Origin of the sequence: Paenibacillus sp. KACC 21273 (genome assembly GCF_028736095.1) — a bacterium.
In the GTDB taxonomy this organism is placed as follows: domain Bacteria; phylum Bacillota; class Bacilli; order Paenibacillales; family Paenibacillaceae; genus Saccharibacillus; species Saccharibacillus kyungheensis.
Window position 1 is genome coordinate 1,471,371 of record NZ_CP117876.1, and the last position, 230,686, is coordinate 1,702,056.

Genomic DNA, 230,686 nt, shown 5'->3' on the forward strand with positions numbered 1-230,686 from the left:
TGAACGGATAGGGACAATAATATCACGTAATCCTGTCGATACGATCTGTACAGGTGCTTCTGCATGCAATTCGTCTACAGCGATTCCTAACGAATCTGCTATCTCTTGCCGATTGATTTCGATATCAAATTGAGGCGGTGTCTGTGTCAAAAAGACATGGTGATCATCTTCAATATGAACATCCAGTATGCCTGCTAGCGTTTCTATGCGATAATGACCTGCAACGATATGATTTTGCGTTACCATTAAGTAAAAGCTAGCAATCGTAGCATGTCCGCACAAATCGACTTCATGATTAGGTGTAAAATAACGAATCCGATAATCAGCGACAGTAGAAGGTAGAAGAAAAGCAGTCTCAGAAAATCCTAATTGCTTGGCAATATATTGCATTTGTACAGTCGATAAATGACTTGCTTCTAACACCACACCTGCCGGGTTACCGCCTTGATTTTGATACGAAAAAGCATCTAATGTATACACTTGAATGTCCATTTGTAATCTCCTTTCTTAACTATACGAAAGTATATCATGATCAAAAAGTGATTCAAGGAGCAAATTTGACTGTAATAAGGTAATAGCAGAAGTTCACAATAACGCATTTTATATTGTTTACAGTCATCTTTTTGGCAACTAAATTGCTATTCACAGAAATATATGCTAGAATCCTACCGATGCTTTAATACAGCTTAGTCCCACTCCTTTAGTGCGTTACATTCTCCGTTTGGAGCGTGTATATTCGATTCAGGCGGATCAACGTCTCTCGGATGGACAGCCCGGCATATAGGACCGGTCAGAAAATCAAAGTGGAGGTTATCTCAAAAGATGAAAAAATTACCCGCTCTTCTTATATCTTGTGCATGTTTGTTCGGTACAGCTACGGTGGCTACGCCAGCCCATGCATTAATGCTGACACAAGGTATGCAAAATGAACATGTAAGTCAGGTACAGGAGCAACTGGCTTCACGCGGATATTTTCATGTTGGCGTTACCGGTTATTACGGTCAAATTACCAGCAAAGCCGTTAAAAATTTCCAAAGAGACCATGGTCTAATTGCAGATGGAGTCGCTGGCCCTGCTACATTAGCCAAGCTCAATCCATCGGGCAAAGTGAGCAATCATTCACTCAATATGCTAGCTAAAATTATTTATGCTGAAGCTCGTGGTGAATCATTCCGCGGACAAGTAGCCGTAGGCGCAGTCGTGCTAAATCGTGTACAATCCAATCAATTCCCTAATTCGATCTCTGCTGTCATTCTACAACCAGGGCAATTTACAGCTGTTCAAGATGGACAGTATGGCATGAAGCCGAATCAGATGGCTTATGATGCAGCAAGACAAGCATTAAATGGGGTTGATCCGACTAACGGTTCACTGTACTATTACAATCCTAAGATTGCGACATCCAGCTGGAGTATTGCACGTCCTAAAGTGATTTCTTTAGGTCAACATACATTTACGAACTAATCCAATATACATGAATACTATGATCATATAGCCGTTTTGCTTATTCTGTCAGTACAGGAAAGCAAAACGGCTTTTTGTTTACACCAAAGAAGTCGATCCAGATAATACTATTTTATTGGCTATATCTATGATTTCCTTACCCAATTGACTGATCATTTGGCACACTTTGGGTAATAGATACCATAAGCTTGTATGATATTGATAAGGAGGGCTGACATGAATCAAATTGCGGTACAACCTTATTACAAAGTAGAGCGCAAAATCGATGGACAAGAACAACAGCATTGGATCGATGAACGGATGCTTATTTTATATCATGATCGAGTAACGACCCACCGAAGAGAATTTGCTATTTTGGATGTATTTGATATGTCGTATCGCACATTTAGCGATGGCGAAGGGTTCTTTTATTTGCATACACGCAAGGGCGTATTTTCATATATGATTCGTGATGATCCTTCTTTGTTTATTCAAGCATTCAAAGAATCTTCTTCGTCTTCCAAACTGTATTTTAAGTGACATAGCAAAGTGTCTCCAGGCGAATATAGTAGACAGTTCAGATATGCATTTTGATAGTCAAGCCCTAATAATAGTTAGGGCTATTTTTATTTTGTGAAAAACTTTGAGATAATAATAAGATTATGAATAGAAAGAGAGATGAGTAGTATGGATTGGTTACAACCAGAAGTAGCATCAGAGTGGCGACAAGAAGGCAAAACATATGCACATGCTATTAATGAATTTGTACGTATAGGTATAGCAAGCGATTGGCAACAAGCCCAAGCAGAACCGGAGGAAGACAATCGTCCTGTGTTAGCACCAGATATTATGCAAATGATTATAGCAGCGAATCAAGCTGATGATATAGAGCGTCTACATGAACAGGTGCCTCCAGCATCTTCACCTTTGACCCCACAATTTGAAGAATCTTTACAACCGGTATGCCCGGTAGGATATATTCAAGATTATGTTGTAGTCGAAGCAGGCAATACGCGTGAACATCGCCGATTGTATTTAGCCAATACAGAGCAACTGATCGAAATTAAAAATGTATTGCGTATCGGCATGTCTCCAGACCAGCAGTATATAGCCAAAGTCACGACAGCAGGGATTAGTGTTGTACATAACCCCGATCTTGCTTTACATGGAGATCATACCGCTTATTTTAGTTGGGAACATATTCAGCAGACACTTAAAAAGAAATTAGCACGCTGGGAATCGCTAGCTGATTGTATATCCCCTGTAGATATTTTGATCGATATTATTCCGTTTGCATCAGGAACCAAAGTATTGTTGATCAGTGCATATGGTATTTATATGATTGAAGGCGAACAAGTACACCTGTTATATCCTGAAATCGAAGAGATAGAGTCGTACGGAGAGGACTATACGACGATATCGGTTGATATGGCGCATGGAGCGGTCTCTTCAGACAGTCGCTGGATTGCTTACGGTAGCCAGATGAGTGAACATTACTTGTTAGATACGTATACGCAGAAAATACACAAATTTGAGCCAGCTTCCAGTTATCCGCATTACAGTCTATTTACGCAGGATAATCAAAGTGTATGGTACAATGCTTGTCATTTTTACAATGGAGCAACGATCAAAGTAGATCTTAATGATATTCAAAAAGATGTGCTCGACGAAGAAGATGAATTACCACTTATGGATCAAGAAATGCGTGTCTATGCAGGGGCTTCATTACAATCAGGTAATATTGTAGGCGATGCTTATGGATATCTGCGCTTGATCGATCATGATGGACAAGAAATATGGCGTTATTTTGTAGGCAGTACGATAGTAGGTATTGTTGTATCACCTGATGAAAAGTGGCTGGTCGTAGGCACACATGGTGGAATGGCACACTGGATTGATTTACAAAGTGGCTCTAGAGATGAGTATACGATCGGAACAGCCCCGATTCGTGAACAGAGCCGCTGGATTCTCTGGAAAGATCAACAACCGTTACGCTGGTAATCAAAGTGAACATGTACAGTATAGAGAAAGGAGTCTATTCATGAGCAATTGGATTGCAGGCGAATTAGAGGTGAATCAAGAACGAGCAATATATCCAGCACTGACGTTAGCACAAGTATTACAATCTCAATGGTATAACGATTATTTTACAGAAATTCGAGATATGAATAATGGTTATGTATGGTACTCTTTTCAAGACGTGCCGATTAGTTCTCATGTATTCTCAGTGTCTTTGTTATTCCAAAATTCAGTATTTCGCATGACGATGATGAGCATTTCTGATCCAAAGTATGGTCAATCCTGGGACGATTGGACAGAAGCGAAAGAGTTGCAACGCAAGCAAGAACATGATGCTTTGCTCCGCCAAGAACTAGAACGTAAACCAGATGTTCGGCGCTCCAAGCCCTATCCTTATATCGAATATAAAGTAGCCTATGGCAGCATTAGTTCATCGTATGATCCTCGTTCTGCTAGTTCTTCGATAAGTATTACCTACACGTAACAGAATCCTATATGTATACAACGCAAAAAACTCTCATAAGAGTAAGAGAGCAGGGGGAAGTGCTGGGTTATAGTGCCAGTGCTTCTTCTGTAATGCGTTTGATATCAATCGGAGATAATGATTCTTCGTTAACCATATCCGGCAAAATCTCATTGAGAAAATAATCAACACAATGTAATTCAATATGCTTGATTTTGACGAGTGCATTGCGATACATGACGATAAATTCTTTTTCGGTATTTCCACGTTGCAATTCTGCAAAAGCTTCATAGACCTGATCCATTTTGTCCGCCACTTCCAAAATCAAACCTTCGACCGATTCGTCTTTACCTTCACGTAATTGCTGACGGAATATCGCTTTGAAATCTTCAGGAATATGTTCCTCGATAAAATGCTGTACCATACCTTCTTCCACCTGTTGGATCAATTTACGCAGTTCCATCGAAGAGTGCTTGACCGGTGTTTTGATATCTCCAATAAAAATTTCACCATAATCATGACTACTGGTAATCTCGTATAACTTTTTCCAATCGACAGTAACACCATGTTTTTCTTCGATATCAGCCAGCGTTTTGGCATATTGTACTACTTTCCACGAATGAGCAGATACACTGTGTTCTTCAAATTTAAATTTACCCGGGCAACGAATAATACGTTCTAATTCATTGAGTGATCGAAAATACGCATGAATTCCCATAACATAAGCCATCCTTTAGCTACATCAAAGTAGTAGATTTTGTTGAACACTTACATAGTCATAACAAAAAAATGTAAATATTCAGCAAGAGTATTGATAAGCTAAATTATAGACTTCATATGTTAGTAGGGTATTAACGCTGTATAAAATAATGTTTCTTTTACTTCTCTTTATATACAGAAATAAGCACGATAGCAGTATCTTCGCCGATATTTTTCACCCGATGCGGTACAGAAGCGTTCCAACTAAATGAATCGCCTTCATGTAGCTCGAATTGATCTTCGCCTTGCTCTGCATAAATCGTTCCTTTAACGACCAGATGCACTTCTTCTCCTTGATGCGCTATCGGCACTTCTCCTGTAGACGTTCCTGGAGGCACTTCGACTAACATCATTTGCATATTCGAGGTATGACCCAAATGAGAGACTTTGAGTTGGTCAGGGCCGCTTGAAGTTAATTCTCGTTCTTCTTTACGAACGACAGTCATCCGTTCTTCTTGCTGTAATAACAGATAGCTTAAAGGCACTTGTAGCGTCTGCGCAATATGTTCCAATGTATTGATCGAAGGGGATGTTTTGTTGGTTTCTACCTGGCTCATAAATCCTTGAGACAATCCTGTTTCTTTGCATATTTCAGCAATCGTTATATTTTTACGCTTACGAATCGAACGAATCATAGCCCCTATATTCATACCAATTCCTCACATTTCTTCACAGTATATTACGCATTATTGTAACAACAAGTAATAAACCGTAGCAACTAAAAACGAAATATTTTTATTAGTTATAGAAATATTTTATTTATAATAATAATATTTTTGTTGACAGTTATGTTTATATTGCTTTATAGTTACAAAATAAAAGTTACAGTATAAAAGTAACTATTAGAAAATAAAAAGGAGCTGTTAATGATGAAAATTAACGTCGTTACAACAATTATGAGAGTCGTACTAGGAATTTTGTTCCTAGCACATGGGATTAGCAAAGTACAAATGGGATTTGGCAATGTAGCTGGATTTTTTGAAAGTCTAGGCATTCCAGGATTTATGGCTTATGTTGTAGGTACGATCGAAGTTGTAGGTGGTATTATGTTGATTATTGGTCTATTGACACGTTATATCTCTATCGTATTTATTGTTATTTTGTTGGGTGCTATTTTTACAGCGAAGTTATCCGCAGGTCTGATGGGCAATGGTCAAATGGCAGGATACGAATTAGATATCACTTATATCGTAATTGCTCTTTACTTGGCTGTAGCGAATACAAGAAGCTGGTCTGTTGATGGATTATTATTTAAAAAATCAGCAACTAATCGTTAATCGATCTCCAGCATTATTATAGTCTGTATCTTCTAACCTCTATGTTTATACATCTGTATAGGCATAGAGGTTTTATCATGTGTTTTAGCTGATATCTACCTGCATGACATTCGAAAAAAAGGATATAGATTCTTTTTGAAATAAAAAAGAAACCATTTGCCTTCTCCAACGTATTATTCAAAAAGTTGCATTTCTTATATGTAAAAAGAATCAGATCCATATAACGTAAGTTCAAATGATATTTTATTTGCTTCAGACTATAGCATAATATATTCATTTTTTTGTACTTGGATAACACGATTTGGATAATATGTCTGTTCATATTGACAGATTGACAACAAGGAAATATGTAGTATATTTATGAGTTTATAGGAGTAGCAAATACAATATAGTGTGCGTGATAGAAGAAAATTATTTTTCTTCATCTGATTTTTTGAAAACATTTAGAAAAGAGAGAGGGTTGTGCGGTAATGACGTATAGTCATTTGTTTGAAATGAGTACATTTTTAGAAGCATTCGCAACACCTGTAGGCTGGGGATTTATTCTATCCCTTGTGATTATCGAAGGTCTGCTATCTGCGGATAACGCATTGGTATTAGCAGCTATCGTTAACAAACTACCTGCTCACCAGCGTAAAAAAGCGCTATTGTATGGTTTGTGGGGAGCTTACATTTTCCGTATTATCGCTATTGGAGTCGGTATTTATCTTGTGCAGATCGCATGGGTTAAATATATCGGTGCAGCGTATCTTCTCTGGATCGCATTCAAACACTTTTGGGATAAATTCAAAAGTAAAGACGGCGATGATGAAAGTGAAGAAGAAGGCGGTCTACAGAAATTACTTGCTAAGACCGGTATGAGTCTTTTTGTTCGTACGATTATTACTGTAGAGATGATGGATATCGCATTCTCTATCGATTCAATTCTAGCAGCGTTTGCTGTATCTCCTAACCCGTGGATTCTAATTGCGGGTGGATTATTGGGTATCTTGATGATGCGTCTAGTCGCTGGATTTATTCTGAAGTTGATGGATAAAATTCCTGAACTTGAGAATGCAGCATTTGTACTTATCGCGATTATCGGACTTAAAATGATTCTAGACACAGCAGGCATTTATCATATGGGACATGCTACATTCTTTGTTCTGTTGGTTGTAGTATTCGCCATTACATTTGTAATCAACCGTATCAAAGTAAGCAAAGCAAAAGCATAATAAGCAAGCTCCTTTGTCTTGATAGCAAAGGAGCTTTTTTTATTATCTGGATAATAAACCGTTTACATTTAGAAATGAACATGATATTGTACGGATACGGATTGTGACTGATGATGCAGGCAAAACCTAAGTATATGTACCGCCCATACGTATGGGGGGATACATGTATTTAGGTTTTTTTTCGTTCTCAGGCAACTGATTCGATCAGCAATTAGAAAAGGGGATTTACGATGAAAAAAGCAAACTGGCTCAAAGTAGGAATAGTAGGTCTACTATGTGTATGGACATTAACTGCTTGTAATCAAGCAACACCTCAAGCAAGCACCAATCAGCAGACCACATCAGAGACAAAGACTACAGTAACTACACCTGCTGCAAATAAAGCCACTAAAGCTCGAACAGTGATCACTACAGATGGTGAAGTGGATGATATGAACTCGGTTATTCGCTTTTTATTATATGCCAATGAAATGGATCTTGAAGGTATCGTATTGACCAGTTCTGTGTATCATTATGCAGGAGATAAGCAAGCAGGAATTAAGCCTTTTCGCTGGACAGGTACACAATGGGTATTTGATATGATAGATGCTTATGAAGAGATTTATCCTAACTTGAGCAAACAAGCACAAGGTTATCCTACGCCTGACTATATTCGCAGTGTCACCAAGATTGGTAATATTTCAGATAAAGGCGAAATGAAAAAAGTAACCGAAGGTTCTGAATTTCTTGAACAGTTATTTTTAGATGATGATGAACGTGATCTATATGTACAGACATGGGGTGGAACGAATACAACAGCAAGAGCACTTCAATCGATTGAAGAGAAATACAAAGATACGGCTGAATGGGCAGATATTCAGAAAAAAGTAAGCGATAAATTAGTGCTCTATATCATTCTTGATCAAGATGATAGCTATACCGATTATATTGCCAAAAACTGGCCCAATATTCGTATTATCAATGACCAATCGAATTTCTGGCATTTCGCTTATGCATGGAAAATGCATACCGATAAAGTAAATGACAAATTGCAAGGATCATGGAATGTGGAAAATATTCAGAAGGATCATGGCAAATTGCTTGATATGTATGCACTGATGGGCGATGGCAAAATGATCGACGGAGAACTTGCAGAAGAACAACGTGGTAGTGCAGATTATTTAGCTAACAATCCACAGTACAAAAAGTATGATTTTATATCAGAAGGTGATTCACCTTCATTCTTTTATCTAATCGATAATGGTCTACGCAGTATGGAAGACCCTAGCTATGGTGGATGGGGCGGTCGCTTTGGACAAGTCAGTGATACATTGTACCGTAATACGGTTCTTGATTATGATATCTATACCAAGCAATATGAAGCTGAATATTCATTAATTCGTTGGTTTGATGATATTCAAAATGATTTTGCAGCTCGTGCAGACTGGGCGGTAGCGGATCAATATGCAGATGCGAATCATAATCCTACATTAACGATTAAAGAAGGGTTAGATCTTACGGCTATGCCGGGTCAACATATGACTTTGCATGCTGAAGGAACAGACCCTGACGGTGATCAATTGACCTACAAGTGGTGGAGATATTTTGAAGCCGATACGTATCAAGACTTTACAGGAACACCTGAAAAAGTAGAACCGACTATGGCGGGCGATCTACAGCTTGGTCTACATCAAAAGGTAGCTAAAGGTGAACAAGTAGATACGATTGCTTTGACAGGTAAAAATACGAATACAGTAGGTTTCACTGTTCCTACAGATGCTCAAGCAGGCGATACGATTCATATGATTGCTGAAGTACAAGATCATGGCAAACATCAACTTAAACACTATCAACGTGTGATCATTACCGTTCAATAACTTGATTTGATAAGAGTCACCTAGCCCACGTTTATCGTGGGCTTATTTTGTGCGATAATATACCTTTGAAATAGAAACAAATCAATAACTGCTTGCTTGTGACTGTTGGATGATCAAACACTAAAGGAGATTGGATATGAACGGTGAAGTTCATCAACAATTATTGATTACAGCATTAGGGAATGCTTATCTAATACGGGGTATAGATGCTTCTCATCCCGAGCTGATCTATCAAGAAAGTATGCATGTTCAATTTAAATATCAGGAGCACAGCTTGTCATGGATCAAATGGTTAGATTATTTACGAGAATCAGGATATCAGCGCTTAATGCTAGTCAGTAGTCAGGCACCCTCTTCATCTTGGCAAAGTAGTGGATTAGTAGGCGGAGGTAAGCCGATAGGTGTAAGAACGATCGGAACTGCGCTTGATATCGTATGGAGACCGAACTGGCAGGTGCATCGTCTACCTTCTAAAGTCACTTGGGACGTATCGTATACAGCAGAACCTTATGAAGCCATCAGGCAAGAACAACATGCATTTAAGCCGCTGAGCGAATATAAAGCTCATTTACACCATGTATTGCAACAAATCTCTATCTTTGCAGAGCAGATTGATCAGACATTCTGGCAACAGCAATTTTTTAATCCTGCGATAGAAATATTGCAAGGGTCTCAGACTGCTCCTAAGCTTGCTTTTGAATTGCCAGAAGTATATGCCGAAGAAGCATATCGTCTACTGAATGCTGTATACAAAGCATGGGTATTTGGAGGAATGGGATCTTGGAATGACGATCCAGCGAATAGCGCGCATAGTCATCAGTTAGAACAACAATATCGTGACCTTTCAGAACAGTTATATACAGCACTACTCCAATGCGCTCAAGCTGCTGTCAATTCTGTTGTGTTATAGGTGTATACTTTATTTCATGTATATCTCACCAACATAGTTTATTACATCAAGGGAGGCATATGATATTGAACTGGCAAGACATAATAAAACGTCAAGATATAGAACAGCTTCGTCAAGCAGTACAGACGTTAGATGTGAATCAAAAAGATGAGCGTGGTCGAACTCCGCTGATGTTATTGATTACCAATCGTTCGTCTTTGGAAGCGATTCAGCTTTTGTTAGAAAAGCAACCTGATTTGGAAATAGAAGATAAACTAGGACATACCGCTCTAAAAAAAGCGATTAAATTCAAACAAACGGCTGTCATAATTGCTCTGATTCAAGCAGGAGCACGATTAGATTCAGAGCAAGGTATTTTAGCGACACCATGGAATTTTGCACGTCAACATCATCCCGGTATTGCAGATATGTTGCTAGATACAGTGGGCTCAGTACGCTCTATTTTGCTAGCACAAGAAGAACAACAGCTTGATACTATTTTGTATGAAGAAGATATGGCGATAGCATGTAGAAAAATAGAACAACTCGATTCTTCGGTTATATTGCATGCGGTAGTTCATCAATATAATTGGGATGATGGTCCAGAACCGATGTTGACAGTTGCTAGGCATCCGTTATGTCTGTCTATTACCAAGTTAGATATGTACGAATTACTAGAAGCAGACTACTGGCTTGCAAAAGATGAGCAGGAATTAGCTGAACATGAAGAATATCCGCGCTGGAAAGAACTGGCTCTATTATTAGATCATGAATGCAAAGGAGAACATCATGGATAAAAAAGCGAAAAAGATTTTGGTAAACACATACTGGTCAGCACAAGGATGGAAATCAGCACCTACGTCTTTTGCAGGTGAAGAATTTGACTATGCTAAAAGTAAAGGCATGATGTTTGATCCGCTCTCTATCACTCATGATGCTATTATTCAAGACATCTATCGCTTGCATCAAGAAGTGATTACCAAAGAACAGGTAGTGCAAGCTTTTTTACATAGTCTTTCGACACGTCAAACTCATTTGCGTAGTATATTATCTAGCTGGGCATTAACCGTTCATCTACCGCTACATACTTATGAAGAAAGACGTGCTGTACATGCAAATACGAGCAGTTGTGGAGATTGTAACTTTAACCGATTGATGTCCGATGATCAGTATACTAATGTTGATATCAATGTATTGAATTTTGAACGGATCAAGTGGGGTGGTATCCGTCTGAATCATTTACTATATTGCTGGCTAGATTTGAAATTATTTGTAGAACACTATCATTCAGCAATCACAGTCACACCGGAAGATGTACATATTCTAAAGCAGATGATCCAGGCTATAGAAGAATGTAATGAAGATGAAGGCGCACGCAAATTAGAAAAGCGCTGGAAAGATCTTTTTCCAGCTAATAAACATGAACGTGATGTGATAATGGAAATATGGGGATATGCTGGCTTGCTGGTTCCTTTGGATACACCACGCAAATTACGCGGAGGTTCTGGTGACTTCAATGCAGTAGCCATGTGGCAAGGTGAAGATCGGTACTCATCGTCTGCATTAACATATTATTTTGGTGAATATTTATAAGAAATAGATAGTGATAATATAAGCAATAATCTCTACACAACGAGGAGGAATCTCTAGATGAGAGACAATCCACAACAACTGCATAAGCAAAAAGTGATAGCAGAAGTAGAACAGCGCTCACTAACTTCGGTGATGAATAATACGAAATGGAACAGTTTAACAGAAGCTATTTATTGTGAGCTTGCGTTTGCACCTGCATTTCAGAGTAAATATATACTGGAAGCTGAACCTTATCCGTTAGAGTTTGAACAAGATGTATTTTATTTAGGAGATTGGGAAAGCTTGAGTACCGCTTGGTACAATGTCGAATGGGTAAGAGTGAAGCCTCGCTTACTTGAACATACAGGAAAGTACACACCACCGAATACGTTAACTATTGAAGCGGAATGGGTCAATTTATTGCAAAGGCTACGTATTCCATATGTGAAAAAAGAGCAAGATTACTGGATATATGGCTATGCAACAGCAACAGAGTATGAACAACTTGAATACTAAGCTGAGGTGATGATCGGTGTATAGCACAATTCGAGAAGGTGTTATTGAAGTAGAAAAAGAATTAACCGCCGCAGATTTAAAACAACTTCAACGTATGCCTGAACTGCGAATCATTCAATATAATCATTCGTTAGTGGCAGATACGTATACCGGGTTAAATGATCTAATATTTGCCGATCGCTCTGATATTACATTGCGAGTATATGGATTTTATGATGAGGTATGCGATCTTGAATTTCTTGAACAAATACCAGCTTTACGTAATTTATCGATTGATTGTACAGGGGAAATGGCTCATATTGAGTCGATAACAACACTTCAACAATTGAAGCAACTCCATATAAATATATACCAGCTAGATCAATTTCATTTTTTAAAAGAAATCCCTGAAGATTTGGAACAGTTAACACTAGGCAAAACATCTTCTCGTAAGCCCGATCTACAAGTGTTAGAACGCTTTACCCATCTAACCGAATTAGTTATCAATGGTCATCACAAAAATATTGAAGTGATCGGGCAATTAACCACATTAGAACGATTAGGATTACATTCTATTTCAGTGCCACAATTAGATTTTGTAACTAATCTCTATCGGTTGTTGTCTCTTAGCATCATATGGGGTGGCACAAGAAATCTGAAAGCATTGCAGAAGATGAACGGTATACAATATTTGCGTTTGTCCCAAATTAAAGGGTTAGATGATATTCAACCGATCTCTGCTATGTATGGATTACAATATTTATATCTAGAAGGGTTACCTCATATTACTGAACTCCCTACATTCACAGAGTTGAACAAATTAAGAAAAATCGAATTAGTCAGTATGAAAAAGTTGAAAAATCTGGAGACACTTGAATATGCTCCGGCACTGGTTGAATGGGTTCATCGCGAAGCATGGGAAATGGAAGTATCATCCTATAAACCACTTATGCGTAATTCATCGTTACAAAGAGCATATGCCCATTTGAAAAATCCTAAAAAAATGGCTGCATTTGATCAATTGTTACATCAATACGGTAAAAAAAATACATTCCAAGAATATACCAACCAAAACGAAAGTTGGTGGTCTGATTTCCCGTATGCATCTGAATAGTCTGGATCACATGATAAATAGTAAAGAAATAGTAAGATGTACCGAGTAAATAAGCCAAGTGTATCCTAATCTTATTCTTGTACCGCTTGCATGAATTCTAGTATTTTGCGGGTGGTATTCACATTGCGAATCGTCATTAACGGATATAATTTGGAGCTTACCAATTTGTTCATCTGACTTCGGGCAGCGTCTTCACGACGGACTGCGAATAAAATAGCGCCCGGTATGTATATCAATGTGCCTACACCAGCTTGGAGAGGAAGCTTCTCTACAATAGACTCATCATCGATCTCGTCCCAGAGAAAAAAGACATCACTTTTCATCTGATCATCATTACTCCACCATTCAGGTAGGTGCTCTATGACGATTTGTATTTGCAGGATATCTCGAATCATGACTTTAATCTGTAGACCAAAATCTGTCGCTATCGCTTGTTGCAAAAGCTCTGACAATTCATGATGAGTCAGCGTAGCGTGGGAGAATATAATATTGCCAGAGTTGATATAAGTAGTCACATGGTTCATTCCTGCGTTTTCAAATGTGACTTTGAGTGCTTTCATATTGATTTTGTTATTCCCACCGACATTAATGCCCCGTAGCAATGCAATATAGATCATCAAGTCTGCTCCTTTTTATTCAAATAGTTATCGCATATAGATATAGTCTACATCGTTATTGCAAGGTTACAAGAGAACAGCCGCAATCGTTAGATATAAAGATTTTTCTATGTATCAAGCTATCAAGACTATCTATCAAGACCATGTACCGAGAACGATAGTATCGAAAAAAAAACCTGTGCTTCTTTAGATCAAAGAAAGTACAGGCTTATGCTCGAAGCTACTATATATTAAGTAATTATAGAGAAGAGGATTGCGGAACCGCTACAGAAGCTAGAATAGGTATAGATGCTACCTCTTGATCACTGTCGGCTAGTGATTGCCAAATAACTTAACTTTTAGATGAACGAAGTTTTTCTGCTTTTTGTATAAATGACTTCTGCTTGGCAGCACTACCACATAAACGATATAACACTTGATCACGCTGGTAATCTTCTATCGTTTGAAGCTGTTGATCCCATGCTAGAATGATCTCAGGACGCTCTATATATGCTGTCCAAGCTTTAATTGGTTTAGCAGATTGACCGCTTGCTACTAAAATAGACATAAGCACAGGTACAAGTGATACATCCATTCCATGTGTCTCTACCAACGCTTCCGCATAATGATCTTGTGCAGATTGATGTTCTGTATCGACCATTTGCATATATTGGATCAATAAAGGGAAGTAGTTAGTACTATACAATCCCAGACCTAATATAGCATATGTTCCAGGCATAACTGACTTCTCACCGGGTTCTACATCGCTATACCATGCAAATTCCTGCATAGCCAGTTCTCCATACTCTGCAATTAACGGATGTAGTGCTGGATACTGCAACGCATTAGCAAAAAAACGATGTAAAGGAGATTTAGCTAATCCTTTTACAGGCAACAAACTTTTGGATTTACTGCTATATTTTAATTGATATTCATGCGGGAACCCTGTACGCAACAGATCACAAATATAAGTTAATGCTTCCCGATAATTGGATTTCTCTTCTGTAGTCAACTTGATCTGGATCGTCTGTAAAATATCATTGGCTTTACCATGAAAAAGATCGGTTTTTCGTTCACTTTCGATCGTTCCACTACCTTGAAGAAGATAAATCTCTGCTTGGTCTGAATGTAACTGAACTGCATATTCTAGATACGTTTGGCGTTGATCTGCATCACTTTTACCTATACGTAGTGCCGTATAAATCAATAACTCCAATTCTTTTGCATCGATAGCAGGAAGCATATCTGCTGATTTGAGATGTAATGTCGTATTATATTCACTTTCCATATCGAAATAACGCGGTAAAAAGATTTCATTCGCCCAGTGAAGTAATGCCAGTCTAGAAGTGGATTGCCAATCACTATATAATTCTCGGAAAGTAATTAATTTTGTATCTGTATGCTCAAATAGCGATGAAACATTCTGTACATCAAGCGTCACTACATCTTGATTTAACATCAGATTAGCGAAAAAGAATAAATCTTCTTTTTGAGGCAATATCGGTAGATCAGACTTGATTTTACGATCTATAAAATCATTCAGAGCTTGTTGAAGCGATTGTAATTTGTCTGGATTGATCCATTGTTCAGTATGTACATACAGCGGTTCGCCTTGTTCATTTTCAAATGCAAACGAGACTGTAAAACGATAATCAAAAAAGTGACTACCATATTCATCGGACATAAATAAAGTATGCAGACGTTGTTGGAGTGCAGGTGCATATTCTTCTTGTAAAAGTGTAGGAGAAAGATCATCAATAAAAACTTCACTTTCCCATGTATAGGCTGAGTCACTCCATGAAAAAGGTTCTTCCACTTCGATAAAAAATGACCCTTGCTTATAACTGGATTTGCCTTTGCGGTAACCGACTTTGAAATAATCGCGCAGTCCTGCTTGTAATGGGCTGTATCTTGGAAATTCCTCAATACGCTTTTTTTCAGCTAGATATAATGGTTCAAGCTGTGACCATGTTTCTGATAACAAAAGTTCAATATGTGGATGCAAAGTAAAACCTCCTTGATCGGTCGCTAGTGATTATTGCCTATTATATCATCTTGTACTCACAGTCAAAAATATCGAACTGACTGTCTATGTATGTATATGATCTTGATTATAATTTAATTGAACACTCTAATGTCTATCATAAATAAACAAAGAAAAAGGTCTCTATACGAGCTAGAGACCTTTTTTTGTATGAGTATTACAATCACGATTGGATCGATTTGGGTTCAAATACAAGATCACTTGTATCTGCTTCATCTCGAATAGCACCAACAATTTTTTCTAAAATGTCTTCCATCGTCACTAGACCAACCGTTTGACCGGATGCATCAATCGCAATTGCCATATGCACACGGCTTTGTTGCATTTTAATCAATACATCTTTAACAGAAGAAGTGGATGGGAAATGAGGCATCGTATGAATAAAATCAGCTACTTTGTAATCACGACCTGCGGCTACTGCTGTTAATAATTCTTTGGTATTGATAAATCCGATAAAATGATCCGGGTTATCCAAGTCTATAACAGGGTAGCGAGTATATTCATATTCGTCCAATATCTCGATAATCCCGGCAAGAGGCATTTCTTTAGCAAGTGTAGCAATTTGAGACTTGGGAATCATAATTTCTTCTAATGTGCGCTCATCAAAAGTGAATATATTTTGTAAATAACTTAATTCGGTTTTGTTAATCTCGCCACTTTCGTAACTTTGATCTACAATCCAGCGTAATTCTTCTTCAGAATAGACCGAGTCATGACCTGCCGGCTTGATTCCGAAGATACGCAGTAGAAGGGTAGCCGAAGTATTTAGAATATAAATAAACGGATACATGACTTTACCGAACCAGTACAGTGGAGGAGCTAACAATAACGTCATTTTTTCAGCAAATTGAATCGCCAACGTTTTGGGTGCTAATTCACCGATAACCACATGTAAGAAAGTAATAATAGCTAAAGCAATCGCATATGACAGAACAGTCGATAGCGCCGCAGGAACTTGTAATTGATCAAATAACGGGTGCAGTATTTTTTCTACTGTCGGCTCACCGAGAGCACCTAATACTAGCGCTGTAATCGTTATACCTAACTGACACGCCGATAAATAATAATCAAGATCATGAGCTACTTTTTTAGCGAGTACTGCTTTTTTGTTACCATCTTCAATCAACTGATCGATTCGAGACATCCTGACTTTCAATATAGCAAATTCTGCTCCTACAAAAAAAGCAGTTAAGCCGATAAATACAGCTACTAAAAATAAATTTAAACCAATTGTTCCGTCCAATGATTTCCCTCAGAAAGAGGGATTCACCTCCGTATAATTATAATTTGGCGAACCATACATATAAAATAGGTAAAGATTATGCTCGATAAAGTCGTACTTGTTTGATCTGTAAATGATCTTTCTCCGTTACCGTCCATACATAATCATCTTGTTCTAATACTTCACCGACTTGCACATCGGTTCCTTTGTAATGTTGAATCCAACCACCGATCGTATCAATCTCTTCATCATTTTCAAAAGTCATACCGAACTGCTTCTCAAGTTCATCTAATAAAGTACGTCCATTGATTAAATACGTAGTATCGTCGATAGGTTGAATATCAGCCACTTCATCAGCATCAAATTCATCTCGAATCTCACCAACTAGCTCTTCCAACACATCTTCCATTGTAATTACACCTGAAGTACCGCCATATTCATCAATCACAAGCGCCATATGCACACGTTCTTTTTGCATGCGAATCATAGCATCTTGAATAGGGGTTGCTTCTTGTACCGAAGGAAGAGTGCGCACAAATTGTTGTAATTGATGTTCTCGACCAGCAACAATATGAGGCAACATTTTTTTGACATTGACTACACCAAGAATCAAGTCTTTATCACCCGCTTGAGTAACCGGATAGCGAGTATAATAATTTTCATCCAGCGTAGCAATAATCTGTTGTTCGGTCATATTCAGATCAAGAGTCACCAGTGCCGTACGTGGCACCATAATATCGCGTGTTACTCGTTCGTCAAAGGAAAACACATTTTCCATATAATCCAGCTTGGTCTGATTGATCTCGCCACCCTGAAAACTTTGAGTCATAATAATCTTCAATTCACTTTCAGAATAAATGTCTTCATGACCTGCTGGCTTTACACCAAAAGAGCGTAGCAACACGCGTGAAGTACCGTTCAAAGCCCAGATAAACGGGTTCATAATTTTACCGAACCAGTATAAATAAGGAGCAAGCATTAACGTCAATTTTTCCGAAAATTGAATCGCCAACGTTTTGGGAGCCATTTCTCCGATAACGACGTGCAAAAAGGTGACTAAAGCAAAAGCAATCGCATACGAAGCTATCGAAGCTGTAGCTGCTGAAACATTCAATAGATCAAATACAGGATACATTAATCGTTCTACAGCAGGTTTACCGATAGCTCCAAGTCCAAGTGCTGTTACTGTAATTCCTAACTGACATGCAGAAAGGTAATAGTCTAGATCGCTTGCTACTTTTTTAGCCAAATGAGCTTTTTTGTTACCTTCTGCAATCAATTGATCGATCCGGGACATCCGAATCTTTACAACAGCAAATTCAGAAGCAACAAAAAACGCAGTTAACACAATTAAAACAGCAAGTATGAGTAAATTAATGATCGTAATAATGTCCAATTATTTCCCTTGAAAAAGGGATTCACCTCCAGAAGTGTAAAAAGCCTTGTTCATTTTTTGTGTGATACATCCGTATAGAAAAGGTAGCCTACAAAGAACTTTGATTACAGTATGATATGTTGTTAATTGAGCAACTTGATCCATTTGCAATATCGCCTTCCCAATTGGACTACCCCCTCTCTTATAGTATTTCTATGATTATATCATGTTCTTACCCCAAGCATACAGTAGTAGGTGATGGTTCTTAGTTTGTCCACATTTCTAGAAATAATTACAAAAAGACCTCTTTTCGTAAAAAGAGGTCTTTCACTACATTATATATAGAAGGTATATACACCTATATTAAGCAATCCAAAAAAGAAAGATATACACGTATCTATTAAGATTGGTTAGGAGAAACCATGATTTTGACTTGATTTTTTTCTTTTAACAATGCTTCAAATCCTTGTTCTACAATATCATTCAAAGCAATACGTTTGGTGACTAATTTCTCGGATGAGAAGTATCCTTGACTCATAAGGCTAATAACCGCAGGGAATACATCACGATATCCAATAATGCCTGTAATATTACGTTCTTGCATAACGATCTGATTAGGATGAATAGGTGCTTCTTTTTCAAAAATACTAACGATCATAATCTGTCCGCTAAGCTTGGTAGATTGAATCGCTTGAGTTAAGACTACTGGCACACCTGTTACTTCATAAGCGACATCTGCACCGCCATTAGTAAGACGATGAATCTCTTTAACTACATCGACTTCAGCGGGATTAAGTCCGATAGCACCTAATGATTCAGCAGTGCTTCGACGTTCTTCTGATAATTCAACAGCATAGATTTCTGCTGCTCCTGATGCTTTGAGCGCTTCAATCACAAGTAGACCGATTGGACCTGCACCGAATACCACAGCACGATCGCCGACTTTTAATTGACTTTGACGGACAGCATACAAAGCCACCGCAGAAGGTTCAACAAGTGCACCTTGCTCATATGACACGCTATCTGGAATTTTGTGCACCATATGTTCATCAGCAGCTACATACTCAGAGAAGCCACCGCCACCACCGGCAAGCCCTAAAAATCCCATATGTTCACAAAGGTTATATTTACCTTGCTTACAAGCTGTACATTTTCCACATGCAAAAATAGGCTCTACCACTACGCGGTCGCCAGCTTGAACTTTGGTAACACCTTCGCCAACTTCAACTACCTGTCCGGAAAATTCATGACCCATCACTACAGGCGCTTGTTCATTTGTTAACGGATGATTTGTACCTTGCGAAATAAAGATAGGTCCTGCCGCATATTCATGTAGATCGCTACCGCAGATACCGCACCATTCTATTTTAATTTTTACTTTACCTGCTGTTACTTGTGGTTCTTCGATTGTTTCTACTCTTAAATCTTTAACACCATGCCATCTTAATGCTTGCATTCCTGTCATCTCCCTAGTCTAAAATGTATCATTTCAAAGTTAAGTATAAAATAATTTAGGAAACGTTTCCGAAAAATATGATGTCACATTATTGACATAAAGTCAAATGATTTTACTAAAAAAAGTGATCATCATCATTGAAAAAATATGATCTTTTTACATTGACATGTCATCGCTATCAAACATATAGAAACAATAATAGTAAAAATGATGAATCCAGATGGTCTCCCAAAGCCTGATCAAGCTTGTATAGCATCGCTCATGATATAATGGATGTAAATCATGAAATATTTCATAGTATTATGGAAACGATTCCGATTAGGAAGGACTATTAATATATGCGTTCAAAAAAAGTAACGATTGAAGATGTAGCCAAGCAAGCAGGGGTAGGTATTGCTACCGTATCTCGAGCTTTGAATAATAGTACAGGAATTAGCCAGGCCACCAGAGCACGAATACTACAAATTATTGATGAAATGGGCTTTACACCAAATACATCTGCTCAAAGTCTCAAAATCCGTCAGACCCGTCAGATTGCTCTTGCTGTTCCTGATATTCGTAACGCTATTATTCCTGATATTGCTTGGGCAGTAGAGCAAGCCGCCAAGCAACATGGATATCGAGTTGTACAGATTAATACACTGGGTAATGCAAGATTAGAGTTGGAAACGTTACGTGAAATCAAAAAACTTCATGTAGATGGATTAGTGATGATGCCACTTGCTTATCCCAAGTCACTTGAAAGTATGATCAATCAAGCTGGCATCCCTATCTCGGTTATAAATTATAGTAAAACGCTAAGCCCTGATCTCAAAGCTGATATTGTCGGTCTTGCCAGACAAGAAGGTAAGCTGGTTATGGAACATCTTATTCAGATTGGACGTACCCGTATTGCTTATGCTGGTGCACCGAAAGATAAAATTGAAGAGCGTTATCTAGCATATGAACAATCGGTTAGACAGGTAGACGCTTCACTGGTATATTTTGGGGAAGATTTTACATTTGAGACCGGACGACAAGCGGCTAATTACTTCTACCATTTGAAGCATATGCCTGATGCAATCTATGCGGTGAACGATATGGTCGCGATTGGAATTGTGAATCGTTTCAAAGAGTTAGGGGTTCGTGTGCCGCAAGATATCGCTGTAGTAGGGATTGATAACAATTTGTGGACAACGATCACAACGCCGCAAATTAGTTCGGTATCCATCATGGGGAATGAAGTAGGCAGATTAGCAGCAGAATTACTACTCAAACGCATTCAGTCACCGAATGTATCGGCGTATGAACGGGTAGAATTTGAGCCTAGATTAATCGTACGAGAATCCAGTGTAGCCACTCATCAGTATTCGCATATCGATATACAAGACGACAAATAATTGCTTTTTATTTAGTTACTTGACGAAACTTTATATTTTAAATATACTAACTTACATAAAGTAAATAAAATGAGTTTTGAAGATCATTGGATCAAAACTATTTTATTTCACTGAATGTCATGTTATTTATACGGATTATTGATTATGATGAATAGGCAAGTTGATAACAAAGCAGATTACGATTCTAAATTTGATGGAGGTTACACTTATGAAAATTCTAGTTACTGGAGCTACAGGTCAATTGGGTTCACTTGTTGTTGAGCAATTATTACAATCGGTTCCTGCTAGTGATATCGTGGCAAGTGTACGTGATCCGAAAAAAGCAGAGCATTTGAGCGCCAAAGGTGTAGAAGTTAGAGAAGGTGATTTTGCCCGTCCTGAAACGTTAGCTTCCGCTTTTGCAGGTGTTGATAAATTGCTTATGATCTCTACATCTCCGGGAAATCGTGTTGCTGAACATCAAGCTGCTATCGATGCCGCCAAAGCCGCAGGCGTTAGCTTTATCGCTTATACCAGTGCACCGAATGCACAGGAAAGTACATTCTTTTTAACCGAAGATCATCGTCAAACCGAAGATGCTTTGGTCGCTTCAGGAATCACATATGCTATTCTACGTAACAACTGGTATTTGGAAAATGAAATGGGTACGATTCAAGCTGCATTACAAGGTGCTCCTTGGTTAACATCTGCTGGAAATGGTAAAGTAGGCTGGGCGATTCGTCGTGATTATGCAGAAGCAGCAGCAAATGTGTTAACTCATGAAGGTCATAATAATAAAGTCTATGAATTATCAGGTCCATTATTAACACAAGAAGAACTAGCAGCCATTTTGGCGGAAGTGAGTGGAAAAGATATTCCTGTTCAACAAGTAGATGATGCTACGTATGAACAAGTCATGAAAGAAGCAGGCGTACCTGCTGATGCGCTTCCTTTTGTAGTGGGTATCCAAACAGCGATCCGCGAAGGTTCACTCGCTGTAGAAAGTCAAGATTTCGAAAAAGTATTAGGTCATCCGAATACACCACTTCAAGAAGGATTCCGCGAGATTTTAAATCAAGGATAATATAACCACCATATAGATACACCTATAAGTCTGCTTGTACAGTGAACGATGCTGTAGAGGTAGGCTTATTTTTTTATAGCATATGATACAATACACAAAAAAGTAAGTTGAGCTTCAAATCAATTAGTCATAACAGTAAGCTTATACGAATGATCGTGAGGGAAGTTAGAATGTCAGTTGAAAATCAGTGGATTGTACAATGGAAATCGACTCAATCGTTAACACATCAATGGATGTCTGTAGGAGCATTCCATTCTTTTATATATCCAGCATTGATTCTTATTATAGATGGACAAGCGATCTGGAAAATAAACGGTGAACGTATTCAAGTATCATTTGGTCAATTGATTGCAGTAGAAGCATATTCGCTAATTGAAGTGTTAGAAGGTGGTCAACTTGATCTATCCGGTTGGTACATTGAATTTAATACATATGTGCTGACCGAAAATACGTCAACATGGAGCCCTCATCTATGGTCTATTCCAGCAGAAGGAACCTATCAGAAAGTGCAATTAACAGGTGGGGTTGTTGCGAATATCAGTCAACATTTGAGTAAAGAAAGTTCAGATCTACAATATGAATTATCGGTAAAATATCCATCTGTCATCTATGAATTGCTCAACTATATATATCAAGCTCAACATCATATAACTGATGATCAGCAAACGCTAACGCAAGGTATTATCCGTTCTGCTGAATATATGCATATTCATTATGATCAAGTGATCACCCGTAAGCAGTTAGCAGAAATTGCCGGAGTAAGCCCCTGGTATTACTCGCGTAAATTTAGTGAGCGATATGGCAAGCCACCGCTTGATTATCTGGCTTCGTTCCGTATGTATCGTGCGCAAGAACAATTGATCTTTACCCAGACCAATTCGCAAGACATTGCCAAACAGTCTGGTTTTGAAGATACGCATTATTTTAGCCGGCGATTCAAGCAGGTTGTCGGTGTATCGCCAAGTCTGTATGCAGGAAGTCTATCGTCTCGCAAAATAGTATGCCTTTCTGCAACGTGCGCCGATATGATGATCAATCTCGGTATTATCCCTTATGCAGTGATAGTGACACCGCTTCTATTAGCACCTCATCAATTGCAACAATTTGAAGCACATGGTGTAAAGATCGTAGAGATGGCACAGTATGAACAAGATATTGGGCAGATTCAGCAACTAAATCCAGAATTGCTGATCGGTAATGTCTGGTCTGAAGAAGTGAGACAACAGTTACGTGCGATAGCCCCTTTTATTACGAACTTGAGTATTGATGTGCTAACGTTACTGCAACAATTGTCTTCTATATTTCACAAGCAAGCAGAAGCAGAGCAGATTCAAGTCCATTTAGAACAAGAGATCGATATCGCCAGACAAAAGCTTCAACCGATCATTGATGCGCAAGCGACGATTATGGTTTTGCGAATAGAGCCTTACGGTTATCGTTATCTAGGTGTAGATGCTGTTGGTGTAGCAAAGTTACTATATAGTCAATTGGAATTGAGTGCACCCGAAGTATTACAAGAAGGCAAATCATGGTTCAATCCTTGTACATTAGAGCTGTTATTGTCAGCCAATCCTGATTATCTCTTTATAGAGAAAAGGATGATAGAGCAGTTCAGTACCGATGAGAGTATGCAAAAATTGCTAGAAAGTGATGTATGGCAACAGTTAAAGGCTGTTCAACAACATCAAGTGTTCGATATGGATACACGTCTCTGGGTAGAAGGACGCGGTATCACAGGATATAAGATGATATTAAATGAAATTGTGACTAATCTGACAGGTGAGTTGTAAAAGAGTGCACAATAATTCAAATCAATACGCACGATTCCCCATGTAAGGAAGAGTTGTTGTCTGATACTATATGATAATAATAATCATTATCATATAAGGAGAGATACAGATATGTCGCGTCGGTTGTTAAGTTGGGGAATGATAGTCATGATATGCAGCTTGTTGTTATCCGCTTGTGCTAGCGGTTCGAATACAGAAGCTAATACAGCAGCAGCTACTGAGCAAGATACAGGTACCAAAGTAGTCAAAGATTATTTCGGGGAAGTTACGATTCCACAGCACCCCAAAAATGTACTGGTGCTTAGTTCGATCTATGCAGAGTATTTGATTGAGATGGGTGTTCCGCCACAGATGGTTATTTTTGTACCTGAGGTAGAGCCGGATTATCGTGCACCTTATTTTGAGAAGAATGGCGTGCAAATGATTCAAGCAGAGCAATATCAATACAACTATGAGCAATTATTATCATTATCTCCTGATCTAATTGTAGGCATTGGTGTTGGTATGGAGCCGGGTACGTACGAAGAATTATCCAAAATTGCACCAACTGTAGCGATTAATGCAGATAGTGAAATGAAAACAGCGATGCCTGATCTGGCAGCTATTTTCGATAAAACAGAAGTGTCTCAACAGGTATTAGCCACATTCGATGCTAAAGCCAAACAAGCTAGAGAACAAATTCAACAAGCGATTGGTGATAAAACGGTATTGATCTTGCGTGTTGAATCCGAACGTTATCGTGTAATGGGGCCCAAAGCTGCGAACAGTAGTGCATTCTTTTATCAAACGCTAGGTCTACATAGCCCTGAAGCGATCAAAGACTCGACCGATTGGTTTTCTCCAATATCACTCGAAGCTTTACCTGATATGAATCCTGATTATATTTTTGTCGAAGATCGGATTTTGAAAGATCACGATAATACCGAATCGATGAAAAGGTTAAAAGAAAACAAAGTATGGGCAAGTCTAACTGCTGTCAAAAACGATCATGTTTTCCCATTGAAAACAAGTGATTTTGTCCATGGAGTAGGCCCTGTTGGTTCAGTATTGTTAATGAATAATGTTGTCGAAAAGTTGGTGAAATAAGATGAATACTCAACCGCTCGATATTTACGATATTACGATTATTGGTGGCGGCCCGGCGGGAATGTATGCTGCTTTTTACAGTGGTATGCGGGCGATGCGTACTAAGATTATTGAAGCTAAGCATGAACTCGGTGGATTTATGCGTACGTATCCTGAAAAGTTGGTCTGGGATGTAGGCGGAATTGAGCCTACCCGTTGTGAGCAGATTATACAATCTTTGGAGAAACAAGCGCAAACATTTGAACCTACAATTGTCTTTGGTCAGGAAATTGCTCATCTGGAACGTCTTGAAGATGGTGTGTTAATGCTGACATCTAGAACCGGTGAACGTCATTATACACGCACGATTGTATTATGTATCGGTAGAGGAATGACTCAGATCCAGAAGCTAGATATTCAAGGCGCGAATCAGTATGAGCTTACTAATCTACACTATACAGTAACCGATCTTTCTCGCTTTGCCGGTAAACGGGTATTGATTTCTGGTGGTGGAGACTCGGCAGTAGATTGGGCAAATGAATTGGCTGGATTAGCGAAGGAGGTGACTGTTGTTCATCGACGGGATGAATTTGGAGGGCATGAACACCCTGTTGCTCAGATGAAATCTTTTGCCAATGTACACACCCCTTATCGCATTGCTCATCTACATGGTGCACAAGATAAGATCGAATATGTTGAAATTGCACATATGCATACGGACGAACTACAACACATTGAAGTAGATGAAGTTATCGTCAATCATGGATACGATCGTAATTTCGGTAATCTGATGGAATGGGGCCTAGAACGGGAAGATTACGGAGTATCTGTAGACGCACGTATGCGTACAAATATTCAAGGCGTATTTGGTGCAGGAGATTGTATCACATATGGAAGCAAAGTCAGACTGATCGCTGGAGCATTTAATGATGCTGTACTTGCGGTCAATGCAGCCAAATTGTATCTAGAACCGGATGCTTCTCATATGGCAGGCGTGTCTTCTCATAATGCGCGTTTTTATGAGAAAAATAAAAGTATTCATTCATAAGTTAGCGTAGCAAGTATAGCATGATGATTGATTAAGAAATGATTATACCCAATAACGATACATCCAAAATATCATACAAGTAATGATTGAAATAAGCATAAATTATTATAATTAAATAAGAACTACTGCAAGTAAAACAAAATAAAAAGAGTCCCTTTGTATAAACTACAGAGGGACTCTTTTTTTGAGTACTACACAGAACAAAATATGATTGGATTTAATAGTATAAGCTTCACTTGGAATAATTATTGTGTAATTGTACTACGTTTAGGACTGTAAAAATTTTATGATTTCAAAAAGCCTTTAGTCATCTCGTACATTTGCTTGGTGTATTTATCGATATCATTGCGTGACATTCGTAGGCGATCTACCGAAGAACCGTAACCAATTTCTTGTTTACCTGCCGCTAATCCTTCAAATATACCATCTGCAAAAGCATCTAACGGCTCGCCTTGAGTATGTTGTCCGGCTCCACCTAAATCTGTATTTACAGCAGGAGGTGCAATTTCGATCACTTCAATCGATGTATCTTCTAACTGGTATCGAAGACTCATCGTAAATGAATGGAGTGCTGCTTTGGTTGCTGAATAGATAGGAGCAATCACAAATGGTGTAAAAGCTAATCCCGAAGTAACATTAACAATAGCAGCATTTTGTTGAGTCACAAAATAAGGAGCAAACAACATCGAAAGGTGAATAGGTGCTTCAATATTGATCGTGATTTCTTTGCTAAAATCACTCCAATGGTTCTTAGCATCTGCTGTTAATACATTTAAGCGTTGCTGAATACCTGCGTTATTAACGAGCACATTTACTTCTGGATAGTGAGTTGTGACCCAATCCAATAGTTCAATCCGTTCGGCTTCATTTTCTACATCGCATACACGTGTGATCAATGCTGGATATTGTTGCTGTGCTTGTTGCAGAACTTCTTCACGTCGTCCACAGATAATCACTTTATTGCCTGCTTTCAAAAAACGTTCTGCAAAAGCAAGTCCAATTCCCGCACTTCCACCGGTGATCAATATCGTATTCCCTGTAAGCTGCATAATGATTCTCCTTTAGTTCATTGATTTGGTTAAGATTAGAGATCGAATAAATAGATAGAAAAGTGTCTTATATCTTATTTGTACAAAAAAGAGCATGTTGAACTGGTAAAAGGGCTGATATACTAAATAAAGAAATACATAACAAGGAGAATATATGCATAACATCAATCATTTACAGCTACAAAGTACACAACGATACGATGAGTTTGATCCTCAGCAAGAGGGAAATAAAAATGTGACTTTTATTGATTTTGTCATCGATGGCCAATCTCTTTATATCATGCTAAAACAATATGATAGAATTCCCGCATTAGGATAGGGAGGTGAAGAGTATCAAAAGCAAATCTTAGATTATTTGTTATTAGAACAGATGCATCCTGATCTATATTATAGATATCCACTATTGGTCTGTCCTTGGTGCGGGGATGAAGAATGCGGATTTATCTCCGTTTTGATAGAAAAAGAAGCAGATTTAATCGTATGGAGAGATTTTAAGCTAGAGCCAGATAATAAAACTATACCTATCGGCCCTTTTTATTTTGAGTGGGAACAGTATAACAAGTTAATAAGTAAGAGTAGATAGAAAAACAATAAAAGAGGTGTAAGATGAATGTTCTAAAGGTTGCTGTTCTGCTTATCATATTACTTTTGTTATGTTCCTGTAGTGTAGATGCTCAATCAGTAGTGAAAATCGAGGGTCGGAATCAAAGTGCTACTATTCCAGGATTAGACTATACGATTGCTAATTATTTTCACGATTTTAATGATATACATAAATGGAGTAATGTTGCGACAAATGATTTTATTAAGCAAGCGTATTCGTTATGTTCGGGAGATACGAGCGATAGCAAAACAATCGAAGAAATGAAGAATAGTTACTTTGAAATTAATCAGAACAAGTTAGATTTGGCGGAATGCAATATCGATAAAATAGATCAAATCGATAAGGGTCTTGTCAATATACGTGTTACAAGAACATGGGAAAATGGAGATACAGATCAAGTAAGCTATGAAATTATTAAAGTAAATGATAAATGGTTGATTGATCAGCGCTTTTAATCATTCATTTATTGGTTATATTATAATGGCTTGAAGGAGAAAAAAATATGTCCAACTCTATACTATATTAGACAGGGAAAATCTAAGTTGTATACTTGATCAAAAGTACATTATACGTTGCACTGTTATTTTCTTTTGATTTAGATCAAGCCGAATATATTCTCAACAATATTAAATATTATTATATATATTGTTAAGGAGGTGAACAAATGGGAATGAATAGAAAGAGTAAAAGAAAAATTACTTGCTTAAATCGCGTTTTCTATTGGTATGTAAAGCCAGATTGGGAGGATGCAGGTAAGGTTAATGTACATATTATTTCAGAAGATAAAAAGTTTATCGTTGTATATGAAGTAGGTCAGACTAAAATACAAAAAACAAAACCTTTTATTGTTATACAAGGATTAGAATTTGCAGGAATTGCGCAGAGTCGTACTGGTTATCAGAGAGTGCTTACACCGGTTTGGAAAGATGATATCATTACACCTTCTTTTATTGAAAAAATAATTAAATGGAGCGTTTCTCCAAAAGAAAATTTAATATTTGTAAACTATCTAGGTGAAATTGTAATATAAAAGGTTGACTAATCCCACAAGGGGATATGAATAACATTTTCTAAATCAGATTAACTAAAAGACTACATCATAAAATTGGAGAATACTAATGAAAAAATTAAAACCATTATGGTATTTTTTATTATTACTGTTGCCCACTGTTATTTGGACTATGCTCTTAATTAAATGGTTTCCATATACAGGTCTGGGAAGAATTTTAACTGTTCCTGCAACTTTTATTGTGAATATTATAATAGTTGTCGCTTCCATGTTCATCGTGCACAAAAAAATATGGAAGAATATCGTTAAAATTATAATAGTGGTATGTGTTACGAGTTGTATAACAATAGCTTTTTATCCACAAGAGTCTGGTCCTCATGTCACTACTCAAGTTAAAAATACAATAAGATCGATAACTCATATAGAAGAAATAACTAGAAATGATTTGGCGAATGACGATAGTAATGATGATTCAAAATATGTAGTTGCTTTATACAAATATAGAAATGAAATACCTTTAGATGGAACGTATTACATTTATGATCGTGATTATGAATATTTGAATAAATATAGTATTCACAGCTTAGAAGAAATCCCTTCTAAGTTAATGGGCTATCACAAAGTAGTATGGTGGTATTTAACACATTTTATCTCATAATTAAATGATATGAACATTATGTGCGAATCAATAACAGTAATCTATCCGCAGATACGGTGGCACAACTGATTATAGAAACATTTGAATTGTAACAAAGTGATATAAGTGCTATAGATATCATTAATTTTCCAACATAAAATCAATATCTGGAAAAAGGAGGAGATATCATGGATCGCGTGATAGTGATCGGTTGTTCAGGTTCGGGAAAGTCGACTCTTTCACAAAAGTTACATAAAATATTACAATTACCTATTATTCATCTAGACCGTTATTACTGGCAAGCGAACTGGCAAGCAACCGAGCAGGAAGCATGGGATCAGAAAGTCACAGAATTTGCGCTGACAGATCGGTGGATTATAGATGGAAATTACTCTAGAACATTAGATATACGGATTGAGCGAGCCGATGTTATTGTCTTTTTGGATATGCCTAGATGGTTATGTATGTATCGAATTGTGAAGCGAAGAATACAGTATCATGGCAGAACAAGACCTGATCTTAATAAAGATTGCCCCGAAAAGCTTGATATCGGTTTTTTGAAATGGGTATGGAATTATAGGAAAAGAAATCGAGTTAAAACACTAGAAAAATTGGAGCAAGTCAAAGAACATCAAAACGTTGTGATTATACGAAATAAGAAGCAATTAGAAGAGTTGGTAGAGCAATTATCAAGTTATTAAAAACGAAGGTAAATTGAAAAAAATGCTAGACGATAACTTGTCAATAAATTCAAATTACTGCTATACTTTTCATATACTATTGAATTGGGGGTCATACCGTGGCAATGTTGGTAGCAGTGCTAGATTGCTCGTTCACTACAAAGGCCTTACGCAAAGCCTAAACGGGGCGCATATCTTTGTGTAGGGCGCGATAAATGTAATGATATCGCCCGGTTTTTAACGTATGTGGGTATACGTAGGCTTTGCACCTTATGAATGATTTAATAAATATAAGGGGCTGAAAGCAATGCAAACACCATTTATTCAGAATGATCAATTAAATTTTATTAAAAAACAGGCAGACTTTCTGTTGAAAACGATGCGTAGCGTTGGCGATCGCAAAGTGTTAGAAACGGTTAGAGAAACTGCTGTTATGAACGTTATACAAGCTTTTGAACATTTAACTCCAGAACAAAAAAGTCTGTTAGAACAGTTGTCTACTTATGAAGCAACTCATGATCTGGAAAATTATCTGGATGAACTGGATGCTTATGTGATTCCATTTCCAGAAGTATCATTAAAGCAGATTCAGAAGCTATTTCCCAAAGCCAAAAAGCTGAAAACACCTAATCTAGAAATGATCGATTATACACATACTACGTATTTAAGATGGACAGATATTGCTACAAATCGTCTGTATATCGTATATCCGTATCAAGATCAGATGGTGGGGATTGAAGGCCAGATGACTTCGATGAACAAAAAAGGATTTTGTATGTTTTGTAATCGACATCGTGAGTTGGGATTTTTTAATGTGAAAATCAAAGCAAGTGGATCACCAGATAATATTGCTTCTGTAGGTCAGTATATTTGCATAGATCACGAAGAGTGTAATCATAATATTGCTGATACTACGGCATTGGAGAAGTTTATTGCTTCAGTGGGGAAATAATACAAAAGGGTCGCTCTATGAGCGATCTTTTTTTCGTGATGTGCTGTGAATCTCAGTCAGAAATAAATAACCTTTATTTCTTTATTTTTTATATCCATTTATTTCTAAATATGATATATTTCAAATGGAATAAATTAACTAAATAGGTTAATTATATTCAAATAAAACAAGGAGGATGATCAGCAATATAGAAGAAAATAGATGCACAGTAAGCCAATAATAATAACGAGAGGAAGATATGATGAAAAATTCTAATCATTTCTTAAAAAATCTTTTAGTTATTCCTTTAACATTAAGTCTCGCATCTGTAGGGGCTTTGGCAGGTCAATCGTCTACTGCTTTTGCAGAAACGCCTTCTAGTAGTGCCCAAGCAGCACCGATCATTATACCAGAACCACCACAACCAGGAGATCCGGTACCTGATCTGGATTATTATATTATTTATACATTCGTGGCTAGTTCTACACCACGTATTTTAGATAATATCAATGCGGAAGGAATCACAGATGTACAATTCACTATTTTTCCTTTCGAAGGTCAAAACAAAGAAGTTGTTATTTTTAGTCTAGAAGCTCAGACAGACAAAGGATGGGAACCTGTATTTGTAACACCATTCCAACCCTATTCCAAAACCCAGAAAAAACATTTGAAATTACCTAAAAACGATTATAAAAATTTTCGCATTATTGTGAATAGCACAAATAACCATTTTTCAGTTATGGGATATAAGCAGTGGACGAGCTGATTAGAAGGTCAATCAGGAAGTATCGGCTTGCTATCATCAATAGAGAAGGAAAGATAGCGATATAGTTATACGATGTATATGTTGCATACAAAAGAATTGATCTTCAATGATCAGTTCTTTTTTGTACTTATCTTGTAGAATGAATATCAAGCTATATATGATTGTATTACAGTTTATTATGATTTTATTGCATCCAAAAAATTTAGAAAATGAAAGAAAGGATAGGTTATGACGATTATAAGTATTGAAGGCGCAAGTGCCGTAGGGAAAACGGCAACTTCGATTGCACTTGCTAGGGAAAACCAAGCGTTTCACATTCCCGAAGTTGCGGCTTGGTGGGAAAAGCCAGAACGAGCATATCCTGAATGGTTTTTTGAGCGACAATTGGATCGATGGAATATTGCGCTGGAGAAGGAATTACATACACAAGTTATTATTGATATCGATCTATTTCAACCATTCTGGTATAACTGGTCTTTTGATTTTACTTTATTTGATGGGCAAAGTTTGGCATTTGTCGAACGTTTCTATCGTCCTTTGATAGAGCAACAGAAGTTAGGGTTTCCAGATACCTATTTTGTTCTTTATACCGATGAAGCTAATCTCAGACAACGCAAAGCAGGTGATTCTACTCGGTTAAGAAGAGGGTTTGAATTAAATGTACAATTTATTGAACCGCACAAACGATATTTTAAAGCATTGAATGACTTTTGTCCGGGGCTGGTACATTTTATCGAATCGGTTGATATTGAGAGTAATATAGAAAAGATTAGAAATGAATTGCCATATTGTACTCGTAAACATAGATACTCTATAGAACTTTTTGATTTTATGATCAACTGGCTAAGTACACATCAGGCAAATGAAGGAGAACAATATGAAAAAGATATGTACAGATTTTAATAACCCTAATCCTAATAGAATAAGAATCCCTGCTTTTGATATGAACTATTTTGAACTTATCGATGGAGAAAAAATCATTTTATATGCTGAGGATATTCAGGTAGAAGCGAAAATTATGTATGATCAAGAGCAATCTTCGTGGTGCGGTGAATTAACTAGTGAGTATATGGATGTTTCAAAAGATATTGAAGAAGCCAGAGACGATGGATTCGAAAATGGGAAAGCATTTGGAATATGGACTGAAAGAGATAATTTGATGAGGAAAATGATAGAATTAAAATTAGATCCTCAAATAATCGAAAAAATAACCGGAGTACCTCAAGAAAAATTCTAAACTTTGATTATATACAACATTATTCTCCTATAAGAGATTGGACAGAAAGCAAAGTTCTGTATCTTTTATAGGAGATAACCTGTACATGAAGAAGGCTAAACATCAGGTCAATACAATTATAATATCCATTTTATGTGTGCAGAGAATTTTATAAATAAAATACTTATATTGTTGTCTGTACAAGTCTGATATCAGGTAGTTGTTGGTCAGTACGGGCTACATGACCGATACGGGAAGCAAGTTTGCGAATAGGACCCATACTAGCGATTCGTACAAGGGTCTGCATTGTGCCGACTCCAAGTTTGGTTTTAGGATAAAATAGATCGGGAGCTCCAGGCGGCAAATGCTGTGCTTTATCTACAATAGGGCGCATCCATTGTTCATACTTGTTTAGACAAATAGCTATTCCGTCTGCTTCATTGGATTCAGGTTGTGATAGGAATGCCGCAAGAACATATCCGCCGATCAATGCGAGCGATGATCCGCCACCACCGATAGGAGTCACACACCAAGCCGCATCACCGGTAACACATACTCTGCCTTCTGACCATGTGGACATCATAATTTGCGTAAGGTAATCAAAGTAAACATCTTTTGATGTAGCAAATCCATCAATCACACGCTGATCTTCCCAGCCAGCTCCTGCAAAAATAGTACGCAATTCTGTACGAGCCTGTTCTGAAGGAATAGATGCAAGATTACGATCGCGATCTTTAAATGCGAGCATCGCACGTATCGTTCCTTGATTATCAGGACGAAGTGAAATTTGGCGACTACCTGTAGCTGTATACCAACGCCACCATCGATCATCTCCAGTTTGTCGCTCAATCGTACCATATGCGATATTCAGACCCAGTTCACGTCTGGATACACGATCTCCAAACACTTTATCCCGTGTTCTAGAGCGCACACCTTCTGCGATAATAAGCAAATCGTATATTTCAGTTTTGCCAGAATGCAGGTCGATCTCAACATGTTCTTTGTGATTTACAATGTTTTCGATCCAGTCACCATAACGAACCTGAACTTGCTCTGGTAACGTATCTAAAATAATACGTGCCAAGTCTCCACGCAGAATTTCCAGTTCAGCCGTCAGTCCATCCGAATCCTCTACCGGAAATGCACCGACGATTTGTCCTTTTTCATTTACAAATGCAGTTCCTTCTTCTGTTGTCGTCTGGTTGCGAACTTGATCTTCCAAGCCCATCATTTGAAGAACTTCACGCGCAATGCCACGCACATCGACATTTTGTCCACCATCACGAAAAGCACTTGCACGTTCGATAACCGTAACTTCCCAACCTGCTTTGCTCAACCAGAATGCCGTACTAAGCCCGGCAATACTTGCACCTGAAATCAGCGCTTTTTGAACCGTCATGATGTTGCTCCTCTCGACGTGTAGATACGCCATTATGAATACGTTAGCATAATTAAAGTCAATCATAAAAAAACCACAACTCACCCTTAGTGAAAAGTGGAGAGATGCAGTTAGATGTTCCTTACCCGCTGTGATTAGAAATTGAAACTGTGGGGCAGATATTTCGGTTGTTTTATTGTCAAATGATTAGCAAATATTCTTGAATTTATCGAAGTATACCGTTCTCTTATCAATTAAACAAATGGTTGTATAATGTACTAAAGTATCGATATACATCAAAAATACTGAATTAAAGATAGGAGTAAATCTATTTATGGATCAACAGATTGTGACTTGCTGTAGTGTAGGTGTATATGAGCATGCGCTTAAAAGAGGCAATCAATATATCGTAAAAAACGAGCATGACGATAAGTATAGAATATCTGGTAACCATGGCAGATTAGTTTGGATATCTAAAGCCCACTTTATTGATGGGAATATCACATTACCGTATTTGAAAGAATGGAAGTCAGAAGATGATCCAATAGACTATGATTTGCTGGAGGTTGATCTTATTTTTTCAGATGGAAGTAAGCGATGGTGTCTAATCACAACTCCTTCTAAACTGATACATTATTTTGAAAAGCAAGCGGATCTTTCAGGTTTTAATATTAGGCATTTACTTATATTGAAAGAAATAAATCATGAAGTTATTGAACAAACGTTACGATATTTAGAAGCTCAAGATCGATTAACAGAAGCCAGTATAGCTTTAGGATAATAGTATACATAAGGAGATACGTTTAGAAATGCAAGTCAAGTATGAATCTTAATTTTGCGGTTTTGGGATACAAGCAGTGGAGTAACTAAATAGCTCTTAGCTTGGTATCTATACTCAACTACATCGATAACAACAATAATAGAAAAGTAAATATATAAAGGATTGGTCGTGGTATAGGATCAATCCTTTTTTGCTATTTCACGAGACTTTTTGTGGTTTTAATGACTTATTCAATACTAGGCTCCTAAGAAATGGATACAAAACAAAGCGAAAGTCTGTCTTTTATACAGAGTATTGAACAATTTCTTTCCAAAGGAGCTAACAATGTTAACAAGACGCAAACTTATTCTCACTACAACACTGCTATATACGCTCTTCATTCTTTATTTTATGTTTTTTGCTTTTGGTAGAGGTGATTCTGAAGTTGACAGTTACACGTTTATCTTTGTACCCGATAATTTTTTAAAATTGCCCAATCCGTTAGAATTTTTACACCCAACGATAATGGATATTGTGAGTCTAGGAAATACGGCGGCTTTTATTCCTTTTGGCATTTTAATTCCACTGTTGTATCCTATGAAATTTATTCGATTCATTATCTTGTTTATGTTGTCTATCCTTGTGCTTGAAACTATACAGGCTTTAACCTTACGTGGAAGCTTTGACATAGGTGATGTGTTGAAAAATTCATCCGGCGCAGTGATCGGGTTCGTAGCTTATACCGTTGGCATTCGTGTGAAAGGTACTTGGCGAAGTGCTATCTCTATGGGAATTTGTATTATTTTACTATTATTCGTCTCATGGGGAATCGGTGCTGGAATCGATAAAGCTGTTGCTAAAAATCCGGGATCGTTTGTTGCTTTAAACGAGTGGGAAAATAGCAGTGGAGTCACATCGAAAAAATCTGCATTGCTTCCTTTCAAAATAGAGGGTCAAAAAATCACTCCTCAATTTAATGTATATGATGCAAACAATAAGAAATCCGAAACGTATACTTACAAGTTTGGTGGCAAAGATTTTTATTTTTATTTAAATTATGGAATTCCAGACCAAAAAGATTTGAAAGGAAGTGTAAGTGTTTTTGTGGACGGGCGACAAATCTTTTTATCCAATTTCGAAAAAGATGATCCATTGCGTACGCCACAAGTATTTGATTGGTATTTCGAACAAGCCGACGAAATTACTATTACGATAGAAGGAAATGAAAAGGTGTGGGATGTGGGATATCGAGAGATGAAGCATTTCTGGGAATAAAAGAGAGAACAGCAAAAAAGCGAATTCAGGTCTTAATCACGACTTCGATTCGCTTTTTTGTTAACTATCTTAGAATGCTATAGTTTTTCGCCAGTCGCAATCGTATGCTACTCATAACTAATCCAGTCACTCCAGCTACCACTGTACAACTTCAAATTCGTATATCTAGCTCCTTTCAAAGCCAAAATATTCGGATAAGTAGAGACTCAAAAACCTAAAGACTGTCAGTAAAAAATAGATATCGGATTTATCAAATGGGTATGGAATTATCAAAAAAGAATAAAGTAAGAATATTAGAAAATTGAAACAAGTAAGAACATAAAGAAGTTGTGATTATTCGAAACAAAGAAACAACTCTATACATTTATGAGTTGATTAGTCAAAGTGTAAAACGAATAAGCTTTAGCTAAATAAGGAGCCTATATTCAATACAAAGTGAGTTTTTAAAGAAAAGTGAATTGACCTCTAACCATATTATGTAGCGAAAATCTGATATTTAATTAATATATAATATAGAAAATACTACATATAACCAAAAGAACCGTCCAAGCAAATAGGACAGTTCTTTTGGTTATATTAAAGTGCACCTGCATCTTTTGCTGTATAAAAAGAGGGATAGATCGGGCGATAGTGTAGTTCTTTTCTAATTCGGGTAGTGTCCATAATCATATCCCATGGATCAAACTCCTGTTGCGATGCTTCTTTAGGAATTACGGTATTATAAAGTTCAAGCAACTCCGCAACAGAAATAGGTGCATCATCAGCAACATTATAAATTCGTCCATCTATACCTGATAAGGTTGCAGCTAGCATTAAGCCTTGAGCGACATCTACATGATGACCCATATGCATTCGTTTGGCTGGATGCCAATCACGCAAAAAGGGAATGATTTCTTCGATATGTGGATCGTTATCACCATACACGAAAGGCAGCCTTACAATACGAAGTCCTAATCCTTGTTCATGATGAAGGGTGAGTAGTTCTTTTTCAGCCTCTATTTTGGATACTGGATAAGCAGCTGTAGCTCGTAACTCATCGTCTTCACGGTTAGGTCGCGTGTGCCCATGACCATATACATTACTGGTGCTAGCAAATACAAATCGGGGGACGCCGATTTGAAGTACCGTCTGAGCTAATGCTAGACTACCATCCAAGTTAGTGATTTTGGTTGTATGTTCATCCACCCCACGGAATTGGGCGGCTAAATGAATAACAACATCTGTACCTCGAAGAGCATCTTTATAAGATTCAGGGTATAAAAGATCACCTTCTACGATTTCTGCTCCTTGCTGTTGCAACTTTTTAACTTTAGTCGCATCCCGAACCAGTATTTTGACATCATGACCTTGCTGTAAAATACGTGGAATCAATCGACTGCCTACTTTACCGGTAGAGCCTGTTACAAACATCTTCATTTCTCAAACCTCCTCTGGTTTTCTTGCTACATCCCTATTATCATTGAAGAGCAGTATAGTTTCCTTCCTGTGTTTATCGTATGATAAAGAGTGTCAGCATAAGGAGGTAGGATCGATGCAAAAGATGTCTTCAGATATGTCATTAGGCGAATTTCTACGCTCACGTCGGGAAAGGCTTACTCCAGAAGAAGCAGGAATCGTATCTTACGGAAGACGACGAACTCCCGGTCTTCGGAGAGAAGAAGTCGCACAAATTGCTCATATCGGTGTATCCTGGTATAGCTCTTTGGAACAAGGAAGAGATGTACAGCCATCAGAAGATGTGCTTAACCATATCGCTAGAGCACTGCAATTGACTGAGAGCGAGTGTCGCCATCTTCATTTGCTGGCCAAGCCTATTCCATTTGAAAAGACAGAAGAAGAGCAGATAGAGATAGGTCTGGTACGAATGATTCAATCCCTTGAACCGAATCCAGCAGTTATCCTTGGAAGAAGTTGGGATATATTATTGTGGAACAAAGCCGCGGAGTTGGTTTTTGAATTACCTTCATATACCAATCCTCGAAACGAGAAGATAAATTGGATCAAGCATTTGCTAATAGATAGTAAGTTAAAGTTGAATACAACCGATTGGGATGAAAAAATGCAAGTTCTGATTGCACGATTTCGCGCAGATTATGGCTATTTTCCTAATGATTATAAGTTCAAAGAGCTGATTGAAGAATTGATGCGAAAGAACTTATTATTTCGTGAAACATGGCCTAAACATGATGTAGAGGTGATGACCAATTGTCATAAAGAATGGTATACACCAGTAATCGGACACATGGATTTTGAACATGTTACATTACAACCACCAAATCATCCAGATTGGAAAATTATGATCTACACAGCTTCAGCAGATACAGCTATACGTTTGCAACAGATGATGAGTGCGCAGCAATATGGATAAGCTAATTGGAGTCGACATTTTCCTTATGATGACCCTAATATAATGCCTAATATCAAACAGACCTTTACAGATCACATAAGATCATAAAGGTCTGTTTTATTCATTGTCGTCTATCTTTTTACTCTTTCCCAATTGCTATCGGATTCTCTTCATAACTAATCCAGTCGCTCCAACTTCCACTATACAACTTCACATTTTTATACCCAGCTTCGTTCAGCGCCAACACATTCGGACAAGCTGACACCCCAGAACCACAATATACAATAATCTCAGCATTCTTATCCAGCTCAGCAAAATGCTTTTCCAACTGCTCTACATTGTCATACCGATCTTGCTCATCATGATGGGTATCTAACCAGAAATAATTCACCGAACCTGGAATATGTCCGGCTTTGGGATCGATAGGTTCTTGTAATCCCAAGTAGCGTTTATGTTCACGAGAATCGATCAGTATCGGTACAGACGTTTTATTTTCAGCATACGCAGAATCAGTAGTATTAAATGAACGATAAGCTTGAGACACCTGACGAACGTCTTCTACGTTGGCTAGCATATTAGGCTGTACATTTGCGACAAAAGTTGTTGGAATCACAACAGGCTGATCGCTAGTCACAGGGAAGTTCGCATTTTTCCAAGTGGTAAATCCTTCGTTCAATATATACACTTGCTCATGTCCTACATAATGAAGCATCCACCACAATCTAGCAGCATTCATTCCTTTGTTATCGTCATAGACTACGACACGACTATTTGAATTAATTCCAGCTTTGCCAAGAGTGAGTGCCAGTTGATCTACATCAGGTAACGGATGGCGACCACCATGTGCTGTAACAGGAGCCGACAAATCTGTTTCCAAATCAAGATAGACGGCACCCGGAATATGTTCTGCCTGATAAGCGATAGCCCCAGCAGGTTTGTCATTGAGCCAGAACCGACAATCTACAATAACCATATCCGGTTCATATAAGCGAGCAAGTAGCCATTTCATTGATACTATATTTTGCATAATATGTAGCTCCTTCTATACTGTAATGTCTTTTTGTATAGTGTACATGATATTTCAACAGGTATCTATTTAGAATAAGTAAAGACGTTTAACAAACTTCATATAAATAGCAGATATAGCGTTAACAAAAGTACCGTAAGATGTGGAAAGTACATAGATACGCAATGTTGAGGAGGATTTACATTATTATGAAATTATCCAAGTTCAAAATGCTAGGGCTATCCCTGACGTTATCTGTATTTGCAGGTACAGTCGGTGGACATTATTCGCATGCGGCAGAAGCCAAAGATGCTTTGACTCCTGTTAAGCCAGCATGGGGTTATTTTGTGGAAAATTATAAAAAAAATACGAAAGACCATCTGTCTGTGTCGTCGAATCCTGTGATCGGGGTATTATCTGGATTTGAAAAGTTATGGACACCGGGTACGACATGGGATTCTGGGACAGCAGTGAATCATAAAATTTTAGACCAGAATATTCAAATGGTTATAGATATCGCCAAAAAGCGTACAGCCAGTCAAGCTCAAGCGGCTTATTTGGATGATCGCCGTAACCAGAGTTACAGTGTCATGGACGGTCTGGGTTCACTGACAGATGTGTATCGCAAAGATGCAGGAGCAACGACAACGATTACAGACGTTCCGGCAGATGCAACAACGAAGAAGTATGATGATGAAGGGAATAATGCAGGTGATCCTAACTCCAGTCTGGGAAGTGTTGTCAGTCTGGTGAACAAGTTACGTGGGGATTATTCATCGAGTAATCCAGCCAAAAGCTTTTTCAATTACAAACGTCCTTTCCGTTGGGATTCGCCAGCACTGGTTATTCCAACATTAGTTCCACAGATTAAGTCTGATCCTACATCTGATGGTGGATTCCCAAGTGGTCATACGAATGCGGCATATTTAAGTGCTTTTGCAATGGCTTATGCTGTTCCAGAACGTTATCAGGAGTTATTAACACGTGCTTCTGAACTTGGAAATAATCGAATAGTTGCAGGCATGCATTCTCCATTTGATGTGATGGGTGGACGTGTGATGGCGACCGCTCTATCTGCGGCGATTTTGAATGATCCAGCGAACAAAGAATTGAAAAAGCAAGCATACCAACAAGCTCAAAAAATATTAATGACGCAAACAGGAACAGCGCCAGATCGCTTTAGCGATTACCAAGCAAATAAAAAAATGTATACCGAACGCTTAACATACCATTTCCCGCAAATATCTGCTAAAGACCAACCTGTAGCTGTACCTAAAGGGGCAGAAGTATTGTTAGAAACCCGTCAGCCATACTTGAACGACCAACAGCGTCGTGCTGTGTTGGCAACAACAGGAATTCCTTCCGGTTATCCCGTATTGGATGATGCCGAAGGGTGGGGACGTTTGAATTTATTTGCCGCAGCCGATGGATATGGTGCATTTATGAGTAATGTTACAGTGACGATGGATGCTTACAAAGGTGGATTCAATCAGGAAGATCACTGGCGTAATGTTATCGCCGGCAAAGGCGGTCTGATTAAAAAGGGAACAGGAACGCTTTATCTAGAAGGTAAAAACACATTTAGCGGAAATACAACGGTGATGCAAGGTACACTCGAAGGAACCACAGCGACAGCCTTTGGACGTGGAAATGTCACAAACCAGGGCGGTACACTTGCAGAGCAGACTGCTGGCATGTGGATGATTGATGGTGATTTCAAACAAAATGCTAAAGGTACATTGGAACTGAATATCGGGAGCAAAGCAGACCTTTTGAAAATCAAAGGAAAAGCTAGTTATAACGGTAAGTTACAATTAAACTTTACTAATAACTATGTGCCAGCAAGTGGTATGAAAATTGTGATCAGCAAGAAATCTGTGCAACATGGACAATTCTCTTCCATCACAACGACAGGATTACCTAAAGGTTATAGTGTCAAAGCGATCTATACTAATACTAGTGTGAAATTAAAAGTGAGCAAAAAATAATTGAGTATTGCGTAGTGATTGATATCGCTAAAGCCATCTTATAGATGGCTTTTTTGTCTTTTTTGTCTTATATAGCAAGCCATCGTTATATAGTGTATTTAAAATCCTGCGTTAATTCGTTGTCTAATAGTTCAATGTCTTCCCCTTGTTGCTGGCGGATATGAATATTTTCTGTGCCCCAAGCACACATCATTTCTATAATAGTATTGGCAGTTCTGCCGTATTCGGTTAAAGAATATTCGACTTTGGGAGGCATTTGCTGATAGACATAACGACTGACTAGCCCATCTTGTTCAAGCTCACGTAATTGTTGAATGAGTACTTTTTGCGAAATACCTTGAATATTTCGTTGTAATTCACTGGTACGCATCTTATCAGATAACATTAATAAACAGATGATCAAAGCTTTCCATTTCCCACCGATTATTTCAAGGGTAGCTTCTATACCTAAATGATATTGCTTCATTCTATATCCCTCCGTTTAAGCTATTTTGCTATCCAGATTGAGCTGGGATCACCGTTGATCACAAGCTTGATTCTTTATTGTTACACCATATCGAAGGTAAAGTCTATACACACTTTAAAGTAAGTACATGACTTTATTGTGTGTATTTTCTTTTCCGTCAAGCTATATCATAATGGCAATATTCTCCCATAACGAAAGGAAATCAGATCTGATGAAAACTTTGATTATATTAGCACATCCTAATCTTGCAACGTCCAAAGTCAATAAACGCTGGCACCAGGAGTTACTTCAGTACCCGGATCAAGTCACTATTCATGAGTTATATCAAGTGTATCCTGATTGGAATATTAATGTGGCTCAAGAACAACAATTACTGGAAGCCCATGACCATATTATTTTACAATTTCCATTTTACTGGTATAGTTATCCACCGTTACTCAAAAAGTGGTTAGATGATGTATTTTTATATGGATGGGCTTATGGATCGTCTGGTAATAAGCTGAACGGGAAAAAGATAGGATTAGCGATAGCGATTGGAAACAAGCAGGAAAATTATCGTCCAGAAGGTTCGGTCACGTTTACAGTAGAACAGTTACTCAGCCCATTTCAAGCAAGTATGCAACATATAGGAGCTATAGCGTTGCCACACTTCGCTATGTTTGGCGCATCTTTTCAAGCAACAGAACAACAAATTGATCAAAGTGCAAAAGACTATATCCACTATATTATAGAGCATCAGAGTGAACCTGCTCGCAAATAATATAGTGGATAAAAGATAGCTTTATGCCAGTAGAGATGGTTTATCGTAAGAAATATAATAGATCTGATCTACATTACACCGGAAATAAGCTTAATGAAAAGCGAGTTCACTATACGATATATTTCCTTTTTTAATTCCTCTTAGTAATTCTTTTAGTACTCTTTTTCTCTATTGCTTGTACTTATCCATCTCTCTTTTAGAAAAAGGCTTGAGCCAGTAGCGTTCCAGTATAACGTTTGTATTTCGGTTCAAGTCTTTTTTTGTTACACTCAGGGTAACGATAAATTAGAGGAGAACATCATCATGAATATCAACGACATGCTTGCGCAGTATTCGTTATGGATTTATGCGGGAATAGCGATAATTGCGCTATTGATCATTATACTTGTAATCAAAAGTATATCGCGCCGAAGAGCCAGAATACGCCGACAACAGCTTGATCCTTACCGTATTACGATGCAGGATATCGATCAGATGGAAGGATCAGAATTTGAACGCTATTTATACCACTTTTTTACCGAATTAGGATATGAAGATACATACAAAACGCAGGGGAGTGGAGACTTCGGAGCAGATCTGGTATTTACCGATCGAGAAGGAATACGCAACGTACTGCAAGCCAAATGCTATGCTGAACATAACAAAATCGGACTGAGTGCTGTACAAGAAATTTATTCGTCGATGCGTTATTATGAAGCTGACAAATGTATCGTACTCACATCATCTTATTTTACCAAAGCTTGTGAGACACTTGCCGGAGTCAATGCTGTAAAGTTACTGGATCGCAACGATCTTATTCAATTGATCGAAGATTTTAAGTCCAACGATCATGAAGAAGCGATGGACATCATTGAAAGTGAACCTGTTATTCTTTCTTCCCCCTGGCAACAACAAACAAATCGAAGATCAACTTATCGTACACGTAAAAGTAGATAAAAAGGCTATCTTCCCTAATCCGGAAGTAGCCTTTTTTTATAGATTGTTTTATTTCTCTCGCTCTACCATTTCTTCTTCTGTCGCCATCAGATCAGGAGGTACTAACGCTTCAGTTTTGTCTTTACCGAATCGAATAAATACCCATACCCCGAGTAAAATCAATACACCAGCACCTAATTGAATACCTGTTAACGATTCGCCCAGTAACCAGAAAGCAAGCAGTGAAGCAAAAACAGGTTCACCCAATACCGCCATAGATACAGCACCAGCATTCATATATTTCAACAGCCAGTTAAACAAATAATGTCCAAATAGAGTAGGCACAATAGCGAGTAACCAGAATACGCCCCAATCTTTAGCAGCATAACCGGTAAACGGAATATCATTGAACAGATTGTAAAGTGCCATTACACTACCTGCAATAAAGAATACCCAGAAATTATAAATTAAAGCTTCCATATGAGAACGAATATGTTTGCTGATCAGCATATGTATAGCTACTGCAATCGTACCAAGAAACGATAAAATATCGCCTTGTAATGCTGTTCCTGAAAGGGCAAAATCTCCCCAACCGATCGCTACCGATCCGATAACAGCCATACCCATACCGATAATCATAAATCGATTTGTGTGGGTACGGAATAGAAAATAGGAGCCAATAACGACCATAATCGGTTCCAGTGTCAAAATCACAGTGGAGCTAGCTACAGTAGTTAAGCGTAGCGAACCCATCCAGAGCAGGAAATGCAGAGCAAGCATCAAGCCTGAAATTCCTAACATCAACCATGTTTTGGGCTGAATCCGAAATAGTTCTTTGCGATAACGAATTGCAAGCGGTAATAATAGTAAATTGGTGAAATATAATCGGTACATACCGATCACCGATACTTCTGCATCTGACCAGCGAATAAAAATAGAAGAAAACGAAATAGCCAGAATACCAATCACATAAAGAATTTCTAAAGGAATAGCAGGACTCTTAGAGGGTGCATGTGGATTCATAGGTGTGCTCCTAAATATAAGTATAATATTGTTTTATTTTTGAAGAATTATGCCTTTATGATTATACTCTATCCCTTACAAGCTGGAAACGATTACTCGAAAATCTTCCTATTGACATAATAAAAATCTTTAGTACTAGTAAAAAAGAACCATTTATTTCTATTTTTTAAGAAAAATAGGTCTAAAGATAAAATTCTTAACATCTTGATTTTTAGTTTTTATTTATAAAAAATGCTTTTATATCAATGATTATATGTTATTTTGTTAATAAAGTATTAAAAATAGAAGTAGTACTTTTATACTAAAGTAAAAACATTTTTAATCCTTTTTAGACAAAATAAGGTATCCGCACTAAACGGAGGGTACTTTCATGCATGGACATATAACCATTTTTACGGATCATATCCGAAATATTGACTACGAAAATGTTATTTATTTTTACGAAACATCGTTTTGTGATCAACCGGATGAACTGGAAATGTATGAGACTGCACGTTGTTGCATTATCGCGTATACAGATCCTGAACGAACTGTACAAACGGCTAATCAGATCAGACTGTATTTTCCACAAATGGCACTATTGTTAATTACTGATGTTGCTCAGCCTGTTAGTGATCAACATCTCGTGCGCATTACAGGAGTAGGTCGATTGCGATTATTGTACTGGAAAGATAATCATAGCGAAGAAATGCTCTCTGAAATTCAAAGTTTATTGTACCCCGAATATCCAGCTAAAAGCCCGCATATTGCTTTTATTTTGTCGGTGTACAACGAAGAAGAGCGGTTTATTCATGTGAAAAAATTTGCAGAACGGTTGCAAACGTTTATTCGCAGTCATCTGGTAGAAGGTTCTATCTATGTCATAGACGATGGAAGCTTGGATAGAACGCAGCATCTTTTAGAATCGTTAGAACATTCAACAAGTATGGTGATCAATCGAATTAATCGTAATGCTAGCCCGCTTTTCAAAGCCCAGCAATTAGAGCGTAATACACGCAAAGCAGGCACATACTTGGAAGGAATGCGTACGATAGAAGCTGATTATTATGTATTTGTCGATGCAGATGATTCCTTTTTTATCGAGGATATTGCCAAAATGATCAATGTGGTCAGGCAAGGATATTACGATGTAGTGATTGGCACCAAAGACATGACTGCCGAAAATCGGTCACTGGTACGTTCAATAGTCAGCTTTTGCAAACGACAGATTTGTAGGCCATTTTTGCCAACAGGTGTGATTGATTCGCAGACCGGTCTCAAAATTATGAGTTCTGTAGCCGTAAAGCGAATGTTTCCTCATCTAAAACAAGAGCTTGGACTGGCAGTTGATTTGGAAATGATGTTTATCGCCAAACGATTGCAATTACGTGTGTTACAGATTCCTGTCAAATGTATTGACCGCGAAGGTTCGCATATTGAAGTGTGGAAAGATTCAGCTCGCTTTTTGCGATCTTTAATCGATATCTGGCGACTGGATCGGCGGGTGCGTTAAAATGATCAGTCGGGTACGTGCTATCTTTTTTCCTTTTTTTAATGTGTTGCTAAATGGGTTTAATTTTTTCTTTCATATTGCGGCTAGTTGGTATTTAACAGGGGCTGCGTATGGACAAGCAAATGCGTTACTGGCTTTGTTCGCTTTATTGTCAGTCCTGGGCTTATCGGTTCAACTGTTAACAGCCAAAGTGGTCTCAAAAGAAGATCGAACATTAGCGCTCAAGCAATTGCCTTTAGGTGCATTGTTGATCAAAACACCCATAATATTGAGTCTGGCTTCATGTATTATCCTATTGATGCTTTTACCTGTATTACGTTCGATGCTTGGCGTTGATGCTAGTTCATTACTACTCCTTTACATACTTGTTTTCCTGCATACGATTGTGAGTATGACCCGTGGTGATATGCAAGGCAAAGAACGTATGTTAGCGCTCAACATTAATTATTATATCGAAGTACTTGGTAAATTGACGGTCTTTTTTATACTGGCAGCTTCAGGATTTACATTAAAAGCTGTATTGATTGGCAGTTGCGCAGGAATGTTATTGTCATTGATACATGGATGGATATTCAGTATTCGTCAACATACAGTATCTTCTACAACTGTACAGACCCATCAGTTATCAGGTATTTGGAAGTCACTTGGTCAGGATTTTACAGATAGTCTGATTACCAATCTGTTTGTATTGTTTTTTATTTCTATCGACATGATTGTAGTACAGCATTATTTCCCTGTACAAAGCAGTGGGTATGCTATTGCACTGAAATATAGTCAACTTGTCTATTATGTCTCGTATAGTCTGATCGCAGCTTTTATCCCCAAGTTGGGAGCTAACGGTGACAATAAAAAAGGATTACGTCAATTGATCGGTATTTACAGTGGATTGATGTTTTGCGCGGCGATCTGTGTCTATATCGGAACTACATTTATTTTTCCGATGTCGATTCCATTACTATTTGGTACCGCTTATCAATCCGCAGAACAATATTTAATATTAGGCGGTTGGGTATACTGGTTATTTTCGATTGTGCTCTTTTTCGTACATGTTCACGTACTGATGGGACGGCGTACATTTATGTGGGGAATGCTTGCTGGAGCTATATTGTTGTTGATTTCATTTGGCTCATGGCATACAAGCCCGCAAAGCTTTTTGTATGCTGAACTTTGCTTATATAGCGTGTTAGCTATTTACTTTATTATCGATGCGTGGAGGTATTTATATCCACGTCAGACGATCCAATCCAATTCTGTTCAGCCGCATGACCCTACTATTTTGAATTGAAGGAGCAAGATTATGGATTCTATCAATGTAAAAAAAGATCAAATCACTATTCTACTATTATCATGGCGTGATATTCGTTCTCCCAAAAGTGGAGGCGCGGAAATTTTTACTCATGAAATGTTAAAACGTTCCCAGCAAAATCGCTATCGTTTTATCCATTTTGCTCCTCAATTTGCAGGATTACCGGCTGAAGAAGAGATCGATGGAGTGACCTATATTCGTCAAGGTAATATCTATAGTGTGATCGGTCATGCGATTCGGTATTATCGTCAGCATCGTAACGAAATTGATTATGTGGTTAATCAATCCAATACACATCAATTCTTCACTTCATTCTGGGTAGAACCAGCCAAACGCATCTTTTTTATCCATCAATTAACTCGTGAGATTTGGTATGAAAATGCTAGCTTTCCACTGAATCATATCGGTCATGCATTAGAGCCATGGATGCTGAAGTTAGCGCAAAAAGATCAGACGATCACTGTATCACCATCGACTCGTTATGATTTGTTGCAACTGGGATTTGATGCCAAGCGTGTTCATTTATTGCCGGAAGGAATTGAATTTGAGCACTGGCAGCCAGAGCAATTTTTACCGAAAGAAGAGCAACCTACTTTTATGTATGTCGGTCGATTTGTTAAATACAAAGGAATTGATCTGGTATTTCAAGCTTTTGGCGAATTGAAAAAGAAATTCCCGCAGGCTAAATTATGGATTGCTGGTCGCACAAATGAAGAGTATGTACAGTGTGCATTGTTGCCGATTATGAATCAATATGGATTAACGTATGGCAAAGAAAATGATCCAGAAGTAGATGTGATTTTTCATGGATTTGTTTCTGAAGAACGCAAGCTTGAATTGATGAGCCGGGCGCAAGCATTGGTATTTCCATCCTTGCGTGAAGGATGGGGATTGACGGTAACCGAAGCGGCGGCTGTAGGCACACCAAGTATTGTTAGTAATTCTCCAGGGCTTGTCGATGCGACTGATTTTGGCAAAGCAGGCTATCTCTGCTTTCATGGTGATGTAAAAGGATTATCCGAGCAAATGGAACGTGCCGCAATGGGTGGAGAAGATTATGCAGGTATGCGTAAGCGTGCATATGAATATGCGCTTAAATTCCATTTTAATCATACCGGAGCAGCATTCGATACATTTGTTGATCATCTGGTAAAGGAGGCACAAGAGCATGGACAAAGTCGTCATCCTCTTCTCCACGTACAATAATGAACAAACGGTAGTGGATTGTCTACGTAGCTGTATGAATCAGCATGATTATCAATCTCTTCATATCGTTGTTGCAGACGATGGTTCTAGCGATCATACAGTTCAGACGATTCAGCAGTTGTCCGAAGAGAGTATTGTTCCGATCACCGTATTGGCATTGCCTCATGGAGAACGTGGGGTAGCGCGAGTTACAGCGATTGAGGAAGCACAGCGATTGAATGCAAAGTATATATTTGTGATTGATTCTGATATGATTTTGGCGAATCAGCTAGTTAGTCAGTGTACTTCATTTTTGAATGAACATCCTGAAGTGGGGGCACTGGTTATACCGGAAGAAGCCTATTCAACAGCAACTAACTTCTTCTCTAAAGTGAAAGTGTTTGAGCGTAACGTAATTAATAATGCAGGAGAGAAACTAGGTAAGCGTTCGATAGAAGCAGCAAGATTCTGGCGTATAGATGCTTATGAATCAACAGGTGGATTTAATGCCGATCAAATCGCATTTGAAGAAATTCAACCGACATTACGTTATGTAGAAGAAGGCGGAGAGATTCGACGTGCTACTTTTACGCGTATTTACCATGATGAAAAGCAAGTATATCTGAATGATGTGTTACGTAAAAAAGCGTATTATTTCTCCGTAATGGATCGTACTCTTTCTACAGAAGAAGGAGGATTACGCAAAGCGTTAGAGCGATGGTACTTTTTCCGTCCGGTATTGTACTCACGTGATAATCTGATTTGTTATCTAAGGCATCCGTTGTTAACAGTCGGAATGGTATGGATGTATATCTGCCTTAGTGTGCTCGGGGTAACTGCACTTTTGCAAAGCAGTTCCCGTTCTGCCCAATCGTTACCTATTAATGAAAATAAATAAATCGCAATAAAGTATCTCCAAATGTTAACTGGCGGATATTGCAAATCGATGATTGATAATTTTCAAGTTCGTGACGAGGAATATACAACGAATGTGAATCTAACTGAATACCGTCATAGCTGGGATGAAGCAGAGATTGTCCAACTGCATACAGGTGAGCGAACGAGTGATGATGAGCAATAACCAGATGATCATGATTGAGCAATACATACGGTTGATCGGTGACCTTCATCATATCGATAATAAATGCCGATAAATGATTGGCGAACTGTTGCTCAGCATGGTGAGCCAATTGATTTCGTTCGGCTTGTTGTAATGCTTCATAAAATATCTGCTTCAACGAGTCAGTGAGTTCTAACGGTTTGGTAAGAAATTTGAAAATTCCCACTTGATTAATCGCAGCTAGCATCGATTGTGTATGTAAATGACCGGATAAAATAATGCGGACGACATGAGGATAATCTGCTTTCATCATTGTTAAAAAAGCAAGCCCATCGATACCTGGCATTAGCAAATCAGATACAACAACATCGATGTGGTGTTGCTCAATAATCCGTAAAGCTTCTTTGGGATTATTAGCCATATGAATGTGAAAATTTTCCTCTTCTAACCAGCGTTCAAGAATCGTTAATACCATCTTATTATCATCAACAAACAGAATACTTTGGGTTTTCATAAGCTCTGGATAACTCCAATCATAGGTTCAGAAATGAGGAACTACATGTATAATATCAATATTTTGGCATTTTTAAAAGATACGAGTGTAGCTTGCGAACTGCGCTTATTTTGCGAACGATTCAGTTCAGCCGAGCATGCACTATGGGAAAAAGGAATGCGTTTATTTCACCAATATCAAGGAAATCAGCATGCCAATCTGACATTAACTGTATCTCATGGACTCAAACATATGGATGAAACTTACGACATTTATATCGTGAATCTTCGCGAGTATACGGAAGAAGAATTAGACCTTCTGTATATCGCGAAGCATTGCGAACTGTTGCTCCTTAGCTACGGAGAACCCGAAGATGCTGTGCGATTTGCAGCACTGCAACGCCGAACACCGCACTTATGGTGTGCACGATTGCCATTGGTTACATTTGAACTGGAATGTCTTATGCAAGCGATACTGTATCGTTTGGAGCAACGCAAAGGAGAGAAATCGTCATGAAAGGTTGGGCTTTTATTAGACCCATATGGCAACGGCTGATTTTGTATGCAGTTGTTATGGGCATTTCAGCGGTGTTGCTATTTGCAATCCAATGGTTTGCTGTTCGTGAATATCAGACACAGATTACCGAGATTAGTGAAACACGTCTGCAAGATATTGTGCAAGCTACTTCTACCAATATCAATAGCCAGTATCAGACGTGGCAAGTAGAACTTAATGAATTGGCAGCGACGATTGGCAAAAATATATTGGATAATGCCAAACGATCTTATACCAATGGAATAACACGCAATCCAGGTGAATTCTATGTGCTGAACAATCAATATGAACTGATCGGCGGACATGATAACCCGGTAATGCAAGCCGCTGTCAAACAGATCCAAACGTTACAAAATGGCTGTGGGATTACAGGATTTACGACAGAAAATAATCAACCTGTACAATATATGATTTGTCGGATCAAAGGTACAAGCCAAAATGGATTTGCAGTGCGTACGATTGATACCGCTATGTTAACCCAACGCATTATAGCTGATCCTACCCATTATGAGACATTAATCTATAATGAAGAATTCAAAGTAGTAGGATCACGGACATCAACAGATATCGGTAGAGTCGATATTACAACAGTTACTAAGAAATTACTAGACGGTAACACAGGAATAGTCGAAGACAATCATCTCAAATACGGCATTGGATTCAGTCGTATTGATGATGATCATGCGCTGTATATCGCTGTTCATGAAATGGATAACGATACTGTCAAAAATGTGAATCAGTTCCGAAATCGGATGTTGTTAATCTATATACCGATTTTGTTTATAGCGGCTATTGTAATGGTCTTTTATCGTAGACGGGTGATCAAAGACAATACCATCAATACTCAAGTACGGGATCAACGTCGTGAAGAAGATTTAAAACAGCAACAAGATACGTACTATTTGCCGATGTTGCAATCAATGGAAGAACAGTTACAACAACTACAGAATCGAACAACACGCTTAACAGGTGGAGATGACCTGAAGTTGCTTGGTTTTTATAATAATTTAGCAGACAATTTAGAAGCTTCTGCCAGTCGAGGAGATTCTGCATCACGCGCTGAACTTGAATTTTTCCGCGAGCTGAATCAGAATTTCACACAAGGACGATTGAAGCAGGAGTCTTATATTGCTGAACTGGCTCTATCTGTACAAGAATTGCGTGAAGAATTAGAGCAGAAGATGCATGGTGCAGCAGGTATTCATTTTGCCGATATGAATGAAGTGATTACAGAGTCATTGAAATGGGCGAATCGTGCGCTGGATATGAAAGGGATTGAAGTGATCGTGAAGCAGGAGCCTGTATCTCCGATCGCTGCTCAATCTGCTATGTTGTATCGCACAATTCAAGGATTAGTCGAAAATGCAGTAACAGCGATGGCACATCATTATGAAGCACCAGCAGATATGAATGAACAAGGTGCATTTGCACCCAGATCCAAGCGAGCGAACAAAACACTTAAAATCAGTTCACGTATGGAAGAAGAAGAGATTGTAATTACGATAGAAGATACAGGTGGAGGCATTGATGATAAGATGCGCTGGAATTATTTTCAGTCGGATTATTCTCAAAACAACAATGCAGATACGATCAGTCTGTATCATATGGATGCTTTTCTCAAAACGATTGGCGGACGACTCAAATTGCGTAATACTGATCGCGGATTACAAGCGATTATTCAATTACGACGTTAATTACGATGTAGTCTGAAGTGATGATATTAAGTATTCTCTAGCTAACACGCTCAACAAGTAGATAAGACATAGGAGTAGAAAGGAGGCTGTCGTATGAAAAAATGGATCGAAATGTATCGCTATGATCTGGTAGCTGTCATGATTATGCTGGCAGCCATCCTGTTGTTTTTACTCCCTATTTATAGCCCTGGACAAATTGTTTTTAGCGATATCGCTTTTGGAGCAACTTCTCATCGCTATTTAGAAGAAATTGCAGGGGTATGGAATGAGCGCTGGTCGACGTCTACTTTATTTAATGCACCACGTATTTTGTATATTCTGCCTTTCTATTTATTATCATTAGCATTCGGAGAAAGTGGCCCTGTGTTGCTCAAATCATTTATTACAGGGTTATTATTTATTTCTGCTTTTTCGATGTATGCTTTTGCTAAGCGGTTAGTTAGTGTGTATTACTCGCCTAGTTTTACCAAAACACGTATTTTTGCGATAGTGATCGGAGCCTTATTTTATGCGCTGAATCCATGGGTTGTTTTTCGTATTCAGCATATTTATTTATTATGCGGGTACAGTCTGTTTCCGTTAGTGTTGCGATTTTTCTTTAGTAGCTTTGATCCGAAGTTTCAGAAGCAACAGATTCATCATTATCATCTACATAAATTATATCAGCGGAATTGGATCGATCTTTTTATGTTGGCAGCGGTATTTACTATTAGCGCAGCCGCGATTCACTATTTCTTTTTTGGCATGATCTATTTAGCATTTTTTACAGCTCTTTTATTAATCAAATTAACATGGACGTATAGACAAAATGGTTGGGCTTTTTTAAAACCTTTATATATTAATTTTGCTCATAAATGGCTCATTTTTGGCTGTTTTTTCGGCTTATTAAGTTTTTACTGGTTGTCTTTGTATATGGGAAGTATCCTTATGGATGCACAGGCGTCCCAGCACAATATCAATGTGGTTGATACGTTATCGTTATTTAGCCGTAACAGTACACTGAAAAATGTCGCTTATTTGCTAAGTTACTGGTGGCCTATGTTTCCATTATCCAGTCTACCGAGCGTATTTTATATCGGTGGTGGGGTGTTATTACTGCTTATCGGGTATGCGATGGTCACTCGTTCACACAAAAATCCAATTATTTTGATTTTCACTTTATTAACATTATTCTTTTTGATTGCTGCTACTGGAACTACTTTTCCTTCGATTGCTGGATTTTTTGTGATTTTGGTAACCAAGACACCTGTGATCGGTTCTGTTTTTCGTGATCCAAATAAATTTATTGGGTTGATAGCTTTGAATTTTGGAGTGCTGTTGACGTTTGGGATTATACAGTTACTTGAATGGTTCGGAAGTTCCAGAATACAGCGAATAATCAAACATACTGCTTTTGTAGCGGTGATTGCGTGTCTGATTATTTATGTAACACCTTTACGTACGCAATTTGTAGCAGGGTACTATAAGCCCGTGACAGTGCCTAAAGAATATACCGAAATGGCAAATAAATTAACAGATCCTGATCGTTATGATAGCAAAGCGTTATATTTCCCGATAGCAGATAATATGATTCAGAGTTTTAACGGCGTAGCTACACCTTACTGGAATAAAGGCGAGACATCGATGCAAAAAGCGACCGGTGATTTTCAAGTCTATTCTTCGCCTAAAAACACGATTTTTCACCATGAAGGTAACGATCCAAGTATTACGTATTATATGAATTTTTTAGAGTATATGTTGGACAACGGGTTGAGCTCAAAAATGGGTTCATTGTTCTCTACGTTTGGCATTAATCAACTTGTCTATCATAACGAATATGAAGGACAGGAAAAGCGGCAACAATTTCAATTATCGATGCTAGAAGATCAGGCGGGATTGAAGCGAACGTATCAAAATTCGATCTTTTCAATCTTTCAATTGGATCAGGCGCCTGATTATATGAATATTTTACCTGCCAAAGTGGTCACACCATACGGATATAGCCGCTTGGAAAGTTATAGCCATCAACCTGGTTTTAATTTCAATCAATTCGGTGTGTTGTTCAGCACGCTGAATCCGAAGCTGAATACGATCCAGACTGTGCGTAAAGGCGATTATGTTGAAGCTTCTTCGTATAATGATTTATTTTTATCGCAATTGCCAGAAGCAGATTATTTACGTCCATTTGATGCGATCGAAGATGGAAATGCGTTTTTAAAATGGTCTAAAACATTTGCTTCTACCAACGATTGGCTCTGGTATCTCTCTTCACAAAATATTAAAAATTTCTCATTCGATATGGAGATGGATGCAGGAATTGCAGTCACTTTTGCCAGTGAAAAATTAGACGTACAGCCTTATCAGATGAGCAAGCTTGAAGGACGAACTGTTGTCGATTTTGATTCATTATTACGAACTGAAAAGTTCTTTACACCTGATAATCCGCAAATGTTCAGTGTACAGGCGAACCCTCTGGAGGGATTGAATGATGTTCCTACGTTGCATGGAGAAATTATTAAAGGCGATGCCAACAATATCTGGCAAGTTGCCAAATCAGGCATGATCGAAGCCAAAGAAAATAATCCGTATCAATTCAATATTACTGCTTCAGGTAGAGGTACCAATAAAATGCATGTCAAAATGAGATTTTATGATGAGCATATGGATGAACTTGGAGTGAGTTATGTTGTGGCTCCTTCAGAAGAAAATAACTTCAACGGGGTAAATTTCTACGGGGAATATGTATCCCCACCAGGCAGTAAATGGATGCGAATTGATCTGTTAACCCAGCAACGTCCTGAACAAAAAAATTACTGGTGGATTCATGATATTCAGTTGTTAGATCTGGGGAAATATCGTAAGCCGAATACATTTACAATGCATAAAAAAATGGAGCAAGAGCAGACATCCCATGTGTATGCGAGAGTATTTATGAACAAGCAAGGTGGAGAACTGGTATTTGGATTGCCTGACAAACAGGTGAAGATCACTACTCAACACGAAGGAAGCAATCAGTTTGAATGGATTGATCTGGGAGAACATCATTTTCCCGCAGGAGATTCAGCGATTACAGTCAATAATGTAAAAGGATTTAATGCGATCAACTTACTCGCGATTGTACCTACCGATCAAGCAGAGAAGTTATCATTTCCGGTAGAGCAAGCAGTGAAGCGAGGCAAATTATTTTTTACATTAGAAGCTGAAAATGATTTCTCCGGACAAGGGAATATGCAGACAGAACGTGCTTTTCCTTTGTTAAGTATGGGACGAGGAATCAGTTATCAACAAGGAACATTGCAGAAAAAAGTAGATATTCTCAAAACAGCCAACTATTCTGCCTCGATTTTGGCAAATATTCCTTCTGGATATCAAGGTAACTTAACGATGAAATGGATCAATCAAAAAACAGGCGAAGTCATTTCCCGCCAGATAACAAGTGATCAAGCGTATACCCGATCGACAGAAAATACTACGACCAAAAATACAGTTATCGAGACATTGCCTGATCAAGATGGATTCGCCAAGCAAAAATTAAGTATTCCAGGATTACTGCGTAATTACGGGCGGATAGAGTTCAAGGATTTATTGCTAACGAAAGGCACATATCAATTGAAATTGGTATTGGATAGTCAGGTGCCTTCTCTAACGACCGATCAAGATATTCATTTGATGAAAGCGAATGAAGTGAATGTACTGCCAAGTGAAGAGACGAGCGAAAGCTTGCTTCAAAACAGTTCAGCCGAATGTATGACAGATATTCAGCCCAGTCATACACGCAAAGTAATATCTTCTCAAGGCATGTCGATCGAATATGCACCTAGTTATTCTTGTGATTGGAATATCTATGCTTCTCAAAAAATGAAAGCTAGTCCGTTAGAAGAATATTCAGTCACTCTGGATGCGATCTCACAACATGTCAAACAGCGTCATATGAAATTAGTATTTTTGAATGCTGATTCTCAGATATTGCAGACTTCTTATATTAATGAAGTAGAAGAAGAGGATAAAACGAAGTGGAACCATTACGATCAAATTATAAAAGCGCCAGCCGGAACCGCGATGATGCAGTTCCAAATGCTAGCGCATGCAGATCAGAAAGTAAAAGGTTCTTTTCAAATTAAAAATTACTCTATTATTCCGTATAAAGCGATGATCATGGTCGATCAATTCATGTTATTTGAAGGTCAAGATATCGATCAGTTTTTTACAGTTCCTTCACATAAAGCTACAATCAAAGCCAATCGTGAAAATTCGATGGAACGAAGTTTTATACTCAGCAATCCGAATCATGAGCAAGTGCTGATTCGTGAAACAGAATCGCCGAATCCGCTCTGGGAATTCCGCCTGAATGGAGAAACTCAGCGAGCAAGATTGGCTGTGAATGGCGTGACCACTGGTTTTATGACCGAAGACAGTGGAAGTGGCACTGTTGTTATTATTCTAGCTTCTGCTTATCGTATAGGCTGGATACTGTTCGGTATAGGGATATTAGCTGGTATCGCTTGTATTCTTCCTTATAAACGCTGGAAAAAGCGAAGGCGAATGTAAAACAATCCAATGATGAGCTGATATTACATCACATATTTATATCCTGTACCCCAGACTGTACGAATATGCTGAGGATTTTTGGGATCGCGCTCTATCTTTTTACGCAAGCTGGAAATATGTACATCGATGGTACGATCCAGATAAGCGCGATCTCCTCCTTTAATACGATCCATCAGTTCATTGCGAGTAAAGACTTTGCCAGGGTAATTATACAGTTCTTTCATAATCGCAAATTCGATATGAGTGACTTCAACTTCTTGTTCTTCGACAAACAGACTATGACGATAATCATTCACAGAAATTCGTCCTTTTTTGTCTTTAGATACATTGACTTTGGGCTCGGTAATAATAGTCGGGCCACTACGACGTAGTAATGCTTTGATGCGAGCATCCAATTCTTTGAGACTAAATGGTTTACACAAAAAGTCATCAGCACCGTTATCCAGTGCCTTGATCCGCTCATTCAGCATCGTATTGGCAGATATCATCAATACAGGTACGGTAGATTGTTTGCGGATCTGACTGACTAATTCACTTCCATCCATATCAGGAAGCATAAGATCGGTTACGATAATATCCGGTTTGAAATGAAACAGTTTTTGAATAGCGTCTTTGGAATCATGAATCATTTCGGTAAGGTAACCTTCTTCTTGAAGAAAAAATGCAATCATATCTGCCAGACTTTTCTCATCTTCAATAAGAAGAACTTTGATAGACATCGCTGTCACTCTCCTGTATGAAAAATAATAGGCTTGTTGAATATCTCCCTTTACTATTCTATAACATGCTTAATACAACGATATTTAAGCGAAATATATAGAAAGATCAAGAATAGAATTTCAAGTAAACATAGCAATTTCAGCTTTAAAACAATGAAAGTAATCCAAATGTTAAAAAAATGCGAATCAATTAGCATGAAATTTTATACGGAAAAGAGAACTTTCTTAAAATATACATGAGAAAATGGAATAGGACTATAGTATCATTCGACTCCCTATATTTATTTTCGGCAGAAACAGCTAAAATGAACAGTTTTTTTAAGTTCTTACTACATTTTTCGGAAGAGGGTTTCATATATGCGCATGATATTGTTGTCCGGTGGGTCAGGTAAACGTTTATGGCCTTTATCGAACGTTAATCGTCCCAAACAATTTCTTCCTGTTCTTCGTCATCAAGGTCAGCCTGAAAGTATGCTACAGCGAATCTGGAGACAATTGCAAGATGCAGGTTTGTCAGAGCAAGCTTATTTTTCAGCTAGCGGGTATCAAGCTGATCTGATTCGTGGGCAAATTGGTATCGATGCTACGATTATTGAAGAACCTGCGCAAAGAGACACGTTTCCGGCAATCGCTTTAGCAGCTTCATATTTATATCATCATGCTGGTGCTACACGTGATGAAATGATAGGAGTCATGCCGGTAGACGGTTATGCCGGTGACGAGTTTTTTGAGCATTTGCGTAAGCTTCCATCTATATTGGAGAAGTCTGGTGATGAGATGGTCTTAATGGGTGCTTCTCCAACGGAGCCTTCAGACAAATACGGATATATTGTACCATTGATGTCTGAACTGGTGGATAAGGAATATTTTGGGGTTTGCTCCTTTTTAGAAAAACCAGATATAATCACTGCCCAATCGTTAATACATAAAGGGGCATTGTGGAATTGCGGTGTATTTGCATTCCGCTTAGGATTTTTGCTAGACCATATTGAAAATCAAGGTTGGAACTCTAACTATAATGAATTGTTAAAGCACTATTTAGCATTACCCAAAACAAGTTTTGATCTAGCGGTTGTAGAAAAAACAAAGCATATATCTGTATTACCGTTTCATGGAGAATGGAGAGATTTGGGAACATGGGATTCATTAATTCGTGAAATGGATTTTGATGTGACCGGTTCAGGATATATCTCTCCTTTATCTCAAGATACTCGTATTATTAACGAACTAGATATACCGGTAAGTGTATGGAATGTTCCTAATGTGATTGTAGTGGCAGGGCCTGACGGTATTTTAGTGACCAATCGTGAAGATGCTACAGGCATTAAAGAGATGGTGGGACAGATAGAAATTGCTCCGCGGTTTGAAGAACGTTTCTGGGGCAAACAAACGATTATTTCTCATCGGCAAGATGAAGGCGGGCTGGAGACAGTGACCAAACGAGTCGTGATTACATCAGGTCGCTTTATCAGTTATCATGAACATAAATTACGTAAAGAAGTATGGACGATTATATCAGGTATAGGATATATCTGCCTTGATGGAGTTATCACGATGATCTCTCCAGGTGATGTTATCGTTGTAGAACCGGGGATGAAGCATTGTATCGGTGCTTCTGAAGGTGAACTGGAATTTATTGAGTCACAGATAGGCAAAGCTGTATCGGAGACTGACATTATAAGATACGAATATCCTGGAGTGACTCCAGATGGTTTGTTATCAGAAGGTCTTTCGGGTTAACCTGCTGTCCGTGGTAGAAAGGACCGTTAGTCATGAAATACAGAATACTTCTTTGGTTCCGATCTCCTTTGATAGGAACAATCATCTTAACGATCTTTGGCATAGCAGGCAATTATTTTAAATTGGACTTATCTTTAAATTTACGGTTTGCACTGGGCAGCGCAGCACTTCTGATTATTTTCCGGTTATATGGATTACGATTTGCTGTGCCTGCTTTACTCGCTATAAATATACCTTTTGGATTTGGCGGGTCTTATCTTTTTATGACCGGCTTGTTTGGTTTGGAGATTTTATTTTTGCATTTGTACTTCAAGCGATTTAGCAGAGGAGTTTTATTCAAAGCAGATCTGATCTTTTGGTTATGTATAGGTCTACCTCTGATATATGGTATGTATGAATATCGTCTTCATCCTATTGATATTCAAATGATCGCATTGATTCTTCTTGAGCAAAGTTTTAATAGCATTATTAATTTATTGATTGCTTCGATTTTGTTAGAAAGTATTATGAGTCGTGTAGCGATAGGTAATCAGCCGATCTATTCGATTTCGCTGGGACGTATTATTTTTAAATATTTAATTGCCTTCGTTATCTTTACAGCGTTGTTATTATTAGTGGTTATCAGTCATCAACAATTTTATGATATTCAAGGGTTGTATTCTTCATATATGGAACGTTCTTCACAAGTGTATAAGCAAGATATACAGATTAGTTTGTCAGATATGCGCAAAACCAAACCGTTAATGAACATATATAAAAAGAACTTTTATATCGATTCAGTTGTCGTAAGCCCGTTAGGTACATCTATGTATAGCACGCTCAATAGCGAGACGACACAACAACTTGTAGAGTCTAGAAATGATGAATCTTTGATTATTTCTACTACCAAAGATGGAGCTACTATTTTTCATCATTTCCCTATAAATCGGTTAACCCTGATCGAGCGATGGCAGGAGTCGTACTTTGTTATGGATATTCCACTAGATCATAATTATCGATTAATTTTAAAATTGACAGCGGCGTTTTATTTAGAACGTATTTATATATTTTATATTCAAAGTATTACAACGATTTTGATTGTTATCGGGATAGCGATTTTGTTGGCAGATCCGATTAGCCGTAAAATTACTAAGTCTTTACTGGAGTTAGCCAAAGCGTCTAACAATATTCCTGATAAATTGAGTAAAAATAAGCCGATAGATTGGCCGGATAGTAATATTGTTGAATTTCATGCATTAATTGATAATTTCAAATTAGTATCACTGGTATTAGAAGAGCAGTTTTTGCAAATTCAACATGATAAAGAAAATTTAGAAATTCGTGTAGTTGAACGTACATTTGATCTGGCAGAAAGTGAAGCTCAAAAAAGTGCTATTCTCAAATACGCTATCGATGGCATCATTTCAACAGATCATCAGAAAAAAATAACAGAGTTTAATCCTGCCGCTGAAAAGATGTTTGGCTATACACGTGAACAAGTGATGGGTAGACCATTATCGGAATTGTTGCTACTAGATACGATTCCAGCAGGAGACAACAACTGCCCGGTCACAGCTATTCATGCAGACCGTACAGCTTTTCAAGTGGGATTAACACGCAGTGAGATTCTAGCCGAAGAATCTTCGTTCCAGACATTTTTTGTACATGACTTGACGCAACAAGAAAGAGCGCAAGCCGAGCGTTATGAACATGAACGTCAATTGGAAGTGCTGACAGACCGATTACGAGAAGAACAAGGCGCAGCAGAAAAGCAAAAAAGTATTACCGGCAATTTACTGGAATCGGTACAAGAAGGCATTGTAATGTGTGACTCTCAAGGGATTATTTCATTTATTAATCCGACGATGTTATCGCTATTTTCAATCAAAGATTATACCGGTTATCCTATTCAGCAATTGTTACGTGATATAGAAAGTCAACTGGTTACCGAAACGTCTTTATGGATCGAAAAGTTAGAGCGATTTCTGCAAGGAGAACACACATGGAATCAAGGCGAGATGGTATTGTTACAAAATGAAAAGATTCTATCGCTCTATGTCACTCCAGTAACAGATACAGTACAACAGATTGAACATGGTGTGATTCTTGTTTTTCGAGATCGCACTGAAGAAGAGCATATGAAGCAGATGCAAAATGAATTGATGAGCGTGGTCTCTCATGAATTGCGCACACCATTATCTGCAATGATGGGTTATATCGAAATGTTAATGATCTATGAAGACATGTCGATTGAAAAAAGGCATGCTTTTATAGAAACGATTCATCAAGAAGGACAGCGGTTGTCTCATTTAATAGATGATTTTCTAGATATTCAGCGAATCGAAGCCGATTATGCCGAGTATCATATGACCTATATTCCGCTATATGAAATGTTGCAAGGTATTTGTGATCAATGGAATCCAGAATCAAGAGACCGTATCATGCTTCATCACGAAGGATTGCATGAAGTATTTATTAACGGCGATCAGCAACGCTTGATTCAAGTTTTTCGAAATTTGATTAGTAATGCTCTTAAATACTCTTCAGATGATTCGATGGTTCATATTGTTATCAACGAATTACAGGATCATATTTCGGTGTCGATCAAAGATTCAGGGATCGGGATTCCACCGGAAGATCATGGTCGCATATTCCAAAAATTTTTCCGGGCAAGTTCTGCTTCCAAGCACAATATCAGAGGAACAGGGCTTGGATTATATATTACAGAGCGGATTGTCAAAGATCATCAGGGTGAATTGAATTTTGTATCTAGACCCAATAAAGGTTCTACCTTTTCTGTGATTCTACCCAAACCGAAAAAGAACGATTCTATTCAGCACACTGAATAATATGCAATCATCTGATTCACTGCTCTGTCTGCTAGGGTACTTACAATAGGAAACGAGATAACGTTATCATAGAGCTACAACGTTTATCTTTAAAAGACAAATTCTGAAATATGGAGGCTTATCCCCATGGCAGAAACAAAATTAACCGGTAAAGTAGCAGCAGTAACAGGTGGCGGATCAGGAATAGGTAAAGCATCAGCGATACGATTTGCAGCAGAAGGTGCTGTTGTATATATGTTAGATCGTACCCCTGAAAATGCAGAAAAAACCAAAGCTGAAATTGAACAAGCTGGCGGTAAAGCATATGTAATCGAATGCGATATTTCCAAGCCAGAAATGATTGAAAGTGCAATGAAACAAGTAGCGTCTGAAGCAGGTCAATTGGATATTGTATTTGCTAATGCAGGAATCAACGGTAGCAAAGCTCCTATTGAAACTTTGGAAATAGATGATTGGAATCAAACGGTGGAGATCAATTTGCGCGGTACATTTGCAACTGTAAAATATGCTATCCCTCATTTGAAAGAAAATGGTGGTAGTATTATTATTACAAGTTCTATCAATGGTAATCGTGTGTTCTCTAATGTAGGATTCTCTGCATATGCCTCTACCAAAGCAGCGCAAGTTGCTTTTATGAAAATGGCGGCATTGGAACTGGCTCGTTACAAAATTCGAGTCAATGCTATCTGTCCGGGAGCGATCGATACTGAAATCGATGATAATACGTATCCAAGTGATGATCTAAAAGAAGTAGAGATTCCTATGGAATTCCCTGAAGGTGATCATCCGCTTAAAGGTGAACCAGGCAAAATCGAAGAAGTAGCTAACCTTGTGCTATTTTTAGCATCTAGTGAAGCTTCTCATGTAACAGGTACAGAGATATTTGTAGATGGCGCTGAATCGTTATTAAGAGGATAGTTGTATCTACAAGTATATAAGATAAAATGTTCTATAGATTCACTAGCCAAATCCTTTTTCGAGCATATCGGGAAAGGATTTTGTTATGTCTACCACTTATTAGTTCTTTTTCAAATCAATCAATTGACAGTGTCAGGTGTGCTGAATTAAGCTAAAGATATTGAACGTATTCACGTTAATAAGATCAGGTCAATCACGTAAATAAATAACTGCACATGAAGATAGAGGGAGAGTCTGTGGATGTATGTGATCCACCACCGAAGGAGCAAGCTAACCATTTGGCGATGGTTAATTAATCTCTCAGGTACCCGAACCGCTATTGGATGCAACTCTGGAGAGAGCATATGAGCCACCCAAGGAGTACCACCGACAGTTGTGTTCGGTCTAAACTCTCAGGTAACGAGGACAGAGGAATAGGCCACGCGCAGGCTATTCACTGTCTTTTTTTGTGCGCGCATATTTTGGTGATAAGGGAGAAGAAAAATGATGCGATTTAAAAATGTATTTAATATTATTGGACCTGCAATGGTAGGACCGTCTAGTTCACATACAGCAGGAGCAGCACGTCTGGGTAGAGCAGCGCGACACTTTTTGGGCAAATGTCCTGAGCATGTACAGATTATTTTGTATGGTTCTTTTGCAGAGACGTATTGGGGACATGGAACAGACCTTGCTCTAGTAGGTGGTTTGCTTGATTATGATACCGATGATGATCGCTTACCGGATGCAGCTGAAGAAGCGGATCGTCAAGGCATTACGATTTCTTTTGATAAAGGAACAGGCAATTATCCTCATCCTAACTTTGTGCGTATTATTGTACAGCATGGAGAAGAACGTGCCGAAGTCGCAGGTGCTTCGATTGGTGGAGGTAATATTGAGATTCATGAGTTAAATGGATTCGATGTGCGCGGGTCGGGTCAATATCCGATGTTAGCAGTTGAGCATATGGATAGTAAAGGAGTACTTGCTGATATTACACGTACACTGAGCGATGCTGAACTGAATATCGGATTTATGGATGTTGATCGCAAAGCACGTAGCGGAGAAGCGATGACTGTGATAGAACTTGATACTGTACCTGACCAGTCTGTGCTTAACCAGATTTTGCAATTGCCTTATGTTACCCGGGCAGCTGTGATTGATTTGAAGTAAACGAAGTTCAAAGGAGAGTGTGATATGCAATTTCGCACATTAAAAGATATTGTTCGGTTATGTGAAGAACGTTCACTAACGATAGCGGAACTGATGATTGAAGAGCAAGTGAAAGAAACAGGAGTAAGCGAGCAAGACGTTATTCAACAAATGACCGATTATTATCAGGTGATGAAAGAAGCGGTCGAGCGCGGAATCACAGAAGATACCGTTTCACGAAGTGGACTTACTGGTGGAGATGCACGTCGTGTACATGACTATATGTTAAGCGGAGATACATCGTCAGGCAGTGATGCGACGCGTGCGATGGCTTATGCATTAGCCGTATCAGAAGTGAATGCTTCAATGGGACGGATTATCGCTACGCCTACCGCAGGCTCATGTGGTATTATTCCGGGAGTATTTGTCAGTTCGCAAGAGCGTTTTGGTTGGGATGATACACAGATGGTACAAGGATTGTTCGCAGCCGGTGCTATCGGTTATGTGATTGCTAACAACTCTTCGATCTCAGGCGCAGAAGGTGGATGTCAGGCAGAAGTCGGTTCAGCAATAGGTATGGCCGCTGGAGCAGTGGTTGAGATGCGTGGTGGTACACCGGAACAAGCGATGCATGCTGTAGGGCTGGCTCTAAAAAATACACTTGGATTAATCTGTGATCCGGTAGCAGGGTTAGTCGAGATTCCTTGTATTGTTCGTAATGGATTAGGTGCAGTAAATGCGTTAGCAGCGGCAGATATGGGGCTGGCTGGAGTACGTAGTGCTATTCCTTCAGATGAAGTGGTTGATGTCATGTTACAAGTCGGACGTTCGATGCCAAGTGAACATCGCGAAACAGCTCGGGGCGGACTCGCTCAAACGCCAACAGGACGTAAAATTACGGAAGAATTAAGACGCCGTAGACAAGAGAATAAGAATTAACTAACAAAATATCCATTTATATGCATAATACCGAAAAGCCGTTTATAATAAAGCGGCTTTTTTCGATTTTTCTTCAAACCTTTCCTTAATATTCCGATAAATTGTTGTATAATTCGATATATACGCAAATAAATTAGTAGTATAGTTATTCAACTTTTACCCTACTTCAAAGAGTACATACTAGTATGTATGGGTCTAAAGTATTGTATTTATTTTGAAATAAAGGTTCATACGATGTGTTTGGAGGTGAATACAACGTTATAGCTTGTTCGTTATGTCAACAAGCTTTAAATAATCTTATGATATTCAAAGTGGGGTCAACACACATGAGGCAGTATGTAGCTTGCTTGCTGATGATATTACTATTATGTACGAATGCGACAAGCGTTTCAGCCACTAGCACAGAAGCATTTACCGATATCAAACAATCGTATGCTTTTGATGCAATTACGTCATTATCCGCGCAAGGAGTCATTACAGGTTATGAAGATGGAAGCTTTCAACCGCAACGCTCGATTTCTAGACAGGAATGGGCGAGTGTTTTTGTTAAAAGCTTGAATTGGACATCCGAACCAGGAACAGTATTACCTTTTACAGATGTATCTCCGTGGGCTGTTCCTTATGTCAGTGCATTGTATCAACATCAGATTACGAATGGGATCAATGCAACCACATTTGGTGTAAAGCAATCGATTACCCGTCAAGACATAGCGGTCTGGTATGCTCGTTATCTAGGATTAACCGATACCTTGCAAAAAGAAGGCATAGCTACATTTGCCGATCAAGCAGATATTTCAGATTATGCCAAGTCCAGCGTATGGCTGATGGAGCAATTAGGTTTGATGCAAGGAAATGAGCAACATCTGTTTGCACCAAAACAGCCTGTTCAACGTCAAGCAGCTATACTGGTCGCTTATCGGGTACTACAATCTGGAGATGAGTTACATCAGCGTGCAAAGCAATTGTTAGCGCAAGGGACTAAGCCTGTATCTAAGCCAGCTAGTGAGGCAGAGCCAGACCTTCAACCTGTACTGACGATAGGCGGTAAATCACCTTCTACAACCATAGATAAAGTAGAAACAACACCTGAAATTACAGGAAAACGGGCAAATGCCAAAGACAAAGACCGTAATCAAAATAATCCTAGACCCGATCCTGAAGTACCTGTTGTTCCACCAGTAACTCCACCTCCAGTTGAGCCTATATTTGTATTTGATCGTGTGAGTATAGACGCTCCTGTATTGTGGAATGATCCAGCAACATATAATGATTATCAACTATCATTTTATTTCTGGTATCAAGGTCAGAAGATTGCTTGGTCTGAGAAAATATTATCCGATCTTACGTATCAATTTGAAGATAAATTAAATATATTTGATACCCGTGGCAAAATTATTCATCCTGAACATATTCCCGCAACAGGTGGATTGATTCCGGTCACACTTCATCTTGTATCACCACAAGCGAAGCTTGATCTTCATGTCACGACGATGGTGATGGTCACTATCAAATCACCACCACCAGTAACTCCACCTGTAGAACAGCCGGAAGCGGAGCCAGATCGTGTCATTCGCTCTGTTTATATGGATACGTATACGTTAGATCAATCGGTATCGCTCAAATTGGATTCATGGCGTATTCGTTATGTGCTTCAAGATGTGTACGGTTATCCGATCGCGCCTGAATATTTACCAGCCGACCTGCATATTCGATTTGAAAATGATACAGGGATTATTGATGAACAGGGACGTATTATCAATGTGCATAATATTCCGCCTGTAGGTAGCACAATTCCGGTTCGAATCAGTGTAACCTCACCTTCGACCAGCGTATATCTAAATAAAGAATTTGAGTTGAAAGTCGTAGCAGGTGAACGTAGAAAGCAATATTTTGCTGTATCTGTGATGTTAGAAGGAGGATCAGGTTCTTCGACGACACTAGCTGAAATGCAACAGATGCGTAGTATGCTGGCACAGATTGATCCGCATTTACACATTACATGGGCAATCGATAACAATTTTGTTTTCCAAGAAAGCAACCGTCCGCAATTACAACAAGTATTACAGTATGTGGATCTGTATGGAGATGAAGTAGGTATTTTGTCAGGCTATCCGAACAATCACTATACATTAGCACAATGGGGCAATGAGATGAATGAGTGGTTGTATATGTATCGCTATAATGCTATGAATGCGTTACATGAATCAGGTACAGTAGGGCAACCTTCAGTATTTACCAGTATTCCGGTAGCATATCGTCCTACTTCATTGTCTAGCTTTGCCGTCAATCCAGAGCAGGTGACATGGCTCAAAGATCATTTTGAGATCACTTCGTATATGGGCTGGGCAGCGACGCAGTATAATGTGAATCAATTATTTGGAGAAGGTTCGCCATTAATGCCTTACTGGTCGAATCAATATAATCCATTAGTTCCAGCGCAAGGAGATGTAGACAATAGCGGAGCTGTATTTATGAATCCTGTCACGATCGATCCGATTGGTTCAAGGTATGTAGAAAAGTCCTCCCGTTGGACGATTCATCCGGGTGATCCGTATGTGAAAGATTCGAATGCTGAGCCTCAACTATATACCGCACAGCAATATGTCGATAATCCGTATCAAATGATGAACACAGTTAACTATTTATCTATAGTGATTGATACGAACTGGGTGTTACGTCATGATAATTTGTTCAATGGATGGAAAGACTTTGTCGATCATTTTCCAGCAGGACGTGATGTGAGTATTGTAGGGATTAATGAGCTTGGTCAAACGTATCGCACCCAATCAGGAGCTACTAATCATCAAGCCCAATTTACACTGATGTTCAGAGGTTCCGGATATACGACAGCTTTAGATGGCAATAATTCACCAGCCGATACTCGTTATTTATGGACTGAAAATGCGTACCAACGTCTTATTTTGCGTAAACAAGATGGAGATCAAGCATGGTCAGTGATCGATTTTACCGATTATACGAAAACGCCTGTTCCGCAGACACCGTATGCTTTTGATAGTCATACAGAAGTGAGTTATGTGACCGGACGTAATTACAAAATTGCGCCCAACGCACCGCTAACGTCGGCTGAAATTCAACGGATTCAAGAGCGATTGCAACAGATTCATTTTACCGAAGAAGTGGATTATCAATAGAACATCATACCCAAGGCATTCCTGGAAAGTTAGGGATGCCTTTTTGGTATATTATGATAGAAGGAATACATAATAGAGATAGCGCAAAATAGAAGATATTGCATCAGATATCGAACAAAGGAGTAGAGAATAGTGGACATTCAAGCGATGATATCAAATAACTCTTATGGTATAGCAGACATTATTCATTTATTTCAAGAAGAACTAGCGCATAATTTGGTAGGCATTTATATTCATGGTTCTTTAGCGATGGGTGGTTTTCATCCGCATCACAGTGATATCGATTTGCTAGTTATTGTGCAAAAGAAAGTCAATCGTTCGGCAAAGCTCCATATCGCTAACAGACTTTTGAAATTAGAAGAACATCTGATATCTAGTAGTGGATTTGAGATGAGTATATTATTGGAAAACGATGTGAAGCAGTTTGTATATCCTACTCCATTTGAATTCCATTATTCTGCATATCACCGGGAAAAGTATCGAACAGATAAACAATATGTCTGTGAAGGAGCAGAAGATCCTGATCTAGCAGCTCATATATTTGTAACGTATGATCGAGGTGTAACCCTATATGGCAAAGAGATCAAAGAAGTATTTGTACCTATTGATCCACAGTGGTATATTCGCTCGATTTTAGCGGATATTGAACATGTAGCAGACGATATTGTTGCATCACCTGTATATTTCACACTCAATCTGTGCCGGATCTTATTTTTCCTCAGCGAAAATGTAATTTCTTCCAAACAAGAAGGCGGAGAGTGGGGATTAACACATGTTCCTGCTACATATTCCAAGCTTATTCAGACTTGCCTTGATCAATATCAAGGAGTTAGTGATTCTACTGCGTTAGAGATTATACAATTACAAGAATTTGCCCGCTATATGAAAGGTGAAATTCAAAAGCAAGTGAATAATTCAAACGAAAAGATAGACGATCTTAAATCTTTTTTATAAAGGAGATAATAGATATGCCTGTACCTCATAGCGATCATGAACAGATGATACACCAAATCATTATAGAATGGATCACTGCTGATTGCTGGATGATGGAGATTTTGCGAAATGTACGGGATTTAGGATTGCCAGATAGTTGGGTATGTGCTGGATTTGTGCGTTCGAAAATCTGGGATCAACTTCATCAGATAGAATCGCGTACACCATTAGCAGATATTGATGTGGTCTATTATGATGCTAGTGATCTAGATGAAAAAACAGAAAAAGTATGGGAACAACAGCTATCTCGGATGCAACCACAATTACCATGGTCAGTGAAAAATGAAGCACGTATGCATATTGCTAATCGGATTGCTCCTTATGATTCTACCGTTGATGCAATATCATGTTTTCCAGAAACAGCTACAGCATTAGGGATTAGATTAGACGAACAGGATCAATTGATTCTGGTTGCTCCATGTGGACTAACAGATGTTTTTGAAATGAAGATCCGTGTCAATCCACGCTTTCTTCAGAGTCGAGGAGATATTCATATTTATCAGCAACGTGTTCAACAGAAAAATTGGCAACAGATCTGGAATCGTTTAATGATTATCGATTCCCCAACGCTGTAGCTTATAAATTGATAGGCTCCATAAGTACCTATAGAAAAAATCAATTAGAAAAGTGGTATAATCAATGTTAGATTATAATATAATAATCTGATGAACATAGTCGGAATAAAGAGGTGACAGAATTGAGTGACATTTATCGTTTGGCAACATTGGAAGATGCAGAGCGTGTACTTCATATCACATATGAAGCCTATGTAACTATTCGTGAATTAGGATTAACATGGCCAGCAGCTCATGCTGATCTAGCATTGATTCAAGATAATATTACGCATAATAAATGTTATGTGTTAGAACAAGATGGATTGATTGTAGCGACTGTAACTTTGGCTGATCCTGAACGGGTCAAAGAATTAACAGCTGAGACAGGATTACCGTTTATTATGTGGTTTGCGGTTGATCCGAATGTACAAGGAACCGGCGCAGGTAGCAAATTGTTAAACTGGGTCGAACAACATATTATCCGTGATGAAGTAGGAGCACCTGCGGTGACACTCGGTACAGCGGAAAAACACCCATGGTTATTGCCGATGTATGAGCGTAGAGGATATGAAAGTATACGAGCTAGAGATGCAGGCAAAGGAGAAGGACCGATGCATTTAATGCGTAAAGTGGTTCATCCCGAGCGTTTTGAAGTTTATTTGCAAGAACGTAAGCAAGCAGAACAAATTCAACAAACTTCTTCTCAAGGTAATTAACATATGAAATTTGTCGTATTCAGTCTTATTGCGAACCTTCCTCATGCGCTAACAGGTGAGACCTTAACAGCACAACAGAAATTCCAAAATATATTAAAACAAGCAGAGTTAACAGAGCGTCTAGGTTATGATGCTTATGGTGTAGGTGAGCGACATGGAGAACCTTTTTTGTCTTCTTCACCTGCTATTGTACTGACTGCAATCGCAGCACGCACATCACGTATCCGTCTGTTGACGACTGTAACGGTATTAAGTGTGCTTGATCCGGTAAGAGTAGCAGAAGATTATGCTACTCTTGATCATTTATCTAATGGACGCTTAGAATTGATTATTGGTAAAGGGAACGATCCGCGCCATTATGGATTATTCGGAATCACTGAAGAAGAACAATGGGATTCATTAGCAGAAAGATATGAATTGTTACGACAATTATGGAGTCAAGAAAAGGTGAATTGGCAGGGGAAATATCGTCCGGCATTGAATGAGTTTACAAGTCAACCGCGTCCACTTCAATCGCCGATTCCAATCTGGCATGGAAGTGCCTCAAGTACACGTTCTACAGAATTGGCAGCCAAGTATGGAGAACCGATTTTCTCATCCAATTCTTTTCATCGACAGGACAAATACAAAGCATTAATTGATCATTATCGGGAACGGTTAGCTTATTATGGTCATGATCCATCTCAAGCTATTGTTGGAGCAGGAGCAGGAAGCCTGTATCTAGCGAATACGAGTGAAGAAGCTATTCGCCGTTATCGTCCATATTATGATCATTTTCAGTCTACAGATGCTGCGAAGCACAATCAATCGCCTTTTGTAGATTTAGAAGATAATATTGCAAATGGCCCGGCTCTTATCGGAAGCCCTGATCAAGTCATTGAGAAAATTCTTGATTATTACCAAGCATTTGGACATCAGGCATTAAGTATCAGCGTAGATGGATTAACCGAAACAGAACAGTTAGAACAGCTCGAACGGTTTGCAACAGAAGTTGCACCTGTGTTAAAAAAAGAAATTCCCAGTACGATATGGGAAAAAGAAGTGCAAAAAGAGCAGCTCATTTAAGAGTTGCTCTTTTTGTGTATATTCTATTATATGAAGATGGTTAGATTATTTTTTATTCTGTTGCTTAACTTATACTTCATCCAGTACAAGCGGACGAAGATTAGCTTCGATCTGTGCACGTTTGCCTTCAAGGAAAGGAGGCAGAGAAAGGGTTTCACCTAACGAATCCATCGATTCATCAATATCGAATCCTGGTGTGTCTGTGGATAATTCGAATAAGATACCATTCGGTTCACGGAAATAAAGAGCACGGAAGTAGTGACGATCTACTTTACCTGAATTAGGAATACCTAATTTGGATAATTTGTCTGACCATAGATCATATTCGGACTCATCTGGTACACGGAACGCTACATGATGGACACCACCGCGACCTAGACGTGCATGTGGAAGATCAGGACGTGTCTCGATATGGACTTCTGCGCCTGCGCCACCTTGTCCAGTAGAATAGACTTCAATATCTGCAAAATCGCCTGCAAGCGAAGGATATGAGCCTGTATGACGGAATCCCATCACTTCAGTCAAAATCATAATAGTCGAAGCAGGTTGAGCTAGTGTTAGTGTAGTTGGTCCAAGTCCAAGAATCCCGTATTCTACAGGTACTTCAGATTGATCCCAAGCTGTTCCAGCCGCGATACCTTGTTCGCCGTTGTCGGCTACAAGAATAAGGCGTGTACCTTCAAAGTCTTGAAAAGCCAATGTATCTCGTCCAGCACGTTGTTTGATTTCTTCATGAGTCACATTCAATTGGTCAAATCGATCAGACCAGTATTGCAAAGCTTCTGTTGTCGCTACTCGTAAAGATGTTGCTGAAATACTAGATACCCCTTGATAGCTAGGTCCGATACCTGGTAAATCAAAGAAAGTCAATTCGGTACCAGGAGAAGCAACAGCATCACCGTAAAATAGATGATACGAAGTAGTATCGTCTTGATTAACTCCTTTTTTCACTAAACGCATACCCATAACTTTAGTATAAAAATCGTAATTTTTTTCCGCTTTACCTGTCATAATCGAAACGTGATGAATACCTAATAATTCCATAATGAATATCCTCCTCAAAGTCAAACGATCTATTTATAAAATGTGCTTACATTTGAAATCTTAATATTAAGATAATTATAACATGAAGAAAATTAATTACAAGTCTTTTCCATGAAAAAAATATAGTAACTATGTAAAAAAGAAAAAAACTACAAAAGAAAACTAAAAAAGAACCTTTAGATCAGAGAATCATCTCATTGATCTAAAGGTTCTGCTTATATAGATGAATAGATAAAAAATATAGATAAGGAATATTGAATTAGTGATTCGTTAATCCACCAGATTCAGCGCGTGTTACTACGTTGGTACGATAGTCGTCTTGGCTTAGTCCAATCTTAGGCATAACTTCATTCAGATCCGGGAATTTCGCTAAAATGGTTTTGTTGTCTGTACGCAAATCCATTTTGCTATAATCGTAGAATCCTGCACTGCTAACACTAGAGATAAATTGATTACCTTCTACTGCAACATCGCCTAATTTGGGAACAACAATATTCGGTGTGTTGACCATTACATTGTTATTCATTTTTGTACCATTCGGATATTCAGGATGCCAGTTTGGATCAAGAATACTGCTCCATAATGGATGATCATAACCATACATCTTTTGCAATTTGGCTCCATATTCTTTCCATACGCCGCTTGTTGGATTCATTTCACGAAGTTGATCGGCATAGATACTATTCACACCATGAGAATTACTGTCGCCCCGTTGATCGACTTGGATCATATTGGAATCGACCACTAGATTGTTGTTAGCGATATTGTCATGTCCATTGAGCAAAATGCCTTTGGTTGAACCTTGCACAATATTATAACGATAATTATCGCCACTATCTGCACCATCTGAATAAAATCCATTAGAACGTTTGTTATGATGAACAAAATTGTATTGCAGTACATTACCATAAGAAGCCCAATCTTGAGCAGTATAGAATGCACCTGTATCGCCTTCGATCAAGGACGTATTATGCACTTCATTGTACTCGAATGTCAAATTGTTACTGTACACATAACGAACAGCATCTTTAGGCACATCATGCAGTAAATTATGATCGAATTTGACCCCGACCGAATTACGTACCAGAATTGCTTCCAGATGAGTCAGATCCCCTACATTGTGAATATGATTGTTGGTGACACGACTATTGGCAGCTTCTAACGTTTTGCGATCTCCTGCATCATTAATACTGATACCGAATCCACCTGTTTCATAAATATCATTACTTTGGAAAAGGTTATTCGTCCCATCTACATCGAGAATACCACCATTTCCTAGATTACGAAGCGTATTACCTGCAATCGTAATATGGTCGGTATTTTTAAGTTCAATCCCGTTACCCATACCACCTTCAACCGTGAATCCTAGCATTTTTAGATTAGAAGCTCCATCGACAGAAATCACTGGATTTTCTTGGTCAGCTACAATAATGTTTTGGCTTTTCAGATTGCCTTTAGGATAGTAATAAATTTGACCATCTTTGAAGTCAAGTGACCATTCACCAGGAACATCGATTTCATCCAGATAATTAATCAATTTCCATTCTTCTGTACCGGAACCGATCCGATAAGGAGCTTTGATTTTGGATGAATAAGAGCTAGGCGTAAGGTACGTACTTGCAGTTGCTGATTGATATACATCTTTGTTGACGGATGAAGGTACTTTCACTGAATCGGTACTGTGTTCAGTTACGGTTGCATCATTACCTGTATGTTCAGTAACTTCAGAAGGTAACGATAGATTATGATCCGCATCAGTCGCTTCTGTCGTTAATTGAGAATCTTCAGTGAGTTGTTCTTTCAAGCGGACAGACCCAGATTCACCCTGTGCATTAAACAATTTGTATGATTGTGGGGTAGAGTCTGTATCATGTAATGCATCGTCTGCTGCTGGCTCGCTTGTTGCAGAAGCAGAAGGAGCAATACTGGATGCCGCCTGAGAATCTTCACCGTATGTGTTGGCTGTGGCAGAGGTAGCAGAAGCATAGTCTGTTACTGCCGCACTCCATTTGGAACCCATACCGCCATCAGGAATATCTTTAAGTGTGATGACATTGTGTTTGGTATCGATCGATTGTACGGAACTGGTCAAAGGGCTCCAGACCGTTCTCCAAAAGCCTTTAAGATAAAGAGCATGTCCTTGAGATAAAGACTTCTGCCAGCGTGCTGCACGATTGCTTCCGTCCAGATCTAACGTATCTGTTGTGTCTCCATTTTCAGGAATACCACCATCACCATAATAAAAAGATTTGGCATCTGCTGAACCATTCGCTGTTGTCCAACCTTTGCGATGTCCATCTACAGATTCGGTCACATTAGGCCATTGAGAAATAGGTTGACGAATACCGTTAGAGATCAGATCAATAATACCCCATTTTTCGGTAAACGAAGTGCCACCTTCAAAATGCTTAATATGCTTCAGTCCCAGTGACTTCACATCTAACTGATAAAGGGCATTGGCATCTACATCAGGATGAACACGTGCTTTGGCTGCGGCACTGAGCGGTTTCCAATCGGAAGCATCAATACGAATCCCGTTGGTTAATGTCACCTGTTCACCTGAATACGTACGGTAAATAATAGGTTTATCCGGTGTACCTGAATCTTCAGCTGTAAATTGCAAGTTGGAAAATTCATATTCTCCACCTTTGACCCATACCGTTACTCCATAATCGGGTAGGTCGCCTTTTAGACTGCGGATAGCATCACGTGCTCTTTCCAGGGTGGCGTATGGTTTCTCTTTAGTGCCATTCCCATCCGTATCGCTTCCGGCTGTATCAACGTACAGATTCCAACCAGTTTTTGTCACAGCACCGCTATCAAGATTGATAACTTCTTGACTTCCTACTTTGTCAGCCGATGCGTATGGAACCGCCATCGCACTACTCAAAGCAAGCATAGCTGTGAGCGATATGATTTTCTGGAACTTCTTCATAAATATAAATTCCCTCCATTTCAAAATCCATTGATGTTGTTGGGATGATGGTTTATCCCTGCTGTGATGGGTATTTTGATTTAATTAGTTAATCACCTCCTAAAATACATATAAATTGGTAAAATCAGCGGATGCTTTTATATAATAAAATACAGATGCAAATATAGCAAAGCATAATTTCATACTTTTTTAATAAAATTTCAATTTGTTCATAAATTAGTTTCTTTTTTGTAACCATTTGAGCATACCGATAGATTGCTTGTCAAGTGCAGGTAGTATAATGTCTGAAAATAAAAAGGGGACTGATCAATTGCCTTAGAGCACAACTGATCAGTCAGTAATATGAACCATATTCTTAGTTAAGAAGTAGATTGATGGTCAGAAAGACCGTCTGAATCTGCACGATTAAAGGCTTTAGTACGGTATTCATCTTTGTACAATCCAATCGTTGGGAAAACAGTATTCAAGTCAGGAAACTTCTCTAATATTTTGGCATTTTTGGTGCGCAAATCAAGGGTAGCTAGATTATAAAATCCTGCATCTGAGGTACTACTTAGTGTCGTATTACCTACTGCTGCTACATCACCGTTTTTCGGCAATTTGATTTGTCCACCAGCACCTACAATCACATTATGATTAAGCTTACTGCCATTGGGATATTGAGGATTCCATTTATCATTTAATACACTGCTCCATAGATTGCCTTTTAAGCCGTATTTTTTAGCAAGTTGTTCACCGTATTTTTTCCAGGTGCCTGTCAATGGTTGAAGCTCTCGCAGACGATTGGCATTATCGCTACCTAATCCATAATTTAACTGATTAGAACGATCGTTAATTTCAAGAGATTGTACATTAATTAATAAATTGTTCATCGCTAGATTATGATGTCCATTTTCGAATAAAAAGGCGCGTGATGTATCTTGAATAATATTGTATTCATACGTATTACCACTGCTACCCCCATCCGCATAAAAACCATTTGAGCGTTTATTATGATGAATAAAGTTATAACGTAATACATTTCCATACGAAGACCAGTCTTGAGCGGTATAGAAAGCACCGGTATCGCCTTCGATCAGTGATGTATTATGCACTTCATTGTATTCAAGCAACAGCTTATTGCTAAATACATAGCGAACTGCATCTTTGGGAACATCATGCAGTAAATTATGATCGACCCGTACACCGACTGAATCACGAATAATAATCGCTTCCAGATGGATCAGCTTGCCGATATGATGAATATGATTATTGGTAATTCGCGTATTGGCAGACGATAATGTAGCTCGATCTCCTGCACTATTCAGACTAATCCCAAAACTTGCCGTATCATAAATATTGTTACTACGGAACATATTATGATGACCATCTACATCTAATATTCCACCATTTACATTGCGAATATTGTTGCCTGCAATCGTAATATGATGACTTCTTTTCATTTCAAAGCCATTACCCATATTATTCTGTAATGTGAACCCTTTAAATTGTACATAAGAGGTACCATCCATAGTAACGATAGGTGTATCTTGATCACCGATTACTGTCTGCAATTTATGAATATCCGAAGGAGGATAGTAATAGATTTTGCCATCTTTAAAATCCAAAGCCCATTCTCCAGGTGTATCGATTTCTTCTAGCAGATTAAGGGCTCGGAATTCTTCAGAACCATCACCAACACGATAAGTAGAAGGTGTACTGCTGTTGTCATTTTGCTCATTGGTTGTTCTTGATAGAGCAGAAGGAGCAACCATCGCACTGAATTTAGAACCCATTCCACCTTGTGGTGTATCGAGAAGTTTAATCGTTTTTTGAGCTGGATCGATTTGACTGATCTGAATACTGGCTGGACTCCAAAGGGTACGCCAGAAACCTTGTAAATAGATAGCATGACCGTTTTGGATCGCATTCTGCCAGCGCTTAGAACGATTGGTTCCATCTTCATCTAAAATATTAGTGCTTGAAGAACCCGGTTTTTGATAATAAAAAGATTGAGCATTATAGACACTTTGAGCGATTGCCCAGCCTGCTCGTTGTCCACCGGCTACTTCTGTTGTATTCGGCCAACGGGAAATAGGTTGCATTTGATTGTTGGCAAATAAATTCAAAATGCCCCATTGTTCTGTAAATGAAGTGCCGCCTGCAAAGCCATTGATATGCTTCATTCCTAATTTGCGTACATCCAATTCTACTAGCTGCTTGGGATCAATCTTGGGATGAACTCTAGCTTGAGCTTCCTGACTGAGTGGTTGCCAATCCGTTACTGGCTTGCCTGTAGAAAGCGTAACTTGTTCTCCTGTATAAGTACGATATGTAATTGGAGAAGCGGCTGTACCTGAATCTTTTTTATCCAGTTGAAAGCTAGAATCCATAAGATAATTCCCTTGCTTCACCCAGACCGTTATGCCTCCTTGAGGAAGTTTACCTTTGTAGGCACGAATCGTTTTCTGAGCTTGTTGCAATGTAGCATAAGGCTTGGTTTTACTACCATTTCCAGTCTGATCATTACCTGTTTTGGCGATATAGATATTCACTCCAGACTCCTTTACAGCTCCACTACTTAACGGATATGCTTCTTTTTTAGTATGAAGACTGTAGTATAATACTCCTGCCAATAAAGCGAATAATACCAATCCCAAAAGGATGATCCGCGAACTTGATGCTTTCAAGCGAACACCTCCTTGTAAATATAATTTGATATAGAATGAGTTGGCATTAGTATAGGTAGAATCACTAACAACTGTCAAATATCGTGTATCTGTTATGCGAATGTAGTAAGATTACCATAGCATATCCCAGATAAGCTGTTTTTATTAAGATATCAACCTACTTTATCAGAAAGGTGGATTATATTATGAAAGACGAAGAAAAAGTCTATAATACAGCAGTTGAGGTCACATTAGAAGTAATCGGTGGCAAATGGAAACCTGTGATTTTATTTCATCTGACGTTTGGTAAAAAACGAACTAGTGAACTGAAAAAGTTAATCCCAACGATTACTCAAAAAATGTTGACCCAGCAGTTACGTGAACTGGAAGAAGCAGGGACAGTATTGCGAACGTCTTACAATGTAGTGCCTCCCAAAGTAGAGTATGAATTAACCGAGTATGGAACAACTCTCACCGAGTTACTTCATATGATGTGTAAATGGGGAGAAGTTCATCTATATAGACAGTATGGTGATCAAGCTCGTATTGTAGAGTCTCCTTCTCAAGTGATATAAATCGTCAAAAGCCGAAACCTTATCACTAAGGTCGGCTTTTGATAGACGATACATATAGAGGAAAAGTATCCATTTCTACATATATGGTGTAATTTATTTATAATGTTGTCTTGAAGAAAGGAATACACGATTATTTCGATAAGTTGTACACGATAAGATCAGGCAATAATATTACGTTTGCGAAAATCTTCAAAAATAGCGATAAACATCTTTTCTGTATCTACATATTCATGAAATCCGAATCGACGTGCTTTGCTTCCGTCAGCAAAAAAGTCATAATCCCACGAAAATACAAAATCACCAAACGCCCACGAAGATACATCTGCATACGTATAAGCAGTTAATCCATATTTGGTAACGATATCGTTCCACAAAGCTTCTTTGTCTTTCATCATCGTATCCAGACTCATGGATAAAGGGGGAGCTGTCTCCATCTCAAAATACGTAGCGATGGTAGGCCACAGCTCTTCCCAGCGGAACAAATCACCATTGTTAATATTAAAAGCCTGATTCGCACAAGCAGGAGTAGTCGCTGCCCAGACTGTAGCTTTGGCGAGTAATCCGGCATCTGTCATTTCGAGAATACTGTGATAGGCTCCACGTTTACCCGGGAATCGCAAAGGCAATTGAAGTTCTTTGGAAATAGTGGCATAGATCGCAATTACCATCGCTAGATTCATAGGATTACCTACAGCAAATCCACACACGACAGAAGGACGGAGCGCAGACCATGTCCAGCTTTTCCCTTGCTGTTGTTGCATAAGATAGTTCTGCTGAGCCATATTAAATTCAGGTGGCATCGGACGTGCATCAGATTCACGTGCAGGTGTTTTGAATGCGCCTAGATGAGCACCGTAGACTTTGTAACCTTGCATCAGACTTACATGTTGAAGCGTAGGGGAAATAGTCTCTACACTTTCTACGATATGGATTAGCATATTCAGATTAGGTTCTACCAATTCTGCCCAAGTAGGACGATCTTGATATGCCGCATAAAAAATATGAGTGATCGTAGGAAACGATTGTAAGGCTTGATCTATTTGATCACGTTGAAAAAGGTCTACCGATACATAAGTAACACGATCTGTAGATACACCGCCACGACGGGATAACCCGATAATCTCCCAATCCGGTAATGTCGATAAATGATCAATCAGATTACTACCAATCACTCCATTTGCCCCTACAACTAACGCTACTTTACGAGAAGAATGGGTTACTCTATTCATCTATTGCACTCCTTTAATCATAATAAGTTACATGATTAGCTTGCAGGATAATGCAACCGTTGAGAAGTACGCACTTTGAAGTGCGATAGGTACTTCAAAGTACTCTAGTGATCTTTTGTCTATAGAAGAAGATAGAATCATTACCGTTGAAATTACATACAAAAGCACACAGTAGAGGCAGTGATTATGCCTGCGCTGTGTGCTTTGGATAAAGTATTGGATAAGGTCAAAACAGTACCAGAGTTAGACTGTTTCTTCCCAAAGTTTAGCTTGATATTCTTTTACTTGTTGTTCAGATGGTTCAGGATATACGTTGCGGAAAGGATGGTGCTTCGCATCGATCACTTCTACCATTTTATCGATCATGTCTTGCGGATCGAATTGTTGAGCTAGCATTTTTTCGCCTTTTGCCAGATCAGAACGTTTGGTAAAGTTTGTTTTCTCGTCATACCATTTTTCTTTTTGCTCAAACATATTATCGTTAAATCCTGTTTTGTATGGACCAGGATTAATCGTAGCGACTTGAATGCCGAATTCTTTCAGTTCTTCTTTAAGCGCTTGTGCCATAGCTTCTACAGCATGTTTGGAAGCACAGTATGCACCCAGATAAGGAGTTACGCTAAGTCCAGCGATAGAGCTGACAAAGATAATTTTACCTTTCTTTTTAGCGACAAATTGGCGTGCGACAATCTGTACCATTTCTAGCGAATTAAATACATTGGTATCAAAAATTTGGCGGATATTATCTACTGGAATCTCAGCCAATGGGCCACCTTCACCAATCCCTGCATTTGCTACATATACATCAAAATCATATTTTTCCAATTGAATACGGTCAAGTGGTTTATTGACATCTAATTTGATGACTTCAATATCGAGTCCTTGCGCTTTCGCTTCTTCTCGAAGTTCAGTCACTTGTGGAATAATTTCAACAGAAGCAATAACTTTATGTCCTTTTTTGGCAAGTCCTAGAGCAGCACCTTTACCAAGTCCGCTACCTGCACCTGTAATAAAAATTGTTTTTTTACCTAGCATAATGAATTCCTCCTGTTATAAGTCTGTATCGTCTTCGTGTCGTTCGGATTCATATTGCTTTTACCCGTTCAGTCTGATAACTAATCAATCAGGCAATAGAGAGGAGGGAAGAACAAGAGGTATTGGAGACAGCAAAAAGCCGGACTACATAAGAGCCCGGCTGATGATCTGAAAAGTTAAAACAACTTAGTGATTGGTGAATCCGCCTGTCTCAGCACGAGTTACGACACGAATACGATACATATCTTGTTGCAATCCGATTTGAGGGAAAATGCTATTCAAGTTCGGAAATTTATCAAGAATTTGTCTGTTGTTTGTACGTAAGTCCATTTGACTGTAATTGAAGAAGTTAGCATCAGTTACTTTAGGAATAATATTATTTTTTTCAATCGTAATATTGCCTAGTTTAGGTTTGATCACACTATTTACTTGAACCAGTGCATTATCGACTAATTTAGAACCGTTAGAGTATTCTGGATGCCAGTTAGCATTGAGCATATCGGTCCATAAGTTATCGGTATAGCCATAACGTGTTTTGAGTTCATTTGCAAAGCTTGCCCAAGCACCAGACGCAGGATTTTTGGAACGCAATCCATCAGCAAAGCTACTACCTACACCATAGCTTTTGGTCATAATCGCATTAGCCACTACATCGGTTGTAAGCACATCGCTACGGTTCTCAATCTGTACTTTGGAAGAAGCAACAACCACATTGTTACGACCGATATTGTGATGTCCGTTAAATTGGAATGCACGATCAGAACCTTGAATAATATTGTTATAGAAGTTATCGCCTGCATCGCCACCATCGACATAAAATCCGTTAGCACGTACATTGTTATGAATAAAGTTATAACGAAGATCGTTACCATATGAAGTCCAGTCTTGTGCAGTATAGAAAGCACCTGTATCACTTTCTACTAATGCGGTATTATGAATTTCATTAAACTCAAACGTTAGGTTTGTACTGCTTACATAACGGATACCGTCTTTGGGAACATCATGGATTAGATTATGATCTATCCATACATTGTTAGAATCCCGTACGATAATACCAGCAAGATGCGCGAGTAGACCGGTATGATGAATATGGTTATTGGTAACACGTGTATTGGATTTGGTAAATGTAGTTGTTCGGTCACCAGCATAACCTAAGCTAATTCCAAATTCACCTGTATCATAAATATCATTACTTTTGATTAGATTGTAACTACCATAGTAATCAACAATCCCGCCACCACTTACATTCAAAATCGTATTACCAGCTATTGTAATATGATTTGTTTTTTGCATTTCGATACCGTTGCTCATACTATCTTCTAATTGGAAGCCTAGTAATTGAAGATAAGAAGTAGCATACATTTTGATGATCGGTGTTGCATTATCAGCAATCTCTACATCTTTTGTTTTGATATCGCCATCTGGATAGTAGTATACTTTACCATCTTTGAAATCAAGCGCCCATTCACCGGGAACATCAATTTCATCTAGATAGTTAACTGCACGCCATTCTTCGGTTCCATCTCCTGTGCGGTACACTGGATTAGAGTTCGCAATATCTTTACTCCATTTGGAACCCATACCACCTGAAGGTGTGTCCAGTAAAGAGATACTTCCTTCTCCATTATCAATACTTTGTACTTTGCTTGTTACCGGGCTCCATACCGTTCTCCAGAAACCTTGAAGATAAAGAGGATGTCCTGCATTGACTGAAGATGCCCAACGTTCAGAACGATTGGTTCCGTCTGCATTTAATTCATCATCAGTTTGTCCATCTGTAGGAATACCATTTTCACCGTAATAAAAAGATTTAGCGTCAGCAGAACCGTTAGCAGTTGTCCAGCCTGCACGTTTGGAACCAGCCATTTCACCCGGGTTCGGCCATTGTGAGATCGGTTGACGTTCATGATCGACAATCAGATCAATAATGCCCCATTTATCGGAAAAAGAATTGCCACCAGGGAAGCTGTTAATATTCGTAAGCCCCATAGCTTTCACATCAAGCTCAACTAATTTGCTTGCACTTACTTTTGGATTTACTCTTGATTGTGCGTCACTGCTTAATGGTTTCCAGAGAGTAGGATCAACAGATGTACCGTTAGAAATAATAACTTTCTCTCCCGGATACGTACGATAGACGATCGATTTACCAGGTGCTCCAGAATCGGAAGCATTCAGATCGAGTGTAGAAGTGAATTTGTATGTGCCGCCCTTGACCCATACTGTAATTCCTCCAACGGGTAAAACTCCTTTTTTGGCACGAATAGCATTTCTAGCTTCAAGTATCGTTTTGAATGGAGCATCTTTAGTACCTGATCCTGAAGCAGCTACTGAACCATCTACGTAGATATTAAGACCTGTATTGGTAGTGGCTCCACTACTCAAGGTCACAACATTTCCATTGACTGTGCGATCTGCAAAAGCGAAATCTGGTGACAACAAAGTACTAACAAGTAGTGTAGTTATCACCATTAACATCGCTAACGGCGTCTTTCTAAACATTATAAAACATCCTTTCATATTGAAATATGGTTTACCTATAGGTCAGGTCTATTGGAAGTGGATATTTGCTTTTATAATTATCGAATTAGGTTCACTAGTTACTTTGTCGGATACTTTTGCCCATTTTGTAATGGTTATAGATAAATTTGGTTAATTTAAGTTAAAAATCGACTTTTTCTGATAAAAAGAGGGATAATTAAGATGGTTAGTTACCAATTATCCCCAGAAATCAATTTATTTTATGAATCGCAAGTAGCAGGAGAGAGCAGATAAGACCTACTATATTCATAAAAAGTTCACAATAATATGAAAATTCCTATTCATTTTAATGATTACTCATTCCACCTGAAGCTGATCTAGAAATTACTTGCACTCTGTACTCATCTTGAGATAATCCGATCTGTGGGAAAATCGTATTTAAATCGGTGAATTTGCTAAGAATACTTGCATTATTGGTACGATAATCCATCGTGTTAGCATTATAAAATTGAGCATCAGCAATAGTATTTAGAATCACATTATTAGCGACTGTAAAAGATCCTTTTTTGGGTGTAGTCACTGCACCTGTCTGCACAAACACATTATCTGAGATCGAAGAACCGTTTGGATATTCAGGATGCCAGTCAGGGTTAAGAATATCTGCCCATAGATTGGTGGTATAACCATACGTCGCTTTTAGGTCTTTGCCGTATTGTAGCCATGCACCAGAAGTTGGATTTTTGCTGATCAAATTCTGAGCATAAGCACCTGTAGCCGTATAGCCACGTGTAATGCCACGATCATCAATCTGTCCTGCTGCTCTTGAAGCAATAATCAGATTGTTTTGTGCCAGATTATCGTGTCCACCGCCCATAATAAAAGCAATCTGAGATTGTTGAATAATATTTTTGCTCACCACATCACCGCTATCTCCATCATCAAAATAAAATCCATGGGAGCGTTTGTTATGATGAATAAAGTTATAGCGAAGAACATTTCCATAAGAAGTCCAGTCCTGTGGTGTATAAAAAGCACCTGAATCGCTTTCTACTAAAGACGTATTGTGGATTTCATTATACTCAAACAATAAGTTGTTATCTGAAGTATACTTAACTGCCGCCTTCGGTGTATCATGGATCAAGTTATGATCAATCTTAGTACCAACTGATTCACGGATAACGATACCTTCCAGACTAACCAACGTTCCGATATTGAAAATATGGTTATTTGTGATTCTGGAATTACCTGATACCAGATTAGTACGGTCGCCAGAGTATCCCATCGAGATTCCTGCGGCTCCAATTTCATAGACATCATTACTTTGAATCAGATTGTTATTGCCATAGTAATCGACAATCCCTGTACCTGTGACATAACAGATTGTATTTCCAGCAATCTTCATATGATGAGAACGCTGCATTTCGATTCCGTTGCCCATACCGCCTTCAACTGTAAATCCAAGCCATTGAATATAAGAAGCATCACTCATTTTGATAATCGATGCTTTGTTATCAGATAAAGTAATGATTTGTTTGGTAATATCACCTGTAGGATAGTAATAAATTTTGCCATCTTTAAAATCTAGTGCCCATTCACCAGGAACATCGATTTCATCTAAATAGTTAATTGCTTTCCATTCTTCTTTGCCTGTACCGACTCGATAACTAACACTTGTATCTGGAATAAAAGGATCATCAGTTAATCCGTACACACTGGAAGTTACATTGAACATCGGAGTACTTGGAGTAGACACGACAGGTGCATATACATTTGCTTGTACAGAAGAAGACATTAGATTAGGACGATAGACATCCATACTTACAGTTGAACTTTTTAACGTATTGGGTACGACTGTTTTGCTAAATTTATCGCCCATACCGCCACTTGGAATATCGTATAGAGAAATAATATTATCATCTGGATAAATAGCGCCTACTTTACTAGTGACAGGGCTCCAAGCTGTTCTCCAAAATCCTTTAAGATATAGGTCATGCCCTTTAGCCATTGAAGCTTTCCAGCGTTGAATACGATTAGTACCATCTGCGTTAACCTCATCATCTGAGATTCCATTTTCTGGTGTACCGCCTTCACCGTAATAAAAAGATTTGGAATCTGCGGAACCGTTCATAGTCACCCAACCTGCACGATTTGCTGCAATACTTTGATCTTCGTTAGGCCATTGAGAGATCGGTTGTCTAATACCATCCACGATCAGATCAACAATACCCCATTGCTCTGTAAATGTTGTGCCGCCTGAAAAACCAACAATATTCTGTATATTGAGCGAAGCTACATCGAGCTCGCGTAGTTTACTTGGTTGAACCGCAGGATTCACACGTGCTGCTGCATCTGCGCTTAGCGGTTGCCATGATGTTGGATCAATTCCTTTGCCTGTCGTTAACGTGACCGTTTCTCCAGGATAGGTGCGATAAATGACTGGCTTGTCAGGTGTGCCGGAATCTTGAGCATTGAGATCGAACGTTGTGGCTAAATTGTACGTTCCACCTTTCACCCAAACGGTAACACCGCCAGCAGGTAAATTGCCTTTATATGCACGTATTGTTGATCTAGCTTTGAACAGTGTTTTGAAAGGTGCTAATTTGGTGCCTGTACCTGTAACATCATTTCCAGTTGGATCGACATATACGTTCACGTTAGTTGCAACTGTATTTCCGCTACTAAGCATAGGAGTGGTTGCAGCATAACTGGTTTGCCCTGTTGGTAGAAGAGTAATGATAAGACTGAGAGATAATATCCATGCTACCCATTTCGTAGTTGTTGTCATTATATTTTCCTCCTAAATATCCTTGATGCTATTGTTATCAATAGGTGATAAACAAATAGATGTACTCTAACATGGCTAACGGTAGCTGTTTTATTATGATCGAGTAGGGTTATTAGGTCATTTATAGTTTGGAATGAATTCTTGATCAATCATTTCGTTATACACGTATTAGAAAGAAGATCAAGAAAAGTAAAATGTAATGAAGTGAAAATCACTTGAACAAATAGAATGAATAGTAGAATAAGGAATGGAAAGAAGTAGAAGAAATATAGAAGAGTAAAATGAAAGTGTTAGTGTTTCTTTAGCCACCCTCAGTATAGTATATGTCTCAACAACTGATAACCGCCTTAATGTCTCATTCTTAAAGGTATCAAATGCGATATAAAATCAAAGTATATTAGTATGTCCTTCCTATTCAGTCAGCAAGCATTAGCCCCGATGACTATAGCTCCTATATAAGAAAATAGCCAAAAGTTTCAGATCAGTGTCTGAAGCTTTTGGCTATTTAGATTGAAATGATATTGTTTGAACGTGAATAAGATATATCAATTAAGAAGAGGTAGAAGTAGTATTTTCTTTTTGCAGTCCTATTTGAGGATAAATTTGATTGATATTTGGAAAGATCGCAAGAATAGTTGGGTTTTCTGTATAGACGCCAGTTGTCGTATTAGGATTCAGCTTAGCCGATTGTATACTGCTAATTCTTGGATTATTTTGAATAATGACTGCTCCTTTTTTTGGAATAACGAGAGCGCCTGACTGAACAACTGCATTATCTTTGAAATGTGTACCGTTCGGATATTCGGGATGCCACTTGGAATTCAGTATATTTTGCCATAGATTGCTGTCATATCCATACGTATCTGCTAGAACTCGTCCATACGTTTTCCAGGGTTCTGCTCCAGGATTTTTAGCCATTAATTGTTCAGCATAAGAGCTATCTGCTGTATATTTACGAGCGATTCCGCGATCATCAATCTGAATACCGGATGTGGCATTGACAATCAGATTTCCGGTTGCCCGGTTATGATGACCTCCACCAAAAAGAAAAGCTTTGGATACGCCGGAGACTATATTGTTAGTAAAAGTATCTCCGCTATCTCCATCATCAGCATAAAAGCCATTGGCACGTGGACTGTCATGTACATAGTTATATCGCAATACATTACCATAGGAAGTCCAATCTTGAGCGGTATAGAAAGCACCTGCATCACCATCTTCCAGTGAAATATGATGCAGTTCATTATATTCAAATAACAGATCATTATTATACACATATCGAATGCCATGCTTGGGCACATCATGAATCAGATTGTGACTGATCGTCATACCTATCGACTGTGTAATAATTAATCCTTCTAAAGCAATCAGGGTGCCGGTATTATGAATATGGTTGTTCGTAATCACAGACTGTGCTGGAGTCAAAGTATCACGATTACCTGCATAACCGATACTCATCCCAAAACTTCCTGTTTCATAAATAGTATTATTTTGCATGACATTGTGATGACCGTAATAATCAAGAACACCACCGCCACCTATATTTCGAATGGTGTTGCTGTCCAGTGAAATATGATGTGAGCTCTGCATTTCGATCCCATTATTCAATCCACCTTCAATCGTCAGACCGATAAAGTTAAGGTAAGAAGCATTCGTTAATTTGATAATAGGGCCGGTACGATCAGCAATAATAATATTTTGCTTGTTAATATCTCTGTCAGGATAATAGTAGATCTTCTGATCTTTAAAATCCAAAGCCCATTCGCCAGGCATATCAATCTCATCTAACAGATTCAGTGCTTGCCATTCTTCTGTACCTGTACCGACTCGATACACTTGATACGTAACAGAAGTGACAGTTAGAGGAGAGACGGGAACACTTGGCTGGGTATAGACATCTTGAGTTACATAGACATCTTTTGTCACATACGTATCATCATGAATCGTTACCGGAGATTGATCAGGCACAGTAAATGGAACAACTGTCGCAGAGGGAGATGGATTAGTAGAAGGGACTACTGGAACTTCTTTGCTCCATTTCGAACCGATTCCGCCTTCTGGAATATCGACCAACCGAACGATATGACGTATTGTATCAATACTTTCGACTTTGCTAGTTACCGGGTCAAAATCGGTACGCCAGAATCCTTTGAGATACAAATCATGACCGTGTTCGATAGAACGTTGCCAGCGTGCAGTCCGATCAGTCTGATCGGCATTCACTTCGTCGGTTGTAATGCCATCTTTCGGTTGTCCGCCTTCGCCATAATAAAATGACTGCGGATCAGCAGAACCATTCATTGTGACCCAACCTGCACGATTTTTGCTTATTTTTTGCTGAGGATTCGGCCATTGAGAGATCGGTTCGCGTACCCCATCTACAATCAGATCGACAATACCCCATTCTTTGGTAAATGTTGTTCCTCCGGGAAAGCCAGACGTATTTTTAAGCCCTAACGATTGGACATCTAATTCTACTAATTGATCAGCATAGACAGCAGGATGAACACGAGCTGCTGCTTCCGCATTAAGTGGTTTCCAGAGAGTAGGATCAATCGTTTTGGCAGTGGTAATCACCGCTTGTTCATTGGGATAATTACGATACGTGATCGGTCGTTCAGCAGTACCTGAATCTAATTCATTCAGTTCTAATGTAGAAGACAGTTCATATTCGCCTTCACGTAACCAGATTGTTGTACCACCAGCGGGTCTTTCACTATACGTATCCCGTAACACAGAGCGAACTTTGGGAAGAGTGCGATAAGGAGCTTGTACAGTTCCTGAACCCAAATAGTCGCTTCCTTTAGGAGAAACGTATACATTTTGAGTAACTGTAGGTACATCAGATAGAGTGGATACGCTGTTAGATGCAGAAGTAGAAGAAGCTTCTTCTGCAATTACAGGTGAAGAGTAGACAAACGAACCTAGAGGCATCAAAAATACAGTCAACAACATCAGATGTCTAGACCATTTTTGGTACAGCACAGTCTTTGCAGTCATGAGTTCTCTCCTTTTATCTGTCTAGTTTGTTCATCATTATAAAGGGTATTGAACTGAATTACATGTGCCGATAGAGTTAAACAGTTGGTAGATACAGTCTTATTTTTAATGAATACAAATGACGAGTTATGTAGATTAAACCAAGAAAAAGTCGGCATATGGATGGCATATTTAGTTAGAAAATCATAGAGACATAGAAGATGAGATGATAAAAAAACCGATTACTTTTCTCTTATAAAGAGATCTAATAATCGGTTTGAGACGTATATTATTAAGTAAAAAGATAGGAATAGAAAGAATGACTACATCTAATCTAGCAGATTAAGCACGATCCAACATAGTTTGATACGTAGAAGCATCCATATTTTTAACAAGCTTAATCAGTAATTCTTTGGCGGCATCGTAATCATCGGTATGAATAATAGAAGATGAGGTATGGATATACCGTCCACAAATACCGATAATACTAGAAGGCACACCTGTTCCACTGACATGCACTTGTCCCGCATCTGTTCCACCCGCAGAAATAAAATACTGTACTGGAATCTGATGAGTACTTGCTGTATCTTGAATATATTCAATCATTCCGCGATGCGTAAACATGGTCGGATCATAAATGCGTAATAACGCACCTTTGCCTAAATGACCAAAAGCATTACGATCTCCTGTCATATCATTAGCAGCACTACAATCCAGTCCGAAGAACAGATCCGGCTGAATCAACTGAGCCGCTGTACGTGCACCACGAAGCCCTAGTTCTTCTTGTACTGTCGCTCCTGAATACAATGTACCGCCAAGCTTTTCACCATGAACCGCTTGCAACAATTCGATAGCAAGACCGACTCCATAGCGATTATCCCAAGCTTTTGCCATGATTTTTTTGGGATTAGCCATGGGTGTAAATTCACAGATCGGTACAATTTGTAGTCCGGGACGCAATCCCATTTGTTCAGCTTCTGCACGATCGTCTGCACCGATATCAATATACATCGATTTGATATCCACCGGTTTGTTGCGTTGTTCAGGACTTAGTAAATGAGTAGGAGTAGAACCGACCACTCCAACAATAGGGCCGTTATCGGTAATAATATGCAGACGTTGAGCAAGTACCACCTGACTGAACCATCCACCTAAAGGTTGAAAACGAATCAGCCCTTGCTCGGTGATTCCTGTTGTCATAAATCCAACTTCATCAAAGTGACCTGCGACCATCATTTTCGGTCCATTTTCATTACCACGAATAACACCAAATAAACTACCTAATCGATCTTGTACAAATTCATCGGTATAAGGTTCCATTTTCTCTTTAACCCAATGCCGAAGTTCTCTTTCAAAACCCGATACTGCGGGGAATTCGGTTAATTGTTTGAACATCTGAAGCGTCTGTTGATCCATTGACGTAGGTCACTCCTTAACAGTGTTATTCTTTGTTATAGTATGAACTTCATGTCGAAAAATGTCCAATTATTTGCCTTGACTTCAAATTGTAATCAGCCATTAAAGTGACTCTGACTTATCGTTCATGTACAATATAATTATATACGCATTTTTCACAAAGTTAGAGTCATTACATCATAATATAACAATATGAACCAGAAGCAGGAGGTTTTATATATATGTCGGCACGCAAAGAATCGATGCAAGTTATTGCAGCTGTAAGATCCAATCTAGAATCATGTATATTAGGCAAATCATTTGAAATAGAGCTGTTACTTACCGCTTTGCTTGCTGGAGGACATGTTCTGATTGAGGATGTTCCAGGAACAGGTAAAACGCAAATGATCAAAGCACTCGCTAAATCAATGAGTGGACAATATCGCCGTATTCAGTGTAATCCAGATATTTTACCAAGTGATATCACAGGCGTTTCTATTTTCCATCCCCGGGATGAGCAGTTTTATTTCCGTCCAGGTCCGGTGATGACGAATATTTTGCTTGCCGATGAAATTAATCGGGCAACGACCAAAACACAATCTGCTTTATTAGAAGTTATGGAAGAGCGCAGTGTAACAGTCGATGGAGAGACACATCCATTGCCACATCCATTTATGTTATGTGCAACACAGAATCCGATTGATTTTGAAGGAACATATATGTTGCCTGAAGCTCAATTGGATCGCTTTATGATGAAGATTACACTGGGTTATCCTGATGAGCAGACAGAGCGTAATTTACTTCGTCATGGTGCTGCTGGACAACCTGTGGATCGCTTAGAACCGGTAACAGATATGCAACATATCGCTGATATTCAGCAGGAGATTCGCAATGTTCATTTAGATGAATCGGTTAGCGACTATCTGGTCAGTGTTATCCGTCATACACGTGAACACGCCTCGGTGTTGCTTGGTGCAAGTCCACGGGCAACGTTGTCCTTTATGATGGCTGTCAAAGCCTATGCTTTTATACAGAATCGTGATTATGTACTGCCTGATGATGTCAAAAAGTTAGCACCTTATGTGATTCCACACCGTATTCTTCCACGTCCAGAAGCTCGTATGGAGCGTATGAGTTCTGAACGAATTGTAGCGCAGATTTTGGAGCAAATTCATGCTCCTGTATCTATGGGACAATAAGTATGAGAGCCTTATTTTCATACTTGCGTCTGAATTTGCAGTGGAAACGCCAACCATCCAAATTATGGTTGGTGTTTATGGTATGGATTGGATGTTTGTTTTATGTGCTTTTTCAAGGTGGCAAAACATCAGTCATGTTATTTGTTATGGTTTCTTTATTATCGCTATATTTAATTGGTGGTGGCTTTCGAGGAGTCGGACGCGCACATGGTCAGCGTCATTTGTCGACAGCAGGAGATCAGGGAGAAATGATTCTTGCTGGTGATCAGGTACAGGTGCGTCTGGATGTGACGATTCCGGGATTTTTACCATTACCATATGTTATTATTCGCGAAACGCTCAAGCGTCATAATGGAGAATCATGGTCTTTTGAAGAAAGTCTGATTCCGAGTATGCGAGGCAAAGGAGAGTTGTTATTTCAGACTCCTCCGCTAGAGCGAGGACGTTATCGCTTTTATGGTACCGAATGTATCAGTGAAGATATTTTTGGATTGATTGAAAATAAAGGGCAGTTCACAGCGCCCGGTGAATTTCTGGTATTGCCACGTATCGCTTTTATCCCGAACTGGCAAATGGGATCACGTTATTCCAGACTGGGCGGACAACAGACTTCGCAATTAATGTCACGACCGGAAACGAACCAGATCAACGGGGTACGCGATTATGTATATGGAGATCGAATTTCGCGTATTCACTGGTCAGCGACTGCACGTACAGGCAACTGGAAATCGAAAGAATTTGAACATGAATCGTTACCCAAAACCGTTTTAGTGCTTGATGCAATAGCCGATCATTATGAATCGGATGCTGCTTTTGAATTAGCAGTATCGACAACAGCATCTATGCTTGATTATGGGGTGCGGGAACGAATGGGAATGGGGTTATTTACGACCGGACAGAACAAAGGTGTATTTTTGCCATCAGATCATATAGGAGAACGTCAGCGAATGCGTCTGCATCTAGTAGATGTAGTCGCAGATGGCAAAGGTCGCTTGCTTGATCAACTGGAAGATCATGCGCGTATGTTTCCAGCAGGAACTTTATTTATTCTGATTACGCCGTTGATGAATGAGAAAGTGTGGGAGATTTTTCAATTTGCTCGTATTCGTCAGATGACACCACTTCAATTTTTAATTCATCCTTCTATAGAAAAAAATAAAGAAGCAGTGATTAACTGGTCACAGTCTGCTCATGCACGCGGTGTATCCTGTTATCCTATTTCTTCATTAGAGCAATTGCCAGCTGCGTTGGGAGGTGGAGCGATTTGAAAAAATGGTGGAATGGTATAAGTCGCTCTTGGTACTATTCATTATCTTTAGTATGGGTTTTTATTATTGCACTACAATGGATTAATTATGCAGATGGAGTCTGGTATCAAGAAACGACTCCATTGGTATTGGCAACAATGGCAGTTGTAGCGATTATTGATATTTTAATCCCGCTCAAAATCATATATCGACTGATTATCAAATTATTTGCCGTATTAGGTACAGTCTATTATGTGCTTGATCATTACGGTTTTTATAGCTGGCAAGAAGGTTCGTTAACAGACAATGTAGAGACATTTGTAGATACTGTTTCCCCGTATCTGTGGTTTATATTATCTGCATGGGTATTGATCGAAGTCTCTGCACGAATCGGGTCATCACGCCGAGCAATTATTATGTTTGTCGGTACGAATATTGCGGCTTTATCTATTTTAGATTCTTTTACCACGTCCATGATGTGGGAAGAAGTAGCATGGGTTGTATTTGCAGGGATGGGCTGGCTGGTTAGTAATCATTTTCGTTATTTTCAGCAGCGATTCCCCAAAGGATGGAAACATCTACGTCGATATCCGCTCAAAATTATTTTTAATATTGCCGTAATTTTCTCGATTATTTTACTGGTAGGGGTCAATGTACCGGAAGTCCAACCTACGCTCAAAGATCCGTATACGGCATGGAAAAATTGGCGCGGAGAAGCAGTGATTACCGTCAACGGTTCTAACCCGTTAAATGGACAAGGAGCTTCTTCAGGATACAGTCGCGAAGATTCCAATCTGGGTGGCGGATTTAATTTTGACTATACGCCGGTAATGACAGTCAGCACTACCAGCCGTAGTTATTGGCGCGGAGAAACGCGTACCGTCTATTCAGGAGAAGGTTGGATTGATCGCTCTAGCAATGGTTGGAGTGAATTACAGTCGGTAGAAGCGGGTAGTGAGCTTCCGCTGGATGAATCTTCAGATGTTGAAAAGAAAACCGTTAAGCAACAGGTGAAAATGTTGTCTGAAGATAATGTAACCTATCCTGTACTATTCGGTGCTTATACGATAGGCAGAGTTACCGATGTAGATGGCGGTTCAGATACATCACAATTGGACTGGCGTAGTAACCCCGGTGAAATTCACTGGAGCCCTACCCGTCAGAATCGTAAATTTCCAGAATCGTATTCACTCGTTTCCAGAGTGCCGATTATACCTGTCAAAGAACTGGAAAAGAAAACATTCAATCAATTGTATGCAGACAAATCGCTAGATCAGTATCTTCAAGTGCCTTCTGAATTGCCAGATCGTGTACGCAATCTAGCCAAAGAAGTAACAGCTTCTGGAGATACACCTTATGAAAAAGTAGAGTTATTGCAACAGTATTTGCAAAATAACTTTGCTTATACTAACAATCCTGATTTATCAAAGAAAAAAAGTCGTGATTTTGTAGATAGCTTTTTATTTGAAGTCAAAGAAGGATATTGTGATTATTATTCTACAGCGATGGTCATGATGGCACGCTCATTAGATATTCCTGCACGCTGGGTTAAAGGGTATGCTCCCGGACAAGCTTCCGGTTATGTTACTAGCGACTATTTCCCGGATGGAGCTACAGAATACACAGTCACTAATGCAGATGCACATTCATGGGCAGAAATTTATTTTGCCGATTATGGATGGGTACCGATCGAAGCAACACCAGGATTCGATATGCCGATGGTGACAGAAACAGTACAGACTCCATCCGATGATACTCCAACACCTGAACCAGAAGAAGAAGAACAAACACCAGAAGAAGAGGAAACAGCTACTCCTGTGCAAGATAACGAGCCTGCTGTACCTACTTCTGTCATCTGGATTGCTAGCAGTGTAATACTTGCGTGGGCAGCGGTAATGATTATTCGTTATCGTCGTGAACTAAGCTTTATGATTATGCGTATGCGTCAAGGCGAAGCTTTGACACCACAGCAAAAAATTATGGCTGAATCCAAACGCTGGTTAGCATGGATGAAACGTCATGGCATGGATCGCCGTTCATATGAAACATTGCGTGAATCGGTAAGCAGGTGGGAAGAGGTACGCCCTGATCTGGCGGCACAATTAACACCTTTACTTGAATTGTTTGAAAAAGCGAAATACAGTCCAGATCAGATTACAGAGGAAGAGTGGACCTCTATGCAACATCATCTGCAAAACTTGCGAAAAAGATGGCGCAAAAGGGATACAAAGTAGTATAATGGTGGATGGCTGAATGATTGTTCAAAACGTTGGACAAACTATTGATAGATCCTACAAAAAAACGCCGCTGATGCGGCGTTTCTTTTTGTCAGATAGGTTACACTTATGATATAGTTTGTCGTATGAAACCGAGGTGAATAAAGCTTGTTTGAGATGCTCGTACCCAAGTTGCGCGTGAATACTGTATTTGATATTGATCTAGAAGCAATGTATGCCAAAGGTTATCGTGGAATCATTACAGATTTAGACAACACACTCGTTGGTGCCAAAGCGCCAAATGCGACACCGGAATTGATTGAATGGTTTGCTAAAGTAAAAAAATACGGCTTCGAGCTGATTATCGTCTCGAATAACAATATGAGCAGGGTATCCTTATTTGCTACACCACTGGATATCAAATTTGTGCATGCGGCACGCAAGCCGTCCAATGCACCATTTCGCAAAGCAATGACGCTGATGAAATGGAGCGAAGAACAGACTATTGTTATCGGTGACCAATTGTTAACAGATGTATATGGTGGCAACAGACTCGGTTTATTTACGATTCTAGTATTGCCTATCGCTGCTGCTGATGAAGGTTGGAGAACCAAAGTTAACCGTAAGGTCGAACGGTTTGCCAGAAAACGACTGCGTAGAAAAGGACTATGGTCCGAGGAGGAAAACAATAAATGACAGAACAAAGCGGTCTTACCGCTGGTGCGAAATGTAGTGGATGCGGTATTACACTACAGATGGACGCGCCTGAATTACCAGGATACTTACCAGCACAAGCACTAGAAAGAACACCTCTAGTCTGCCAGCGCTGTTTCCGTATCCGCAATTATAATGAATCGTCGACAGTAACGGTAGATCAGAGCGAATTCTTGCGATTGCTCAGTGAAGTGGGCACAAAAGATGCACTGGTAATCCATATTGTCGACTTGTTCGATTTTCAGGGTAGCGTTATTTCAGGATTGCAACGTTTTGTAGGCAATAATCCTGTGATTTTAGCTGTGAACAAAATTGATTTGTTGCCGAAAGTCACCAATTGGAACAAATTGCGTAACTGGGTACAAAAAGAAGCGAAAGAAATCGGACTCAAAACCGAAGAAATCATTCTTTGTAGTGCCAAGCAAAATACAGGATTTGAGCGTATTCTTGAAGTTGTAGGTGAGATGCGTGGAAATCGTGATGTGTATGTAGTTGGAGCGACCAATGTAGGGAAATCTACACTGATCAACCGTCTAATTTCGGATTATAGTGATCTGGAAGAAGAACTAACTACTTCTCGTTATCCGGGTACAACGTTAGATACTGTGAATATTCCTTTAGATGATGGACATTTTATTATTGATACACCGGGGATTGTGTATGAATCTCGTTATACGGAACTCGTAACCAAGCAGGATTTGGCTGCGATTATGCCAGACAAACCGCTTAAACCGATGGTATACCAATTAAATGAAGGTCAGACACTCTTTTTCGGAGCGATGGCACGATTTGATTACCTTGAAGGTGGTCGTCAATCATTTACTTGCTTCATTAATAATAATCTCAAAATTCATCGTACCAAATTGGAACGTGCAGATGACTTATTTGCAGATCATGCAGGAGTAATGCTTGCACCTCCGACCAAAGAACATTTAGCAGACTTGCCAGAATGGACACGTCATGAATTCCGTGTTCCTCGCGGCTCACAATACGATCTATTTATTTCAGGCTTGGGTTGGATCAAAGTGAACGGCAGTACAGGCGCATTAGCTGCTATTCATTTACCTAAAGGTGTCAAAGTAATGATGCGTCCATCATTGATTTAATGTAAGCCTATCTTAATTCACAGGAGGAACTATACAATGACAGACCGGAAAAAAAATTCATCTCATCATACGCTTTTGTTAGGTGTTATGGGAGATCCTATCGGGCATTCCAAATCACCAGCTATGCATAATATTGCGTTGGAAGCATCAGGGATTCCGGGGATGTATGTTCCTTTACATGTGAAGCCAGAGCATCTGGCTGAAGCTGTAGCAGGTACCAAAGCGCTAGGCTTTAGCGGATTCAATGTCACCATTCCTCATAAAGTAGAAATGATGAAATTGATGGATGAACTGGATGAATCAGCGATATGCTGTGGCGCTGTTAATACAGTGGTTATCAAAGATGGCAAATTAAAAGGATATAACACCGATGGTATCGGTTATGTCCGATCTCTAAAAGAAGAATTAAATAGTGAGTTATCGGGTAAACATATTACGATTCTAGGTGCAGGTGGTGCTGCGCGTGGAGTAGTATATGCTTTGTTGCGAGAAGAACCAGCAAGTGTAACGATTATTAATCGTACAGTAGATAAAGCTGAACAACTAGCTCAAGAGTTCAGTCATGACACTTTACAAGTACAAAGTGGTAGCTACGATACACTCGATAAAGTTCTTCCGCAGACCGATATACTTATTAATACAACCTCGATCGGTATGTCACCGAATAGTGATGAGACACCACTAGAACAGCGTCAAATTCCAGAAGGAATTGTCGTTAGCGATCTGATCTATAATCCGTTAGAAACGCGTTTGTTGCGTGAAGCTAAAAGTCGTGGTTGTACGGTAATTGGTGGATTAGGTATGTTTGTTTATCAAGGAGCTTATGCTTATGAGTATTGGACAGGGGAACCTGCGCCTATATCTGTGATGCGTAGTGCTTTACTAGAAGCGATGAATCATCAAAAAGAATAGGTATTGAAGGAGAAATATATGTTAACAGGAAAACAAAAACGCTTTTTGCGTTCACAAGCTCATCATTTAGATGCGATTTTTCAAATCGGTAAAGGCGGTATGAATGACGGGATTGTTCGTCATGTACTGGATGCGATTGAAACGCGCGAATTGATGAAAATTTCAGTATTAAACAACTGTCTGGAAGAACCAAAAGATTTGGCAGAAGAATTAGCAAAAAGCACTAAATCCGAGTTGGTTCAAGTGATTGGACGTACAATCATTTTGTACAAAGAATCCAAAGACCACAAACAAATTGAATTACCAAAAGCGTAATTGATCTTATTTTTATTATAAAATCGTATTCGGTGGTGTATTCATGAAAGTCGGTATTATGGGTGGAACATTCGATCCTGTGCATATCGGTCATATGTTAGCAGCAGAAGCAGCGCTTCAAGGTTGTACGTTAGATGAAGTCTGGTTTATGCCGTCACATATTCCGCCGCATAAGCACGAAGCGGGAGCTGGAGGAGACGAACGTCTTCAGATGGTGGAGCTTGCAGTAGGAACGAATCCTGCTTTTCGTACATTGGATATAGAGCTTGTCCGCGGAGGCGTATCCTACACAATTGATACGATTCGTGAATTACGAGCAAGGTATACAGAGCATGAATTCTTTTTTATTATCGGTGCAGATATGGTGAATTTTTTAACACAATGGCATGGGATTGAAGAACTGGCACAGGTGCTTACATTTATCGGTGTAGGTCGTCCGGGTTCGGTCATTCGTAAAGAAGATTTACCGGATTATTTGCAGGAAAAAGTAGTGCTGGTGAATATGCCACAAGTTGATATTTCATCTACAGATATCCGTGAACGTCTAGCAGCAGGAAAATCTGTTCGTTATATGGTACATGATCTAGTGAATGAATATATACAAAGGAGCGGTATCTATGAACCTGACACGCGATGAGTTGAAGGCATCTGTATCCGCTCAAATGCCACAAAAACGCTGGAAGCATACCGAAGGTGTAATGCAATCAGCAATTGTACTTGCTAAGCGATATGGCGCTGATCCGGTCAAAGCAGAGATTGCTGCGATTTTGCATGATGTAGCGAAATATTGGAGCACTGAACGTCAAGAACAAGTATTACGCGAACAAGCGTTAAATGATGAACTATTATTGTATGACAAGCCGTTATGGCATGCTGAAGTGGGAGCATATACGGCACAGACAGAATACGGTGTGGACGATGAAGAAATATTGAATGCGATTCGTTATCATACCTCTGGACGTGTCGGTATGACTGTGTTGGAGAAAGTAATTTGTTTGGCTGATTATATAGAACCTGGACGTGATTTTCCAGGAGTAGATCATATTCGCAGTCTAGCTGAGCATAGTCTTGAAGCTGGATTGGTAGCTGGATTTGATTCGACGATTCATTTATTGCTGGCTAGACGACAAGTTATTTTTCCGTTAACGGTTTTATCTCGCAACGATTTGGTCAAACAGCTAGAACTCGAGGGGGAACTTTAATGAAATTGAATCCTGAACAATTATTGCAACTTGCTGTAGAAGCAGCTGAAAGTAAAAAAGCAAGCAATCTGGTAGCACTAGATTTACGTGGTGTATCCATGATCGCTGATTATTTTGTAATCTGTCATGGTAACTCGGATACACAAGTACAAGCGATTGCAAGTGAAATCCGTAAAGTAATGCATGATGCCAAAGCAGAGATTCGTGGTATGGAAGGCGTGAATGCAGCTCGTTGGGTACTGATGGATCTTGGCGATGTCGTCGTGCATATTTTCCATCGTGATGAGCGTGAATACTATAATATCGAGCGTCTGTGGTCAGATGCTAAAGTGATGGAGAACGTATGAGTTTTGAATCCGGTACAGTATTAACGCTTGAATTGGTGCGTGAAGTATCGCCGTATGGTTTTTTTCTATCCGATGGAGAAAACGATGTATTGCTTCATTACAGTGAAATCACCAAAAAAATCAAAATAGGCGATCATATCGAAGTCTTTATTTTCCATGATACCGAAGACCGTCTAGCAGCAACGATGAAAAAGCCATTTTTGACACTAGGTGGAATGGCAAAGCTAACTGTAGCTGATCTACATCCACGTCTAGGAGCTTTTCTTGAAATGGGACTAGGTCGTCAGTTGTTATTACCTCTGAGCGAAATGCCTGAACTCAAAGAACTTCGTCCGCAAGTAGGCGATGAAGTCTATGTGATGATGGAGCATGATCGTCAAGGTCGTCTACGTGCCAAATTAGCAGGTGAACTTGAATTTATGGAGCATACTTTTCACGCTCCTGAATCATGGGTGAATCTGTGGTTAGATGCACAAGTCTATCGTCCGTTACAAATGGGAACATTTGTGATTGTAGAAGGTGGCGTACTTGGATTTGGAGCATTGGGTATGATTCATCAGAGCGAGCGCAGTCGTATGCTTCGTCTCGGTGAAAAAGTCAATGTACGTGTAACACAAGTTCGTGAAGATGGACGTGTAAATCTATCGATGATTCCTCGTAAAGAAGTGGGCCGCGATCAAGATGCAGAGCGCTTACTTGCTTTCTTACAAGAACGTCCTGATGGAGCTATGCCGTATTCAGATACCACTACACCTGATATTATCAAACAACGATTTGGCATTAGTAAGTCTGCGTTCAAGCGTGCACTTGGTAAATTGATGCGCGAAGGTATTGTAGAGCAGAAAGAAAACTGGACGATGCTAGTTAAGCCAGCAGATTCTTCTGAACCATCTTCATCTGAAGAAGAAAAGCAATCTTAAGGACTAGCCGTTAGTAGTATGAATTGATCATTCTGTAATCGATATTGCAGATGTACGGAAGGACGGTTAGCGTATTGTCGTACCGGAAATTTGCTTATGTATATGATGAATTAATGGCAGATATGCCTTACCCGGATTGGCTACGCTTTGTGCGTGAAGTCTGGGATAAATATGGTATGCCTCGTACAGTGGCAGAACTTGGATGTGGAACCGGTAGTATTACGATTCCGCTTGTGAATGCAGGTTTCCAAGTGACAGGAATAGATCTATCATCAGATATGTTATCTGTAGCGAAAGACAAGCTAGAATCGACTCCACAAGGACATCGCCTTTTTCAAAACGGTAGTGTGAACTGGGTGTGTCAAAATATGACGCACTGGATGTTGCCTGAACCGGTCGATAGCGTAATTTCGTTTTGCGATTGTTTGAACTATTTAACAGAACCCGAGTATATCGTTGATACGTTTCAATCAACATACAAAGGGCTCAAATCAGGCGGTACATTTGTTTTTGATGTCCATCATCCGCGGACATTACGCCGTTATGATGAAGAGCAACCATTTATGTTAGATGAGCGTTCTGTTTCGTATTTATGGACATGTGAATATGATCAAGTTCGTACCGAGATTGAGCATCATTTGACGATTTTCGCCCGTACAGGTGAAGAACGTCATGCGCTGTATGAACGTTTTGAAGAAACTCATGTTCAACGTTCTTATGATCCAGAATGGTTGAAAACAGAATTAATCAAAGCCGGTTTTCGAGATGTGCATTGTTATGCTGATTTTGAATGGGTAGAAGCTGGTGAAGATGCTGCTAGATTATTCTTTGTAGCGATTAAATAATATGATATGATTTAATAGAAGCTCCCAGTATAGGGAGCTTTTTTTGATATAATAATCTATACTGCTTTGCAAATTCACAGATGAGGATTTTGAGATGCTGACTATTATTCAATCGCTTCTGAACAACCTTACATTTCTAACAACTACACTCTTTTTTGGTAATTTAATATTAAAATGGCTGAGTAAACGAATCAATATCCAGTCATTGTATGTCAAATTGCTATCCGGTGTTATTGCGGGAATAATTGGAATTTTATTGACTAAATACTTCTCTTTTCGTTTGTCACCTATGATAGTATTGGATCTTCGTCAGGTGGCTATTATATTGTCGTTTTACTTTGGTGGAGCATTAAGTAGTTTGATCACGGCTGTCATTATTGGAGTGTATCGCTTATTTTTAATAGACCCTATCAATTTTAGTTCATTTATCGGATTTTTTAATGCGATCTTTACGTTTGTGATTACAGGATTATTTATGAGAAAAGGCAAAGAGCTGGCGTTATCTTACTGGCTACGCATGATGATCGGGATTTTGTGTGTATATGCTTTATCTGTAATTTCTGTACTAGGGGAACACTCCTTTTTTCCGATTATAGTCTTTGCAGCGTTTTATATTCCCGGGGTATTGTTTGTTTATTATTTACTTCGTTATATGAAACGTACCGATGATGCATTGTTATTAATGCGTGAAGCAGCCAATCTTGATTTTTTGACAGGGCTTCATAATCCACGTGCATTTGAAAAAATGTTTGAACAAAAAACGATAAATTTGGTGCATTATCCACAACCTTTTGGTTTGCTCCTTTTAGATATTGATCATTTTAAAGATGTTAATGATACGTATGGACATTTAAATGGAGATACGGTATTGATTCAAATAGCTCAATTGTTAAAAGAGGCTATGCGTTCTAATGATCACTGTGCTCGTAAAGGCGGAGAAGAATTTGCTGCGATTTTAAATGACTGTGGAATCGAAAAAACGTTAAAAATAGCAGAATCGATTCGTAAAAAGATCGAAGCTCACGATTTTCAATTAGACGATGGACAAATGATTCATATTACGATATCGATCGGTGTGAGTTGTTATCCGCAGGATCAGCCTGAAAACATGTTTGAACAAGCAGATCAAGCATTGTATATAGCCAAGTCGGCTGGACGGAATCAGGTACAATTAGCTAAGCCACTATCATAAACAAAGCTTGATCTGAAATGCATTTCATACTTTATCATAAAAGCATCATTAGCTTGAAGGAGGAGTACAAATGCATCACGAACAGAAAAAAGCGTTCCCGACTGATTTTCTATGGGGATCAGCTTCGGCGGCATATCAAGTAGAAGGTGCTTGGGACGAAGATGGTAAAGGACCTTCGATGTGGGATTCATTTACCAAAATCCCGGGCAAAACATTCAAAGGTACCAATGGAGATGTAGCTGTAGATCATTATCATCGTTACAAAGAAGATATTGCTCTAATGGCGCAACAAGGTCTTAAAGCATACCGGTTTTCGATTAGCTGGCCACGTATTTATCCACAGGGTAAAGGTGAAGTCAATGAAGCAGGCTTGATCTTTTATGATCAATTAATTGACGAATTGTTGGCTAATCAGATCGAACCGGTATTAACGTTATACCACTGGGATGCTCCACAAGCACTCGCAGATGAATACGGAGCTTGGGAATCTAGAGAAATGATCGAAGATTTCAATCAATACTGTATTACATTGTATAAACGGTATGGAGATCGAGTAAAGTACTGGGTATCTCTTAATGAGCAAAATTACAATTCTAACCATGCGTTTATTACAGCGATGCATCCGCCGGGTGTCCATGATCGCAAACGTTTTTATGAAGCCAATCATATTGCTTTTCTAGCTAATGCCAAAGCGATTGAATCTTTCCGTCACTATGTACCGAACGGTAAAATTGGCCCTAGCTTTGCTTATTCTCCTTCTTATCCGGCTAGTAGTCAGCCTCGTGATATGCTGGCGTATGAGAATGCAGAAGAATTTCAAAATAACTGGTGGCTGGATACGTATTGTCTGGGTCATTATCCACAGGTAGCACTTCGTTATCTGGAAGAGCACGGTCTGGCTCCAACATTTGAAGAAGGCGATATCGAATTATTAACCAAAGGGATTCCTGATTTTGTCGGTGTTAATTATTATCAGACGATTACGTATGAATTTAATCCGATTGATGGTGTCGCTGAAGGCAAAATGAATACTACCGGACAAAAAGGAAGTAATGAAGATACGGGAAGACCGGGGCTATACAAAACAACGCCTAATACTCATTTAGAAACGTCAAACTGGGACTGGGCGATCGATCCAATCGGCTTGCGAATTGGATTACGTCGTATTACGAGCCGTTATGGACTGCCTGTCTTTATTACCGAAAATGGATTAGGTGAATTTGATAAGCTAGAAGCTGATGGAAGTATCCAAGATGATTATCGCATCGATTATTTGCGTTCTCATTTGGAACAATGTCGTGAAGCGATTGCTGACGGTGTAGATCTAATTGGTTATTGTAGTTGGTCATTTACCGATTTGTTAAGCTGGTTAAATGGCTATCAGAAACGTTATGGGTTCGTCTATATCAATCGTGACGAAGATAGCGAAAAAGATATGCGCCGTATTCCGAAGAAAAGCTATTACTGGTATCAGCAAGTAATTGAAAGTAACGGAGAACAGTTATAATTTAATAATAATATGTATAACAACCGCCTTGTCTTGGATAGAATGTTCAAGAAAACAGGCGGTTGTTTATCGTTGATCTTATTTTTGAGCTATGATAGAAGTAATTGTGTAAGATTTATGATGACAAGAAAGGAGTCACTTATGGTCAACATTAAGCAAATTGCCAAACAAGCAGGAGTTTCGGTGTCTACTGTATCTAGAGTACTCAATAATCATCCTTATGTTAGAGCAGATAAACGAGAACGGGTACAACAGGTGATCGAGCAAAATAGCTACACCCCTAATTCACAAGCTATTAATCTGATTCGTGGCAAAACCAAAACGGTTGGTTTGATTTTACCATTTAGTCATCATCCGTATTATCACGCCATTATTGCAGGTGTGATGGAAGAAGCTTATCAATATGGTTATCACGTATTGCTATGTCAGACTTCGTATAATCCAGATCAAGAACGAGAATATCTACATATGCTCAGTACAAGACAGGTAGATGGAGTTATTGCATGTTCACGCGTATTACCATGGGCAGAATTACAATCATACAGTGATTCAGGGCCGATCGTTGTCTGCGAATATACAGAAGAATCCAATCTATCGGCTGTATATACCGATCATTATGGAGCTTTTTGTAGCGGAATTCAGTATTTATTAGATCGTGGGTATACTCGTATCGGTTATTGTATTGGTCGCAAAACAAGTGCAAGCAGTCAGGAGCGATTTCGTGCATACCAAAATACACTCCATGCCGCAGGGCTTGAAGTGTATCAGGAGTGGATTTTTCCAGATTGTATCCATATGAGTGATGGTGAACAGATTGCCAAGCGGATTGCGACTATGGAGTCACCTCCGTCTGCGTTAATTGTAACAGGGGATGAAGCCGCCGCAGGTGTTATGTTAGGCGCACGTCAATATGGATTGCGTATTCCTGAGCAGTTAGCAATTATAGGGTATGATAACCAACCGATCTCTGCCGGATTACAACTCACTACGATCGATCAGAATTTACAAGAAATCGGCAGACAAGCGTTTTCTTTATTTTATGAACGTAGTCTTGATACTACTATCATGCCCGTCAAGCGACAGATTCCTTATACATTAATCGAACGCCATAGTGTGTGAAGTGAACGATTATTGGATAAAAGGAGTTAACTTGATTTTTTGATTACATCGACACGACCGGAGAAGAAGGTTGCACCGCCACCCATATCAGCCAAGCGATCTGACGTGAGTGCATTAACTAGATGGGTAGCTTGCTGATTGTCAGTGTCTGCCCATAGCCCCTGGCTGACGACAACGCCTGGCAATACATGTTCACCTACAGTAGCAAGCAGTTCACAAGACCCTCGTTCATTCCATACGGTTACCCAGTCGCCATCTTCAATACCAGCATTTTGTGCATCGATTGTATTCATAAACAGCTTCGGTGTTTTTTCAAGACCGATATGTTTGGCATTATTGGAAAAGGTTGAATTCAAAAAGTTATGATTCGGTCCCGGTACAAAAATATAAGGATGCGTTCCTTGTTCTCGAAGTGGTGTATAGGTTGGTAATGGCGGTAATCCATCACGCTCCATATCGGCTGAATATAGTTCAATTTTGCCACTTGGTGTAGGCAGACGATCCGGGAAAATATATTGTCGATCTGCTTTGACATATTGATGCTGAACTAATGAATCATACGTAATATTTTTCAGTGCCGGATTAGCAGGATGATCCAGCGCTTGCCGAATTAACTGTTCATCACTATCTTGTAATGCTTGATCTTCATAGCCCATTGCCTTAGCAAGCAAACGAAATACTTCGGTATTGGATTTGCTTTCACCATATGGAGCAACAACTGGTTGTTGAATCTGCATATAATGATGCCAGTACGAAGCATAGAAATCGGTATTTTCAAAAGCAGATGTTGCTGGCAAAACGATATCTGCATATTTAGCTGTTTCAGTTAAAAAGAGATCGTGCACAACAGTAAACAAATCGTCTCGTGCTAATCCTTGTCTGACAAGCGTAGCTTCTGGAGTCACAACTGCTGGATTAGAATTGTACACATATAGCGATTGCACAGGTTCAGACTCCTCTAATAATACCCGTCCCAATTGATTCATATTAAAAGAACGAGTGTTGCGATTAGCCAATAAGTCTGGACGTTGTAACGCATTTTCATTAAATGTTAGCTGGAACGTATTAGACTTAATAGCACCGCCACCGCGTACTAACCATTGTCCTGTGATAGCAGGTAGGCAAGCAATCGTACGTACATTCATACCGCCGTTATCATGATGTTGTAGACCATTTCCGATACGAATCAGAGCAGGGCTAGCATTGCCATACATACGAGCTAATTGATATAGATCATCGACAGGTACGCCTGTAATTGTGGATACAGTGGCAGGGTCGTATTGCTTTACATGCTCACGCAATTGTTCGTGCCCTACTGTATATTGCTTCATAAAATCCTCATTCACTTTATCTTCAGCAAATAAAATATGCATCATCCCTAAAGCGAGTGCGCTATCTGTTCCTGGCAAAATCGGAATAAACCAATCTGCAGATCGTCCAGTTTGATTTTTATGCACATCGATCACAATAACTTTAGCGCCTTTTTTGCGAGCTTGCTGCGCTAAAGTCACTTGATGCATATTAGTGCTAACTGCATTAATACCCCAGAAAATAAATAACTGTGTATCTACCGTATCTTCAGGATCGGTACCAATACTGCCACCCATTGTATATTTATAACCTGCTGAACCAGCGGCTGTGCAAATGGTACGCTCTAAAAGACTCGCCCCCATCCGGTGGAAAAAGCGGCGATCCATCCCTTCTGCGGATAGATTGCCCATATTGCCATAGAAGCTATACGGGAGAATACTTTCAGGGCCAGAAGTGGATATTAATGTTTTCCATTTGGAAGTAATTGTAGTAATCGCTTCTTCCCATGAAATAGGTTCAAAAAGACCTTCTCCTTTTGCTCCAATCCGCTTGAGTGGAGTAGTTAGACGCTTGGTATCATAGATACGTTCTGTCATATTACGAACTTTGTTACAGATGTTCCCTTTGGTAACAGGATGATTAGGATCTCCAGCAATTTTGATGATTTTACCTTTTTCTTTATGAACAAGCAGTCCGCACTGATCAGGACAATCGAGCGAGCAGACTGAAGGAAATACTCCATCTTGTTGATCAACATAACTAGACATACATCATGCTCCTTTCGTAATACCCATACCTTAATAATGGCAGAAATAGACTTTGAATACGTTATAAACTATCATAAATCAAATTTTAGATTTAATGTTGACTTTTTTACTAGGTTTAATTAGAATAAAGAAAATTATTTCGAATTCGACAAATTTAGATGTTTTATACCTTATCGTGTCTGATATCGATTTGCAAGTTTTTTTCGACAACTACATACATTAGATTTTCTATCCAGAGAGGTGGAGGGACTGGCCCTACGAAACCTCGGCAAAAACGTGCCAATTCCAGCAAGCTTGAATCGCTTGGGAGATAGGAAAGCAGGATGAATTATTGCATTATTTTATTCGTATGATTTGAATATTATAATGAATAGATAGCGAACCTCTTTCCTTGATGTGGGAAAGAGGTTTTTTGTATATTGTCGTTGACTCAGTTGATTATATTGTCAAATAATGACGTTATTAGTAGCAAACCAAGAACTCACTATATCAAGTCACTTTCTTACTTTAAAGCTTCACTTAAATAACACTGCACCTAAGTGTACCAAAGGAGATTGAATAATGAAAATATTAATTACCGCCCCTTATCATGAGCAAGGTCGTCAACAACTAGCAGATACGTTTGGAGAAGTCATTTACCGTTGCTGGAAAGATCATGGGCAAGCTTATCAAGAAGAGGAATTAATCTCTTTATTACAAGCAACCGGAGCAAACGCCATTATTGCAGAATTAGATCAAATTACTGAAAAGGTAATTAAAGCTGTACCTCAATTGCAATTTATCGGTGTCTGTCGAGGAACTCCTTCTAATGTAGATGTACCTGTGGCTACAGATCGTCGTATTCCTGTTTTCTATACGCCAGCACGTAATGCACAAGCTGTAGCTGAAATGGTAGTTGGTAGTCTAATTACCTTTTTACGCAGTATTATTTCATCCAGTCAATGGCTAGAAGCAGGAGAATGGCAAAGTGGTAGCTTAACTGCTTATCTCAAGTTTAAAGGTAATGAACTGGCTGGCAAAACAGTCGGTATGGTTGGTTTTGGAGCTGTAGCCCAGCGTACAGCAGGCATACTACGTAGCTTCCCTTGTGATATTCGTTATTACGATCCCTATGTAACCAGCCCTGACCCGCGTGATCAAAAAGTATCGTTAGCCGAGTTATTTGCTACAAGCGATATTGTATCGATTCATTTACCTGTAACCGAAGATACCAAAGGATTAATAGGTACAGAATTATTGCAATCAATGAAAAAAGACGCCATTTTTGTGAATACTGCCCGTTCTGTAGTGGTAGATCATCATGCACTGGTTGAACAATTACAACAAAATCAGATTCGTGGAGCGATTATCGATGTGTTTGATCAAGAACCGCCACTTCCTAAAGATTATGAACTGATTTCATTGCCAAATGTTTTAGCAATTCCACATTTAGCAGGTGCCACTTATGAAGTTGAAGATCATCATGTAGAAATTATGAATACAGCACTCATAGAGTGGTTTGAGTATCATAATACCGCAGTGAAAGTACTTTATAATAAAGCGATTTTGGAGGATATTAACGATGACACAACAAGCCTATCTAGTCTTTGATATCGGTACCGGTAATGCTCGCGTAGCTGTTGTCGATATCAATGGTAACGTATTGTCGATTGAGCGAGCTGATATTTTGTATCACAATGACAATCAGTATCCGGATGCACGCCATTTTATACCGGAAGTACTGTGGGAACAGATTGCAGGGCTTGCTAAAGTAGCACTATCTAACGTTCCTGATATTCAGATTATCGCTGTCACTTCAACGAGTCAGCGTCAAGGTATCGTACTGATTGATGAAGCAGGTGAATCTTATCTAGGATTACCGAATATTGATAATCGGGGACGAGAGTGGGAAGAACACTATAGCGACCAAACTTCTATTTATCCGATCACAGGCAGAACACCGTCTGCTTTATTTTCAGCAATGAAATTAGTCGGATTACGGGAGCGTCATTCTCAGCAGTATCAACGATTGAATCGTTTTACCAGTATTAGCGATTGGGTAACGTATGCGCTTAGTGGTGTGTTAAGTTACGAGCCGTCTCAAGCATGTGAGACTCTTCTCTATAATGTAGAGCATAGTGATTGGTCTACAGAAATGTGTCACACCTTTGGCATTGCACCAATAGTGTTGCCTTCATTAATACCTTCAGGTAGCGTGCTAGGGACATTAACATCGGGTACAGCAGCAGAATTGAACTTGCCTGTAGATACACCTGTTATCGTAGGTGGCGGGGATACGCAGTTGGCTATCCATAGTACAAGTGCAGGAGCAGAAGATATTGTTATTGTATCCGGTACAACTACACCTATCGCTAAGATTACAGATACATTTACAACAGATAAATCAGCAAAAGCATGGATTAATGCGTATACAACACCACATCAATTTTTGATCGAAACGAATCCAGGTATCACCGGTCTGAACTATCAGAAATTGCAATCTATTTTCTATCCCAATGAAGGATACGCCATGATGGAGCAAGAGATGAATGAACTGGAAGAAAGTCAATGTGTAGCAGCATTAGGTTCTTATTTATCTTCTGCCAAAAATGCGCGGGTACGTGGCGGATTTCTATTCGATGCTCCGCTGTCAGATCAATTAAGCCGGGCTCATTTTGTCAGATCAGCATTACACGAGATTGCTTTTTCTATCAAAGTGAATTTCGATCAATTGGCACAGGTGGTCTTGCTGGATCGTCCGTATATTTGGGCATGTGGAGGAGGACTACAGAGCCGTACACTTATTCAAAGTATTGCTGATCTATTAGGTAAAGAAATCCGTATCCGCACAGGATTTGAACATGCTTCGATTGTAGGAGCAGCTTATATCTGTAATGAAGCTTTGGATATACAGTCTACTCAGACAGAACAGATCACTACATTTCAACCACAATCTTCTGAGGCATTGCAAAAAGATTACCAACAATGGCATAAGGCGCAGCTCTTTTTTGCACAATTACAATTAGCGGAGTCTGCGACAACGACTTCTTCATCTGAAAGTAGTATTTGAGAACAGTAGCTTACCAGTAAAGTTGAAAAAGGAGTGGATGTCATGAACGTATTAGATCGTATAGGGATTCCCAAAACATTAGTATGGGGATATCTCGGAGTATTGATTTTTATGATGGGAGATGGATTAGAAGCAGGTTGGTTAAGCCCTTATCTGGTAGAACGAGGGCTTAGCGTGCAGGATGCCAGTCTTTTATTTACGGTATATGGTATTACACTAGCAATTGCATCATGGTTTTCTGGCGTATTTTTAGAAGCATTTGGAGCCAAAAAATCAATGTTCATTGGATTTATCGCTTATGTAATCGGTACATCTGCTTTTATCGCTTTTGGTATAACCGATCTAAATTATCCTATTATGTTATTAACGTATGCGGTTAAAGGATTTGGGTATCCATTGTTTGCTTATTCTTTTTTAACATGGGTAACTTATCGTAGTCCTGAGCACAAATTAAGTACAGCAATTGGCTGGTTCTGGGTAGCCTACTCAGGCGGGATGTTTGTATTAGGTGCATATTATTCCAGTTATGCGATCAAAAATCTAGGATATATGCAGACGTTATGGAGTGCTGTTGTGCTTGCTGGAATCGGTGCTATTTTTGCTTTGTTGATCAATCGTGACCGTTTACCCAAAAAAGCAGGCAACGCTCGTGAAACGTTACGCGAATTGGGTAAAGGATTAACGATTGTCAAAACCCATCCCAAAGTTGGATTAAGCGGTATTGTACGGGTTATTAATAGTGTAGGTTCTTACGGATTCCCTGTATTTTTACCATTACATATGGCACAATACGGAATCGCAACAGGTACATGGTTGAACATCTGGGGAACGATCTTTTTAGGAAATATCGTATTTAATCTATTATTCGGTATTATTGGTGATAAATTTGGTTGGAGACAGACCGTCATGTGGTTCGGTGGAGTAGGTTGTGGTATTTTCACATTATTATTGTTCTATGTCCCTGAATGGACAAACGGTAACTTGTGGATCACCACGATTGTTGGATTTATCTGGGGTGGATTGTTAGCGGGATATGTTCCTATTGCAGCACTTGCTCCATCCGTAGCAGGAGGCAACAAAGGCCCTGCGATGTCTATCGTCAATCTAGGTGCTGGTTTATCCGCTTTTATTGCTCCTGCTATCGCATTTGCTTTTATCGGTGTGATCGGTGCAGAAGGAGTGGTATGGGTATTCGCAATTCTTTACTTTATCAGTGCGATTATTACCAAGTTTATTACAACTCCAGAAGAAGATGCTGCTAAAGTAGCCGGTAAACGTAAAGTACAAGAGAATATTGCGTAATCATTGACTTTCCAGGGCGAATTTTTTAAAATAGAGCTATTGTTATATTTTATAATACAATGCTCAGTGAAAAGGAATAGTAATATTAGTAAGCATGTAATGATAGAGAGTCGACGGGTGGTGCAAGTCGATATGATGCTGATATGAACTCGCCTTGGAGATATGTGGCAAGAATATTGGAATACGCTGTTATTTTTATCAGTACATAGTCAGCGTAGTTATCCTATTTCTGAACGACATCGGCTTCCTACCGTTATCAGGCAACTAAGTGAGTGGATAGCAAAGTATGCTTGTTCACTAACTAGGGTGGTACCGCGAGACACAACCTCTCGTCCCTAGCGATATTATGCGCTATGGATGAGAGGTTTTTTTGTCGCATATGAGCAGTAAGCTATGAATGAAATACAGGTATACGACAGACACACACGATCGTTAAGATCGAAGGAGGACACATTGATGACAGATTCAAAAACAACTCAACCTGGTTATCATCCACAGCAGATTGAACCGAAGTGGCAAGGATATTGGGATCAACACAAAACATTCAAAACACAAGAAGAACCAGGTAAACCGAAATTTTATGCACTGGATATGTTCCCTTATCCATCTGGAGCAGGTCTGCATGTAGGGCATCCTGAAGGATATACAGCTACAGATATCGTGTCTCGCTACAAGCGTATGCGTGGTTTTAATGTACTTCATCCAATGGGATGGGATGCGTTTGGTCTACCAGCAGAACAATATGCAATGGATACAGGCGAACACCCACGTGATATTACATTCAAAAATATCGATAATTTCCGCCGTCAAATTAAATCATTAGGATTTTCTTATGATTGGGATCGTGAGATCAGCACAACTGACCCACAGTATTACAAATGGACACAATGGATCTTTATCCAATTGTATAACAAAGGGCTTGCTTATGTAGATGAAGTCGCTGTGAACTGGTGTGAAGCATTAGGAACAGTACTTGCGAATGAAGAAGTTATTGATGGCAAAAGTGAACGCGGAGGACATCCAGTTGTCCGCAAACCAATGCGTCAATGGGTACTACGTATTACAGAATACGCAGAGCGTCTTTTGGATGATTTGGAAGAATTGGATTGGACCGAAAGTATCAAAGATATGCAGCGTAACTGGATCGGCAAATCTGTCGGTGCAGAAGTGCACTTTGATATTGAAGGAACCGATAAAAATCTAACCGTATTTACAACGCGTGCAGATACTTTATTTGGTGCAACATATTGCGTATTGGCTCCTGAACACGAGTTAGTCGATGTGATTACAACACCTGAGCAAAAAGAGGCTGTCAAAGCGTATCAAGATCAAGCAACACATAAGAGTGATCTAGAACGTACAGATTTAGCAAAAGACAAAACAGGCGTATTTACAGGTGCTTATGCAATTAATCCAGCAAGTGGCGAGAAATTACCAATCTGGATCGCTGATTATGTACTTGCAGGTTACGGTACAGGCGCTATTATGGCGGTTCCTGCACATGATGCTCGTGACTGGGAATTTGCTAAAAAATTCGATTTGGAAATTAAAGAAGTAGTAGCTGGAGGCAGTGTACAAGAAGAAGTGTATACAGGCGAAGGCGAACATGTGAATTCTGATTTCTTAAATGGATTAAATACAACAGATGCGATTGCCAAAATGATTGCATGGCTTGAGGAAAATGGTAAGGGACAAGGTAAAGTTACGTATCGTCTACGCGACTGGTTGTTTAGCCGTCAACGGTACTGGGGAGAGCCTATTCCTATTTTGCATTTAGAAGATGGTACGATGAAGACTGTTCCTGAATCGGAATTACCTTTATTGCTTCCTGATATCGATCAGATCAAACCTTCGGGCACAGGAGAATCACCACTGGCTAATATTACTGACTGGGTAGAAACGATCGATCCAGAAACAGGGATGAAAGCACGTCGTGAAACGAACACGATGCCACAGTGGGCAGGTAGTTGCTGGTATTACTTGCGTTATATCGATCCACATAATGATGATGCTTTGTGTTCACCAGAGAAGCAAAAAGAATGGTTGCCTGTCGATCTATATATCGGTGGAGTAGAACATGCTGTACTTCACTTATTGTATGCTCGTTTCTGGCATAAAGTGTTATACGATATCGGTGTAGTCGATACCAAAGAACCTTTCCACAAGCTTGTCAATCAAGGGATGATTCTAGGTAATAACAATGAGAAAATGAGTAAATCTCGTGGTAATGTTATCAATCCAGATGATATCGTTAGTGAATATGGTGCAGATACATTACGTCTATATGAAATGTTTATGGGACCACTAGAAGCAACGAAGCCTTGGAATGAAAATGGTGTAGAAGGCATGTATCGCTTCTTATCTCGTGTATGGCGTCTATTTATTACAGATGAAGGACAATTGAATGCCAAAATCACAGACGGTGAAGGCGATGAAGCATTCAAACGTACAGCTCACAAAACGATCAAAAAAGTAACAGAAGACTTAGACGGACTTCGTTTCAATACAGCGATTAGTCAGTTGATGATCTTTGTGAATGATGCTTACAAAACAGACGTATTGCCACGTGATCTAATGGAGAAATTCGTACAATTGTTATCTCCTCTTGCTCCACATATTGCAGAAGAACTATGGGCTCGTCTGGGTCACGATGGAAGTATTACGTATGTAGAATGGCCTACATTTGATGAGCAATGGACAACTGAATCTGAAGTGGAAATTGTTATTCAAGTGAATGGTAAAATTGTACAACGTAACAAAATTGCTAAAGATCTGGATGCCAAAGCGATGGAAGAATCTGCACTATCCTTAGAAGCAGTTCAACAAGTGATCGAAGGCAAAACAGTTCGTAAAGTAATTGCTGTACCGGGCAAATTAGTTAATATTGTTGCTAACTAATCACTGACCGATTGATATAGCTAATATATGTATTGTTTGATCTGAACGTACAAAAGTAACATCGTTTAACCTCCTATGCGATGGGAGTCTATTACCGGGATTCCGGTAATGTACTGGAATCCCGACGGCAGAGGTGTCATTATGAGACGGGATATCATGTGGACAGCGGTAGTCTCCGCGGTGCTTGGAGCAGGATTGATTGTGTTTGGAACTTTACAATCCAGCGAGCAAGAAACCAAATGGACAGCTTTACATGAACAAGCACAAGCTTCACTTGTAGAAGATCAGGCAGTAACGACAACATCAAGTTCGACTTTGGCTGAATCTACATCCAAAGCAACAACAGATCAGACAGATCGCTCCAAAGGTGAAACGTCATCGGCAACAGATTCTTCCAAAGAGAAGGTAGCCGAGGTAGCCAAAGATACGGTCGTTACTGAAACGGCTTCTACAAGTCAGCAACCATCGATCAAGACTCCGATCGCAACATCAGAGTCTACAAGTTCAATATCATCGAATACCGAGACTGTTGCTACAAATCCAGCACCATCAGCCCGCACACAGGATGGCAAGATTAGTATCAACCATGCGAGTCTGTCTGAACTAACTGAATTGCCGGGTATTGGAGAAAAGAAAGCACAAGCGATTATTGATTATCGCAATACGCATGGCGCTTTTCGCAGTGTGAATGAACTGGATAATGTAAAAGGAATCGGTAGCAAAATGTTAGCCAAGATGTTGCCTTATGTACAGCTTTAGGGGATGTAAGGGGGAGTAAGAGTGGTACGTAAAGATTGGGATACGTATTTTATGGATATTGCTCATATGGTCTCGACACGTTCACGATGTCCACGTCGCCATGTTGGTTCAGTACTGGTACAAGGGAAAAAATTACTCGGTACCGCTTATAATGGAGCACCGATGGGTGTACCGGATTGTTCTGAAGATGGTTGTATGATCTCAGAAGAAGTAGAACTGGTCAAAGTAGATGGTGTGGAAACAATGGTCAAAAAGCAACGTTGTATCCGTACGATTCATGCTGAACAGAATTTACTCCTTTTTACCGATCGGGCTGACCGCGAAGGTTCGGTCGTATATGTTACTGATGAGCCTTGTTGGACATGTGCAAATATGTTAGCCAATAGTGGTATTGTTGAGATCGTGTATTATCGTCCTTATCCTAAAGATACGCGCAAAGTTACAGCTATGATGAAGCAAAAAGGTATTATTTTCCGTCAGTTGGATCATTACAATCCACCACCTGACACCACAGTAATCAGCTAATCTCATACGATTCATCTGCCCTCATCGCAAAGTAGGGAACGATATATGGAAGAACCATTATCTTGTAAGTACACAACATCTGTAGAAGATGGATGTGGCTTAGTAAGGTAATGGTTCTTTTTTTGCGTAGAGGGCAAGATGGATATAAACCATAGAATAGCCATTCTCAAAAATAGAATGCCTGTTGATAACATCATAATCATATAGAACGATTGATTTCTTTTTTGAAAAACAAATAAGAACGGAGAGAGAAGTATTGCAAACACGTCCACTGGTTGCTTTATGCGTGGTATGGGTTGGAGGAAGCATGATCGCTTGTCTAACAAGCGAATATATCTGGTGGGTATTGAGCGGACTAAGTTTGATTTTATTTTCAGCGTATCTGATAATTCCGCAGATTCAACGTTCTATACTTATACTTGGCTCTGTAATATTGATTGCATCAATCTACTGGCACTGGAATGAAGTACGTAATACTAGTGATATTCCAGCTACACTTCAACTTCAAGAGTCGCAGATGATCGATCAGCCGGTGCAAGGTAAAGGGATAATTGCCAGTCCGATCAAAGTCGATGGGGATTTGGTTACTTTTTTTATGAATATATATCAATTCCAAGAAGATCAGTCACTTACTACACCAGAAAAGGTAAGAATTCAACTGAAATTAGCAACTGAAGCAGAATTACAGACAGCAGCTTCATGGCAACGTGGAGACCATATAAAGATTCAAGGGATATGGAAAGTGCCTGGAGAAGCTCGTAATTTTAATACATTTGATTATCGTGATTATCTACGTACTCAATATGTACACTGGATTATTAGCGCCAAAGGAGCAACATCGCTAGCACAGACAACTGTACCTTTATCTCAAATAACGATGTGGAAATGGGAATTACTACGTTATAACGATCAAGTTCGAGCTAATTTGGGAGCGCGAATTGATATGCTATTTGATGATCATGATCGTGGATATATGAAAGGGTTATTGATAGGCGATTCCGGTGATCTTGATCCTGAGACATTTGCTTCTTTTTCCAGACAAGGATTAACTCATATTCTTGCTATATCCGGTCTACATGTAGCGATTTATACAGCGATTTTGTTGTGGTTATTGCGTCAGATGAAGATTACCAAAGAACGGGCTTGCTTAATTGTCATAGTGTTACTGCCTATTTATGTGTTATTAACAGGTGCTTCTCCTTCAGCGGTTCGTGCAGGAATAATGGGAATAATCGGTCTATATGCGCTTAGTCGGGGAATACTCAAAGATGGATTACATATATTATGTGCTGCTTGTATAGGAATGTTGTTATATGAACCTTATTATTTACTGAATGTTAGTTTTCAATTATCTTTTATCGTCACTGCTGGATTGGTTATTTTTGTGCCGTTAGTTCAACCGTTACTTCAGAAGTTACCACCCAAATGGGCAGGAGCGTTAGCAGTAACATGGGTAGCTCAGATAATTTCGTTTCCTTTAACGATTTATTATTTTAATCAGTTTTCGATTTTATCATCGGTTGCTAATTTTATTCTTGTTCCAATTGTAAGTTTGATTGTATTGCCTGCTGGGTCGCTTGTACTTGCTCTTAGTTATCTGTGGTTGCCAGTAGCGAATAGCTTAGGCAATGTGATCTCATGGATTAATACATGGACATTTCATCTGGTAGATTGGATCGATATCGTACCCGGAATGTTAACAATCTGGTATTCACCATCTATCCTATGGATCTTGTTATATTATGTAATGCTGTATACAGGTTTGCGTTGTCTACAACATATAATGCAGTGGCAATTTCGCGAACAATCTGTGCATCTTTCTTTGACAAATGGTGATACCACTAATCAGCAAGAGACTTACACTCAGCCGTTAGATCAACGTCTTTTTGTAGCAAATCATTTTAATAATTATAGTAGTCATCATACGCAATCTTTTTTCTCGCTTATCCATAAAATACAATCTAGCTGGCATGCTATTGCTTATATATCTCCATGGATGAAGCGTAGGTATATAGCTTGTTGTGCAAGTGGCTTAGTCATGATGGGTTTACTTGTGTATGGATATACTCAACCTGTCACTTCAGGAGCAGGAACAGTCCAGTATTTAGATGTCGGACAAGGAGATAGCATTTTGATTACTACGCCACAAGGAAAACAGATACTAGTAGATGGTGGCGGAACGATGACATTTGAACGTCTTGGACAAGAATGGAGAAAACGAAAAAATCCATACGAGATCGGCAACAAGTTACTTGTGCCATTATTGAAAAAGCGAGGGATACATCATTTAGATGCTGTACTTTTAACTCATGGGGATCATGATCATGCAGGAGGGTTACCAGCTGTTATCGAACAAATTCCTGTACATCATTTTATTTTTAATGGTACGTTGCCAGATGGAGATAGTCTCAATCCTTTAATGAAGACTATACTGGATCAACAGATTCCTTTGATTACACCTACACCGGGTAGTGAATTACAGATAGATGATCAGACAACGTTAACCTTTTTAGCTCCAGAAACGCCGAATCAAAGGAATGTAATCTCTACCTATACCAAAGGATTACCACGCGAAGAAAATCAAAATCATTATTCTATCGTTTTTTTACTTACGATGAATGAACGTCATTTTTTGTTTACAGGAGATGCAGATCAAGCAGAAGAACAAGGGATTTTATATCAGCTTCAACAATCTTCTACTTTTAAAAATAATTCTGTTTTTACAGCATCATTAGCAGAGTGTAATTTTCCTATCGATGTACTCAAAATTGGTCATCATGGTAGCAAAACATCTTCTTCCAGTGAATGGCTACAGTACTGGCAACCTGCTGTATCTGTTATTTCTGTAGGAGCTACCAATACATATGGTCATCCTACAGAAGAAGTATTAGAGCGAATAGAACAGGTAGATTCAGAAGTCGCTCGAACCGATCTTCAAGGAGAAATACAGATTCAAGTACATCCAGATGGAGAAATGTTACAGCGGGTCATGTATCCTTTACCATAATACTTGTATTGTAGATAAGCTAATGTATACACTTGTATTTGTATTCATCTCCGCTGTCGGGATGACGAATACAAGTGTTTCTGTTATTCTAAATACAGTCTTGAACCGTTTACATCTTTGCATTCGATTCGGATGAATCCTACATAGGGTAAGTCTTTATAACAACAGAGTTCACATCTTCCAGCAATGCAAGATAAAGCGCGTAGACCACTAATTATTCAAATGAATCAAAACATTAAAATTAATTTGAAAATAACTGCAACTATTAGGCAATAGATTGCGTCTGAATAGTTGTAAGGAGAGGGGGATCCTCCGTGGTGGAGCAGGGACTCATCAAGGCCGCCCAAGCGGGAGACCGGGATGCTCTAATCACCCTATTAAGAGAGATAGAACATCATGTCTACAAAACGGCATATTACATTTTAAATAATGAACAAGATGCTCTAGACGCGGCTCAGGAAGCTTTGATCCGTATTTATATCAAAATCGGTTCCTATGAAGAAAAAGCACAATTCAAAACATGGGTACAACGAATCGTAACAAATGTATGTATTGATAAATTTAGACGTAGCAAGCCTACGGTCTCGATTGATGAGCATGAGATGGTTTTTGAAGGTCGCGATAATGTAGAACACGATGTTATGCGTGCTTATACATCAGAAGATGTACGTGAAGCGATCAATCAATTACCGGAGCATCACCGAACCGTTATTGTACTCCGTTATATTCAAGATTTATCCTATAACGAAATAGCAGATTGTCTTGATTTGCCATTGAATACTGTGAAATCGTATTTGTTTCGTGCCCGTCAACAATTACAGAGTCTGCTTGCAGATTATGAGAAAGGAGGAGTGACTGGATGAAACGTGAAGTAGCGGAAGAATGGATGAACCGCTATTTGGACGGTGATCTAAGCGAGGAAGATGCTGATATCCTGTTCCGCCATATCGATAATAATCCTGATGATGCGGATACATTTCGAATAATGAGCGCTTTATCTTTACAGCTTGAAAAATTACCTGATGTCAAACCCAAATTTAGTCTAGTCGATTCTATATTACCTACTTTAGATGATATCGATGCCGAACGTCGTGCTGAGATTGCTTCTGATATTGGCATTATGGAACCCCAACATGAGAAACAAGATGAATTTACAGAACGTCGTAGACAGCGCAGTTCATGGCGAGATCGCTTGCCAGTACGAACGATTGGTGGACTGGTTGCTGCTGGTGTTATTCTTGGAGTTTCGATTGCAACTTATGAACCCAAAACACTTTCAGATGCAGGACAAGCACCGTCTGCGATAAGTATGGAGCAACAGACCAAAGATCAAGAAACAGGCGCAGCGAAATCGAAAGCTGAACAAGATGCTACCTTACAAGCACCTGCAACCAATACGCCTGAATCAACAACTTCACCTGAAACGAACACACAACCACAGTCTGAAGAATCACAAAAAGTAACACCTGACAGTGGAAGTGGAACATTAGATCAACAACCAACAACGCCGGATAAATCGACTCCTGATACAGGTACAGGCACTAGCCAGGAAAGCACTCCTTCTTCAGGCAACAAGGGAGGCAATCCGCCAGCAAGTTCCCAGACTGCACCAGAATCAAGTCCGCCGAGTTCAGGCAATGGTACAAGCAACAATGAAGATCAGTTGATGAGAGAGCAACAAATCGCACCAGAAACAGATAGTAGTGGTACGAGCGAATCATCTCCTGCAACAGGGACAGATGAAGGAACAGCAGATAGCAGTTCTTCCAATAGTTCTAAATCGGCCACAGACAGCACTACCCCAAGTACTGCAAATAACGATGAATCATCATCTCCAGTAGCACCAAAAGCAAGTACAGATGATAGTTCATCCAAAGATAGTTCAGCATCTAAAGACAATGCTTCTAGCACTACGCCTGAGGCATCCAATAATGATGCTAAACCTAAAACGTATAGTCTAGCACCGGAAGCTGATTCTAAAGCCAAAGATGATAGCAAAGTTCGTTCATTTAGTACGAATACGATACAGCAAGAACAAGAGTGGGTATCTCCGAGTTCATCATTTGCAGTGGTGTTAACCACATCGAATACGTTGCGACTCGATAGCTTATCCAAAAACAATATTAATGGTCGTACAGTCGTGGCTACAGCTACGATTGATGGTACGTGGTTAAATGGTCAATGGACCAAAGATGGCAAAACATTTAATTATCAAGTAGCTAAAGAAGGCAAAACCAAATGGTATAAACTTTCTACAGCCGGACTTCAGTAATATCGATGTACGTGATAACAAGTGTAAACAAAGAACTTTCCGAGTATTTTGGAAAGTTCTTTGTCGTATGTTCCTTTTTCCGTTAAAATAAAAAGGACGAACTTGGGGGGACGGAGTATGGACTTAAAAACAGCAAGTAAAGATATCAAAAATAATCAGCCAGCCGCTATTTATGTATGCTATGGCAATGAAAAATATCGTATTCGTGAATTTATTGATTTTGCGACAGCTCAACTGATTGAACCTGAACATAAAGACTTTGCTTTGGCTCAGTACGATCTTGCAGAGACACCGCTGGAAACGGTAATTGAAGAAGCTGAAGAGATTCCTTTTATGGTGCCGCGCAAATTAATGATTGTGAAAGATTCTTCTGTGCTGACAGCAGGCAAAGATACCAAAATCGAACATCGTATCGATTCGTTACTTAAATATATGGAACATCCTGCTGATTACAGTATTATTATTTTCTGGGTACAGGGTGAAAAGTTAGATGAGCGTAAAAAAATAGTCAAAGCGCTCAAATCATCATCAGCTTGCCTTTTACCGTTCCAACCAATGGGTGCAGACGAATTGTTACAATGGCTGATCCGTCATGCTAAAAAGTTAGAATGCGAATGTTCTACAACCGCCGCAGAGGCACTTGTACAGTCTGCAGGGACAGGATTGGGTATTTTAGCGGCAGAGATGGATAAGCTGTGTCTACACGCAGGCAAAGGCGGTACAATCACAGTCGAAGATGTACATCACCTTGTTGCACGCAGTACAGAGCAAAATGTATTTGCATTAGTCGAGCAGATTGCTGCTGTTCGCTTAGAGCAAGCTTTGACTATTTTCTATGATTTGCTAAAACAACGTGAAGAGCCGATTAAAATTGCTGCTCTGATTGCTCGTCAATTCCGAATTATGTTGCAAGTTAAAGAATTAGCAGGTCAGAATTATTCGCAACAGCAGATGGCTTCTCAATTAAGTCTGCATCCGTATGTAGTGAAGTTAGCCGGTGAACAAGCTCGCAAATTCGATAGTCAGAAATTACGCTCGATTTTGGCACATCTAGCCAGACTGGATTATCAGATGAAAACAGGAGCTATCGATAAAGTATTGGGGCTGGAAATGTTTTTGTTACGTTTGGGAGCTTGAGATGCGTGGCATAAGCAATGTATAAAAATAATATATACCAAAATAAATAAAAAAGGCTTACCCGCAATCTATTATCTGTGGGTAAGCCTTTTTTTGTGACTTCAAAGCAACAAAATAAACCCCTGTTCGGAATGGCCGAAGCAGGGGTTTATCATATGCAGATGATGAATACATTCAATCATCTGTTGCACGAAATTTAGCCTTGGCTAGAAATCGCGTTTAGTTTTTTAGCCAAACGGGATTTTTTGCGAGCAGCCGCATTTTTGTGGACAAGACCTTTAGTAGCAGCTTTATCAAGCTTCTTGGAAGCAGCGATTACAGCAGCTTTTGCAGCTTCTACATCAGTATTCACAAGTGCAGTATCAGCAGCTTTAACTGTTGTACGAAGAGCAGACTTCTGAGAAGCGTTCAACGCACGACGTTTTTCACTAGTTTTTACACGTTTCACCGCGGATTTAATGTTAGGCAATTACATTCACCTCCTGTAGAGCATATACGTATTCTTCACAACTTTAAATATTCTATCATGTACCCTAGGCAAATGCAATACCATTATTGACTATAAGCAATGATATTTCAGATGTGGGATTGCTGTAAAATCGCTCAACTGCTATAATAAACGGATTAATGGGATTGTTGATTTTTTTCAATAATCAGCAGTATATTTCAGGCTTGTGTTGGGGGTAAGGCATGACTGATATGTCAGTAAGACAACAAAAAATTCGTAATTTTTCAATCATTGCGCATATAGACCACGGTAAATCCACTTTGGCTGACCGTATTTTGGAATATACAGGCGCGCTCACTTCGCGTGAGATGCAAGCACAAGTACTCGATCAAATGGACTTGGAACGTGAACGTGGAATCACGATCAAATTACAAGCCGTTCGTCTTGTGTACAAAGCAGATGATGGTGTGGAATATCTGCTGAATCTGATTGATACACCGGGACACGTCGACTTTACGTATGAAGTATCTCGTAGTCTAGCAGCCTGTGAAGGCGCTTTGCTTGTCGTTGATGCGGCGCAAGGTATCGAAGCTCAGACGTTAGCTAACGTTTATTTGGCGTTAGATAACAATCTAGAAATTTTGCCAGTCATCAACAAAATCGATCTTCCAAGTGCTGATCCTGAACGGGTGAAGCAAGAAGTCGAAGATGTTATTGGACTGGATGCAAGCGACGCTGTACTGGCTTCTGCCAAAGCAGGAATCGGTATTAAGGAAATCTTGGAGCAAGTGGTACAAAAAGTACCTGCACCTACAGGCGATCCGAATAAGCCGCTTAAAGCATTGATTTTTGATTCTCATTATGATCCGTATAAAGGCGTTATTGTCTATATTCGTGTTATTGATGGCAAAATCAAATCCGGTTCCAAAATTAAAATGATGGCAACAGGTAAAGAATTTGAAGTTATTGAAGTAGGGGCATTTATGCCACGGATGGCGATTGTCGATGAATTGAACGTAGGGGATGTAGGATTTATTGTAGCGGGCATCAAAACCGTTGGCGATACCAGTGTCGGTGATACGGTCACTGATGCTAAGAATCCAACACCAGAACCTTTACCAGGTTATCGTAAAATCAATCCAATGGTATATTGCGGACTGTATCCTATCGAATCTTCCGATTATATCGATCTCCGTGAAGCTTTAGAAAAATTGCAATTGAATGATGCCTCGCTCAGCTTTGAGCCTGAATCTTCAAGTGCACTTGGCTTTGGTTTCCGTTGCGGATTCTTAGGACTGCTTCATATGGATGTTATTCAAGAGCGTATTGAGCGTGAGTTCAATATTCCTTTGATTACAACCGCTCCAAGTGTTATTTACAAAGTAACATTGACTAACGGCGACGTCATGACGATCGACAACCCTTCGAACTATCCAGAAGTGGGCAAGATCGAATATGTAGAAGAGCCTTATGTCAAAGCATCTATTATCGTACCGAACGATTATGTAGGTACAGTTATGGAATTGTGTCAGAATAAGCGTGGCGAATTTATCAACATGGAATATCTGGATACCACTCGTGTAACGATTACGTATCAAGTGCCATTGTCTGAGATCGTTTATGACTTCTTTGACCAATTGAAATCCAGTACCAAAGGGTATGCTTCATTTGATTATGAAGTGTCTGGATACCGCAAATCGAATCTGGCGAAAATGGATATTTTGCTTAACGGCGAACAAGTCGATGCACTATCCTTTATCGTTCACCGCGAACGTGCATATCATCGCGGACGGATTATTTGTGAAAAATTACGTGAATTGATTCCGCGTCAAATGTTTGAGATTCCTATCCAAGCATCTGTCGGAACCAAAGTTGTTGCCCGCGAAACGGTTAAAGCGATGCGTAAAAACGTATTGGCTAAATGTTATGGCGGTGACATTTCTCGTAAACGTAAATTGCTAGACAAGCAAAAAGAAGGTAAAAAACGGATGAAACAAGTCGGTAATGTCGAAGTGCCTCAAGAAGCATTTATGGCAGTACTAAAAATCGATGATTAAAGCGCTTGGCACCATAAGCGCGACTTCTTCTAGTCCAATCCAACAATGATTTTTGCAGAGCAAAATATCTTACGTTTAGCGCTTGGCACCATAAGCGCGACTTCTTCTAGTCCAATCCAATAATGATTTTTGCAAAGCAAAATATCTTACGATTAGCGCTTGGCACCATAAGCACTCCTTCTAATCTTGTACTACGATAATCGCAATACTAGGATCATTCGGGGAGAGCCGCAAGGCTTTCCCTTTTGTCCTAGCACTTAGCAGTATAAGTGCGATCAAGTTCAATCCAAAGTGATTTTTGTAAAACAAAATATCTTTCTATCAGCACATGCCAGTATAAGTGCTTGTCACTATGAAACGCATTAGCAACACTACTATCCACAAACGGGGAGGAAAAAGAGTCATGAATAGCAATGTACACAGCGACGCGCCCCGTGCGATCTATATGCACATTCCTTTTTGCACCAATAAGTGCTTTTACTGCGACTTTAATTCTTATGTTCTCAAAGATCAGCCAGTAATGGATTATTTACGGGCATTGGAACGTGAGATGGAATATACAGTACAACAGACTCCACCTGGGGTTATTGATACGATTTTTGTTGGTGGAGGTACACCAACTGTTCTCAAAAACGACGAAATGGAATACTTTTTACAAAGTATTCGCAAACATTTTCCAAATTGGTCTGAAAATATCGAATTTACAATGGAAGCGAATCCGGGTACAACCGATCTGGAAAAAATGGCAATTATGAAAGCTGGCGGAGTCAATCGTGTAAGTTTTGGCGTACAAGCATTTCAAAATGAGCTATTAACAGGGATTGGGCGTATTCATAATATTGATGACGTATATCGTAGTCTGGAAAATGCACGTAAAGTAGGTTTAAATAACTTATCGATTGATTTGATGTTTGGCTTACCGAATCAGACTTTAGATATGCTGTCATACAGTATTGATCGTGCGTTAGAGTTAGATTTGCCTCATTATTCGATTTATAGCTTGAAAGTTGAAGAAAATACACTATTCCATACAATGTTCCAAAAAAATCAACTTCCGTTACCAGATGAAGATGATGAATTGAATATGTACCTTCTTCTGATGGAACGCATGAAAAAAGCAGGTTACGAGCAGTACGAGATCAGTAATTTTGCCAAACCGGGCTATAGCAGTCGTCATAATACCACTTACTGGCATAATGAAGATTATTATGGGCTTGGCGCAGGAGCGCACGGGTATGTTGGCGGGAAGCGTCATATGAATATCAAAGGTGTAAATCCTTACAACGAAGCCGCAATGAAAGGCTTACCGCGATTAGAACAGTTTGAAGTAGATCGCGAAGAAGCAATGGAAGACTTTATGATGGTAGGCTTGCGCTTGTTAGATGGAGTATCCAAAGAACGCTTTGTACGTCAATTTGATGGAGCACAGTTAGATGATATTTTCCGTCCGCAAATCGAAAAATTATTACGGTTAGCTTTAATTGAACCGACAACAGCAGGTTATAAATTAAGCGAAAAAGGGCTATTATTCGGTAACGATGTTTTTGGAGAATTTGTAGGCAGTCTGGTACACGAAGCAGAAACTGCTCAATAATATAACGATATAGTAAAAACCTGAAGAGTACTTCTTCAGGTTTTTTATTTGTATTTTACATAAAAATCGATAATAAACAGCTAAATAAAAACGAAATTATGCAATTACATGAATAATTAATGCGAATTTGGTTAAATGGTAACTAATATATCGTGCAATCTAAAGCGTATAACATAAAAGTGATCTATATATAAACAAGCATCAACAGAAAATACCGATAGATCAGCTCATTAATATAGAGAATATGAATGTAAAGCTAAAATTTTTATCGTAAATCAAAAAAACTATAATCAAAAGCAATGTCATTATCCGATAAAAATAATATAAATTTCTTCTGAAAATCTATTGAAATATCATTTATCTTAATGTATATTTATACGTATTCACTTATAAGATTCAATATTGAAGTATATGAGGACAGTTTACAATTCCAATGATCTATTAAATAAAAAGCGATTTTTAAATAAACATTTCAAATTAAAAATACAAACATAAATGGTATACGGATTAGATCAAATGATTAAATAGTCTCAATAGATCCGCATCACCTTATGAGGAGGAAAGCAAAATGCCTGCCGTAGTGACTTGTAGAGCAGCAGTACTGGAAGATGTCGAACCACTGTATCAAATGATTGCAGGTTATGCCGAGCAAGGGATTATGCTTCCCCGTTCTCGTGAGGCGTTGCAACGTCAATTGAAACATTTTGTTGTCGCTGAGATTGATAACGAGTTGGTCGGTTGTGGATCACTTTGTCAATTAGGCAAAGACCTTGTTGAAATCCGTTCTTTGGGCATTTCAGATGGTCATAAAGGGCAGGGCATAGGTTCTAAGTTAGTAGATACACTACTAGAACATGCTGCTGCTAGAAAACTTCCTAAAGTCATGGCTTTGACGTATGAAGTTTCTTTTTTCAAAAAGAATGGATTTGAAGTTGTCGATACTAGCATTTTTCCTGAAAAAGTATGGACAGATTGCGTTCACTGCCCCAAACAACATTGTTGTGATGAAATCGCTGTTTTGAAAGTTATTGCTGTATAAATCAAAAAGTATAGCCATATAATCAAATATATATTAAAAAACAGCCAAACTAACTTGACAATAATCGAGTCAGTTTGGTATTTTTGTATTAGTCGTTAGCACTCATGTTGATTGAGTGCTAACGATAAGCAAAAGTGTTACATCAAATTCAAGATCAAACTGGATATGATTAGAAGGAGGGAACTACATGTTAACCGAGCGTCAAAAGATGATTCTAAATGCGATCGTGGATGATTATATTCGTTCGGCAGAGCCTGTCGGGTCCCGCAGTATATCCAAACGTGGCGATGTGCAATACAGCCCGGCTACGATTCGGAATGAAATGGCGGATCTAGAAGAGTTAGGTTTTCTAGAACAGCCGCATACTTCAGCTGGACGTATTCCTTCTCATAAAGGATATCGTTATTATGTGGATCATCTGACTCCTTTTCAACCGATCGGCGCTTCAGATGTAAAAGAACTCAAACAATTTTTTACAGAGAAATTAACAGCCGCAGAGCAGGTTATACAGCATGCTGCTATGGTTTTGTCGCATATGACAAACTATACTTCGATTCTATTAGGGCCTGAAGTGTTTAATACATCATTACGTCATTTTCAGTTAATCTCACTGGATGACCAGACAGCGCTAGCGATTATAGTGACGAATACCGGACAAGTAGAAAACCGTAAAATTCGTATTCCAGAAGGTGTCGCTGTTTCTGAATTGGAACAAGTAGTCAATTTACTCAATAGCAAATTGATCGGCGTTCCTCTGTATAAATTAAAATCACGTATCTTTTCAGAAATTGGAGAAGAGATGCAGCGCCATATGAATCATTATGAAGAAGTGATGAGTACACTCAATGCTGCTTTTGATCAGGATCAAGAACAGAAGATTTTTTTGAGCGGTGCTACCAACATGCTGATTCAACCGGAATTTAAAGATATGGATAAAGTGAAAAGTATTCTCGATCTACTCGAAGAAACTCCAACACTATCCAAAATAATTACCGAAGCTTCGGCACCAAATGGTATTCAAGTACGTATAGGTACAGAGAATAGACATGAGGCTTTTGAAAATTGTAGTCTAATTACAGCCACTTATGAAGTGAACGGCGAATCGTTAGGAACGATTGGTATATTGGGACCTACACGAATGGAATATGCTAAAGTAATCGGTATTCTAAATGTTTTGTCTCGTGATATGACTAAAATTTTGAATCATTGGTATCGCTAGTAGATACTATTTCAATATAAATATAACAATCTGTTATTAACATATTTTAAGGAGGTGAACAATCTTGAATAAAGAGCAATCCTTTCAAGAAAATAATCAATCGGAGCAAGAAATCCCGGTTAATCATACAGAAACTGAAGCTGTAGAGAGCGAAGTACCTGCTCCTGAAGCAACAGAAGGTTCTACAACAGCTGATACTGGATCTGATGAAATGGTATCCAAAGCTGAATTAGAACGTGTACAGGCACAACTAGAAGAGCAGACACAACGTGTTCTACGTGCTCAAGCGGATTTTGATAATTTCCGTCGTCGTACACAAAAGGAAAAAGAAAACTTGGCGAAATATGCTTCCGAGCAATTGATTACCGAGTTGATTCCGGTTGTTGATAACTTTGGACGCGCTATGGCGACTAAGCCGGAAAGCCCTGAACTAGAATCATTTAACAAAGGTATTGATATGATCTTCCGTCAGTTGGACGAAGTGCTTAAAGGAGCAGGCTTGACACAAATGGACGCTGTAGGGCAACCATTCAACCCTGAACTTCACCAGGCTGTGATGCAAGTCGAGTCTGATGAGCATGAAGAAGGTATCGTTGTTGAAGAATTGCAAAAAGGTTATGTACTGAAAGATAAAGTACTTCGCCCGGCAATGGTTAAAGTAAGTAGCTAATACAACTTTTTCTTTAAGATGTATTATTGCTGAATGTATGATTACAACAACTTTTAAAAATATATTAAATAGATGCTAGGAGGAAGTTTTACGATGAGTAAAGTAATTGGTATTGACTTAGGTACAACAAATTCATGTGTAGCAGTAATGGAAGGCGGCGAAGCTGTCGTTATCCCAAATCCAGAGGGTGCACGTACAACTCCTTCTGTTGTAGGTTTCAAAAAAGACGGTGAGCGTATTGTTGGTGAAACAGCAAAACGTCAATCGATCACTAACCCTGACCGTACAATTAGCTCAATCAAACGTCATATGGGTACAGATCACAAAGAATCTATCGATGATAAGAGCTACAGCCCACAAGAAATTTCAGCTATGATTTTGCAAAAATTAAAATCAGATGCAGAAGCTTACTTGGGTCAAACGGTAACTCAAGCAGTTATCACTGTTCCTGCTTACTTCAACGATAGTCAACGTCAAGCAACAAAAGATGCTGGTAAAATTGCAGGTCTTGAAGTACTACGTATTGTCAACGAACCTACAGCAGCAGCGCTTGCATACGGTTTGGAAAAATCAGAAGATCAAACGATCCTTGTATATGACCTTGGTGGTGGTACGTTTGACGTATCAATCCTTGAACTAGGCGACGGATTCTTTGAAGTAAAAGCAACCAGTGGTGACAATCACCTTGGTGGTGATGACTTTGACCAAGTGGTTATCGATTATTTGGTAAGTGAATTCAAAAAAGATCAAGGCTTGGACTTGAGTAAAGATAAAGCAGCAGTACAACGTCTTAAAGATGCAGCTGAAAAAGCGAAAAAAGAATTGTCCGGTGTATTAACAACGACGATTTCTCTTCCGTTTATCACTGTTGTAGATGGCGTACCTCAGCATTTGGAAGTAAACTTAACTCGTGCTAAATTCGAAGAATTGGCTGCTCCATTGGTTGAGCGTACACTTGGACCTACTCGTCAAGCGATCAAAGACTCTGGTCTAAGCGCTAGCGAAATCGACAAAATTGTATTGGTTGGTGGATCTACACGTATTCCAGCAGTACAAGAAGCAATCAAAAAATTAACAGGTAAAGACCCTCACAAAGGTGTTAACCCTGATGAAGTTGTAGCATTGGGTGCTGCTGTACAAGCAGGTGTCTTGACTGGTGATGTTAAAGACGTTGTCTTGCTTGACGTAACTCCATTGTCTCTTGGTATTGAAACAGCAGGTGGCGTATTTACTAAAATGATCGAGCGTAATACAACGATCCCTACAAGTAAATCACAAGTATATTCCACATATGCTGATAACCAAACAAGCGTAGAAATCCATGTACTTCAAGGTGAACGCGAAATGGCAGCAGGTAACAAAACATTAGGCCGTTTCATGTTGGGTGATATTCCTGTTGCTCCTCGTGGCGTACCACAAATCGAAGTTACTTTTGATATCGATGCGAACGGTATTGTTAATGTATCTGCTACAGATAAAGGTACAGGTAAGAGCCAAAAAATCACAATTACATCTTCTAGCGGCTTGAGCGATGAAGAAGTGGAACGTATGATGAAAGATGCTGAGCTTCATGCTGACGAAGATCGTCAACGTAAAGAATTGGTTGAAGTTAAAAACAGTGGTGACCAATTGATCTACTCTGTTGAAAAAACAATCAAAGATCTTGGCGAAAAAGCAGATGCAGCTGAAGTAGAAAAAGCAAATGCAGCTAAAGAAACATTGAAAACGGCTTTGGAAGGCGACGATGTAGAAGCAATCAAATCTGCTACAGAAGCGCTAAGTGAAGTGGCTCAAGCTCTTGCTGTTAAATTGTATGAGCAAGCTGCACAAGAAGGTCAAGCAGCAGAAGGTGCTGAAGGCACAACAACTCAAAAAGATAACGTTGTTGACGCTGAGTACGAAGTGGTTGACGAAGACGAGAAAAAAGATAAATAATTAGCACCACATAAATAACATTTATGAAGTGGGAAGGTCAAAGCCGGGGCATCCCGTGCTTTGACTTTCGTTTGTTTATAAGGATACACTTGGATATTGTGTAGCTAATGTGCGACAGATTATCAAGTGTATACAGATTTGGCGAAATAAGATATCTATATTACAAGGAGTCGAGGTGGAACGATGGCAGATAAGCGCGATTATTATGAAGTGCTGGGTGTAGGCAAAAGTGCTTCCGATAATGAAATTAAAAAAGCATATCGTGGACTAGCCCGTAAATATCATCCAGACGTAAACAAAGAAGCAGATGCAGAAACGAAATTTAAAGAAGTAAAAGAAGCATATGACGTATTAAGCGATTCTTCTAAACGTTCTCAATATGATCAATTTGGTCATATCGATCCTAACCAGGGCATGGGCGGAGGCGGATTCTCTTCAGGTGGAGGAGGATTTGGCGATATCTTCGATATGTTCTTTGGTGGAGGAGGCAGACAGCGTGATCCTAATGCTCCACAACGTGGTAATGACCTTCAATATACGATGACGATTGAATTTAAAGAAGCGGTATTCGGTAAAGAAACCGATATTACGATTAACCGTACTGAAAATTGTGATACATGTAACGGAACAGGTGCCAAAAAAGGGACTCAACCTAAAACATGTTCTGTTTGTCATGGTAGCGGTCAAGAAGAAGTTGTACAAAATACACCATTCGGTCGTATGGTTAACCGTCGCAGTTGTTCTAACTGTGGTGGATCAGGTACGATTATTGAAGAAAAATGCGGTACTTGTGGCGGTACAGGTCGTGTACAAAAACAACGCAAAATCAATGTTCGTATTCCAGCCGGTGTAGATGACGGCGCACAAATGCGAGTTAACGGTGAAGGCGAAGGTGGTTCACGTGGAGGTCCTCCAGGTGATCTATATATCGTATTCCGCGTTAAACCGCATGATTTCTTCGAGCGTGAAGATGATGATATCTATTGTGAGATTCCAATCACATTTGCTCAAGCAGCTTTGGGTGATGAGATTGAAGTCCCTACATTGAATGAAAAAGTGAAAATTAAAGTACCTGCTGGTACGCAAACAGGAACGTATTTCCGTCTTAAAGGAAAAGGTGTTCCTCGTCTACGTGGCGTAGGTCAAGGGGATCAACATATCAAAGTGGTTGTTGTAACTCCAAGTAATCTAAGTGATGAGCAAAAAGATTTGCTTCGTCAATTTGGAGCACTAAACGGTGAGCACACTCATGAAAATGAGCAATCTTTTTTTGATCGTGTAAAACGTGCTTTCCGCGGTGATTAAATCATAGAATCTCTGAGTAGAAAGCCCGGTTCTTTATGAGCCGGGCTTTTCATTCGGTTGTTAATGATGTATGAAAGAGAATTTTGAATTTGGGCGTACAGATGTAGTACAATAAATCGTACGTATGTTTTACTATTAGGGGGAAATTAATAATGTTATGGCATGAGTTAACTATACATACAACAGAGCAAGCGGTAGAAATGATTTCTAACTTTCTGCATGAAGCTGGAGCTGGTGGTGTAGCGATTGAAGAATCAGGTACATTGAACAAACCGCGCGATACTTCATATGGACAATGGTACGAACTTCCGCTTAATGATATTCCTGAAGGATTAGCAGTGGTACAAGGTTATTTTGCAGAAGAAACTGATATGAATATTCTGATGGAAGAAGTACGTGCACGTATAGCACAACTTCATGAATTCGATATTGAAGTCGGTACAGCAGAGATGTCGTTCAAAACGGTTGACGAAGAAGATTGGGCGAATGCGTGGAAACAATATTTCAAACCGATTCGTGTCTCTGAGCGTCTAACGATCAAGCCGACATGGGAAGATTATACACCTGAGAGCGATATCGAAAAGATTATTGAATTAGATCCGGGAATGGCGTTTGGTACAGGGACACATCCTACAACATCTCTTTGCTTACGTACACTCGAAACGGTGATTAAAGGTGGAGAAGAAGTCATTGATGTAGGTACAGGATCGGGTATCTTGGCGATTGGAGCGATTAAATTAGGAGCTAAAAGCGTGCTTGCGCTTGACCTTGATCCGGTAGCTGTATCCAGTGCCAAAGAAAACACGCATTTGAATGGATTGGAACAAGAGATCACTGTCTTTGAAAGTGATCTGTTATCTGTGCTCAAAGCAGATGCAACAACCAAGCTGAATGTAACGTTACCAGTGCAAGTGGTAGTTGCTAATATTTTAGCAGAAATTATTTTGTTATTTATTGAAGATGTATATGAAGCACTAACACCGGATGGTGTATATATCGCATCAGGCATTTATAAAAATAAAGAAGATGTTGTTCGTGAAGCTCTAGAAGCTGCCGGATTTATTATCGAAGGCGCACATCGGGATGAAGATTGGATTGCCTTTGTTGCGAGAAAGAGGTAAGGAATGGATTTTTTGAATGAATTGTTATTTGTAAGATTAAATGAATTACCTTTTTATGTTTTAGCAATAGTTATTGGATTTACAGTACATGAATTTTCGCATGCTTATTTTGCAAATAAACTAGGTGATCCTACAGCTCGTTTGCTTGGACGCGTGAGTTTGAATCCAGCAGTTCATATGGATATATTTGGACTTATTTTATTGCTAATTGCAGGTTTTGGTTGGGCAAAGCCTGTGCCAGTGACTCGTGAGAACTTTAAAAATCCAAGATTAATGGGAATCATAGTTTCTGCTGTAGGTCCTATTAGTAATTTAGTTTTAGCACTTTTCACTATTATTATTTATTATGCTTTAAATTATTTTGGTATTATTGGTTCTTTTGCGAATAATAGAATTGATGCTGCTATTGGTACTTTTGTATATTATATGGTAACTATGAACTGTTTCTTATTCGTATTTAATTTAATTCCTTTACCACCTTTGGATGGTTATAGAATTTTGAGTGATTGGTTACCGAGACGTGCTAGTGCTAAATTGCAACAAGTAGAGCAATGGGCAATGTTATTATTTTTATTACTTGTATTTATACAGCCATTGCGTGAGGTTACGATTCAACCTTTGTACAATCTTGCAGGTTATTTAGCTACTAGTTTTTATACTTTTGCTAAAATCATTTTTGGTGGATAAATGCAGTACAGATCGAACTAAAAATTAACTGAATCTAAGGGACAGAAGCAGGTGAACGATACATTACACCTAGCCCTGTCCCTTTAAAAGTTGTATGATATTAACTTGAGTTAGCACGTTATCAAATGCACATAGAAAGTGGATGAAGTATGCAGCGATATTTTGTACCCGCAGACCAGTTTGACGAGCAAGAAGTGCGTATTACTGGTGAAGATGCGCGTCATATTAGTCGAGTGATGCGATCCCGTATAGGCGATCAAGTGATTGCTTGTAACGGTCAATCTTTAGATGTATTGGTTGAAATTACAGAACTTGCCGAAGGCGTAGTGACTGCGTCGATCGTAGAACGATTAGAGCAACATGGAGAACCGGTCGTATTTGTGACAGTTGCTCAAAGTCTGCCCAAAGCCGATAAAATGGAAAGTGTTATTCAGAAATGTACAGAAATCGGTGCATCTTCTTTTCTGCCGTTTTTATCTGAACGTACTGTTGTCCAATATGATGAGCGTAAAGAAGTGAAACGGATTCAACGCTGGAGCAAAATAGCTAAAGAAGCCGCAGAACAAAGTCATCGGAGTCGTGTACCGCAGGTCGATTCACCTGTATCGTGGAAGCAATTATTGAAGCAGTTTGCAGATTATGATTTGATCTGTTTTTGTTATGAAAAAGAAAATGGGCATCAGCTTCGAGATGTTGTTCAACCTTTTGCTGAATCGTTACTGCTAACCAAAGAAACGACTGCAGCCAAAGCGATACGTGTGATGATTGTCGTAGGACCTGAAGGTGGATTTAGTGAACAAGAAGTAGAAGCGGCAGAGGCGAGCGGCGCTATCGTTACAGGGCTAGGACGACGTATCTTGCGTACCGAGACAGCGGCAATGACAGCATTGGCATGTATTATGTATGAAACTGGCGAAATGAACGCTAACAAAGGGTAACGATTATAAATGATTAGCAGGAAAACAAAAAAGGAGTGGAACACTATTGGCAAGCGTGATATTGCAGCCCAAACGTAAAAAAAGATTAGAACAAGCTCATCCATGGGTTTTTCAAAATGAGATTGCTTCGGTTGAAGGAGATCCTATTCCCGGGCAATTGGTTAGTGTACTGACTCATCAGAAGCGTTTTTTAGCTACAGGATATTATAATCCTGCTTCGCAGATCACTGTACGGGTTGTATCGTACCAACCTTTAGAAGAAATGGATACTGCTTTTTTTGTAGAGCGATTTACACGTTGTCTTAAACATCGTAATCGTTTTTTGCCTACTGAAAATGCGTATCGTTTGGTCTATGGAGAAGCTGATTTTCTACCGGGATTGATTGTTGATCGGTTTGGCGAAGTATTGGTTGTACAATTATTGACGTTAGGCATGGATGCTTGTCGTCAACATATTATTGATGCATTGGTACAAGTGATGCAGCCGCTTGGTATTTATGAGCGTAGCGATGTGTCTGTACGTAAATTAGAAGGATTAGAAGAAGTAACAGGTGTGTTGTACGGAGAATGTCCTCGTCATGTGACCGTTACCGAAAATGGTCTATTGATCGAAGTCGATATTGTCGAAGGTCAGAAAACAGGATATTTTTTTGATCAGCGTGAAAATCGTGCTTCGATTGCTCCTTTGATGCTTGGCTGGGGTGATCGTAGCGGAATCGAATTGGCTGAAGTAGAAATAGATGGACATGTAACGCATAAGCCTGTGAATCGCAATGGTAAAATTGTAGATTTCCCTTACTGGGATGGAGCAAATGTGCTAGAGTGCTTTTCACATACCGGAAGCTTTACGCTACATGCGTGTCATTATGGAGCTAAAAAAGTAACTTGTCTTGATATTTCTGCACATGCGATCGAAAGTGCAAAAGAAAATGTACGCTTAAATGGATTTGAAGATCGTGTTGAATTTGTAGTGGATGATGCTTTTGATTATTTGCGCCGTAATGCCAAAGGCTTAGATGAGCGTCAATTACGTAGTAGTGCAGAGAGCAAACAAGATACATCCAAACCGATGACTGCTGCGGGTGGACGTTCTTGGGATGTAGTTATTTTGGATCCACCTGCTTTTGCCAAAACGAAAAGTGCTGTAGCAGGTGCTGTTCGTGGATACAAAGATATCAATTTACACGGCATGAAATTAGTCAATGAAGGTGGATATCTAGTGACAGCTAGTTGTTCTTATCATATGCGTCCTGATCTATTTTTGGAAACGATTCAAGATGCAGCTAAAGATGCTGGCAAAGTATTACGTCTAATTGAATGGCGTGCAGCAGGTAAAGATCACCCGCAAATTTTGGGCGTGGACGAAGGACATTATTTGAAATTCGCTATCTTTGAAGTACGTAGTAAAATGTTTTAAATCGTAATTTTAATAGAGTGTTTATAAAATTGCTAGATGACTTGAATAATCTATTCGTGATTCTGGAATGTTAAAGCTACCTCTTACATGTTAGCTGTTGATCTAGGGTCTCTGTAGTACAATAAACAGTAGACTGTATATGCTTTGAAATATATAATTAATCATTTATTTTAAGTACAACATCCATATTCACAAAGATCATGTATAAATATAAAATCGATCATGAAAGAGGGATTGCATTGTCAGAGCAAAAAAGTGAAATTGAAGCGGTGATCACGCCACTCGGTTATCTGTATGGACGTGATGCGATCTATGTGGATAAGCTTTACTATGGGCTGGGTCGCAGAAGGGTGACGTTAGCAGGTGAGTTTAATGGTGCGCTAGCAAGTAAAAGCGAGTCAGACGATTTTGTCATGTACACGCTTCGCTTTGAAGGGGTGTTCTACTTTAATATGGTAGAACTCGATTTGTATAGTGATCAGCTACCGCCAGGGCAATCGGACATTAAGTCGAACTGGTTGGAATATCGTCAGTCTCCACTTTTGGAACGAGCGCAGCAGAAGCAAGAGCTAAAGGAACTGCGTCATTTTATACTGTTTACGTATGATGATGTGTTTGAAATTGCCTGTCAGCGTTATGAGTTAGAACTACATCCGAACAAGAGCAACGCCGAATAGTCATTGTCAGATGGCTATTCTTTTTTTATAATAAAATAGAACACATATTCGCTACTTATCGGGTTAGCAGTTTCCAAGTGCGGCGTTCTACAAAAAGGAGTTTTCGCGACGTCAACATCGATTGCACCGCTCTAATAGAACAATTTTTATGCATCGTGAAGACTATAATATAATAAATAAGGGTGAACTCATATGCCATTGCATTTTTTATTAGGTCGCTCTGGAAGTGGCAAAACGACCACCATCACTAAGCGAATCATTGATAATATTACACAACAACCTGATGGATCGCCTATCTTGCTACTGGTTCCTGAACAGGGTTCTTTTCAAGCCCAATATGCACTTGTTCGTTCTCATCAATCCAAAGGAAATGTACGTGTACAAACGTATGGTTTTCGCCGTCTAGCTAATTGGGTGCTACAAGATGTTGGAGGAAGTGCCAAAACACCGATTGGTGAAGAAGGTAAAAAAATGCTTCTTTATCGACTCATTCAGCGACACCAATCGCAATTGCGGATGTTCGGCACATCTAGCGATCAATTTGGTTTTATCGGCAAATTAAGCGAATTATATAATGAATTTAAGCGTCATACAATTACGTTAGAGCAATTAACTGAATATAGTGAACGATTATCAACATCAGCTCGTTCTCCTTTATTAATTGATAAATTGCATGATTTACAACGTATTTATCAAGACTTTGAACAGGATTTGCAAGGATTATATGTCGATGGAGAAAATACACTAACTGATCTTGCTTTAGCGATTCCAGAATCACAGGTGCTTCATAATATTGATATTTGGATCGATGGATTTCATAGCTTTACCCCACAAGAATATGATGTGATTGCAGCATTATTGCAAAAAGCCAATTCAGTGACGATTGCTTTAACATTAGATCGTCCTTATGATGGTGAACCTCCTCATGAATTGGAGCTTTTTCACCAGACAGCTACTACCTATATCAAATTAAAGCAGTATGCTAACGCTATTGATGAGTCTTTTACGATAGATGTTGAGAATCTTTCAGAGAACCCTGTGGATATCCCAGTTCGGTTTCAATCTAGTCCGCAGTTAGCTCACTTAGAAAATGCGTATCGTTCTTCTCATCGCTGGCAACAAGCACCTTATATTAAGCAAGCTGGTGAACGTCAGGATATTTATACGTATGCTGCACCTGATCGTCGTTCAGAAGTAGAAAGTGCTATTCGGGAAATGATCCGGCTTGCTCGTGAAGAAGGTGCACGCTGGCAAGAGATGGGTGTATTTGTCCGTCAGTTGTCTGATTACGAACATATTATTGCACCGTTACTGCAAGATTATGAGATTCCTTATTTTCTAGATCAGAAGCGTAGTATATTGCAACATCCATTAGCAGAGTTTATACGTTCAGCGTTGGATATTGTGCAATATTTCTGGCGATATGAAGATGTGTTCCGTTGTATCAAAACCGGGTTGTTGCTTCCAGATGATGGACGTGTAACAACAGAAGATATAGACCGTCTGGAAAATGTAGTACTGGCTTCTGGGATTCATGGATCACGCTGGACAGATGGACACCCGTGGAAAGGCATCCCTAGTCTTTCACTAGAAGCTGGTGATGATGTCAAAGAGATCAGTGAACGTGAATTAGTAGAAGGACAGCGTATGCAACAAGCCCGTCAGCTTGTAATCGATCCGTTGTACCGTTTTGAAAAAAGAATCAAAAAAGCGAAGCACGCCAAAGAAATGTGTATCGCTCTTTATCAGTTATTAGAAGATTGCAATATTGCATTGCATTTGGAAAAAATGAGTACACATGCTACGGCACAAGGTAATCCTTTACGTGCTCGTGAACATATTCAGATTTATGGCGAAATTATTGATTTGTTGGATCAAATGGTTGATATTATGGCAGAAGATCAGATCGATCTGGGAACTTTTGCAGGCTTACTGGAAACAGGACTCAGCGGTATTCGATTAGGGATTGTACCACCAGCGATCGATCAGGTGTTAATCGGTTCTATGGATCGTACCCGCCCTATGGATATTAAATATGGATTTGTATTAGGTATGAATGAAGGCATCGTGCCTTCCCTTTTTCCAGACAGTGGTATTCTAAGTGAACCGGAACGAACCAATATGTTAGAAGGCGGATTAGAATTATCTCCGGGTAGTAAACGATTGTTGTTAAATGAGCAATTTTTGATTTATCATGCGCTAACAGTGGCAAGTTCTAAGTTATGGCTTAGTTATGCGTTAACAGATGATGAAGATAAAGGACTTTTGCCTTCTGAAGTGATTACGAATGTGCATAAGTTATTTCCTTTTTTACAACATCAATCGGTGGTCTCTCCATTATCGGCTCAGTCTGACCATATAGCATCTTTGCAATATGTAAGCACTGCTACAACAACGTTACCGCATTTGATAGCCCAGCTACGAGAGTGGAGTCGCGGAACAACGATTGCAAACACATGGTGGCATGTATTGAATTGGTACACCACACATGAAGCATGGAGACCACAGGTCAGTATGTTAGTACAGTCTTTATTTTATAAAAATACAGGTGATTTGTTAGATAGTGATACCAGTCGACATTTATACGGACAGACGTTACGTACCAGTGTATCTGGAATGGAACAATTTGTATCTTGTCCTTTTGCTCACTTTGCTTCGCGTGGCTTGAGATTGCGAGAGCGTCAAGAATATCGCCTGAAAGCACCGGATATCGGTCAATTGTTTCATGCTTCATTAACCGATCTTGCTACGATGCTCAAAGAGCAAGGACGCGCATGGGGGCAATTGACTCGTGAAGAATGTGTAGAGATTGCGTATGAAGCCGTCGATAAGCATATTCCACGTCTGCAAGGACAGATTCTTTCCAGTTCCAAGCGCTACAATTATATTTCACGTAAATTGCGTGAGATTGTAAGTCGTGCTTCTGTGATGTTAGGAGAGCAAGCACGTCGTGGAGATTTTGAGCCGCTCTATTTAGAACTTGCATTTGGACCTAATGGAGAATGGCCACCCCTTCGTTTTACACTAGAAAATGGATGTACGATGGAAATTGTAGGACGAATTGATCGGGTAGATGTAGCGGAAGGTGATAATACTTTATTGCTACGGATTATCGATTACAAGTCTAGCCAGACTGATCTCAAATTGCATGAAGTGTATTACGGACTCGCTTTGCAGATGCTGACGTATCTAGATGTGCTATTAACTCATGCAGAAGAACAATTAGGTCAATCAGCACAGCCTGCCGGCGCACTGTATTTCCATGTGCATAATCCTATGCTACAAGCAGGTAATGGACTGAGTATGGAACAATCGGAGCAAGAAATGCTGAAGCGTTTCAAAATGAAAGGATTATTGCTAGCTGATCGTGATGTAATTGGCAAAATGGACAATGAACTGGATAAAGGATATTCTGCTATTTTACCTGTAGCAGTCAAAGCAGATGGAGGATTCTATAGCAGTTCTGCGGTTGCAACAGTGGATCAATGGCAAGAATTACTGCGTAATGTACGTCAGACGGCACAGGAAATCGGCACCCAAATCACAGATGGAACTACACAGATTACTCCTTATCGTATAGAACAGGAAAAAGCATGTGATTACTGTGATTACAAATCAGTCTGTCAATTTGATGAATCTTTAAAAGAAAACCAATATAAATCACTGCAAAAACCGGGCAAAAATGAAACATGGGAATTGTTGCAAAACCGCCATGACTACCAGAAAGGAGACTCACCTTCATGATCGATAACGATAACAATGAATATATGGATGATCTATTGGCAGACAATGATCAAGTATTGTCCCATAGACAGGAGATACCGAAGCCAGAACATAGTACGTGGACAGATGATCAATGGAAAGCAATCTCTTTAGATGGTGGCAATATGCTAGTAGCAGCAGCGGCAGGTTCTGGTAAAACAGCAGTTCTGGTTGAACGTATTATTCGTCAAGTGACTGATCCTATTCAGCCAATGGATGTAGATCGGATGTTAGTAGCTACATTTACCAAAGCAGCGGCTACCGAGATGAGACAACGGATACGGGCTGCTCTCGATAAAGAAGTATTGCGTCGTCCAGAAGATGATCATTTGCGTCAACAATTGGCTTTGTTAAGCCAAGCATCGATTACGACATTGCATTCTTTTTGCTTAGAAATTATTCAGCGTTATTATTCGATGATTCCGCTTGATCCTGGTTTTCGTATTGCTACTGCGAACGAATGTGATATTTTGCGTGAAGAATTGTTGGAAGAATTATTTGAAGAGAAATATACCGAGGAAGAAGAGCGGGATAATAAGCAATTTTATCGCTTAATGAATTGGTTCGGCGGTGAGCGTAGCGATGATGCTGCTTTAGTTTTGGTGGAGCGTCTTTATCATTTTGCGCGTAGTCATCCATGGCCTGAATACTGGTTAGAACGTACAGCAGCAGAATTTAATGTGACAGATGGTTCTTCGTTGCAGAATACGTCATGGGTTCAGAATATTATGACAGATATCGCTTTGACGTTACAGGGCATTGAAGCTGTACTGCATCAGGCGATAGATACAGCATTATTGCCGGGCGGCCCTTTAGCTTACGCAGATAGTTTGCGAGACGATTTAGAAGTGATTCATCATTTGCAGTCTGCGATGAGTATTCAGCCATGGGAACAGTTATATACCGTTTTCCAAAGTGCTGCTTTTGGTAAATTAAAAGCGGTACGCAAAGACGGAATCGATCCGCAATTACAAGAAACAGTAAAACAATTGCGTGAAAATGCGAAAAAATCGTTAGCTGAGATCAAAAGTCTATTTTTTGGCAGAACACCGGATGAATTTGCACAAGAACTACGTGAAACTTTTCCACTAATGAAAGAATTAACAGAACTTGTGATTCGTTTTAGTCAAAAATATCAACAGGAAAAACAGCGTAAAGGCTGGGTAGATTTTGCGGATCTAGAACATTATGCTCTTCATATATTGCGTCATCCCGATTCTACACCTGAACATGTGATTCCTTCGCAAGTGGCTCTGGAATATCGGGAACGATTTGATCAGGTTATGCTGGATGAATATCAAGATACCAATTCTGTACAGGAAGAGTTAGTACAGCTTATTTCACGGGATACGGTCGGTAATCGCTTTATGGTTGGTGATGTGAAGCAAAGTATTTATCGCTTTCGCTTGGCAGAACCAGGTCTGTTCTTAGATAAATATGAAAAGTATCAAGATGATTGGCAAGGAGAAGGACGACGGATCGATCTATCTCGTAATTTCCGTAGTCGTCATCAAGTGGTCGATGCTGTTAATATGATTTTTAGACAGATTATGAATAAAACAGTTGCCGAAATTGAATATGATGAACGAGCAGAATTAGTAGCAGGTGCAACTTATCCACCTGGCGATGAATCTGCATATTCACCGGAATGCTGGATTATTGATCGTGCAGGCAGTGGGGCAAGTTCTGATTACAATAATGCAGAGGATAGCAGTGATATCGATGGATATATAAATGAAGCTTCCGAAATGGAATCTGCTCGCTTAGAAGCACAAGCGATTGCTGTAAGAGTACGCGAGATGGTAGAGCCAGACGGCAAGCCATTACTTATTTACGATAAGTCAGTCGATGGATTACGTCCGGCAGAATATCGAGATATGGTGATTTTGCTACGCTCTACAGCAGCATGGGCACCACTGATACTAGAAGAACTACAACGTGAAGGTATACCTGCTTATAGTGAACTGAATCAAGGATTTTTTGAAGCGGTTGAAGTAAAAATTATATTATCATTATTAGCTGTCATTGATAATCCGCAACAAGATATTCCACTGGCTTCTGTTCTACGTTCACCGATTGTTGGTTTAAATGAAGATCAACTGGCAACGATTCGGTTATTTGGCAAAGACACTTCGTATTATCAAGCGATGATGTTAGCAGCTGAACATATGCGAGAACAACCAGAGGAATGGAGTTACAAATTACTTCATTTTCTTCAACAACTTGATCAATGGCGATTAGCAGCACGTGAAGGTGAATTAGGCGATCTAATCTGGCGTATTTACCGTGATACTGGTTATCTAGACTGGTTAGCTGGATTGCCGGGAGGGTTACAACGTCAACATCATTTACGAATCTTATATGATCGTGCTCGTAAATTTGAAGTATCTACTTCTTCGCGAGGATTGTTTCGCTTTATGCGCTTTATTCGTCGTTTGCAAGATACAGATGGTGATCTAGGGGCTACAGCTTCTGTCGATGGACAAGAAAATGCGATTCGGATTATGACGATTCATAAAAGTAAAGGTTTAGAGTTTCCAGTCGTGTTTCTAGCAGGTATGTCCAAAATGTTCAATATGCAAGATTTGAATACTTCTTTTTTGATGCATAAAGAATTAGGATTTGGGCCTAAATTTGTCGATGAAGATACACGTGTCAGCTATCCAACATTGCCGAACTTAGCGATTCGTCGTCGTACTGCAACTGAATTGTTAGCAGAGGAAATGCGTGTATTGTATGTTGCTTTGACTCGTCCGCGGGATAAGCTGATTATGATTGGAACGGTCAAAGATATCGACAAAAAAATCTCAGCATGGAGTCAGGTTCAGAACTCCGATTATATGCAATTGCCTGATTATGTACTAGCCAAAAGTCGTACCTATCTTGATTGGGTAGGGCCAGCATTAATGCGTCATCGTGCGGCTTCTATATTCCGTGAGCGCAATGAAATTGCTGCAGGGCCTTACTCTGCCTGCTTAGCAGATGATCCTACTCCATGGAGTATTACGATTCTAGATAGTCGTCAATTACAATCCAAAACAGAAGATACCGAGCAATCTATTACTGCTTTGCGTGAGCATGATCCCAAGTGGATAGCTTTGCAACAAATAGCAGATGGTGAGCAGGTACAACCTGTAACAGTTGTTGAAAATGATCAAGCAATTGAAGATAGTCATGCGCAGGGACAAGCTGATGATGTGGAACAAAGACTGAGCTGGCAATATCCTTATGAATTGTCTACTCATATTGCTGCCAAAACAACAATCAGTGAAATCAAGCGACAATTAGTGTCAGAAGAATCTCCATCGGTTGATGGAATACATGAATCTCTGGATCAACGTGTTACTATTGGACGGTATACAGATCAACCACATGATCCATCGTCCATAGAGACAACAGAAACGTCAGGTGCTAATCCATTTTTGATGAGTACTATTTTACAGCGCGCAGGTATTCTTCTGGAAAATCAAGCAGAGTATCAGACACAATCAGTAGAGCAAATATCTCCTGCTGTAGAATCTGATCTTTCTTCTGATTATTCAGCTACCGCATCGACTGATATGAGCGAGTCAGTAGCTGGAAGCACACTTCAATTGCAACGTCCTAAATTTATGGAACAGCGTGGATTGAGCGGAGCAGAGCGAGGAACAGCGTATCATACAGTGATGCAACGAGTTCCTTTAGATCAAGGGCATATCGATCTTACAATCGTAGAACAGACCAAAGCTGATCTAGTTCAGCGGCAAATTTTGCGTCAGGATCAAGCTGATAGTGTACATGCAGACGAGATTGTTGCTTTTTTTGCTACACCTTTAGGTCAACAAATGTTACAAGCTACCGAGATTAGACGAGAACTGGCATTTAGTTATGGTATTCCAATCAATGATGCAGGTGACAAGATTTTATCGCAAGGGATTGTAGATTGTATTTTCCGTATAAATGATCAATGGATTATTGTTGATTACAAAACCGATCGTATATTGGATAGCCACGGAGGCGTAGAAGCGCTCAAAGAGCGTTATCGTATTCAACTTCAATTGTATGCTCAAGCTATTCAAGATTCATTGAATTGGAAAGTAGATCAATTATGGCTTTATTTCTTTGATCGTAACGAAGCGGTAGAGATTTAAATCATAAGGTGGTTTGTTACCAGAAGGTCTAGTCTTCAATAAAGCTAGAACTTTCTGGTCGCAAACCTCCTTTTATCTGTATTTATTTAAAATAAATGATCATGTAAAAAGGAGAAAGCTATGCGTATTTTACATACAGCAGACTGGCATTTTGGTCGTACGTTAGAAGGCAGAAGTCGCCTTGAAGAACAAATCGCTTTTGTCGATGAATTGGTTCAGATTGCAGATGATCAACAAGCAGATCTGATTCTGATGGCAGGCGACGTATATGATTCTGTTAATCCACCTGCTGCGGCAGAACAATTATTTTATGAAGCTGCTGCAAGATTGACCGCGAACGGTCGTCCGCTTGCAGTGATTGCAGGGAATCATGATCAACCTGATCGAATAGCTTCAGCCACTCCTTTAGTCAAAGGAAGAGGGATTTATTTACTGGGGACGCCCGCTGCAAGTGCTTTAACAATTCCTGTCCCTAGAACATCAGAGACAGCGATTATAGCCGCATTGCCATACCCATCTGAAGCTAGACTGAACGAACTATTAACAGTCGAAAATGATGAAGATCTGATTCGTCGTGCATATAGTGAACGGGTAGGCATGTTGATGAGACAGTTAGCGACTGATTTCCGATCGGACACCGTTAACCTAGCTATAAGTCATATCTATGCACTAGGCGGCGTAGAATCAGATTCAGAGCGCCCTATTCAAGTAGGAGGCGCTTATACAGTAGATCCGTCTGCGCTCTACACAGGCGCTCAATATACAGCATTAGGTCATCTACACCGCGCTCAAGCTGTCAAAGGAGAAGGGATTATCCGCTATAGTGGTTCTCCGCTGGCGTATAGTTTTTCTGAAGCAGGGCAAGCCAAATCTGTTACCATGCTAGATGTAGCTCCTGGAGGGGTTCCACAGATCGAAGAAATCTTTTTAACTTGTGGTCGTCCTCTCGTGCGCTGGAAAGCCAAAGGCGGTCTGACTGAAGTTCATCAATGGTTAGAAGAAGGTAGAGATCGTAATGCTTTTATCGATTTAGAAATTTCACTATTAGAAGCATTATCAATGTCGGATATTCAATCGATTCGCAAAGCCTACAGTGGGATTGTCAATATTCGACCTGTATATCCTGAGACAGAAGCACAGCAATCTTTTGCTGAACGGGCTCAATTGCCTGTGCATGAATTGTTCCGTAAATTTTATGAACGTCAGACAGGTGGAGCAACACCTGAAGATCGATTAGTAGAGTTGTTTTTGGAATTGATCGATGAAGAAGAAATCGGAGAGGAACAGCCATCATGAAGCCAATCACACTCAAATTATCCGGTTTACAAAGTTATCGTGAGCAACAAGAAATCGATTTTGAAGCACTATGTGAAACAGGGTTATTCGGTATTTTTGGACCTACAGGTAGTGGGAAATCGACAGTATTAGATGCGATTACACTTGCGTTATACGGGAAAGTAGAACGAGCTTACAACGGTACGCAGGGCATAATGAATCATTCTGAGGATTCATTATTTGTGTCTTTTTCATTTGAATTACTATCTGCTGAAGGCGCACAGCGATATCGAGTAGAGCGACGATTCAAACGTACAGGAGATCACACTGTTAGTAACGCCATGAGCCGATTTATCGAAATGCGTGAAGATGGTGACGTCGTAGTTGCAGACAAATTAGCAGACGTTACGCGTTGTGTAGAAGATTATATCGGGCTTAAAATGGATGATTTTACACGTGCCGTTGTCCTACCGCAAGGTAAATTTGCTGAATTTTTATCACTCAAAGGCAGTGATCGCAGACAGATGTTACAGCGTCTTTTTCATCTGGAACGGTATGGCGATCGCTTAATGCAAAAGCTTAGTCAACGTGTCAAAGAAACAGACAACGTACTGGGCAAATTGTACGCTGAACAGACAGGGCTAGGCGAAGCATCAGCCGAAGCGCTACAGACAGCTATAGAACGGTTAGAGACGGCTATTCAAGAAGCAGAACAACGTCGTCAAGAACTGGCAGATATGACTGCTCGCACAGAACAATGGGGCAAGATTAGAGAATATCAGCAAGAACAAGCACGATTACAACAACGATTAGATCAATTACAACAACATGAAGCAGATATTGTTAGTAAAGAAAAGCAGATCGAACAAGCAATATCTGCTCAGAATTTATTACCGTTATTAGATACATGGCGTACCCATGAGACCAAAGCTATCCAAGAACAACAACGTGTAACTGTTCTGCAACAACAATTAGAGCAAGCCGATCGAGCTGTCTTGGTAGCTGCCGAGCATGAACAGCAGGCGAAGCAACAATTAACAGAGCAAGAGCCTTCACTGTTAAAGCGGATAGAGCAACTTCAGCAAGCTTTACAATTGCAAAAAGAATGTGCTGCTTTAGAACAAGATCAACAGCAGATTCAGAATCAATTGGAAGCTACACAAAAACAACTGGAAGAAGCATCCCATCAAGTACAGCGTGAACAGATGTTGTTAGACAAAGCAAGACAACGTCAAGAAGAGTTAAATAAACAGCTAAAAGCTTGTGAAGTACGCAGTCAGGATCGACGTGAGTTGCAAGAAGCTCAACAACAGTTGTCTGCTCTAGATACAGCAAGAACTCGTCTACAAGAACAACAGACAGAATATGATGGATATCATCAGTCGGCACAACAAGCCAATCAAGCATGGCAACAGATCACCGAGCAAGAAGCACAGCGATCGGTGCAGGAACAGCAATTACAGCAACAGATTTTTGCGTTATATCAAGATCATCAGCAATTAGCAAATGATCTACAAATAACAGAGCAATCGGTTGAACAACTGGAAGAACAACATGCACAACAAGCTAAAGAAGAAGAATCGAATCGATTAGCGATGATGTTAGCGGCAGAACTGCAAGAAGGAGAACCTTGCTCTGTCTGTGGGTCTATTCATCATCCACAACCTGCTCATATCAGCAATCATCTTTCCGCTTTAGCAGACGAATCAGTTTCTACCACACAAGGATCTGAGAATATCGATCAACAGACTCAGACTTTAAAACAAATAAAGCAACATCTTCAAATGCAACAGCAACAGGTACGTGGTCGTCAAATCGAGTTAGATAGCAATATGCAAGAATGGGATTGGCAGTTAGATAATGAAGAGTCGGTATCTGTTCCAAACGATCAAGCCTCTGTTTTGTCTGAAATAGAGCTACAAGCACAATTTGCTAATTTGCAAGCTCAAAATCAGCATTTAGAGCAACAAACAAGAGCACTACAACAACAATTACGTCAATGGCGACAAGATGAACGAGAATGGTCAGGTCGTCGATTAACTGCTCAATCTGAGCAACAATCATCTGGACGACTGGTGGAGCAGTCCCATACTCGTTTACAAGCCGCTACACAGTCGTTAGAGCAACTGTTACAACAGTGGCAACAGAAGTTACCGCATTTGACAGAACAATCAGCACGTGAGCGATTTGCCGCTCTAGCGCAGATGGATGAACAAGCTGAGAAGATTCGTGAAGGATTAGAAAAAAGTGTTCCGTATATCGAAGAGCGAGAGCAAGCTATCAAAAATGGTTATGACCATATCAACACACTGGACAAACAGCGTATTCAAGATCAGACCCGTCAAGAAGGGAATCAACAGCTTTTACAAGAAAAGAAAAATCGCCTGACCGAGTGGATAGGAGATCAATCAGCTCAGCATTTATTAACAGACACGCAACAGCAACAGCAACAATTACGCCAGCAAGCAGAGCAGACGACAGACTTGTGGCGCACAGCATTACAACATCAACAGACAGCTACACATCAAGTAGAATTGGCTGTGCAATCGCTACAATCATTACAGGAACAAGTTAATCAACATGCTGAAAAGTGGCAACAAGCATTGCAAGCTTCTCCGTTTGATAATGAACAAAGTGTCAGCCAATCGCGAATGACCGAAGAGCAGATTCAAGCGGATCGACAGCAGATTCAATCTCATCGGGAACAACAGCATGAACTTTCTGTACATTTGCGCGAAGTACAGCATAAATTAAATGGACAAAGTGTGAGCGAAGAAGAATGGGCACAGATCCAGCAACAATATACAGCAGCTCGTCAAGCCGATGAGTCCGCCTTAGAGCAACGTGCCAAAGCAACTCGTGATCGTGAAGACCTTGAACAACGTCATGTACGCTGGCGTGAGTTAGAAAATCAACGAGTTACCTTAGCACAAGAAGCCAAGCATTTATCCAAATTACAAGCTAGTATGCGTGGTAATGCGTTTGTCGAATACATTGCAGAAGAACAATTAATGCAGGTTAGTCTAGCCGCTTCAGAGCGATTGCGCTTTTTGACCAAGCAACGGTATTCTTTAGAAGTGGATTCTGGTGGAGGATTTGTGATCTGTGATAATGGTAATGGGGGAATTCGTCGCCCGGTGTCTTCATTGTCAGGTGGAGAAACATTTTTAACTTCGTTATCATTAGCATTAGCTTTATCGGCTCAGATTCAATTACGTGGACAGTATCCTCTTCAGTTCTTTTTCTTAGATGAAGGATTTGGTACACTTGATCCCGAACTTTTGGATACAGTAGTGACTTCACTGGAAAAACTTCATAATGATCAACTTTCTGTTGGGATCATCAGTCATGTTCCTGAATTACGAATGAGATTGCCTCGTAAATTAGTTATTGTACCTGCGGAACAAGCAGGTAGCGGTTCTAAAGTGATGTTAGAACGTATGTAAAGTATTTAGATAGTCATACACGTACGTGGAAGCAAGATACACCAAAAAGGTTAGCGAAGGGAGTCTTATTATGATCGTCAAAGAAGATTGTTTATTTTGCAAAATAGTAGCAGGAACGATTCCATCTAAAAAAGTATATGAGGATGAGCAGATATTAGCATTTCACGATATTACACCTGCTGCTCCTGTGCATGTATTGCTTATTCCCAAAAAGCATATCGATTCGATGAATGAAGTGACTCAAGAAGATTTACCGGTTATCGGTCATATCCATGGAGTAGCCATAGAGTTAGCAAAAGAGCTAGGTGTAAATACAAGTGGATATCGTCTAATCAACAACTGTGGCCCGGATAGCGGACAAGCAGTGCAACATCTGCATTATCATTTGTTAGGTGGAGCGAATCTAGGTGCTTTAACAGGCATTTCCAACTCTCACGCATAAGCAAAAATAGCGTGTAAAAGAATAATAAAAAAAGATGTTCCAATACTGTATAAAACGGGTATATAATAGAACATTAAAAAATTGCAGGCAAAACTAGCCAATCATATTGACACTTCATTCAACTTTCACCTATAATGAAAGTTGATAAACCGTGTTATTGTTCTTGGACGGTCTGGTCGGAGGGAGGGAAAACTAGTGTCTGAAACGAAAGTTCGCAAAAACGAAACAATTGATGCAGCACTTCGTCGCTTCAAACGCTCCATCGCTAAAGATGGCGTTCTGGCTGAGGTGAAAAAACGCAAACATTATGAAAAGCCGAGCGTTAAGCGTAAGAAAAAATCTGAGGCTGCTCGTAAAAGAAAGTTTTAGGAGGATTTACCCGTCATGAATCTTAGCGAACGATTAAACGAAGATATGAAGCAAGCAATGAGAGACAAGGCGAAATTCAAATTGTCTACCATACGCATGGTTCGTTCAACGATTAAAAATCTCGAAATAGATTTGAAAAGAGACTTGGACGACAATGAAGTGCTTGATATTCTTAGTCGTGAGATCAAACAGCGCAAAGATGCCCTCCAAGAATTTGAAAAAGCAGGTCGTGATGACCTGACAAGCAACCTTAAAGCGGAGATTGAGATTATTTCCGAGTACCTTCCCACACAGCTGTCTGAAGAAGAAATTAAAGTTCTTGTAAAGCAGACCATCCAGGAAACCGGTGCTTCTTCAAAAGCCGATATGGGAAAACTGATGAGCGCCCTGATGCCTAAAGTAAAAGGTCGCGCAGACGGAAAAGTTGTGAATCAAACGGTTCAACAATTTCTGCAATAAACATATGTGAAAGCACCTCATTTTTTATAAGATGAGGTGCTTTTTTCTATACTTTTTTTTGGAGAAAGGAATATAATTGAAACGTAACCATTATAAATGCGTATTACGTATAGACTACCTTTTACTATGCTTATATGTATATTGTTTAATATTATGCTGTGATATTAAACAAACACATCTGAACGGAAAGGGGCTAAGATCGTATGAATCAATCGCTTGACCAGATGGTTCGTATCAAGCGTCGATTGACTCTGTTATTGTTGGGCTCACTTATGGCGATGTTGGTTGTAGCAGGAATTTATCCGCAAAATACGCAAGCCGCATCTGCACCAGCCACCAGTAATAATGATGGTTCAGTTTACGTGATTCCAATTGATCGTCAAATTGAAAGCGGATTACAAAAGTTTTTGGCACGAGGATTTGAGGAAGCGAAGCAAGCGAAAGCATCTTGGATCGTGTTGGAAATGAATACGCCTGGTGGAGAACTGCAAGCCGCGGGTGATATTGGAGCGATGGTACGTAATAGTGATGTTCCTGTAGCTGTTTTTGTACAAGACAAAGCCGCATCAGCAGGTAGTTATATTGCATTGAATGCAGATAAGATTTTTATGCAACCTGGAAGTACCATTGGTGCAGCCGCTATCGTTGATGGTCAAGGCAACCCGATTGATAATCCCAAGCAGGTCGCTTATTGGAAAAGTGAAATGAGAGCTGCTGCTCAGCTTCATAATCGGAATGCAGATATCGCAGATGGGATGACAGATGTGAATATGGTAGTCCCAATGCCAGAGATTAACAAGACCAAAGAAAAAGGTCAGATTATTTCTCTTTCCAGTAATGAAGCGTTGAAAGTAGGATTTGCAGACGATATTCTGGCTTCTACCAATGCTGTTGTAGCTGAGTTGGGACATTCACCAGCAGACATCGTCCAAATACAACCAAGCGCAGGCGAAAATATCGCACGTGTGCTAACTAACCCGATCGTAACAACACTGTTATTGTTTATCGGGATCGCTGGAATCGCAATAGAGATTATTATACCGGGATTCGGTATACCGGGTATTGTTGGAATTGTCGCATTTGCATTGTACTTCTTCGGTAGTTATGCCGCTGGATTTTCAGGTTCAACGACATGGTTACTTTTTTTAGGAGGACTTATTTTACTGGTGCTTGAGTTGTTTATTCCAAGCTTTGGGATATTGGGTATTTTGGGTTCAGCCAGTCTGATAACAGGTGTAGTGAAAGCCGCATATGATACAAGCGATGCTTTATTATCTCTAGGTATCGCATTTGTTTCGGCTGCTGTAGTCGTAACACTGATTGCTATTCTGCTCAAAGAACGAGGCGTTTGGAATCGATTTATTCTCAAAGAACAATTGTCTTCAGAGCAAAGCTTTATGTCTCGCTTAACCAGAGAACAATTTTTGGGCAAAGAAGGAACCAGTGTAACACCTCTTCGTCCATCAGGTACGGTTATGATTGAAGGCGAACGAATTGACGTAGTGACACAGGGTAATTTTATTGCAAATGATCGTCCGATTCGAGTGAAACAAGTCGATGGCAGTCGTATTATTGTGGAAGAAATTGTAGAAGAACCTTCTTCTCTAGATGCTCATCTGATCAAAGAATAATGGATACCGGTAGAATGAATAACGTTGGATAAAGTCAGGTATGGATGACTACCTCTGTAAATTATTCATACCTTGATAACGTACAAATGATATTGCTTCGTCTTCATTATGGATTCATATTCACATATGTAGACAAAAGGGGTCATGTTCGTTTACATATTTAGCAGTACATTTTCAAATGAATCCGATCGAACAGGCAATAAGTAAGCAGGTTGAACTATAAAAATTGGAGTGTGATGTGAATAATGAGTACAAGCGTATTGAGTATACTCTTTATCGTTGTGGTCGCTATTATTATTTTAAGTGTATTTTTCAGTTTCTTCCCGGTTATGCTCTGGATCTCAGCAGTAGCTTCCGGTGTACGTGTAAGTATTATTACGCTTGTAGCGATGCGTCTACGTCGTGTAACCCCTTCACGTATTGTGAATCCACAGATCAAAGCGCACAAAGCTGGTCTTGGACTTGATATGAACCAATTGGAAAGTCATTATCTTGCAGGTGGTAATGTAGACCGTGTTGTAAATGCACTGATTGCGGCGCAACGTGCAGAGATTCCATTGGAATTTGAACGTGCAGCAGCGATTGACCTTGCAGGTCGTGATGTATTACAAGCTGTACAAATGAGTGTTAACCCTAAAGTAATTGAAACGCCTGTCGTTGCTGCTATGGCACGTAACGGTATCGAAGTTAAAGTTAAAGCTCGTGTAACCGTACGTGCGAATATCGACCGCTTGGTCGGTGGTGCAGGTGAAGAGACGATCATTGCTCGTGTAGGTGAAGGTATTGTTACTACCGTAGGTTCTAGTGATTCTCACAAACAAGTACTAGAGAATCCAGATATGATCTCTCGTACGGTATTGCAAAAAGGTCTGGATGCAGGAACCGCTTTTGAAATTCTATCGATCGATATCGCAGATGTCGATGTAGGTAAAAATATCGGTGCTATGCTACAGACGGAACAAGCAGAAGCAGACAAACGTATCGCTCAAGCCAAAGCAGAAGAAAGACGCGCGATGGCTGTCGCTCAAGAACAAGAGATGAAAGCGCGCGTTGTTGAGATGAGAGCACGTGTAGTTCAATCCGAATCCGATGTACCACTCGCTATGGCAGAAGCTCTTCGTCAAGGTCAACTTGGAGTTATGGATTATATGAATTTCAAAAATATCGAAGCAGACACTCAAATGAGAGGTTCAATCGGTAAATCAGAAGATTCTGGCAGTAGCCCGGATAATAAGTCAAATAAATAAAGGTGTGCGATAATTGATGTTTGAATTCCTTATGGGTAATTTATATTTTGTCGCCATTATTGCGTTTGCTATCTTTTCTTTTGTCAGAACGCGTTCAGCTAAAAAGAAGTCAGGCGGGCAACCTTCAGGTATGCCAACGTTTGGCGGAAATGGTGATACCAAAAGAAAATGGTTCAATGAACCTGAGCGCACCTCGGCTGAACTGGAATCATTAGATGATGTACAGCGTCGATATCATGAAGCAGGGCAACGCTATGATGAGTTAGATACATCAGAGAATGCACCCGGCTATGAAGATTCAGCGACTAGATCAACGTTATCTTCATCAGAGCCTTATATACCGCAAAAAGTCATTTCCAATCAAAGTGAAGTAGAAAAACGTCTTGATGAAATGCACAGAGATATTCAAGCCCGTTCGATGCATTTGAATACAGGCAGTAGAGTAAGAATCGAAGAGTTAGATTCAGAGACTACTTCTAAAAATGCTATCGGCTCTGAGGAGCTTCGCAAAGGCGTGATTTGGGCAGAAATTCTAGGCGAGCCTCGTGCCAAACGTCCTTTTAATCATCGCAAATATGCAGTAGACAAAAAATAGTTAGCTATTAGCCGATCTCTATAGTGGAGATCGGTTTCTTTTTAATCTGTAGTGATTTTGTTTCTATTTTGATTGATGTATGGTAATGATAGATAATGTGCAAAAAATTTTGCATGACAAACCATACAATGGTAAAGTTGAGGGTAAAGAGATTGTACTCAAGTTTTGTAGTATACGTGCACAAAAGCAGTTTTATATTATTTTATAAATGAGGAGATTGAGGCTATTTGTTAGAGCAAACGCAAAGCACCAGAATTCCCCTGCTAAATGCAGAAGAAGGATTGTCCCTGTTCGGACCACAGGACAGCTTCTTAAAATTAATTGAACGCGATACGGATGCCAAAATTGGTAGCCGTGAAGCAGAGATTTCGATTCATGGTCCTGCACAAGCAGTAGAGCAAATGACTCAGCTTTTTGAAGTATTATTAGAACTGGTTCGTAAAGGATATGTACTTACAGAGCGTGATATTTTGTATGCAATAGAACTTGCCAAAGAGCTCAGAGCAGACCAACTGCTTGACTTATATAAAGGTGAAATTACCCAGACGTATCGTGGTAAACCGATTCGTGTCAAAACGATCGGTCAGAAGCACTATGTATCTACGATCAAAAAATTAGATATTGTTTTTGGGATTGGCCCCGCAGGTACAGGTAAAACGTATTTAGCAGTTGTACTCGCTGTGGCTGCGCTCAAAGAGGGCAAAGTCAAACGAATTATTTTGACTCGTCCAGCTGTTGAAGCAGGCGAAAGCTTAGGTTTTTTACCAGGCGATTTGCAGGAGAAAGTCGATCCATATTTGCGTCCGTTATATGATGCTCTTTACGACGTTATGGGGCCAGAACAGACCGCCAAAGCATTAGAGCGTGGCTTGATTGAAATCGCTCCGCTTGCTTATATGCGTGGACGTACACTGGATGATGCTTTTATTATTCTAGATGAAGCGCAAAATAGTACAGCAGAACAAATGAAAATGTTTTTAACTCGTTTAGGATTTGGTTCCAAAATGGTTATTACAGGCGACGTGACCCAGATCGATTTACCACGTGGTAAAAAGTCAGGGTTAGTAGAAGCTCGAATGATTTTGGATGGAATCAAAGAAATTGGATTTGTGATTTTTCAACAACAAGATGTAGTTCGTCATTCATTAGTACAAAAAATTATTGTCGCTTATGATAAAGCTTCAGAAAATCTGGAGTAGTCGGCGGTCAGCGGAGAAAACAGAAACCGCACATTTTGAATATTCAGAAGTGAGAGGGCTGTATGTATGACTTCCAAAAAACCGTCTACACGTAATTTACTTGATTCTATGATAGCGGGTTGGAAAAATAGCCGGATGACACGTTACGCTATGTTTGTACTGCTATTTGTGGTGCTTTACGTTAGTCTGGCGCCTAACCTGCTTCCACAGCGTTTTGATATTCAGGTCGGAACGGTTAGCGATAGTGATATTATCGCTCCGATGCAGATTCCGAATAACAAATCTACGCTCCAAGCGCAAGAAGCTGCTGCTGAACAAGTAGAATCCGTATACGCGATTGTATCTATGCGTAGAGAAACGGTTATTTCGCAAATGTTAGATCGAATTGAGTCTCTGAATCAAGATGATCAGATTACCAATGCAGATAAAGCACAGATTTATAGCGAAGAAATTCCGCAACGTGCGCAAAACTCTATCGCTAACTTTATTCGCAATAACCGTGAAGCAGGAAAATATTCAGACAAAATGCTAGATGAAATGCAAAAAACGATCGGTGAGCAAACGTACAGTATTCCTGAAGAAACGTTTCTCAAAATTCCGCGTTTATCTACAGATGAAATACAAGATATGCGTCAAGTGGCAACATCGATTATGTCTCGGTTAATGAGCGATCAGATTACAGATGCACAGTCTGCACGTGCCAAAGTAGCTGAATTGGTTAGTACAAGCTCACTGAATAGCCGTACAGCTCGTGAGGTGGTACAGGAGCTTGTTCGAGCTACGTTAACCGCTAATAAGTTCTACGATGAAGAAGCGACCCGAGCGGCGAAAGTAGAAGCTCGTGAGAACACACCAACAGTTTATATTCAGCAAGGTGAAGTACTTGTCCCAAAAGGTGAGAAAATCACGCAGGAAATGTATACCTTATTGGATGAAAATGATCTGCTCAAAAACGATGTAAATTATTGGCCTCAACTGGGATTAGTGCTATTTGCCTTTTTGATCACTTTAGGGCTGTACATGTATCTGCGTCAGTCTATTCATCAAGGTAGAAGTTATAACAATTCGCAATTGTTGATGTTGATTGTTATTTTCGTTATCGGTGTGATCTGTCTCCATCTGGTGCGTATTTTGCAGATTGGTAATTCACCGTACTTTGGCTTCCTTGTACCAGCAGCGATTGTTGTGATGCTGATTACATTGTTGCTTGATGTTCAGCTTGCTTATATTTCATCGATTATTATGAGTATTTTGGCGAGTATTATTTTGAATATGAGTCAACATGAATTATTTGATTATCAGTTTGGCTTTTTTACACTGGTTGTTTCGTTTACAGCAATTCAATGTATTCATCGCGCCAGCCAGCGCTCGACTATTCTCAAAGCTGGAATTATGAGTTGCTTTTTTGGGGCGATTGCAGTGTTAACTTTAGTACTGCTCAATGATGGAGAATGGACACGTATGTCGATGATGTACGCTGTTGGTTTTGCTTGTATTGGGGGACTAATTACGACTGTACTGGTACTTGGATTAATGCCATTTTTTGAGACGACATTTGGAATTTTGTCTGCTCTCAAATTGGTAGAATTATCGAACCCTAACCATCCATTATTGCGTAAATTATTAATTGAGACACCGGGAACTTATCACCATAGCGTAATGGTAGGTAATCTGTCTGAAGCCGCCGCTGAAGCGATTGGTGCAGATGGATTGTTATGTCGGGTAGGCTCGTATTATCATGATATTGGAAAGACCAAGCGTCCTGGGTATTTTATCGAAAATCAGAACAATATTGGCAATCCGCATGATAGTATAGATCCTAAGCTAAGTAAATCAATTATTATTGCGCATGCTCGTGATGGCGTAGAAATGCAAAAAGAATATAAATTGCCCAAACCGATTCGTGATATTGCAGAACAGCATCATGGAACAACGTTTTTGCATTACTTTTATCACAAAGCTTTGAAGCTAGCGGAAGAGCAAGAGATCGAACCTGATTTCACCGAAAATGATTTCCGTTATCCAGGGCCCAAAGCGCAGACAAAAGAAGCTGCTGTGGTGGGTATTGCAGATAGTGTAGAAGCCGCTGTACGTTCACTTAGCAAGCCTACAGTAGAGCAAGTCGAGACGATGATTGAGAAAATTATCAAAGGTCGTGTCGATGATAATCAATTCAATGAATGTGATCTAACGATGAAAGAACTAGATGTGGTTGCCAGAACGCTTAAAGAAGCAGTTATGGGTATATTCCACTCTCGTATTGAATATCCGGAAGACATCAAGAAGCCGGATCAGAAGGAGAATAAAGCATGAGTTTACAGCTTGCATGGGAAAATGAACAAAATAAATATGAGATTACAGATGAGCTAATCACTACACTTGAACTGATTCTGCAAAAAGCAGGAGAACAAGAACAAGTGAATGATGGTGAAGTCGCTCTTACTTTTGTGGATGATGAAGCTATTCATGAGCTGAACAAAGAGTATCGTGGTATCGATCGTCCAACAGATGTGTTATCTTTTGCCATGCATGAATCGCTTGATGATGAATTAGATATTGTCTATGATCCTGCATTGACTGGACAAGACACACCACTTCCAGGCGATATGCTAGGCGATATTATTATTTCAGTTCCACGTGCGATTGCTCAGAGCGAAGATTACGGGCATTCGGTGGAACGAGAACTTGGTTTTTTATTTGTCCATGGATTTCTGCATTTATTAGGTTATGATCATCAAGATGATGAAACCGAAGCAGAAATGATGGGTAAACAAGAAGCGGTATTACAACAAGCGGGATTGACACGCTGATGAAAAAAAGAACGTGGAGAGCCGTATTTTTTTCTGCGGCAGAAGGAATTGCAGACACTTTTCGGACAGAACGTAATTTTCGTATTCATGTATTGATTACATGTATTATCATTATCGCCGGAATCATCTGTCATGTATCTGCTGTAGATTGGATGCTGCTAACGCTAGCGATAGGTATGGTGCTCGGAGCGGAATTGATGAATACCGGTGTTGAAGCTGCTGTAGACCTAAGCTCTCCTGATTGGCATCCTTTTGCCAAAAAAGCAAAAGACGCCGCCGCAGGAGCCGTTCTTATTTCATCTATTGTTGCCATTGTTATTGGTATCATCGTGTTTGCAGAACCGATTGTATCGTGGTTTATAAAGTGAACGATTATACAAAGCACTAAAATCCCCTCTAATGACTTGAATGGGAGAGTCAGGAGGGGATTTTATCGTTTTTTACACAAAGAATAATAGAATGCGGTATAGATTAGTGGGCGTAACCGTCTAAATCGTGTAATATATAAGAATAGGCAGTGTATGGAACCGATCAATACGATACATGTTCAGGGGGATTACAATGGAATCGTCACAATTATTACAAGAAGCTATTCTTGCTCGCGCTAAAGCATATGTACCTTACTCTAACTTTGCTGTCGGTGCGGCATTGCTTGATCGTAATGGACAAGTGCATCACGGTTGTAATATTGAAAATGCAGGGTATACTCCTTGTAATTGTGCAGAACGTACAGCGATGTTCAGCGCGATTGCTCAAGGACAACAACCTGGTTCTTTTCAAATGATGGCTGTAGTTGGAGATACCGATGAACCGATTGCTCCTTGTGGTGTGTGCCGTCAGGTGATGGTAGAATTGTGTCATCCTGATATGCCGATATTGCTTGGAAATATGAAGGGCGATACGCGGATGACCACTATTTCCGAGTTGTTGCCACATGCGTTTGGACCGTGGAATTTAAAATAAATAAGCGGAATCGTTGAGAACTTTATATACACAGACTTGTATGATCAACAGCATGACAAATATGAACAGGAGTTATACAGAATGGTAACTCTTGGAACGGAGAATGATATGTCGAAAAAGAATTTTAAATCAGGTTTTGTTGCGATTGTCGGCAGACCAAATGTAGGGAAATCCACGTTAATGAATCAGGTTATTGGACAAAAGATAGCGATTATGTCTGACAAACCACAGACTACACGTAATAAGATTCATGGCGTATTTACAAGAGACGATAAGCAAATCGTATTTTTGGATACACCAGGGGTGCATAAGCGTCAGTCTAAATTAGGTGACTTTATGAACCAGACGGCGTTGAACACATTAAGTGAAGTCGAAGCTGTTCTTTTTCTAGTGGATGCAGCAGAAGGATTAGGTGGCGGAGATCGCTTTATTATTGAGCATCTCAAAAAAGTAAAAACACCTGTTTTTCTAGTAATCAACAAAATTGATCAGGTCGTTCCAGAGCAGTTGTTGCCGATTATAGACCAATATCGCAAACTGCATGAATTTGCTGAAATTATTCCGATCTCTGCTAAGTTAGGCAATAACGTAGACACATTGATGGAGCAAATTGGTAAGTATTTACCAGAAGGACCACAATACTATCCAGACGATCAAATCACAGATCATCCAGAGCAATTTGTATGTGCTGAATTGATTCGTGAGAAAATTCTAAATCAAACACGCGAAGAAATTCCTCACTCTATCGCTGTAACGATTGAAGCGATGAGTGTAGAACCTAACGGTGTAGTAAATATTTCAGCAGTGATCTTTGTCGAACGTGATTCTCAAAAAGGAATCGTTATCGGTAAACAGGGAGCATTATTGAAAGAAGTTGGTAGACAAGCACGTATGGATATTCAGAATTTGCTCGGTTCGAAGATTTTCTTAGAACTATGGGTAAAAGTGAAAAAAGATTGGCGTAATCAAGATAGCGTATTGAAAGATCTTGGTTTCCATCGTAATGCTTAATAAGCAAGTAAATATGTTTAATAAATAAAGATAACAGTAATTCAGATTAACGATAGCAGAGCATAGAAATTAATGCTCTGCTTCTTTTAAATTTGGAGTGGAATATATTCATAATCAGATAGGGAGATGAGACATGCTATACAGGGTGGAAGGGATTATCATCCGCAGCATGGATTATGGCGAAGGGAATAAAATTGTTACTTTGTGTACAGAGACACATGGCAAGATTGGTATTTTTGTACGGGGAGCCAAAAAGCCCAAAAGCCGTCATGGTGCAATGATACAACCGTTTACGTATGGTGAATATTCCTTTATTCGCAATGGAACAGGTCTAGGTACTCTGAATCAAGGTGAGATTATCGAATCCAATCATAAGTTACGTGAAGATGTATTTTTAGCAGCTTATGCGGCATATGGATGTGAGATGGTCGACAAAGCACTGCAAGAAAATGAAACAGGACGTTTTTGGTTTGATCAGCTCAAAGCATTTCTTTCTTTTCTAGGGGAAGGTCGAGATCCTGTTGTACTAACGACTCTTTTTGAAATGAAAATTCTGCAAGCGACTGGGTATGCACCTCAAGTGGATGCTTGTATTTTTTCAGGCGAAACAGAAGGTAAGTTTTTTCTAAGTCCGGGCTTGGGCGGTATACTGTCAGAGCGTGAACGTCGTCAAGATCCAGCTGCGTTTGCTATCTCGCCAGGAACACTCAAATTACTGCGTTTATTTTCAAGATTAGATATTCGTCGTCTAGGCAATATTGATGTCAAAGATTCAACCAAAGCAGAATTGAAAAAGATTATGGATGCTTTTATGGAAGTCCAATTAGGGCTCAAATTAAAATCTCGCCGCTTTCTGGATCAATTGGATAAGTATGAAACTTCACTTCAAAACCATGTTGACGAATAGGGTAAAGTCAGATATGATCTAGGTTATAACTTGTGTCTTATCGACACGCATGATGCGTTGACCGGATTAGTAAGCAGATGATAATCGTCTTTAGATAGCGAGTCAGGGATGGTGTGAGCCTGATGACGAGCATGTGCCCAATGGCATCCGCGAGCATATGAGCTGAATAGAAAAGTGGATGACATGCAAATGTCTTCAAATAGGGTGGAACCGCGGGAATACAACTCTCGTCCCTATGTCTGTACATCAGGCGTAGGAACGGGAGTTTTTTGCGTGCGATGCAGATTATACATATTCAGCGGAACGATTAATTAACTATGAAGATAAAGGAGTAATGTCAATGAATTTCCAGCAAATGATTTTGACACTGCAAAATTTCTGGGCAGCCCAGAACTGTATTATTGTACAGCCTTATGATACTGAAAAAGGTGCAGGAACAATGAATCCGATGACATTCCTACGTTCAATCGGACCTGAGCCGTGGAATGTAGCGTATGTAGAACCTTCCCGTCGTCCTTCAGATGGTCGGTACGGTGAGAATCCTAACCGTTTATACCAGCATCATCAATTCCAAGTGATTATCAAGCCTTCACCGGATAATATTCAAGAATTGTATCTGGATAGTCTCAAAGAATTAGGCATCAATCCGTTAGACCATGATATCCGTTTTGTAGAAGATAACTGGGAAAATCCATCACTAGGCTGTGCAGGTCTAGGTTGGGAAGTATGGCTAGATGGTATGGAAATTACTCAATTTACGTACTTCCAACAAGTTGGTGGTATTGAAACAAATCCAGTTGCTGTCGAAATCACTTATGGTATGGAACGTCTGGCTTCGTATATTCAAGATAAAGAAAATGTATTTGATCTTGAATGGGTAAATGGCATTACGTATGGTGATGTATTCCATCAACCTGAAGTAGAACATTCTACGTATACGTTTGAAGTTTCAGATGTAGCGATGTTGCTTAATCTGTTCAGTACGTATGAGCAAGAAGCGAAGCGTGCGATGGATCAGAATTTGGTATTCCCTGCTTATGATTATGTATTGAAATGTTCACATACATTCAACTTATTAGATGCTCGCGGAGCGATCAGTGTAACTGAACGTACTGGATATCTGACTCGTGTTCGTAACCTGGCACGTCAAGTCGCAGCGACGTATCTAGAAGAGCGTGAGAAGTTAGGCTTCCCGATGTTGAAGAAAGGAGATGCATAATCATGGCAAAAGACATATTGCTTGAGATTGGACTAGAAGAAGTACCGGCACGCTTTTTACGTGCAGCGATGAATCAGTTGTTGGATAAAACAGTAAAATGGTTGGACGATTCCAGATTGACTCATGGAGAAGCCAAAGCATTTGCAACACCGCGTCGCCTTGCTGTCTGGATCAAAGATGTCGCTGAAAAGCAAGAAGATATCAACGAAGAAGTGAAAGGCCCTTCTCGCAAAATTGCTCAAGATGAGACAGGCGCTTGGAGTAAAGCAGCACTTGGATTTGCACGTAGTCAAGGCGTAGATCCCGAAACATTCACATTCCGTGAATTAAGTGGTGTTGAATATATTTATGCTCAAAAAAGCAGTATCGGTATCAGCACAGAAAGTATTGTAGCTGAAGCGTTACGCAATATCATTACAACGATGACTTTCCCTAAAAATATGCGTTGGGGTACTCATGATTTCAAATTTGTACGTCCGATTAAATGGATCGTTGCACTATGGGGACATGATATCATTGACTTTGAAATTACAGGTGTACACACAGGACGCATCACACGTGGTCACCGTTTCTTAGGTAGCGAGACTGAAATTGCTGAGCCGACGTTATACTTGGAAGCTCTTCGCCAGCAACATGTTATTGCTGATATCGAAGAACGTGAAGCGATGATCAGTGCACAGATCGCTCATTTAGCCAGTGAAAAAAATTGGCATATCGATGTCAAAGAAGATTTGCTAGAAGAAGTTCTTTTCCTTGTAGAAACACCAACTGTATTGTACGGATCATTTGATCCTGCATTTTTGAATATTCCGCAAGAGGTATTGATTACTTCGATGCGTGAACACCAACGTTATTTCCCTGTGCTGGATGAAGCAGGTCAATTGTTGCCTTATTTTGTGACTGTACGTAGTGGTGATAATCGCTCTCTAGACATTATCGCTAAAGGAAATGAAAAAGTACTACGTGCTCGTCTATCTGATGCTAAATTCTTTTATGAAGAAGATCAGAAGTTACAGATCGATACAGCACTTGCCAAGTTAGAAAATATTGTGTTCCATGAAGAGATCGGAACAGTAGGCGATAAAGTACGTCGCATTCGTCAAATTGCAGATCAATTAGCGCTACAACTTCATGTGACGCCTGAGCAAGCAACAGCTGTTAGCCGGGCAGCAGATATTTGTAAATTCGATCTGGTTACTCAAATGGTCTATGAATTCCCTGAATTGCAAGGGGTTATGGGTGAAGATTATGCACGCAAAGCTGGGGAAAGTGAAGAAGTATCGCGCGCGATCTTTGAACATTATCAACCACGTTTTGCAGGCGAAGCTTCTCCAGCATCATTAACCGGAGCACTTGTCAGTATTGCCGATAAGCTAGATACGATTGTAGGTTGTTTCTCGATCGGTATTATTCCTACCGGTTCACAAGATCCATATGCACTTCGTCGTCAAGCAGCAGGAATCGTGCAAATCTTACTTGAGCACCAATTATCACTAACTTTAGAGCAATTATTTGATATTGCGTTAAATATTCATCAAAATTTAAGGAATATGAAACGTTCTTGCGATATAATACGTATAGAACTATATGACTTCTTCGGACTTCGTGTAAAAAAACTGTTGTCTGAAGATCTTCGTTATGATGTGGTTGATGCAGTGATCGCATCAGGATTTAATCATATTGGTTCTGTTGTTGCTCGTGGTCATGATTTAATGAAAGTAGTTCAACATACGCCAGACTTCAAGTTGACGATCGAGTCTTTTGGACGTGTATCTAATCTTGCAGCTAAATCTTCTGGTGTTGCTGTACAACCTGCATTGTTTGTAGAGCCAGCAGAACGTGAATTATACGCTTCATGGCAAGCTGCAACAACAGAGTATCGTACACTGCTAACAGCGAATCGTACAGCAGAAGCATTAGCGTTATTATCTTCTTTACGTCCAGCAATCACTGCCTTTTTTGATCAGGTGATGGTTATGGCTGAAGATGAAGCAGTACGAGAAAATCGTCTTGCTTTATTAGCAGCAGTAGATCAAGATATTCGTAGTTATGCAGACTTCTCGAAGCTGGTTAAATAAAAGAAAGACAACGTGCACTCTGGATATAACTTTAAATGAACGACTAAATACAGCTATACGGAACGACGGCATTTATGTCTTGTCGTTCCGTATTTTCTACTTTTATAAACGAACGTATGCTCCACATGAAGTCCCAATGAGAGGGGGGATGGACATTGGAAAGTAACAAGCCATTCCACCCGCGTACGATAGTGGTGGATGGAGATGCTTGTCCTGTCAAAGCAGAAATTGCTGAGACTGCACGAATGTTTCATACACCTGTATTGATGGTGTCTTCCTTTGATCATAAGATATATGCCGAAGAAGGCGTATCTGTGGTGCAAGTGGATCGTAGTGATCAGAGTGCTGATCTCTATATTGTGAATCATGTACGTCCAGGAGATATTGTGATTACGCAAGATTATGGTTTGGCGACGATTGCACTTGCCAAGCAATGTCGTATCCTTTCTTTTCGCGGAATGGAATTTGATAAAGACAATATAGAATTTCTGTTAGCACGTCGTCATGCACAAGCCAAAGCACGTCGTAGTGGTAAGTATGGTAAGGGTCCTAAGCCTTTAACAACAGAAGATAAGAAAAATTTTCAGATGCAATTAACAAAACTTTTAACAAATTTGCAGGAGATCGACTCCTAGTTATCGAATATTATGTATCGTGTGAAAAGAGATGAAGGTGGTAGCAATGAGCACCGGACATAATGGTGGTATTCCTGACGAGGTTATTGAAGCTGTACTTCAGCACAATGACATTGTTGATACGGTAGGCAAATATGTTCATTTGACCAAACAGGGGAAATATATGAAAGGCCTCTGTCCATTTCATTCCGAAAAGACGCCTTCGTTTACAGTGACACCTGATCGACAGATCTTTTATTGTTATGGTTGTGGCGCAGGTGGCAATGCGATCAAGTTCAGAATGGAAATTGACGGGCTTTCATTTCCAGAAGCTGTGAAGTTGATGGCAGAAGAGTCACATATTCCTTTCCAGGATGGTAAAGGCGGTGGCGTGGCTCCTCGTGATCAAGAACTTGAGCGTTTATTACAAGCTCATGAATGGACAGCGAAGTTGTTTCATTACCTTTTGAAAAATACGGAACATGGCAAACCAGCAATGGAATATTTACGTGCCCGTGGATTCGGGGATAAGCTGATTGATCAATTTCAAATTGGCTATGCGCCTGATCGTTGGGATACGCTAGTTCAATTTTTTGAAAAGCGCTCTTTTGATCTCAAAGAAATGGAAAAAGGCGGGTTGCTTTCTTCCAAACAAGATGGCTCTGGATATGTAGATCGGTTTCGCGGGCGAGTCATGTTTCCAATTATGAACCGCAGTGGCAGGATTATTGCATTTGCAGGTAGAATCTTGGGAGAAGGGCAACCCAAGTATCTCAATTCACCGGAGAGTCGTTTATTTAACAAAAGTCGAACTCTCTATAATCTCAATCTTGCCAAGTCAGCTATTCGCAAGCAAGGGCAACTGGTATTGATGGAAGGTTTCGGTGATGTGATTGCATCATGGGATGCGGGGGTACAACATAGTGTAGCGACAATGGGCACAGCGCTTACTGAAAATCATGCTTCGTTGATGAGAACACTCACAGAAGAAGTAGTGATTTGCTATGACGGTGATAATGCCGGGCAAGCAGCAGCACTCAAAAGTATTCCTATTTTGGAAGAAGCAGGCATGCGCGTCAAGATCGCTTTATTGCAAAATGGGCTTGATCCAGATGAGTATATCAAAACATATGGGGCGGAACGTTTTGCAAGCCAAGTGATTGATGGAGCGGTGTCGACAACCAAATTCAGGCTTATTTATGTAAAACGAAATTACAACTTGTTAGAAGAAGATGGCAAAGCGTCCTATGCTCAAGAAGCATTAAAAGTGATTGCTCAGCTTTCTTCACCGACAGAGCGAGAAGTATACCTTAGAGAGTTATCTACCGAGGTAGGCGTATCGCTTGAAAGTCTTAAGCAAGATTGTAACTTAATGCGCCAAACCCTGAATAGGACTCGTCCGCAAGGACAAAATGGAAATCGTAGTTCTACAGGCAGTAACTCAAGAAAAGCTCAGGGCACGCCTACTCTGTTACCGGCTTATCATGCGGCAGAGCGTCGTCTGATTGCGATGATGCTACAAGATGCTGAAGCAGCAACTTATGTATCAGAACATTTGGGAGATGCTTTTAATATTGCTGATCATGCTGCGATTGCTTCCTATATTTATGCTTATTATGCACAAGGTAAGCCACCCGATGTAAGCCGATTTATTTCGTCGCTTCAGGATGATCGGTTAGAAAAAACAGCGACTTCAATCCTGATGATGGATACACCTCATGGTGACAGTACGCAGGTTTTGCAAGACTGTATTCAACAGATCAAAAAGTTTCCACAACAGAAACAATTAGAGCAAAAAAGAGAAGAAATGCTACGCGTTGAAAAATCAGGTGATTTTTTACGCGCTGCACAAATTGCAAGTGAGATTATCGCCCTAGAAAGACAGTAATTGTCTTGTACGGATAGTTCTAGGGAGGAGGGAGTCGAAAGATGGCGAACGATCAGCATACTGAATTAGAAACTGAATTAACATTAGACCAGGTAAAAGAACAACTAATAGAGGTCGGCAAAAAAAGATCCTCTCTGAATTACAAAGATATTATGGAAAGACTGGCTCCATTTGACCAGGATTCCGAGCAAATTGATGAGTTTTACGAACAATTAGGTGATATGGGCATCGAGGTTGTCAATGAAGGCGACGAAGAAATTACGATGCGTTCGAATACAGATCGTGAAAATTCTGATAGCGAATTTAATTTCGACGATGATCTTGCTCTTCCACCAGGAATCAAGATTAATGATCCTGTTCGTATGTATTTGAAAGAAATCGGTCGTGTTCCTCTATTATCAGCAGATAATGAAGTGGAATTGGCTAAACGTATTGAAGATGGCGATGAAGAAGCAAAACGTAGATTGGCTGAAGCTAACTTACGTCTCGTAGTAAGTATCGCTAAGCGTTATGTAGGACGTGGAATGCTGTTTCTTGATTTGATCCAAGAAGGAAATATGGGTCTGATCAAAGCAGTTGAAAAGTTCGATCATACCAAAGGATACAAATTCAGTACGTATGCAACATGGTGGATTCGTCAAGCGATTACACGCGCGATTGCCGATCAGGCAAGAACGATTCGTATTCCTGTGCATATGGTAGAAACGATCAACAAATTAATCCGGGTATCCCGTCAATTGCTACAAGAATTAGGACGCGAACCTACACCGGAAGAAATCGCTGCTGAAATGGAACTAAGTGTCGAAAAAGTTCGTGAGATTATGAAAATTGCTCAAGAACCTGTTTCTTTAGAGACGCCTATCGGTGAAGAAGATGATTCTCACTTGGGAGACTTTATTGAAGACCAAGATGCTTTGGCTCCAGCAGATGCTGCTGCTTATGAATTGTTAAAAGAACAGTTGGAAGATGTATTGGATACTTTAACAGAGCGTGAAGAAAATGTTCTTCGTCTACGTTTTGGTCTAGACGATGGACGTACAAGAACGCTTGAAGAAGTAGGTAAAGTATTTGGTGTTACGCGTGAACGGATTCGTCAGATTGAAGCAAAAGCACTTCGTAAGCTTCGTCATCCAAGCCGTAGCAAACGTCTGAAAGACTTCTTAGAATAGAATGATAGTAAGAGACCTTCTGCTTATAGCGGTAAGGTCTCTTTTTTTATATAATAGTGTCATTCTTTTTTATAGTAGCACGCTTTCTTTTTTACATATGTATGATGTATGGGGTTTACTTTTGGCTTCAATTAAGCGATATATAACTATAGAAGAACAGAACACGCTATAATAAAAAATATAGCTGTATACAAGTATCCAATAAACGGTTTCAATCGGCTGGCAGAGCGTGGATCAAGCAATTGCCTAGTGATGAATAGGGAGTGGGAAAGTCGTGGATCGGGGGAAACGGGAAGTTATTTTAGATGAAATTGAATACTGGCGTGAAAATCGCTTACTTCCAGGGCATTATTGCGATTTTTTAATGAATTTGTATGATGTGGATCAAGAACGTGGTGACAAAAAAGTACTATCGATGAACTCGTTAAAACAAGGAAATATTCGGACATGGATTTTTACATTTATTGTAGTCTGTTTTATTTGTTTAACTATTCTGTATTTTGCTACGTTTCCATTTTTAGTGCAGTTGGTATGTATCCCTTTATTTACTGCTTTATGTTATACTGGCGGAATTCGTTTACGCACACGCAATTCACTGGCATCAGCCTTTTTACTAGCGATAGGTAGTCTGTTGATGCTAGGGTTAGGCATCTTTTTAATTCGTGAGCATGGTATGGATGAACGTGTATTTATAACGCTGTTAGTTTTGGGTTGTGCGCTCATTTGGTGTATACTCGGTTATATTATTTCGAGCCCTGTGTTATTGTATATAGGGTTTGGTGCTTTTGTATTACTGTATGCAGGTTTCTTTGCTCAGGTTAAACCTGTAGCTTCATGGTTAATGTTACAAGGGCTGTGGTTACCTATTAGTTTGTTATTAATGTGGTTTTGCTGGCTTGTGCATCATCGTGGTAAAAAATTGGCGGCTGTTTATTTTACAACCAGTCTGGCTGTCTGGTTTATGCCTGAAATTGATGAAGTGTTTCTGCGTGGACAGATGCCAGAAGCTTTTGCATTATTTTGTATGGTCAAAGTAGCTTTAATATGTATTATTTTATTTGTACTTCGAAAAAAATGGATAGCGTGGGTGGCTGCATGAAATTATCAACACGATTAACAAAAATTGCAGAGCAAATTCCGACAGGAAGCCGGTTGGCGGATATTGGTTCCGATCATGCCCTTTTGCCGGTTTTTGCTATGCGTAAAGGAATGATTACAGAAGCAATCGCAGGGGAAGTCAATGTAGGTCCTCGCGATGCGGCTCAGCGTCAGGTTAATGAAGCAGGGCTGAAAGAAAAGATCAATGTAAGATTAGGCAATGGACTTGCTGTGATCCAGCCAGGTGAAGTAGATGTAGTGACTATTGCCGGTATGGGTGGCGTATTGATCGTCTCTATTTTATCTGAAGGACTGGATAAGTTAGAAGGAGTACAGCGCCTTATTCTTCAACCTAATGTTGGCGAAGAAAATGTACGTCGCTGGTTGTTAGAACATAATTGGTATTTGAGTCATGAGCAAATTTTAGAAGAAGACGGACGTATTTATGAGATTTTGACAGCAGATCGTTTACCTGATGCATTAGAACTGAATCAACAATTGTATAAAGGCATAACGTTAACTTCTCTTAGTGAGACCAATCAGGCACATGGTTATGATGTGGATCGAGATAGTTTGTTGCGTTTTGGACCGTATTTGATCCAAGAAGGGTCTTCGATTTTTCAATATAAATGGTCTCAAGAAATCCATAAGCTTGAAAAAGTAGCTGCTTCCACAGGTAAATCTGAAAATGAAGAAGCACAAGCTAAATCGGCTGTGTTTCGGCAACAGCTACAAACGGTGAAGGAGGTTCTATTATGCTTGCAAAAGGACAAACTGTAATTCAATATATGGAGCAATTTGCACCTAAAAGTATTGCTGTTCCTGATGATCGTATCGGTCTGCAATTAGGAACACTTCAAAAAGATATTCGCAATATTCTGGTTGCTCTTGATGTGACTGATGAAGTCGTGGATGAAGCGATTGCGCTTGATGTAGATTTGATTATTGCGCATCATGCCATCATTTTCCGTGCGCTCAAAAGTATTAATACCAGTACACCGATGGGCAAATTATATGAAAAGCTTATCAAACATGATATTGCTGTTTATATTAGTCATACCAATCTGGATATTGCAGAAGGCGGAGTCAATGATTGGATGGCTGATGCTCTAGGGCTTCGTCATACAGTTCCTATCGAACAGACGTCTACTGATTCATTATTCAAATTAGTGACATTTGTACCAGCTTCTCATGTAGAAGGGGTACGGAATGCGATAACTGCTGCGGGTGGTGGTCATATTGGGGATTACAGCCATTGCACGTTCACTTCAGAAGGGACAGGTACTTTTCAACCAGAAGAAGGCAGTGAGCCTTACATAGGCACTACAGGTAAATTAGAATCTGTCTCTGAAGTCCGATTAGAAACAGTTGTTCCTTCCAGTCTACGTAATAAAATTGTTCAAGCACTGATTAAGTCTCATCCGTATGACGAAGTAGCATATGATCTATATCCTTTGGCAGATAGCGGTAAAGTCTATGGATTAGGTCGTGTCGGTAAATTAGATGCTCCAGTGAGTCTTGCTCAATTCGTAGATACAGTCAAACAAGGATTAGATGTACCGATTGTACGTGTCACAGGTGATCTTAACCGCACGATCAAAAAAGCAGCTGTGCTTGGAGGGTCAGGTAGTCGCTATGTCAATCAAGCGTTGTTCAAAGGCGCAGATGTGATTGTTACTGGAGATATTGATTATCATACCGCTCAGGATGCGTTAATGGCTGGCATAGCGATTATTGATCCGGGTCATAATACAGAGAAGATTATGAAGTCAGGACTGGCTGACGTTATACGTAAGCGTTTGGAAGCAGACAAGTACGATACACAAGTACATGCGTCTACCATCAACACCGAACCTTTTCAGTTTGTATAAAAGGTAATCGGGTACAAAAGCTATATCAATCTTTGTATGTAAAGATTTGAGACCGTATCCCTTTATGTTAATTATCTTGTGCTTTACAACATGTACTGTACAAAATACATCGAAATAGCTAGAGAATACAATCAAATCTGCATTTTTGTAATGAGAACTTTTAAAAAGTGTAATGTATGCTTTACACTCTTATAGAATAATTATATAATGTGAAGTGTTGCGTTCGCGGAAAGCTAAACAGACAATCGCCGGTGACTTATCGTCACGGGAGGAAAGTCCGGGCTCCACAGGGCAGGGTGCTGGATAACATCCAGTCAGCGCGAGTTGAAGGATAGTGCCACAGAAATGGACCGCCGATGGCTGATTTCTTCGGAAATTATGCACAGGTAAGGATGGAACCGGGGTGTAAGAGACCCCGAGGAACGCTGGTGACTTCGTTCCTGGTAAACCCCATCTGGAGCAAGACCTAAAGAGATACAGCTTTTCTTCGGAAAAGCAGCCTTTGCCCGAGGTGTATCGAGGTTGGTCGCTGGAGCCAAACAGTAATGTTTGGCCTAGATAGATGATTGTCGCCTAAAGTGGGAGGGTAGTTCCCGTCTGAACCACAAAAGGCACAGAACCCGGCTTACGAGAAGCTTTCCCCACTAACGCTACTTTTTTTGTATGTCTGACAGAATACCATTCATAAGCATTTATCATAATCCGATATAGAGAGATAGACACTCTGTACCGGTTGTATATCCGCTGGAAGAAGGCGGTGTGTCTTTCCATATTTGGAGAGCACGCCGCTTTTTGATGCGATCAAATGTTGCTTACTTGTAACAAACTTGCTTCTTTGTAAAAATCGAAGTAATGTATATGATAATAAACCATTCATGGATGGGAATATTAATGAGATTCCGTTTCACAAGCTAACGTTTTTAATATTTAAAAAGTGGTTAAAATGAAGTTAAGAAGATTTTGTACACATCAGAGATACCATAAGTATTATTTTTGTGGTAGGATTGTAATTAAAAATCAGGGTAATGTTGTCTTTCTCAAGACACATCCCAGTCTCTAAGGAACCAATTTTAAGGGGGAGCTACAGACATGTTAGCAGCGAATGTCCAAAAGTTAAGTGAAAGCACTAGGGAAAAATTGAAACCAGCAATTGAGAAGATGGAAGAGTTCTTAAACGAATACTCTTTACAAGCATTGACAGCTGAAAATGGTGTCGATAGTGTTGCTTTCTACAAAGGATTTTTGTCCGATTTACGTCATTTGCTTGTGTTTTCCGAAGTTTCTTACGAAAAATTAGGTGTAGTGATCCGTCGTGCGAATTTCGATATGGATTTTGCAGAAAAAGCACTTTATAATGCGTATCACCATTGTATCAATAGCTTTTTTTATCCCAAAAATGAGTGCTACTCTGAAGATGGACGTTATGCTTATACAGGTCAGGAAGCGATTCGTTTCCGTCAGACTCCTGTCAAACCGGTTAGAGACATTATTTTAGAAATCACAAAAATTTACGAAGAATTACGCGATGATCTAGCTTACTACGAAAGTGATTATTTAACTCAACGTCGTATGAACCAACGTCACGCTTAATTTTTGTTAGATACGAAATACTAAAAAAAGATGTCCTTGAAGGGCATCTTTTTATTTGTGTACATATATAATATAACGATAAATGATATAAAATATTACATATAAAGGGTGGAAATGATGAAGCAAAGTAAAACGTCATTTTATATCTTAACAATGGAATTAAAAAACATAATTGTAGAACTTGATAAAAATCTAATGAGACTTTAATTTTAAAAAATTAATAAAGCTGTTATTCACAAAAATAGCTTTTTGGACGAAAAGTATTATAGAGACTAATTTAGAGATAGGTTCTGACCATAATCACCAAGACAAAAGGAGATTGTTCCTATTTTGATAGGAAGAGGCAGTTATGAGTATTGTTTCTTATAGAATAGGCATCCTTTTACAACTATAATCAATAGTATAGATAGCATATAGATAACGGCGATGGAATACATTATATAGATGGGAGTCACGAGCAGAATGCAAATTGATGCAAAAGTGGCAAAACAGTTAATAGAACTAAAATATTTGAATACTTCTGGTGTAGGTAGTGCAGACCAATTGACAGCCAATACCGATGATAGTAGCAAATTATTTGATATGATGTTGCAACAAAATATAGGAACAACGGCTGAAACAAAAGGTTCTAATATAAATCCAGTGAGTCTTGCCAGTGTGTTGCCTTCTGCTGCAAGTGTCGGAGATGTAGATTCAAGTTCTGTTACAGGCAATACGTATGCAACAAGTGGTGCAGGACAAAGTGACCCGTGGTATCAATTTGATCAACTGGCTCCTGTCGATCCTAGTACATCTACAACAACGGCTAAAGTGAATACACCACTTCCATCTACAGGCACAGCAGGTATTGGAGGAGCAGATCCTTCTTCTGCTATTGCAGCAACAGGTACAGGTGCGAGTAAACCAACAGCTTATAACGATTTAATTAGTGCAGCTAGTAGCAAATACGGTATCTCTGAATCATTGATCAAAGCTGTTATTGATACCGAATCTTCTTTTAATCCAAATGCAGGTTCTTCCGCAGGAGCAAAAGGATTAATGCAATTAATGGATGGAACAGCTGCTGGTCTGGGAGTAAGCAACTCTTTTGATCCGGCGCAAAATATAGATGGCGGTACCAAATATTTGTCTTATCAGATCAAGCGTTATGATGGTAATGTGAAAACAGCCCTTGCCGCGTACAATGCAGGCCCAGGTCGATTACAACGTTTGGGTATCTCAAATGACGAAGAATTAATGGCGAAATTAAGCCAATTGCCAAAAGAAACACAGCGCTATATTGGTAAGATTGAAAATGCTCAAGCCAAATACGAATTATAATCATAATTAACGTTCATAGTACCTAAGTACATGGTATAATAGTACACGAACGTTTTAGCGATATAGAGATTTGATCATCATATATGAGTACGATATATCAATATGAGATAGATCAAAAAGCGGAGCGTAGGTTCCGTTTTTTGATCTTTTTTTGATAGAACGATAGTTGGATAGCTACACATTAAGCCAATAGTATAGGAACGGGAGGAACAAATGATGAAATATTTTGATTATGCCGCTACGACTCCTCCTTATCCTGAAGTGATACGATCGATGGCTGAGATTATGGAAAAGCATTTTGGCAATCCATCTTCTTTGCATCAATATGGAGAAGAAGCAGACCGATTGGTTCGACATGCCAAAGAAGTCACCGCTCAACTACTTGGAGTCAAACCAAACGAGATCATTTGGACATCAGGCGCTACAGAAAGTAATAACTTTGCTCTGAAAGGAGCAGCTATGCGTGGTGGACGTACACGGGGACATATTATTACTACGAGTATTGAGCATCCTTCTGTGTATGAGTGTTGTCGTCAATTGGAGCAGATAGGCTTTGAAATTAGTTATATCGATCCTGCACCTGACGGCATTGTATTATTGGAAGACATTCAGAATGCTTTACGAGCAGATACGATTATAGTCAGTATGATGCATGTGAATAATGAGACAGGCGCTGTTCAACCTGTGCAACAAGTATCAGAATGGCTGAAAAAAGTACAACCTCGTACACTGATGCATGTCGATGGTGTACAAGGATTCGGCAAATTGCCTGTAGAATTAGCAAAATGGAATATCGATCTATATAGCTTATCTGCTCACAAAATAAGAGGCCCTAAAGGAACCGGATTATTATATATCAAACAAGGCACTGAACTTTTTCCATTACTTGCAGGTGGTGGACAAGAAAATGGCTATCGCTCGGGTACAGAAAATGTAGCCGGTATCGTAGGCATGACCAAAGCGCTACGTCTAGCAGCAACAGAACAATATGCACTAGCAGAACGATTAACTGCTTTTAGCCAATTGTTAAAAACAGAAATTCAAGCGATAGATGGATTAGTGTTAACGAATCCTGCTATCGCATCACCGCATATTATTCATTTCTATTATCCCGGTATGAAATCGGAAGTAATATTGCATAGTCTAGAACAGCAAGGTTGTATCGTATCTACACAGTCTGCTTGTTCTTCCCGTAAAGCTGAACCAAGTCGTGTATTAGTAGCGATGGGGATCACGCGAGAACATGCTGCAAGTGGAATACGGATCAGCTTGGGCGATCAACATACAAAGCAAGATATTGAACATTTAATCACAGCACTTCGTCAGACTGTTACACAGCTTCGCCCATTGGAGAGGAGAACCCGTTAAGTATGCAAAATATAGATCGTTTGATTTTAAGATTAGGTGAAATTACACTCAAAGGTAAAAATAGATCCAGATTTGAAAAAACAATTTCAGAACATGTACGTGCGGTTTTACGTCCTTACCCTAAAGCACATGTTCGTCGTGAATACGGTAGAATGTATGTGGAAACAGGTGGAGAATCGGTAGAAGCATTAATTCAAGTGTTAAAAAATGTATTTGGCATTATGGATATTATTCCAGTCAAGCAGACATTGCCTCAATTGGATGACATTATTGCAGCTGCTATTGAATTAATCGGAGAGCAACATATTGACCAACTTACTACATTCAAAGTATCTGTGAAGCGAGTCTGGAAAGAGTTCCCTCATTCATCGCAAGAAATGAATCATTTGGTAGGTTCACCTGTATTACGTGCATATCCATTACTCAAAGTCGATGTAAGACAACCACAGATTGAATTACGAGTAGAGATTCGAGATGGAGCGGCTTATATTTATAGTGAATTGATTCCAGCAGTAGGTGGATTCCCGCGCGGAAGTAATGGTAAAGCGATGTTGCTTCTTTCTGGAGGGATAGATAGCCCTGTTGCAGGATGGCAATCGATGCGCCGCGGACTTGAAGTAGAATGTATTCATTTTCATAGTTACCCGTTTACCAGTGAACGTGCTAAAGAAAAAGTCGTCGATCTTACGCGTGTATTAGCAGGATATGCAGGAGTCGTCAAATTGCATGTAGTACCTTTTACAGAGATACAGACCGCTTTTACGACTACAGGACAAGATAATTTAATGATTACATTGATGCGCCGGGCGATGTTACGGATTGCGACTAAGATCGCTGAACAGCAAAAAGGATTAGCTTTGATCACCGGGGAAAGCTTGGGACAGGTAGCCAGTCAGACATTATCCAGTATGAACGCTATCGAACGTGCTACAGAGTTACCGATTTTGCGTCCGTTAGTCATGACAGGTAAAGATGAGATTATTCAAATTGCCAAAGAAATCGGCACATATGATTTATCGATTTTGCCTTATGAAGATTGCTGTACACTATTTATCCCGAAATCACCGACAACCAATCCCAATTTGAGAATTATTGAAAAAGTAGAATCGTTTTTGGAACTGGAGCCGATGATTGAACGTGCTGTAGAGCAGACAGAAGTGTTAACGATCGAAGCAGGAAGCCCTTTACAGCTTGCTTCTACTGCTATAAATGGAGATTGGTTTTAAAGAAGATTAGATTACCTTTTATATCTTCATGATGCCAAAATGAAAACCGATATAAATAGGGACAGATCGATGAAGGAGGAAGCTGGAATGACCAATCGTAATCAAGGGTTAATCGGACTGTTTATTGTATGTGCAGGTTTGATTATCCTACTTGGCAAATTGGGCGTATTCAGTTTTATTGGTCATATTTTCTGGCCACTGGCGATTCTTTTGCCAGGTATTATATTACAATTACTGTATTTTAGCCGTAGTGCACCTGCTATTGTATTGATTCCGGCTGGAATACTTACAGTATATGGAGCCTTATTCTTCCTTTGCAATACTTGGGGATGGTGGCTTATGGGACATCTATGGCCTGTGCTTATTTTGGGAGTCTCTATAGGAATGTATGAGTATTATGTATGTGCAGCCTCACCAGTATCACGCAACGTTGGTTTTGCTTCAATTGCACTTACTTGGTTATCAGTAATTCTGCTTATTTTTAGTTTATTAGGAAATTTTGCTTTTTATTTTATTGCGCTACTGTTGATCTTATCTGGATTATGGATACTAGCTAGCCGGAGTAATTCAAAAACAGGTTGGTAATAAAATGCGAATTTGCTTGATTTATAGCAACAATGACGTATAATTATAATAAGCAAGATTATGGATGCCGATTTTTTGAACACTGTGTTAACAAATAGTAGAGCGTCGGCTTAGTTGACCGACGCTCCTTTTATGGAGAGGATTTGGAGAAATTTATGCAATCAAGAGAACAAATTCGCAATATCGCAATCATTGCCCACGTTGACCATGGTAAAACAACGCTAGTGGACAAATTGTTGCAACAGTCAGGTATTTTCCGGGATCACGAGACTTTACAGGAGCGTGCGATGGATTCCAATGATCTGGAGCGTGAACGCGGTATTACGATTCTTGCAAAAAATACAGCTATTACGTATAAAGACTATTTAATCAATATCGTGGATACACCGGGTCACGCCGACTTTGGTGGTGAAGTAGAACGTATCATGAAAATGGTAGACGGAGTACTTCTTATTGTTGATGCTTATGAAGGTTGTATGCCTCAGACTAAATTTGTATTGCGTAAAGCATTGGAGCAAAATTTGACTCCTACTGTTGTCGTAAACAAAATTGACCGTCCTGCTGCTCGTCCTACAGAAGTTATTGATGAAGTATTAGATCTATTTATTGAGCTTGGCGCAAGTGACGAGCAATTGGAATTCCCGGTTGTTTACGCTTCTGCTTTGAATGGTACGTCTAGTCTTGATCCAGAAAAACAAGACGAAACGATGCAAGCTATGTACGAAACAATTATCGAACATATCCCTTCACCAAAAGAGAAAATCGATGAGCCATTGCAATTCTTGGTTACATTGATGGACTATAACGAATATTTGGGTCGTATTGCGGTAGGTCGTGTTAACCGTGGTGTTATCCGTCAAGGTCAATCAGTAACAGTTATTAACCGTGAAGGCCAAAAGAAAACAGCTCGTATTGAGAAGTTGTTTGGTTTCCAAGGTCTAAAACGTATTGAGATCGAAGAAGCTGGTGCTGGTGATATTATTGCTATCGCTGGTATTAAAGACATCAACATCGGTGAAACGATTGCTGATCCACAAAACCCAGAAGCATTGCCGGTTCTTAAAATTGATGAGCCTACATTGCAAATGACTTTCCTTGTAAATAACAGTCCATTTGCTGGACGCGAAGGAAAATGGGTAACTTCCCGTCGTCTTCGTGACCGTTTGTTCAAAGAATTAGAAACAGACGTAAGTCTACGTGTAGACGAAACAGATAGCCCTGATGCTTATATCGTATCTGGTCGTGGTGAACTTCACCTTGGTATCTTGATCGAAAACATGCGTCGTGAAGGTTACGAACTGCAAGTATCCAAACCAGAAGTTATCGTACGCGAAATCGATGGTAAACGTATGGAGCCTATCGAGCATCTACTAATTGATTTGCCTGAAGAAAGCATGGGCGCAGTTATGGAGAGCTTGGGTTCACGTAAAGCTGAAATGGTAAATATGATTAACAATGGTAGTGGTCAAGTTCGTTTAGAATTCTTGATTCCTGCTCGTGGTTTGATCGGATACGGAACATACTTCTTAACATTGACTAAAGGTTACGGAATTATGAACCATTCATTCGATAGCTATGGTCCAGTTGCTGCTGGTCAAGTAGGCGGACGTCATGAAGGCGTATTGGTTTCAAGTGAAAGTGGTTCTTCAACTTTGTACGGTATCTTGTCTGTTGAAGATCGCGGTACTTTGTTCCTTGAGCCAGGTGCTGAAATTTACGAAGGTATGATCGTTGGTGAGCATACTCGTGATAACGATATCGTTGTTAACATTTGTAAAGAAAAACAATTAACTAACGTTCGTTCTGCAACAAAAGACGATACAGTTAAAATGAAAACTCCTCGTAGCTTCTCTTTAGAGCAAGCTTTGGAATATTTGAACGAAGATGAGTATTGTGAAATCACTCCAAAATCAATTCGTATGCGTAAAAAGATTTTGAATAAGAGTGAGCGCGAACGTGCGGAAAAACAACGTAAATCTGCAATGCAATCGTAATATCATATATTGTTGGATAGACCACTGCGCTTAAGTACCTGTTTCAACAGGTTAAATACTGTTTGGATATCCGGTCAATCTCGTATTGACCGGATGACAACAGTACATGCCACTACATACTAAGATGCATAAGCTGAACGTATGATAAGGCAACATAATTGAAGACTATAACTTCATTATCTAAAATGATGGAACAGGTGTTGAGAGCAATGAGTACGACAACAGGTGGGCTTCCGCCGCGTGCAGGAACCAAATCCAAAACACAAAAATCCGGTACTCCTAATCCCAAAAAAAAGCAAAAGAAAAAGGCCAGTGGCTTTAAACGATTTATGCAGATTTTGCTGATCGTTATTCTTTTGGCAATTGTAGGGGTTATGGCTTATGCAGGATATTTATTTTATCAGGTTCAAGGTATGTTTAATGGTGTAGGTCCAAAAGATAGTGGCGGTACTGTTATTAGTCAACCTGTCGCTCCTGAAAAATCAGCAAAAGTAAAACCGATTACGATGGCACTTTTGGGAACTGATTATCGTCAAGAAACAGGAACACGATTAACAGACGTTGTTATGGTAGCTACACTGAATCCAGATACCAAATCAGCCACGATTGTTTCTTTGCCGCGTGATACGTACCTACAACTCGAAGGTTATATTCCCAATAAACTGAACTCTTATTATCCGAAGTTTTATGCGAAAGATAAAAAAGATGGTACAGATCTAGCGATGAGTGAAATGAAAACATTGCTTGGTAAATATTTGGGTGTAGATGTAGAGTATACAACTGTGTTGAACTTCCAGGGTTTCCGGGATGTTGTCGATTCAGTAGGTGGTATTGATATCAATGTAGATATGAAAATGTGTTATGTAGATAAAGCAGATGGTACAAATATTAATTTGTCTACCGGTCAACAACATCTAAATGGTGCAAACTCTCTAGATTATGTACGTTACCGTAAATCAAATTGTAGTCCTCGTACACAAGGATCAGATGACTTTAGCCGTAACCAACGCCAAAATCAAGTATTGAATGCTGTTGTAGACAAAATTCAATCGTTTAGCGGTGTGACTAAATTGGGCTCTATTATCGAATCTGTAGATAAAAATATGGAAACCGATATTGAAGGCGAACAATTTAAAAACTTACTGACAACCTATTGGGATATTCCGAAACAGAATATCAAATACATGCCAGTAACAGGTGATTGGAAAAGTCCTTATGTCTACATTAATGAAACAGAGTTAGCGAATGCTAAAAAAGCACTACAAGATGAATTAGCAGGTACAGCTACGCATACGGATCAATTTGATCAGCCAGCAAGTACAAGCAAACCGAGTCAATAATATTCATTTTGTAATAAATAAAGTGAACTATAATGTAGAAATAAATGATAGAGTTTTCGCTCAGGCGAAGGCTCTTTTTTTTGCATATAGACAGCGAATAAGGGTCAGCAGATTATAGATTTGAAATGAATTTGACCTATGCTATAATGAAGAAACACCAGTATATTCATGCCAGTGATTGGAGGTCTCGATGATGCAGGAATCCATGTTGCTTGATCGTATGCTATATGTTGAACGTATGTGCCGGAGAGGCTCTATACTGTTATGTACCCTGGTGTCTGATAGAGTATGTCTATACGTGTATGATCTTATAAAAAAACCGGATGCTATGTAGCGTCTGGTTTTTGTGTATTAAGAGGAGGGTGAGGCTTGGCTGATCAAGAAGGGATAAGCATAGTTATCCATAAAGTAAATGGCATCAGAGATCATAAGACTTTCTACTCAAGGGGGAACTCTCGATGAAAAAGATTTTTGTACTGGATACCAATGTGCTTCTTCATGATCCAAATGCCATTTTTGCTTTCGAAGAAAATGATGTTATTATACCCGCAGTCGTACTCGAAGAAATTGATTCTAAAAAGCGAAATGCAGATGAAATTGGACGGAATGCCCGCAGTATCTCACGTTCTCTTGATTCATTAAGAGAATCGGGATATTTACATGACGGAGTCCACTTAGAAAATGGTGGTACGTTACGTGTAGAATTAAATCATCGTAGCTTTGCTAAAGTACAAGATATGTTTGGAGAAATTTCGAACGATAATCGCATTTTGGCAGTAGCATTGAACTATGAATTAGAAGAACAGGAAAAAGAAGCAAGTCAACTGTCTCGCTCGCAAGTCGTGCTGGTGAGTAAAGACGTATTGGTTAGAGTCAAAGCAGATGTATTGGGTGTTAATACAGAAGATTATCTTTCTGATCGAGCGGCTGATCCTAATGAAATGTATACAGGATATAGTACCTTAACAGTACATCCTGCAGTAATTGATGAATTTTATAGTAACCGCTATTTACCTATCCAATCTCTAAATATCAAACATTCTTTTTATGCCAATGAGTTTGTGATCTTAAAAGATGAATTGGGTAGTGCCAAATCTGCATTGCTTAAAGTAAATGCAGATGCCACCAAATTGGAACCTTTATTTTTGAGCAATGATCCAATCTGGGGAATCGCTGCTCGTAATGCACAGCAAAGAATGGCACTAGAATTGTTACTAAATGATGATATTCCGTTAGTCACAATTACAGGTAAAGCAGGAACAGGTAAAACGTTACTGGCTTTAGCGGCTGCATTGTCCAAAGTAGAAGATGAACAAAAATATAAAAAGCTACTCATTGCAAGACCTGTTGTGCCTATGGGTAAAGATATTGGTTATTTACCTGGAGAGAAAGATGAAAAATTGCGTCCATGGATGCAACCAATTTACGATAATTTAGAGTTTTTATTTGATACCAAAAAAGCAGGCGATATCGATAAAATTTTGATGGGACTGGGTAGTATTCAGGTTGAAGCATTAACGTATATTCGTGGACGTTCTATTCCGGGTCAATTTATTATTATTGATGAAGCTCAGAATCTATCCCGTCATGAAGTCAAAACGATTGTATCGCGTGTAGGTGAAGGCAGTAAAATTGTGCTGGTCGGCGATCCCGATCAAATAGATCATCCTTATCTCGATTCAATCAGCAATGGATTAACGCATGTCGTAGAGCATTTCAAACAAGAAGGAATCAGTGGTCATATTACGCTGGAAAAAGGAGAACGTTCCAAACTGGCTCAACTGGCTGCTGATTTGTTGTAACGTCATTATTATTTTATAACAAAGACTCTACTGTGCATTAGTAGCACAGTAGAGTCTTTGTTTATTATCTATTACTATACTCGTAAATATATGGCTTAATGATCTGAAGGATTCACTAGAGTAAATTCAGTACCATTTTGCTGATGTAAAATATTCTTTTCAGCGAATTGATCAAATAAACTAGCAGTAAAGTTAAAATCCAGATGATCGATAGACTGTAATACATACTGAGCACCATCATAACTTTGGATAAAATGATTAAAAAAAGCGATATCTACAAAGTCTGTATTCGAGATATTGGCTTCGATCATTGTTCCTTGCTCACTTTCGAATAAGCAATGTTCACCGTGCCAATGCCATGTCCATTGCATACCCGAATAAAACACAAATTCCTCGGTTGGCTCTACATCATAAATAAGATCAAACAACCATTCGAAATTAGTAGATGTAAGTGGCTTCGATAACAAAGATTTTTGATGATCGGGAATCACTTGTTGCATAGAAGCACATAATTCTCTAGCCATGTCGGTATAGAGTTGGAATAGCTTTAAAATATCAGCTTCGTTAATCATATACAAAATCCTTTCACATCTAGCCTATCCAGTACATACATGTTAGCCGATTAATTCAATGATAGCTCTAGCTGAATTTTCATGAGTTGTGGTTCTGTAGTTACAGCAGTAGCTTTTAAATAAGCTATAATTTGTTGTGGATAAAAACCAAGATCAAATTCGTTTTCAAGCATCCGGCAGGTAGTATCAGGCAATTGCAGACCATTAAAAACAAGCTTGTCTACATAAAATTGGATTGCATTTTGAGGCTGATTCACGATTTCGTAATGACCTGTAATATCCAAATCTAAATTGCCTTCTTTGCCATGGATACTCAATTGATTTTGTGCAAATTTGAATTGAAATGATTCTGGTAACTGTCCTTGTACATGTAAAAATTGATTCAGTTGTTGCTCATCAATCGAGATGGTGTAATGTGTTCCACTAATCTGGATCGCTCCGGGCTGTGATTTCAAGTAATCCGGGAACTGTTGCATCGATATAGCAATAGCTCTGAAATATTTTTTGACTTCATACAGTCCAATATTTTTCCAATACTCGTTCATTTCATTCATTAATTGACGAGCAATCTCAGGATTAGAACTTGTAGCAAGACTTTGATGAATCGATTGTTGCAAATTAGCTACACGTATACGCTGATTAGATAAATTACTGCTAATCTCTCCTAATTCTGTTGCTGTAGCATATAACTCATTTTTTTGTTGTGTAAGTTGTGTATACTGCTCTTGATAATCACTTAATAGCAACTGGTCATGATCAATAATCATTCGATAGTAATCGTAAAAAGCGATCATTCCCGATAGACTACCTGTAGATAAAAAAAGAGCCCAAAAATCATCTCTTTCTCCTGTATAATAAGAAACAAGCACAGAATCTGCTTGATGTCTTGCTTGTGACAATAGCTTTTCTTGATGAGTCAAACTTTTTTCTAATTGAGTATATTTCGTTTGAGCTACATGTTGCTGATCTGTAATCCGTTTGATTTCTTGATCTAATTCATTCACAGATAGACTATTTTCTAATAACTGTCGTGTTGCTTCGTCTAATTGTGGTGGTGCTTCTAATGCTTGTGCTTGCGCCGAAGAGAGCAAACACTGCGAAGTTAGAGCTAAAGTCAAACAGAAGCAGACGATTTTAACCGAATATAAGTATTTCATAGATCGCCCCTCCTTAGCGCTTGGATATCTAAGCGCAATTTTTTACAATATTATTCCGAGTAATGCATAATCTATCATTATTATAGCATCGTACGTATTACTGTTGAATATGAGTCTAATTATACCTATTTTAAAATGCATGGAGGTTACAAAATTGATTATTGATATTTTTGGAGCAGGAGCTATAGGATTACTTTTTTATAGCAAATTAATAAGTAATGATTCTTCAGCTATTATTCATTTGTGGACACGTACCGCAGAACAAGCATCTATTATGAATCAACAAGGTATAACGATCCAAACATCTACTATAGATCATCATAGTGAACCACAATTATGGATTCCGTCTGCTACACAGAATGCTTATGCAATCGATGAATTAAATAATTACTCTCATATACCCAAAGCGGATTATATATTAGTCACGGTTAAGCAGAAAGATATAACAGCAGATTTAGTTGGTAAAATTCAGCAACGAGTAGGGCAACATACTCGTATAATCTGCCTACAAAATGGAGTACGAACCGATAGTTTATGGCCTTCACCATGGCAGGTTTATGCAGCAATTACCACAGAAGGTGCTAAAAGAATGTCTATAAACGAAGTCCATCATACCGGTATAGGAAAAACGGTTATAGGTAGTCTAAGTAATCTTTCTAGTGCTAGAGTAGGTAATAAGACCAAATCAATAGATAAAGAAGAGCAACTATTAATACAACCTTTGCTAAACGAACTACAACAAGCAGGATTTGATATTTGGTTGTCGAATAATATCGATAAAGATATATATCGGAAGCTTATTATAAATGCTGTAATCAATCCATTAACAGCGATTTGGCGGATAATGAATGGTGAATTACTTGTTTCTGAACAGAGACTATTTGTAATGCAGCAATTGTATAATGAAGTTATTGAAGTATATCAAGCCGCAGGAATAGAGAGTTCTTCTTTATGGTGGGAAGAGATTTTAGAAGTATGTCGTGCTACATCTACCAATACATCATCTATGCTTGCAGATGTATTACAAGGTAAAACAACAGAAATAGAGTGGATTAATGGTAGTATTATTAAAATGGGCCAAGATTACGGTATAGCTACACCAGCAAATTACTGGGTATACCATTTAGTTGAGGCTATGAATAGACAGGAGGATAATTGATGGGGGTATTTTTGGGATTATTATTGAACGGGTTTATCTTTTTAAGTCTAGTTCCATTTATTCCATTTGTATTAACATATGTGATCAATAGGCTAAAAGGGAAAGAAAAGAAACCAGCGATAGGTATGGCTATGGATGTAACCACTCCTTTTTTATATATTTCTGTAGCCGCTTTGTTCAATAATACATTCAATACCAAAACAGGATTCTATATTTTCTTATTGATTTTATTGTTAGGGATTGGTCTAATTGGTGGTGCACAAAACCGATTAAAAGGAAAAGTGGACTACAAACGACTATTTCGTGCCGTTTGGCGTGTTTCTTTTTTATTGTTGAGTATAGGTTACATTGCTTTATTGATTACTGGTATTCTGCAATACATAACACAATAATTTTGTCGAAAAATGGAATATATTTGCTTGATGTTAGGTATTCGACCGTGACGTGAAGCATAATATACGCTTAAATGTGACAGTTTTATATAAAATAACGAAAAAAAGATGATTTTTTAAATATAAGTTATAGATTTTTTTGACCACTGGTTGTATAATTTAAAAGCATATACCACATTTTTTAGGGGGAAACTGCTAGATGAAGAGAAAAAGTTGGTTAGTACTTATGGCGCTTGTCATGGCGTTCGGAACTTTGCTTGCAGCTTGCGGCAGCGGTTCTAGCAACACAGGAACAAGTGGAGAATCAGGAGATGGCACTACAGCAGCAGCTCAAGACTTACACATTAACATGAGCGCTGAGCCTCCAACGTTTGATCCAGCTCAGGCAAAAGATAGTCAAACAAACACTGCCTTGAGACTAATGTATGAAGGTCTTACACGTCCAGGTACAGATGGTAATCCTGTTCCAGGCGTTGCTGAAAAATGGGATGTTTCTGAAGACGGATTGAAATATACTTTCCATCTTCGTGATAATGCACAATGGAGTAACGGCGAACCTGTAACAGCTAAAGATTTCGCTTATGCTTGGGAACGCGTTCTAAGCCCAAAAACAACTCCAGCATCTGAGTACGCTTACCAACTTTATTACATCAAAAATGGACAAGAATTCAACGAAGGAAAAGTTAAAGATTTCGCTGATGTTGGTGTTAAAGTCGTAGATGACAAAACACTAGAAGTGACTTTGGCTAATCCAACTTCTTACTGGTTGGGATTGACTTCTTTCTACACGTACTACCCTGTTAATCAAAAGAATGTAGAAGCTAACCCACAATGGGCTTCTAAAGCGGATACAATGATTACTAACGGTGCATTCAACTTAACAACTTGGACAACAGGTCAAGAATTGGCTTGGACAAAAAATGCTAAGTATTGGGATGCTTCTAGTATTAAATTAAATACAATCACTTCTTCATTGGTTAACTCTGGAGCTACTGAGTTCTCAAGTTACCAAAGTGGACAATTGGATTATGCTGGAGCACCTACTGGTGAAATTCCAACAGACCAAATTCCAGCTGCAAAACAACAATACCCAGATCAATTCCAAGCTAAAGGTATTGCAAGTACGTACTACTACTTGTTTAACGTTAAAGAAAAACCATTTAACAACTTGAAAATCCGTCAAGCATTCTCTATGGCGATCAACCGTCAAGCGATTGTAGACAATGTAACATTGGGTGGACAAATTCCAGCTTATGGTTATGTACCACCAGGAATCAAAGGTAACAACGAAGAATTCCGTACAGAGTACAAAGATAGCTACTTCACAGAAGATGCTGCTAAAGCTAAACAATTGCTAGCTGAAGGTATGAAAGAAGAAGGTTATACTACTCTTCCTGAAATTACTTTGATTTACAACTCTAGTGAAGCTCACCAAAAAATTGCTTTGGCAATTGCTGATATGTGGAAAAACAATCTTGGTGTAAGTGTTAAAACACAAAACCAAGAGTGGAGCGTGTTCTTGGATAATCGTCAAAGTGGTAACTACCAAATCGCACGTGCAGGTTGGACAGCGGATTATAACGATCCTATGACTTTCTTGGATATGTGGATGACTGGTAATGGCAACAATGATGCAAAATACAGCAATCCTGAATATGACAAATTGTTGAAAGATGCGCAAGCAACTCAAGATAATGCTAAACGTATGGATGATATGTCTAAAGCAGAAAAAATTCTAGTGCAAGATGATATGGCTATGATGCCAATCTATTACTACACTAGCGTTTCATTGGTTAAACCAAATCTTAAAGGTATATTTGTAGACTTTAGTGGTGCAATTGACTTTACTCGTGCTTATTTCCAATAATTAAGTAAGATTTCGGTTTAATGATTGCAGCGGGATATGTATGTGTGGATTCTCCATCCATATATATCCCGTTTTTGCGTGTTTATCATTTTTCCATATATTGCTATTCTAAACATGATAATTTCAAGTTCTACTTGTTATCTATTAGATGAAGTTTTAAAATGAAAAAGTTGTTGAATAATGACGAGCTGTTTTTAAACATATTCAATAAACTAGAAAATGTGATAAAGGAGGTTCTTGGGGAAATGGTTCGTTATATCGCCAGTAAATTTTTGTATATGCTGTTATCATTGTTCATTTTGGCATCAGCTACATTTTTCCTGATGAAAGCTATACCTGGTAATCCGTTTATGTCAGAAAAAAATGTACAGCCTCAAATCAAAGAACGTCTAATGGAGCAGTATGGATTAAATAAACCAATTGCTGAACAGTATTTACAGTACCTAGGAAATTTAGTTAAAGGTGATTTGGGGATTTCGATGAAATACCAAAATCAGGAGGTTACACAACGTATCGCTGATACATTCTCACCTTCATTACAAATCGGTATTTTCGCTATTATTATTTCGATTGTAGCGGGTATTGTATTGGGATTAATCGCTGCACTTTACCATCGCAAATTAATTGATAATATAGCTATGATTATTGCTGTATTAGGTATCGCTGTTCCGAGTTTTGTATTGGCAACATTGATCCAGTATATTTTTGCGTTAAAACTAGGTTGGTTTGATGTTATGGGCTTTAATGAACCAAGTGACTTTGTACTTCCAGTTATAGCACTTGCTGTTCAACCGATTGCATTTATAGCACGATTAACTCGTTCAAGTATGCTAGAAGTATTGAATGCAGATTATATCAAAACAGCTAAAGCAAAAGGTCTAAATGGTTTTACTATTATGACTAGACACGTTGTACGTAATGGTATTCTTCCAGTAGTTACGTATGTAGGTCCTATGACTGCAAATATCGTAACGGGTTCTGTTGTTATCGAGCAAATCTTCGGTATCGGCGGTATTGGTAGAGTATTCGTAGATAGTATTACTAACCGTGATTATACAATGATTATGGGCGTAACTATTTTCTATGGTGTGTTGTTGATGCTTGCTCGTTTTGTTACAGATATTTTATATGTGCTGGTAGATCCGCGGATCAAATTATCAGGTCGGAAGGGGAGCTAAACGTTGTCAGCTAGCGGAAACAAAAACAATCAAAATGCGACTACAGATGTGGTCGGCGAACCAATCGCACTGCAACAGGAAAGTATCTCTTTATGGCAGGATGCTTGGATTCGTTTAAAAGGCAATAAAGTAGCTATGTTTAGCTTGGGTACTTTGATTCTTATTATTATCGCTTCGATCGTTGGACCAATGATCTCTGCTTTTAACTATTACTCTAATGATTTGATGAATACCAATAAGCCACCTTCTGGAGTTCACTGGTTTGGTACAGATAACCTTGGACGTGATATGTGGGTTCGTACCTGGATGGGTGCACGAATCTCTCTTATCGTAGGTTTGGCAGCAGCAGCAATTGACTTAATTATCGGTATTATTTATGGTGGAATCATGGGTTACTTCGGTGGCCGTGTAGATAACATTATGAACAAATTTTCCGAAATTCTTTATTCTATTCCTTACTTGCTAGTTGTTATTCTATTGTTGGTTGTATTTGAGCCAGGTTTGGGAACAATTATCGTTGCTTTGACTGTAACAGGTTGGATTACGATGTCCTGGATTGTTCGTGGTGAAATTATGCAACTGAAAAGTAGAGACTTCGTATTAGCAGCTCGTTCTATGGGTGCAGGTGCTGGACGTCAATTGTTCAAACATCTTTTGCCTAATGCTTTGGGTCCTATTATTGTTACTGTAACTCTTTCTGTACCAAGTGCTATCTTCTCTGAAGCATTTTTGAGTTTCTTGGGTCTAGGTGTACAGGCTCCTGTCGCTTCATTGGGTTCTATGATCAATGATGCATTAACAGGATGGAATTTGTATCCTTGGCGTATGTGGTTCCCGGCTGCTCTAATCTGTTTGACAATGCTTGCATTTAACTTGCTAGGCGACGGTCTTAGAGACGCTTTGGATCCAAAATTGAGAAAATAAAATCTATAGGAGGTGGAACAAGTGGAGAAAATCTTAACAGTAAAGAATTTAAGCGTATCCTTTCAAACGCGTGCTGGTGAATTTGATGCGGTAAAAGATGTCAATTTTGAAATTGGCAAAGGCGAAACGCTAGGTATTGTTGGGGAATCCGGTAGTGGTAAGAGTGTAACAGCTCAAACAATTATGCGTCTGATTCCTTCTCCGCCTTCTAAGATCAAAAGTGGAGAGATTGAATTCCTAGGTCAAAGTCTACTTGCTAAAACGGATAAACAAATGGAAGCAATTCGTGGTAAAGATATCGGCATGATTTTCCAAGATCCGATGACTTCCTTGAATCCAACAATCAAAGTAGGTAAACAAATTACAGAAGTATTGCGTAAACATCAAAATATGTCTTCTGCTCAAGCTAAAGAAAGTGCGCTTGAAATGTTACGACTGGTTGGTATCAAAAATTCTGATGTTCGTTTTAATCAATATCCTCACCAATTCTCTGGTGGTATGCGCCAACGTGCGATGATTGCAATCGCTCTAGCTTGTCGTCCATCATTGCTAATTGCGGATGAGCCTACAACAGCACTAGACGTAACGATTCAAGCTCAGATCCTTGATCTGATGAAAGATATGCAACAAAAATTGGGTACTTCAATCATTTTGATTACCCATGACCTTGGTGTAGTAGCAGGTATGTGTGATCGCGTGGTTGTTATGAAAGAAGGCGATGTTGTTGAAACAGGAACAACTGCTGAAATTTTCAAAAACCCTCAACATCCATATACACAACGTTTGCTTAATGCATTGCCACGTTTGGATGAGCCTAAAAAACCAAAATTAGCATCTGCTAAACTTAATCTAGACCCACGTAAACCGTTGGTTGAAGTAAAAGGATTGAAACAGCATTTTAATCTAGGTAAAGGTAATATCCTTAAAGCGGTTAATGACATTAGCTTCAACATCTACGAAGGTGAGACACTTGGGGTTGTAGGAGAATCTGGTTGTGGTAAATCAACAACAGGTCGTACGATTCTTCGTTTATACGAACCTACCGGTGGAAGTGTGAAGTTTAACGGAACAGACATTTATGATCTGTCTCCACGCAAAATGAAAAACATGCGTAAAGATATGCAAATGATCTTCCAAGATCCGTATGCTTCTTTGAACCCTCGTTTTAATATTATGGACATTATCGGTGAGTCTCTAGATATTCATGGTCTGGTGAATAGCCGTGCTGAACGTAAAAAACGTGTAGAAGAATTGCTGGATATGGTAGGCTTGAACCCAAGTCATGCTCTTCGTTATCCGCATGAATTCTCCGGTGGTCAAAGACAACGTATCGGGATTGCGCGTGCACTTGCTGTAGATCCTAAATTTATTATCTGTGATGAGCCATTGTCTGCTTTGGACGTATCGATTCAAGCACAGATTGTTAAATTGCTAGAAGAACTACAACAACGTCTTGGATTGACTTATTTGTTTATTGCGCATGATTTATCCATGGTAAAACATATCAGTGACCGTGTAGCGGTTATGTATATGGGTAAAATTGTAGAATTAGCTGAAAGTGAAGAACTGTATGCTAATCCTCTACATCCTTACACCAAAACTTTGCTATCTGCGATTCCTATTCCTGATCCAGAAGTGGAAGCAAATAAACGTAGAATCTTATTGCCTGAAGAACATCTTGCGGCTTCTCAAGAAGCAGCAGCAACTTTGGCAGCTAAAGATCCGTTTAATTTAGAAAATTCTCAGTTGATCGAAGTATCTGAAGGTCACTGGGTATCTCAACCTTCTGCTTAATTTATACTTTCAAATCAAAAACCGCCATTTGCTGGCGGTTTTTTGGTTGTTACTAAAAATATTCAAATATTTTAAGAATAGCTTTTGACTAAACAGTACTAACTTCGTTACAATCAAATAAGATTTAATAAGTTACGATTAGTAACAATCAAAAGCAATAGCGATGAGGAGGACTTCACCCCATGAATGTGATTCCGGAGAGCCTACCCGCGAATCAGCCGCTCGCTGAGCGGTACATCAATGATTTTGCATCGGTAAGCAGTTTGTATAATATGAATGTCTCTGATCCACAAACATGGATCAAACGTGCAGAATGGCTGGATCAGAGTAAAGACTCCCGAATCGACCGTGGAGCTTTAGTTGACTGCTTAACCATATATAACGGTAAGTACAATAATCATGAAGCTGTACAGCAATCTTTAACAACACTACGAACAGATGAAGCACTTGTGATGGTAGGTGGACAACAAAGCGGACTATTTACAGGCCCATTGTTAGTCATTTACAAAGTGATTACATTGTTAGCATCTGCGCGTGAAGCATCGCAGCGCCTACAACGTCCAATCGTACCTGTATTCTGGATAGCAGGTGAAGATCATGACTGGGATGAAGTGAATCATACGTATCTACCTGATCAAGATGGAGCGGCTGTCAAAATTCGCTTAGATCATGAACGTGGTGGACATTCACCGGTGAGTCGTACATTTATTCATGAACAGAATACCGAACATATTTTGAATCAATTTGAAAGTCTGTTACCGGATACTGAAAATAAAAATCAATGGACACAGACATTGCGAAATATTATGGAGCATGCTACAGATTTGAGTAGTGCATTTGCTGAACAATTGGGTCTTTTATTTGGCCGTTTTGGATTGGTACTCATCGATTCAGATGATGCTGCTATTCGTCGCTTAGAAATTCCAGTATTTCGTCAATTGATAGAACATAATGATAAATTGACTCAAGCATATATGTCTGCTGCTGAGCAAGTAAGACAGTATGGATATGAAGAACAAGCAACAGTAGATGAAGAAAGTGCTAATTTGTTCTATATCCATAGTGATGAAGTATATACCAACGAACGTTTGTTATTGTTCAAACGCAATGGGATGTTTACAGATCGTAAAGGATTAGTTGTTTTTACTAAACAAGAGTTGTTACAGTTGTTAGAACAATATCCAGAACGGTTTAGCAACAATGTATTAACACGTCCTTTGATGCAGGATTCATTGTTCCCTGTACTTAGTACCATTTTGGGAACAGGCGAGATTGCATATTGGGCGTTAACAAAACAAGCATTTCCTGTCTTGAATCTACAAATGCCTCCGATTGTTCCTAGAATGTTATTTACAATGGTGGAAGAAAAAGTTAAAATTTTGATGCAACAGTATCAATTAACATTTGATGATGTCAGACAACGCTTTGATGATATTCGTCAGACCTGGTTAAGTGAGCAAGAAGATTATCATTTAGAAAAAAGATTCACTACATTCCGCGAGCAATTTCAACAATTGTATGCGCCTTTTGTAGACTCTTTGCATGAGATCGATCCTTCATTACCGCATCTCGGAGAAACGACTCAGCATAAGATTGATTTGCAAATTGATTATTTGTACCGCAAAAGTCAAAATGCGATAGCACGTCAACATCAGACAGGATTACAACGTTTGGATCGAATCGCGTATGCGTTGTATCCGTTTGGCAAGCCGCAAGAACGTACGATCAACAGCTATTACTATCTTGGACGTTACGGAGAGCGCTGGATCGATCAATTGTTAACCCTTGAGCCTGATTTTAACGGTTCGCATCGTCTTGTTTATTTATAAAAATAGGTTATCTATTCCAACTAACAAAGGAGAACTGTACAATGACATCATCTATTCAAGCAAGTATTGTTGCCGATATGGCACTTGCTCCTGAGGGACATCTTAAAATTGATTGGGCATCTTCTCATATGCCGGTATTAAATCGTATTCGAGCAGAATTTGAAAGAGATTTGCCTTTCAAAGGTTTGAATGTAACGATCTGTTTGCACTTGGAGGCTAAAACTGCTTATTTGGCTAAAGTTATCCAAGCCGGTGGAGCTAATGTCACTATTACAGGTAGCAATCCCTTGTCTACACAAGATGATGTATGTGCAGCTTTGGTAGAAGACGGTATTACTGTATTTGCAAAATATAATCCAGGTGTTGAAGAATATAAAAGCTTAAACTTAAAAGCGTTAGAAGCGAAGCCTGATCTGATTATTGATGATGGTGGCGATCTGATTACATTTTTGTATGGAGAACGTCCTGATCTATTATCAACAATTCGTGGTGGAGCAGAAGAAACCACAACTGGAATCATCCGCTTAAAAGCTTTACAAAAAGAAGGAACTTTGAAAATTCCGATGGTTGCTGTAAATGATGCGTATTGTAAGCATTTATTTGATAACCGTTATGGAACAGGACAATCCGCTTTTGATGGTATTATTCGTACAACCAACTTAATTATCGCAGGTAAAACAGTTGTAGTAGTAGGTTATGGCTGGTGTGGTAAAGGTATAGCGATGCGTGCTAAAGGTTTGGGTGCTAATGTTATCGTAACCGAGGTTGATCCAATCAAGGCGGTAGAAGCACATATGGACGGCTTTGGTGTGATGCCGATGAATGAAGCCGCCAAGCATGGTGACTTCTTTATTACAGTAACAGGAAATAAAAGTGTTATTGCAGGCGAGCACTATGACGTGATGAAAGATGGCGCTGTGATTGCAAATGCTGGACATTTTGACGTTGAAGCGAATAAGCCTGATCTAGCAGCTCGTTCTCAATCGATTCGTACAGTTCGCAAAAATATTGAAGAATACAAATTGACTGATGGACGCCGTATTTATCTTCTTGCAGAAGGTCGTCTGGTTAACTTGGGAGCAGCAGATGGTCATCCTGTTGAAATTATGGATATGACTTTTGCTTTACAAGCCGTAGGTCTTCGTTATGTAAGCGAACACTATGAGCAGTTGGAAGCAGGAGTAATCAGTGTCCCTTATGAACTGGATGAACAAGTGGCACGATTTAAACTAGAAAGTCTAGGTATTCATATTGATACATTGACTGAAGAACAAAAATTATATTTAGATAGCTGGTCGTAATCTGCAAGCAATCTCAATATATTTAAAAAATAAAATAAAAGTTACTCATGCATAACAAAAAGAACTGATTTTTCCGATAAAGAGAAATCAGTTCTTTTTTATGCCTATTTTTGCAAATGAATTGGCTGATTTACATAAAATAAAATTTTTCAGTATTTTTCTAAAAAAAAATGATATTAAAAAAGGATTTTGATTTTCTGCGTCGAATCTATTATGCTTATGGTAGTGGTGGATAGTGGGACAAAGTGGGAGACTATGGTTAAGAGGAGTGAAACGTCAATGTTTATGGGAGAATTTCAACATAGCATTGATGAAAAAGGTCGGATTATTATTCCCTCCAAATTTCGTGAAAAACTCGGAACTTCGTTTGTAGTCACCCGCGGATTGGATCATTGTCTATTCGTCTATCCTATGGAGGAGTGGTCCCTCCTTGAGCAAAAGCTCAAATCTCTACCGCTGATGAAAGCGGATGCCCGTGCATTTAGTCGTTTTTTCTTCTCCGGTGCAACCGAAGTGGAATGGGATAAGCAGGGCAGAGTCAATCTGCCGGGAAATTTACGGCAGTATGCCAAACTCGAAAAAGAGTGTGTTATTATTGGCGTTTCGAATCGGGTAGAGATTTGGAGTAAAGAAACATGGTCAGAGTATTATGATACTTCTGAACAATCTTTTAATGAAATTGCAGAAAAGCTGGTTGATTTTGATTTCGACCTGTAATCGTCCGGGAGGTTTACATCTTGTTTCATCACATCACAGTATTAAAAGAAGAAGCGACAAAAGCACTTCAGGTTAAGCCTGATGGTATTTACGTTGACTGCACACTCGGGGGAGCTGGTCATAGTTCAGTTATTGCTGCTGAACTTGGAGCAGGCGGAAGACTAATAGCTTTTGATCAAGATGATACGGCACTTGCCAATGCGAAAATAGTACTTGCACCTTATGAAGATCGAGTAACGTTGATCAAAAGCAATTTCCGTCAATTGGAAGAGTCGCTATTGGCAGCAGGAGTACCGGTCAAAGATGGAGTTCCGCAAGTAGATGGCATTTTGTTCGATCTTGGCGTTTCTTCACCTCAATTCGACGACGGTGACAGAGGATTCAGCTATAACCATGATGCAACTTTGGATATGAGAATGGATCAATCTGCCGAACTCACAGCCAAAACTATAGTGAATACCTGGCCGGAAGAAGAAATCGCCCGCATTTTATATCGATATGGTGAAGAAAAATTTTCAAGACGGATTGCTAAAGTCATTGTTGCCAAGCGAAGTATCCAGCCGATCGAAACAACGGGGGAACTGGCTGAACTTGTCAAAGAAGGCATTCCAGCAGCAGCAAGAAGAACAGGGGGACATCCTGCGAAACGGAGTTTTCAAGCACTTCGTATTGCTGTAAATGATGAATTAGGTGCTTTTGAAGAAGCTCTTCATCAAGCAGTACGTTGTCTAACGCCTGGGGGAAGAGCAGCGGTTATCACGTTTCATTCTTTAGAAGACCGTATTTGCAAACAAATTTTTGCAGAATACGTGGAAAAAAACGTCTCACCACCTGGTTTTCCAGTCTATGTTAGTACTGGTGGAGAACTGAAATTGATTAATCGCAAACCAATCCTTCCTTCGGAAGAAGAATTGGAAGAGAATTCGCGTGCAAGATCGGCTAAATTGCGTGTTGCCGAAAAGGTGGAAAAACAAACGAAAACTTAATTTAGAGGAGACGGATCAATGGCTTATACGCGCGGCAATCTAGCTGTCAAAGAACAATCGGCTGAAAAAGCTGCTCGACGATATCGTGAGACTACAAAGGTAGTCCTACGTCGTAGCGCACTTCCAACGAAAGAAAAGCTGCTTTATTTGATGACTATCATTTTTTGTGCGACAGTAGCAAGTGTAATTGTTTTTCAATATGCACATATCTATGAAGTGAATAAAAATATTCAAAGTATGGATAGTGAAACGGCAAGTATTAAAAAGCAAACGACACAAAACGAAATTCGCAAATATTCGTTACAAGATCAAATTGTTGAACGTGCCACTGCTCTAGGTTACATAGAGCCTACGGATACGGCTCCGATCCAAGTATCTCGGGTAAAGGGAACAGAAGCAACAACCTCGACGACGGATGAGACACAAGGCAAGTAAAACGGGGGAAACAACAGTGAATAAGAGAATAAAACTTCGTACTTTATTTATAGGGGGATGTATTACCCTCTTTTTTGCTGTACTGATTATTAAAGTATTCTGGCTACAAGTGGTTCAAACAGGTAACTGGACTGACAAAGCTATTAAACAATGGACAGCTAACAGTGATATTTCAGCTAAGCGTGGTACGATTACAGACCGTAATGGTAATGATCTAGCAATGGATGCTCCGGCTTATAATGTTGCTCTTAATCCTAAAATCATCGCTGAGTATGGGATTAAAAGTGATGTTGTAAGCCAGCTTCACGCTATTTTAGGCACCGATGAAACAGAAATTGAAAAGCAAGCCACTTCTGTATTGACCAGTGGAGATAATATCGGTCAACTTCGTACTTGGCGTGAGCTCAATTCAGGTGGTCGTCTAATCGATCAAGAAAAAGCTGATCAAATCAATGCTTTTATCAAACAACTAAAAGAAAAAACTGGTCAAAAATGGGATGTTGGTGTGTATTTAAGCGCTGATTCCAAACGCTTTTATCCTAAAAACGAATTAGCGGCTCATGTTATTGGTTATACGAACAAAGATGGCAATGCTGTTGCGGGAATTGAAGCATATTATGATGAAAAGCTTAAAGGGACAGATGGTCATATTCAATATCTTCGTGATAAACAAGGAGATAAATTACCAGATTCCAAAGATGTCTATACTCCTGCTAAAGATGGAGATAATCTGACGTTAACGATTGATGAGACAATTCAGTATTATATTGAACAAGCTATGAAAGATGCTTATGAACAATTGAAACCTGAAAGTATTACAGTGATTGCAGCAGATCCTAATACGATGGAAATTCTAGGTATGGCAAATATGCCAACTTTTAATCCTAATAAGTTTAATGAAGTTACCGATCCTAAAGATTTCCGTAATCTGGCTGTCAAAGCGATCTATGAACCAGGTTCTACATTTAAGATTGTTACTCTTTCTGGAGCAGTACAAGAAAATTTATTCAATCCTAATGCTACTTATCAATCAGGTTCTATTCAAGTAGGAGGTACAACACTGCATGACTTGAATCATAGTGGATGGGGAACGATTAGTTACTTAGAAGGTCTGAAGCGTTCAAGTAATGTAGCTTTTGTTAACCTTGGTTATAAGATGCTTGGTGCAGAACGTTTGCGTAAATATATTGATTCGTTTGGATTTGGTGAACAGACAGGCATCGAATTGCCTGGTGAAGCTAAAGGTGCTATTACTTTCCATCCTAATATTCCGACAGAAGTAGCAACTGCTGCTTACGGACATGGATTAGTACAGGTGACACCGATTCAACAGTTAGCCGCTATTTCTGCGGTAGCCAATGGTGGGAAATTATTAACACCACATCTAGTCAAATCGATCACTGATCCCAATACAGGAGTCACTGAAAATACACAGACTAAAGTCGTTCGTCAAGTCGTTGACCCGTTAACTTCTGAGAAAGTACGTGGTTATCTGGAACAGGTCGTTTCGGATCAGGAAATTGGAACAGGTCGTCATGCTTATATTGATGGTTATCGTGTTGCAGGTAAAACAGGTACTGCTATTAAAGTTATCAATGGTAAGTATGATTATACGAAGCAAGTGGTATCTTTTGTAGGATTTGCACCTGCTAATGATCCTAAGATCGCTATGATCGTAGTGATTGACCAACCGTCAGATTCGAAGCTAGGCGGAGGTACAGCAGCAGCTCCGGTATTTAAAAAAATCGTGAGTCAAGTGTTGCCTTATATGGGTATTTCTAAAGTCTTTGACGATGGTGAAAAAAAACCTAAAGCAGAAGTGGATTCTAAAAAACTAATGGCTTCCTATACTGCTCCTACACTAACAGGTAAAATGCTTGCAGATGCGAAGAAAAAATTGCTTGCAGATGGTATTTCCTATACAACAGTAGGATCAGGTACAAAAGTCGTCAAACAGTATCCAGCTAGTGGAGCAGCTATGACAGGCGGACAAACCATTTATTTGATGACAGAAGATCCAACCAAAATGAGTATTCCTGATCTAAAAGGTGAATCGTTGCGGGATGCTCTGCAAATCTTATCGTTGATGAAAGTAGAAGTAACAGCGACAGGCGAAGGATATGTATCTGAACAGGTAGAGTCTTCTAGTAGTGGTAGACGATCTGTAACACTTACACTTAAATCTGCTCGAGCAACAGTCACAGGAGTCGATGATACAGAAGAAGATCCAGCGACTTCAGTTGAAGCCACCACACCAAAAGATGGAGCAACAGACAGTACAGAATCTACATCTTCTGAAGGGTCTTCAACAGACAAAGATACTTCTACAAATCCAAATGCTACAGAATCAAAAGATACAACATCTTCCGATACCAAAACAGATTCTGGCACTACCACTGAAAGCAGTACGGATAGTAAGGGTAAATCGGAAAGCAGTACAGAGCAAAGCCCTACAAGTAGTCTTAAAATTCCAGAGCCTACCGGGGCGCCAACGAATTAATGTAATCTACGATCACCCGGCATCATCAGCAAAGATAGAGTGCAATTGACTCTATCTTTTGTCTGCTATTTGTCGGGTATCGTTATTAATATTTAGAAAAGAGGTAAAACTATGCTTTTGTCAGAAGCAGCACATCTGCTGATCACATCTCAAGTGCTAGGTGATGTTCACACAAAAATATCCGGTATGGAGATTGATTCTCGCAAAGTGAAGTCAGGTGATCTGTTTATCTGTCTGCCTGGTTTTACAGTAGATGGACATGATTATGCCGCTCAAGCGATTCAAAAAGGTGCTACTGCTTTAGTAGTAGAACGTCAACTTGAATTAGATATTCCACAATTGATCGTTAGTAGTTGTCGTCACGCGATGGCTGTATTATCTGATCATTTTTTTGAATATCCAAGTAGAACGTTAAATATGATCGGAATTACAGGAACAAATGGTAAAACCACAACTTCTTATCTGATTGAGCGTATTATGAATGATGCGCATATCAATACAGGGTTGATTGGAACTATTGAAATGCGTTATAACGGTACAGCAACATCTATGCCTCGTACAACACCAGAAGCGTTAGAATTACAACGTTTGTTACACGAAATGGTGCAAGCAGATGTGAAAAGTTGTGTGATGGAAGTATCCTCTCATGCTCTAGAGCAAGGAAGAGTAAAAGGAACAGATTACCGTACAGCTATTTTTACAAATATAAGTCAAGACCATCTCGATTATCATGAGACGATGGAAGAGTACATTGCAGCCAAAGGGCTGTTTTTTGCACGTTTGGGGAACCGTTATGAAATAGATCCTGCAAAGCGTAAATATGCTGTTTTGAACAACGACGATCCTGCTGCTGAATATTTCCGTAAAATTACAGCTGCAGATGTGATTACATATGGAGTCGATCATCCTGCCGATGTACATGCTTCACAGATTAGAATTACATCTCAAGGCACGACTTTCCAAGTGGATACGTTTAAAGGCAATACAGAAATCACACTTCAAATGGTCGGCAAATTCAATGTTTATAATGCTTTAGCAGCGATCACAGCTGCTCTCATTGAGAATATTCCGTTAGAACACATAAAGTCTAGCCTTGAACAGATTGCCGGTGTAGATGGGCGTGTAGAGTCTGTAGATGGCGGTCAACCTTTTGCAGTGATTGTGGATTACGCTCATACACCGGATGGATTGGAAAATGTATTGCGTACGATCAAGGAATTTGCAGAAGGTAATATCATTACTGTTTTTGGATGCGGTGGTGATCGTGATCGGAGCAAACGACCTTTGATGGGACAGATTGCTGCTAAATATAGTGATTATGTATTGATCACTTCAGACAATCCGCGTACAGAAGAGCCAGCTACTATTTTGGAAGATATTCAAAAAGGACTAGAAGAGCAACAGATTGCTACAGACAAATACGAATCTATTATTGATCGCAGACAAGCGATTGAAAAAGCGGTTGAAATGGCTAAGCCAGGAGATGTAGTATTGATTGCGGGCAAAGGTCATGAGACATATCAGATTATCGGTCAACAAACATTAGATTTTGATGATCGTTTGGTAGCCAAAGAAGCGATAAGGGGTCTTTACAAGTGATAAATACAACACTCGGTCAAATAGCCGATATATGTGGTGGACAGCTTCAAGGTTCAGCAGATGTTCGTTTAAAAGGCGTTAGTATTAACTCCCGTCAATTGGTTGAAGGCGGATTATTTATTCCTATCGTTGGTGAAAAGTTCGATGGACATAAATTTGTGACATCAGCGTTAACTGAAGGAGCGGTAGCTTCATTATGGCAACATGATCATGGAACACCACCGTCTGGAAATATAGTCATTGTTCAAGATACTCTACAAGCACTACAACAACTAGCTGAAGCGTATGTTCAACAAACAGGTGTAAAAGTAGTCGGTATTACAGGTTCGAATGGTAAAACGACAACAAAAGATATCGTTTATGCTTTGCTAGCAGAAGCTTATCAAGTGCACAAAACAGAAGGTAATTTCAATAATCATATAGGACTGCCTTTGACCATATTAGCAATGCCTGAACAGACTGAAATCTTGATTTTAGAAATGGGTATGAGTGGACGCGGTGAGATTGAACTGCTATCAAATATCGCTCATCCGGAGACAACAATTATTACCAATATTGGTGAATCTCATCTTCAGCAATTGGGAAGTCGGGAAGAAATCGCACGTGCCAAATTAGAGATTGTCAGTGGATTACGTTCAGAAGGCTTACTTGTCTATTTAGGTGATGAACCTTTATTAAAACAAATTTTGGCGGAACCCGCATTTGAGCAAAAAGAGATGCGTAAAATAACATTTGGGCTGGATCATACGAACAATGTGTATCCAACAGGGGTAATGTTTCAAGGCAAACATACTGTTTTCACAACAAATAGTGAAGCAGACGAAGCATGGACATTGCCTTTACTAGGTATGCATAATGTGACCAATGCTTTAGCAGCAATAACAGTAGCTCAACATTATGGGGTCACAGCAGAACATATCCGTCAAGGCTTATCCAAGCTACAACTTACAGGAATGAGAATTGAGATCATTCAAGGTCGTAATGGAATCACTTTGTTAAATGATGCTTATAATGCAAGTCCTACTTCAATGAAAGCCGCTATAGACGTATTAGGTAATCTCAAAGGATATCATCGTAAAATTGCAGTACTCGGTGATATGTTAGAGTTGGGCGAAGAGGAAGCGATATATCATCAAGAAGTAGGAAAATATATCGATGGACAAGCAGATCTGTTATTCACGTATGGTGTGCTTGGACAACAGATAGCTAATGGAGCTGCTAAAGTATTAGATGCTTCTCAGATTCATTCTTATCTTTCCAAACAAGAACTGATTAACGATCTATTGCAAATGGCTCAGGAGAAAGATGCTATCTTATTTAAAGCATCGCGCGGGATGAAGTTAGAAGAAGTCGTACAGGCGCTGATGCCTGATTCAACAAGTAACGCAGAGGCGCTGGAGGAGTAAAACGACATGGATTTTCGAATATTATTTTTAACAGCAGCAGTTTCATTTGTATTGGCAGTGATTGCTGCACCGCTTTTAATTCCGGTATTGCGCCGTATGAAGTTTGGACAGCAAGTACGTGATGATGGCCCACAGAGTCATTTGAAAAAAGCAGGTACGCCGACTATGGGCGGTATTATCATTATGATTGCTTTTACATTAGCGTATGTAAAATTTTCTGTAGTAGATACTAACTTCTGGGTGTTATTGGTGGCTACACTTGGATTCGGGTTAGTAGGGTTTTTGGATGACTTTATTAAAATTGGTTTAAAACGTTCACTTGGACTAACAGCAAAACAAAAGTTGTTTGGACAGTTGTTATTTTCTGCAATTGTCTGTTATATTTTGCTCAAAAGCGGACATAGCACAGCACTAGGTATTCCTGCTACATCGTTTTCATTTGATTGGGGTCCTTGGTTTTATTATCCATTTATTGTGATTATGTTGCTGGCGATCAGTAATGCGGTTAACTTTACCGATGGATTAGACGGATTATTGTCGGGGGTAAGTGCGATAGCTTTTGCAGCATATGCAGTAGTAGCGGTTCAAGCGACTTCACCTGCGGCAGCGGTATGTGCAGCAGCTATGATCGGTGCTGTGATCGGATTTTTAATATTTAATATGCATCCAGCTAAAGTATTTATGGGTGACATGGGTTCTTTAGGTATCGGCGGAGCGATTGGTGGCATAGCGATTGTAACCAAAAGCGAATTGCTCTTTTTAATTATTGGTGCTGTTTTTGTTATTGAATTGCTGTCTGTTGTAATACAGGTTGTATCTTACAAAACAAGAAACGGGAAACGAGTCTTTAAGATGGCACCGATTCATCATCATTTTGAATTGTCAGGTTGGTCTGAATGGCGTGTAGTAACTACATTCTGGGCAGTTAGTCTAGTATTAGCAGTGATCGGAATTTATTTGAGCAAGGGGTTGTAATACATGAATGATCCTGAAACATATCGTGGACAACAAGTGATCGTAATCGGATTAGCACGAAGTGGCGTAGAAGCAGCCAAAGCTTTGCATCGTCTGGGAGCCATCGTAACGGTTAACGATTTGAAGCCAAGAGAACAATCACCAGAAGCAGCAGAGTTAGAAGCTTTGGATATTCAAGTGATTTGTGGAGGGCATCCTGAAGGTTTGATTCATAAAGGGATCGCTCTTATGGTCAAAAATCCAGGTATTCCTTATACAGCTCCTCCAATCAAACAAGCACTCGATCTAGGAATAGAAGTAATCACAGAAGTTGAATTAGCTTATCGTATCTCTGATGTGCCTATGATTGGGATTACAGGATCTAACGGTAAAACGACGACAACAACTTGGGTAGGCAAAATGTTGGAAGCTAATCATCTTCATCCTATTGTAGGTGGTAATATAGGGATTCCATTATGTGAAGCTGTTAGTGACGCTCAGCCAGAGAATTGGATTGTAGCCGAATTAAGTAGCTTTCAATTAAAAGGCACACGTGATTTTAATCCGAAAATCGCTTGTCTGTTAAATGTAGCAGAGACACATCTGGATTATCATGGTTCGATGGATGATTATGTTTCTTCCAAACGTAAAATTTTTGAAAATCAAGGCAAAGATGACACAGCAATCATTAATTGGGATGACAGTTATTGTCGTAGCCTTGTGCCTTATATTCAAGCGGGTACTTTAATTCCATTTTCGATCACAGAGAATTTGGGCAATTATATAACAGCAGCCAAGCCATCCGCTTCAGCTACGCATTCACCATTATCAGCAGGATTATATGTATCTCCTGCCTATATTCCAGAAATGGAAGATGAATTACCGCGTACAATGATGTATTGTGATCAAGATGGAGAAGTGGCTATTTTACCTGTACATGAATTGGGTATACCTGGTCGTTACAATGTCGCCAATGCGTTAGCAGCTTGTGCAATTGCTATTACAGCTGGATGTCGTCCTCAAGATCTGGCTGATGTCTTACGTGATTTCCGAGGTGTAGAACATCGCTTAGAATATGTAAAAGAACATGATCAAGTGCAGTATTACAACAATTCCAAAGCAACCAATGCCAAAGCAACGATGACAGCATTATCCGCTTTTCAAGATAAAGGCATTGTACTGATTGCTGGTGGCCTGGATCGTGGTTCTGATTATATGGATTTGTTACCTGTATTTCAGCAACAGGTTAAAGCGTTAGTCGTTTTGGGACAAACCCGTCACAAATTAGCTAAAGTGGCAGAACTTGCTGGAATTACAAAAGTGCAAATTATCGAAGAATCAGAGCAACCAGAACTAGCTATCAAGCAAGCAGTAGAGCAAGCAGCAATGTTTGCTGAACCGGATAATATTGTATTATTATCTCCTGCATGTGCAAGCTGGGATATGTTCTCCTCTTATGAAGAACGTGGTCGTGCTTTTAAAGAAGCTGTACACCAGCTATAAGGTTCAACTGAGATAAGTAGCATAAAACGTACATCTACTTTACAATAGATCATTCAGCTACTTAACGAATAAATAACAATGATGAAATTTGAATTAAGGAGGTGATTTATCATGCGGGTCGTATTGACCGGCGGAGGTACAGGTGGTCATATCTATCCAGCACTTGCGATTGCTCAGCAGTGTGAGACCGAAGGATTAGATGCTGAATTTTTATATATTGGTGGCAAAAGAGGATTGGAAAACAAAATTGTTCCTGAAGAAAAAATCCCTTTTGAATCTATTGATATTACCGGTTTTAGACGCAAGTTATTTTCTTTAGAAAATTTCAAAACGATAAATCGCTTCATTCAGGGTGTGAAAACTTCAAAACAGTTACTGAAAGAATTTAAGCCTGATGTAGTCATAGGAACAGGTGGCTATGTATGTGGCCCTGTAGTATATGCTGCTGCTAAGCTTAAAATACCAACTATTGTACATGAGCAAAATGCGATTCCTGGATTAACGAATCAATTTTTGAGTGGATATGCAAGTACAGTAGCTGTAAGTTTTCAAGATTCAGTGAATCGTTTTCCGCGTTCAAAGCATGTGATGTTTACAGGCAACCCGCGGGCGACTATGGTACAAAATGCAAATCGTGAACGTGGACTTGCTTCCTTAGGTCTACCTGCTGCTGCACAGATTGTATTAGTTGTAGGAGGTAGCCGGGGCGCTAGAGCACTTGTAGAAGCAATGGTTCAAATTGCTCCTTTGCTCAAACAAAACAATCCAGCGGTACATTATGTATTTGTAACAGGCGAAATTTATTACGAAGAAATTCGCGAACGTATTCGAGATGCTGTAGGATCATTTCCTTATTATCTTCATGTACTTCCGTATATTCCTAATATGCCCGAAGTTCTAGCAGCTACTTCGTTGTTAGTCGGTCGTGCAGGGGCTTCTTCGTTGGCTGAGGTCACTTCATTAGGTACGCCATCTATATTAATACCGTCACCTAATGTTACAAATAATCATCAAGAAGCTAATGCTTGGGCTTTACAAAAAGCAGGCGCAGCAGAAGTATTATTAGAGCGTGAGTTGACAGGGGAATCATTGTTAGCTCGAATAGATAAAGTAATGAGTGATGAAGAGGTTAGACAGAACATGTCCAAAGCAGCAACAAGCTTGGGTACACCTCAATCTGCATTTTTGATTGTTGAAGAAATGAAGCGTTTGTCAGGTGTTCTGTCCCGCTAGAAGGGGGAAGTTAACAAAATGCAGCAGTGGATGAATCTTTTATCCCAGCATGCTGTCGGTCAAGTTCTTATCAATGAACCGTTAGCAAAATATACAACATGGAGAATTGGCGGACCTGCTGATGTACTGGTGATACCCAGCAATCAAGATGAGCTAAGTACACTTATGACTATTTTGCATGAGCATGATATTCAGTGGACACAGCTAGGACGAGGTTCTAATCTGTTAGTCGCAGATAAAGGAATTCGCGGAGTGGTTATCAAATTAGGCGAAGGTTTTGATTACGCTAGATTTGAAGAAGATCGGATTATTGCAGGTGGTGCACACTCTGTCGTCAAACTTTGTGTTTTAGCTGCTAAAAAAGGATTGTCTGGTCTTGAATTTGCTGGCGGTATTCCGGGGTCTGTAGGTGGCGCTGTCTATATGAACGCAGGAGCTCATGGATCAGATACATCTAAGATTTTGCAGTCTGCTCGAATAGTTCTTCATGATGGACAAATCGTGACCTATAGCGTAGAAGATATGCAATATGCTTACCGTCATTCGATTTTGCAAGAACAACCTGGAATCGTCGTTGAAGCTTCGTTTCAAATGAAAACAGGCGATCGCGATACCATTATGGCTGAAATGAATAAACATAAAGATCGTAGACGGATTACACAACCTTTACAGCAACCTTCAGCAGGAAGTGTTTTCCGCAATCCACCTGGAGATCATTCTGCTCGCTTAATCGAATCAGCAGGACTCAAAGGGTACCGAATTGGTGGAGCCGAAATATCGACTCAACATGCTAACTTTATTGTAAATGTGGGACAAAGTACCGCAGCTGATGTATTAGAGTTAATATCACATGTGCAACAAGAAGTATCTAAACAGTTTGGCGTACAACTTCAACCTGAAGTATATCTGATGGGTGAAAAGTAAAAGTGAACCGTATCAAACCGTAGCCAAAGCACATTTAGGTATTCAGCATTCTGCATGATATAATGACAAAGACTTTATTTCAGACAAGTGGATGACTGAATTCAGTTGGTACAAAAGACTATATTGAATAAAACCTAAAAAAGATTTGTGGAGATCGCTATGGTAAAGCAAAAATTAACTGTTATTCCAAATAACAAACCGGCTGGCAATCGGAGACCTTCCTTTAATCCAAAAATAACTCGTAAAACGCGACTGATTATTTTATTGTCGCTTATCCTTTTAGTCGTAATCGGAATTGTATTTTGGTTTTCGCCTATTGGTAAAATATCTCAGATCACGTTTAAAGGAAATACGTTTACAGCCAAAACCGATTTGTTAAATGTAAGTGGATTGGCGAAAGGAAATGCTTTTTTTGGTACATCGGCTACAACGATCGAAAAGCGATTATTAACGATCAGTTCGATCCAAGATGCAGAAGTAATCAAGCATTTTCCAGGTCAAATTGATGTGACGATCAAAGAATATCCTGTAGTTGCTTATGAACTGCAAGATTCAGGAGAACTCACAGCTATTTTACAAAGTGGAGCTTTGGTAAGAGCAGATACACGAGGAGTGGCTGTTGAAAAACCTGTGCTTACAGGATGGTCTGATTTTGAAGCTCAGAAAGTGCAATTATGCAAAGTATTAGGGACTATTCCTAATGAATTGTCTTCTGATATTTCTGAAATTAGCCCTTCACCAACACCTTCGTTTCCAGACCGGATCAAAATCTATACACGTTCTCGCTTTGAAGTGATCACAAGTGTGTCACTTTTGGCAGACAAAGTAGAGTATCTAAATCAGGTTATCGAGACTCAACCGCCAGGTGTCATTACAATGCTTGAAGCAGATGCCTATACGCCTTTCAACCCGGAAGACGTAGCAGATCAGGAAGTTGCACCGTAAGATTTAGCCTTTTGTAATCGATAAATGCGAACGTTTTGTAAAATCATATAGATACAATACTTTCTGCAATGACCGAAAGATGCTAGAATGAAAGTTGTAGATATTAAAGTTTTGTAAACTTTTAAAAATTTACGGTGAAAATAGCCTACCTGATCGTTTTTTCTTCAACCTTTTTATAATGCAAACCAGTGTTCAAAAAGTTTGGAGAAAAAAGAGGGAAAGCATATGTAATGTTGAATATTAATGTAGAGAGCAATTTTGGGAAACAATTTATTTCGGAAATTCAATTTCCAACACATAATGGTGTGATTCTAAAATATTCGAATACACCGTTTTTATTACAGGATAGCGGGAGGTGCCTAGGGCTTGAGCAACAATGACATCATTGTTAGTTTGGACATCGGTACATCCAAAGTTCGTGCTATTATCGGGGAAATCAACAATGGAACCTTTAATATTATTGGAGTTGGATCTGCCGACTCGGAAGGAATTCGCAAAGGTGCGATCGTAGATATTGATCAAACTGTGCAATCCATCCGTAGTGCTGTTGATCATGCTGAGCGTATGGTCGGCATTCAGATATCTGAAGTTATCGTTGGTATTTCAGGCAATCATATCGGACTTCAAACGAGCCACGGAGTAGTTGCCGTATCCAATGAAGATCGTGAGATTGGTGAAGAAGATATCGAACGTGTTTTGAAAGCGGCAGAAGTAATCGCTCTGCCACCTGAACGGGAAATTATTGACGTTGTTGCTAAACAGTACGTGGTAGATGGGTTGGAAGGAATTCAAGACCCGCGCGGAATGATTGGTGTTCGTCTAGAAGTAGAAGCTACTATTATTACAGGTGCTAAAACTTCGATCCATAATCTTCTTCGTTGTGTAGAAAAAGCAGATTTGCGTATCAAAGATCTTGTATTGATTTCATTAGGTGCAGGTCAATTGGCTTTGTCCAAAGATGAAAAATCGATGGGATCGATTCTAGTTGATATTGGTGCAGGTTCATCTACTATTGCAATCTTTGAAGAAGGTTCGCTTAAAGCGACATCAACTTTACCGATTGGTGGAGAATTTGTAACGAACGATATCGCTTATGGATTACGCACATTAACAGAGCATGCTGAAAAAGTAAAACTGAAATATGGTTGTGCTTTGATAGATGATGCTGCATCTGATGTAGTATTCAAAGTTATGCGTATTGGCAGTAACGTAGACAAAGAATTTACACAGCAAGATTTAGCAGCCATTATTGAGCCTCGTGTGCAAGAAATTTTTCAACTGATTCGTCAAGAAGTCACAAGACTCGGTTATCAAGAGCTTGCTGGTGGTTATATACTGACAGGAGGTACAGTTTCAATGCCGGGCGTTTTGGAAGTAGCTCGCGAAGAACTGGCAGCTTCTGTAAGAATAGCAGTTCCTGATTATATTGGTGTACGTGATCCTGCTTATACAAGCGGGGTAGGCATTTTGTACAATGTCATCCGCAATATCCGTGGTGGTGGAAGCACGGCTGGAGCTAACAAAAAAGCACCAGCACGTAACAAAACAACCTCGACCCCGGAAAGCAGTGCCAAGCCGGGCTTGATTGAACGGTTAAAAAATATGTTCAGTGAGTTTATATAAGCTAGAGTTCAATATTATATTGAAACAAGCTATTCATGGACAACGAGGGGGAGATGGGAAAGTATGTTAGAATTTGATTTCGAAATGGAAAGCCTAGCCCAGATCAAAGTCATCGGTGTAGGTGGCGGCGGAAGTAATGCTGTTAACCGTATGATTGAGAATGGTGTTCAAGGCGTGGAATTTATAACAGTTAATACTGATGCTCAAGCATTGCACTTAGCTAAATCTGAACACAAATTGCAAATCGGTGATAAACTGACACGTGGTTTGGGTGCAGGAGCTAATCCAGATGTAGGTAAAAAAGCAGCTGAAGAATCTCGTGATTTGATCATGAGCACTCTTAAAGGTGCAGATATGGTTTTCGTTACTGCGGGTATGGGTGGCGGAACAGGAACAGGTGCAGCACCAGTTATTGCTGAAATCGCTAGAGAATGTGGCGCATTAACAGTAGGTGTGGTAACACGTCCATTTACATTTGAAGGACGTAAGCGTTTTTCACAAGCAGAACTAGGTATCGAAGGATTGAAAGAAAAAGTCGATACATTGATCGTTATTCCTAATGATCGCTTGCTTGAAATTGTAGATAAAAAGACACCGATGTTAGAAGCTTTCCGTGAAGCAGATAATGTGTTGCGTCAAGCGGTACAAGGTATCTCTGATCTAATTGCTGTACCGGGACTAATCAACCTTGACTTTGCCGATGTAAAAACGATCATGACTGAACGTGGTTCAGCTTTGATGGGTATTGGTGAAGCTACAGGAGAAAATCGTGCAGCAGAAGCAGCACGTAAAGCGATTATGAGTCCATTGCTTGAAACTTCGATCGAAGGTGCACGTGGTGTGATTATGAATATCACTGGCGGTAACAACCTTTCCTTGTATGAAGTCAATGAAGCAGCAGAGATCGTTATTTCAGCTTCTGATCCAGAAGTAAATATGATCTTCGGTGCGATTATTGATGAAGACCTCAAAGAAGAGATCAAAGTTACTGTTATCGCAACAGGATTTGAACACAAACCAGCACAACCATTGCCACCGGTACGTCGTCCGTCTCAGCCTGTCGATGAATCTACACCTGCTGCACCAACGAATGCAGAAGACAAAGCTCCGACATCACGTCCGTACAACAATACAAATACTACACAACCTAGTGGAGATCAGTTGGATATTCCAACATTCCTACGCAATCGTTCTCGTCATAAAAACGATTAGGTGCTAGCAATATAATGATTATGCGAAGGGCTTGTTTTCTACGGAAAACAGGTCTTTTTCATTTGAGTATATATTGAGTTGGATCTACAGCTATTCTCTGTGACGGAACAAGTTGAAAAGATGAGTTACAGGTTGAATAGTTGTATGATTGAAGTAAGATACAGTTATATTCAATATAGTTAAAATATTTTGTTTACTATGAGGTGTATACATGGAGAAGTTTGTAAGCCGTACGATAGATAGCGGACCTGAATTATTTGAGTTAGATACTTCTGCTTATAGTCAAGGAATCACAGCAGGATTTACCGGACGTAAAGGTGGAGTTAGTCAAGCGCCTTATGATTCTTTTAATTTAGCGTATCATGTAGAAGATCAACCGGAAGATGTATTGCAAAATCGCAAACTATTATGCGATGAATTAAAGTTTGATTATACTCACTGGGTATCTGGTGAACAGGTACATAGTAATCATATAGAGATCGTTACAGCAGAACATGCAGGCAAAGGTTGGCTTGATCGAGAAAGTGCTTTTCAAAATACCGACGGATTAATCACCAATGTACCAGGTATCTTATTAACTTCATTTTATGCAGATTGTGTACCTCTATACTTTATAGACCCTGTAAAACAGGTCGTAGGGCTTGCTCATGCAGGTTGGAAAGGCACTGTCGCTAATATTGCAGGTGAAATGATCGAAGCGATGAGAACGCAATATGGAAGTGTTATATCTGATATCCATACTGCGATAGGTCCTTCTATCGGTGGCGAAAGCTATGAAGTCGATGATAAAGTGATGGATGCCGTAAACGTTTGGAAAAGCAAGTTAATGGGTAATGGTGAACAACATCTTTATGCCCGTCCGGGTGATAATGGTAAAACTTGGCTAGACCTCAAACAATTAAATCGACAATTCATGATTTTTGCAGGAATACCTGCTGACCATATCGAAATGAGTAATTGGTGTACTTACCGTAACCACGATCTTTTTTTCTCGTATCGAGCTGACGGAGGAACAACCGGCAGAATGGCGAGTTGGATAGGTATAGAAACGGAGTGAAATACAGTTGGGATTACAAGAACGAATAGAGCAAGTCGAACAACGAATTCATCAAGTCTGTGAACGAAGCGGACGCAAGCGTGAAGACATTCAGCTTGTAGCTGTAACCAAATATGTTTCTGTTGCCAAAACGGCGGAGGTACTAGATGCAGGGCTATTACATCTAGGAGAAAATCGCTGGCAAAACGCTGAAGATAAATGGAATCAATTACACGAACGTGGAGTGTGGCATTTTATCGGTCACTTACAAACCAATAAAGTAAAAGATGTAATTGGCAAATTTGAATATATTCATTCCTTAGATCGCTTATCACTAGCAAAAGAAATACAAAAAAAAGCAAGTTCTATGGATATTCGTGTTAAAGTATTAGTACAAGTTAATATCTCTGGTGAAGAATCCAAATATGGATTGCCACCTGAGCAAGTGAATTCGTTTTTTGAAAGTATTGCTTCGTTCTCAAATCTAGAAGTAGTAGGTTTGATGACGATGGCTCCAGAAGTAGATGATGCAGAAATGACACGTCCTGTTTTTAGAGGACTTCGTGAATTAAAAGATGATATCAATAAGCGTGGATTAACTAAAAATCCACTAACACATTTATCTATGGGCATGTCGGGTGATTTTGAGATTGCTATAGAAGAAGGCGCTACACTAGTGCGACTGGGTTCCATATTAGTAGGGAAAGAGGAGGATTAACGATGGGAGTAATGAATCGCTTTATGAACTTCTTAGGGCTTCAAGAAGAAGAGGAAATTGTTGAGCGCGAACAGATTATGGATGATGATGAAGAACCTCGTGAAACCTCTGGCACAGAATTACGTAAGAACAATAGAGCCAGCAATGTAGTTAGTATTCATTCTCAGAAAAATGTAAAAGTTATTTTGAATGAGCCGCGCAGTTATGATGAGGCTCAAGATATTGCAGACCATTTGCGATCTCACCGATCGGTTATCGTCAATTTACAGCGTGTTCGTATCGATCAAGCGACACGTATTATTGATTTTATGAGCGGTACCGTCTATGCACTTGGAGGCAGTATTTCAAAAATCGGGGGCAACATTTTTCTGTGTACACCGGATACCGTCGAAATTGAGGGCACGATCGCTGAAATTTTAGGCGAAGATTACGAATATAACAAGATGAGGTGACGCAATTTTGGTTACGGTTTTTGCAGTCCTAAACGCTCTTTTTCAAATTTACACGTATATGATTATTATCTATATTTTGCTGTCCTGGTTGCCTAGCGCACGTGAAAGTTCTTTCGGACAAATTTTGGCACGATTAGTAGAACCTTATCTTGCTCCTTTCCGTCGTTTTATTCCGCCAATTATGGGTGCAATTGATATTTCTCCAATCGTTGCATTATTTGTATTACGTCTCGCTTTTAGCGGTTTGATCTTTTTAATACAAAGTATTGTCTATTAATTAAAAAATCTATTACACTTGCTCTAAATATGAAAGGTATGAACAACATCATGCAAAGCAATATTTATCATCATTTTCATCCAGATGAGCGAGAGTTTGTGGAACGGGCTGCGGAGTGGATCGATAACGCAGCCCGTTATCATGAGCTAAAGCTGACCGATTTTTTAGATCCACGTCAAGCTTATATTCTGAATATTCTCGCTGCTCGTAATCTAGATGTGCATATTCGTTTGGATGGAGGATCAGAACATTCAGAACGTAAACGTGCCGTCATCGGACCGGATTATATGGATTTGGATAACGAAGATATGCAGTTATCAGTATTATCGATCACGCTAGAAGGGCGTAAATTCGCTGATTTGGAACATGGCGATTATATGGGTTCTATTTTGGGACTGGGGATCAAGCGAGGTAAAATTGGAGATATCCACGCGTTGGCGGATGGTTGTCATACGGTGGTATCGTCTGAGATTGCTTCTTATTTGCATCTAAATTTAACACAAGTTCATCGCTTGCATGTAATGACAGAGATTTTACCGATTACTGAATTACAGGTCGCTACTCCAGAATTGCAATCGATGGAGCTAACTGTAGCTTCTTTACGCTTAGATGGGATAGCAAGTGATGTATACCGACTAAGCCGTAGTAAAATCCTGGTGCCAATCAAAGCGGGACGTTGCCGGGTGAATTGGAAAGTAGAAGAAAATCCTTCTCATGCTTTGCAACAAGGCGATATGATTTCTATTCAAGGGCTTGGTCGCTTTAAAGTATTAGAAATGGATGGAATTACAAAAAAAGGAAGATATCGAGTCAAAGTAGGTAAATTTGTTTGATAAAGAATAGAATAGGCTTCTATTTAAATCGTGAATATACAGCAAATTTATTTATTTTTTAACGTCTTTGGCAGGGATATATCCTTATGCGTCGAAATGAAGTATCATAGCAATAACGAGGCAATTCAACGGCCTAAACATTACAGGAGGTGTCCAACATGCCATTAACCCCGCTGGATATACATAATAAGGAATTCTCGCGTCGTTTGCGTGGTTATGACGAAGACGAAGTGAATGAATTTCTAGATCAAGTGATCAAAGATTATGAAGGGGCGATTCGTGAAAACAAAGAACTGCAAAGTCAGTTAATGTCTATTCAAGAACGTCTGGATCATTTTGCAAATCTGGAAGATACGTTGAGCAAAACGATTATTGTTGCTCAAGAAGCGGCAGATGAAGTTCGTAACAATGCGAAAAAAGAAGCTCAATTGATTATTAAAGAATCCGAGAAAAATGCGGATCGTATTATCAATGAGTCTTTATCCAAATCTCGCAAAGTGTCGATGGAAGTAGAAGAACTCAAAAAACAAGCTTCTATTTACCGCACACGTTTCCGTACATTGGTAGAAGCTCAATTAGAGCTACTTAGCCAAGATGGATGGGATGCTTTGGAAAATCAAACGCGTGAACTTCAACGCACAAGCAATGAACGTGATCGTGAAAGAGATCGTCTAGAAGATCGCGACCGTGACCGCGATAGAGACAGAGATCGTGATAGAGACCGCGATAACGAAGAACAACATAGTTCAGGTGATTTGTACTAAGATTACAGGTTCTAAGTTGACATTTATAGTCTAAAGCGCTATAAATATTCTATAACTTTATTTCAATTAATTCGTGTAGACGAATATAAATATGAACATCAACATTCATTGATAGGGTCAGTAAATTATACATTGTGTTCACAGAGAGTTGGCGGTTGGTGCAAGCCAATGAACATCGTATAATTGAATATCCCCCTGGAGAAGCGAGGCTGAACGAGCATAAAGTAAGCCAAGCCGGAGTGCCAACCGTTACAGAGGCACCGCATCATTTGTGCGGATCTAAGGTGTCACTTCACCTGAATACAGACAAAAACAGTAGAAATACTGAATTATAGTTTGTATAGATGTATAAAGGTCGAAGTGAAACAAGGGTGGTAACGCGAGCAACCTCGTCCCTTTTATGGGATGGGGTTTTTTGATGTTTTCATACGGGATAGTTAGAGTGCATTCGATATTAATAGATGGGGAAGGATGACAAAATCATGCAAAGAGTCGATGTCAAAGAAAAAGCACGTACACGTGATTTACGGATTTTAAATAAATGGAATGAGGAAAATACATTTCAACGTTCGATTCAGAATCGGGAAGGTAAGCCTAACTTCGTTTTTTATGAAGGTCCACCAACAGCGAATGGTAAGCCACATATCGGTCACGTTTTGGGACGTGTCATCAAAGATTTTGTAGGTCGTTATCAGACGATGAAAGGCTACCGTGTTGTTCGTAAAGCAGGATGGGATACACATGGTCTTCCTGTTGAACTAGGTGTTCAGAAAAAATTAGGAATCTCTCACAAACATGAAATCGAAGAGTACGGTGTAGAGAAATTTATTCAAGAATGTAAAGCAAGTGTATTTGAATATGAGCAACAATGGCGTGATCTTACATCTGGGATTGGATATTGGACTGATCTAGATCATCCATATGTAACGCTTGAAAATAACTATATCGAAAGTGTGTGGAACAATCTTGCGACGATTCATGATAAAGGTCTATTGTATCGTGGACACCGTGTAAGTCCATATTGCCCTGATTGTCAGACAACACTGAGTTCGCATGAAGTTGCTCAAGGATACAAAGATGTCAAAGATTTGAGCGCAACAGCGAAGTTCAAATTAGATGACAGCGGAGAGTATGTTCTTGCTTGGACAACAACACCTTGGACATTGCCTTCTCACGTAGCTTTAGCAGTTAATCCAGATATGGATTATGTACGTGTAAGTCAAGATGGAAGTGTATATATCGTTGCTAAAAATCTGGTAGACGATGTGATGAAAGATGGTAAAGGCGAATACGAAGTACTGAGCACATTAAAAGGTGCAGAATTAGTAGGCAAAACGTATGCTCCGCCATTTAACTATTTTACAGCAGAAAAAGCGAACATCATTCTAGGAGCAGACTTTGTTACCGATGCAAGTGGTACAGGTATTGTTCATATGGCGCCAGCACATGGTGAAGATGATTACCGTGTATGTCGTGAAAATGGTATTAGCTTTGTGAATATGGTAGATCTAGAAGGTAAATTTGTAGCTGAAGTGACTGATTTTGCAGGTCGTTTTGTAAAAGATTGCGATATCGATATCGTGCGTTTGTTGTCTGAAAAAGATCGTTTGTTCAGCAAAGAAAGATATGAGCATACGTATCCATTCTGCTGGCGTTGTGATACACCACTATTATACTATGCAATGGATAGCTGGTTTATCCAGACGACAGCCGTTAAAGAACAATTGATCGCTAACAATAAAGAAGTAGATTGGTATCCAGGTCATATCCGTGATGGACGTTTTGGTAAATTTTTGGAAGACTTGGTCGACTGGAATATCAGTCGTGATCGTTATTGGGGTACACCGCTTAACGTATGGGTATGTGCAGAAACAGGTGAACAGTTTGCACCGCACAGTATTGCAGAACTTCGCGCGCGCGCGATTGGTGATGTGCCTGAAAATATCGAACTACACAAACCGTATGTAGATGATATCAAAGTACGTAGTTCATGTGGTCAATATGAGATGTTCCGTACACCGGAAGTGATCGATGTATGGTTTGATAGTGGATCAATGCCATTTGCGCAACAGCATTATCCTTTTGAAAATCAAGATACATTCCAGGAGCAGTTCCCGGCAGATATGATCTGTGAAGGTATCGATCAGACGCGTGGTTGGTTCTACAGTCTACTTGCGGTATCTACATTAATCACAGGCAAAGCTCCTTACAAAGCAGTTATGGCGACAGGTCATGTATTGGATGAACAAGGACAGAAAATGTCCAAGTCTAAAGGAAATGTAATCGATCCGTGGGAAGTCATTGATGAATACGGAACAGATGCTTTCCGCTGGGCATTGCTATCTGATAGTGCGCCATGGAACAGTAAACGTTTCTCCAAAGGTATCGTAGGTGAAGCGAAATCCAAAATGGTGGATACACTTGTAAATACACATGCATTTATGACATTGTATGCAACGATTGATGGATTCGATCCAGCAGAACATCCTTTCCAACCGTCAGAGCATAAGTTGGATCGTTGGATTCTGTCTCGTCTGAACAGTTTGATCAAGCAAGTTGAAAAAGGGCTTGCTGTAAATGATTTCTTAAATGCTTCTAAAGCGATCGAAGCTTTTGTAGATGAATTGAGTAACTGGTATATCCGTCGCTCACGTGACCGTTTCTGGGGTAGTGGTCTAACAGAAGACAAATTAGATGCTTACCGTACTTTAACGGAAGTCCTATTAACGACAGCTAAATTGATTGCACCATTTACACCAATGTTAGCGGAAGATATCTATCTTAACCTCAGCAGTGGCGAAAGTGTGCATATGGATGATTATCCTGTTGCTAATGAAGACTTGATCGATCTTGAGCTAGAACGCGATATGGAAACAGCTCGTCGCATTGTCGAACTAGCACGTAATGTACGTAATGAGACAGGGCTCAAAACACGTCAACCTTTATCTGAATTGATCGTTTCGCTGGACAAAGATTTTGATTTGACCAGCTATGAATCAATCATCAAAGACGAGATCAACGTGAAAGGTATTCATACCGAAACCGATGATTCTGGATTTGTAGACTTTACGTTGAAATTAAACCTTAAAGTAGCCGGTAAAAAATACGGTAAAAATGTAGGTTTCTTGCAAAACTTTTTCAAAGGCATGTCTGTAGAAGAAACACGTAAAGTGGTTGAAGATGGATTCTTGCATATTCTTTCACCAGAAGGCGAAGAGCTACAAGTGACGAATGAAGAATTATTAGTAGAGAAAAAAGCGAAGTCTGGATTTGCTTCTGCTTCAGGGTATGGTCTAACAGTGGCACTCAATACAGATGTAACACCTGAACTTGAGCAAGAAGGATGGGTACGTGAAATTGTACGTGCGGTTCAAGACTATCGTAAAAAATTAGATCTACCTATCGAAAAATACGTGAATTTAACGTTGTCTGTGAACGATGATCTTCGTCAAGCAATCCAAACATTTGATCATGTATTACGTGAAAATGTATTGGTTAACGATGTAGCATTTGCTACTGAAGAAGGCATGGAACAAGTTGAATTGATGGGACAAAATGTAGGTATCCGTATTTCGTAATATTTTTGATTTTAATAAAATGATATTTAAATAAAAAAATAGAACAGTTATCTTTAAAGTTCAGATTAATCATGAAACTTTTATTGATAACTGTTCTATTTATAATTATACATATAAGATAATTGTGTTTTTTAATATAAATTTAAATAGATTTAGTAATTATCAAATAAACTTTATTTGATAATTTAATGCCTACTTTGTCTGCATACTTATACAAAAGTATTGACAATACAACTAACAAAGGAATAGAGAAAATGCCACTGATTATTACCGAAACACTATATGAAAAATATTGTATAAGATTAACAAATGACCAGCTGGTAAATGAGCCAATTACAACAACGTGTATTAAGTATAAAGAAAATGATATTTTCCCTAAGGAATACAAAATTTTATGTGAGAAAAATGACTGTAATTTATTAGAAATTAATATAGATAAGACTATTAAAAAAGCTCCTATCATATGGTAGAAAACAATAGTATTATAATCATCAGTTTTGATATAACTATAAATTGAATTATCTACAGGAGCTCCTATAGGATAAGACCCCATATAAAAACCAAAAAGAATAAAAATTAATTTCAAAAAATAATTTTCAAAAAATTTTTTATTAAACAAATGAATTGAATATTTTAAATCAGCTAACATTATTCCTAAAATAAAACCTAAATAAATAGTATCATGAAAAAGAAAGATTAGTATAATATAAAAAAGATATCTTCTTTTTATATTTCCGAAAAGAGCAATGAATGAGAATATCAAAAATGAACCATATAACTCATAGCTCATAGTCCATAAAACTGTATTATAGGAAGAATCATGAGAAAAGAATACATCTAATAATGCATTTTTGATAGCCTGTATAAAGGTAGGTTCGAAATTCCAAAAACCTCCTAGCCACCATTCTGAAAGTGTTAATGCAGCAGCTTCCTTATTGTAAAATAATGAGAATTTCATCATCAAAAAAATTAGTATAATTGATATAAAAACTGGAAAAACTAATCTGAAATATCTTTTTATAGCACTTTTCACAACAAATTCTTTATCTCTTTGTAATGAAAAATTTGTAACTAAGTACGTATCCACTTAGTACAAAGAATACACAAACTGCAAAATTCCCATTATAAAATAAATTAAAAGGACTTTTAGAAATCCATAATTCTAAGCTTTTTTGAGTATGTACACTATCTATTGATCCATTATAGAGCGAAGGGTAAAAAGCTACCACAAAATGACTAATTACAACTATAAGTGCTGCTAATCCTCTAAGTCCATCTAGATATTTTAACTTTTGCATATTATCTCCTTTAAATTAATATTAATTGCAAGTAGTATATATTATAATGCATTAAAATGATATTTTTTGTGTTTCGATTAGACTGCGAATTCTGTATTATGATACAATAAGTAAATGTTTATTTTAAAGAATGTTAGAGATAATATAAATACTATTTAATAAATTATCTTAAAGTAATGATTTAATCTATAGGGTGGAGGATTATTGTGATATATTATGTGATTGCAATTATAGCGATTATTGTAGATCAGTTAACCAAATACTGGATCGCTACTGGAATGGAACGAGGAGATCAGATTTCAGTGATCGGCAATTTCTTTTTGATTACTTCCCACCGTAATCAAGGCGCTGCTTTTGGTATTTTGCAAAATCAACGTTGGTTTTTTGTCGTGATTACGTTAATAGTCGTTGTTGCGATTATATGGTATATCCAAAAAGTGAAATCACAACCGGATAAATTATTGCCTGTTGCTTTATCACTTGTTTTGGGTGGAGCGATTGGTAACTTTATTGATCGTGCACGTATGGGTGAAGTAGTGGACTTTTTACAATTTAACTTTGGCAGTTATACGTTTCCGATTTTCAATGTAGCTGATTCTTGTATTGTAGTCGGGGTTGCATTGATTATCATAGACGCACTGTTGGATATGAGCCGTCAGAAGAAACAAACTGCCGGTCATGAAGAGGAGAATGTTTAGTGAGTAAGCAAGACAAATCAGAGATGAATGAAGTTCAAGATAAAGACTGGGTAGAGCAAGAATTACCTGATCTAGAACATGTGGAAGAAACAGGCGAAGATGAGACAGAGATCGGTGCTGTTCAAGTGATGGAATGGACGATTGATGCAGAAGATGCTAAAACACGTATCGATAAATACATTACAGACTTATTGCCAGAAGGTTTCTCACGTTCTCAAGTACAACAGTGGATAACCGATGGCTTAGTCACAGTAGATGGCAAAGTAATCAAAGCTAATCATAAATTGATAGAAAATGAACAGGTTGTTGTTCAACTTCCTAGTCTATCTACTGTAGAAATCGAAGCACAAGATATTCCGCTTGAGATCGTCTATGAAGATTCAGATGTAATCGTAATTAATAAGCCTCGTGGTATGGTTGTTCACCCAGCAGTCGGTCATTCTTCCGATACGTTGGTTAATGCTTTGATGTATCATTGCAAAGACTTATCCGGTATTAATGGCGAAGTGCGTCCCGGTATTGTACACCGTATTGATAAAGACACAACTGGATTATTGATGGCTGCCAAAAATGATAAAGCGCATGCTTCATTATCGGAACAGCTCAAAAATCATACCGTTACCCGTAAATATATTGCACTGGTTCATGGTAATATAGAACATGATCAAGGCACTATTGATGCACCGATTGGTCGCTCTAGCCAAAATCGTAAAATGTTTACCGTTACCGAGAAGAATAGTAAGCATGCTGTTACTCATTTTGTAGTGACAGAGCGTTTTGGTGATTTTTCATTAGTAGAGCTTCGTCTTGAGACAGGACGTACTCACCAAATACGTGTGCATATGAAATTTATCGATCATCCGTTAGTCGCTGATCCAATGTATGGACGTGTAAGAGCAAAAGCTTCTACACTAGATGGACAAGCTCTGCATGCGGCTGTACTTGGTTTTGTTCATCCAACTACAGGGGAATATTTAGAATTTCAAGCACCTATCCCTGATGATCTGGAACAAATATTGTTATCATTGCGTAATCGTTAATAAGTATTTTCATTTTAGAAGTCAGTCTGATATTCAGATTGGCTTCTTTTTTATATCTATGCATATGTAAAAGAGCAAAAATGTTTAAGGTTAAAGTTAATCACTATGAATAATTTATGAATAAAAAATGATAATAATGATATATTTACTTATAATTGTGGATATTTATTCGTATATATTGTATAATTATGATTATTGAAACAAAGTATGACTATTCTTTTACAACTATATAATCATTTCTTCATCATCCCACGGTAAGTTGTGCGGTTGACAGGTAGTGTTGTTTCTGTCATAATTCATTTCAGATGAATAAGCACCTTTAATTCAGTCCCGTGAGACTGGCAAGGTAACGTGAACGATGTTCACTGTAGGACACCCTCTGTGTGGAGTGGTGCATACTACAGTGCGTCTGAGTATGACTGTCATGACGTGTGTCTATGACTACAGACTCCTTGCCGTTTTAGGGCAGGGAGTCTTTTTTATACCCTGACCGAAGAACGTGCAATAGAGTCAAGCAAGAGTATGAACCAGACACGCGTTATGATGTTGACCACGGGGCCCAGGGTGTACACAACCTGAGGAGGCTAACGATAATGAGCACAGAGACTCGCATTATCATGGATGAAACAGCAATCCGACGCGCACTTACACGTATTGCACATGAGATTTTGGAGAAAAATAAAGGGATTGAAGATTGTATTCTGATTGGGATTCGTACAAGAGGTATTTACCTGGCACAACGGATCGCAGAACGTATTCAAGAAATTGAAGGTAAACCTGTTCCTTGTGGTGAGCTGGATATTACAGGATATCGTGATGATCAAGACAATGGACGTCCTACAGATATGAATAGCAGTACGATGCTAACACCTGCTAATCTAACGATTCGTAACAAAAAAATTATTTTGTTCGATGATGTACTGTACACAGGTAGAACGATTAGAGCCGCTATGGATGCACTAATGGATTGCGGACGACCTGAAATGATTCAATTAGCAGTCCTTGCAGATCGCGGACATCGTGAACTTCCTATTCGCCCGGATTATATCGGCAAAAACGTACCAACTTCCAAGCTGGAAGAAATCGAAGTACGACTAAGCGAAATCGATGGTAGCGATCAAGTCAATATTATGCAACATCGTGAGGTGACTGCATGATTATGACAACTACTACATTGAAACAACGCAGTCTACTGGGTCTCAAAGGTATGAGTCAACCGGAGTTAGTTTCAATACTCGATCGAGCAGCTTACTGGGATGCACATACAGAGAAGCAAGTATCTGTTTTGCAATCACGCTTTGTAGCGAATATGTTTTTTGAAAATAGTACACGTACACGTTTTTCTTTCGAAATGGCTGAAAAGCGCTTGGGTGCAGAAGTGTTGAACTTCACCTCCGCAGTATCAAGCGTAGAAAAAGGCGAATCCATTTACGATACCGTTCGAACACTTGAAAGTATGGGAATTGATGCAGGCATCATTCGCTTGAAGCCTTCAGGAGTATTGCAAGAATTAGCAGAAAAAGTGAATGTACCCCTAATCAATGCGGGTGATGGCAACAATGAACATCCAACCCAAGGATTGCTTGATTTGTACACGATGCGTCAAGAGTTTGGAGAGTTAAAAGGTCTGCATGTAGCGATTGTAGGTGACATTTTGCATAGTCGTGTAGCACGCTCGAATCTCTGGGCTTTACAGACAATGGGTGCCAAAGTAAGCTTCTGTGCACCAAGCAATATGCGCGCTGATGATATCGGAGAAGTTTCTTATATCAGTATGGAAGAAGCGTTACAAGCAGATGTAGTGATGATGTTAAGAGTGCAACTTGAACGCCATGCTGTAGGCATGCTCAAGTCAGCAGAAGAATATCGCCTACAATATGGATTGACCGAAGAAAGAGCTGCCCGGATGAAACAGCATGCAATTATTATGCACCCGGCTCCAGTCAATCGTAATGTTGAGATCGATGATGCACTGGTGGAAAGTCCTAAATCAAAAATTTTCCCACAAATGCAAAATGGTGTACCGATTCGGATGGCTGTTATTGAAAGAGCCCTACGTAACTAAGCACTACGATAATCAACAATACAATTTCGGAGGTTAACAATGACACTTTTTATCAAAAACGCAAACGTATTGAACGGACAAAATGAACTGGAAATCAAACATATATGGGTAGAAGGTAGTCAGATTGAACACATTTTTGCAGGAGATCAAAATACAGCAGAATTGCTTCAACAATATGGAGCAGGACAAGAAGTAACAGAGATTGATGCAACTGGCAAGTTAGTTACTCCAGGATTAATCGATATGCATGTGCATTTACGAGAACCTGGTTTTGAACATAAAGAAACGATTGCTACTGGGACAGCTTCAGCAGCAAAAGGTGGATTCACAACTATCGCTTGTATGCCAAATACACGACCGGTTACAGACAATGCCGATGTAGTGAAATTGGTACTGGACAAAGCAGCAGAAGCAGGGAGCGTCAAAGTACTGCCTTATGCAGCCATCACAGTCAACGAGTTAGGACGCGAATTAACCAATTTTGCAGCACTCAAAGCAGCTGGGGCTATCGGATTCACAGATGACGGTGTAGGCGTACAAAATGCACAAATGATGAAAAATGCAATGGCGCTCGCAGCATCGATGGATATGCCGGTTATTGCACACTGTGAAGATGATTCACTGGTGGTAGGAGCGGCTGTAAGTGAAGGGGAATTTGCTCGCAAACATGGCCTGAAAGGGATTCCTAATGAATCGGAAGCGATCCATGTAGGACGCGACATTTTACTAGCAGAAGCAACAGGAGTTCATTATCATGTGTGTCATGTGAGTACAGAGCAATCGATTCGCTTGATTCGCTTAGCCAAATCGATCGGTATCAAAGTAACTGCTGAGGTATGCCCGCATCATTTGATCTTATCCGATGAAGATATTCCGGGTATGGATGCGAATTGGAAAATGAATCCACCTCTACGCACACCACGTGATGTAGAAGCTTGTATTGAAGCACTAGAAGATGGAACGATCGATATCATTGTGACTGATCATGCCCCTCATAGTGAAGAAGAAAAAGCAAAAGGAATGGAATTAGCGCCATTTGGAATCGTTGGATTCGAAACCGCATTTCCATTGTTATATACCAAATTTGTTCAAACAGGACGCTGGACATTACAAATGCTTGTAGATCGGATGACATCTGATCCAGCTAAAGTATTCCGTTTGGCAACAGGGCGCTTAGAACAAGGAGCTCCAGCAGATATCACATTAATCGATCTGGAAACAGAGCAAACGGTCGATCCAACTACATTTGCAACAAAAGGAAAAAATACCCCATTTACCAACTGGACATTACAAGGTTGGCCACAGACAACGATCGTAGACGGTCAAGTCGTGTGGTCGCAGGAAGCTACGGCTTCCAAAGCATAAATATACTAAAAAATGATAAAAATATTCATTTGAATATAACTAACTTTTAAGATAGATAGAGGAGTGAAACGGGATGCAGGCAAAATTGTTATTAGAAGACGGAACATTATTTACAGGCCGTAGTTTCGGAGCAGAAGGCGAAACCACTGGAGAAGTTGTATTCAATACCGGAATCACCGGTTACCAGGAGGTACTATCTGATCCTTCATACTGCGGGCAGATCGTAACAATGACTTATCCGCTGATCGGCAATTATGGTATTAACCGTGATGACTTTGAATCGGTTCGTCCGTATATTAATGGATTCGTTGTTCGTCGACATGAGCCTGTACCTAGTAACTGGCGTGCTCAATATACGATTGATGAGTTGCTACGTGAACATGGCATTATCGGAATCAGCGATATCGATACACGCATGTTAACACGTCGTATTCGTCATCAAGGAACAATGAGAGGCATTTTGACAAGCGGATCATTATCAACCGAAGAATTGATGGAGCGTCTAAACAGTAGCGTATCGGCTACCAACCAAGTAAGTCATACATCAACTTCTCATATTTATACAAGTCCGGGTCCAAAAGAACGTATCGTGCTTATTGATTACGGCGCAAAAACAGGGATTGTACGTGAGTTGTCTCAACGTGGTTGCGATGTGGTTGTTGTCCCTCAAGATACAACAGCAGAACAGATTCGCCGCTTACATCCAGATGGTATTCAATTATCTAACGGTCCAGGAGATCCGAAAGATGTACCAGCTGCTGTCAAAGTAATTGAAGAATTGCTTGGAGAATATCCAATCTTCGGTATTTGTCTAGGACACCAGTTGTTCGCTTTGGCTTGCGGAGCAGATACAGACAAATTGAAATTCGGACATCGTGGTGGTAATCATCCTGTCAAAGATTTGCAAACAGGTCGTTGTTATATCACTTCACAAAATCATGGATATACAGTAAAAGAAGCTTCAATCGAAGGAACAGAACTGGAAGTAACTCATATCAACAACAATGACAAAACGATTGAAGGCTTGAAGCATAAGAAATATCCAGCATTTTCTGTACAATATCATCCAGAAGCAGCACCAGGGCCTTTTGATAACGGCTATCTATTCGATCAATTTTTAACAATGATTCGTGAATATAAAGAACAACACCCTCAAAAAACGCGTCAAGCCGAAATGATGGCTGCTGTGAAAGGAGCTAACTGATATGCCTAGAAATAATGAACTCAAAAAAATACTCGTTATTGGTTCCGGACCTATTGTTATCGGTCAAGCTGCTGAATTTGACTATGCAGGTACACAAGCTTGTCAGGCACTCAAAGAAGAAGGGGTAGAAGTTGTACTCATCAACAGTAACCCTGCAACAATCATGACTGATACGAATATGGCAGATAAAGTCTACATCGAGCCTATTACACTTGAATTCGTCACTCAAATTATTCGTCAAGAACGTCCTGATGGTCTACTACCTACATTGGGTGGACAAACAGGCTTGAATATGGCTGTAGAATTGGCACGTGCAGGAGTACTAGAAAGCGAAAACGTGAAGTTGCTAGGAACGCAATTAGAATCGATCGAAAAAGCGGAAGATCGTGACTTATTCCGCGACTTGATGCGTGAATTGGATCAACCTGTTCCTGATAGTGTGATCGTAACTACACTTGAAGAATCGTTAGTATTTGCAAATGAGATTGGCTATCCAATTATTGTTCGTCCTGCGTATACATTAGGAGGTACAGGTGGTGGTATCTGTATCAATGAAGAAGAATTACGCGAAACAGTACAAGCAGGTATTCGTTATAGCCCGATCGGACAATGTCTGGTAGAGAAAAGTATCGCAGGTATGAAAGAAGTCGAGTACGAAGTCATGCGTGATGCAAACGATAACTGTATCGTAGTCTGCAACATGGAGAACTTTGATCCAGTAGGTGTGCATACCGGCGATAGTATCGTAGTTGCACCTAGCCAGACGCTTTCTGATCGTGAATATCAAATGCTACGCTCTGCATCGCTTAAAATTATTCGTGCGCTGAATATTGAAGGTGGATGTAACGTACAGTTCGCCCTTGATCCACAAAGCTATCAATACTATGTGATCGAAGTAAATCCGCGTGTAAGTCGTTCATCTGCACTTGCTTCCAAAGCAACAGGATATCCAATTGCGAAAATGGCAGCGAAGATTGCAATGGGTTATACATTGGATGAAATCGTCAACCCTGTTACAGGACAAACATATGCTTGCTTTGAACCTACACTAGATTATATCGTTGCTAAAATTCCGCGCTGGCCGTTTGATAAATTTATCAGTGCTAACCGTAAATTAGGTACACAGATGAAAGCAACAGGCGAAGTAATGGCGATTGGACGTACATTTGAAGAAGCGATTCACAAAGCAGTACGTTCGCTTGAAATCGGTGTTCATCGTATTCATCTAAAAGATGCAGAACATATCGAAGATAGTGTATTAGATGAACGGTTAATAAAAGCAGATGATGAGCGTCTATTCTTGGTCGCAGAAGCATTCCGTCGTGGCTACAGCTTGGAACAGATTCAACAACTCACTAATATTGACTGGTGGTTCTTAGATAAAATTGAACGTATTGTCGCGTATGAATCTGTACTTTCATCAGAAGATACACTAAGCGATGATACATTATATATGGCGAAACGTCTTGGATTTACAGATCGCTCGATTGCAGAGTTACGCAATATCAATCATCCAGAAGATCCATTTAATAACGAACATAGCATTCGTGCATATCGTAAAGAAAATAATATGATGCCTGTATTCAAAATGGTAGATACTTGTGCCGCAGAATTTGAAGCTACTACACCATATTATTACTCTACATTCGAGACAGAAAATGAAGTAATCGAAAGCCCTAAAGAAAAAATCGTAGTGCTAGGTTCGGGTCCGATCCGTATCGGTCAAGGGATAGAGTTCGATTATTCCACTGTACATGCGGTATGGGCTATTCAAGAGTCCGGTTATGAAGCAGTTATTATTAATAACAACCCTGAGACAGTTTCAACGGATTTTAATACGTCAGATCGACTGTACTTTGAACCGTTGTTCTTTGAAGATGTTATGAATGTTATCGAACAGGAGAATCCGATCGGAGTTATCGTACAGTTCGGTGGACAAACAGCGATTAACCTTGCAGCTCCATTAAGCAAAGCAGGCGTTAAGATTCTAGGAACAAGCTTGGCAAGTATTGATGAAGCAGAAGACCGCAAAAAGTTCGAAGCTTTATTGTCTCGCCTTAATATTGCACAGCCTGAAGGTAGCACAGTGCTATCAATAGATGAAGCGGTAGAAACAGCGCAAAAATTAGGTTATCCGGTACTGGTTCGTCCTTCTTATGTACTAGGTGGACGTGCAATGGAAATTGTATACTCTGATGAAGAATTATTGCTCTATATGGCAGAAGCAGTCAAAGTAAATCCGGAGCATCCGGTTCTGATTGACCGTTATATGCTAGGTAAAGAAGTGGAAGTGGATGCGATCTGTGATGGCGAAACAGTCGTTGTACCAGGAATTATGGAACATATCGAACGCGCAGGAGTTCACTCCGGTGACTCTATCGCAGTGTATCCTCCACAACATCTTTCAGAAGAATTGAAGCAAAAAGTGGTCGATATCACGATCCGTACAGCTAAAGAGCTTAAAACTGTCGGCTTGGTAAATATCCAATTCGTTATTTTCCAAAATGAAGTCTACGTGATTGAAGTGAATCCACGTTCTTCACGCACAGTGCCATTCTTGAGTAAAGTAACCGATATTCCAATGGCGAAGATTGCTACACAAGCGATTCTAGGCATTAAACTTAAAGATTTGGGATATAGCGAAGGATTGTGGAAAGAAAGCGAATATATCTCGGTCAAAGTTCCAGTATTCTCTTTTGCCAAATTACGTCGTGTAGAACCTACGCTTGGACCTGAAATGAAATCAACAGGTGAAGTTATGGGACGCGATCTACTGTATGCCAAAGCTCTATACAAAGGTCTAATCGGAGCAGGTATGAAAATCCCGGCAACCGGAGCATTGATTGCAACTGTAGCAGACAAAGACAAGCCAGAAGCGGTTCGCTTGCTTAAAGGATTTTACCGTCTAGGATACAAAATTATTGCAACAAGCGGTACAGCAAAAGCATTAGAAGAAGCAGGAATCAAAGTAACCGTGATTCATAAATTGACAGAAGGTGTGCCGAACATTCTGGATCTGATCCGCAGTGGACAAGCCAACTTTGTAGTCAATACCTTCACGAAAGGGAAAACGCCTGCTCGTGACGGATTCCGTATCCGCCGTGAAGCTGTTGAAAATGGTGTGGTATGTATGACATCACTGGATACGGTTGAAGCATTGCTCACAATGTTAGATACAATTAACTTCTCTTCTTATGCTATGCCGTCTTTGACTAATACAGTCACTGCAAATCCGAAAAAAGACGTTGTTAACGATATCGTAGTCGGTCAATTGGAAGATCAGGAAACGATTCTGAGCTGAAAATAAGCGACTACATCACACAAAACTAAAGTACGGCGGACCATTCTAGTGTCCGCCGTCATTTGTGTGCATATAATCGGTCTATACGACTTGTATATCTATATTCGTATCAACCACAAATACGATATCTTCAAGGAGGTACAACAGTTGACACATTCGATCTCCCCATCCATAGCTAAGCGCTTGATTGTAGCGCTAGATTATCCTAATGTAGAAGAAGCACGAGTATTTATTGAACATCTTCAAGACATTCCATGTACGCTCAAAGTAGGCATGCAATTATTTTACAGTGCAGGACCTGATTTTATTCGTGAGTTAAAGTCAAAAGGATATTCAGTTTTT

Annotated in this window: 186 protein-coding genes, 1 other RNA gene, 2 pseudogenes, 2 riboswitches and 2 other annotated features (2 of these 193 only partly in view); of the genes and pseudogenes, 157 read left to right on the forward strand and 32 right to left on the reverse strand. The window is 39.3% G+C overall.

The window, feature by feature from the left end:
* Window positions 1-492: the 5' portion of a PhzF family phenazine biosynthesis protein gene (locus PQ460_RS06810; RefSeq protein ID WP_274172146.1), read on the reverse strand. The gene continues 387 nt to the left of window position 1, outside the view; 492 of the gene's 879 nt are visible here — the first part of the coding sequence; the start codon lies at window positions 490-492; its stop codon lies beyond the left edge, outside the window.
* A 330-nt stretch (window positions 493-822) separates the two neighbouring features.
* Between PQ460_RS06810 and PQ460_RS06815 the strand changes: the two genes are divergently transcribed.
* The 4 genes from PQ460_RS06815 to PQ460_RS06830 all read left to right on the forward strand — a co-directional run bounded on the left by PQ460_RS06815 (window position 823) and on the right by PQ460_RS06830 (window position 3,946).
* Entirely contained in the window at window positions 823-1,464 is a 642-nt protein-coding gene (locus PQ460_RS06815; protein ID WP_274172147.1) for a cell wall hydrolase, read from the forward strand.
* 216 nt (window positions 1,465-1,680) lie between these two features.
* A complete protein-coding gene (locus PQ460_RS06820) occupies window positions 1,681-1,983 on the forward strand; it encodes a hypothetical protein (protein ID WP_273613222.1) in 303 nt (100 codons plus the stop codon).
* 138 nt (window positions 1,984-2,121) lie between these two features.
* Complete coding sequence (locus tag PQ460_RS06825) at window positions 2,122-3,444, forward strand: hypothetical protein (RefSeq protein ID WP_337993991.1); 1,323 nt, start codon at window positions 2,122-2,124, stop codon at window positions 3,442-3,444.
* A gap of 40 nt (window positions 3,445-3,484) precedes the next feature.
* Window positions 3,485-3,946: a hypothetical protein gene (locus tag PQ460_RS06830; RefSeq protein ID WP_274172148.1), complete on the forward strand. Its 462-nt coding sequence runs from the start codon at window positions 3,485-3,487 to the stop codon at window positions 3,944-3,946.
* A gap of 67 nt (window positions 3,947-4,013) precedes the next feature.
* Here PQ460_RS06830 and PQ460_RS06835 read toward each other — a convergent pair whose 3' ends face one another.
* Together PQ460_RS06835 and PQ460_RS06840 are read right to left on the reverse strand one after the other, a co-directional pair.
* Entirely contained in the window at window positions 4,014-4,643 is a 630-nt protein-coding gene (locus PQ460_RS06835) for a YfbR-like 5'-deoxynucleotidase (protein ID WP_273613219.1), read from the reverse strand.
* Window positions 4,644-4,803: 160 nt separating this feature from the next.
* Window positions 4,804-5,334: a helix-turn-helix domain-containing protein gene (locus PQ460_RS06840; protein WP_274172149.1), complete on the reverse strand. Its 531-nt coding sequence runs from the start codon at window positions 5,332-5,334 to the stop codon at window positions 4,804-4,806.
* A 216-nt stretch (window positions 5,335-5,550) separates the two neighbouring features.
* On the opposite strand from PQ460_RS06840, the gene PQ460_RS06845 reads away from it, so the two are divergent.
* From PQ460_RS06845 to PQ460_RS06880, 8 genes are all read left to right on the forward strand, one after another.
* The gene (locus tag PQ460_RS06845; RefSeq protein WP_274172150.1) at window positions 5,551-5,961 is read left to right on the forward strand and encodes a DoxX family protein; all 411 of its coding nucleotides are present in this window, start codon (window positions 5,551-5,553) and stop codon (window positions 5,959-5,961) included.
* Between the two features lie 494 nt (window positions 5,962-6,455).
* Window positions 6,456-7,175 (forward strand): TerC family protein, encoded by a 720-nt coding sequence (locus tag PQ460_RS06850; protein WP_274172151.1) that lies wholly within the window; start codon window positions 6,456-6,458, stop codon window positions 7,173-7,175.
* Between the two features lie 230 nt (window positions 7,176-7,405).
* Window positions 7,406-9,031 (forward strand): DUF1593 domain-containing protein, encoded by a 1,626-nt coding sequence (locus PQ460_RS06855; protein WP_274172152.1) that lies wholly within the window; start codon window positions 7,406-7,408, stop codon window positions 9,029-9,031.
* Window positions 9,032-9,167: 136 nt separating this feature from the next.
* On the forward strand, window positions 9,168-9,941 hold the full coding sequence (locus tag PQ460_RS06860; protein WP_274172153.1) for a hypothetical protein: 774 nt from the start codon (window positions 9,168-9,170) through the stop codon (window positions 9,939-9,941).
* A gap of 59 nt (window positions 9,942-10,000) precedes the next feature.
* Complete coding sequence (locus PQ460_RS06865; protein WP_274172154.1) at window positions 10,001-10,717, forward strand: DUF4274 domain-containing protein; 717 nt, start codon at window positions 10,001-10,003, stop codon at window positions 10,715-10,717.
* Entirely contained in the window at window positions 10,710-11,513 is an 804-nt protein-coding gene (locus PQ460_RS06870) for a hypothetical protein (RefSeq protein WP_274172155.1), read from the forward strand. Before PQ460_RS06865 ends, PQ460_RS06870 begins: the two co-directional genes overlap by 8 nt.
* Window positions 11,514-11,570: 57 nt before the next feature.
* Window positions 11,571-12,008: a DUF6678 family protein gene (locus PQ460_RS06875; protein WP_274172156.1), complete on the forward strand. Its 438-nt coding sequence runs from the start codon at window positions 11,571-11,573 to the stop codon at window positions 12,006-12,008.
* A gap of 16 nt (window positions 12,009-12,024) precedes the next feature.
* The gene (locus tag PQ460_RS06880; protein WP_274172157.1) at window positions 12,025-13,101 is read left to right on the forward strand and encodes a leucine-rich repeat domain-containing protein; all 1,077 of its coding nucleotides are present in this window, start codon (window positions 12,025-12,027) and stop codon (window positions 13,099-13,101) included.
* Window positions 13,102-13,172: 71 nt separating this feature from the next.
* Here the strand turns inward: PQ460_RS06880 and PQ460_RS06885 are convergent, their stop codons facing one another.
* The 5 genes from PQ460_RS06885 to PQ460_RS06905 all read right to left on the reverse strand — a co-directional run bounded on the left by PQ460_RS06885 (window position 13,173) and on the right by PQ460_RS06905 (window position 19,794).
* Entirely contained in the window at window positions 13,173-13,718 is a 546-nt protein-coding gene (locus PQ460_RS06885) for a DUF1697 domain-containing protein (RefSeq protein WP_274172158.1), read from the reverse strand.
* Window positions 13,719-14,049: 331 nt separating this feature from the next.
* Window positions 14,050-15,702: a DUF6138 family protein gene (locus PQ460_RS06890; RefSeq protein ID WP_274172159.1), complete on the reverse strand. Its 1,653-nt coding sequence runs from the start codon at window positions 15,700-15,702 to the stop codon at window positions 14,050-14,052.
* Window positions 15,703-15,904: 202 nt separating this feature from the next.
* Entirely contained in the window at window positions 15,905-16,984 is a 1,080-nt protein-coding gene (locus PQ460_RS06895) for a hemolysin family protein (RefSeq protein WP_274172160.1), read from the reverse strand.
* Window positions 16,985-17,060: 76 nt separating this feature from the next.
* A complete protein-coding gene (locus tag PQ460_RS06900; protein ID WP_273613206.1) occupies window positions 17,061-18,359 on the reverse strand; it encodes a hemolysin family protein in 1,299 nt (432 codons plus the stop codon).
* 379 nt (window positions 18,360-18,738) lie between these two features.
* Window positions 18,739-19,794, reverse strand: a complete 1,056-nt coding sequence (locus PQ460_RS06905; protein ID WP_274172161.1) for a 2,3-butanediol dehydrogenase — start codon at window positions 19,792-19,794, stop codon at window positions 18,739-18,741.
* Window positions 19,795-20,132: 338 nt separating this feature from the next.
* Between PQ460_RS06905 and PQ460_RS06910 the strand changes: the two genes are divergently transcribed.
* From PQ460_RS06910 to PQ460_RS06930, 5 genes are all read left to right on the forward strand, one after another.
* On the forward strand, window positions 20,133-21,173 hold the full coding sequence (locus PQ460_RS06910; RefSeq protein WP_274172162.1) for a LacI family DNA-binding transcriptional regulator: 1,041 nt from the start codon (window positions 20,133-20,135) through the stop codon (window positions 21,171-21,173).
* 208 nt (window positions 21,174-21,381) lie between these two features.
* The gene (locus PQ460_RS06915; protein ID WP_274172163.1) at window positions 21,382-22,236 is read left to right on the forward strand and encodes an SDR family oxidoreductase; all 855 of its coding nucleotides are present in this window, start codon (window positions 21,382-21,384) and stop codon (window positions 22,234-22,236) included.
* A 170-nt stretch (window positions 22,237-22,406) separates the two neighbouring features.
* Entirely contained in the window at window positions 22,407-24,026 is a 1,620-nt protein-coding gene (locus tag PQ460_RS06920) for a helix-turn-helix domain-containing protein (protein WP_274172164.1), read from the forward strand.
* Window positions 24,027-24,137: 111 nt separating this feature from the next.
* Window positions 24,138-25,112 (forward strand): ABC transporter substrate-binding protein, encoded by a 975-nt coding sequence (locus PQ460_RS06925; RefSeq protein WP_274172165.1) that lies wholly within the window; start codon window positions 24,138-24,140, stop codon window positions 25,110-25,112.
* Between the two features lies 1 nt (window position 25,113).
* On the forward strand, window positions 25,114-26,139 hold the full coding sequence (locus tag PQ460_RS06930) for an NAD(P)/FAD-dependent oxidoreductase (protein WP_274172166.1): 1,026 nt from the start codon (window positions 25,114-25,116) through the stop codon (window positions 26,137-26,139).
* A 284-nt stretch (window positions 26,140-26,423) separates the two neighbouring features.
* On the opposite strand, the gene PQ460_RS06935 is transcribed toward PQ460_RS06930, so the two are convergent.
* Window positions 26,424-27,188 (reverse strand): SDR family oxidoreductase, encoded by a 765-nt coding sequence (locus tag PQ460_RS06935; RefSeq protein ID WP_274172167.1) that lies wholly within the window; start codon window positions 27,186-27,188, stop codon window positions 26,424-26,426.
* A gap of 154 nt (window positions 27,189-27,342) precedes the next feature.
* Here PQ460_RS06935 and PQ460_RS06940 point away from each other — a divergent pair, with 154 nt between their 5' ends.
* The 9 genes from PQ460_RS06940 to PQ460_RS06980 all read left to right on the forward strand — a co-directional run bounded on the left by PQ460_RS06940 (window position 27,343) and on the right by PQ460_RS06980 (window position 33,052).
* The gene (locus PQ460_RS06940) at window positions 27,343-27,507 is read left to right on the forward strand and encodes a hypothetical protein (protein ID WP_274172168.1); all 165 of its coding nucleotides are present in this window, start codon (window positions 27,343-27,345) and stop codon (window positions 27,505-27,507) included.
* Between the two features lie 365 nt (window positions 27,508-27,872).
* A complete protein-coding gene (locus PQ460_RS06945) occupies window positions 27,873-28,247 on the forward strand; it encodes a hypothetical protein (RefSeq protein ID WP_274172169.1) in 375 nt (124 codons plus the stop codon).
* Between the two features lie 209 nt (window positions 28,248-28,456).
* Entirely contained in the window at window positions 28,457-28,822 is a 366-nt protein-coding gene (locus PQ460_RS06950) for a hypothetical protein (RefSeq protein ID WP_274172170.1), read from the forward strand.
* An 88-nt stretch (window positions 28,823-28,910) separates the two neighbouring features.
* Window positions 28,911-29,459, forward strand: a complete 549-nt coding sequence (locus PQ460_RS06955) for a hypothetical protein (protein ID WP_274172171.1) — start codon at window positions 28,911-28,913, stop codon at window positions 29,457-29,459.
* Between the two features lie 167 nt (window positions 29,460-29,626).
* Window positions 29,627-30,139, forward strand: coding sequence for a DNA topology modulation protein (locus PQ460_RS06960; RefSeq protein WP_274172172.1), 513 nt, complete (start codon window positions 29,627-29,629; stop codon window positions 30,137-30,139).
* A 286-nt stretch (window positions 30,140-30,425) separates the two neighbouring features.
* Entirely contained in the window at window positions 30,426-31,070 is a 645-nt protein-coding gene (locus PQ460_RS06965; RefSeq protein ID WP_274172173.1) for a FusB/FusC family EF-G-binding protein, read from the forward strand.
* Window positions 31,071-31,311: 241 nt separating this feature from the next.
* Entirely contained in the window at window positions 31,312-31,815 is a 504-nt protein-coding gene (locus tag PQ460_RS06970) for a hypothetical protein (RefSeq protein WP_274172174.1), read from the forward strand.
* A 228-nt stretch (window positions 31,816-32,043) separates the two neighbouring features.
* Window positions 32,044-32,718: a hypothetical protein gene (locus PQ460_RS06975; protein ID WP_274172175.1), complete on the forward strand. Its 675-nt coding sequence runs from the start codon at window positions 32,044-32,046 to the stop codon at window positions 32,716-32,718.
* Window positions 32,693-33,052, forward strand: coding sequence for a hypothetical protein (locus tag PQ460_RS06980; RefSeq protein ID WP_274172176.1), 360 nt, complete (start codon window positions 32,693-32,695; stop codon window positions 33,050-33,052). Before PQ460_RS06975 ends, PQ460_RS06980 begins: the two co-directional genes overlap by 26 nt.
* 163 nt (window positions 33,053-33,215) lie before the next feature.
* Here the strand turns inward: PQ460_RS06980 and PQ460_RS06985 are convergent, their stop codons facing one another.
* Window positions 33,216-34,430: an FAD-dependent monooxygenase gene (locus tag PQ460_RS06985; protein WP_274172177.1), complete on the reverse strand. Its 1,215-nt coding sequence runs from the start codon at window positions 34,428-34,430 to the stop codon at window positions 33,216-33,218.
* Window positions 34,431-34,743: 313 nt separating this feature from the next.
* Here PQ460_RS06985 and PQ460_RS06990 point away from each other — a divergent pair, with 313 nt between their 5' ends.
* Both PQ460_RS06990 and PQ460_RS06995 read left to right on the forward strand, forming a co-directional pair.
* Window positions 34,744-35,190 (forward strand): hypothetical protein, encoded by a 447-nt coding sequence (locus tag PQ460_RS06990; RefSeq protein ID WP_274172178.1) that lies wholly within the window; start codon window positions 34,744-34,746, stop codon window positions 35,188-35,190.
* Window positions 35,191-35,514: 324 nt separating this feature from the next.
* A complete protein-coding gene (locus PQ460_RS06995; RefSeq protein ID WP_274172179.1) occupies window positions 35,515-36,444 on the forward strand; it encodes a VanZ family protein in 930 nt (309 codons plus the stop codon).
* 107 nt (window positions 36,445-36,551) lie between these two features.
* On the opposite strand, the pseudogene PQ460_RS07000 reads toward PQ460_RS06995, so the two are convergent.
* Together PQ460_RS07000 and PQ460_RS07005 are read right to left on the reverse strand one after the other, a co-directional pair.
* Window positions 36,552-36,650 (reverse strand): annotated as a pseudogene (locus tag PQ460_RS07000) (sulfurtransferase); the annotation flags it as partial.
* 370 nt (window positions 36,651-37,020) lie between these two features.
* Complete coding sequence (locus tag PQ460_RS07005) at window positions 37,021-37,860, reverse strand: NAD-dependent epimerase/dehydratase family protein (protein ID WP_274172180.1); 840 nt, start codon at window positions 37,858-37,860, stop codon at window positions 37,021-37,023.
* Between the two features lie 115 nt (window positions 37,861-37,975).
* On the opposite strand from PQ460_RS07005, the gene PQ460_RS07010 reads away from it, so the two are divergent.
* Entirely contained in the window at window positions 37,976-38,812 is an 837-nt protein-coding gene (locus PQ460_RS07010) for a helix-turn-helix transcriptional regulator (RefSeq protein WP_274172181.1), read from the forward strand.
* 118 nt (window positions 38,813-38,930) lie between these two features.
* Here PQ460_RS07010 and PQ460_RS07015 read toward each other — a convergent pair whose 3' ends face one another.
* Entirely contained in the window at window positions 38,931-39,818 is an 888-nt protein-coding gene (locus PQ460_RS07015) for a sulfurtransferase (protein WP_274172182.1), read from the reverse strand.
* A 188-nt stretch (window positions 39,819-40,006) separates the two neighbouring features.
* Here PQ460_RS07015 and PQ460_RS07020 point away from each other — a divergent pair, with 188 nt between their 5' ends.
* Window positions 40,007-41,785 (forward strand): acid phosphatase, encoded by a 1,779-nt coding sequence (locus PQ460_RS07020; protein WP_274172183.1) that lies wholly within the window; start codon window positions 40,007-40,009, stop codon window positions 41,783-41,785.
* Between the two features lie 85 nt (window positions 41,786-41,870).
* Here the strand turns inward: PQ460_RS07020 and PQ460_RS07025 are convergent, their stop codons facing one another.
* Window positions 41,871-42,251 (reverse strand): winged helix-turn-helix transcriptional regulator, encoded by a 381-nt coding sequence (locus PQ460_RS07025; protein WP_274172184.1) that lies wholly within the window; start codon window positions 42,249-42,251, stop codon window positions 41,871-41,873.
* A 211-nt stretch (window positions 42,252-42,462) separates the two neighbouring features.
* On the opposite strand from PQ460_RS07025, the gene PQ460_RS07030 reads away from it, so the two are divergent.
* Together PQ460_RS07030 and PQ460_RS07035 are read left to right on the forward strand one after the other, a co-directional pair.
* Window positions 42,463-43,011: an NAD(P)H-dependent oxidoreductase gene (locus PQ460_RS07030; RefSeq protein ID WP_274172185.1), complete on the forward strand. Its 549-nt coding sequence runs from the start codon at window positions 42,463-42,465 to the stop codon at window positions 43,009-43,011.
* Between the two features lie 303 nt (window positions 43,012-43,314).
* Entirely contained in the window at window positions 43,315-43,947 is a 633-nt protein-coding gene (locus tag PQ460_RS07035) for a restriction endonuclease (protein ID WP_274172186.1), read from the forward strand.
* 48 nt (window positions 43,948-43,995) lie between these two features.
* On the opposite strand, the gene PQ460_RS07040 is transcribed toward PQ460_RS07035, so the two are convergent.
* Window positions 43,996-44,949, reverse strand: coding sequence for a DMT family transporter (locus PQ460_RS07040; RefSeq protein ID WP_274172187.1), 954 nt, complete (start codon window positions 44,947-44,949; stop codon window positions 43,996-43,998).
* A 370-nt stretch (window positions 44,950-45,319) separates the two neighbouring features.
* On the opposite strand from PQ460_RS07040, the gene PQ460_RS07045 reads away from it, so the two are divergent.
* Genes PQ460_RS07045 through PQ460_RS07060 form a run of 4 tightly spaced genes read left to right on the forward strand, consistent with a single transcriptional unit; the run spans window position 45,320 to window position 49,830 of the window.
* Complete coding sequence (locus PQ460_RS07045; RefSeq protein WP_273613181.1) at window positions 45,320-46,441, forward strand: glycosyltransferase family 2 protein; 1,122 nt, start codon at window positions 45,320-45,322, stop codon at window positions 46,439-46,441.
* 1 nt (window position 46,442) lies between these two features.
* Window positions 46,443-47,726: an MATE family efflux transporter gene (locus tag PQ460_RS07050; protein ID WP_274172188.1), complete on the forward strand. Its 1,284-nt coding sequence runs from the start codon at window positions 46,443-46,445 to the stop codon at window positions 47,724-47,726.
* Between the two features lie 12 nt (window positions 47,727-47,738).
* Window positions 47,739-48,953 (forward strand): glycosyltransferase family 4 protein, encoded by a 1,215-nt coding sequence (locus tag PQ460_RS07055; protein WP_273613179.1) that lies wholly within the window; start codon window positions 47,739-47,741, stop codon window positions 48,951-48,953.
* The gene (locus tag PQ460_RS07060; RefSeq protein WP_274172189.1) at window positions 48,916-49,830 is read left to right on the forward strand and encodes a glycosyltransferase family A protein; all 915 of its coding nucleotides are present in this window, start codon (window positions 48,916-48,918) and stop codon (window positions 49,828-49,830) included. The genes PQ460_RS07055 and PQ460_RS07060 overlap by 38 nt, the downstream gene beginning before the upstream one ends.
* Here PQ460_RS07060 and PQ460_RS07065 read toward each other — a convergent pair.
* Window positions 49,814-50,506, reverse strand: coding sequence for a response regulator (locus PQ460_RS07065; protein WP_274172190.1), 693 nt, complete (start codon window positions 50,504-50,506; stop codon window positions 49,814-49,816). The genes PQ460_RS07060 and PQ460_RS07065 overlap by 17 nt on opposite strands.
* A gap of 45 nt (window positions 50,507-50,551) precedes the next feature.
* Here PQ460_RS07065 and PQ460_RS07070 point away from each other — a divergent pair, with 45 nt between their 5' ends.
* The 3 genes from PQ460_RS07070 (at window position 50,552) to PQ460_RS07080 (ending at window position 57,261) form a co-directional block, all read left to right on the forward strand.
* The gene (locus tag PQ460_RS07070; RefSeq protein ID WP_273613176.1) at window positions 50,552-51,001 is read left to right on the forward strand and encodes a hypothetical protein; all 450 of its coding nucleotides are present in this window, start codon (window positions 50,552-50,554) and stop codon (window positions 50,999-51,001) included.
* Window positions 50,941-52,734, forward strand: a complete 1,794-nt coding sequence (locus tag PQ460_RS07075) for an ATP-binding protein (protein WP_274172191.1) — start codon at window positions 50,941-50,943, stop codon at window positions 52,732-52,734. Before PQ460_RS07070 ends, PQ460_RS07075 begins: the two co-directional genes overlap by 61 nt.
* Before the next feature lie 93 nt (window positions 52,735-52,827).
* Window positions 52,828-57,261 carry an O-antigen polymerase gene (locus tag PQ460_RS07080; protein WP_274172192.1) on the forward strand — a complete coding sequence of 1,478 codons (4,434 nt, stop codon included), beginning with the start codon at window positions 52,828-52,830 and terminating at the stop codon, window positions 57,259-57,261.
* A 23-nt stretch (window positions 57,262-57,284) separates the two neighbouring features.
* Here PQ460_RS07080 and PQ460_RS07085 read toward each other — a convergent pair whose 3' ends face one another.
* Window positions 57,285-57,980, reverse strand: a complete 696-nt coding sequence (locus PQ460_RS07085; RefSeq protein WP_204823172.1) for a response regulator transcription factor — start codon at window positions 57,978-57,980, stop codon at window positions 57,285-57,287.
* 357 nt (window positions 57,981-58,337) lie between these two features.
* On the opposite strand from PQ460_RS07085, the gene PQ460_RS07090 reads away from it, so the two are divergent.
* The 10 genes from PQ460_RS07090 to PQ460_RS07135 all read left to right on the forward strand — a co-directional run bounded on the left by PQ460_RS07090 (window position 58,338) and on the right by PQ460_RS07135 (window position 72,016).
* Window positions 58,338-59,720, forward strand: a complete 1,383-nt coding sequence (locus PQ460_RS07090; RefSeq protein ID WP_274172193.1) for a sugar phosphate nucleotidyltransferase — start codon at window positions 58,338-58,340, stop codon at window positions 59,718-59,720.
* A gap of 68 nt (window positions 59,721-59,788) precedes the next feature.
* Window positions 59,789-62,548 carry a PAS domain-containing sensor histidine kinase gene (locus tag PQ460_RS07095; RefSeq protein WP_274172194.1) on the forward strand — a complete coding sequence of 920 codons (2,760 nt, stop codon included), beginning with the start codon at window positions 59,789-59,791 and terminating at the stop codon, window positions 62,546-62,548.
* Window positions 62,549-62,674: 126 nt separating this feature from the next.
* Window positions 62,675-63,466 carry an SDR family oxidoreductase gene (locus PQ460_RS07100; protein WP_273613171.1) on the forward strand — a complete coding sequence of 264 codons (792 nt, stop codon included), beginning with the start codon at window positions 62,675-62,677 and terminating at the stop codon, window positions 63,464-63,466.
* Between the two features lie 215 nt (window positions 63,467-63,681).
* Window positions 63,682-63,792: riboswitch (glycine riboswitch) on the forward strand.
* Window positions 63,793-63,952: 160 nt separating this feature from the next.
* Window positions 63,953-64,618 (forward strand): L-serine ammonia-lyase, iron-sulfur-dependent subunit beta, encoded by a 666-nt coding sequence (sdaAB, locus tag PQ460_RS07105; protein WP_273616337.1) that lies wholly within the window; start codon window positions 63,953-63,955, stop codon window positions 64,616-64,618.
* Between the two features lie 24 nt (window positions 64,619-64,642).
* Entirely contained in the window at window positions 64,643-65,536 is an 894-nt protein-coding gene (gene sdaAA, locus PQ460_RS07110) for an L-serine ammonia-lyase, iron-sulfur-dependent, subunit alpha (protein WP_273613170.1), read from the forward strand.
* A 326-nt stretch (window positions 65,537-65,862) separates the two neighbouring features.
* A complete protein-coding gene (locus PQ460_RS07115) occupies window positions 65,863-68,688 on the forward strand; it encodes an S-layer homology domain-containing protein (RefSeq protein WP_274172195.1) in 2,826 nt (941 codons plus the stop codon).
* Window positions 68,689-68,820: 132 nt separating this feature from the next.
* On the forward strand, window positions 68,821-69,642 hold the full coding sequence (locus PQ460_RS07120; protein WP_274172196.1) for an aminoglycoside adenylyltransferase domain-containing protein: 822 nt from the start codon (window positions 68,821-68,823) through the stop codon (window positions 69,640-69,642).
* Between the two features lie 14 nt (window positions 69,643-69,656).
* Window positions 69,657-70,256 (forward strand): nucleotidyltransferase family protein, encoded by a 600-nt coding sequence (locus PQ460_RS07125; RefSeq protein WP_274172197.1) that lies wholly within the window; start codon window positions 69,657-69,659, stop codon window positions 70,254-70,256.
* A gap of 122 nt (window positions 70,257-70,378) precedes the next feature.
* Window positions 70,379-70,951 (forward strand): GNAT family N-acetyltransferase, encoded by a 573-nt coding sequence (locus PQ460_RS07130; protein WP_274172198.1) that lies wholly within the window; start codon window positions 70,379-70,381, stop codon window positions 70,949-70,951.
* Between the two features lie 3 nt (window positions 70,952-70,954).
* Window positions 70,955-72,016 (forward strand): LLM class flavin-dependent oxidoreductase, encoded by a 1,062-nt coding sequence (locus tag PQ460_RS07135; RefSeq protein WP_274172199.1) that lies wholly within the window; start codon window positions 70,955-70,957, stop codon window positions 72,014-72,016.
* A gap of 69 nt (window positions 72,017-72,085) precedes the next feature.
* On the opposite strand, the gene PQ460_RS07140 is transcribed toward PQ460_RS07135, so the two are convergent.
* The 3 genes from PQ460_RS07140 to PQ460_RS07150 all read right to left on the reverse strand — a co-directional run bounded on the left by PQ460_RS07140 (window position 72,086) and on the right by PQ460_RS07150 (window position 78,664).
* Window positions 72,086-73,060: a ring-cleaving dioxygenase gene (locus PQ460_RS07140; protein ID WP_274172200.1), complete on the reverse strand. Its 975-nt coding sequence runs from the start codon at window positions 73,058-73,060 to the stop codon at window positions 72,086-72,088.
* 259 nt (window positions 73,061-73,319) lie between these two features.
* Window positions 73,320-75,995, reverse strand: coding sequence for a right-handed parallel beta-helix repeat-containing protein (locus tag PQ460_RS07145; RefSeq protein ID WP_274172201.1), 2,676 nt, complete (start codon window positions 75,993-75,995; stop codon window positions 73,320-73,322).
* A 359-nt stretch (window positions 75,996-76,354) separates the two neighbouring features.
* The gene (locus tag PQ460_RS07150; protein ID WP_274172202.1) at window positions 76,355-78,664 is read right to left on the reverse strand and encodes a right-handed parallel beta-helix repeat-containing protein; all 2,310 of its coding nucleotides are present in this window, start codon (window positions 78,662-78,664) and stop codon (window positions 76,355-76,357) included.
* Between the two features lie 185 nt (window positions 78,665-78,849).
* Here PQ460_RS07150 and PQ460_RS07155 point away from each other — a divergent pair, with 185 nt between their 5' ends.
* A complete protein-coding gene (locus PQ460_RS07155; protein WP_274172203.1) occupies window positions 78,850-79,218 on the forward strand; it encodes a winged helix-turn-helix transcriptional regulator in 369 nt (122 codons plus the stop codon).
* 158 nt (window positions 79,219-79,376) lie between these two features.
* Here PQ460_RS07155 and PQ460_RS07160 read toward each other — a convergent pair whose 3' ends face one another.
* The 6 genes from PQ460_RS07160 to PQ460_RS07185 all read right to left on the reverse strand — a co-directional run bounded on the left by PQ460_RS07160 (window position 79,377) and on the right by PQ460_RS07185 (window position 91,143).
* Entirely contained in the window at window positions 79,377-80,447 is a 1,071-nt protein-coding gene (locus tag PQ460_RS07160) for an SDR family oxidoreductase (protein WP_274172204.1), read from the reverse strand.
* A 243-nt stretch (window positions 80,448-80,690) separates the two neighbouring features.
* Window positions 80,691-81,482 (reverse strand): SDR family oxidoreductase, encoded by a 792-nt coding sequence (locus PQ460_RS07165; RefSeq protein ID WP_273613160.1) that lies wholly within the window; start codon window positions 81,480-81,482, stop codon window positions 80,691-80,693.
* A 186-nt stretch (window positions 81,483-81,668) separates the two neighbouring features.
* A complete protein-coding gene (locus PQ460_RS07170; RefSeq protein ID WP_274172205.1) occupies window positions 81,669-83,984 on the reverse strand; it encodes a right-handed parallel beta-helix repeat-containing protein in 2,316 nt (771 codons plus the stop codon).
* A gap of 325 nt (window positions 83,985-84,309) precedes the next feature.
* Window positions 84,310-86,748, reverse strand: coding sequence for a right-handed parallel beta-helix repeat-containing protein (locus PQ460_RS07175; RefSeq protein ID WP_274172206.1), 2,439 nt, complete (start codon window positions 86,746-86,748; stop codon window positions 84,310-84,312).
* A gap of 549 nt (window positions 86,749-87,297) precedes the next feature.
* A complete protein-coding gene (locus tag PQ460_RS07180; protein ID WP_274172207.1) occupies window positions 87,298-89,748 on the reverse strand; it encodes a right-handed parallel beta-helix repeat-containing protein in 2,451 nt (816 codons plus the stop codon).
* 321 nt (window positions 89,749-90,069) lie between these two features.
* On the reverse strand, window positions 90,070-91,143 hold the full coding sequence (locus tag PQ460_RS07185) for a M42 family metallopeptidase (protein WP_273613156.1): 1,074 nt from the start codon (window positions 91,141-91,143) through the stop codon (window positions 90,070-90,072).
* 221 nt (window positions 91,144-91,364) lie between these two features.
* On the opposite strand from PQ460_RS07185, the gene PQ460_RS07190 reads away from it, so the two are divergent.
* The 15 genes from PQ460_RS07190 to PQ460_RS07260 all read left to right on the forward strand — a co-directional run bounded on the left by PQ460_RS07190 (window position 91,365) and on the right by PQ460_RS07260 (window position 105,963).
* The gene (locus PQ460_RS07190; RefSeq protein ID WP_273613155.1) at window positions 91,365-92,321 is read left to right on the forward strand and encodes an AAA family ATPase; all 957 of its coding nucleotides are present in this window, start codon (window positions 91,365-91,367) and stop codon (window positions 92,319-92,321) included.
* A 2-nt stretch (window positions 92,322-92,323) separates the two neighbouring features.
* Window positions 92,324-93,589, forward strand: coding sequence for a DUF58 domain-containing protein (locus tag PQ460_RS07195; protein ID WP_274172208.1), 1,266 nt, complete (start codon window positions 92,324-92,326; stop codon window positions 93,587-93,589).
* Window positions 93,586-95,802, forward strand: a complete 2,217-nt coding sequence (locus tag PQ460_RS07200; protein WP_274172209.1) for a DUF4129 domain-containing transglutaminase family protein — start codon at window positions 93,586-93,588, stop codon at window positions 95,800-95,802. The genes PQ460_RS07195 and PQ460_RS07200 overlap by 4 nt, the downstream gene beginning before the upstream one ends.
* A 150-nt stretch (window positions 95,803-95,952) precedes the next feature.
* Window positions 95,953-96,480, forward strand: a complete 528-nt coding sequence (locus PQ460_RS07205; RefSeq protein WP_273613152.1) for a YqeG family HAD IIIA-type phosphatase — start codon at window positions 95,953-95,955, stop codon at window positions 96,478-96,480.
* A complete protein-coding gene (gene yqeH / locus PQ460_RS07210; protein ID WP_274172210.1) occupies window positions 96,477-97,604 on the forward strand; it encodes a ribosome biogenesis GTPase YqeH in 1,128 nt (375 codons plus the stop codon). Before PQ460_RS07205 ends, yqeH begins: the two co-directional genes overlap by 4 nt.
* A 36-nt stretch (window positions 97,605-97,640) precedes the next feature.
* Entirely contained in the window at window positions 97,641-98,516 is an 876-nt protein-coding gene (aroE, locus tag PQ460_RS07215) for a shikimate dehydrogenase (RefSeq protein WP_274172211.1), read from the forward strand.
* Window positions 98,517-98,534: 18 nt separating this feature from the next.
* A complete protein-coding gene (yhbY, locus tag PQ460_RS07220; RefSeq protein WP_069329869.1) occupies window positions 98,535-98,831 on the forward strand; it encodes a ribosome assembly RNA-binding protein YhbY in 297 nt (98 codons plus the stop codon).
* 43 nt (window positions 98,832-98,874) lie between these two features.
* Window positions 98,875-99,468, forward strand: a complete 594-nt coding sequence (gene nadD / locus PQ460_RS07225) for a nicotinate-nucleotide adenylyltransferase (protein WP_273613149.1) — start codon at window positions 98,875-98,877, stop codon at window positions 99,466-99,468.
* A complete protein-coding gene (gene yqeK, locus PQ460_RS07230) occupies window positions 99,449-100,033 on the forward strand; it encodes a bis(5'-nucleosyl)-tetraphosphatase (symmetrical) YqeK (protein WP_273613148.1) in 585 nt (194 codons plus the stop codon). Before nadD ends, yqeK begins: the two co-directional genes overlap by 20 nt.
* Window positions 100,033-100,380 carry a ribosome silencing factor gene (gene rsfS, locus PQ460_RS07235; RefSeq protein WP_069329867.1) on the forward strand — a complete coding sequence of 116 codons (348 nt, stop codon included), beginning with the start codon at window positions 100,033-100,035 and terminating at the stop codon, window positions 100,378-100,380. Before yqeK ends, rsfS begins: the two co-directional genes overlap by 1 nt.
* On the forward strand, window positions 100,377-101,300 hold the full coding sequence (locus PQ460_RS07240) for a CvfB family protein (RefSeq protein ID WP_274172212.1): 924 nt from the start codon (window positions 100,377-100,379) through the stop codon (window positions 101,298-101,300). Before rsfS ends, PQ460_RS07240 begins: the two co-directional genes overlap by 4 nt.
* A 50-nt stretch (window positions 101,301-101,350) precedes the next feature.
* Window positions 101,351-102,145, forward strand: a complete 795-nt coding sequence (locus PQ460_RS07245; protein ID WP_273613146.1) for a class I SAM-dependent DNA methyltransferase — start codon at window positions 101,351-101,353, stop codon at window positions 102,143-102,145.
* 94 nt (window positions 102,146-102,239) lie between these two features.
* Complete coding sequence (locus PQ460_RS07250; RefSeq protein WP_274172213.1) at window positions 102,240-103,337, forward strand: GGDEF domain-containing protein; 1,098 nt, start codon at window positions 102,240-102,242, stop codon at window positions 103,335-103,337.
* 70 nt (window positions 103,338-103,407) lie between these two features.
* Entirely contained in the window at window positions 103,408-104,844 is a 1,437-nt protein-coding gene (locus tag PQ460_RS07255) for a glycoside hydrolase family 1 protein (RefSeq protein ID WP_274172214.1), read from the forward strand.
* A gap of 141 nt (window positions 104,845-104,985) precedes the next feature.
* A complete protein-coding gene (locus PQ460_RS07260) occupies window positions 104,986-105,963 on the forward strand; it encodes a LacI family DNA-binding transcriptional regulator (RefSeq protein WP_274172215.1) in 978 nt (325 codons plus the stop codon).
* 26 nt (window positions 105,964-105,989) lie between these two features.
* Here the strand turns inward: PQ460_RS07260 and PQ460_RS07265 are convergent, their stop codons facing one another.
* On the reverse strand, window positions 105,990-108,041 hold the full coding sequence (locus PQ460_RS07265) for a molybdopterin oxidoreductase family protein (RefSeq protein WP_274172216.1): 2,052 nt from the start codon (window positions 108,039-108,041) through the stop codon (window positions 105,990-105,992).
* Between the two features lie 225 nt (window positions 108,042-108,266).
* Window positions 108,267-108,358: riboswitch (SAM riboswitch) on the forward strand.
* 244 nt (window positions 108,359-108,602) lie between these two features.
* Between PQ460_RS07265 and PQ460_RS07270 the strand changes: the two genes are divergently transcribed.
* The 10 genes from PQ460_RS07270 to holA all read left to right on the forward strand — a co-directional run bounded on the left by PQ460_RS07270 (window position 108,603) and on the right by holA (window position 122,990).
* Entirely contained in the window at window positions 108,603-109,631 is a 1,029-nt protein-coding gene (locus PQ460_RS07270) for a 2-hydroxyacid dehydrogenase (protein ID WP_274172217.1), read from the forward strand.
* Window positions 109,603-111,090 (forward strand): FGGY-family carbohydrate kinase, encoded by a 1,488-nt coding sequence (locus PQ460_RS07275; RefSeq protein ID WP_274172218.1) that lies wholly within the window; start codon window positions 109,603-109,605, stop codon window positions 111,088-111,090. Before PQ460_RS07270 ends, PQ460_RS07275 begins: the two co-directional genes overlap by 29 nt.
* 42 nt (window positions 111,091-111,132) lie before the next feature.
* Entirely contained in the window at window positions 111,133-112,392 is a 1,260-nt protein-coding gene (locus PQ460_RS07280) for an MFS transporter (protein ID WP_273613139.1), read from the forward strand.
* Between the two features lie 57 nt (window positions 112,393-112,449).
* Window positions 112,450-112,732 (forward strand) — a binding site (T-box leader).
* A gap of 116 nt (window positions 112,733-112,848) precedes the next feature.
* Window positions 112,849-115,290, forward strand: coding sequence for a leucine--tRNA ligase (gene leuS / locus PQ460_RS07285; protein WP_274172219.1), 2,442 nt, complete (start codon window positions 112,849-112,851; stop codon window positions 115,288-115,290).
* Between the two features lie 75 nt (window positions 115,291-115,365).
* Window positions 115,366-116,049: a ComEA family DNA-binding protein gene (locus PQ460_RS07290; RefSeq protein ID WP_274172220.1), complete on the forward strand. Its 684-nt coding sequence runs from the start codon at window positions 115,366-115,368 to the stop codon at window positions 116,047-116,049.
* A gap of 51 nt (window positions 116,050-116,100) precedes the next feature.
* Window positions 116,101-116,574: a deoxycytidylate deaminase gene (locus PQ460_RS07295; protein ID WP_274172888.1), complete on the forward strand. Its 474-nt coding sequence runs from the start codon at window positions 116,101-116,103 to the stop codon at window positions 116,572-116,574.
* Between the two features lie 256 nt (window positions 116,575-116,830).
* Window positions 116,831-119,581, forward strand: coding sequence for a ComEC/Rec2 family competence protein (locus PQ460_RS07300; RefSeq protein WP_274172221.1), 2,751 nt, complete (start codon window positions 116,831-116,833; stop codon window positions 119,579-119,581).
* Between the two features lie 314 nt (window positions 119,582-119,895).
* A complete protein-coding gene (locus PQ460_RS07305; RefSeq protein WP_274172222.1) occupies window positions 119,896-120,444 on the forward strand; it encodes an RNA polymerase sigma factor in 549 nt (182 codons plus the stop codon).
* The gene (locus PQ460_RS07310; RefSeq protein ID WP_274172223.1) at window positions 120,441-121,853 is read left to right on the forward strand and encodes a hypothetical protein; all 1,413 of its coding nucleotides are present in this window, start codon (window positions 120,441-120,443) and stop codon (window positions 121,851-121,853) included. The genes PQ460_RS07305 and PQ460_RS07310 overlap by 4 nt, the downstream gene beginning before the upstream one ends.
* Before the next feature lie 117 nt (window positions 121,854-121,970).
* Window positions 121,971-122,990: a DNA polymerase III subunit delta gene (gene holA / locus PQ460_RS07315; RefSeq protein ID WP_274172224.1), complete on the forward strand. Its 1,020-nt coding sequence runs from the start codon at window positions 121,971-121,973 to the stop codon at window positions 122,988-122,990.
* Between the two features lie 196 nt (window positions 122,991-123,186).
* Here the strand turns inward: holA and rpsT are convergent, their stop codons facing one another.
* Entirely contained in the window at window positions 123,187-123,459 is a 273-nt protein-coding gene (gene rpsT / locus PQ460_RS07320) for a 30S ribosomal protein S20 (RefSeq protein ID WP_204823214.1), read from the reverse strand.
* Window positions 123,460-123,680: 221 nt separating this feature from the next.
* Here rpsT and lepA point away from each other — a divergent pair, with 221 nt between their 5' ends.
* The 46 genes from lepA (at window position 123,681) to PQ460_RS07550 (ending at window position 183,505) form a co-directional block, all read left to right on the forward strand.
* Window positions 123,681-125,495: a translation elongation factor 4 gene (lepA, locus tag PQ460_RS07325; protein ID WP_273613132.1), complete on the forward strand. Its 1,815-nt coding sequence runs from the start codon at window positions 123,681-123,683 to the stop codon at window positions 125,493-125,495.
* A 403-nt stretch (window positions 125,496-125,898) separates the two neighbouring features.
* Window positions 125,899-127,089: a radical SAM family heme chaperone HemW gene (hemW, locus tag PQ460_RS07330; RefSeq protein ID WP_274172225.1), complete on the forward strand. Its 1,191-nt coding sequence runs from the start codon at window positions 125,899-125,901 to the stop codon at window positions 127,087-127,089.
* Window positions 127,090-127,657: 568 nt separating this feature from the next.
* Window positions 127,658-128,128, forward strand: a complete 471-nt coding sequence (locus PQ460_RS07335) for an N-acetyltransferase (RefSeq protein WP_204823217.1) — start codon at window positions 127,658-127,660, stop codon at window positions 128,126-128,128.
* A 187-nt stretch (window positions 128,129-128,315) separates the two neighbouring features.
* Complete coding sequence (hrcA, locus tag PQ460_RS07340; protein WP_204823218.1) at window positions 128,316-129,347, forward strand: heat-inducible transcriptional repressor HrcA; 1,032 nt, start codon at window positions 128,316-128,318, stop codon at window positions 129,345-129,347.
* A 64-nt stretch (window positions 129,348-129,411) separates the two neighbouring features.
* The gene (gene grpE, locus PQ460_RS07345; RefSeq protein ID WP_273613130.1) at window positions 129,412-130,017 is read left to right on the forward strand and encodes a nucleotide exchange factor GrpE; all 606 of its coding nucleotides are present in this window, start codon (window positions 129,412-129,414) and stop codon (window positions 130,015-130,017) included.
* A 93-nt stretch (window positions 130,018-130,110) separates the two neighbouring features.
* Window positions 130,111-131,952, forward strand: coding sequence for a molecular chaperone DnaK (dnaK, locus tag PQ460_RS07350; RefSeq protein ID WP_274172226.1), 1,842 nt, complete (start codon window positions 130,111-130,113; stop codon window positions 131,950-131,952).
* A 183-nt stretch (window positions 131,953-132,135) separates the two neighbouring features.
* Window positions 132,136-133,257 (forward strand): molecular chaperone DnaJ, encoded by a 1,122-nt coding sequence (gene dnaJ / locus PQ460_RS07355; RefSeq protein ID WP_274172227.1) that lies wholly within the window; start codon window positions 132,136-132,138, stop codon window positions 133,255-133,257.
* Between the two features lie 152 nt (window positions 133,258-133,409).
* Window positions 133,410-134,378, forward strand: coding sequence for a 50S ribosomal protein L11 methyltransferase (gene prmA / locus PQ460_RS07360; RefSeq protein WP_274172228.1), 969 nt, complete (start codon window positions 133,410-133,412; stop codon window positions 134,376-134,378).
* Between the two features lie 3 nt (window positions 134,379-134,381).
* Window positions 134,382-135,065 (forward strand): site-2 protease family protein, encoded by a 684-nt coding sequence (locus PQ460_RS07365; protein WP_273613126.1) that lies wholly within the window; start codon window positions 134,382-134,384, stop codon window positions 135,063-135,065.
* A gap of 149 nt (window positions 135,066-135,214) precedes the next feature.
* A complete protein-coding gene (locus tag PQ460_RS07370; protein WP_274172229.1) occupies window positions 135,215-136,003 on the forward strand; it encodes a 16S rRNA (uracil(1498)-N(3))-methyltransferase in 789 nt (262 codons plus the stop codon).
* Window positions 136,004-136,049: 46 nt separating this feature from the next.
* On the forward strand, window positions 136,050-137,420 hold the full coding sequence (locus PQ460_RS07375) for a class I SAM-dependent rRNA methyltransferase (protein WP_274172230.1): 1,371 nt from the start codon (window positions 136,050-136,052) through the stop codon (window positions 137,418-137,420).
* A 269-nt stretch (window positions 137,421-137,689) separates the two neighbouring features.
* Complete coding sequence (locus PQ460_RS07380; protein WP_274172231.1) at window positions 137,690-138,097, forward strand: hypothetical protein; 408 nt, start codon at window positions 137,690-137,692, stop codon at window positions 138,095-138,097.
* A 192-nt stretch (window positions 138,098-138,289) separates the two neighbouring features.
* A complete protein-coding gene (gene addB, locus PQ460_RS07385; RefSeq protein ID WP_274172232.1) occupies window positions 138,290-141,841 on the forward strand; it encodes a helicase-exonuclease AddAB subunit AddB in 3,552 nt (1,183 codons plus the stop codon).
* On the forward strand, window positions 141,838-145,989 hold the full coding sequence (gene addA, locus PQ460_RS07390) for a helicase-exonuclease AddAB subunit AddA (RefSeq protein WP_274172233.1): 4,152 nt from the start codon (window positions 141,838-141,840) through the stop codon (window positions 145,987-145,989). Before addB ends, addA begins: the two co-directional genes overlap by 4 nt.
* Window positions 145,990-146,109: 120 nt before the next feature.
* On the forward strand, window positions 146,110-147,285 hold the full coding sequence (locus PQ460_RS07395) for an exonuclease SbcCD subunit D (protein ID WP_274172234.1): 1,176 nt from the start codon (window positions 146,110-146,112) through the stop codon (window positions 147,283-147,285).
* Window positions 147,282-150,710 (forward strand): SbcC/MukB-like Walker B domain-containing protein, encoded by a 3,429-nt coding sequence (locus PQ460_RS07400; RefSeq protein WP_274172235.1) that lies wholly within the window; start codon window positions 147,282-147,284, stop codon window positions 150,708-150,710. Before PQ460_RS07395 ends, PQ460_RS07400 begins: the two co-directional genes overlap by 4 nt.
* Before the next feature lie 70 nt (window positions 150,711-150,780).
* Window positions 150,781-151,152: a histidine triad nucleotide-binding protein gene (locus PQ460_RS07405; protein ID WP_273613118.1), complete on the forward strand. Its 372-nt coding sequence runs from the start codon at window positions 150,781-150,783 to the stop codon at window positions 151,150-151,152.
* A gap of 195 nt (window positions 151,153-151,347) precedes the next feature.
* Complete coding sequence (gene rpsU, locus PQ460_RS07410; protein WP_005547957.1) at window positions 151,348-151,521, forward strand: 30S ribosomal protein S21; 174 nt, start codon at window positions 151,348-151,350, stop codon at window positions 151,519-151,521.
* A 15-nt stretch (window positions 151,522-151,536) separates the two neighbouring features.
* Window positions 151,537-151,980, forward strand: coding sequence for a GatB/YqeY domain-containing protein (locus PQ460_RS07415; RefSeq protein WP_274172236.1), 444 nt, complete (start codon window positions 151,537-151,539; stop codon window positions 151,978-151,980).
* Between the two features lie 203 nt (window positions 151,981-152,183).
* Complete coding sequence (locus PQ460_RS07420; RefSeq protein WP_274172237.1) at window positions 152,184-153,611, forward strand: NfeD family protein; 1,428 nt, start codon at window positions 152,184-152,186, stop codon at window positions 153,609-153,611.
* Between the two features lie 245 nt (window positions 153,612-153,856).
* A complete protein-coding gene (gene floA / locus PQ460_RS07425) occupies window positions 153,857-154,858 on the forward strand; it encodes a flotillin-like protein FloA (protein ID WP_204823233.1) in 1,002 nt (333 codons plus the stop codon).
* A 31-nt stretch (window positions 154,859-154,889) separates the two neighbouring features.
* On the forward strand, window positions 154,890-155,453 hold the full coding sequence (locus tag PQ460_RS07430; RefSeq protein WP_274172238.1) for a hypothetical protein: 564 nt from the start codon (window positions 154,890-154,892) through the stop codon (window positions 155,451-155,453).
* 227 nt (window positions 155,454-155,680) lie between these two features.
* On the forward strand, window positions 155,681-156,652 hold the full coding sequence (locus tag PQ460_RS07435) for a PhoH family protein (protein ID WP_273613114.1): 972 nt from the start codon (window positions 155,681-155,683) through the stop codon (window positions 156,650-156,652).
* A gap of 66 nt (window positions 156,653-156,718) precedes the next feature.
* Window positions 156,719-158,965: an HD family phosphohydrolase gene (locus PQ460_RS07440; protein ID WP_274172239.1), complete on the forward strand. Its 2,247-nt coding sequence runs from the start codon at window positions 156,719-156,721 to the stop codon at window positions 158,963-158,965.
* Window positions 158,962-159,462 (forward strand): rRNA maturation RNase YbeY, encoded by a 501-nt coding sequence (gene ybeY, locus PQ460_RS07445; protein WP_204823237.1) that lies wholly within the window; start codon window positions 158,962-158,964, stop codon window positions 159,460-159,462. The genes PQ460_RS07440 and ybeY overlap by 4 nt, the downstream gene beginning before the upstream one ends.
* Entirely contained in the window at window positions 159,462-159,830 is a 369-nt protein-coding gene (locus tag PQ460_RS07450; protein WP_273613112.1) for a diacylglycerol kinase family protein, read from the forward strand. Before ybeY ends, PQ460_RS07450 begins: the two co-directional genes overlap by 1 nt.
* A 193-nt stretch (window positions 159,831-160,023) precedes the next feature.
* Window positions 160,024-160,425, forward strand: a complete 402-nt coding sequence (gene cdd, locus PQ460_RS07455) for a cytidine deaminase (protein WP_273613111.1) — start codon at window positions 160,024-160,026, stop codon at window positions 160,423-160,425.
* 108 nt (window positions 160,426-160,533) lie between these two features.
* Window positions 160,534-161,436, forward strand: a complete 903-nt coding sequence (era, locus tag PQ460_RS07460) for a GTPase Era (RefSeq protein ID WP_204823240.1) — start codon at window positions 160,534-160,536, stop codon at window positions 161,434-161,436.
* Between the two features lie 133 nt (window positions 161,437-161,569).
* Complete coding sequence (gene recO, locus PQ460_RS07465) at window positions 161,570-162,343, forward strand: DNA repair protein RecO (protein WP_273613110.1); 774 nt, start codon at window positions 161,570-161,572, stop codon at window positions 162,341-162,343.
* Window positions 162,344-162,683: 340 nt separating this feature from the next.
* Window positions 162,684-163,562, forward strand: a complete 879-nt coding sequence (glyQ, locus tag PQ460_RS07470) for a glycine--tRNA ligase subunit alpha (RefSeq protein WP_069329826.1) — start codon at window positions 162,684-162,686, stop codon at window positions 163,560-163,562.
* 2 nt (window positions 163,563-163,564) lie between these two features.
* On the forward strand, window positions 163,565-165,640 hold the full coding sequence (gene glyS, locus PQ460_RS07475; protein ID WP_274172240.1) for a glycine--tRNA ligase subunit beta: 2,076 nt from the start codon (window positions 163,565-163,567) through the stop codon (window positions 165,638-165,640).
* A gap of 155 nt (window positions 165,641-165,795) precedes the next feature.
* The gene (locus PQ460_RS07480; protein WP_273613108.1) at window positions 165,796-166,275 is read left to right on the forward strand and encodes a YaiI/YqxD family protein; all 480 of its coding nucleotides are present in this window, start codon (window positions 165,796-165,798) and stop codon (window positions 166,273-166,275) included.
* Between the two features lie 46 nt (window positions 166,276-166,321).
* Complete coding sequence (gene dnaG / locus PQ460_RS07485; protein ID WP_274172241.1) at window positions 166,322-168,142, forward strand: DNA primase; 1,821 nt, start codon at window positions 166,322-166,324, stop codon at window positions 168,140-168,142.
* A gap of 41 nt (window positions 168,143-168,183) precedes the next feature.
* Window positions 168,184-169,311, forward strand: a complete 1,128-nt coding sequence (rpoD, locus tag PQ460_RS07490; RefSeq protein WP_274172242.1) for an RNA polymerase sigma factor RpoD — start codon at window positions 168,184-168,186, stop codon at window positions 169,309-169,311.
* Window positions 169,312-169,585: 274 nt separating this feature from the next.
* Window positions 169,586-170,410, forward strand: coding sequence for a hypothetical protein (locus PQ460_RS07495; RefSeq protein ID WP_273613106.1), 825 nt, complete (start codon window positions 169,586-169,588; stop codon window positions 170,408-170,410).
* Entirely contained in the window at window positions 170,407-171,189 is a 783-nt protein-coding gene (locus PQ460_RS07500; RefSeq protein ID WP_274172243.1) for a tRNA (adenine(22)-N(1))-methyltransferase, read from the forward strand. Before PQ460_RS07495 ends, PQ460_RS07500 begins: the two co-directional genes overlap by 4 nt.
* A complete protein-coding gene (locus PQ460_RS07505) occupies window positions 171,165-172,280 on the forward strand; it encodes a Nif3-like dinuclear metal center hexameric protein (protein ID WP_274172244.1) in 1,116 nt (371 codons plus the stop codon). Before PQ460_RS07500 ends, PQ460_RS07505 begins: the two co-directional genes overlap by 25 nt.
* A 229-nt stretch (window positions 172,281-172,509) precedes the next feature.
* An RNA gene (rnpB, locus tag PQ460_RS07510) (RNase P RNA component class A) lies at window positions 172,510-172,923 on the forward strand.
* Window positions 172,924-173,369: 446 nt separating this feature from the next.
* Window positions 173,370-173,870, forward strand: a complete 501-nt coding sequence (locus PQ460_RS07515; RefSeq protein ID WP_204823249.1) for a YpuI family protein — start codon at window positions 173,370-173,372, stop codon at window positions 173,868-173,870.
* Window positions 173,871-174,332: 462 nt separating this feature from the next.
* Window positions 174,333-175,190, forward strand: a complete 858-nt coding sequence (locus PQ460_RS07520; RefSeq protein ID WP_273613103.1) for a lytic transglycosylase domain-containing protein — start codon at window positions 174,333-174,335, stop codon at window positions 175,188-175,190.
* Window positions 175,191-175,406: 216 nt separating this feature from the next.
* Window positions 175,407-176,558, forward strand: a complete 1,152-nt coding sequence (locus tag PQ460_RS07525; protein WP_274172245.1) for a cysteine desulfurase family protein — start codon at window positions 175,407-175,409, stop codon at window positions 176,556-176,558.
* Window positions 176,559-176,560: 2 nt separating this feature from the next.
* Complete coding sequence (gene thiI / locus PQ460_RS07530) at window positions 176,561-177,784, forward strand: tRNA uracil 4-sulfurtransferase ThiI (protein WP_274172246.1); 1,224 nt, start codon at window positions 176,561-176,563, stop codon at window positions 177,782-177,784.
* An 87-nt stretch (window positions 177,785-177,871) separates the two neighbouring features.
* Window positions 177,872-178,369 carry a hypothetical protein gene (locus PQ460_RS07535; RefSeq protein ID WP_273613100.1) on the forward strand — a complete coding sequence of 166 codons (498 nt, stop codon included), beginning with the start codon at window positions 177,872-177,874 and terminating at the stop codon, window positions 178,367-178,369.
* Window positions 178,370-178,524: 155 nt separating this feature from the next.
* Window positions 178,525-180,363 (forward strand): translational GTPase TypA, encoded by a 1,839-nt coding sequence (gene typA, locus PQ460_RS07540; RefSeq protein ID WP_273613099.1) that lies wholly within the window; start codon window positions 178,525-178,527, stop codon window positions 180,361-180,363.
* A gap of 209 nt (window positions 180,364-180,572) precedes the next feature.
* The gene (locus PQ460_RS07545) at window positions 180,573-181,703 is read left to right on the forward strand and encodes an LCP family protein (RefSeq protein ID WP_274172247.1); all 1,131 of its coding nucleotides are present in this window, start codon (window positions 180,573-180,575) and stop codon (window positions 181,701-181,703) included.
* Between the two features lie 458 nt (window positions 181,704-182,161).
* Window positions 182,162-183,505: a PhoH family protein gene (locus tag PQ460_RS07550; protein WP_274172248.1), complete on the forward strand. Its 1,344-nt coding sequence runs from the start codon at window positions 182,162-182,164 to the stop codon at window positions 183,503-183,505.
* 95 nt (window positions 183,506-183,600) lie between these two features.
* Here the strand turns inward: PQ460_RS07550 and PQ460_RS07555 are convergent, their stop codons facing one another.
* The gene (locus PQ460_RS07555; protein WP_274172249.1) at window positions 183,601-184,077 is read right to left on the reverse strand and encodes a DUF6896 domain-containing protein; all 477 of its coding nucleotides are present in this window, start codon (window positions 184,075-184,077) and stop codon (window positions 183,601-183,603) included.
* A 50-nt stretch (window positions 184,078-184,127) separates the two neighbouring features.
* Complete coding sequence (locus tag PQ460_RS07560) at window positions 184,128-185,234, reverse strand: hypothetical protein (protein ID WP_273613095.1); 1,107 nt, start codon at window positions 185,232-185,234, stop codon at window positions 184,128-184,130.
* Between the two features lie 154 nt (window positions 185,235-185,388).
* Here PQ460_RS07560 and PQ460_RS07565 point away from each other — a divergent pair, with 154 nt between their 5' ends.
* From PQ460_RS07565 to ileS, 28 genes and pseudogenes are all read left to right on the forward strand, one after another.
* On the forward strand, window positions 185,389-186,393 hold the full coding sequence (locus PQ460_RS07565; RefSeq protein WP_274172250.1) for a ketopantoate reductase family protein: 1,005 nt from the start codon (window positions 185,389-185,391) through the stop codon (window positions 186,391-186,393).
* Window positions 186,393-186,785, forward strand: a complete 393-nt coding sequence (locus tag PQ460_RS07570; RefSeq protein WP_273613093.1) for a DUF3397 domain-containing protein — start codon at window positions 186,393-186,395, stop codon at window positions 186,783-186,785. Before PQ460_RS07565 ends, PQ460_RS07570 begins: the two co-directional genes overlap by 1 nt.
* Before the next feature lie 199 nt (window positions 186,786-186,984).
* On the forward strand, window positions 186,985-188,652 hold the full coding sequence (locus tag PQ460_RS07575; RefSeq protein WP_273613092.1) for a peptide ABC transporter substrate-binding protein: 1,668 nt from the start codon (window positions 186,985-186,987) through the stop codon (window positions 188,650-188,652).
* 245 nt (window positions 188,653-188,897) lie between these two features.
* Entirely contained in the window at window positions 188,898-189,830 is a 933-nt protein-coding gene (locus PQ460_RS07580) for an ABC transporter permease (RefSeq protein ID WP_274172251.1), read from the forward strand.
* Window positions 189,831-189,878: 48 nt separating this feature from the next.
* On the forward strand, window positions 189,879-190,754 hold the full coding sequence (locus tag PQ460_RS07585; protein ID WP_273616336.1) for an ABC transporter permease: 876 nt from the start codon (window positions 189,879-189,881) through the stop codon (window positions 190,752-190,754).
* Between the two features lie 21 nt (window positions 190,755-190,775).
* The gene (locus PQ460_RS07590; protein ID WP_204823264.1) at window positions 190,776-192,548 is read left to right on the forward strand and encodes an ABC transporter ATP-binding protein; all 1,773 of its coding nucleotides are present in this window, start codon (window positions 190,776-190,778) and stop codon (window positions 192,546-192,548) included.
* Window positions 192,549-192,730: 182 nt separating this feature from the next.
* Window positions 192,731-194,377, forward strand: coding sequence for a bacillithiol biosynthesis cysteine-adding enzyme BshC (gene bshC, locus PQ460_RS07595; RefSeq protein WP_274172252.1), 1,647 nt, complete (start codon window positions 192,731-192,733; stop codon window positions 194,375-194,377).
* 41 nt (window positions 194,378-194,418) lie between these two features.
* The gene (locus PQ460_RS07600; protein ID WP_274172253.1) at window positions 194,419-195,678 is read left to right on the forward strand and encodes an adenosylhomocysteinase; all 1,260 of its coding nucleotides are present in this window, start codon (window positions 194,419-194,421) and stop codon (window positions 195,676-195,678) included.
* 279 nt (window positions 195,679-195,957) lie between these two features.
* Window positions 195,958-196,395: a division/cell wall cluster transcriptional repressor MraZ gene (mraZ, locus tag PQ460_RS07605; protein ID WP_274172254.1), complete on the forward strand. Its 438-nt coding sequence runs from the start codon at window positions 195,958-195,960 to the stop codon at window positions 196,393-196,395.
* A gap of 20 nt (window positions 196,396-196,415) precedes the next feature.
* A complete protein-coding gene (rsmH, locus tag PQ460_RS07610) occupies window positions 196,416-197,381 on the forward strand; it encodes a 16S rRNA (cytosine(1402)-N(4))-methyltransferase RsmH (protein ID WP_273613088.1) in 966 nt (321 codons plus the stop codon).
* 18 nt (window positions 197,382-197,399) lie between these two features.
* Window positions 197,400-197,816, forward strand: coding sequence for a hypothetical protein (locus PQ460_RS07615; RefSeq protein WP_273613087.1), 417 nt, complete (start codon window positions 197,400-197,402; stop codon window positions 197,814-197,816).
* A gap of 16 nt (window positions 197,817-197,832) precedes the next feature.
* The gene (locus tag PQ460_RS07620; RefSeq protein WP_274172255.1) at window positions 197,833-200,316 is read left to right on the forward strand and encodes a penicillin-binding transpeptidase domain-containing protein; all 2,484 of its coding nucleotides are present in this window, start codon (window positions 197,833-197,835) and stop codon (window positions 200,314-200,316) included.
* 111 nt (window positions 200,317-200,427) lie between these two features.
* Entirely contained in the window at window positions 200,428-201,915 is a 1,488-nt protein-coding gene (locus tag PQ460_RS07625; RefSeq protein WP_274172256.1) for a UDP-N-acetylmuramoyl-L-alanyl-D-glutamate--2,6-diaminopimelate ligase, read from the forward strand.
* A complete protein-coding gene (locus PQ460_RS07630; protein WP_274172890.1) occupies window positions 201,915-203,321 on the forward strand; it encodes a UDP-N-acetylmuramoyl-tripeptide--D-alanyl-D-alanine ligase in 1,407 nt (468 codons plus the stop codon). The genes PQ460_RS07625 and PQ460_RS07630 overlap by 1 nt, the downstream gene beginning before the upstream one ends.
* A gap of 6 nt (window positions 203,322-203,327) precedes the next feature.
* The gene (mraY, locus tag PQ460_RS07635) at window positions 203,328-204,296 is read left to right on the forward strand and encodes a phospho-N-acetylmuramoyl-pentapeptide-transferase (protein ID WP_204823273.1); all 969 of its coding nucleotides are present in this window, start codon (window positions 203,328-203,330) and stop codon (window positions 204,294-204,296) included.
* Window positions 204,297-204,299: 3 nt separating this feature from the next.
* The gene (gene murD / locus PQ460_RS07640; protein ID WP_274172257.1) at window positions 204,300-205,778 is read left to right on the forward strand and encodes a UDP-N-acetylmuramoyl-L-alanine--D-glutamate ligase; all 1,479 of its coding nucleotides are present in this window, start codon (window positions 204,300-204,302) and stop codon (window positions 205,776-205,778) included.
* A 111-nt stretch (window positions 205,779-205,889) separates the two neighbouring features.
* Window positions 205,890-207,011, forward strand: coding sequence for an undecaprenyldiphospho-muramoylpentapeptide beta-N-acetylglucosaminyltransferase (gene murG / locus PQ460_RS07645; RefSeq protein WP_274172258.1), 1,122 nt, complete (start codon window positions 205,890-205,892; stop codon window positions 207,009-207,011).
* 18 nt (window positions 207,012-207,029) lie between these two features.
* Window positions 207,030-207,935 carry a UDP-N-acetylmuramate dehydrogenase gene (gene murB / locus PQ460_RS07650; RefSeq protein ID WP_274172259.1) on the forward strand — a complete coding sequence of 302 codons (906 nt, stop codon included), beginning with the start codon at window positions 207,030-207,032 and terminating at the stop codon, window positions 207,933-207,935.
* A 159-nt stretch (window positions 207,936-208,094) separates the two neighbouring features.
* Entirely contained in the window at window positions 208,095-208,880 is a 786-nt protein-coding gene (locus PQ460_RS07655; RefSeq protein WP_273613081.1) for a cell division protein FtsQ/DivIB, read from the forward strand.
* A gap of 366 nt (window positions 208,881-209,246) precedes the next feature.
* Window positions 209,247-210,503 (forward strand): cell division protein FtsA, encoded by a 1,257-nt coding sequence (gene ftsA / locus PQ460_RS07660; RefSeq protein ID WP_204823278.1) that lies wholly within the window; start codon window positions 209,247-209,249, stop codon window positions 210,501-210,503.
* Between the two features lie 63 nt (window positions 210,504-210,566).
* Complete coding sequence (gene ftsZ / locus PQ460_RS07665) at window positions 210,567-211,715, forward strand: cell division protein FtsZ (RefSeq protein WP_274172260.1); 1,149 nt, start codon at window positions 210,567-210,569, stop codon at window positions 211,713-211,715.
* 211 nt (window positions 211,716-211,926) lie between these two features.
* Window positions 211,927-212,772, forward strand: coding sequence for a peptidoglycan editing factor PgeF (gene pgeF / locus PQ460_RS07670; protein WP_274172261.1), 846 nt, complete (start codon window positions 211,927-211,929; stop codon window positions 212,770-212,772).
* 7 nt (window positions 212,773-212,779) lie between these two features.
* Window positions 212,780-213,469, forward strand: a complete 690-nt coding sequence (locus tag PQ460_RS07675; RefSeq protein ID WP_274172262.1) for a YggS family pyridoxal phosphate-dependent enzyme — start codon at window positions 212,780-212,782, stop codon at window positions 213,467-213,469.
* Between the two features lie 2 nt (window positions 213,470-213,471).
* Window positions 213,472-213,921, forward strand: a complete 450-nt coding sequence (locus PQ460_RS07680) for a cell division protein SepF (RefSeq protein WP_204823282.1) — start codon at window positions 213,472-213,474, stop codon at window positions 213,919-213,921.
* Between the two features lie 58 nt (window positions 213,922-213,979).
* Window positions 213,980-214,198 (forward strand): YggT family protein, encoded by a 219-nt coding sequence (locus tag PQ460_RS07685; RefSeq protein ID WP_274172891.1) that lies wholly within the window; start codon window positions 213,980-213,982, stop codon window positions 214,196-214,198.
* 50 nt (window positions 214,199-214,248) lie between these two features.
* Complete coding sequence (locus PQ460_RS07690) at window positions 214,249-215,031, forward strand: YlmH family RNA-binding protein (RefSeq protein WP_274172263.1); 783 nt, start codon at window positions 214,249-214,251, stop codon at window positions 215,029-215,031.
* 158 nt (window positions 215,032-215,189) lie between these two features.
* Window positions 215,190-215,693, forward strand: a pseudogene (locus PQ460_RS07695) (DivIVA domain-containing protein); the annotation flags it as partial.
* 201 nt (window positions 215,694-215,894) lie between these two features.
* Window positions 215,895-216,195: a binding site (T-box leader), on the forward strand.
* Between the two features lie 82 nt (window positions 216,196-216,277).
* Window positions 216,278-219,373, forward strand: a complete 3,096-nt coding sequence (ileS, locus tag PQ460_RS07700) for an isoleucine--tRNA ligase (protein ID WP_273613073.1) — start codon at window positions 216,278-216,280, stop codon at window positions 219,371-219,373.
* Window positions 219,374-219,515: 142 nt separating this feature from the next.
* On the opposite strand, the gene PQ460_RS07705 is transcribed toward ileS, so the two are convergent.
* Both PQ460_RS07705 and PQ460_RS23505 read right to left on the reverse strand, forming a co-directional pair.
* Window positions 219,516-220,460, reverse strand: coding sequence for an acyltransferase family protein (locus PQ460_RS07705; protein WP_274172264.1), 945 nt, complete (start codon window positions 220,458-220,460; stop codon window positions 219,516-219,518).
* Complete coding sequence (locus tag PQ460_RS23505) at window positions 220,417-220,671, reverse strand: acyltransferase family protein (RefSeq protein WP_443147193.1); 255 nt, start codon at window positions 220,669-220,671, stop codon at window positions 220,417-220,419. Before PQ460_RS23505 ends, PQ460_RS07705 begins: the two co-directional genes overlap by 44 nt.
* 206 nt (window positions 220,672-220,877) lie before the next feature.
* On the opposite strand from PQ460_RS23505, the gene lspA reads away from it, so the two are divergent.
* From lspA to pyrF, 8 genes are all read left to right on the forward strand, one after another.
* Window positions 220,878-221,369 (forward strand): signal peptidase II, encoded by a 492-nt coding sequence (gene lspA / locus PQ460_RS07710; protein WP_204823285.1) that lies wholly within the window; start codon window positions 220,878-220,880, stop codon window positions 221,367-221,369.
* Window positions 221,370-221,392: 23 nt separating this feature from the next.
* Window positions 221,393-222,409, forward strand: a complete 1,017-nt coding sequence (locus tag PQ460_RS07715; RefSeq protein WP_443147209.1) for an RluA family pseudouridine synthase — start codon at window positions 221,393-221,395, stop codon at window positions 222,407-222,409.
* A 593-nt stretch (window positions 222,410-223,002) separates the two neighbouring features.
* Window positions 223,003-223,566 carry a bifunctional pyr operon transcriptional regulator/uracil phosphoribosyltransferase PyrR gene (gene pyrR / locus PQ460_RS07720; protein ID WP_274172265.1) on the forward strand — a complete coding sequence of 188 codons (564 nt, stop codon included), beginning with the start codon at window positions 223,003-223,005 and terminating at the stop codon, window positions 223,564-223,566.
* Entirely contained in the window at window positions 223,563-224,474 is a 912-nt protein-coding gene (locus PQ460_RS07725) for an aspartate carbamoyltransferase catalytic subunit (RefSeq protein ID WP_273613071.1), read from the forward strand. Before pyrR ends, PQ460_RS07725 begins: the two co-directional genes overlap by 4 nt.
* A 39-nt stretch (window positions 224,475-224,513) precedes the next feature.
* A complete protein-coding gene (locus tag PQ460_RS07730) occupies window positions 224,514-225,839 on the forward strand; it encodes a dihydroorotase (protein WP_274172266.1) in 1,326 nt (441 codons plus the stop codon).
* 73 nt (window positions 225,840-225,912) lie between these two features.
* On the forward strand, window positions 225,913-227,043 hold the full coding sequence (gene carA, locus PQ460_RS07735; protein WP_273613069.1) for a glutamine-hydrolyzing carbamoyl-phosphate synthase small subunit: 1,131 nt from the start codon (window positions 225,913-225,915) through the stop codon (window positions 227,041-227,043).
* A 1-nt stretch (window position 227,044) separates the two neighbouring features.
* A complete protein-coding gene (carB, locus tag PQ460_RS07740) occupies window positions 227,045-230,344 on the forward strand; it encodes a carbamoyl-phosphate synthase large subunit (protein WP_274172267.1) in 3,300 nt (1,099 codons plus the stop codon).
* A gap of 147 nt (window positions 230,345-230,491) precedes the next feature.
* Window positions 230,492-230,686, forward strand: partial view of an orotidine-5'-phosphate decarboxylase gene (gene pyrF, locus PQ460_RS07745; RefSeq protein WP_274172268.1) — the beginning only. The gene runs 555 nt beyond the window's last position; the window shows 195 of its 750 coding nt (coding positions 1-195); the start codon lies at window positions 230,492-230,494; its stop codon lies off the right edge, out of view.

What these genes read in the sequence shown, in the direction of transcription:
- PQ460_RS06815 (WP_274172147.1), top strand. Translation starts at nt 823, where the DNA reads ATGAAAAAATTACCCGCTCTTCTTATATCTTGTGCATGTTTGTTCGGT.
- PQ460_RS06820 (WP_273613222.1), top strand. Translation starts at nt 1,681, where the DNA reads ATGAATCAAATTGCGGTACAACCTTATTACAAAGTAGAGCGCAAAATC.
- PQ460_RS06825 (WP_337993991.1), top strand. Translation starts at nt 2,122, where the DNA reads ATGAGTAGTATGGATTGGTTACAACCAGAAGTAGCATCAGAGTGGCGA.
- PQ460_RS06830 (WP_274172148.1), top strand. Translation starts at nt 3,485, where the DNA reads ATGAGCAATTGGATTGCAGGCGAATTAGAGGTGAATCAAGAACGAGCA.
- PQ460_RS06835 (WP_273613219.1), bottom strand. Translation starts at nt 4,643, where the DNA reads ATGGGAATTCATGCGTATTTTCGATCACTCAATGAATTAGAACGTATT.
- PQ460_RS06840 (WP_274172149.1), bottom strand. Translation starts at nt 5,334, where the DNA reads ATGAATATAGGGGCTATGATTCGTTCGATTCGTAAGCGTAAAAATATA.
- PQ460_RS06845 (WP_274172150.1), top strand. Translation starts at nt 5,551, where the DNA reads ATGATGAAAATTAACGTCGTTACAACAATTATGAGAGTCGTACTAGGA.
- PQ460_RS06850 (WP_274172151.1), top strand. Translation starts at nt 6,456, where the DNA reads ATGAGTACATTTTTAGAAGCATTCGCAACACCTGTAGGCTGGGGATTT.
- PQ460_RS06855 (WP_274172152.1), top strand. Translation starts at nt 7,406, where the DNA reads ATGAAAAAAGCAAACTGGCTCAAAGTAGGAATAGTAGGTCTACTATGT.
- PQ460_RS06860 (WP_274172153.1), top strand. Translation starts at nt 9,168, where the DNA reads ATGAACGGTGAAGTTCATCAACAATTATTGATTACAGCATTAGGGAAT.
- PQ460_RS06865 (WP_274172154.1), top strand. Translation starts at nt 10,001, where the DNA reads ATGATATTGAACTGGCAAGACATAATAAAACGTCAAGATATAGAACAG.
- PQ460_RS06870 (WP_274172155.1), top strand. Translation starts at nt 10,710, where the DNA reads ATGGATAAAAAAGCGAAAAAGATTTTGGTAAACACATACTGGTCAGCA.
- PQ460_RS06875 (WP_274172156.1), top strand. Translation starts at nt 11,571, where the DNA reads ATGAGAGACAATCCACAACAACTGCATAAGCAAAAAGTGATAGCAGAA.
- PQ460_RS06885 (WP_274172158.1), bottom strand. Translation starts at nt 13,718, where the DNA reads ATGATCTATATTGCATTGCTACGGGGCATTAATGTCGGTGGGAATAAC.
- PQ460_RS06905 (WP_274172161.1), bottom strand. Translation starts at nt 19,794, where the DNA reads ATGCAAGCATTAAGATGGCATGGTGTTAAAGATTTAAGAGTAGAAACA.
- PQ460_RS06910 (WP_274172162.1), top strand. Translation starts at nt 20,133, where the DNA reads ATGCGTTCAAAAAAAGTAACGATTGAAGATGTAGCCAAGCAAGCAGGG.
- PQ460_RS06915 (WP_274172163.1), top strand. Translation starts at nt 21,382, where the DNA reads ATGAAAATTCTAGTTACTGGAGCTACAGGTCAATTGGGTTCACTTGTT.
- PQ460_RS06920 (WP_274172164.1), top strand. Translation starts at nt 22,407, where the DNA reads ATGTCAGTTGAAAATCAGTGGATTGTACAATGGAAATCGACTCAATCG.
- PQ460_RS06925 (WP_274172165.1), top strand. Translation starts at nt 24,138, where the DNA reads ATGTCGCGTCGGTTGTTAAGTTGGGGAATGATAGTCATGATATGCAGC.
- PQ460_RS06930 (WP_274172166.1), top strand. Translation starts at nt 25,114, where the DNA reads ATGAATACTCAACCGCTCGATATTTACGATATTACGATTATTGGTGGC.
- PQ460_RS06935 (WP_274172167.1), bottom strand. Translation starts at nt 27,188, where the DNA reads ATGCAGCTTACAGGGAATACGATATTGATCACCGGTGGAAGTGCGGGA.
- PQ460_RS06940 (WP_274172168.1), top strand. Translation starts at nt 27,343, where the DNA reads ATGCATAACATCAATCATTTACAGCTACAAAGTACACAACGATACGAT.
- PQ460_RS06950 (WP_274172170.1), top strand. Translation starts at nt 28,457, where the DNA reads ATGGGAATGAATAGAAAGAGTAAAAGAAAAATTACTTGCTTAAATCGC.
- PQ460_RS06955 (WP_274172171.1), top strand. Translation starts at nt 28,911, where the DNA reads ATGAAAAAATTAAAACCATTATGGTATTTTTTATTATTACTGTTGCCC.
- PQ460_RS06960 (WP_274172172.1), top strand. Translation starts at nt 29,627, where the DNA reads ATGGATCGCGTGATAGTGATCGGTTGTTCAGGTTCGGGAAAGTCGACT.
- PQ460_RS06965 (WP_274172173.1), top strand. Translation starts at nt 30,426, where the DNA reads ATGCAAACACCATTTATTCAGAATGATCAATTAAATTTTATTAAAAAA.
- PQ460_RS06970 (WP_274172174.1), top strand. Translation starts at nt 31,312, where the DNA reads ATGAAAAATTCTAATCATTTCTTAAAAAATCTTTTAGTTATTCCTTTA.
- PQ460_RS06975 (WP_274172175.1), top strand. Translation starts at nt 32,044, where the DNA reads ATGACGATTATAAGTATTGAAGGCGCAAGTGCCGTAGGGAAAACGGCA.
- PQ460_RS06980 (WP_274172176.1), top strand. Translation starts at nt 32,693, where the DNA reads ATGAAAAAGATATGTACAGATTTTAATAACCCTAATCCTAATAGAATA.
- PQ460_RS06985 (WP_274172177.1), bottom strand. Translation starts at nt 34,430, where the DNA reads ATGACGGTTCAAAAAGCGCTGATTTCAGGTGCAAGTATTGCCGGGCTT.
- PQ460_RS06990 (WP_274172178.1), top strand. Translation starts at nt 34,744, where the DNA reads ATGGATCAACAGATTGTGACTTGCTGTAGTGTAGGTGTATATGAGCAT.
- PQ460_RS06995 (WP_274172179.1), top strand. Translation starts at nt 35,515, where the DNA reads ATGTTAACAAGACGCAAACTTATTCTCACTACAACACTGCTATATACG.
- PQ460_RS07005 (WP_274172180.1), bottom strand. Translation starts at nt 37,860, where the DNA reads ATGAAGATGTTTGTAACAGGCTCTACCGGTAAAGTAGGCAGTCGATTG.
- PQ460_RS07010 (WP_274172181.1), top strand. Translation starts at nt 37,976, where the DNA reads ATGCAAAAGATGTCTTCAGATATGTCATTAGGCGAATTTCTACGCTCA.
- PQ460_RS07015 (WP_274172182.1), bottom strand. Translation starts at nt 39,818, where the DNA reads ATGCAAAATATAGTATCAATGAAATGGCTACTTGCTCGCTTATATGAA.
- PQ460_RS07020 (WP_274172183.1), top strand. Translation starts at nt 40,007, where the DNA reads ATGAAATTATCCAAGTTCAAAATGCTAGGGCTATCCCTGACGTTATCT.
- PQ460_RS07025 (WP_274172184.1), bottom strand. Translation starts at nt 42,251, where the DNA reads ATGAAGCAATATCATTTAGGTATAGAAGCTACCCTTGAAATAATCGGT.
- PQ460_RS07030 (WP_274172185.1), top strand. Translation starts at nt 42,463, where the DNA reads ATGAAAACTTTGATTATATTAGCACATCCTAATCTTGCAACGTCCAAA.
- PQ460_RS07035 (WP_274172186.1), top strand. Translation starts at nt 43,315, where the DNA reads ATGAATATCAACGACATGCTTGCGCAGTATTCGTTATGGATTTATGCG.
- PQ460_RS07040 (WP_274172187.1), bottom strand. Translation starts at nt 44,949, where the DNA reads ATGAATCCACATGCACCCTCTAAGAGTCCTGCTATTCCTTTAGAAATT.
- PQ460_RS07045 (WP_273613181.1), top strand. Translation starts at nt 45,320, where the DNA reads ATGCATGGACATATAACCATTTTTACGGATCATATCCGAAATATTGAC.
- PQ460_RS07050 (WP_274172188.1), top strand. Translation starts at nt 46,443, where the DNA reads ATGATCAGTCGGGTACGTGCTATCTTTTTTCCTTTTTTTAATGTGTTG.
- PQ460_RS07055 (WP_273613179.1), top strand. Translation starts at nt 47,739, where the DNA reads ATGGATTCTATCAATGTAAAAAAAGATCAAATCACTATTCTACTATTA.
- PQ460_RS07060 (WP_274172189.1), top strand. Translation starts at nt 48,916, where the DNA reads ATGGACAAAGTCGTCATCCTCTTCTCCACGTACAATAATGAACAAACG.
- PQ460_RS07065 (WP_274172190.1), bottom strand. Translation starts at nt 50,506, where the DNA reads ATGAAAACCCAAAGTATTCTGTTTGTTGATGATAATAAGATGGTATTA.
- PQ460_RS07070 (WP_273613176.1), top strand. Translation starts at nt 50,552, where the DNA reads ATGTATAATATCAATATTTTGGCATTTTTAAAAGATACGAGTGTAGCT.
- PQ460_RS07075 (WP_274172191.1), top strand. Translation starts at nt 50,941, where the DNA reads ATGTCTTATGCAAGCGATACTGTATCGTTTGGAGCAACGCAAAGGAGA.
- PQ460_RS07080 (WP_274172192.1), top strand. Translation starts at nt 52,828, where the DNA reads ATGAAAAAATGGATCGAAATGTATCGCTATGATCTGGTAGCTGTCATG.
- PQ460_RS07085 (WP_204823172.1), bottom strand. Translation starts at nt 57,980, where the DNA reads ATGTCTATCAAAGTTCTTCTTATTGAAGATGAGAAAAGTCTGGCAGAT.
- PQ460_RS07090 (WP_274172193.1), top strand. Translation starts at nt 58,338, where the DNA reads ATGCGCATGATATTGTTGTCCGGTGGGTCAGGTAAACGTTTATGGCCT.
- PQ460_RS07100 (WP_273613171.1), top strand. Translation starts at nt 62,675, where the DNA reads ATGGCAGAAACAAAATTAACCGGTAAAGTAGCAGCAGTAACAGGTGGC.
- sdaAB (WP_273616337.1), top strand. Translation starts at nt 63,953, where the DNA reads ATGCGATTTAAAAATGTATTTAATATTATTGGACCTGCAATGGTAGGA.
- sdaAA (WP_273613170.1), top strand. Translation starts at nt 64,643, where the DNA reads ATGCAATTTCGCACATTAAAAGATATTGTTCGGTTATGTGAAGAACGT.
- PQ460_RS07115 (WP_274172195.1), top strand. Translation starts at nt 65,863, where the DNA reads ATGAGGCAGTATGTAGCTTGCTTGCTGATGATATTACTATTATGTACG.
- PQ460_RS07125 (WP_274172197.1), top strand. Translation starts at nt 69,657, where the DNA reads ATGCCTGTACCTCATAGCGATCATGAACAGATGATACACCAAATCATT.
- PQ460_RS07135 (WP_274172199.1), top strand. Translation starts at nt 70,955, where the DNA reads ATGAAATTTGTCGTATTCAGTCTTATTGCGAACCTTCCTCATGCGCTA.
- PQ460_RS07140 (WP_274172200.1), bottom strand. Translation starts at nt 73,060, where the DNA reads ATGGAATTATTAGGTATTCATCACGTTTCGATTATGACAGGTAAAGCG.
- PQ460_RS07145 (WP_274172201.1), bottom strand. Translation starts at nt 75,995, where the DNA reads ATGAAGAAGTTCCAGAAAATCATATCGCTCACAGCTATGCTTGCTTTG.
- PQ460_RS07155 (WP_274172203.1), top strand. Translation starts at nt 78,850, where the DNA reads ATGAAAGACGAAGAAAAAGTCTATAATACAGCAGTTGAGGTCACATTA.
- PQ460_RS07160 (WP_274172204.1), bottom strand. Translation starts at nt 80,447, where the DNA reads ATGAATAGAGTAACCCATTCTTCTCGTAAAGTAGCGTTAGTTGTAGGG.
- PQ460_RS07165 (WP_273613160.1), bottom strand. Translation starts at nt 81,482, where the DNA reads ATGCTAGGTAAAAAAACAATTTTTATTACAGGTGCAGGTAGCGGACTT.
- PQ460_RS07170 (WP_274172205.1), bottom strand. Translation starts at nt 83,984, where the DNA reads ATGTTTAGAAAGACGCCGTTAGCGATGTTAATGGTGATAACTACACTA.
- PQ460_RS07175 (WP_274172206.1), bottom strand. Translation starts at nt 86,748, where the DNA reads ATGACAACAACTACGAAATGGGTAGCATGGATATTATCTCTCAGTCTT.
- PQ460_RS07180 (WP_274172207.1), bottom strand. Translation starts at nt 89,748, where the DNA reads ATGACTGCAAAGACTGTGCTGTACCAAAAATGGTCTAGACATCTGATG.
- PQ460_RS07185 (WP_273613156.1), bottom strand. Translation starts at nt 91,143, where the DNA reads ATGGATCAACAGACGCTTCAGATGTTCAAACAATTAACCGAATTCCCC.
- PQ460_RS07190 (WP_273613155.1), top strand. Translation starts at nt 91,365, where the DNA reads ATGTCGGCACGCAAAGAATCGATGCAAGTTATTGCAGCTGTAAGATCC.
- PQ460_RS07195 (WP_274172208.1), top strand. Translation starts at nt 92,324, where the DNA reads ATGAGAGCCTTATTTTCATACTTGCGTCTGAATTTGCAGTGGAAACGC.
- yqeH (WP_274172210.1), top strand. Translation starts at nt 96,477, where the DNA reads ATGACAGAACAAAGCGGTCTTACCGCTGGTGCGAAATGTAGTGGATGC.
- aroE (WP_274172211.1), top strand. Translation starts at nt 97,641, where the DNA reads ATGACAGACCGGAAAAAAAATTCATCTCATCATACGCTTTTGTTAGGT.
- yhbY (WP_069329869.1), top strand. Translation starts at nt 98,535, where the DNA reads ATGTTAACAGGAAAACAAAAACGCTTTTTGCGTTCACAAGCTCATCAT.
- nadD (WP_273613149.1), top strand. Translation starts at nt 98,875, where the DNA reads ATGAAAGTCGGTATTATGGGTGGAACATTCGATCCTGTGCATATCGGT.
- yqeK (WP_273613148.1), top strand. Translation starts at nt 99,449, where the DNA reads ATGAACCTGACACGCGATGAGTTGAAGGCATCTGTATCCGCTCAAATG.
- rsfS (WP_069329867.1), top strand. Translation starts at nt 100,033, where the DNA reads ATGAAATTGAATCCTGAACAATTATTGCAACTTGCTGTAGAAGCAGCT.
- PQ460_RS07240 (WP_274172212.1), top strand. Translation starts at nt 100,377, where the DNA reads ATGAGTTTTGAATCCGGTACAGTATTAACGCTTGAATTGGTGCGTGAA.
- PQ460_RS07245 (WP_273613146.1), top strand. Translation starts at nt 101,351, where the DNA reads ATGTACGGAAGGACGGTTAGCGTATTGTCGTACCGGAAATTTGCTTAT.
- PQ460_RS07250 (WP_274172213.1), top strand. Translation starts at nt 102,240, where the DNA reads ATGCTGACTATTATTCAATCGCTTCTGAACAACCTTACATTTCTAACA.
- PQ460_RS07255 (WP_274172214.1), top strand. Translation starts at nt 103,408, where the DNA reads ATGCATCACGAACAGAAAAAAGCGTTCCCGACTGATTTTCTATGGGGA.
- PQ460_RS07260 (WP_274172215.1), top strand. Translation starts at nt 104,986, where the DNA reads ATGGTCAACATTAAGCAAATTGCCAAACAAGCAGGAGTTTCGGTGTCT.
- PQ460_RS07265 (WP_274172216.1), bottom strand. Translation starts at nt 108,041, where the DNA reads ATGTCTAGTTATGTTGATCAACAAGATGGAGTATTTCCTTCAGTCTGC.
- PQ460_RS07270 (WP_274172217.1), top strand. Translation starts at nt 108,603, where the DNA reads ATGAAAATATTAATTACCGCCCCTTATCATGAGCAAGGTCGTCAACAA.
- PQ460_RS07275 (WP_274172218.1), top strand. Translation starts at nt 109,603, where the DNA reads ATGACACAACAAGCCTATCTAGTCTTTGATATCGGTACCGGTAATGCT.
- PQ460_RS07280 (WP_273613139.1), top strand. Translation starts at nt 111,133, where the DNA reads ATGAACGTATTAGATCGTATAGGGATTCCCAAAACATTAGTATGGGGA.
- leuS (WP_274172219.1), top strand. Translation starts at nt 112,849, where the DNA reads ATGACAGATTCAAAAACAACTCAACCTGGTTATCATCCACAGCAGATT.
- PQ460_RS07290 (WP_274172220.1), top strand. Translation starts at nt 115,366, where the DNA reads ATGCGATGGGAGTCTATTACCGGGATTCCGGTAATGTACTGGAATCCC.
- PQ460_RS07295 (WP_274172888.1), top strand. Translation starts at nt 116,101, where the DNA reads ATGGATATTGCTCATATGGTCTCGACACGTTCACGATGTCCACGTCGC.
- PQ460_RS07310 (WP_274172223.1), top strand. Translation starts at nt 120,441, where the DNA reads ATGAAACGTGAAGTAGCGGAAGAATGGATGAACCGCTATTTGGACGGT.
- holA (WP_274172224.1), top strand. Translation starts at nt 121,971, where the DNA reads ATGGACTTAAAAACAGCAAGTAAAGATATCAAAAATAATCAGCCAGCC.
- lepA (WP_273613132.1), top strand. Translation starts at nt 123,681, where the DNA reads ATGACTGATATGTCAGTAAGACAACAAAAAATTCGTAATTTTTCAATC.
- hemW (WP_274172225.1), top strand. Translation starts at nt 125,899, where the DNA reads ATGAATAGCAATGTACACAGCGACGCGCCCCGTGCGATCTATATGCAC.
- PQ460_RS07335 (WP_204823217.1), top strand. Translation starts at nt 127,658, where the DNA reads ATGCCTGCCGTAGTGACTTGTAGAGCAGCAGTACTGGAAGATGTCGAA.
- hrcA (WP_204823218.1), top strand. Translation starts at nt 128,316, where the DNA reads ATGTTAACCGAGCGTCAAAAGATGATTCTAAATGCGATCGTGGATGAT.
- dnaK (WP_274172226.1), top strand. Translation starts at nt 130,111, where the DNA reads ATGAGTAAAGTAATTGGTATTGACTTAGGTACAACAAATTCATGTGTA.
- dnaJ (WP_274172227.1), top strand. Translation starts at nt 132,136, where the DNA reads ATGGCAGATAAGCGCGATTATTATGAAGTGCTGGGTGTAGGCAAAAGT.
- prmA (WP_274172228.1), top strand. Translation starts at nt 133,410, where the DNA reads ATGTTATGGCATGAGTTAACTATACATACAACAGAGCAAGCGGTAGAA.
- PQ460_RS07365 (WP_273613126.1), top strand. Translation starts at nt 134,382, where the DNA reads ATGGATTTTTTGAATGAATTGTTATTTGTAAGATTAAATGAATTACCT.
- PQ460_RS07370 (WP_274172229.1), top strand. Translation starts at nt 135,215, where the DNA reads ATGCAGCGATATTTTGTACCCGCAGACCAGTTTGACGAGCAAGAAGTG.
- addB (WP_274172232.1), top strand. Translation starts at nt 138,290, where the DNA reads ATGCCATTGCATTTTTTATTAGGTCGCTCTGGAAGTGGCAAAACGACC.
- addA (WP_274172233.1), top strand. Translation starts at nt 141,838, where the DNA reads ATGATCGATAACGATAACAATGAATATATGGATGATCTATTGGCAGAC.
- PQ460_RS07395 (WP_274172234.1), top strand. Translation starts at nt 146,110, where the DNA reads ATGCGTATTTTACATACAGCAGACTGGCATTTTGGTCGTACGTTAGAA.
- PQ460_RS07400 (WP_274172235.1), top strand. Translation starts at nt 147,282, where the DNA reads ATGAAGCCAATCACACTCAAATTATCCGGTTTACAAAGTTATCGTGAG.
- PQ460_RS07405 (WP_273613118.1), top strand. Translation starts at nt 150,781, where the DNA reads ATGATCGTCAAAGAAGATTGTTTATTTTGCAAAATAGTAGCAGGAACG.
- PQ460_RS07415 (WP_274172236.1), top strand. Translation starts at nt 151,537, where the DNA reads ATGAATCTTAGCGAACGATTAAACGAAGATATGAAGCAAGCAATGAGA.
- PQ460_RS07420 (WP_274172237.1), top strand. Translation starts at nt 152,184, where the DNA reads ATGAATCAATCGCTTGACCAGATGGTTCGTATCAAGCGTCGATTGACT.
- floA (WP_204823233.1), top strand. Translation starts at nt 153,857, where the DNA reads ATGAGTACAAGCGTATTGAGTATACTCTTTATCGTTGTGGTCGCTATT.
- PQ460_RS07430 (WP_274172238.1), top strand. Translation starts at nt 154,890, where the DNA reads ATGGGTAATTTATATTTTGTCGCCATTATTGCGTTTGCTATCTTTTCT.
- PQ460_RS07440 (WP_274172239.1), top strand. Translation starts at nt 156,719, where the DNA reads ATGACTTCCAAAAAACCGTCTACACGTAATTTACTTGATTCTATGATA.
- ybeY (WP_204823237.1), top strand. Translation starts at nt 158,962, where the DNA reads ATGAGTTTACAGCTTGCATGGGAAAATGAACAAAATAAATATGAGATT.
- PQ460_RS07450 (WP_273613112.1), top strand. Translation starts at nt 159,462, where the DNA reads ATGAAAAAAAGAACGTGGAGAGCCGTATTTTTTTCTGCGGCAGAAGGA.
- cdd (WP_273613111.1), top strand. Translation starts at nt 160,024, where the DNA reads ATGGAATCGTCACAATTATTACAAGAAGCTATTCTTGCTCGCGCTAAA.
- era (WP_204823240.1), top strand. Translation starts at nt 160,534, where the DNA reads ATGTCGAAAAAGAATTTTAAATCAGGTTTTGTTGCGATTGTCGGCAGA.
- recO (WP_273613110.1), top strand. Translation starts at nt 161,570, where the DNA reads ATGCTATACAGGGTGGAAGGGATTATCATCCGCAGCATGGATTATGGC.
- glyQ (WP_069329826.1), top strand. Translation starts at nt 162,684, where the DNA reads ATGAATTTCCAGCAAATGATTTTGACACTGCAAAATTTCTGGGCAGCC.
- glyS (WP_274172240.1), top strand. Translation starts at nt 163,565, where the DNA reads ATGGCAAAAGACATATTGCTTGAGATTGGACTAGAAGAAGTACCGGCA.
- dnaG (WP_274172241.1), top strand. Translation starts at nt 166,322, where the DNA reads ATGAGCACCGGACATAATGGTGGTATTCCTGACGAGGTTATTGAAGCT.
- rpoD (WP_274172242.1), top strand. Translation starts at nt 168,184, where the DNA reads ATGGCGAACGATCAGCATACTGAATTAGAAACTGAATTAACATTAGAC.
- PQ460_RS07500 (WP_274172243.1), top strand. Translation starts at nt 170,407, where the DNA reads ATGAAATTATCAACACGATTAACAAAAATTGCAGAGCAAATTCCGACA.
- PQ460_RS07505 (WP_274172244.1), top strand. Translation starts at nt 171,165, where the DNA reads ATGCTTGCAAAAGGACAAACTGTAATTCAATATATGGAGCAATTTGCA.
- PQ460_RS07515 (WP_204823249.1), top strand. Translation starts at nt 173,370, where the DNA reads ATGTTAGCAGCGAATGTCCAAAAGTTAAGTGAAAGCACTAGGGAAAAA.
- PQ460_RS07520 (WP_273613103.1), top strand. Translation starts at nt 174,333, where the DNA reads ATGCAAATTGATGCAAAAGTGGCAAAACAGTTAATAGAACTAAAATAT.
- PQ460_RS07525 (WP_274172245.1), top strand. Translation starts at nt 175,407, where the DNA reads ATGAAATATTTTGATTATGCCGCTACGACTCCTCCTTATCCTGAAGTG.
- thiI (WP_274172246.1), top strand. Translation starts at nt 176,561, where the DNA reads ATGCAAAATATAGATCGTTTGATTTTAAGATTAGGTGAAATTACACTC.
- PQ460_RS07535 (WP_273613100.1), top strand. Translation starts at nt 177,872, where the DNA reads ATGACCAATCGTAATCAAGGGTTAATCGGACTGTTTATTGTATGTGCA.
- typA (WP_273613099.1), top strand. Translation starts at nt 178,525, where the DNA reads ATGCAATCAAGAGAACAAATTCGCAATATCGCAATCATTGCCCACGTT.
- PQ460_RS07545 (WP_274172247.1), top strand. Translation starts at nt 180,573, where the DNA reads ATGAGTACGACAACAGGTGGGCTTCCGCCGCGTGCAGGAACCAAATCC.
- PQ460_RS07550 (WP_274172248.1), top strand. Translation starts at nt 182,162, where the DNA reads ATGAAAAAGATTTTTGTACTGGATACCAATGTGCTTCTTCATGATCCA.
- PQ460_RS07555 (WP_274172249.1), bottom strand. Translation starts at nt 184,077, where the DNA reads ATGATTAACGAAGCTGATATTTTAAAGCTATTCCAACTCTATACCGAC.
- PQ460_RS07560 (WP_273613095.1), bottom strand. Translation starts at nt 185,234, where the DNA reads ATGAAATACTTATATTCGGTTAAAATCGTCTGCTTCTGTTTGACTTTA.
- PQ460_RS07570 (WP_273613093.1), top strand. Translation starts at nt 186,393, where the DNA reads ATGGGGGTATTTTTGGGATTATTATTGAACGGGTTTATCTTTTTAAGT.
- PQ460_RS07575 (WP_273613092.1), top strand. Translation starts at nt 186,985, where the DNA reads ATGAAGAGAAAAAGTTGGTTAGTACTTATGGCGCTTGTCATGGCGTTC.
- PQ460_RS07580 (WP_274172251.1), top strand. Translation starts at nt 188,898, where the DNA reads ATGGTTCGTTATATCGCCAGTAAATTTTTGTATATGCTGTTATCATTG.
- bshC (WP_274172252.1), top strand. Translation starts at nt 192,731, where the DNA reads ATGAATGTGATTCCGGAGAGCCTACCCGCGAATCAGCCGCTCGCTGAG.
- PQ460_RS07600 (WP_274172253.1), top strand. Translation starts at nt 194,419, where the DNA reads ATGACATCATCTATTCAAGCAAGTATTGTTGCCGATATGGCACTTGCT.
- mraZ (WP_274172254.1), top strand. Translation starts at nt 195,958, where the DNA reads ATGTTTATGGGAGAATTTCAACATAGCATTGATGAAAAAGGTCGGATT.
- PQ460_RS07615 (WP_273613087.1), top strand. Translation starts at nt 197,400, where the DNA reads ATGGCTTATACGCGCGGCAATCTAGCTGTCAAAGAACAATCGGCTGAA.
- PQ460_RS07625 (WP_274172256.1), top strand. Translation starts at nt 200,428, where the DNA reads ATGCTTTTGTCAGAAGCAGCACATCTGCTGATCACATCTCAAGTGCTA.
- mraY (WP_204823273.1), top strand. Translation starts at nt 203,328, where the DNA reads ATGGATTTTCGAATATTATTTTTAACAGCAGCAGTTTCATTTGTATTG.
- murD (WP_274172257.1), top strand. Translation starts at nt 204,300, where the DNA reads ATGAATGATCCTGAAACATATCGTGGACAACAAGTGATCGTAATCGGA.
- murG (WP_274172258.1), top strand. Translation starts at nt 205,890, where the DNA reads ATGCGGGTCGTATTGACCGGCGGAGGTACAGGTGGTCATATCTATCCA.
- murB (WP_274172259.1), top strand. Translation starts at nt 207,030, where the DNA reads ATGCAGCAGTGGATGAATCTTTTATCCCAGCATGCTGTCGGTCAAGTT.
- PQ460_RS07655 (WP_273613081.1), top strand. Translation starts at nt 208,095, where the DNA reads ATGGTAAAGCAAAAATTAACTGTTATTCCAAATAACAAACCGGCTGGC.
- ftsZ (WP_274172260.1), top strand. Translation starts at nt 210,567, where the DNA reads ATGTTAGAATTTGATTTCGAAATGGAAAGCCTAGCCCAGATCAAAGTC.
- pgeF (WP_274172261.1), top strand. Translation starts at nt 211,927, where the DNA reads ATGGAGAAGTTTGTAAGCCGTACGATAGATAGCGGACCTGAATTATTT.
- PQ460_RS07680 (WP_204823282.1), top strand. Translation starts at nt 213,472, where the DNA reads ATGGGAGTAATGAATCGCTTTATGAACTTCTTAGGGCTTCAAGAAGAA.
- PQ460_RS07685 (WP_274172891.1), top strand. Translation starts at nt 213,980, where the DNA reads ATGATTATTATCTATATTTTGCTGTCCTGGTTGCCTAGCGCACGTGAA.
- PQ460_RS07690 (WP_274172263.1), top strand. Translation starts at nt 214,249, where the DNA reads ATGCAAAGCAATATTTATCATCATTTTCATCCAGATGAGCGAGAGTTT.
- ileS (WP_273613073.1), top strand. Translation starts at nt 216,278, where the DNA reads ATGCAAAGAGTCGATGTCAAAGAAAAAGCACGTACACGTGATTTACGG.
- PQ460_RS23505 (WP_443147193.1), bottom strand. Translation starts at nt 220,671, where the DNA reads ATGCAAAAGTTAAAATATCTAGATGGACTTAGAGGATTAGCAGCACTT.
- PQ460_RS07715 (WP_443147209.1), top strand. Translation starts at nt 221,393, where the DNA reads ATGAATGAAGTTCAAGATAAAGACTGGGTAGAGCAAGAATTACCTGAT.
- pyrR (WP_274172265.1), top strand. Translation starts at nt 223,003, where the DNA reads ATGAGCACAGAGACTCGCATTATCATGGATGAAACAGCAATCCGACGC.
- PQ460_RS07725 (WP_273613071.1), top strand. Translation starts at nt 223,563, where the DNA reads ATGATTATGACAACTACTACATTGAAACAACGCAGTCTACTGGGTCTC.
- PQ460_RS07730 (WP_274172266.1), top strand. Translation starts at nt 224,514, where the DNA reads ATGACACTTTTTATCAAAAACGCAAACGTATTGAACGGACAAAATGAA.
- carA (WP_273613069.1), top strand. Translation starts at nt 225,913, where the DNA reads ATGCAGGCAAAATTGTTATTAGAAGACGGAACATTATTTACAGGCCGT.
- carB (WP_274172267.1), top strand. Translation starts at nt 227,045, where the DNA reads ATGCCTAGAAATAATGAACTCAAAAAAATACTCGTTATTGGTTCCGGA.